The organism is Fervidibacillus halotolerans, from assembly GCF_026547205.1.
Classification (GTDB): domain Bacteria; phylum Bacillota; class Bacilli; order Bacillales; family Caldibacillaceae; genus Fervidibacillus; species Fervidibacillus halotolerans.
In genome coordinates, this window is the sequence record NZ_CP106877.1 from 2,622,501 (window position 1) to 2,853,186 (window position 230,686).

The 230,686-nt window shown below is 38.1% G+C and carries 214 protein-coding genes, 11 tRNA genes, 8 rRNA genes, 7 pseudogenes and 2 other annotated features (2 of these 242 only partly in view); of the genes and pseudogenes, 208 read left to right on the forward strand and 32 right to left on the reverse strand.

Annotated features, from left to right (window positions below):
• Positions 1 to 846 (forward strand): 23S ribosomal RNA (locus OE105_RS12290) (it extends 2,083 nt beyond the left edge of the window).
• A gap of 101 nt (positions 847 to 947) precedes the next feature.
• Positions 948 to 1,062, forward strand: a 5S ribosomal RNA gene (gene rrf, locus OE105_RS12295).
• Positions 1,063 to 1,497: 435 nt separating this feature from the next.
• Here rrf (OE105_RS12295) and OE105_RS12300 read toward each other — a convergent pair.
• Positions 1,498 to 1,689, reverse strand: a complete 192-nt coding sequence (locus tag OE105_RS12300; protein WP_275422190.1) for a transposase — start codon at positions 1,687 to 1,689, stop codon at positions 1,498 to 1,500.
• Between the two features lie 887 nt (positions 1,690 to 2,576).
• Here OE105_RS12300 and OE105_RS12305 point away from each other — a divergent pair.
• The 10 genes from OE105_RS12305 to rsmI all read left to right on the forward strand — a co-directional run bounded on the left by OE105_RS12305 (position 2,577) and on the right by rsmI (position 8,956).
• Entirely contained in the window at positions 2,577 to 2,780 is a 204-nt protein-coding gene (locus OE105_RS12305) for a sigma factor G inhibitor Gin (protein ID WP_275420459.1), read from the forward strand.
• A gap of 236 nt (positions 2,781 to 3,016) precedes the next feature.
• Complete coding sequence (gene tmk / locus OE105_RS12310; protein WP_275420460.1) at positions 3,017 to 3,667, forward strand: dTMP kinase; 651 nt, start codon at positions 3,017 to 3,019, stop codon at positions 3,665 to 3,667.
• A gap of 212 nt (positions 3,668 to 3,879) precedes the next feature.
• On the forward strand, positions 3,880 to 4,209 hold the full coding sequence (locus OE105_RS12315) for a cyclic-di-AMP receptor (RefSeq protein ID WP_275420461.1): 330 nt from the start codon (positions 3,880 to 3,882) through the stop codon (positions 4,207 to 4,209).
• A 98-nt stretch (positions 4,210 to 4,307) separates the two neighbouring features.
• Positions 4,308 to 4,748 carry a YaaR family protein gene (locus OE105_RS12320; protein ID WP_275420462.1) on the forward strand — a complete coding sequence of 147 codons (441 nt, stop codon included), beginning with the start codon at positions 4,308 to 4,310 and terminating at the stop codon, positions 4,746 to 4,748.
• A gap of 39 nt (positions 4,749 to 4,787) precedes the next feature.
• On the forward strand, positions 4,788 to 5,798 hold the full coding sequence (gene holB, locus OE105_RS12325; RefSeq protein ID WP_275420463.1) for a DNA polymerase III subunit delta': 1,011 nt from the start codon (positions 4,788 to 4,790) through the stop codon (positions 5,796 to 5,798).
• Positions 5,791 to 6,618: a PSP1 domain-containing protein gene (locus OE105_RS12330; RefSeq protein WP_275420464.1), complete on the forward strand. Its 828-nt coding sequence runs from the start codon at positions 5,791 to 5,793 to the stop codon at positions 6,616 to 6,618. The genes holB and OE105_RS12330 overlap by 8 nt, the downstream gene beginning before the upstream one ends.
• Positions 6,619 to 6,632: 14 nt before the next feature.
• Positions 6,633 to 6,986, forward strand: coding sequence for a DNA replication initiation control protein YabA (gene yabA / locus OE105_RS12335; RefSeq protein WP_275420465.1), 354 nt, complete (start codon positions 6,633 to 6,635; stop codon positions 6,984 to 6,986).
• A 120-nt stretch (positions 6,987 to 7,106) separates the two neighbouring features.
• On the forward strand, positions 7,107 to 7,844 hold the full coding sequence (locus tag OE105_RS12340; RefSeq protein WP_275420466.1) for a tRNA1(Val) (adenine(37)-N6)-methyltransferase: 738 nt from the start codon (positions 7,107 to 7,109) through the stop codon (positions 7,842 to 7,844).
• Entirely contained in the window at positions 7,837 to 8,115 is a 279-nt protein-coding gene (locus OE105_RS12345) for a GIY-YIG nuclease family protein (RefSeq protein WP_275420467.1), read from the forward strand. Before OE105_RS12340 ends, OE105_RS12345 begins: the two co-directional genes overlap by 8 nt.
• Complete coding sequence (gene rsmI, locus OE105_RS12350; protein ID WP_275420468.1) at positions 8,093 to 8,956, forward strand: 16S rRNA (cytidine(1402)-2'-O)-methyltransferase; 864 nt, start codon at positions 8,093 to 8,095, stop codon at positions 8,954 to 8,956. Before OE105_RS12345 ends, rsmI begins: the two co-directional genes overlap by 23 nt.
• A gap of 88 nt (positions 8,957 to 9,044) precedes the next feature.
• Here rsmI and OE105_RS12355 read toward each other — a convergent pair whose 3' ends face one another.
• Positions 9,045 to 9,326 (reverse strand): transition state genes transcriptional regulator AbrB, encoded by a 282-nt coding sequence (locus OE105_RS12355; protein ID WP_275422191.1) that lies wholly within the window; start codon positions 9,324 to 9,326, stop codon positions 9,045 to 9,047.
• A gap of 327 nt (positions 9,327 to 9,653) precedes the next feature.
• Here OE105_RS12355 and metG point away from each other — a divergent pair, with 327 nt between their 5' ends.
• The 115 genes and pseudogenes from metG (at position 9,654) to OE105_RS12930 (ending at position 116,235) form a co-directional block, all read left to right on the forward strand.
• The gene (metG, locus tag OE105_RS12360) at positions 9,654 to 11,630 is read left to right on the forward strand and encodes a methionine--tRNA ligase (RefSeq protein ID WP_275420469.1); all 1,977 of its coding nucleotides are present in this window, start codon (positions 9,654 to 9,656) and stop codon (positions 11,628 to 11,630) included.
• 162 nt (positions 11,631 to 11,792) lie between these two features.
• Positions 11,793 to 12,557 (forward strand): TatD family hydrolase, encoded by a 765-nt coding sequence (locus OE105_RS12365; RefSeq protein ID WP_275420470.1) that lies wholly within the window; start codon positions 11,793 to 11,795, stop codon positions 12,555 to 12,557.
• Between the two features lie 167 nt (positions 12,558 to 12,724).
• Positions 12,725 to 13,921: a resuscitation-promoting factor gene (locus OE105_RS12370; protein WP_275420471.1), complete on the forward strand. Its 1,197-nt coding sequence runs from the start codon at positions 12,725 to 12,727 to the stop codon at positions 13,919 to 13,921.
• Between the two features lie 370 nt (positions 13,922 to 14,291).
• Positions 14,292 to 14,855 (forward strand): ribonuclease M5, encoded by a 564-nt coding sequence (gene rnmV / locus OE105_RS12375; RefSeq protein ID WP_275422192.1) that lies wholly within the window; start codon positions 14,292 to 14,294, stop codon positions 14,853 to 14,855.
• On the forward strand, positions 14,848 to 15,732 hold the full coding sequence (gene rsmA, locus OE105_RS12380; RefSeq protein WP_275420472.1) for a 16S rRNA (adenine(1518)-N(6)/adenine(1519)-N(6))-dimethyltransferase RsmA: 885 nt from the start codon (positions 14,848 to 14,850) through the stop codon (positions 15,730 to 15,732). Before rnmV ends, rsmA begins: the two co-directional genes overlap by 8 nt.
• A 100-nt stretch (positions 15,733 to 15,832) precedes the next feature.
• Complete coding sequence (gene yabG, locus OE105_RS12385; protein WP_275420473.1) at positions 15,833 to 16,708, forward strand: sporulation peptidase YabG; 876 nt, start codon at positions 15,833 to 15,835, stop codon at positions 16,706 to 16,708.
• Between the two features lie 240 nt (positions 16,709 to 16,948).
• Positions 16,949 to 17,203: a biofilm formation stimulator Veg gene (gene veg, locus OE105_RS12390; RefSeq protein WP_275420474.1), complete on the forward strand. Its 255-nt coding sequence runs from the start codon at positions 16,949 to 16,951 to the stop codon at positions 17,201 to 17,203.
• Between the two features lie 123 nt (positions 17,204 to 17,326).
• Complete coding sequence (locus tag OE105_RS12395; protein WP_275420475.1) at positions 17,327 to 17,503, forward strand: small, acid-soluble spore protein, alpha/beta type; 177 nt, start codon at positions 17,327 to 17,329, stop codon at positions 17,501 to 17,503.
• Between the two features lie 305 nt (positions 17,504 to 17,808).
• Complete coding sequence (locus tag OE105_RS12400; RefSeq protein WP_275420476.1) at positions 17,809 to 19,020, forward strand: dicarboxylate/amino acid:cation symporter; 1,212 nt, start codon at positions 17,809 to 17,811, stop codon at positions 19,018 to 19,020.
• Positions 19,021 to 19,250: 230 nt separating this feature from the next.
• Entirely contained in the window at positions 19,251 to 20,126 is an 876-nt protein-coding gene (gene ispE, locus OE105_RS12405; RefSeq protein ID WP_275420478.1) for a 4-(cytidine 5'-diphospho)-2-C-methyl-D-erythritol kinase, read from the forward strand.
• A gap of 60 nt (positions 20,127 to 20,186) precedes the next feature.
• Positions 20,187 to 21,011, forward strand: a complete 825-nt coding sequence (gene purR, locus OE105_RS12410; protein ID WP_275420479.1) for a pur operon repressor — start codon at positions 20,187 to 20,189, stop codon at positions 21,009 to 21,011.
• Positions 21,012 to 21,013: 2 nt separating this feature from the next.
• Entirely contained in the window at positions 21,014 to 21,394 is a 381-nt protein-coding gene (locus tag OE105_RS12415) for a RidA family protein (RefSeq protein ID WP_275420480.1), read from the forward strand.
• Between the two features lie 169 nt (positions 21,395 to 21,563).
• On the forward strand, positions 21,564 to 21,854 hold the full coding sequence (gene spoVG / locus OE105_RS12420; protein ID WP_275420481.1) for a septation regulator SpoVG: 291 nt from the start codon (positions 21,564 to 21,566) through the stop codon (positions 21,852 to 21,854).
• Between the two features lie 197 nt (positions 21,855 to 22,051).
• Positions 22,052 to 23,425: a bifunctional UDP-N-acetylglucosamine diphosphorylase/glucosamine-1-phosphate N-acetyltransferase GlmU gene (glmU, locus tag OE105_RS12425; protein ID WP_275420482.1), complete on the forward strand. Its 1,374-nt coding sequence runs from the start codon at positions 22,052 to 22,054 to the stop codon at positions 23,423 to 23,425.
• 16 nt (positions 23,426 to 23,441) lie between these two features.
• Positions 23,442 to 24,392, forward strand: a complete 951-nt coding sequence (locus OE105_RS12430) for a ribose-phosphate diphosphokinase (protein ID WP_275420483.1) — start codon at positions 23,442 to 23,444, stop codon at positions 24,390 to 24,392.
• A 144-nt stretch (positions 24,393 to 24,536) separates the two neighbouring features.
• Positions 24,537 to 25,103, forward strand: a complete 567-nt coding sequence (pth, locus tag OE105_RS12435) for an aminoacyl-tRNA hydrolase (RefSeq protein WP_275420484.1) — start codon at positions 24,537 to 24,539, stop codon at positions 25,101 to 25,103.
• Positions 25,104 to 25,192: 89 nt separating this feature from the next.
• The gene (locus OE105_RS12440; RefSeq protein WP_420842540.1) at positions 25,193 to 25,426 is read left to right on the forward strand and encodes an anti-sigma-F factor Fin family protein; all 234 of its coding nucleotides are present in this window, start codon (positions 25,193 to 25,195) and stop codon (positions 25,424 to 25,426) included.
• A gap of 138 nt (positions 25,427 to 25,564) precedes the next feature.
• Complete coding sequence (mfd, locus tag OE105_RS12445; protein ID WP_275420485.1) at positions 25,565 to 29,107, forward strand: transcription-repair coupling factor; 3,543 nt, start codon at positions 25,565 to 25,567, stop codon at positions 29,105 to 29,107.
• Between the two features lie 341 nt (positions 29,108 to 29,448).
• On the forward strand, positions 29,449 to 29,985 hold the full coding sequence (gene spoVT, locus OE105_RS12450; protein ID WP_275420486.1) for a stage V sporulation protein T: 537 nt from the start codon (positions 29,449 to 29,451) through the stop codon (positions 29,983 to 29,985).
• 204 nt (positions 29,986 to 30,189) lie between these two features.
• Positions 30,190 to 31,782 (forward strand): putative polysaccharide biosynthesis protein, encoded by a 1,593-nt coding sequence (locus OE105_RS12455; protein ID WP_275420487.1) that lies wholly within the window; start codon positions 30,190 to 30,192, stop codon positions 31,780 to 31,782.
• 69 nt (positions 31,783 to 31,851) lie between these two features.
• Positions 31,852 to 33,258, forward strand: coding sequence for a bifunctional methyltransferase/pyrophosphohydrolase YabN (yabN, locus tag OE105_RS12460; RefSeq protein ID WP_275422194.1), 1,407 nt, complete (start codon positions 31,852 to 31,854; stop codon positions 33,256 to 33,258).
• Positions 33,259 to 33,289: 31 nt separating this feature from the next.
• Complete coding sequence (locus tag OE105_RS12465) at positions 33,290 to 33,556, forward strand: RNA-binding S4 domain-containing protein (protein WP_275422195.1); 267 nt, start codon at positions 33,290 to 33,292, stop codon at positions 33,554 to 33,556.
• A gap of 107 nt (positions 33,557 to 33,663) precedes the next feature.
• Complete coding sequence (gene yabP / locus OE105_RS12470; RefSeq protein ID WP_275422196.1) at positions 33,664 to 33,975, forward strand: sporulation protein YabP; 312 nt, start codon at positions 33,664 to 33,666, stop codon at positions 33,973 to 33,975.
• Positions 33,972 to 34,583, forward strand: coding sequence for a spore cortex biosynthesis protein YabQ (yabQ, locus tag OE105_RS12475; protein WP_275420488.1), 612 nt, complete (start codon positions 33,972 to 33,974; stop codon positions 34,581 to 34,583). Before yabP ends, yabQ begins: the two co-directional genes overlap by 4 nt.
• Before the next feature lie 18 nt (positions 34,584 to 34,601).
• Positions 34,602 to 34,991, forward strand: coding sequence for an FtsB family cell division protein (locus OE105_RS12480; RefSeq protein ID WP_275420489.1), 390 nt, complete (start codon positions 34,602 to 34,604; stop codon positions 34,989 to 34,991).
• Between the two features lie 72 nt (positions 34,992 to 35,063).
• Positions 35,064 to 35,465 (forward strand): S1 domain-containing RNA-binding protein, encoded by a 402-nt coding sequence (locus OE105_RS12485; protein ID WP_275420490.1) that lies wholly within the window; start codon positions 35,064 to 35,066, stop codon positions 35,463 to 35,465.
• 400 nt (positions 35,466 to 35,865) lie between these two features.
• Positions 35,866 to 38,334, forward strand: a complete 2,469-nt coding sequence (gene spoIIE / locus OE105_RS12490) for a stage II sporulation protein E (RefSeq protein WP_275420491.1) — start codon at positions 35,866 to 35,868, stop codon at positions 38,332 to 38,334.
• 103 nt (positions 38,335 to 38,437) lie between these two features.
• A complete protein-coding gene (locus tag OE105_RS12495) occupies positions 38,438 to 39,175 on the forward strand; it encodes a vWA domain-containing protein (RefSeq protein ID WP_275420492.1) in 738 nt (245 codons plus the stop codon).
• Positions 39,144 to 40,106, forward strand: coding sequence for a protein kinase domain-containing protein (locus tag OE105_RS12500; protein ID WP_275420493.1), 963 nt, complete (start codon positions 39,144 to 39,146; stop codon positions 40,104 to 40,106). Before OE105_RS12495 ends, OE105_RS12500 begins: the two co-directional genes overlap by 32 nt.
• 294 nt (positions 40,107 to 40,400) lie before the next feature.
• On the forward strand, positions 40,401 to 41,774 hold the full coding sequence (tilS, locus tag OE105_RS12505) for a tRNA lysidine(34) synthetase TilS (RefSeq protein ID WP_275420494.1): 1,374 nt from the start codon (positions 40,401 to 40,403) through the stop codon (positions 41,772 to 41,774).
• 17 nt (positions 41,775 to 41,791) lie between these two features.
• A complete protein-coding gene (gene hpt, locus OE105_RS12510; RefSeq protein ID WP_275420495.1) occupies positions 41,792 to 42,334 on the forward strand; it encodes a hypoxanthine phosphoribosyltransferase in 543 nt (180 codons plus the stop codon).
• A gap of 167 nt (positions 42,335 to 42,501) precedes the next feature.
• On the forward strand, positions 42,502 to 44,544 hold the full coding sequence (gene ftsH, locus OE105_RS12515; protein ID WP_275420496.1) for an ATP-dependent zinc metalloprotease FtsH: 2,043 nt from the start codon (positions 42,502 to 42,504) through the stop codon (positions 44,542 to 44,544).
• Between the two features lie 148 nt (positions 44,545 to 44,692).
• Positions 44,693 to 45,487 (forward strand): type III pantothenate kinase, encoded by a 795-nt coding sequence (locus tag OE105_RS12520; protein WP_275420497.1) that lies wholly within the window; start codon positions 44,693 to 44,695, stop codon positions 45,485 to 45,487.
• Between the two features lie 84 nt (positions 45,488 to 45,571).
• Positions 45,572 to 46,459: an Hsp33 family molecular chaperone HslO gene (hslO, locus tag OE105_RS12525; protein ID WP_275420498.1), complete on the forward strand. Its 888-nt coding sequence runs from the start codon at positions 45,572 to 45,574 to the stop codon at positions 46,457 to 46,459.
• 103 nt (positions 46,460 to 46,562) lie between these two features.
• Positions 46,563 to 47,489: a cysteine synthase A gene (cysK, locus tag OE105_RS12530; RefSeq protein WP_275420499.1), complete on the forward strand. Its 927-nt coding sequence runs from the start codon at positions 46,563 to 46,565 to the stop codon at positions 47,487 to 47,489.
• 324 nt (positions 47,490 to 47,813) lie between these two features.
• Positions 47,814 to 47,960, forward strand: a pseudogene (locus OE105_RS12535) (IS3-like element IS655 family transposase); the annotation flags it as partial.
• Between the two features lie 305 nt (positions 47,961 to 48,265).
• The gene (gene folP / locus OE105_RS12540) at positions 48,266 to 49,096 is read left to right on the forward strand and encodes a dihydropteroate synthase (protein ID WP_275420500.1); all 831 of its coding nucleotides are present in this window, start codon (positions 48,266 to 48,268) and stop codon (positions 49,094 to 49,096) included.
• A 125-nt stretch (positions 49,097 to 49,221) separates the two neighbouring features.
• Positions 49,222 to 49,593: a dihydroneopterin aldolase gene (folB, locus tag OE105_RS12545; RefSeq protein ID WP_275420501.1), complete on the forward strand. Its 372-nt coding sequence runs from the start codon at positions 49,222 to 49,224 to the stop codon at positions 49,591 to 49,593.
• Positions 49,594 to 49,641: 48 nt separating this feature from the next.
• On the forward strand, positions 49,642 to 50,166 hold the full coding sequence (gene folK / locus OE105_RS12550; RefSeq protein ID WP_275420502.1) for a 2-amino-4-hydroxy-6-hydroxymethyldihydropteridine diphosphokinase: 525 nt from the start codon (positions 49,642 to 49,644) through the stop codon (positions 50,164 to 50,166).
• A 134-nt stretch (positions 50,167 to 50,300) separates the two neighbouring features.
• Positions 50,301 to 51,296 carry a tRNA dihydrouridine synthase DusB gene (gene dusB / locus OE105_RS12555; protein WP_275420503.1) on the forward strand — a complete coding sequence of 332 codons (996 nt, stop codon included), beginning with the start codon at positions 50,301 to 50,303 and terminating at the stop codon, positions 51,294 to 51,296.
• Positions 51,297 to 51,560: 264 nt separating this feature from the next.
• Complete coding sequence (gene lysS, locus OE105_RS12560; RefSeq protein WP_275420504.1) at positions 51,561 to 53,045, forward strand: lysine--tRNA ligase; 1,485 nt, start codon at positions 51,561 to 51,563, stop codon at positions 53,043 to 53,045.
• A gap of 335 nt (positions 53,046 to 53,380) precedes the next feature.
• Positions 53,381 to 54,931 (forward strand): 16S ribosomal RNA (locus OE105_RS12565).
• An 80-nt stretch (positions 54,932 to 55,011) separates the two neighbouring features.
• Positions 55,012 to 55,088, forward strand: a tRNA-Ile gene (locus OE105_RS12570).
• A gap of 19 nt (positions 55,089 to 55,107) precedes the next feature.
• Positions 55,108 to 55,180: transfer RNA gene (locus tag OE105_RS12575), tRNA-Ala, on the forward strand.
• Positions 55,181 to 55,254: 74 nt separating this feature from the next.
• A 23S ribosomal RNA gene (locus tag OE105_RS12580) occupies positions 55,255 to 58,183 on the forward strand.
• Between the two features lie 101 nt (positions 58,184 to 58,284).
• Positions 58,285 to 58,399, forward strand: a 5S ribosomal RNA gene (gene rrf, locus OE105_RS12585).
• The 16S, 23S and 5S rRNA genes sit together here with 2 tRNA genes alongside, the layout of an rRNA operon.
• A gap of 1,217 nt (positions 58,400 to 59,616) precedes the next feature.
• Positions 59,617 to 60,078: a CtsR family transcriptional regulator gene (locus OE105_RS12590; protein WP_275420505.1), complete on the forward strand. Its 462-nt coding sequence runs from the start codon at positions 59,617 to 59,619 to the stop codon at positions 60,076 to 60,078.
• Between the two features lie 39 nt (positions 60,079 to 60,117).
• Entirely contained in the window at positions 60,118 to 60,657 is a 540-nt protein-coding gene (locus OE105_RS12595; protein WP_275420506.1) for a protein-arginine kinase activator protein McsA, read from the forward strand.
• On the forward strand, positions 60,657 to 61,727 hold the full coding sequence (locus tag OE105_RS12600; RefSeq protein WP_275420507.1) for a protein-arginine kinase McsB: 1,071 nt from the start codon (positions 60,657 to 60,659) through the stop codon (positions 61,725 to 61,727). Before OE105_RS12595 ends, OE105_RS12600 begins: the two co-directional genes overlap by 1 nt.
• 21 nt (positions 61,728 to 61,748) lie before the next feature.
• A complete protein-coding gene (clpC, locus tag OE105_RS12605; RefSeq protein WP_275420508.1) occupies positions 61,749 to 64,178 on the forward strand; it encodes an ATP-dependent protease ATP-binding subunit ClpC in 2,430 nt (809 codons plus the stop codon).
• 172 nt (positions 64,179 to 64,350) lie between these two features.
• Complete coding sequence (gene radA / locus OE105_RS12610) at positions 64,351 to 65,667, forward strand: DNA repair protein RadA (protein WP_275422197.1); 1,317 nt, start codon at positions 64,351 to 64,353, stop codon at positions 65,665 to 65,667.
• A 118-nt stretch (positions 65,668 to 65,785) separates the two neighbouring features.
• Complete coding sequence (locus OE105_RS12615) at positions 65,786 to 66,874, forward strand: PIN/TRAM domain-containing protein (RefSeq protein WP_275420509.1); 1,089 nt, start codon at positions 65,786 to 65,788, stop codon at positions 66,872 to 66,874.
• Between the two features lie 86 nt (positions 66,875 to 66,960).
• Positions 66,961 to 67,644: a 2-C-methyl-D-erythritol 4-phosphate cytidylyltransferase gene (ispD, locus tag OE105_RS12620; protein ID WP_275420510.1), complete on the forward strand. Its 684-nt coding sequence runs from the start codon at positions 66,961 to 66,963 to the stop codon at positions 67,642 to 67,644.
• A 63-nt stretch (positions 67,645 to 67,707) separates the two neighbouring features.
• A complete protein-coding gene (gene ispF / locus OE105_RS12625; protein WP_275420511.1) occupies positions 67,708 to 68,199 on the forward strand; it encodes a 2-C-methyl-D-erythritol 2,4-cyclodiphosphate synthase in 492 nt (163 codons plus the stop codon).
• Between the two features lie 76 nt (positions 68,200 to 68,275).
• A complete protein-coding gene (gene gltX / locus OE105_RS12630) occupies positions 68,276 to 69,730 on the forward strand; it encodes a glutamate--tRNA ligase (protein WP_275420512.1) in 1,455 nt (484 codons plus the stop codon).
• Positions 69,731 to 69,781: 51 nt separating this feature from the next.
• Positions 69,782 to 70,004: a binding site (T-box leader), on the forward strand.
• An 83-nt stretch (positions 70,005 to 70,087) separates the two neighbouring features.
• Positions 70,088 to 70,747 (forward strand): serine O-acetyltransferase, encoded by a 660-nt coding sequence (cysE, locus tag OE105_RS12635; RefSeq protein ID WP_275420513.1) that lies wholly within the window; start codon positions 70,088 to 70,090, stop codon positions 70,745 to 70,747.
• Positions 70,737 to 72,134 carry a cysteine--tRNA ligase gene (gene cysS, locus OE105_RS12640; protein ID WP_275420514.1) on the forward strand — a complete coding sequence of 466 codons (1,398 nt, stop codon included), beginning with the start codon at positions 70,737 to 70,739 and terminating at the stop codon, positions 72,132 to 72,134. Before cysE ends, cysS begins: the two co-directional genes overlap by 11 nt.
• Before the next feature lie 3 nt (positions 72,135 to 72,137).
• Positions 72,138 to 72,563, forward strand: coding sequence for a Mini-ribonuclease 3 (locus OE105_RS12645; RefSeq protein WP_275420515.1), 426 nt, complete (start codon positions 72,138 to 72,140; stop codon positions 72,561 to 72,563).
• Entirely contained in the window at positions 72,563 to 73,306 is a 744-nt protein-coding gene (rlmB, locus tag OE105_RS12650; RefSeq protein WP_275420516.1) for a 23S rRNA (guanosine(2251)-2'-O)-methyltransferase RlmB, read from the forward strand. Before OE105_RS12645 ends, rlmB begins: the two co-directional genes overlap by 1 nt.
• A gap of 4 nt (positions 73,307 to 73,310) precedes the next feature.
• Complete coding sequence (locus OE105_RS12655) at positions 73,311 to 73,817, forward strand: NYN domain-containing protein (RefSeq protein WP_275420517.1); 507 nt, start codon at positions 73,311 to 73,313, stop codon at positions 73,815 to 73,817.
• Positions 73,818 to 73,934: 117 nt separating this feature from the next.
• Entirely contained in the window at positions 73,935 to 74,528 is a 594-nt protein-coding gene (gene sigH / locus OE105_RS12660; protein WP_420842604.1) for an RNA polymerase sporulation sigma factor SigH, read from the forward strand.
• A 310-nt stretch (positions 74,529 to 74,838) separates the two neighbouring features.
• A complete protein-coding gene (gene secE, locus OE105_RS12665; RefSeq protein ID WP_275420519.1) occupies positions 74,839 to 75,018 on the forward strand; it encodes a preprotein translocase subunit SecE in 180 nt (59 codons plus the stop codon).
• 149 nt (positions 75,019 to 75,167) lie between these two features.
• Positions 75,168 to 75,701, forward strand: a complete 534-nt coding sequence (nusG, locus tag OE105_RS12670) for a transcription termination/antitermination protein NusG (protein ID WP_275420520.1) — start codon at positions 75,168 to 75,170, stop codon at positions 75,699 to 75,701.
• Positions 75,702 to 75,872: 171 nt separating this feature from the next.
• The gene (gene rplK / locus OE105_RS12675; RefSeq protein WP_275417225.1) at positions 75,873 to 76,298 is read left to right on the forward strand and encodes a 50S ribosomal protein L11; all 426 of its coding nucleotides are present in this window, start codon (positions 75,873 to 75,875) and stop codon (positions 76,296 to 76,298) included.
• Between the two features lie 92 nt (positions 76,299 to 76,390).
• Positions 76,391 to 77,083, forward strand: a complete 693-nt coding sequence (gene rplA / locus OE105_RS12680; RefSeq protein WP_275420521.1) for a 50S ribosomal protein L1 — start codon at positions 76,391 to 76,393, stop codon at positions 77,081 to 77,083.
• A gap of 59 nt (positions 77,084 to 77,142) precedes the next feature.
• Positions 77,143 to 77,297: a sequence feature (ribosomal protein L10 leader region), on the forward strand.
• Between the two features lie 34 nt (positions 77,298 to 77,331).
• Positions 77,332 to 77,832, forward strand: a complete 501-nt coding sequence (rplJ, locus tag OE105_RS12685) for a 50S ribosomal protein L10 (protein ID WP_275422198.1) — start codon at positions 77,332 to 77,334, stop codon at positions 77,830 to 77,832.
• Between the two features lie 33 nt (positions 77,833 to 77,865).
• Positions 77,866 to 78,231, forward strand: coding sequence for a 50S ribosomal protein L7/L12 (rplL, locus tag OE105_RS12690; RefSeq protein WP_275420522.1), 366 nt, complete (start codon positions 77,866 to 77,868; stop codon positions 78,229 to 78,231).
• Between the two features lie 153 nt (positions 78,232 to 78,384).
• Complete coding sequence (locus tag OE105_RS12695) at positions 78,385 to 79,011, forward strand: class I SAM-dependent methyltransferase (RefSeq protein WP_275420523.1); 627 nt, start codon at positions 78,385 to 78,387, stop codon at positions 79,009 to 79,011.
• Between the two features lie 410 nt (positions 79,012 to 79,421).
• A complete protein-coding gene (rpoB, locus tag OE105_RS12700; RefSeq protein WP_275420524.1) occupies positions 79,422 to 82,988 on the forward strand; it encodes a DNA-directed RNA polymerase subunit beta in 3,567 nt (1,188 codons plus the stop codon).
• A gap of 111 nt (positions 82,989 to 83,099) precedes the next feature.
• Positions 83,100 to 86,696 carry a DNA-directed RNA polymerase subunit beta' gene (gene rpoC / locus OE105_RS12705; protein WP_275420525.1) on the forward strand — a complete coding sequence of 1,199 codons (3,597 nt, stop codon included), beginning with the start codon at positions 83,100 to 83,102 and terminating at the stop codon, positions 86,694 to 86,696.
• 140 nt (positions 86,697 to 86,836) lie between these two features.
• Positions 86,837 to 87,085, forward strand: a complete 249-nt coding sequence (locus OE105_RS12710; protein WP_275420526.1) for a 50S ribosomal protein L7ae-like protein — start codon at positions 86,837 to 86,839, stop codon at positions 87,083 to 87,085.
• A 101-nt stretch (positions 87,086 to 87,186) separates the two neighbouring features.
• Positions 87,187 to 87,606 (forward strand): 30S ribosomal protein S12, encoded by a 420-nt coding sequence (gene rpsL / locus OE105_RS12715; RefSeq protein ID WP_275420527.1) that lies wholly within the window; start codon positions 87,187 to 87,189, stop codon positions 87,604 to 87,606.
• A gap of 44 nt (positions 87,607 to 87,650) precedes the next feature.
• Entirely contained in the window at positions 87,651 to 88,121 is a 471-nt protein-coding gene (gene rpsG / locus OE105_RS12720) for a 30S ribosomal protein S7 (RefSeq protein WP_275420528.1), read from the forward strand.
• 62 nt (positions 88,122 to 88,183) lie between these two features.
• On the forward strand, positions 88,184 to 90,262 hold the full coding sequence (gene fusA / locus OE105_RS12725; RefSeq protein ID WP_275420529.1) for an elongation factor G: 2,079 nt from the start codon (positions 88,184 to 88,186) through the stop codon (positions 90,260 to 90,262).
• Between the two features lie 138 nt (positions 90,263 to 90,400).
• On the forward strand, positions 90,401 to 91,588 hold the full coding sequence (gene tuf, locus OE105_RS12730) for an elongation factor Tu (protein WP_275420530.1): 1,188 nt from the start codon (positions 90,401 to 90,403) through the stop codon (positions 91,586 to 91,588).
• Positions 91,589 to 91,797: 209 nt separating this feature from the next.
• The gene (locus OE105_RS12735) at positions 91,798 to 93,111 is read left to right on the forward strand and encodes a transposase (protein WP_015865126.1); all 1,314 of its coding nucleotides are present in this window, start codon (positions 91,798 to 91,800) and stop codon (positions 93,109 to 93,111) included.
• Positions 93,112 to 93,551: 440 nt separating this feature from the next.
• A complete protein-coding gene (gene rpsJ, locus OE105_RS12740) occupies positions 93,552 to 93,860 on the forward strand; it encodes a 30S ribosomal protein S10 (protein WP_275417214.1) in 309 nt (102 codons plus the stop codon).
• Between the two features lie 39 nt (positions 93,861 to 93,899).
• A complete protein-coding gene (gene rplC / locus OE105_RS12745) occupies positions 93,900 to 94,532 on the forward strand; it encodes a 50S ribosomal protein L3 (RefSeq protein WP_275420531.1) in 633 nt (210 codons plus the stop codon).
• Between the two features lie 25 nt (positions 94,533 to 94,557).
• Entirely contained in the window at positions 94,558 to 95,181 is a 624-nt protein-coding gene (rplD, locus tag OE105_RS12750; protein ID WP_275420532.1) for a 50S ribosomal protein L4, read from the forward strand.
• Positions 95,181 to 95,465 carry a 50S ribosomal protein L23 gene (rplW, locus tag OE105_RS12755; protein ID WP_275420533.1) on the forward strand — a complete coding sequence of 95 codons (285 nt, stop codon included), beginning with the start codon at positions 95,181 to 95,183 and terminating at the stop codon, positions 95,463 to 95,465. Before rplD ends, rplW begins: the two co-directional genes overlap by 1 nt.
• 29 nt (positions 95,466 to 95,494) lie before the next feature.
• A complete protein-coding gene (gene rplB, locus OE105_RS12760; protein WP_275420534.1) occupies positions 95,495 to 96,325 on the forward strand; it encodes a 50S ribosomal protein L2 in 831 nt (276 codons plus the stop codon).
• A 60-nt stretch (positions 96,326 to 96,385) separates the two neighbouring features.
• Complete coding sequence (gene rpsS, locus OE105_RS12765; RefSeq protein WP_275420535.1) at positions 96,386 to 96,664, forward strand: 30S ribosomal protein S19; 279 nt, start codon at positions 96,386 to 96,388, stop codon at positions 96,662 to 96,664.
• 18 nt (positions 96,665 to 96,682) lie between these two features.
• Complete coding sequence (rplV, locus tag OE105_RS12770) at positions 96,683 to 97,024, forward strand: 50S ribosomal protein L22 (RefSeq protein WP_275420536.1); 342 nt, start codon at positions 96,683 to 96,685, stop codon at positions 97,022 to 97,024.
• Between the two features lie 3 nt (positions 97,025 to 97,027).
• Complete coding sequence (rpsC, locus tag OE105_RS12775) at positions 97,028 to 97,684, forward strand: 30S ribosomal protein S3 (RefSeq protein WP_275420537.1); 657 nt, start codon at positions 97,028 to 97,030, stop codon at positions 97,682 to 97,684.
• Positions 97,685 to 97,686: 2 nt separating this feature from the next.
• Positions 97,687 to 98,121, forward strand: a complete 435-nt coding sequence (rplP, locus tag OE105_RS12780) for a 50S ribosomal protein L16 (protein WP_275420538.1) — start codon at positions 97,687 to 97,689, stop codon at positions 98,119 to 98,121.
• Positions 98,111 to 98,311: a 50S ribosomal protein L29 gene (gene rpmC, locus OE105_RS12785; protein ID WP_275420539.1), complete on the forward strand. Its 201-nt coding sequence runs from the start codon at positions 98,111 to 98,113 to the stop codon at positions 98,309 to 98,311. The genes rplP and rpmC overlap by 11 nt, the downstream gene beginning before the upstream one ends.
• A gap of 17 nt (positions 98,312 to 98,328) precedes the next feature.
• Positions 98,329 to 98,592 (forward strand): 30S ribosomal protein S17, encoded by a 264-nt coding sequence (rpsQ, locus tag OE105_RS12790; protein WP_275417204.1) that lies wholly within the window; start codon positions 98,329 to 98,331, stop codon positions 98,590 to 98,592.
• Positions 98,593 to 98,635: 43 nt separating this feature from the next.
• Positions 98,636 to 99,004, forward strand: a complete 369-nt coding sequence (gene rplN, locus OE105_RS12795; RefSeq protein ID WP_275420540.1) for a 50S ribosomal protein L14 — start codon at positions 98,636 to 98,638, stop codon at positions 99,002 to 99,004.
• Between the two features lie 36 nt (positions 99,005 to 99,040).
• Positions 99,041 to 99,349 (forward strand): 50S ribosomal protein L24, encoded by a 309-nt coding sequence (rplX, locus tag OE105_RS12800; protein WP_275420541.1) that lies wholly within the window; start codon positions 99,041 to 99,043, stop codon positions 99,347 to 99,349.
• 27 nt (positions 99,350 to 99,376) lie between these two features.
• A complete protein-coding gene (gene rplE / locus OE105_RS12805; protein WP_275420542.1) occupies positions 99,377 to 99,916 on the forward strand; it encodes a 50S ribosomal protein L5 in 540 nt (179 codons plus the stop codon).
• A 20-nt stretch (positions 99,917 to 99,936) separates the two neighbouring features.
• The gene (locus OE105_RS12810) at positions 99,937 to 100,122 is read left to right on the forward strand and encodes a type Z 30S ribosomal protein S14 (RefSeq protein ID WP_275420543.1); all 186 of its coding nucleotides are present in this window, start codon (positions 99,937 to 99,939) and stop codon (positions 100,120 to 100,122) included.
• Between the two features lie 31 nt (positions 100,123 to 100,153).
• Positions 100,154 to 100,552 (forward strand): 30S ribosomal protein S8, encoded by a 399-nt coding sequence (rpsH, locus tag OE105_RS12815; RefSeq protein ID WP_275420544.1) that lies wholly within the window; start codon positions 100,154 to 100,156, stop codon positions 100,550 to 100,552.
• 32 nt (positions 100,553 to 100,584) lie between these two features.
• Positions 100,585 to 101,121 (forward strand): 50S ribosomal protein L6, encoded by a 537-nt coding sequence (gene rplF, locus OE105_RS12820; RefSeq protein WP_275420545.1) that lies wholly within the window; start codon positions 100,585 to 100,587, stop codon positions 101,119 to 101,121.
• 32 nt (positions 101,122 to 101,153) lie between these two features.
• Positions 101,154 to 101,516 (forward strand): 50S ribosomal protein L18, encoded by a 363-nt coding sequence (gene rplR, locus OE105_RS12825; RefSeq protein WP_275420546.1) that lies wholly within the window; start codon positions 101,154 to 101,156, stop codon positions 101,514 to 101,516.
• Between the two features lie 23 nt (positions 101,517 to 101,539).
• Positions 101,540 to 102,040: a 30S ribosomal protein S5 gene (rpsE, locus tag OE105_RS12830; RefSeq protein WP_275420547.1), complete on the forward strand. Its 501-nt coding sequence runs from the start codon at positions 101,540 to 101,542 to the stop codon at positions 102,038 to 102,040.
• Positions 102,041 to 102,053: 13 nt separating this feature from the next.
• On the forward strand, positions 102,054 to 102,236 hold the full coding sequence (gene rpmD / locus OE105_RS12835; protein WP_275417195.1) for a 50S ribosomal protein L30: 183 nt from the start codon (positions 102,054 to 102,056) through the stop codon (positions 102,234 to 102,236).
• A gap of 32 nt (positions 102,237 to 102,268) precedes the next feature.
• Positions 102,269 to 102,709: a 50S ribosomal protein L15 gene (gene rplO, locus OE105_RS12840; protein ID WP_275420548.1), complete on the forward strand. Its 441-nt coding sequence runs from the start codon at positions 102,269 to 102,271 to the stop codon at positions 102,707 to 102,709.
• Positions 102,709 to 104,001, forward strand: a complete 1,293-nt coding sequence (gene secY, locus OE105_RS12845) for a preprotein translocase subunit SecY (RefSeq protein WP_275420549.1) — start codon at positions 102,709 to 102,711, stop codon at positions 103,999 to 104,001. Before rplO ends, secY begins: the two co-directional genes overlap by 1 nt.
• 62 nt (positions 104,002 to 104,063) lie before the next feature.
• Entirely contained in the window at positions 104,064 to 104,717 is a 654-nt protein-coding gene (locus OE105_RS12850; RefSeq protein ID WP_275420550.1) for an adenylate kinase, read from the forward strand.
• A gap of 143 nt (positions 104,718 to 104,860) precedes the next feature.
• Entirely contained in the window at positions 104,861 to 105,181 is a 321-nt protein-coding gene (locus OE105_RS12855; protein ID WP_275420551.1) for a KOW domain-containing RNA-binding protein, read from the forward strand.
• Positions 105,168 to 105,386, forward strand: coding sequence for a translation initiation factor IF-1 (infA, locus tag OE105_RS12860; RefSeq protein WP_003178377.1), 219 nt, complete (start codon positions 105,168 to 105,170; stop codon positions 105,384 to 105,386). The genes OE105_RS12855 and infA overlap by 14 nt, the downstream gene beginning before the upstream one ends.
• Before the next feature lie 88 nt (positions 105,387 to 105,474).
• Positions 105,475 to 105,588, forward strand: a complete 114-nt coding sequence (rpmJ, locus tag OE105_RS12865) for a 50S ribosomal protein L36 (protein WP_003156543.1) — start codon at positions 105,475 to 105,477, stop codon at positions 105,586 to 105,588.
• 24 nt (positions 105,589 to 105,612) lie between these two features.
• Positions 105,613 to 105,978, forward strand: coding sequence for a 30S ribosomal protein S13 (rpsM, locus tag OE105_RS12870; protein ID WP_275420552.1), 366 nt, complete (start codon positions 105,613 to 105,615; stop codon positions 105,976 to 105,978).
• A 22-nt stretch (positions 105,979 to 106,000) separates the two neighbouring features.
• Positions 106,001 to 106,390: a 30S ribosomal protein S11 gene (gene rpsK / locus OE105_RS12875; protein WP_275420553.1), complete on the forward strand. Its 390-nt coding sequence runs from the start codon at positions 106,001 to 106,003 to the stop codon at positions 106,388 to 106,390.
• Positions 106,391 to 106,565: 175 nt separating this feature from the next.
• Positions 106,566 to 107,510 (forward strand): DNA-directed RNA polymerase subunit alpha, encoded by a 945-nt coding sequence (locus OE105_RS12880; RefSeq protein WP_275420554.1) that lies wholly within the window; start codon positions 106,566 to 106,568, stop codon positions 107,508 to 107,510.
• A 48-nt stretch (positions 107,511 to 107,558) separates the two neighbouring features.
• A complete protein-coding gene (gene rplQ / locus OE105_RS12885; RefSeq protein ID WP_275420555.1) occupies positions 107,559 to 107,936 on the forward strand; it encodes a 50S ribosomal protein L17 in 378 nt (125 codons plus the stop codon).
• Positions 107,937 to 108,260: 324 nt separating this feature from the next.
• Entirely contained in the window at positions 108,261 to 109,100 is an 840-nt protein-coding gene (locus tag OE105_RS12890; RefSeq protein WP_275422199.1) for an energy-coupling factor ABC transporter ATP-binding protein, read from the forward strand.
• Positions 109,076 to 109,948 (forward strand): energy-coupling factor ABC transporter ATP-binding protein, encoded by an 873-nt coding sequence (locus OE105_RS12895; protein WP_275420556.1) that lies wholly within the window; start codon positions 109,076 to 109,078, stop codon positions 109,946 to 109,948. The genes OE105_RS12890 and OE105_RS12895 overlap by 25 nt, the downstream gene beginning before the upstream one ends.
• Positions 109,945 to 110,742 carry an energy-coupling factor transporter transmembrane component T family protein gene (locus OE105_RS12900; protein ID WP_275420557.1) on the forward strand — a complete coding sequence of 266 codons (798 nt, stop codon included), beginning with the start codon at positions 109,945 to 109,947 and terminating at the stop codon, positions 110,740 to 110,742. Before OE105_RS12895 ends, OE105_RS12900 begins: the two co-directional genes overlap by 4 nt.
• 24 nt (positions 110,743 to 110,766) lie before the next feature.
• Positions 110,767 to 111,525, forward strand: a complete 759-nt coding sequence (gene truA / locus OE105_RS12905) for a tRNA pseudouridine(38-40) synthase TruA (RefSeq protein WP_338030912.1) — start codon at positions 110,767 to 110,769, stop codon at positions 111,523 to 111,525.
• A 231-nt stretch (positions 111,526 to 111,756) separates the two neighbouring features.
• A complete protein-coding gene (rplM, locus tag OE105_RS12910) occupies positions 111,757 to 112,194 on the forward strand; it encodes a 50S ribosomal protein L13 (RefSeq protein ID WP_275420559.1) in 438 nt (145 codons plus the stop codon).
• 21 nt (positions 112,195 to 112,215) lie between these two features.
• The gene (gene rpsI / locus OE105_RS12915) at positions 112,216 to 112,608 is read left to right on the forward strand and encodes a 30S ribosomal protein S9 (protein ID WP_275420560.1); all 393 of its coding nucleotides are present in this window, start codon (positions 112,216 to 112,218) and stop codon (positions 112,606 to 112,608) included.
• A 322-nt stretch (positions 112,609 to 112,930) separates the two neighbouring features.
• Positions 112,931 to 114,054 (forward strand): annotated as a pseudogene (locus OE105_RS12920) (ISL3 family transposase).
• A 582-nt stretch (positions 114,055 to 114,636) separates the two neighbouring features.
• Positions 114,637 to 115,479 (forward strand): HipA domain-containing protein, encoded by an 843-nt coding sequence (locus OE105_RS12925; RefSeq protein ID WP_275420561.1) that lies wholly within the window; start codon positions 114,637 to 114,639, stop codon positions 115,477 to 115,479.
• 3 nt (positions 115,480 to 115,482) lie between these two features.
• A complete protein-coding gene (locus OE105_RS12930; protein ID WP_275422200.1) occupies positions 115,483 to 116,235 on the forward strand; it encodes an HIRAN domain-containing protein in 753 nt (250 codons plus the stop codon).
• Positions 116,236 to 116,912: 677 nt separating this feature from the next.
• On the opposite strand, the gene OE105_RS12935 is transcribed toward OE105_RS12930, so the two are convergent.
• Positions 116,913 to 117,902 (reverse strand): LacI family DNA-binding transcriptional regulator, encoded by a 990-nt coding sequence (locus OE105_RS12935; RefSeq protein ID WP_275420562.1) that lies wholly within the window; start codon positions 117,900 to 117,902, stop codon positions 116,913 to 116,915.
• Between the two features lie 454 nt (positions 117,903 to 118,356).
• On the opposite strand from OE105_RS12935, the gene OE105_RS12940 reads away from it, so the two are divergent.
• The 10 genes from OE105_RS12940 to OE105_RS12985 all read left to right on the forward strand — a co-directional run bounded on the left by OE105_RS12940 (position 118,357) and on the right by OE105_RS12985 (position 128,524).
• Complete coding sequence (locus tag OE105_RS12940; protein WP_275420563.1) at positions 118,357 to 119,442, forward strand: extracellular solute-binding protein; 1,086 nt, start codon at positions 118,357 to 118,359, stop codon at positions 119,440 to 119,442.
• A complete protein-coding gene (locus tag OE105_RS12945; RefSeq protein ID WP_275420564.1) occupies positions 119,423 to 119,752 on the forward strand; it encodes a type 2 periplasmic-binding domain-containing protein in 330 nt (109 codons plus the stop codon). The genes OE105_RS12940 and OE105_RS12945 overlap by 20 nt, the downstream gene beginning before the upstream one ends.
• Positions 119,753 to 119,909: 157 nt before the next feature.
• Entirely contained in the window at positions 119,910 to 120,482 is a 573-nt protein-coding gene (locus OE105_RS12950) for a carbohydrate ABC transporter permease (RefSeq protein ID WP_275420565.1), read from the forward strand.
• Positions 120,483 to 120,845: a carbohydrate ABC transporter permease gene (locus tag OE105_RS12955; RefSeq protein WP_275420566.1), complete on the forward strand. Its 363-nt coding sequence runs from the start codon at positions 120,483 to 120,485 to the stop codon at positions 120,843 to 120,845. It begins immediately after the preceding gene.
• Positions 120,842 to 121,675 (forward strand): carbohydrate ABC transporter permease, encoded by an 834-nt coding sequence (locus OE105_RS12960; RefSeq protein WP_275420567.1) that lies wholly within the window; start codon positions 120,842 to 120,844, stop codon positions 121,673 to 121,675. Before OE105_RS12955 ends, OE105_RS12960 begins: the two co-directional genes overlap by 4 nt.
• A gap of 12 nt (positions 121,676 to 121,687) precedes the next feature.
• Positions 121,688 to 123,133, forward strand: a complete 1,446-nt coding sequence (locus OE105_RS12965; protein WP_275420568.1) for a glycoside hydrolase family 32 protein — start codon at positions 121,688 to 121,690, stop codon at positions 123,131 to 123,133.
• Between the two features lie 11 nt (positions 123,134 to 123,144).
• Positions 123,145 to 124,011 carry an ROK family protein gene (locus tag OE105_RS12970; RefSeq protein WP_275420569.1) on the forward strand — a complete coding sequence of 289 codons (867 nt, stop codon included), beginning with the start codon at positions 123,145 to 123,147 and terminating at the stop codon, positions 124,009 to 124,011.
• A gap of 500 nt (positions 124,012 to 124,511) precedes the next feature.
• Positions 124,512 to 126,248, forward strand: a complete 1,737-nt coding sequence (locus tag OE105_RS12975; protein ID WP_275420570.1) for a carboxylesterase family protein — start codon at positions 124,512 to 124,514, stop codon at positions 126,246 to 126,248.
• Between the two features lie 486 nt (positions 126,249 to 126,734).
• Entirely contained in the window at positions 126,735 to 128,141 is a 1,407-nt protein-coding gene (gene gndA / locus OE105_RS12980) for an NADP-dependent phosphogluconate dehydrogenase (protein ID WP_275420571.1), read from the forward strand.
• A 188-nt stretch (positions 128,142 to 128,329) separates the two neighbouring features.
• Positions 128,330 to 128,524, forward strand: coding sequence for a hypothetical protein (locus OE105_RS12985; protein ID WP_275420572.1), 195 nt, complete (start codon positions 128,330 to 128,332; stop codon positions 128,522 to 128,524).
• A 331-nt stretch (positions 128,525 to 128,855) separates the two neighbouring features.
• Here the strand turns inward: OE105_RS12985 and OE105_RS12990 are convergent, their stop codons facing one another.
• Positions 128,856 to 129,236: an OsmC family protein gene (locus OE105_RS12990; RefSeq protein WP_275420573.1), complete on the reverse strand. Its 381-nt coding sequence runs from the start codon at positions 129,234 to 129,236 to the stop codon at positions 128,856 to 128,858.
• Positions 129,237 to 129,344: 108 nt separating this feature from the next.
• Between OE105_RS12990 and OE105_RS12995 the strand changes: the two genes are divergently transcribed.
• The 3 genes from OE105_RS12995 (at position 129,345) to OE105_RS13005 (ending at position 132,603) form a co-directional block, all read left to right on the forward strand.
• Positions 129,345 to 130,523 carry an MFS transporter gene (locus OE105_RS12995; RefSeq protein ID WP_275420574.1) on the forward strand — a complete coding sequence of 393 codons (1,179 nt, stop codon included), beginning with the start codon at positions 129,345 to 129,347 and terminating at the stop codon, positions 130,521 to 130,523.
• 118 nt (positions 130,524 to 130,641) lie between these two features.
• Positions 130,642 to 131,373 (forward strand): N-acetylmuramoyl-L-alanine amidase CwlD, encoded by a 732-nt coding sequence (gene cwlD, locus OE105_RS13000; protein ID WP_275420575.1) that lies wholly within the window; start codon positions 130,642 to 130,644, stop codon positions 131,371 to 131,373.
• Between the two features lie 420 nt (positions 131,374 to 131,793).
• Positions 131,794 to 132,603, forward strand: a complete 810-nt coding sequence (locus OE105_RS13005) for an Mrp/NBP35 family ATP-binding protein (protein WP_420842605.1) — start codon at positions 131,794 to 131,796, stop codon at positions 132,601 to 132,603.
• 113 nt (positions 132,604 to 132,716) lie between these two features.
• On the opposite strand, the gene gerD is transcribed toward OE105_RS13005, so the two are convergent.
• Positions 132,717 to 133,295, reverse strand: coding sequence for a spore germination lipoprotein GerD (gene gerD, locus OE105_RS13010; RefSeq protein ID WP_275420577.1), 579 nt, complete (start codon positions 133,293 to 133,295; stop codon positions 132,717 to 132,719).
• 206 nt (positions 133,296 to 133,501) lie between these two features.
• Between gerD and OE105_RS13015 the strand changes: the two genes are divergently transcribed.
• Positions 133,502 to 134,140 carry a KinB-signaling pathway activation protein gene (locus OE105_RS13015; RefSeq protein ID WP_275420578.1) on the forward strand — a complete coding sequence of 213 codons (639 nt, stop codon included), beginning with the start codon at positions 133,502 to 133,504 and terminating at the stop codon, positions 134,138 to 134,140.
• Positions 134,141 to 134,210: 70 nt separating this feature from the next.
• Here the strand turns inward: OE105_RS13015 and OE105_RS13020 are convergent, their stop codons facing one another.
• Positions 134,211 to 134,915, reverse strand: coding sequence for a polysaccharide deacetylase family protein (locus tag OE105_RS13020; protein ID WP_338030913.1), 705 nt, complete (start codon positions 134,913 to 134,915; stop codon positions 134,211 to 134,213).
• 209 nt (positions 134,916 to 135,124) lie between these two features.
• Between OE105_RS13020 and OE105_RS13025 the strand changes: the two genes are divergently transcribed.
• From OE105_RS13025 to OE105_RS13130, 22 genes and pseudogenes are all read left to right on the forward strand, one after another.
• Positions 135,125 to 135,355 carry a hypothetical protein gene (locus OE105_RS13025; RefSeq protein ID WP_275420579.1) on the forward strand — a complete coding sequence of 77 codons (231 nt, stop codon included), beginning with the start codon at positions 135,125 to 135,127 and terminating at the stop codon, positions 135,353 to 135,355.
• A 779-nt stretch (positions 135,356 to 136,134) separates the two neighbouring features.
• Positions 136,135 to 137,685 (forward strand): 16S ribosomal RNA (locus tag OE105_RS13030).
• Between the two features lie 154 nt (positions 137,686 to 137,839).
• Positions 137,840 to 140,768 (forward strand): 23S ribosomal RNA (locus OE105_RS13035).
• A gap of 109 nt (positions 140,769 to 140,877) precedes the next feature.
• A 5S ribosomal RNA gene (rrf, locus tag OE105_RS13040) occupies positions 140,878 to 140,992 on the forward strand.
• Between the two features lie 64 nt (positions 140,993 to 141,056).
• Positions 141,057 to 141,131: transfer RNA gene (locus tag OE105_RS13045), tRNA-Asn, on the forward strand.
• A gap of 1 nt (position 141,132) precedes the next feature.
• Positions 141,133 to 141,205, forward strand: a tRNA-Thr gene (locus tag OE105_RS13050).
• Positions 141,206 to 141,213: 8 nt separating this feature from the next.
• A tRNA-Glu gene (locus OE105_RS13055) sits at positions 141,214 to 141,285 on the forward strand.
• Positions 141,286 to 141,292: 7 nt separating this feature from the next.
• Positions 141,293 to 141,365: transfer RNA gene (locus tag OE105_RS13060), tRNA-Val, on the forward strand.
• A 34-nt stretch (positions 141,366 to 141,399) separates the two neighbouring features.
• A tRNA-Thr gene (locus OE105_RS13065) sits at positions 141,400 to 141,472 on the forward strand.
• Positions 141,473 to 141,487: 15 nt separating this feature from the next.
• Positions 141,488 to 141,572 (forward strand) — tRNA-Tyr (locus tag OE105_RS13070).
• Positions 141,573 to 141,575: 3 nt separating this feature from the next.
• Positions 141,576 to 141,647 (forward strand) — tRNA-Gln (locus tag OE105_RS13075).
• Between the two features lie 276 nt (positions 141,648 to 141,923).
• A tRNA-Lys gene (locus OE105_RS13080) sits at positions 141,924 to 141,996 on the forward strand.
• A gap of 254 nt (positions 141,997 to 142,250) precedes the next feature.
• Positions 142,251 to 143,153, forward strand: a complete 903-nt coding sequence (rocF, locus tag OE105_RS13085) for an arginase (RefSeq protein WP_275420580.1) — start codon at positions 142,251 to 142,253, stop codon at positions 143,151 to 143,153.
• A gap of 353 nt (positions 143,154 to 143,506) precedes the next feature.
• Positions 143,507 to 144,070: an RNA polymerase sigma factor SigW gene (sigW, locus tag OE105_RS13090; protein WP_275420582.1), complete on the forward strand. Its 564-nt coding sequence runs from the start codon at positions 143,507 to 143,509 to the stop codon at positions 144,068 to 144,070.
• Positions 144,071 to 144,077: 7 nt separating this feature from the next.
• Positions 144,078 to 144,728: a zf-HC2 domain-containing protein gene (locus OE105_RS13095; protein WP_338030914.1), complete on the forward strand. Its 651-nt coding sequence runs from the start codon at positions 144,078 to 144,080 to the stop codon at positions 144,726 to 144,728.
• 242 nt (positions 144,729 to 144,970) lie between these two features.
• Positions 144,971 to 145,807: a diadenylate cyclase CdaA gene (gene cdaA, locus OE105_RS13100; RefSeq protein ID WP_275420583.1), complete on the forward strand. Its 837-nt coding sequence runs from the start codon at positions 144,971 to 144,973 to the stop codon at positions 145,805 to 145,807.
• Positions 145,800 to 147,035 (forward strand): CdaR family protein, encoded by a 1,236-nt coding sequence (locus OE105_RS13105; protein WP_275420584.1) that lies wholly within the window; start codon positions 145,800 to 145,802, stop codon positions 147,033 to 147,035. Before cdaA ends, OE105_RS13105 begins: the two co-directional genes overlap by 8 nt.
• 97 nt (positions 147,036 to 147,132) lie before the next feature.
• Positions 147,133 to 148,491, forward strand: a complete 1,359-nt coding sequence (glmM, locus tag OE105_RS13110; protein ID WP_275420585.1) for a phosphoglucosamine mutase — start codon at positions 147,133 to 147,135, stop codon at positions 148,489 to 148,491.
• A gap of 618 nt (positions 148,492 to 149,109) precedes the next feature.
• Positions 149,110 to 150,912, forward strand: coding sequence for a glutamine--fructose-6-phosphate transaminase (isomerizing) (glmS, locus tag OE105_RS13115; protein ID WP_275420586.1), 1,803 nt, complete (start codon positions 149,110 to 149,112; stop codon positions 150,910 to 150,912).
• A gap of 979 nt (positions 150,913 to 151,891) precedes the next feature.
• Entirely contained in the window at positions 151,892 to 152,326 is a 435-nt protein-coding gene (locus OE105_RS13120; RefSeq protein WP_275420587.1) for a TnsA endonuclease N-terminal domain-containing protein, read from the forward strand.
• 171 nt (positions 152,327 to 152,497) lie between these two features.
• Positions 152,498 to 153,678, forward strand: a pseudogene (locus OE105_RS13125) (IS3 family transposase).
• A 204-nt stretch (positions 153,679 to 153,882) separates the two neighbouring features.
• Positions 153,883 to 154,236 (forward strand): hypothetical protein, encoded by a 354-nt coding sequence (locus tag OE105_RS13130; protein WP_275420588.1) that lies wholly within the window; start codon positions 153,883 to 153,885, stop codon positions 154,234 to 154,236.
• Between the two features lie 245 nt (positions 154,237 to 154,481).
• Here OE105_RS13130 and OE105_RS13135 read toward each other — a convergent pair whose 3' ends face one another.
• On the reverse strand, positions 154,482 to 154,832 hold the full coding sequence (locus tag OE105_RS13135; RefSeq protein WP_275420589.1) for a hypothetical protein: 351 nt from the start codon (positions 154,830 to 154,832) through the stop codon (positions 154,482 to 154,484).
• Positions 154,833 to 155,169: 337 nt separating this feature from the next.
• Here OE105_RS13135 and OE105_RS13140 point away from each other — a divergent pair, with 337 nt between their 5' ends.
• Positions 155,170 to 155,751 carry a hypothetical protein gene (locus OE105_RS13140; RefSeq protein ID WP_275420590.1) on the forward strand — a complete coding sequence of 194 codons (582 nt, stop codon included), beginning with the start codon at positions 155,170 to 155,172 and terminating at the stop codon, positions 155,749 to 155,751.
• Positions 155,752 to 156,329: 578 nt separating this feature from the next.
• Here OE105_RS13140 and OE105_RS13145 read toward each other — a convergent pair.
• Positions 156,330 to 156,644, reverse strand: coding sequence for a hypothetical protein (locus OE105_RS13145; RefSeq protein ID WP_275420591.1), 315 nt, complete (start codon positions 156,642 to 156,644; stop codon positions 156,330 to 156,332).
• A 389-nt stretch (positions 156,645 to 157,033) separates the two neighbouring features.
• On the opposite strand from OE105_RS13145, the gene OE105_RS13150 reads away from it, so the two are divergent.
• From OE105_RS13150 to OE105_RS13175, 6 genes are all read left to right on the forward strand, one after another.
• Positions 157,034 to 157,177, forward strand: coding sequence for a hypothetical protein (locus OE105_RS13150; RefSeq protein ID WP_275420592.1), 144 nt, complete (start codon positions 157,034 to 157,036; stop codon positions 157,175 to 157,177).
• 1,189 nt (positions 157,178 to 158,366) lie between these two features.
• Complete coding sequence (locus OE105_RS13155; protein ID WP_275420593.1) at positions 158,367 to 159,545, forward strand: MFS transporter; 1,179 nt, start codon at positions 158,367 to 158,369, stop codon at positions 159,543 to 159,545.
• Positions 159,546 to 160,437: 892 nt separating this feature from the next.
• Complete coding sequence (locus OE105_RS13160; RefSeq protein WP_275420594.1) at positions 160,438 to 160,815, forward strand: GntR family transcriptional regulator; 378 nt, start codon at positions 160,438 to 160,440, stop codon at positions 160,813 to 160,815.
• Entirely contained in the window at positions 160,815 to 161,696 is an 882-nt protein-coding gene (locus OE105_RS13165; RefSeq protein WP_275420595.1) for an ABC transporter ATP-binding protein, read from the forward strand. Before OE105_RS13160 ends, OE105_RS13165 begins: the two co-directional genes overlap by 1 nt.
• Positions 161,677 to 162,282 carry an ABC-2 transporter permease gene (locus OE105_RS13170; protein ID WP_275420596.1) on the forward strand — a complete coding sequence of 202 codons (606 nt, stop codon included), beginning with the start codon at positions 161,677 to 161,679 and terminating at the stop codon, positions 162,280 to 162,282. The genes OE105_RS13165 and OE105_RS13170 overlap by 20 nt, the downstream gene beginning before the upstream one ends.
• 1,277 nt (positions 162,283 to 163,559) lie before the next feature.
• Positions 163,560 to 164,822: an MFS transporter gene (locus OE105_RS13175; protein ID WP_275420597.1), complete on the forward strand. Its 1,263-nt coding sequence runs from the start codon at positions 163,560 to 163,562 to the stop codon at positions 164,820 to 164,822.
• A 697-nt stretch (positions 164,823 to 165,519) separates the two neighbouring features.
• On the opposite strand, the gene OE105_RS13180 is transcribed toward OE105_RS13175, so the two are convergent.
• The gene (locus OE105_RS13180; protein ID WP_275420598.1) at positions 165,520 to 166,020 is read right to left on the reverse strand and encodes a phenolic acid decarboxylase; all 501 of its coding nucleotides are present in this window, start codon (positions 166,018 to 166,020) and stop codon (positions 165,520 to 165,522) included.
• A 122-nt stretch (positions 166,021 to 166,142) separates the two neighbouring features.
• On the opposite strand from OE105_RS13180, the gene OE105_RS13185 reads away from it, so the two are divergent.
• On the forward strand, positions 166,143 to 166,724 hold the full coding sequence (locus OE105_RS13185) for a PadR family transcriptional regulator (protein ID WP_275420599.1): 582 nt from the start codon (positions 166,143 to 166,145) through the stop codon (positions 166,722 to 166,724).
• A 192-nt stretch (positions 166,725 to 166,916) separates the two neighbouring features.
• Here OE105_RS13185 and OE105_RS13190 read toward each other — a convergent pair whose 3' ends face one another.
• Positions 166,917 to 167,351 (reverse strand): Rrf2 family transcriptional regulator, encoded by a 435-nt coding sequence (locus OE105_RS13190; RefSeq protein ID WP_275420600.1) that lies wholly within the window; start codon positions 167,349 to 167,351, stop codon positions 166,917 to 166,919.
• 252 nt (positions 167,352 to 167,603) lie between these two features.
• On the opposite strand from OE105_RS13190, the pseudogene OE105_RS13195 reads away from it, so the two are divergent.
• Positions 167,604 to 168,426, forward strand: a pseudogene (locus OE105_RS13195) (transposase); the annotation flags it as partial.
• Between the two features lie 204 nt (positions 168,427 to 168,630).
• On the opposite strand, the pseudogene OE105_RS13200 reads toward OE105_RS13195, so the two are convergent.
• Positions 168,631 to 169,659 (reverse strand): annotated as a pseudogene (locus tag OE105_RS13200) (IS256 family transposase); the annotation flags it as partial.
• Positions 169,660 to 169,726: 67 nt separating this feature from the next.
• Here OE105_RS13200 and OE105_RS13205 point away from each other — a divergent pair.
• The 3 genes from OE105_RS13205 to OE105_RS13215 all read left to right on the forward strand — a co-directional run bounded on the left by OE105_RS13205 (position 169,727) and on the right by OE105_RS13215 (position 172,068).
• Positions 169,727 to 170,767 carry a ribonucleotide-diphosphate reductase subunit beta gene (locus OE105_RS13205; protein WP_275420601.1) on the forward strand — a complete coding sequence of 347 codons (1,041 nt, stop codon included), beginning with the start codon at positions 169,727 to 169,729 and terminating at the stop codon, positions 170,765 to 170,767.
• A 57-nt stretch (positions 170,768 to 170,824) separates the two neighbouring features.
• Positions 170,825 to 170,974: a hypothetical protein gene (locus OE105_RS13210; protein WP_275420602.1), complete on the forward strand. Its 150-nt coding sequence runs from the start codon at positions 170,825 to 170,827 to the stop codon at positions 170,972 to 170,974.
• Positions 170,975 to 171,258: 284 nt separating this feature from the next.
• Entirely contained in the window at positions 171,259 to 172,068 is an 810-nt protein-coding gene (locus OE105_RS13215; protein ID WP_275420603.1) for a DUF817 domain-containing protein, read from the forward strand.
• Between the two features lie 171 nt (positions 172,069 to 172,239).
• On the opposite strand, the gene OE105_RS13220 is transcribed toward OE105_RS13215, so the two are convergent.
• Complete coding sequence (locus OE105_RS13220) at positions 172,240 to 172,680, reverse strand: staygreen family protein (RefSeq protein ID WP_275420604.1); 441 nt, start codon at positions 172,678 to 172,680, stop codon at positions 172,240 to 172,242.
• A gap of 624 nt (positions 172,681 to 173,304) precedes the next feature.
• Here OE105_RS13220 and OE105_RS13225 point away from each other — a divergent pair.
• From OE105_RS13225 to OE105_RS13245, 5 genes are all read left to right on the forward strand, one after another.
• Positions 173,305 to 175,068 carry a methyl-accepting chemotaxis protein gene (locus OE105_RS13225; protein WP_275420605.1) on the forward strand — a complete coding sequence of 588 codons (1,764 nt, stop codon included), beginning with the start codon at positions 173,305 to 173,307 and terminating at the stop codon, positions 175,066 to 175,068.
• A gap of 415 nt (positions 175,069 to 175,483) precedes the next feature.
• A tRNA-Pro gene (locus OE105_RS13230) sits at positions 175,484 to 175,557 on the forward strand.
• Between the two features lie 164 nt (positions 175,558 to 175,721).
• A complete protein-coding gene (locus tag OE105_RS13235) occupies positions 175,722 to 177,059 on the forward strand; it encodes a methyl-accepting chemotaxis protein (protein ID WP_275420606.1) in 1,338 nt (445 codons plus the stop codon).
• Between the two features lie 555 nt (positions 177,060 to 177,614).
• On the forward strand, positions 177,615 to 178,160 hold the full coding sequence (locus OE105_RS13240; protein ID WP_275420607.1) for a sigma-70 family RNA polymerase sigma factor: 546 nt from the start codon (positions 177,615 to 177,617) through the stop codon (positions 178,158 to 178,160).
• Positions 178,147 to 179,415 (forward strand): DUF4179 domain-containing protein, encoded by a 1,269-nt coding sequence (locus tag OE105_RS13245; protein ID WP_275420608.1) that lies wholly within the window; start codon positions 178,147 to 178,149, stop codon positions 179,413 to 179,415. Before OE105_RS13240 ends, OE105_RS13245 begins: the two co-directional genes overlap by 14 nt.
• Before the next feature lie 144 nt (positions 179,416 to 179,559).
• On the opposite strand, the gene OE105_RS13250 is transcribed toward OE105_RS13245, so the two are convergent.
• Positions 179,560 to 179,661: a YjcZ family sporulation protein gene (locus tag OE105_RS13250; RefSeq protein ID WP_275420609.1), complete on the reverse strand. Its 102-nt coding sequence runs from the start codon at positions 179,659 to 179,661 to the stop codon at positions 179,560 to 179,562.
• A gap of 414 nt (positions 179,662 to 180,075) precedes the next feature.
• Between OE105_RS13250 and ytvI the strand changes: the two genes are divergently transcribed.
• The gene (ytvI, locus tag OE105_RS13255) at positions 180,076 to 181,131 is read left to right on the forward strand and encodes a sporulation integral membrane protein YtvI (protein ID WP_275420610.1); all 1,056 of its coding nucleotides are present in this window, start codon (positions 180,076 to 180,078) and stop codon (positions 181,129 to 181,131) included.
• Between the two features lie 94 nt (positions 181,132 to 181,225).
• Here ytvI and OE105_RS13260 read toward each other — a convergent pair whose 3' ends face one another.
• From OE105_RS13260 to OE105_RS13270, 3 genes are all read right to left on the reverse strand, one after another.
• Entirely contained in the window at positions 181,226 to 181,996 is a 771-nt protein-coding gene (locus OE105_RS13260; RefSeq protein ID WP_275420611.1) for an ABC transporter permease, read from the reverse strand.
• Positions 181,993 to 182,724 carry an ABC transporter ATP-binding protein gene (locus tag OE105_RS13265; RefSeq protein WP_275420612.1) on the reverse strand — a complete coding sequence of 244 codons (732 nt, stop codon included), beginning with the start codon at positions 182,722 to 182,724 and terminating at the stop codon, positions 181,993 to 181,995. Before OE105_RS13265 ends, OE105_RS13260 begins: the two co-directional genes overlap by 4 nt.
• A 613-nt stretch (positions 182,725 to 183,337) precedes the next feature.
• Positions 183,338 to 184,213, reverse strand: coding sequence for a sulfite exporter TauE/SafE family protein (locus OE105_RS13270; RefSeq protein WP_275420613.1), 876 nt, complete (start codon positions 184,211 to 184,213; stop codon positions 183,338 to 183,340).
• 384 nt (positions 184,214 to 184,597) lie between these two features.
• Here OE105_RS13270 and OE105_RS13275 point away from each other — a divergent pair, with 384 nt between their 5' ends.
• The 3 genes from OE105_RS13275 (at position 184,598) to OE105_RS13285 (ending at position 186,397) form a co-directional block, all read left to right on the forward strand.
• A complete protein-coding gene (locus tag OE105_RS13275) occupies positions 184,598 to 184,987 on the forward strand; it encodes a DUF5362 family protein (RefSeq protein ID WP_275420614.1) in 390 nt (129 codons plus the stop codon).
• Between the two features lie 220 nt (positions 184,988 to 185,207).
• Positions 185,208 to 185,669 (forward strand): MarR family winged helix-turn-helix transcriptional regulator, encoded by a 462-nt coding sequence (locus tag OE105_RS13280; protein WP_420842542.1) that lies wholly within the window; start codon positions 185,208 to 185,210, stop codon positions 185,667 to 185,669.
• A gap of 167 nt (positions 185,670 to 185,836) precedes the next feature.
• On the forward strand, positions 185,837 to 186,397 hold the full coding sequence (locus OE105_RS13285; protein ID WP_275420616.1) for an NADPH-dependent FMN reductase: 561 nt from the start codon (positions 185,837 to 185,839) through the stop codon (positions 186,395 to 186,397).
• Between the two features lie 148 nt (positions 186,398 to 186,545).
• Here OE105_RS13285 and OE105_RS13890 read toward each other — a convergent pair whose 3' ends face one another.
• Together OE105_RS13890 and OE105_RS13895 are read right to left on the reverse strand one after the other, a co-directional pair.
• A complete protein-coding gene (locus tag OE105_RS13890; protein ID WP_338030915.1) occupies positions 186,546 to 186,734 on the reverse strand; it encodes a DUF2500 domain-containing protein in 189 nt (62 codons plus the stop codon).
• Positions 186,706 to 186,951 carry a DUF2500 family protein gene (locus OE105_RS13895; RefSeq protein ID WP_338030916.1) on the reverse strand — a complete coding sequence of 82 codons (246 nt, stop codon included), beginning with the start codon at positions 186,949 to 186,951 and terminating at the stop codon, positions 186,706 to 186,708. Before OE105_RS13895 ends, OE105_RS13890 begins: the two co-directional genes overlap by 29 nt.
• A 618-nt stretch (positions 186,952 to 187,569) precedes the next feature.
• On the opposite strand from OE105_RS13895, the pseudogene OE105_RS13295 reads away from it, so the two are divergent.
• From OE105_RS13295 to OE105_RS13315, 6 genes and pseudogenes are all read left to right on the forward strand, one after another.
• A pseudogene (locus OE105_RS13295) lies at positions 187,570 to 188,186 on the forward strand (polyprenyl synthetase family protein).
• Complete coding sequence (locus tag OE105_RS13970) at positions 188,162 to 188,398, forward strand: hypothetical protein (protein WP_420842543.1); 237 nt, start codon at positions 188,162 to 188,164, stop codon at positions 188,396 to 188,398. Before OE105_RS13295 ends, OE105_RS13970 begins: the two are co-directional and overlap by 25 nt.
• A gap of 764 nt (positions 188,399 to 189,162) precedes the next feature.
• Positions 189,163 to 189,945, forward strand: coding sequence for a hypothetical protein (locus OE105_RS13300; protein WP_275420617.1), 783 nt, complete (start codon positions 189,163 to 189,165; stop codon positions 189,943 to 189,945).
• A gap of 2 nt (positions 189,946 to 189,947) precedes the next feature.
• On the forward strand, positions 189,948 to 190,358 hold the full coding sequence (locus OE105_RS13305) for a hypothetical protein (protein WP_275420618.1): 411 nt from the start codon (positions 189,948 to 189,950) through the stop codon (positions 190,356 to 190,358).
• Positions 190,359 to 190,537: 179 nt separating this feature from the next.
• Complete coding sequence (locus tag OE105_RS13310) at positions 190,538 to 190,999, forward strand: hypothetical protein (RefSeq protein WP_275420619.1); 462 nt, start codon at positions 190,538 to 190,540, stop codon at positions 190,997 to 190,999.
• Between the two features lie 639 nt (positions 191,000 to 191,638).
• Entirely contained in the window at positions 191,639 to 193,126 is a 1,488-nt protein-coding gene (locus OE105_RS13315; protein ID WP_420842544.1) for a nicotinate phosphoribosyltransferase, read from the forward strand.
• Positions 193,127 to 193,234: 108 nt separating this feature from the next.
• On the opposite strand, the gene safA is transcribed toward OE105_RS13315, so the two are convergent.
• A complete protein-coding gene (gene safA, locus OE105_RS13320) occupies positions 193,235 to 193,843 on the reverse strand; it encodes a SafA/ExsA family spore coat assembly protein (protein WP_275420621.1) in 609 nt (202 codons plus the stop codon).
• Between the two features lie 254 nt (positions 193,844 to 194,097).
• Here safA and OE105_RS13325 point away from each other — a divergent pair, with 254 nt between their 5' ends.
• Entirely contained in the window at positions 194,098 to 194,298 is a 201-nt protein-coding gene (locus OE105_RS13325) for a hypothetical protein (RefSeq protein WP_275420622.1), read from the forward strand.
• A 451-nt stretch (positions 194,299 to 194,749) separates the two neighbouring features.
• Positions 194,750 to 196,105 carry a sodium-dependent transporter gene (locus tag OE105_RS13330; protein ID WP_275420623.1) on the forward strand — a complete coding sequence of 452 codons (1,356 nt, stop codon included), beginning with the start codon at positions 194,750 to 194,752 and terminating at the stop codon, positions 196,103 to 196,105.
• 116 nt (positions 196,106 to 196,221) lie between these two features.
• On the opposite strand, the gene megL is transcribed toward OE105_RS13330, so the two are convergent.
• The 5 genes from megL to qoxA form a co-directional block, all read right to left on the reverse strand.
• The gene (gene megL, locus OE105_RS13335; protein ID WP_420842606.1) at positions 196,222 to 197,415 is read right to left on the reverse strand and encodes a methionine gamma-lyase; all 1,194 of its coding nucleotides are present in this window, start codon (positions 197,413 to 197,415) and stop codon (positions 196,222 to 196,224) included.
• Between the two features lie 725 nt (positions 197,416 to 198,140).
• Positions 198,141 to 198,443 (reverse strand): cytochrome aa3 quinol oxidase subunit IV, encoded by a 303-nt coding sequence (gene qoxD / locus OE105_RS13340; protein ID WP_275420624.1) that lies wholly within the window; start codon positions 198,441 to 198,443, stop codon positions 198,141 to 198,143.
• A gap of 3 nt (positions 198,444 to 198,446) precedes the next feature.
• The gene (gene qoxC, locus OE105_RS13345) at positions 198,447 to 199,049 is read right to left on the reverse strand and encodes a cytochrome aa3 quinol oxidase subunit III (RefSeq protein WP_275420625.1); all 603 of its coding nucleotides are present in this window, start codon (positions 199,047 to 199,049) and stop codon (positions 198,447 to 198,449) included.
• On the reverse strand, positions 199,046 to 201,001 hold the full coding sequence (qoxB, locus tag OE105_RS13350; protein WP_275420626.1) for a cytochrome aa3 quinol oxidase subunit I: 1,956 nt from the start codon (positions 200,999 to 201,001) through the stop codon (positions 199,046 to 199,048). Before qoxB ends, qoxC begins: the two co-directional genes overlap by 4 nt.
• Positions 200,991 to 201,938 (reverse strand): cytochrome aa3 quinol oxidase subunit II, encoded by a 948-nt coding sequence (gene qoxA, locus OE105_RS13355; RefSeq protein WP_275420627.1) that lies wholly within the window; start codon positions 201,936 to 201,938, stop codon positions 200,991 to 200,993. The genes qoxB and qoxA overlap by 11 nt, the downstream gene beginning before the upstream one ends.
• 561 nt (positions 201,939 to 202,499) lie before the next feature.
• Between qoxA and OE105_RS13360 the strand changes: the two genes are divergently transcribed.
• From OE105_RS13360 to OE105_RS13405, 10 genes are all read left to right on the forward strand, one after another.
• On the forward strand, positions 202,500 to 202,616 hold the full coding sequence (locus tag OE105_RS13360; protein ID WP_275422204.1) for a YpzG family protein: 117 nt from the start codon (positions 202,500 to 202,502) through the stop codon (positions 202,614 to 202,616).
• Between the two features lie 316 nt (positions 202,617 to 202,932).
• Positions 202,933 to 203,586 (forward strand): BsuPI-related putative proteinase inhibitor, encoded by a 654-nt coding sequence (locus tag OE105_RS13365; protein WP_275420628.1) that lies wholly within the window; start codon positions 202,933 to 202,935, stop codon positions 203,584 to 203,586.
• A gap of 260 nt (positions 203,587 to 203,846) precedes the next feature.
• Entirely contained in the window at positions 203,847 to 204,539 is a 693-nt protein-coding gene (locus OE105_RS13370) for a response regulator transcription factor (RefSeq protein WP_275420629.1), read from the forward strand.
• A complete protein-coding gene (locus OE105_RS13375) occupies positions 204,540 to 205,964 on the forward strand; it encodes a sensor histidine kinase (protein WP_275420630.1) in 1,425 nt (474 codons plus the stop codon).
• A 410-nt stretch (positions 205,965 to 206,374) separates the two neighbouring features.
• Positions 206,375 to 208,078: a methyl-accepting chemotaxis protein gene (locus OE105_RS13380; RefSeq protein WP_275420631.1), complete on the forward strand. Its 1,704-nt coding sequence runs from the start codon at positions 206,375 to 206,377 to the stop codon at positions 208,076 to 208,078.
• A gap of 350 nt (positions 208,079 to 208,428) precedes the next feature.
• Positions 208,429 to 208,971 (forward strand): helix-turn-helix domain-containing protein, encoded by a 543-nt coding sequence (locus tag OE105_RS13385; RefSeq protein WP_275420632.1) that lies wholly within the window; start codon positions 208,429 to 208,431, stop codon positions 208,969 to 208,971.
• Positions 208,972 to 209,002: 31 nt separating this feature from the next.
• The gene (locus OE105_RS13390) at positions 209,003 to 210,115 is read left to right on the forward strand and encodes an ABC transporter ATP-binding protein (protein WP_275420633.1); all 1,113 of its coding nucleotides are present in this window, start codon (positions 209,003 to 209,005) and stop codon (positions 210,113 to 210,115) included.
• On the forward strand, positions 210,087 to 210,908 hold the full coding sequence (locus OE105_RS13395) for an ABC transporter permease (protein ID WP_420842545.1): 822 nt from the start codon (positions 210,087 to 210,089) through the stop codon (positions 210,906 to 210,908). The genes OE105_RS13390 and OE105_RS13395 overlap by 29 nt, the downstream gene beginning before the upstream one ends.
• Positions 210,909 to 211,712 carry an ABC transporter permease gene (locus OE105_RS13400; RefSeq protein ID WP_275420634.1) on the forward strand — a complete coding sequence of 268 codons (804 nt, stop codon included), beginning with the start codon at positions 210,909 to 210,911 and terminating at the stop codon, positions 211,710 to 211,712.
• On the forward strand, positions 211,709 to 212,782 hold the full coding sequence (locus OE105_RS13405; protein WP_275420635.1) for an ABC transporter substrate-binding protein: 1,074 nt from the start codon (positions 211,709 to 211,711) through the stop codon (positions 212,780 to 212,782). Before OE105_RS13400 ends, OE105_RS13405 begins: the two co-directional genes overlap by 4 nt.
• Before the next feature lie 176 nt (positions 212,783 to 212,958).
• Here OE105_RS13405 and OE105_RS13410 read toward each other — a convergent pair whose 3' ends face one another.
• Positions 212,959 to 213,591, reverse strand: a complete 633-nt coding sequence (locus OE105_RS13410; RefSeq protein WP_275420636.1) for a hypothetical protein — start codon at positions 213,589 to 213,591, stop codon at positions 212,959 to 212,961.
• A gap of 293 nt (positions 213,592 to 213,884) precedes the next feature.
• Between OE105_RS13410 and OE105_RS13415 the strand changes: the two genes are divergently transcribed.
• Positions 213,885 to 214,799, forward strand: coding sequence for a DUF1002 domain-containing protein (locus OE105_RS13415; RefSeq protein WP_275420637.1), 915 nt, complete (start codon positions 213,885 to 213,887; stop codon positions 214,797 to 214,799).
• A gap of 625 nt (positions 214,800 to 215,424) precedes the next feature.
• On the opposite strand, the gene OE105_RS13420 is transcribed toward OE105_RS13415, so the two are convergent.
• Positions 215,425 to 217,116, reverse strand: a complete 1,692-nt coding sequence (locus tag OE105_RS13420; RefSeq protein ID WP_275420638.1) for a methyl-accepting chemotaxis protein — start codon at positions 217,114 to 217,116, stop codon at positions 215,425 to 215,427.
• 600 nt (positions 217,117 to 217,716) lie between these two features.
• On the opposite strand from OE105_RS13420, the gene istA reads away from it, so the two are divergent.
• The 3 genes from istA (at position 217,717) to OE105_RS13435 (ending at position 221,196) form a co-directional block, all read left to right on the forward strand.
• Positions 217,717 to 219,264 (forward strand): IS21 family transposase, encoded by a 1,548-nt coding sequence (gene istA / locus OE105_RS13425; RefSeq protein ID WP_420842607.1) that lies wholly within the window; start codon positions 217,717 to 217,719, stop codon positions 219,262 to 219,264.
• Positions 219,261 to 220,013, forward strand: a complete 753-nt coding sequence (gene istB, locus OE105_RS13430; protein WP_275420640.1) for an IS21-like element helper ATPase IstB — start codon at positions 219,261 to 219,263, stop codon at positions 220,011 to 220,013. Before istA ends, istB begins: the two co-directional genes overlap by 4 nt.
• 64 nt (positions 220,014 to 220,077) lie before the next feature.
• Complete coding sequence (locus tag OE105_RS13435; protein WP_275420641.1) at positions 220,078 to 221,196, forward strand: D-alanyl-D-alanine carboxypeptidase family protein; 1,119 nt, start codon at positions 220,078 to 220,080, stop codon at positions 221,194 to 221,196.
• Between the two features lie 174 nt (positions 221,197 to 221,370).
• Here OE105_RS13435 and opp4C read toward each other — a convergent pair whose 3' ends face one another.
• From opp4C to OE105_RS13465, 6 genes and pseudogenes are all read right to left on the reverse strand, one after another.
• Positions 221,371 to 222,294 (reverse strand): oligopeptide ABC transporter permease, encoded by a 924-nt coding sequence (gene opp4C, locus OE105_RS13440; RefSeq protein ID WP_275422206.1) that lies wholly within the window; start codon positions 222,292 to 222,294, stop codon positions 221,371 to 221,373.
• An 11-nt stretch (positions 222,295 to 222,305) separates the two neighbouring features.
• Complete coding sequence (locus tag OE105_RS13445; protein ID WP_275420642.1) at positions 222,306 to 223,268, reverse strand: ABC transporter permease; 963 nt, start codon at positions 223,266 to 223,268, stop codon at positions 222,306 to 222,308.
• A gap of 91 nt (positions 223,269 to 223,359) precedes the next feature.
• The gene (locus tag OE105_RS13450) at positions 223,360 to 225,117 is read right to left on the reverse strand and encodes a peptide-binding protein (protein ID WP_275420643.1); all 1,758 of its coding nucleotides are present in this window, start codon (positions 225,115 to 225,117) and stop codon (positions 223,360 to 223,362) included.
• Positions 225,118 to 225,288: 171 nt separating this feature from the next.
• Positions 225,289 to 226,293 carry an ABC transporter ATP-binding protein gene (locus OE105_RS13455; RefSeq protein ID WP_275420644.1) on the reverse strand — a complete coding sequence of 335 codons (1,005 nt, stop codon included), beginning with the start codon at positions 226,291 to 226,293 and terminating at the stop codon, positions 225,289 to 225,291.
• 188 nt (positions 226,294 to 226,481) lie between these two features.
• On the reverse strand, positions 226,482 to 227,462 hold the full coding sequence (locus tag OE105_RS13460; protein ID WP_275420645.1) for an ABC transporter ATP-binding protein: 981 nt from the start codon (positions 227,460 to 227,462) through the stop codon (positions 226,482 to 226,484).
• A gap of 309 nt (positions 227,463 to 227,771) precedes the next feature.
• Positions 227,772 to 228,934: pseudogene (locus OE105_RS13465) on the reverse strand (IS256 family transposase).
• A gap of 906 nt (positions 228,935 to 229,840) precedes the next feature.
• Here OE105_RS13465 and OE105_RS13470 point away from each other — a divergent pair.
• Complete coding sequence (locus OE105_RS13470; RefSeq protein WP_275422207.1) at positions 229,841 to 230,113, forward strand: YhdT family protein; 273 nt, start codon at positions 229,841 to 229,843, stop codon at positions 230,111 to 230,113.
• A 33-nt stretch (positions 230,114 to 230,146) separates the two neighbouring features.
• Positions 230,147 to 230,686, forward strand: partial view of a sodium/pantothenate symporter gene (gene panF, locus OE105_RS13475; RefSeq protein ID WP_275420646.1) — the 5' portion only. Its footprint extends 912 nt past the window's final position; the window shows 540 of its 1,452 coding nt (coding positions 1–540); its start codon is at positions 230,147 to 230,149; the stop codon falls past the right edge of the window.

Below are 230,686 nucleotides of genomic sequence, written 5' to 3' on the forward strand. Positions count from 1 at the left end.
AAGACCCCGTGGAGCTTTACTGTAGCCTGATATTGAATTTCGGTGCAGCTTGTACAGGATAGGTAGGAGCCGTGGAAGTGGGAGCGCCAGCTTCCATGGAGGCGTCGTTGGGATACTACCCTGGCTGTATTGAAATTCTAACCCGCGAAGTGGAATCGCTTCGGGAGACAGTGTCAGGTGGGCAGTTTGACTGGGGCGGTCGCCTCCTAAAAGGTAACGGAGGCGCCCAAAGGTTCCCTCAGAATGGTTGGAAATCATTCGCAGAGTGTAAAGGCATAAGGGAGCTTGACTGCGAGACGGACAGGTCGAGCAGGGACGAAAGTCGGGCTTAGTGATCCGGTGGTTCCGTATGGAAGGGCCATCGCTCAACGGATAAAAGCTACCCCGGGGATAACAGGCTTATCTCCCCCAAGAGTCCACATCGACGGGGAGGTTTGGCACCTCGATGTCGGCTCATCGCATCCTGGGGCTGTAGTCGGTCCCAAGGGTTGGGCTGTTCGCCCATTAAAGCGGTACGCGAGCTGGGTTCAGAACGTCGTGAGACAGTTCGGTCCCTATCCGTCGCGGGCGTAGGAAATTTGAGAGGAGCTGTCCCTAGTACGAGAGGACCGGGATGGACGCACCGCTGGTGTACCAGTTGTCCCGCCAGGGGCATCGCTGGGTAGCTATGTGCGGAAGGGATAAGTGCTGAAAGCATCTAAGCATGAAGCCCCCCTCAAGATGAGATTTCCCATATAGCTTCGGCTATAGTAAGAACCCTCGAAGAAGACGAGGTTGATAGGTCCGAGGTGGAAGCACGGTGACGTGTGGAGCTGACGGATACTAATCGTTCGAGGACTTAACCTAATTGAAAGTCGAACTAGACAATTGAGCGCATGCGGCTGTTGCCTTACGTTATCTAATTTTGAGGGAATAAATATTCCTTGAATAAAATACATCATACATCGTCCGGTGACGATGGCGAGAAGGTCACACCCGTTCCCATCCCGAACACGGAAGTTAAGCTTCTCAGCGCCGATGGTAGTTGGGGGAATCCCCTGCGAGAGTAGGACGTCGCCGGGCAAAAAAGATGATCGGAATTTCCGATCATCTTTTTTTGATCCAAAAATAGAGACAAGTGACACTCCCCTTCGATTTCTTCCGTTAGCGTTTCAACGTTTTCTTCTATTTCTTTTGCGATTTCCTCCAAGTTTTGTTCGGTGATCTCTGTATGTTGATCGTTTTCCTTTTGTCCTGTTTTGGCTTCGAATTGGGTAAATTTATGAATGTGCTTTAATTCTTGGATTTTTTCTTTTAATTTCTCTTCGAATTTCAAAGTGGATTTTTTCCACACAAACGAATACTTATTGGCATTGACTTCGATCTTAGTGCCATCCAAAAAGTAGTTTTCCATCGTGATGTAATGTTCTTTTATCAATTTGAGAATCATGACTTCAAAGAGCTCATTCATGAAAGCTTTCATCCGTTTCCCTCGGGACTTATTAATGGTGCGAAATCTTATTGTTGCATCGCTGAAAGCCACATGGCAGGAATATTTTCTTTAACGAGTTTTTCGATTCCTCGGCAGGAATATATCTTTTGGGAATAAGCGTACAGAATGATTTTCATCATCATTTTGGGATGATAAGAACTTCTGCGGCCACCTTTATAATGAGAAAACAATTGTTCATCTGGTATCGCCTCCACCATTTCGTCCACGTCACGTGCCACGTGATGTTCGGGTTGAGCGATTCAATATCATAAATCATTTGAACTTGACGGTTGTCGTATGGTTTGAAAGTGGGGGGTAAATTTCTTTTGTCAAGAGTTTTTTCTTCTTTTCCATCTAGAGGAAGTATCATTTGTGTGTTATAATTTTCAGGAATAATCATTTAATTGCTCATAAAAAATCGTCCTGTATGTAATGTTGTGTGGTAACTTCATTTTACTAAAAGGACGATTTTTTTTGTGTACTTTTTTAAAAAATTAGAGGGGCTCCAAAAAGTCAGTTACCCTGACTTTTTGGACAGACCCACAGCCCCGTTTAAGAACGAACAACTTTAAACTCTAGTGCTTTGATCATTTTAAAAATCGTATTCTTATTACCAATAATTTAGTAACCATAAAAAAAGGTGTGCACTAAGTCCAAAATAGAAAATGATTGAAGTTCCATTGGCGGCGACTCCTGCGGGAAAAGCACGAGCCTCGAGACCCCGCGGAAACGTTGTGACGAGGAGGACCGAGCCGTGCCACTGGATGCGCGTCCGCCAATGGAACGAATCACTTCAAATCGATTTTGGATGAATGGACAACCTGATCCGATTACATTTTACTGAAACAAGTCACGAAACTATTCACCAACACGATTTGACAAAGAACCCTTTTTTTGTGCCTAAACGTGCTTTTCATGATAAATAGGATTCGGTAGAAAATATGGGTCGTTGTTTTCTGTAGCCAAATTAGAAAATAGGATTTTGAAGATTCATCAGAAAATGGTAGCTATGAAGACACATATAAAAATCGGAAAACGATTGATTTTCATATATTTGTATATTTGCATTTCATTTCGTCCATACTATAGACGGAGGTGGACGAAGGTGGGAAACGAATTGGGACAAAAAAACCGTCGATGTGTCATTTGTGAAGAGGAGAAACAAAATGGATATTATTTATGTTCTTTCTTTATTTGTCTTGATTGTGAAAGGGGAATGGTGCATACAGAAGTGGAACATCCGGCTTACAAACGATTTATTAAGCAATTAAAAAAGGCCATGTCTTCCCAAAAATATATTCATAATTAGCTATTTTTTAGGGAAAGTAAACCGACAATCCAATAAAAAGGATAGATCATATGAGAAAAAAAGGGGGTTGCCATTGGTGAATGCACATGTTTTTGGCAACCCTTTATTGATGACCAACGAGTTGGATGCTTAGAAAATTCGAAAACGTTACGACATTCAAGGTCGGTTACACTAATTATTTGGTATACTATGCTAATAGAGAACAATTCAATATACTACACTTTTGGAGGAACCGAATGGGAAAAGGAATATTTATTACAGTAGAAGGTCCAGAGGGTGCAGGAAAAACGACAATTTTAAAAATAGTAGCTTCGGAATTGAAGGAAAAGGGGTATCCAGTAATATATACCCGTGAACCCGGGGGAATTCCGATTGCAGAAAAAATACGAGAAATTATTTTGGATAAAAGCAATATAGAAATGGATCCAAAAACGGAAGCTTTACTATATGCCGCGGCTAGAAGACAACATTTAGTGGAAAAAATTATACCTGAGATTAATAAAGGAAAGATCGTGCTATGTGACCGATTTATCGATGCCTCCATCGTTTATCAAGGTTATGCAAGGGGAATCGGTATGGATCCGGTTTATCTAATTAATGAATTTGCCGTTGATCATGTAATGCCTGATTTAACCGTTTATTTTGACATTCAGCCGGAAATCGGTTTAAAACGAATTCAGCAACATCGGGAAACCGAAGTGAACCGTCTCGATTTAGAAGGAGTTCAATTTCATCGAAAGGTAAGGGAAGGGTATAAGCTCCTTCTTCGAAAGTATCCAGAACGAATTAAAGAACTCGATGCAGATCGCCCTTTAGAAGAGGTGAAGAAGGATACGGAAAAAATGATCATGGATTATTTACAAAAAAGATCATTCCTAGTTAAATAAATTTTCCCATTAGTTTTAATGAATTCATACTATAAATGAAAGGGAATCTGTCCTTGGTGAACTAAGCCTCGTTCATAATGAAAAATTACGTACGATATTCAAAGGACTTTATGTATTTTCTGTTTATACGGGTGATTCCACTTTTTTCCCTCCTTTATTTCTTGCTATAATAAAAAAAAGAATGTGATATTTTCATGATTGGGGGTACGAAAATGAAGTTAATTTTGGCCGTTGTGCAAGATCAGGATAGTAATCGCCTCTTAAATGTGTTGATGGACAATAATTTTCGGGTTACGAAATTGGCAAGTACAGGTGGATTTTTAAAATCTGGGAATACGACGTTTTTAATTGGGACAGAGGATCATCGTGTTGACAAGGCGTTACAACTGATTAAAGAGAATTGTAAGTCCCGGGATCAATTAATCGCCCCTGTTTCACCGATGGGAGGAAGTACAGATTCATATATCCCTTATCCAGTTGAAGTGGAAGTTGGAGGCGCTACGGTTTTTGTTCTTCCTGTTGAACAATTTTATCATTATTAAACCTGTAAAGAGCAATCGGGTTTTCTCGGTTGCTTATCATTCGTATTGATAATGTACCCCTATTAGATATAAATTTTTCTCCTTTTGGAGGGATTATAATGAAAGTGAATCACGATTACCGTATTTCAACAGAACCAATATCGAAGGAAATTCGTTTCCCAAATCAAGGCAAGTTATCCTTTCAGTCGATTATAAACCATCAAACGGAACAGCTGCAGACAGGTCATCTTCAGCATTTACTAGCGGAAATCGAACAAGCAGGTAAAAGACTAGCAAAATCCCGGAATTTTCGTGATTTGGCAAAATATAAAACCCTCGTACAGCAATTTTTAAAAGACGCTGTATCGATCGGATTAGAGTTGAAAAAATCCCATTCCTGGAATGATTCAAATCGAAGCAGGTTATTGAAAATTGTTAAAACGGTCGATCAAAAGTTGTTGGAGCTTACAGACAGTTTATTGGACCAAGAAAAGGATCATATTCATTTACTTGGATTGCTTGGAGAAATAAAAGGATTGTTAATTAATTTGTATACTTAATCATTATGCGTCATATTTTACAAAAAAAGAGTGATTCGAATGAAGGATTCATTAGAACAATTGGAAATCATACAACCACTCGTTATGAAACGTTTAAAACAAGCCCTTATAAAAAAACGGGTGAGTCATGCATATCTTTTTGAAGGATTGAAAGGAACTGGCAAAAAGGACGTTGCTAAATTTTTTGCTAAATCTTTATTTTGTGAACAAGTAATCGATGGATACAAACCATGTAATCAATGTATTCAATGCCAAAGGATTGAATCGGGTAATCATCCGGATGTCCACGTGATTGAACCGGATGGAGCTTCTATAAAAAAAGATCAAATTCTTTATCTCCAACAAGAATTTTCCAAAAAAGGTATGGAATCGAATCACAAATTTTATATGATTGTTGACGCGGATAAAATGACTGGTAAAGCTGCCAACAGTTTACTAAAATTTCTTGAAGAACCGAACGCACAGACGACGGCCGTTTTAATTACCGAGCGGGTGCAAAAAATATTACCTACGATTTATTCCCGATGTCAACATGTTCCCTTTTCTCCCCTTCCGAAAAAGAAACTAGAACAACAATTGATTGAAAAGGGGATAAAGAAGGAAAAGGCTCCCCTTTTTGCTAAATTAACGAATAATATTGATGAAGCCCTTTCCATTTCTGAAGACGATTGGTTTTTACAAGCTGAAAAAATAGTGTTAAAATTATATGAAATCCTTTCGAAACAGAAGTTGGAAGATAGTTTAATTTATCTTCACACCACTTGGAATCCGCATTTTAAAACGCGGGAACAATTGGAAAAAGGGCTCGATCTTTTGTTGTTTATTTACGAAGATCTTATGTTCGTTCAAATTGGTTACGAAAAAGAGTTAACTTATCCCGATTCTCTTCAATTATGGAGGCAAGGGGCGTTACAAATATCCAAGGACCTGCTTTTGAAAAAAATATCCTTTATATTAGAAGCGAAAAGGCGATTACAGTCCAATGTAAATGGAACGTTGTTAATGGAACAACTTTTAATAAATCTCCAGGAGGGATTTACTTTTGTATAATGTTGTAGGTGTCCGTTTTAAAAAAGCGGGTAAAATCTATTATTTTGATCCTGATGAGCTTCCAGTTCAAAAGGGATGTTTTGTCATTGTAGAGACGGCTCGCGGGATTGAAATGGGTAAAGTGGTAATCGAAAATAAGCAAGTTGATGAAGAAGATATCGTGTTACCGTTAAAAAAGGTTTTACGGGTGGCCGATGAAAAGGATCGCTTGCAAGTGGAAGAAAATAAAAAAGCTGCTAAACAAGCTTATGATATATGTTTGAAAAAAATTGAGGAACATGCCCTTGAAATGAAACTCGTTGATGTGGAATACACCTTTGATCGAAATAAAGTGATTTTTTATTTTACAGCCGATGGAAGGGTTGATTTCCGTGAACTCGTAAAAGATCTAGCGGCCGTTTTCAAAACGAGGATTGAGCTTCGACAAATTGGTGTAAGAGATGAAGCGAAAATGCTCGGTGGAATCGGACCGTGTGGAAGAATGTTATGTTGTTCTACCTTTCTAGGAGATTTTGATCCTGTGTCAATTAAAATGGCGAAGGATCAAAATCTATCCTTAAATCCGACAAAAATATCCGGTTTATGCGGCAGGCTTATGTGTTGCTTAAAATACGAAAATGACGAATATGAATCTGCCAAGGAACAGTTGCCTGATTTAGGGGAATATATTCATACTTCCCACGGAAAAGGAAAGGTAGTAGGTTTAAATTTAATGGAACGGATTATTCAAATCGAGTTAGAGGACCAACAAAAGATAATCGAATATACGTTGGATGAAATCATTGAAGAAGGGATTCTTTCAAACAATTCCACGGATTAATGAGGTGGATCATGATGAAGAAAAACGATTTATTTCAATCGATGACGAACATGGAAAAACAAATTGGGCAGCTTTATGAAGAATTAGGGGAATTGAAGCAATATTTGGCGGGAATTTTAGAAGAAAATCATACATTGAAACTAGAAAATGAACACTTAAAACATCGATTGATGCAACAAAGTGGAGTCGCTTCCAAGCAAGGAAAAACCGTTGCAGATAAAAAAGGGGGAACGGATATCGGGGAAGGATACGACAATTTGGCCCGTCTTTATCAAGAAGGATTTCATATATGCAATTTGCAATTTGGTAGTCTACGGAAAGATGGGGACTGTATGTTTTGCCTTTCCTTTTTAAATAAAAACAAGTAAAGACCTTCCTTAATGTAAGGAGGTTTTTTTTCTTACATATTCATGTAAGTAGGTCCACAACGATGTTTATTCTTTTTTATTAAATAATATTTTCAATCAAACAGATGTTACGGAGGTTTTATGGTACAGTTATACGAAGACGAACGTTTAGACTATTTGTTGGCGGAAGATTTACGGATTATTCAAAGTCCGAAAGTATTTGCTTTTTCGCTAGATTCGGTTTTATTGGCTCGTTTTGCTTATTTACCGATTCAAAGGGGAACTATTATCGACCTTTGTACTGGAAACGGAGTCATACCGTTATTGTTAAGTTCCCGAACGAAAGCGAAGATTATCGGTGTTGAAATTCAAAAGCGGATATACGATATGGCGAAACGAAGTGTGGAATATAATCAATTGGAAGGGCAAATTCAACTCGTTCATGATGATATGAAGAATATGCCCGCAACTTTCGGGTACGGAAAATTTGATGTGGTTACGTGCAATCCACCTTATTTTCCCGTGAAGGAACAATCGATGATCAATGAAAATGAACATTTAGCAATCGCCCGCCACGAAATATATTGTACATTGGAAGATGTGATTCGAATCAGCACTGACCTCGTCCGTCCCGGGGGAAAAGTAGCAATTGTCCATCGTCCCGGCAGACTGGCAGAGTTAATCCTGTTAATGAAAAAATATCGCCTAGAACCGAAGCGATTACGTTTTGTCTATCCGAAACTGGGTAAAGAAGCGAATACAATTTTAATCGAAGGTATAAAGGATGGAAATCCCGACTTGAAGATTTTACCTCCCCTGCTTGTCTATGATCATCGAGGAGAATATACCGTTGAGATGAAGGAAATTTTGTATGGATAAATATTATTTTTATGTTTTGCAATGTAACGACGGAACATTTTACGGTGGGTATACGGTTGATTTAGAAAGACGATTAACGATGCATAATGCGAAAAAAGGGGCGAAATATACGCGAAGTCGAACACCGGTCACTTTAATTTATTACCAAATATTTGAAACCAAAAGGGAAGCGCTCCGAGCGGAATATGAATTCAAAAAGTTGACGAGAAAGAAAAAAGAAGAGTTTTTAAAAAAGGAGCGTTTGAAACGTGAATATACAAAAGAGCTTTGAAGACGAAGGTGGAATATTGTATCTTGTGCCGACCCCGATTGGAAATTTAGAGGATATAACCTTTCGGAGCGTAAGAATTTTAAAAGAGGCGGATATGATCGCTGCAGAAGATACCCGGAATACGAAAAAATTATTGAATCATTATGAGATTAAAAATGACCTTATTAGCTATCATGAACATAATAAGGAAACGAGCGGGAAAAATATTTTGAAAGCGCTGAAGGAAGGAAAAACGGTCGCCATCGTTAGTGATGCGGGTATGCCAGCTATTTCCGACCCAGGTTATGAATTGGTGGAAGCGGCGATCAAAGAACATATTCCAGTTGTCTCTCTGCCCGGTGCTAACGCTGCTTTAACGGCTCTAACCGCTTCTGGACTATCCCCCCAACCCTTTTATTTTTACGGATTTTTACCGAGAAAGAAGAAAGACCGAGAAAGGGAGTTATGCGCTTTAAAAAATATTCAAGCAACGATCATATTTTACGAAGCACCCCATCGTATACGTCAAACGATAAACCATATTTTTGAAATACTCGGGGATCGGCGGGTGACCATAGCTAGGGAATTGACCAAACGGTATGAGGAATATGTTCGAGGAAAACTATCGGATGTTCAAAAGTGGTTTGAAAACAACGACCCTAGGGGGGAATTTTGTCTTCTGGTAGAAGGAGCTGGAAAAGAGGAAACGGCTACTGAACAATGGTGGAGTCCTTTACAGATTAAAGAACATGTTGATCATTATATTCAGCGGGGATATCCAACGAAAGAAGCGATTAAACAAACCGCCATTGATCGTAATTTGCCGAAGCGGGATGTGTATCGGGAATATCATGTGAAATAAAAAAGGGCTGCGCAATTTTTGCAGTCCTAAATTTCTGATTTGCTATATATCATTTTTGTTTTCATCCCAATTGTTCTAAAAGGAGCGACTAATCCAGTTCGAAAGCGCTTTTAATTTCATATATTAATTTTTCCGCTCCTTCACGGCTTAATACGATTTTTCCCCCGGCAAGGATTTTATTGTCGTCGTAAACATCACCGGTTACAACACAAGTCATATTCGGTTTATACTTTTTCAACACAATTTTGTCATCATCAACATAGATTTCTAGGGCGTCTTTTTCGTTAATACCAAGGGTTCGACGAAGTTCAATAGGAATCACAACTCGACCGAGCTCATCAACTTTCCTGACAATGCCGGTGGATTTCATCATTCATTCCCCTCTCGATAAAATAGATTTGCCCATGATTTTAAATTTTCCGACACCTTTCTTTAGCCACATAATACCAAACTTTCCTATAATAGTCAATCTATATATTTTTCATATTTGATTGGAATGGTATAATATGATTGGAACCGAAAAATTCATTAGGAAACAAGGGAGCGGTTGAAATTTTTTCCTTAATTTTGTATATTTTTTTCATATAAGCGGTTAATATAAAGGTAGCATGAATTTGATGCGAAACAATCAGTCCGCTCTCGACCGAACGTAACGAGGGCTTTTTCTGTATACTAAAGAAAAGAGGAGACAGGAAAAATGGAAGAACAAAAGAACACCTTTTATTTATCGACACCGATTTATTATCCGAGCGGGAATTTGCACATTGGTCATGCCTATACGACCGTTGCTGCAGATGCAATGAGCCGTTATAAACGGATGACTGGATTCGATGTTATGTTTTTAACAGGAACGGATGAACACGGGCAAAAAATCGAACGAAAGGCGAAGGAAAAAGGTGTCACTCCAAAGGAATATGTGGATGAAATCGTCAATGGCATCCAGCAACTATGGAAAAAACTTGATATTTCCTATGACGATTTTATCCGGACGACAGAGGAAAGACATAAAAAAAACGTTGAAAAAATTTTCGCCTATCTCGTTGAAAAGGGAGATATTTACTTAGGAGAATATGAAGGTTGGTATTGTACGCCATGTGAAGCGTTCTTTACCGAACGTCAATTGGTAGACGGAAAATGCCCTGATTGTGGAAGACCGGTGGAAAAGGTAAAGGAAGAATCGTATTTCTTTAAAATGGGAAAATATGTCGACCGACTATTAAAATTTTACGAGGAAAACCCGGATTTTATCCAACCGGAATCGAGAAAAAATGAAATGATTAATAATTTCATTAAACCCGGTTTGGAAGATTTGGCCGTTTCTCGAACGACCTTCGATTGGGGAATAAAAGTACCTGGTGATCCGAAACATGTCATCTACGTATGGATTGACGCATTAACGAACTATATTACCGCTCTCGGGTATTTATCGGAAGATGATCAGAAGTTTAAAAAATATTGGCCAGCGGATGTCCATCTTGTAGGTAAGGAAATCGTTCGTTTCCATACAATTTATTGGCCGATTATGTTAATGGCCCTCGATTTACCTTTGCCGAAAAAAGTATATGCCCATGGTTGGATTTTGATGAAAGACGGGAAAATGTCGAAATCGAAGGGAAATGTCGTCGATCCAAATGTGTTAATTGACCGTTACGGAGCTGACGCACTACGCTATTATTTATTGCGGGAAGTACCCTTTGGTTCCGACGGGGTATTTACACCGGAAGGATTTGTGGAGCGAATTAATTTTGATTTGGCCAATGATTTAGGGAATCTGTTAAATCGAACTGTCGCAATGGTTAACCAATACTTTGATGGAACCATTCCTGTATATAAAGGATCGATTTCAACTTATGAAAAAGAATTGGTCAAAGAAAATATCGAGGGTGTCAAACAGTATGAAACGGCTATGGAAAATATGCAATTTTCTGTGGCGTTAACCGCACTTTGGCAAATGATCAATCGGGCAAATAAATTTATCGACGAGACGATGCCTTGGAAATTGGTAAAGGATGAAACGAAACGGGAAGAACTTGCAAGGGTAATGGCTCATCTTACGGAAACGTTAAGACGAGTTGCGGTATTGTTACAACCGTTTATGATCGAAACGCCGAAAAAGATGTTCGCCCAATTAAATATTCGTGAAGATCATTTGAAATCTTGGGACAGTTTAGCGGAATTTGGACAAATACCAGATGGGACGAAGGTTCAAAAGGGAGATCCGTTATTTCCTCGATTGGATTTAGAAAAAGAAGTCGCTTATATTAAAGGAAAAATGACAGGAAATGCTACACTTGGGGAAAAGAATTCGAATAAAAAAGAAAAGAAGGAAGAAAAAAAGGAAAGTTCATTGCAACAAATTAAATTGGATGATTTTGAAAAAATCGATCTACGCGTTGCAGAAATCTTGAAGGTCGAACCGGTGAAAAATGCGGATAAATTGTTGAAACTACAAGTGGATTTAGGTACCGAACGGCGACAAATTGTATCCGGAATTGCAGAATTTTACAAACCGGAAGAACTCGTCGGGAAAAAGATCGTTTGCATTACGAACTTAAAACCGGTAAAACTTCGAGGGGAATTATCTGAAGGAATGATTTTAACCGGTGAAAAGGATGATCTTTTATCCGTTGTCACCGTTGATCTAAAAGTACCGAACGGAGCAAAAGTGAAATAAAAACGAGATCGTTTGTATTTAAAATAACATAGAAATGTTACATACAAGAAACATTTCTATGTTATTGTTTTAATGGGAAAAAGATCGTGATCCGTTCGCTGGAAACTTCGTAAGTTTAAATGAAAAATTTTAACAACTAGCGAAAAAGGAAAGGGTATACATATGTTATTTGATACACACGCACATTTAAATGCTGATCAATATGAAGAAGATGTGGAAGAAGTAATCCAACGGGCGAAAGATGCTGGTGTCGAAAACATGGTTATCGTGGGTTTTGATCGGAAAACGATTGAAAGAGCGATGGAATTGGTAGAAACATATGATCATCTTTATGCTTGCATTGGATGGCACCCGGTGGATGCGATCGATTGTACAGAAGAAGATTTACTTTGGATTGAACGTTTAAGTTCCCATCCGAAAGTGGTAGCCCTTGGAGAAATGGGACTCGACTATCATTGGGATAAGTCCCCAAAGGAAATTCAAAAGGATGTATTTCGAAAACAAATTCAATTGGCTAAGAAGGTAAAACTACCCATTGTTATTCATAATCGGGAGGCAACGGAAGACGTCATTAAAATATTAAAAGAGGAACATGCTGAAGAAGTGGGCGGAATTATGCATAGTTTTAGTGGCAGCCCAGAAATAGCAAAAGAGTGTATAAATATGAATTTTTATATCTCATTAGGCGGACCCGTTACCTTTAAAAATGCCAAAAAACCAAAGCAAGTCGCAAAAGAGGTACCCATCGATAAGTTATTGATCGAAACGGATTGTCCATATTTAACACCCCATCCATTTAGAGGAAAACGGAACGAACCAGCATATATTCGATACATTGCGGAAGAAATTGCTAAGATTAAAGGGATTACTTTTGAAGAATTAGCTCAAAAAACGACGGAAAATGCGAAAAAATTATTTTCTATCTAAGAAAACCGATTCGGTATAGGTGCGATTTTCCTATACCGAATCCCCCGATAAACTTATGGATTCACGGAAAACAGGTGATTTGCGGGAAGATGAATAAGGAATAATCATCTATATTTGACAGATGAGTGTTTATCCGCTATACTCTCCCATGAAAAGGAGGCTATTTCATGAATCTGAAAAGCATGAAGAGCCTGTTAGGAAATATTCGACTAGATCAGAAGGGAAAAATTCTACTTTCAGCTAGTCTATTAATCTTTTTTTCTATAACAGGTTTCTTCATCTATGAAGTTACGAAAAGCACCGTGAATTTACACTTGAACGGGGAAGAAAAAGTTGTTAAAACCCATGCCGGGCAAGTGAAGGATTTATTGGAAGAAAATGAAGTTCAATACCAACCCCATGATTATATTTCACCAGCATTAGATGAAAAAATTACCGATGGGATGACCGTCGTTTGGAAACCGGCTAAAAAAGTAATTTTAGAAATAGATGGGGTTACAGAAGAAATATGGACGACGGAGGAAACGGTAAAGGATTTTCTGGAAAAGGAAAACATCGTTATCAATGAACATGATGTTTTACATGTTTCATTGGACGACAAAATCAAAAATAATATGCATATAAAGCTGGATGTCGGATTTCAAATTGTTTTAGATGACGGCGGAAAGGAAAAGAAATATTGGACAACTTCGACTACGGTCGGTGACTTTTTAAAACAGCAAGAAATTGAACTGAATGAGTTAGATCGTATCGAACCTAGTTTAGAGACGAAATTAAATAAAGAATCATCAATTGTCATTACTAGGGTTGAAAAAGTCACCGATGTAGTGGAAGAGCCTATTGATTACGCAGTCGTTACAAAGAAAGATAGCAGTTTGCTTTCTGGAAGTGAAAAAGTGATTCAGCAAGGAAAAGAAGGGAAACGGCAAAAAGAATATGAAGTCATTTATGAAAATGGCGAAGAAGTATCGAGGGAACTGATTAGCGAAGATGTCATCGAAGAGGCAGTCGATAAAATCGTTGCAGTCGGTACGAAAAAGATTACGACTACCGCATCCCGTGGAAAAGCGAAAGGAAAGGAATTTATCGTCCGTTCCACCGCTTATACCGCTTCTTGTAATGGTTGTTCTGGTATAACGGCAACAGGGATCGATTTACGCGCAAATCCTAACATGAAGGTTATCGCCGTCGATCCGAGTGTCATTCCCCTCGGCACAAAGGTTTATGTGGAAGGTTATGGATATGCCATCGCTGCCGACACCGGTGGAGGTATTAAAGGATATGAAATCGATGTTTTCTTTGCTTCAAAAAGCAATGCGTATCGGTGGGGGATTAGAAACGTGAAAGTGAAGATTTTAAATTAATTCCGCATAAGGGTGTCCCAAAAGTTGGTGGGACACCCATTCTTTGTTTGAAAATACAAGGTTTTTCTAAAAGATTGTTGTTTTTGGTCATACACTTTACCGCGAAAGGCGGACGTTTTCCGAGGGCACAACCTAGCCTTTTCGATTCGGAAGCTCGTCTGAGGGGGTCTTCGGCTCGTAGTGTTCCCATTTGAGTCGCTACCTTCGTCAACTATTACGAACACAGTCAAATAAAAAAGAAAACCCTCTCTTTTGGTATAATGAAATCACCTCTTTTTCCTTATTCAAGCGAGGAAAATTTCTGAAAAACTTTAGGGTCGGGGGCATAATGGGTATAATGAACAAAGGAAAAAATCATTTGGAGGAACGAATGAAAATTAAAGAGATTATTGTTGTAGAAGGTAAGGACGATACGGTGGCGATTAAACGAGCCGTCGATGCAGATACAATTGAAACGAATGGGTCTGCCATCAATGGGAAAACGATCGAGCAAATTCGATTAGCAGCGGATTTGCGAGGGGTCATCATATTTACTGATCCGGACTTTCCTGGGGAAAAAATCCGCAAAACGATAAGCCAGCACGTTCCAAATTGTAAGCATGCCTTTTTGCCGAAACATTTGGCAAAGGAAAAAAACGGAAAGAAAATCGGTGTAGAACATGCATCACCTGAACATATCCGTTTTGCTTTACGAAAAGCACGGAAAATGGAGAATGAACCAAAGGAACAAATCAGTAGAGAAGATTTGATAAATTACGGTTTCATCGGGGAAGAACGATCAAAAAGTCGGCGGGAGCGGCTCGGAGAAATATTAAAAATTGGTCATACAAACGGAAAACAATTATACAAGCGGTTAAAAATGTTTCAAATATCAAGGGATACCTTTCTTCAAGCAGTCGAACAAATTCTTCAGGAGGAACGGTCGAATGGATAAAGAGATAGCTACTCCGACTAAAACGACGGAAATTATTAAAAAATACGGTTTTTCCTTCAAAAAAAGTTTCGGTCAAAATTTCCTGATTGATACAAATATTTTGCGAAAAATCGTGGATTTTGCCCTTTTAACGGAATCGAGTGGTGTAATCGAAGTCGGACCGGGCATCGGTGCCCTGACGGAACAATTGGCGAAAAATAGTAAAAAAGTGCTCGCCTTTGAAATCGATCGAAGACTCGAACCTATTTTGACTGAAACATTGGATCCTTATTCGAACGTAAATATTGTCTTTGAAGATTTTATAAAGGCGGATGTCGCTCGTTATATAAATGAAAATTTTCAAGAAATCGATGATTTGGTAATCGTAGCAAACTTGCCCTATTATATTACGACTCCAATTATTATGAAATGTTTAAACGAACAGCTGCCTGTGAAAAGAATCGTCGTAATGATGCAAAAGGAAGTTGCGAGTCGGCTAAATGCGAAACCCGGGACAAAGGATTATGGTTCTTTGTCCATCGCTGTCCAATATTATACGACAGTGGAAGTGGTCATGAACGTTCCTCGTACGGTATTCGTTCCCCAACCGAATGTCGATTCCGCAGTCGTACGCCTTACCTCCCGTCCACAACCCCTTGTTTCTGTAAAAAATGAAGCATATTTTTTCCAAGTCGTGAAAGCTAGTTTTTCTCAAAGGCGGAAAACGATTGTAAACAATTTAATGGCTGGACTTGAAAAGGGGAAAGAAAAAAAGGAAATTTTATTAACCGCATTACATGAAGCGAAGATCGATCCGAGACGAAGGGGAGAAACGTTATCGATTGAAGAATTCGCCCGACTAAGCGATTATTTATACGATTATTTTCATGAAAAATAAACCGTTCACCTGCCTTTGATTGTTTGCATAGTTTATATAGAAAACCATCCGTTGAAGCCTTGTGACATTTGATGGTTAAATCATCGACGGGGTGGGTGCTTTGGGGATCAAAATTCATGATGTTGTAGGAAGACAATCTTATCAATGCGATATTTCTTTTCGCGTCATCCGTTTTTTTGAAAAAAATGGAAAGCAAATGGCGTTATTGTACGGGGAAGATCTTCGTTTAATTGCCGACGCCCCGGTGGAAGATTTAATTTTGTTGGATGATGAAAAGCGACAACAATTATTAACACGCCTTCATGAACAGGAAGAACAGTCCTTTCATTTGCTTCGTCAAGATTTTACATCCATTAGGGAAAAACAAGAATATCAATTTACATCTGGACAGGATGAGGGGTATCAATTATTTCAAATGCCTGGAAAAGTATTACACGTAGATGGGGACCCGAATTATTTAAAGAAGTGTTTATCATTGTATGAAAAATTGAACGTTCCTGTTCACGGCGTTTATTGTAATGAAAAGGAAATGGCGTATAAGGTACCCCTTTGGATTGAACAATTACGCCCTGATATTCTTGTTATTACCGGTCATGATGCCTATTCAAAGTATAAAGGGAAGAAATCGGATATTTCCGCCTATCGCCATTCGAAGGATTTCGTTTTAACTGTGAGAGAAGCTCGAAAAAAAGTACCTAATTTGGATCAGTTAATTATTTTTGCGGGTGCATGTCAGTCCCATTTCGAATCTTTAATTGAAGCTGGAGCAAATTTCGCTAGCTCTCCTTATCGGGTAAACATTCATGCTTTAGATCCCGTTTACACCGTGGCGAAAATCAGTTTCACCCCTTTTACCGATCGGGTTTTCGTTCGGGATATTTTACGAAGTACAATAACAGGAGAAAAGGGGATCGGGGGAATTGAGACAAAGGGCGTGTTAAGGATTGGAATGCCATACCGCCCCCCTGTAGAATAAAGGGTGTTTCGACTCCCCGCCCTTTTGTTATTTTTTAGAAAGTGAAAATCATACCAATTTAGGAAATTTTGATACATAATCTTTCGAAAAAAAGGAAACCCTAATATTGTCGAAAAAAGTGGAAATTTGTTCGTAAAAAGTATTGACAAACAATTTTTATCCTTGATATAATTTAAATTTTTACCTTGACACTGGAAGCGGGATTGTGTTATTCTTGTTTATAGTGAGGTGTATAAGGATATGCCAAAAACATTGTCAGATATTAAAAAAAATCTTGACTCCAATCTAGGCAAACGCCTAATGCTAAAAGCAAATGGGGGACGAAAAAAGATTATTGAACGGACAGGGGTTTTAGCCGAAACGTATCCAGCCGTTTTTGTTGTCGAATTAGATCAAGATCAAAACGCTTTTGAACGAGTCTCCTATAGTTATGCCGATGTACTAACGCAAACGGTTCAAATTACGTTTTACGATGAAGTGAATGAAATTTCCTAATTGGCAGTGGACAATTGGTTTACTGCTTTTTATTTTTGCCCAAAAATTGGTTTAAAACCGGGTGAATGAATAAATCTCTTTTGTAAAAAATAATATTACCGCAACCGGAGGGGAGCAATGCCGATGGGCAGAAGAAAAGGGATTATGTCTGAAGAGATGAAAATGGAACTGGCAAAGGAGCTCGGTTTCTATGATGTCGTCCAAAAAGACGGCTGGGGAGGAATTCGTGCTCGAGATGCTGGTAACATGGTAAAAAGAGCCATTGAAATTGCTCAAGAGCAGTTGCAAAAAAGACAATAATTTTTTTCTTCACCATTTTCATGATTAAAGGTTGCGGTCAATCCGAGGAGTCATTCCTCGGATTTTTAATTAATCCTACCTTTGACAATTCGTTTTTAATCCACGAATATTTCCAAATTGACAATTAAAAAGTAAATCAGTACGTTGCTTCAAGGACGAAACATCAATCCTAATTGGAATTTTTCAACGAAATAATTGAATTTCCAAGATGAAGCTAAAAAATTTAGAAAAAATACCATCATCCGATTTATTTTTAGTATAATAATAAGAGTATTTTTTATATTTAAAAACTAGGGGTGATTGGGATGAAATTTAAATTACTCACGCAAATTTTTATAGCCTTTATCCTTGCAATTATTTTTGGATTATGGGTTCCGGGAATTGAAAAAGTTCAACCGCTCGGGGATTTATTTTTAAGACTCATTAAATTTGTAATCGTTCCCCTCGTATTTAGCACGCTTGTAGTCGGTGTTGCCAGCACAGGAGATGTGGGAAAATTAAGTAGAATGGGTGGAAAAACCGTTATCTATTATTTAGTGACCACGGCCATTGCTATTACCATTGGAATCAGTGCTGGATTTATTTTTTCTCCTGGAGAAGGACTCGATATCGATCCGGGTGAAACGACAGTAGAGCCTTCGGAAAGCCAAGGGGTTATTCAAACGTTGTTAAATATTATTCCGACAAATCCTATACAATCTTTGGTAGAAGGAAATATTTTACAAATTATCTTTTTCGCACTGTTTATTGGAATCGGAATTACGGTCATTGGTAAAAAGGGCAATACGGTATACGAATTTTTCGACGGGTTTGCAGAAGTGATGTACAAAATTACTGGTTGGGTTATGAAGATTGCACCGCTTGGGGTTTTCGGCCTTATTGCACCAATCGTGGCCCAATATGGAGCAGATCTTTTAATGCCGTTAATTAAAATCATTTTGGCTGTTGCCGTTGCCGTTATTTTCCACGCAATGATCGTTTATTCGACAGCGGTAAAAATGATCGGAAAAATGAATCCAATTACATTCTTTAAAGGAATTTTACCGGCTACGATGGTCGCCTTTAGTACAACGTCTAGTTCTGGAACATTACCAGTGACGATGAAAAATACGCAGGAAAATTTAAAGGTGTCCGAACGGGTTTCAAGTTTCGTTTTACCCCTTGGAGCTACTATCAATATGGATGGTACAGCCATTTATTTAGGAATCAGTACCCTTTTTAGTGCCCAATTATTCGGCATTGAACTAACATTCGCCCAACTTTTGATGATTATTTTGACCGGGACCCTCGCATCGATTGGTACAGCTGGAGTTCCGGGAGCGGGGCTAATTATGTTAACGATGGTTTTGCAATCGGCAGGTTTACCGTTGGAAGCCATTGCAGTCGTAGCGGGAATCGATCGGATTTTAGATATGTTTCGAACGGCGATTAACGTTATGGGGGATGCATCTGCAGCCGTGGTCGTTGCTTCTTCGGAAAATGAAATGGCACAGGAGAGCGAAAATTTCACTGCTTAACAAGGGAAGTCGGTTGATCGGGATATTCCCTCTACCAACACTTTGTAGATGTAGAAAGGTTTTTTTCAAAATGTCAAGTTCGGACGAAAGGCTCGTTTTCAATCATGGTAACGAGTCTTTTTGTGTGCAAATGACCGAGCCATTTCTCTCTTCTACCATCGTTTTTTGATCAATTTATGGTAAAATAGGACCAAATTATTTATATTGATAGCTAAAGTAGGTGGACAAGGGTGAAACTACATGTTAAGGCTCCTGCCAAAATTAATTTAACATTGGATGTCCTTCATAAGCGATCGGATGGATATCATGAATTGGAAATGGTGATGACAACGGTCGATTTAGCCGATCGGTTGGAACTAACCTTATTGGAAGAAGATCGGATTATCGTACATTCTGAAAGCCGTTTTGTGCCAAGTGGAGAACGAAATCTCGCATATCAAGCGGCAGATATGTTAAAAAGAGAATTGAATATAAGAAAAGGGGTTGAAATTTCAATTGAAAAACATATCCCTGTTGCAGCTGGATTAGCTGGGGGAAGTAGTGATGCAGCGGCGGTTTTACGAGGATTGAACAAATTATGGAATCTACGCTTATCCCTTCACGAATTAGCAGAAATTGGGGCAAAAATTGGATCGGATGTTCCTTTTTGTGTATATGGGGGTACAGCGTTGGCAAAGGGGAGGGGAGAGATTATTACACCGCTTCCACCCCCACCTAGTTGTTGGGTTATTTTAGCAAAACTACCTATAGGTGTTTCCACAGCAGAAGTATATGAAAATCTATCCCTCGACAAAATCGAGCATCCGAATACCGAAATAATGGTTGAAGCGATAAAAAATAACGATTACTTTACCATGTGTCAAAATGTCGGAAATGTTTTGGAAAATGTAACACTCATGCGTTATCCGGAAGTAGCGGATATAAAAGAAGACATGTTACGTTTCGGTGCAGATGCGGCGTTGATGAGCGGTAGCGGTCCAACCGTCTATGCTCTTGCGCGTCATGATTCCCGTATGCATCGAATATACAATGGCTTACGGGGGTTTTGTCGTCAAGTGTATGCGGTACGAATTTTAGGAAAGGGAGAAGAATGGGGAGACTCTTGATAATATCCGAACATTGAAATAGAATATAAGCATAAACATTCGTAATTTGGAGGTGGCTTTGTGGGTTGGAAAAGAAGTGAACGGCTCATCGATATGACTCATTATTTTATGCAACATCCGAACACGCTGATCTCCCTCCCTTTTTTTTCGGAGCGTTACAGTGCAGCTAAATCTTCCATCAGTGAAGATCTATCCATTTTGAAGGATACCTTTGAAAAGCAAGGGATAGGAAAATTGGTTACGATACCTGGAGCGGCTGGCGGAGTGAAATACTATGTGCAGGTAAAGGATAATATGGTCAAACCGTTTGTGGAAGAACTATGTCAAATTCTTGAACATCCGAATCGGCTATTGCCAGGTGGATATTTGTACATGGCCGATATTATCGGAAACCCTGTTTTAATGGATCAAGTTGGAAGGATGCTTGCGTCTAAGTTTAGCGAACGGCCCATCGATGCTGTGATGACCGTTGCAACAAAGGGGATACCCCTTGCTTATGCGACGGCTAAATATTTGAACGTTCCGGTAGTAATCGTTCGAAGGGACTATAAAATTACAGAAGGTTCAACGGTAAGTATAAATTATGTCACCGGTTCATCGAAACGAATTCAAACGATGCTTTTAGCAAAAAGAAGTTTAGACGAAGGGGCGAAAGTTTTAATCGTTGACGATTTTATGAAAGCCGGAGGAACCATTAATGGTATGATTAGTTTGTTAAAAGAATTTAATGCGGATTATGAAGGAATTGCCGTGCTTGTTGAGGCGGAAGATGTACCGAACCGTCTCGTGGATGAATATATTTCCATCGTAAAACTTCAAGATGTGAACGTGGAGAGTAAAAAAATCAAAGTTCGGGAAGGAAATTATTTTTCAAAGGGGGAATAAAGATGAAGGAAATTCATACGAAATTGGCTCCGGAAGCAATCGGTCCATATTCTCAAGCAATTCAATGGAACGGTCTAGTTTTCACATCAGGGCAAATTCCTTTGACGAAGGACGGACAATTGGTCGATGGGGGGATTGAGGAGCAGACGGAGCAAGTTTTAAAAAATTTGAAAGCGGTTTTGGAAGAAGCGGGGTCCTCCCTCCAAAAGGTTATTAAAACGACTGTTTTTTTGAAAGATATGAATGATTTTCAACGAATGAATGCAGTCTATAGTCAAGTTTTCTCGGAACATCAGCCAGCCCGATCGGCGGTAGAAGTAAGTCGTTTGCCAAAAGATGTCCTCGTCGAAATCGAAGCGATTGCGGTGGTTGAACCAGTTTAAAAAGTAAGAGAGAAACGAGTCTTGTATTATCTGATGAAGTGGATTGTATCAAAAAAACAAAAAAGGTTTTTGAGAGGAAAAATTGGAAAAATTTTTTGAAAGAAAGAAGGAAAAATAAAATATTTGTAGAATTGTATTTATTAACCTCGTAATAAAGGTGGTGAATGAAGTGGAAGTAACAGACGTTAGACTTCGTCGAGTAAACACGGATGGAAGAATGAAGGCGATTGCATCAATCACGATGGATAATGAATTTGTCGTCCACGATATTCGCGTAATTGACGGCAATAATGGACTGTTCGTTGCAATGCCAAGTAAACGTACCCCTGACGGAGAGTTTAGGGATATTGCCCATCCGATTAACTCCGCAACAAGAGCGAAAATACAAGAAGCAGTGCTAGCTGAATATCATCGCTTAGGTCAATTGGAAGTGGAGTATGAAGAAGCAGGCGCTTCATAATGTAAACATCAAGAGCCTACTGGGTAAAGTAAGGCTCTTTTTTTTGTTATAATGCCCTCATTCCTCATTTTTCCAATCCCTCCTTTTCTTTCAATTCATTCACCCAATTCACAAAACGTTGAGCTATCTTTCCTTGAAATGATTTTCTATTTGGGATATATTCATTATGGATAACAGTGAGTATTGGAGGACGGCTTATGTCAAACCGGTACGTGGTTGTGCTTGCTGCAGGGCAAGGAACACGAATGAAATCGAAATTATATAAAGTTCTACACCCTGTTTGTGGCAAGCCAATGGTACAACACGTCATTGAAAATGTACAGGGAATCCAAGCAGAACAAGTGATTACGGTCGTAGGATTTGGTGCAGAAAAGGTTCAGGAAGTACTTTCGGAATCGAGTCAATTCGTTATACAAAAGGAACAATTAGGTACGGCACATGCAGTTATGCAAGCGAAAGAGCTATTAAAAGATCGGGATGGAACGACCCTCGTGATCTGTGGGGATACCCCGTTGATCAAAAGGGAAACATTGGAAGCTATGGTCAGCCAACATGAAAAGGAAGAATCCCATGCAACGGTATTGACCGCAAAGGCAGAGGAGCCAACTGGATACGGAAGAATTATCCGCAACGATAAAGGACAATTGGAAAGAATTGTAGAACAAAAGGATGCGACGGAAGAAGAAAAACAAGTAAAAGAAATCAATGCAGGGACCTATTGTTTTGATAATCGGTCATTGTTTTCGGCTTTGGATAAAGTAACGAACGACAACGCCCAAGGGGAGTATTATTTACCGGATGTACTGGAAATTATGAAGAAGGAAGGGAAAATCGTCTCAGCTTTTATGACGGATGATTTTTCCGAGACTTTAGGCGTAAATGATCGCGTGGCATTATCTAAAGCGGAAAAAATTATGCGAAAACGGATTAATGAAACCCATATGAAAAATGGGGTAACGATCATTGATCCAGACCAAACGTATATCGATTGTGGAGTAGAAATTGGACCAGATACGATTATTTATCCCGGTACAGTGATTAAAGGAAGTACGGTTATTCAATCGGATTGTGTCATCGGTCCGAACACTGAAATCGTCGATAGTTTTATCGGGGAAAAAACGACGGTTCGTCAATCGGTTGTAACGGAAAGTAAAGTTGGTCGGAATGTACAAGTCGGTCCATATGCCCATATTCGTCCGAAATCTGACATCGATGATGAAGTTCGCATTGGGAACTTCGTTGAAATTAAAAAAACGACCTTCGGAAAGGGAAGTAAGGCATCCCATTTATCTTATATTGGAGATGCAGAAGTTGGAAAAAATGTTAACATCGGTTGTGGAACGATTACGGTCAATTACGACGGTACGAATAAATACAAGACAGTTATTGAAGATGAAGCATTCATTGGCTGCAATAGTAATTTAATTGCCCCCGTCACGGTTGGAAAAGATTCGTATATTGCAGCAGGATCAACGATTACGAATGATGTTCCAAAACAGGCTCTTTCCATTGCCCGGGCTCGTCAAGTCAATAAGGAAAATTACAGTCAAAAATTCAAAAAAAAGAAATAAATACGGAGGTTCCATCATGCCCATCAGATATCCAGATCGAAAGCTGAAAATCTTTTCATTAAACTCGAATCGTGCGTTGGCGGAAGAAATAGCCGAAAAGATTGGCGTTAGTTTGGGGAAATGTTCGGTAAAACGATTCAGTGACGGGGAAATTCAAATCAATATTGAAGAAAGTATCCGTGGTTGTGATGTGTTTGTCATTCAATCAACGAGTTCTCCCGTTAATGAACATCTAATGGAATTATTAATTATGATCGATGCTTTGAAAAGAGCATCTGCTAGGACTATAAATATCGTCATGCCTTATTATGGTTATGCTCGTCAAGATCGAAAAGCCCGTGCACGGGAACCGATTACTGCTAAATTGGTTGCAAACCTGTTAGAGACAGCGGGTGCAACTCGAGTGATTACGTTAGATTTACATGCTCCTCAAATTCAAGGTTTTTTTGATATACCAATTGACCATTTAATGGGGGTTTCCATTTTAGCAGAGTATTTTGAAAAGAAAAAAATAGATGAAATCGTTATCGTATCGCCGGATCATGGAGGGGTTACACGTGCTCGGAAGATGGCTGATCGATTAAAAGCCCCGATTGCGATCATTGATAAACGTCGACCGAAGCCAAATGTGGCAGAAATTATGAACATCGTCGGACATATTGAAGGAAAAACAGCTATTTTAATCGATGATATTATCGATACTGCGGGAACGATCACCCTTGCGGCAAACGCCCTTATCGATAATGGGGCAAAAGAAGTTTATGCCTGCTGTACCCATCCAGTTTTATCCGGTCCAGCTATCGAAAGAATCGGCCATTCTCAAATAAAAGAATTGGTCGTAACAAACTCTATTCCATTACCTAAGGAAAAAGAAATTGATAAAATTGTTCAGCTGTCAGTAGCATCCTTGATTGCTGAAGCGATTGTTCGCGTATTTGAAAATAAATCGGTAAGTGTGTTATTTTAGTAACAAGAGGGGTAACCTACTCGGTTACCTCTTTTAGTCTATTATCGACTGAGGAAAAAATTTGCTAATCCCATTTAGAGGTAAAACATTGAATTTTGTCAACACCTATTCATCTTTTGAATAGTTATAGTAGGAGTGGTCTTTTTGAAATTAATTGTTGGATTGGGGAATCCAGGGACAAAATATGAGGAAACGAAACATAATGTCGGTTTTAAGGTCATTGATGAATTATCGAATCGGTTTCATTTACCTTTAAAAAAATCAAAATTCCGGGCATTGATGGAAAATGGTGTGATTAAAGGTCAGAAAATTATTTTAATGAAACCGTTAACGTATATGAATTTATCTGGAGAAGCGATTGCACCTGTTATGAATTATTTCGATATTCCTCCTTCCGATTTATTAGTTATCTATGATGAAATGGATTTGCCAGTCGGAAAAATTCGACTACGTTATAAAGGGTCTGCAGGTGGCCATAACGGTGTAAAGTCGATTATTCAACATATCGGAACAGAACAATTTAATCGAATTCGTATAGGAATTGATAAACCAAAACTAGGGATTTCGACTGTTGATCACGTTCTTAGCACCTTTCGTCCATCAGATCGAAAAATCATAGAAGAAATGATTCAAATTAGTGCCGATGCTTGTGAGATGTGGTTACAATCACCTTTTATTGATGTTATGAATAAGTATAATCAATCATCCTGATTCGGCAGTTACGGAAGGCGAGGCCATTGAATAACATCATCCAAAAAGGTTCATACTGAAATTAACAATGATTTAAAAGGGGAAATTGGATGATGGTTATTCATTACATTTGCCGTTATTGTGGTGTGCAAGTAGGCAAACTGGAAGGGACACACTTCCAATCGGAACAATTGGGCTTTCATAAATTGACGGATGCAGAACGATCAGAAATGATTGAGTATAACCGTAACGGTGATCTTTATGTAAAGACAATCTGTGAAGATTGTTATGAAGCGTTTCGAACGAATAATGACAATTATTACAATGATTATATTATTCATTAAAAGCTTTGGAAGTCCAAAGCATTTTTCTGTTAGAAAATGAAATTGTTGATTAAAACGTAGTTGGTAAAAAACTACCTTTTTAGTAAGAAGTTTTTTTCATATTCATAGAGTTTTCTCAATGGGAAGAAGGAGGCAACGATGGAAGGTTTATATACCGCTTTAATGGAAAGTGATGATGTAATTAATGTATCTGGCGGTATAGAGGAAGGATTAAAGGAACAACTGGTTGCTGGACTTTCCGGCTCGTCCAGAACCGTTTTTATCGCTTCCTTGTATAAAAAATTGGACCGCCCACTCGTAATCGTTACGTATAATTTATTGCAAGCCCAAAAATTATATGATGATATCATTCAATTACTACCGGAGGATTCGGTATACTTATACCCAGCAAATGAAGTGATGATTGCCGATATGAGTATTGCCAGTCCTGAATTGAAATCCCAACGAATTGAGACATTAAATTTTTTAGTCCAGAGTGGTAAAGGGATTATGATCGTACCGGTTGCTGCTTTACGAAAAATACTTCCCCCGAAAAACCTTTGGAAAAGATATATTTTCAAATGGAAAGTAAATGAAGTGGTTGATTTGGGGGAGTTGTCCCAACAACTCATTCGGATGGGATATGTCCGTTCAGACATGGTTTCATCCCCCGGTGAATTTAGCATTCGCGGAGGAATAATCGATATTTATCCGCTAACGGAAACGGATCCGTTACGAATTGAACTTTTCGATGATACGATCGAGTCAATTCGTTCCTTTTCTGTAGACACTCAGCGTTCAAAGACGGAAAAGGAAGAGGTTACAATCGGTCCAGCTGCTGAAATGATTTTCGAAAAAACCCACTACGATCGTATCGTAAAAAAATTGGAAAAGGGTTTAACGAATAGTTTACAAATCATCAAGGATGAAAAAGTAAAGGAAGAACTGATTAATCAAACACAGTACGAGTTAGAACAGTTAAAATCAGGGACAACTCCTGACCAAATTTTTAAATATCTAGCATTCGCATATGATCATCCGGCCAGTTTACTAGATTATGTTCAAGATCAGGCCCTATTATTGGTCGATGAAGTGAATCGGGTTGTTGAGATGAAAGAATCCCTTGAAAAAGAAGAAGCACAATGGAAAACGAGTTTATTAGAAGAGGGAAAAATCATTCACGATGTGAAGCTCACCCATGATGGCTGGAACATGATCGTTCATTCCCGATTTCCCGTCCTTTATTTCTCCTTATTTTTAAGACATATACCTGGGGTTTCTCCTCAAAATATCGTCAATGTTTCTAGTAAACCGATGCAAAATTTCCATGGCCAAATTCATGTGTTGAAAACAGAACTGGAAAGATGGAGAAAAAGTAAGTTTACCATCGTTTTTTTAGGCGCAGACGAAGAGCGAATTCAAAAACTAGAAAAAGTTTTCGATGATTACGATGTGGACGTTTCTTTAAATAAGGAAGGGAAACAACTTTTTCCGGAAAAACCGCAAATTGTGAAAGGAAATTTAAATAACGGTTTTGAACTCCCGATGTTCAAACTTTGTGTTATTACGGAAGGAGAAATTTTTAACAAACGATCGAAAAAAAATGTAAAAAGAAATCAAAATATCTCCAATGCGGAACGAATTAAAAGTTATTCTGAATTAAACATTGGTGATTATGTCGTTCATGTCAACCATGGAATCGGTAAGTATTTAGGAATTGAAACTTTACAAATCAACGGTGTTCATAAAGATTATTTGCAAATTAAATATCAGGGAAATGATCAATTATATGTTCCGATTGAGCAAATTGATTTAGTTCAAAAATATGTTGGAACGGAAGGTAAAGAACCAAAAATTTACAAGCTTGGCGGAAGTGAATGGAAACGGGTCAAACGGAAGGTAGCATCCTCCGTTGAAGATATCGCCGATGATTTAATCAAGTTATATGCGGAACGGCAAGTATCAAAGGGATTTGCATTTTCAAAAGATACGGATTTACAACGGGAGTTTGAAGTGAGCTTTCCTTACCAAGAAACAGAGGATCAACTCCGTTCGATTGAAGAAATTAAGAGAGATATGGAAAAGCCGCGACCGATGGACCGTCTCCTTTGTGGTGACGTAGGTTACGGAAAGACGGAAGTGGCATTACGGGCAGCTTTCAAAGCAATAATGGACGGCAAACAGGTGGCCATTTTAGTTCCAACGACAATTTTAGCTCAACAACATTATGAAACGATGCGGGAACGATTTCAAGATTATCCGATTAAAATCGGTATTTTAAACCGTTTTCGGACGCGAAAACAACAGCAGGAAACGTTGAAAGGTTTAAAGGCTGGAACGATCGATATCGTCGTCGGAACCCATCGGTTGTTATCGAAGGATGTACAGTTTCGAGATTTAGGATTGTTGATCATTGACGAAGAACAACGGTTCGGTGTAACCCATAAGGAAAAAATTAAACAATTAAAATCCAATATTGATGTCCTTACATTAACAGCTACACCGATTCCAAGAACATTGCACATGTCTTTATTAGGTGTTCGGGACTTATCGGTAATCGAAACACCTCCGGAAAATCGGTTCCCTGTACAAACGTATGTGACAGAATACAACCTTTCCCTCGTGAAAGAAGCGGTGGAACGGGAACTGGCAAGAGATGGGCAAGTGTACTATTTGTATAATCGAGTGGAAGATATCGAAAGGAAGGCAGAAGAAATCAATCAGCTTATTCCTGATGCTCGAGTTACTTATGCCCACGGAAGAATGAATGAAACGGAATTGGAAAACGTGTTACTTTCCTTTTTAAATGGGGAATACGATGTTTTAGTTAGTACGACGATTATTGAAACAGGGATCGACATTCCGAATGTAAATACGTTAATCGTGGAAAATGCAGATCGAATGGGGCTATCCCAACTTTATCAGCTCCGGGGTCGTGTAGGGAGATCCAATCGGGTTGCTTACGCCTATTTCACTTACAAACGGGATAAAGTATTGACGGAAGTTGCAGAAAAACGTTTGCAAACGATTAAAGAGTTTACGGAATTAGGTTCCGGATTTAAAATTGCGATGCGGGATTTATCAATACGAGGTACGGGAAACATTTTAGGCGCCCAGCAACACGGATTTATTGAATCGGTCGGTTTTGAAATGTATTCACAAATGTTGAAGGAAGCGATTGAAAAAAGAAAGGGAGAGGTTCAAAAGGACGATTCCCTATCGGTCGAAATCGATATCGGATTGGATGCGTATATTCCCGATGAATATATTTCGGATGGTTACCAAAAAATTGAAATGTATAAACGGGTTCGTGGGATCGAACAGATCGAAGATATTACAGAGCTTCAAAAGGAGATGATTGATCGCTTTGGGAAGTATCCGAAAGAAGTCGATCGGCTATTTTCAATTGCAAAATTGAGAGTTTGGGCGGGATCTGTAAATGTGGAGTCGATCAAACGGACGAAAGATGGGTACGAAATTCTTTTCAAGGAACAAGTTTCTTCAAACATGCATGTCGAAAAGTTTGTGGAACATTTCCACGAATTCGGCCGTATGATCGGTTATGGCATGGATGACAAAAAATTTAAAATGGTCATCTATTCCAGAAGGGAAACGGAGGAAAAAGTTTTTTCCGTATTAATGACAGTTATGGAACAAATCCCAAACCTTTTATCACCACAAAAAGTTAAATCGGTATCATAAGGGATTGGAATTAGGAAGGTAGATCTTCGTTATGTGCACGAAGCACGTTAAAAAGACGTTTGAATAATCAGAAAAAATAACTACCGGTTGGAAAAGGAAAATTATACCGGATTTACCAATAGTTCTAATTTAAAGAAAAAGTTGTCCTTTGTGTATAGAACTTTCCATAAGATAAATACTATCCATAATAAGATAATGATTTCAAAAGGATTGACAAACGAGAAGGTGAGTGAAGGTGAGTTTGGCTGAAGGCGGAAGGAAAGCAACAGGAACCTTCGAACGACGAAAAGGAAATCATTGTCACGTATGAAAATCATCATAAGAAAGTGAGGCAACAATAGATGAAAGCAACGGGTATTGTAAGGCGAATTGATGATTTAGGTCGTGTTGTTATTCCAAAAGAAATTCGAAGGACGTTAAGAATCCGAGAAGGAGATCCGTTGGAAATTTTTGTAGATCGTGAAGGGGAGGTAATTTTAAAAAAATATTCCCCCATTAGCGAGCTAAGCGACTTTTCCAAGGAATACGCCGAAGCCTTGTTTGATAGTTTAGGTAGTCCGGTATTAATATGTGATCGGGATACGATTATTGCCGTAAGTGGCGGTTCAAAAAAGGAATATTTAAATAAAAATATCAGTCAGTTGGTTGAAAAGATCATGCATGAACGGACGCCGATTTTGGAAACTTCATCTTCATCCGTTGAAATTGTTGAGGGGAATGAAGAAACGTACGAATCGTACACCGTTTGCCCTATTATTGCCAACGGAGATCCGATCGGTGCGGTAATGATATTATCAAAAGAAGGTACATTAGGTGAAGTGGAAAAGAAAGTAGCAGAAACGGCAGCGGGATTTTTGGCTAGACAAATGGAACAATGAAAAAGACAACTTTTAGTAGTTTAAACCTATCGATAAATTCTTGAAAAACTCGGCATGAACATAGGCCGGGTTTTTATCATTTGTGTCTGAAAAAAAGAACGGTATGCAAAAAAACGTATCCGCTCATCTTTCCTCTTGTGATAAACTGTAAAGGAATATAGCTGATTATTATATGATGTAGCAGGTGTGTTTATGGATGGTTGGATGAAACAGAATACACAAAGGTTTATGAAAGGTACGTTACTTTTATCCATTGCGGCTTTGATTACAAAAATATTAAGCGCTGTTTACCGTGTGCCATTTCAAAATATCGTCGGGGATGTGGGGTTTTATATTTACCAACAAATTTATCCCTTTTATGGAATAGCGATTACGTTGACGACTTATGGTTTTCCCGTCATTCTATCGAAAGTTATGGCAGAATGTATGGGTAAAAAACATAAAGGTGGATTTACCCATGTTTATACAGCTTTTATTTCTATTTTTTATTTTTCCCTTATTGTATTTTTGTTTCTTTTTTTCGGTTCGGGATTTTTGGCACGTCTAATGGGTGATAGCCGATTAGTTCCATTGATTCAAACGGTGTCGTTCATGTATTTACTCGTCCCCTTCATCTCAGTTATGAGGGGATTCCATCAAGGGATGGGGAATATGATCCCAACAGCCTTTTCCCAAATCGTGGAACAAACAATTCGAGTTGTTTTTATTTTACTGACTTCATCTTTCCTTATTTGGAAGGGACACTCTTTGTATCATGTGGGAATCGGTGCCTTTTTATCTGCCCTTTTCGCCAGTTTGATTTCAACCCTATTTCTTTTGGTAATCACTTTGCGAAGTTTTCCTTTATTTCAAGTTCGAAATAAATTTTCCTTTCGAATGATTTTCAGGCCTTCTATTCGGATGATTGTACAAAGTATTGCCGTTAGCATAAGTGGTTTATCGTTAATTTTATTTCAAATGGGTGATGCTTTTCAATTGTATTCCCAGTTGGTTCAATCGGGTATTGATGAAATGAAAGCGAAAATGTTAAAAGGTGTATTTGATCGGGGGCAACCCTTATTGCAAATTGGAATTGTGCTTATCACATCCTTTAGTTTATCTACCGTTCCTTTTATTAGTTCTAGTGTACATAAGAATGAAAGAGAAGCGAAGGAATACGTTCGTTTTGCTTTACAAATGAGCATAGCTTTTAGTAGTGCAGCGACGATCGGTTTAATAGCTATTATGGATCCGTTAAATACGATGTTGTTTGAAAATAATACAGGAACGTTGGCGTTACAACTTTTGTCTCCGACCGTGTTTTTCGCATCCCTTTTTATGACGACATCTGCTGTATTACAAGGATATGGACATGTATATTTTCCTGCAGGAGCAGCATTGTTCGGTGTTATGATCAAATTGACCATGAATCCATTGTTGATTACTATGTACGGCATCAATGGGGCAGCCATTGCTACGACTTTATCCTTTTTTTTCGTATCCATGATTACTTTGGTAAAACTAAAGCAAAAAGTCGATTTATTAGCCGTATTTCGACGACGGTTTCTTTCCACCGTTTTGGTTTCCCTTATTCTTTTGGGTATATCGATCCTCCTTCTTTATTTCGTTTTCCATAGTATCGAACCTTATTTTGCAAGCAACCGACTGTTTTCTACGATTCAGGCAGTAGGGATAGCAATAGTTGGTGGAGTCGTTTTCCTTTTATCTTTCCTACGTGCTGGAATCTTAACAAAGGATGAAATTGAGCTTTTACCATTCGGGGACAAATGGTCAAAACTTTTAAAAAATGGTCGTTAGAGGTGAAAATGAAAAGTGACAAAGAATACGATAATTGTTGTTGGATTAGGTTCCGGGGAGTTGGATCAAATGCCCCTTGGTGTGTATCGACTCCTTCAAAAGTCGAATCGAATTTTTGTAAGGACGAAGGAACATCCATCCGTAAAAGAATTAGAAGAGGAAGGACTTCTTTTTTCTTCCTTCGATTCTATTTATGAATCGGAACAAAATTTTGACGAAGTTTATGAGAAAATTACGAACCGATTAATGAAAGAGGTGGAGGAAGATTCCCTCGTTTATGCCGTTCCCGGTCATCCCCTTGTGGCTGAAAAAACGGTCCAGCTTTTGTTCGAAAAATCAAAGGGGAAATGTGACGTAAAACTGTTTGGAGGACAAAGTTTTTTAGATGCCTTATTCCAATCGGTTCAAATCGACCCGATCGAAGGATTTCAACTATTGGACGGGACCAGTTTACGTAAGGAGGACATCCAACCGACCCAACATTGTATCATCGGACAAATATACGACACATTTACTGCATCAAGCATAAAGTTGGAATTGATGGAAGTGTATCCGGATGACTATGAAGTATATTTGATTACCAGAGCAGGGACAAAAGGGGAAAGTGTACAAAAAATCCCTCTTTACATGCTCGATCGGGATTTTCAAGTCTCGAATTTAACGAGTCTTTATATTCCCCCCGTTCAAAAAGAGGATTTATTATATAAACGGTTTTCCTATTTACGAGAGGTAATCGCCACTTTGAGGGGACCAAATGGATGCCCGTGGGATCGAAAACAGACTCATGAGACGTTAAAAAAATATTTACTGGAAGAAGCATACGAATTATTAGCGGCCATCGATGAAAAGGATGATGTCCATATCGTTGAGGAATTGGGGGATGTATTATTACAAGTCATGCTTCATGCACAAATTGGTGAAGATGCTGGATATTTTACCATTGACGATGTGATTGAAACATTAGTAAGGAAGATGATTCGCCGACATCCCCACGTATTTGGTGATCGTACGGTTGTCGATGCCGATGAAGTGGTGAAAAATTGGCAAGAAATAAAAGAATCGGAAAGGGATGAAGATGACACGTCCCTTACTAAAAAAATCCCTAAAGGATTGCCAGCTTTCATACAAGCGTTTGAAATTCAAAAGGAAGCATCGAAGTTCGGTTTCGATTGGGAAGAGGTAGATCCCGTTTTTGAAAAGGTAGCGGAAGAACTGAAGGAGTTAAAAGCAGCCCTTAAGGATGGGATGAAAACGGACGATATAAAAAATGAGATGGGAGATGTGTTATTCTCTGTCATTAATTTGGCAAGGCATCTTTCTATCCATCCAGAGGAAGCACTATTTCAAACGAATCGAAAATTTTTGAAACGTTTTGCTTTCATCGAAGAGGAAGTAAAAAAACAGGGAAAATCATTGCAACATTTTACTCTTGAGGAATTGGATCATCTGTGGGAAGAAGCGAAAAAACAACGGTAATTTTTTAAGAAAAGGAGATTGTCCTATGTCTATGCGATTGGATAAATTTTTAAAAGTATCTCGGATTATTAAAAGAAGAACCCTTGCAAAGGAAATTGCAGATCAAGGGAGAATTTCCATCAATGGTCATACAGCAAAAGCGAGTTCAACGGTCAATGTTGGAGATCAATTAGAAATTCGATTTGGACAAAAGATATTAACCGTCAAAGTGGAAAAACTGGTGGAAACGACGAAAAAGGAAGAGGCAAGAAATATGTATACCGTTTTAAAAGAGGAATTTTTAAAAGACTCTTTCTAACGGATTTTCCCTTCGATTCGATTCAAGTAAATGGACAAATTTTCGTTCTACTAACAAAAGGACAGGCATACATATTGAGTAAGGAAAAGAATGAGTCGAATCGGGGGATGAATATGAACCAATTTGATGATCTAACGAAAAAGGAAAGAAATATCGGACAAGACCATGACGTCATTTTACGGGGTCGGAAAAGATTAGATATTACCGGTGTGAAACAAGTGGAAAGCTTTGATAATGAGGAATTTTTATTAGAAACGGTGATGGGGTATTTGGCCATCCGCGGGCTGAATTTACAAATGAAAAATTTAGACGTGGATAAAGGTGTTGTATCCATTAAAGGAAAAATTTTTGATCTCGTATATTTGGATGAGCATCAGGGGGACAAGGCTAAAGGGTTCTTTAGCAAGTTGTTCAAATGAGTTTGACCGTACAATTATCTACTTTACTCGCCATGATCGGTGTTGGCGTATGGCTTGGAATGGCTGTAGATACGTATCATCGCCTTTTTAACCGAAAACGACATAAAGGGTGGTACGTATTTATTCAAGATTTTTTGTTTTGGCTCTTTCAAGCATTATTTACCTTTTATATTTTGTTTTTAGTAAACAACGGGGAACTAAGATTTTATATTTTCCTTGCCATATTATGTGGGTTTGCCGTCTATCAAAGTTTACTAAAACATTTATATTTGTCCGCATTGGAGCAATCAATAGGGTTTGTCCATTGGTTTTATAAAATGTTAAGAACGATCTTTTATCGGGGCGTATGCAAGCCAATTATAACCATCATCGGTTTTTTCATTACCATTTGTTTATTCATTCTGCGAGGTATTTGGACCATTGCCAGACAAATAAGCAAACTGATTTTAAGCATTTTATATATTTTTTCCAAACCTTTTTTATTATTAGGAAAATTTATATGGAACCTTTTCCCGAAATCCATTAAAATGTATGTATATAAACGATTTCATTCGATACAAATTTTTACTAAAAACCTTTGGCGAAAACTCGTTATGAAAAGAAAGTAAGGGGAGGTAGTCTGCGATATGGAGAATAAAAGGCACCGTATACCCGTTGTCAATCAAAGTTATATGAGAAGCCAACAGCAGCAAAATATCCAACTGATGCGGAAGAAAAAAGGGCTTATACGCAGACTGTCGGTGTTTTTTACTATTGCTTTTCTCCTCGTCTTTTTCCTCGTAAAAACACTTCAGGCCCAAGGAGAATTGCTTCAATCGAAAAAGGAACAGTTGAAAACGATCGAGGCTGAATTGGAACAAATGAAAAACACCCAATCGGTTTTGGAAGAGGAAATATTAAAACTGCAAGATGACGAGTATATCGGTAAGTACGCGAGGCAAGAATATTTTTTGTCAGATGATGGAGAGATTATCTTTTCCATTCCAAATGAGGAAGATGAAAAAAACGTAGATTGACACTTAAATTTCAAATTGACTATAATATAAATGACTGTATTTTTTAAAATTTTAAGGAGGAAAAACTTTTTTATGTCAATTGAAGTAGGCAGCAAGTTACGTGGGAAAGTAACAGGAATTACGAATTTTGGCGCTTTTGTAGAGCTCCCAGGCGGCTCGACAGGACTAGTGCATATTAGTGAGGTCGCGGATACGTATGTAAAAGATATTAACGATTATTTAAAAGTTGGCGACCAAGTTGAAGTGAAGGTTATGAATGTTGAGAAGGATGGCAAAATCGGCTTATCCATTAAAAAAGCAACGGAACGAGAACATGCACCTAGACCTAGACACGGGAAACAGTCTGGAAAAAACGCCAATGAGTTGTTTGAACAAAAAATGGCTCGTTTCTTAAAAGATAGTGAAGATCGATTAGCTTCGTTAAAACGCAATACTGAATCAAAAAGAGGAGGTAGGGGTGCTAGGAGAGGTTAACTTGCTGTCTAAAAAAAAAGCAGGTTTAACGGAAAAACATATATGAAAAAACGAAAATTTGATGCTCGTAAGTGAATCGTGGATCGACGAGCATTTCAATAGATTTGAAAGCTATTTCCGAAAAGGGGATAGCTTTTTCTTTGTATCAAAAAAGAAACCAAAAAACGGACAATTTTCTATGAAAAAAGTCATAAATCTTTCTCGTGTCGAATGAGAAAATAGTGATTTGGCAACATTCATCGGAAATAATATGTCGTTGCCTTCCGTTTAGATGTACCCTTTCCCCTATTTTCGTAGAGAAACGTCGAACTATTTTTTAGATTAGACAAGTTATTTTGACAATCTTTTGAAATTTCATTCTTTATAATAGTTTGAAAAGGATTGAGGAAGGTGGTAGGAAATGGGGAAAACATCTAGCTTTTATATGAATCCGATGCAAGAAAGGTCGATGGTGCGGTATCAAGGTGTGATGAAAGAATTTGTGGAGTCATTCGTGAGAAAACTGGAGTATGTATTTATTTATCGTGGTTTGCTGTTATTTTTACTCGGTTTTATGTTGGGAAGGGCGTTTATCTTATCTACACTCTCACCATTTAGTTTACCCTTTTTTGCTGCGGTGTATTTAATTCGGAAAGATCGAGCACATTTTGCTATGATTGGGCTGATCCTTGGTTCGTTAACGATTTCTTTGTACAACGCTTTGTATACCTTTTTGGTTATCGGATTGTTTCTAATTTTCTACCGTATACTTAAAGGTGTGATCAATAATGAGATTGGAATATTCCCCTATTACGTCTTTATTTCCATTTTCATGGGGCGAACCTTTTTGCATATTTTAGAAAATGGAGATATGTCGATTTATTTTCTACTGTTAGGCGGAATTGAAGCAGTACTTTCCTTCGTATTGACCATTATCTTTTTGCAAAGTATTCCGATATTATCGACGTTGAAAAAACATCAATCGTTGAGAACAGAAGAACTCGTTTGTTTAATTATCTTACTTGCTTCCGTTATGACCGGAATTATAGATTGGAAGATCATGGATCTATCTATGGCAAATATATTTGCAAGGTATTTTGTTATTTTATTCGCTTTTGCAGCAGGGGCTACAGTCGGTTCTACCGTAGGAGTGGTAACTGGTCTAATTTTTGGCTTGGCGAATGTTGAAAGTTTGTCGGAATTAAGTTTATTAGCTTTTGCAGGTCTTTTAGGAGGATTATTGAAAGAAGGGAAAAAACTTGGTGTTTCCTTAGGGTTATTCATTGCGACTTTGTTAATTGGCATATACGGAACAACAGAAGCCCCGTTAACAAACAATTTATTGGAATCGTCTGTTGCTTTTCTCTTCCTTCTTTTGACTCCACGAACTTTAAGTGAACGGATTGCAAAAAATATTCCGGGTACGCCAGAATTTACCGCAGAACAACAGGCGTATATGAAAAAAATTCGGGATGTGACCGCTCAAAAAGTGAATCAATATTCCTCAATCTTTCGGGCGATTTCTGCAAGTTTTGCAAAACAAAATGAACAAATGGAAACGGAAAGGGAGCGGGAAATCGATTATTTTCTCAGCAACGTTACCGAAAAAACGTGTCAAACATGTTTTAAAAAGGAACAATGTTGGGTTCAACAGTTTAATAAAACGTATGATTCGATGAAACAAATTATGACGGAATTAAATGAACAAGAAACATTAAGTAACAAAACGATAAAAAATTGGAAAGACCATTGTGTAAGGAGCAAGCGGGTCATCGATGCCATTCAAGAGGAATTGTATTTTTACCAATCGAACGAAAAATTGAAAAGACAAATGAAAGAAAGTAGGAAGCTCGTCGTCGATCAATTGGAAGGCGTATCACAAGTAATGGAGAATTTCGCAAAGGAGATCCGTCGGGAACAGGAAAATCACGAAAAACAAGAGGAACAACTGATGAATGCCCTATTAGCAATCGGTTTAGATATTGACGATATTGAAATTTACAGTTTGAAATCCGGTGAGGTTGATATCGATATACGGTTTCCTTATTGTGATGGAATGGGTCAATGTGAAAAAATTATCGCTCCATTATTGTCGGATATTTTAGGAGAAACGATCGTCGTTCATCGAGAAACCTGTGCCCAATTTCCACAAGGTACGTGCCTAGCCACTTTTCGTTCTTCTAAAGCTTTCGTTGTGGAAACAGGAGTTGTTTATGCGGCGAAGGATGGGGGATTTGTTTCAGGCGACGGTTATGAAATGATGGAACTGGATTCAGCGAAATTTGCTTTAGCCATTAGTGACGGCATGGGAAATGGAGAACGGGCCCACCGGGAAAGCCAAGAAACGTTATCTTTATTGAATAAAATTTTACAATCCGGTATCGGGGAAGAAATTGCAATAAAATCAATCAACTCAATTCTTTCTTTACGAACGACGGAAGAAATTTACTCTACCCTCGATTTGGCCATTATCGATTTGCAAGATGCCCAAGCAAAATTTATTAAAGTAGGATCGATGCCGAGTTTTATTAAGCGGGGTAACAAGGTCATCAAAATTCAAGCAAATAATTTACCTATTGGGATTTTACACGACTTTGAAGTAGAAGTGGTCAACGTCCAATTAATGGCAGAAGACTTATTAATTATGATCAGCGACGGTATTTTAGAAGGGAAAAAACCGGTTGAGAACGTGGATTTATGGATGAAACGGAAAATTTCGCAAATTGAAACCGATGACCCTCAAGAAGTAGCGGATTTACTTTTAGAAGACTGTATACGTTCAAGGGGTGGACAAATCGAAGACGATATGACCGTTTTAGTGGCCAAAATTAAACATAATCTTCCGAAATGGACATCCATCCCGGCGCAATCGATTCGGAAGTGGGCTTGAAAAAAGAAAGGTCCAGTATATTTCAGAAGAAAGTTGTAAAGGTGTGTTTAAAACTTTTTCCCTTCGTCAATGATGGTAAAAAACACACGTTGGAGGGGAAAAGATGAAACAAGGAACGATCAAACAAATCCTGTTAATTACTGATGGCTGTTCCAATGAAGGTGAAGACCCAGTAGCCATGGCAGCGTTAGCAAAAGAACAAGGTGTTACGGTAAATGTGATCGGTGTGATGAAAAATGATACAATCGATGAACAAGGAATGAAGGAAATCGAAAGCATTGCTGAACAAGGGGGCGGTGTCAGCCAAGTCGTCTATACAGAGATGTTGTCCCAAACGGTTCAAATGGTTACAAGGAAAGCGATGACGCAAACATTGCAAGGTGTGGTTAATCGTGAATTAAAACAGATTCTCGGTTCGGAAACGGAAATGGAAGATTTACCCCCTGAAAAACGAGGGGAAGTTTTCGAAGTTGTTGAAGAGTTGAATGATACGGTTAATTTAGATGTACTCATTTTAGTTGATACGAGCGCCAGTATGAAGTATAAACTTCCGACGGTAAAAGAGGCCCTTCTCGATTTATCGTTAAGTCTAAATGCACGAACTGGAAATAATCGATTTTCGGTATTTGTATTCCCTGGGAAAAAACAATTCGTAAACAAGTTAATGGATTGGACACCGAATTTGGACACATTGCCTTCCATCTTTTCAAAACTTTCATCCGGAGGGATGACTCCAACTGGTCCAGCTATTAAAGAAGCGCTCCGCCATTTCACAAAAAAACGTTCGATTAGGGGACTGTTGACGGCAAATGGCGATGAATACTTTGAAGAGTCCGTTTAACATTCCGAACGGTCGTTGTATTGAAGGTAAATGGCATAAAAACCGATACAAAATTCAAAAGGAGCTAGGAAGAGGGGCGAATGGAGTCGTCTATTTGGCTGAATGGAAAGGAAGGAAGGTCGCCGTTAAAATCAGTGACAATCATTTGACGATCACTTCAGAAACGAATGTGTTAAAGGCGCTATCAAAGGCTCAAGGGATCGCCCTCGGGCCTTCTTTATTGGATGTGGATGATTGGGAAATTGGCAGTAGAAAATTTTCTTTTTATGCAATGGAATATATCGAAGGTGAACATTTTCTTCAATTTATTAAACGAAAGGGCATGGTGTGGCTCGATATATTAATATTACAATTGTTATCAGATCTCCAATCGTTACATGAAAGGGGATGGATTTTTGGCGATCTTAAGCCGGATAATTTAATTGTCACACCCCTTCCTGTTAAAATCCGGTGCATAGATGTTGGGGGAACAACTGCTATTGGTCGGTCCATTAAAGAGTTTACCGAATTTTTTGACCGAGGCTATTGGGGGTTAGGCAGCAGAAGAGCAGAACCTTCTTACGATCTGTTTTCCGTAGCTATGATTATTGTGAATGCCTATTATCCGGATCGGTTTCCAAAAAAGATTGGCGGGATTCAACAACTACAAAAGATGATTGTTCAAAAAAACGGATTACATAAGTATGAGCCGATCTTATTACGGGCGTTGACAGGAAAATATCATCAAGCGAAGGAAATGAGACTGGACTTATTAACTTTCGGACAGAAAAAAATCAAGAAAAATCAACCCTCCCGTCCTTTAAAGGCGAAGGTTCCATCCAATCCACCACAGTCGAAACAAAAAAGGACAGCTGGATGGCTGGAAACGATTTTTATCTTTTTAATCATCAGTCTTTTTTATAGCCTTTATATTTTTGGACAAATTGGCTAAAATACAAGCCATCCAACGATCGTCGTCCAAACTTTTTAACGAAACATTAGGCAATGGATGGAATAGAAAGAAAAGGTTTATTTTGCAATGAATTCTTACCACTGTTTTTAACAAAAAGGTAGTGAAAAGTAATGAAAAATGATAGGATATGTATTAGGTTGCTTAAATATTGTCATCCGGTATGGGCAATATGTATACAAAATTCGTAAATAATGGATGTTTTAGTAAAAATGTTTTCAAATTATCATTTAATAGGGTAAAATATTGAGTAATAATAAAATGAGGGCAAGAAAAATGGGTTCGTTTGCAAATAAAGTAAAAAATTTCATCGAACAAAACGAATTGTTATCCGAACATGATAAAATTTTAATAGGTGTGTCTGGTGGACCTGATTCCTTAGCTTTGCTCCATTTTTTTGTATCCCTCCGTGAAGAAATGAATTTGCATATTACCGCATGTCATGTGGATCATATGTTTCGTGGAGAACAGTCTTTTTCTGAAATGAAGTATGTAAAACGGATTTGTTCTGAATGGAACGTTCCTTTCATTGGAAAACGTATTAATGTCCCGGAAGAAATGAAAATAAGGGGTGGAAATCCCCAATCCATTGCTAGACATTTGCGGTATCGCTTTTATGAAGAGATTATGACAGAACTAAATATTCCGCTTCTAGCCCTTGGTCACCATGGGGATGACCAAATGGAGACAATTTTAATGCGTCTTACTCGTGGGACTTCTGTCGGTGCTTCAGGCGGGATGCGGGTAAAACGCTCCTTTGCTAACGGGTGGATTATTCGACCATTTTTATGTTTAACGAGATCGGAAATCGAGTTGTATATTGAACAAAACCGATTGAAACCCGTTTTTGATCCAAGTAATAAAAAGGATGTATATACACGGAACCGATTTCGGAAACATATTCTCCCCTTTTTAAAAGAAGAAAATCCGAATGTCCATCTCCATTTCCAACAGTATAGCGAAGACGTACATGATGATGACGATTATTTATCCCAATTAGCAGAGAAGGCGAGTAGCTCGATTATGAAGAGGGAAACGGATCGGGTATCGTTTACTGTCAGTGCGTTTTTACAACTTCCCTCTCCGTTGCAAAGGCGTTGTCTTTTTCAAACGATATCCTCTTTCCATTTGGATGGTCAGTCTACCAATTTGTCATCATCCCATATTCGAAAAGCTATCGAAATGATCAAAGGAAAAGGAGCTACAAGAAAAATCGATCTTCCTGGTCACGTTCAAATCATCCGTTCTTACGACAGTTGCATCATTACTTTAAGAAGGGAACGAACGGGGTATTCCTATTTTTTAGAAATTGGTGATACGGTCACACTCCCAACAGGTGGATATTTTTCCATGAAAGAAGGAATTTGTAAAAGAGAGGATCGAACTAAGTTTCTCCTCCCTCACAATACAAAATTTCCTTTACAAATCCGGACGAGGAAAGAAGGCGATCGGATTCGTTTAAAAGGAAATGGTGGAACAAAGAAATTGAAATCTCTATTTATCGATGAAAAAATCCCTTCCTTCTTACGAGATGAGTGGCCGATTGTGACCGATGCGGATGGAGAAATATTATGGGTACCGCTACTTAGAAAGTCGAAATTTGAAGCACCAGTGGATGGGAAATATTTCATATTACAATACAAGCCATAACTTCTGGGAGGAACAAAATGAGACAAGATATTGAAAAAATTCTTATAACTGAAGAAGACATACAAGAAAAAATTAAAGAATTAGCGAAAACATTAACGGAAGAATATAAAGATCGAAATCCACTTGTAATCGGTGTATTAAAGGGAGCCATGCCTTTTATGGCAGATTTAGTAAAGCGGATCGATACATATTTAGAAATGGATTTCATGGATGTTTCTAGTTATGGAGGGAAAACCGTCTCTTCCGGTGAGGTGAAAATATTAAAGGATTTGGACACTTCTGTAGAAGGGCGGGATCTTTTAATCATCGAGGATATTATTGATAGTGGCCTCACGTTACATTATTTAGTAGAACTATTCCGCTATCGAAAAGCAAAATCCATTAAAATTGTCACTTTACTAGACAAACGAGAAGGTCGAAAAGTCGACATTCAAGCGGACTACGTTTGTTTCAACATTCCAAATGAGTTCGTTGTTGGATACGGACTTGATTATGAAGAAAAATACCGGAATTTACCCTATATCGGTGTTTTAAAACAAGAGGTATACACAAACAAATAGCGGGTTGAAAGATAGTGGTGCGACATCCCTTATGTATGTGCAGCCTTCTATTCGAAAAGGAAATTGGAAAAAGGGATTTTCGCTCCTGTTGATATGAATTTCTTGTAAAAATCGAAACTTCTATGATACTATTTAATAAGTTTGTTTCCCTTGAGAGGAGGTCAAGGATGAATCGGATTTTACGAAATACCGTTTTTTATCTACTTGTCATTTTAGTGATCGTTGGTCTCGTTAGTATTGTTACAGGAGGACAAGAGACGAACGAACAAATGACACAAGATCAGTTTATCACCCATTTAGAAAATGGTGAAGTGGAATATTTCCAAGTACAACCTGAGAGACAAGTTTATAAAATAACAGGAGAATTAAAATCTGCAGATAATAATAAATTATTTACCGTTAACGTATGGAACAACCCATCGATATTAGAACGGATTGATCAAGCTGCCGAAAAAACAGGGACAGAACAGAAAATTTTAATGGCAAAAGAAACGAGCGGATGGATCCAATTATTGACTAGTATGATTCCGTTCATCATCTTGATGTTTTTCATCTTTTTCCTACTTAACCAATCCCAAGGCGGCGGCGGCCGAGTTATGAATTTCGGTAAGAGCAAAGCAAAAATGTATAATGACGATAAGAAAAAGGTACGGTTCAGCGATGTGGCTGGGGCCGATGAAGAGAAACAAGAATTAGTAGAAGTGGTCGAATTTTTGAAAGATCCACGAAAATTTTCCGAACTGGGGGCACGGATTCCAAAAGGTATTTTGTTAGTTGGACCTCCAGGAACTGGGAAAACGTTGTTGGCTCGAGCCGTTGCAGGTGAAGCGGGCGTCCCGTTCTTCTCAATTAGTGGTTCAGACTTTGTTGAAATGTTCGTCGGTGTCGGTGCTTCCCGTGTACGAGATTTGTTTGAAACGGCTAAGAAAAATTCACCTTGTATCATTTTTATTGATGAGATTGATGCGGTCGGACGCCAACGGGGTGCAGGTCTCGGTGGTGGTCACGATGAGCGGGAACAAACGTTAAACCAATTGTTGGTTGAAATGGATGGTTTTAGTGCCAATGAGGGAATTATCATCGTCGCAGCAACGAACCGTCCCGATATTTTAGACCCTGCTTTATTAAGACCAGGTCGATTCGATCGTCAAATTACCGTAGGTCGTCCGGATGTCAAAGGAAGGGAAGCGATTTTGCGCGTCCATGCACGGAATAAACCGTTAGATGATTCGATTGATTTGAAAACGATCGCCATGCGAACACCGGGATTTTCCGGAGCCGATTTAGAAAACTTATTAAACGAAGCAGCCCTCGTTGCAGCTCGGGCAAATAAAAAGAAAATTGATATGAGTGATATCGATGAAGCGACGGATCGGGTGATTGCCGGACCAGCGAAGAAAAGTCGAGTCATTTCTGAAAAGGAAAGAAAAATAGTCGCTTATCACGAAGGTGGTCACGCGATCATTGGGCTTGCTCTCGATGAAGCTGAAATGGTCCATAAAGTGACGATTGTCCCCCGTGGACAGGCGGGTGGCTATGCGGTCATGTTGCCGAAGGAAGACCGGTATTTCATGACAAAACCGGAATTGCTCGATAAAATTACCGGATTACTTGGTGGACGGGTAGCAGAAGAAATTGTATTTGGAGAGGTAAGCACAGGGGCGAGTAACGACTTTGAACGGGCAACAAGTATTGCGCGTCGAATGGTAACAGAATTTGGTATGAGTGATAAACTCGGACCATTACAGTTCGGTTCGCCTCAAGGACAAGTATTCCTTGGAAGAGATCTCCATAATGAACAAAACTATTCCGATAAAATCGCTTATGAAATTGATACAGAAATTCAAACGATTATCAAACAATGTTACGATAAGGCCAAACGCATTTTAACGGAAAAACGTGAGGAATTAGAACGGATTGCTCAAGCATTACTAGAAAAAGAAACCCTTGATGCAAAACAAATTCGCCATTTGTACGAACATGGAACCCTTCCTGAACCAGAAGATTTGGCGAAAGAGGAAACAGAGGAAAAGGGCGAAGAAAAAGAATCGGTGAAAATTCATATTAATGATGAAAAACGTTCCGCCGAAAAGTCTGATGATCAAGAAGAAAAAGAACAAAATCAAAAGGGTTCTGAAGCTGAAAAAAAGCAAGAATTCGACACATGGCTAGAAAATCAAAAGAAAGATTCCCAAGAGAAAGATGAATAATATACGTTTGGAGTGTCTGGAAAACGGGCACTCTTTTTTATTCAAAAACTTCTAAACGAACGGTGAAAAATCGATGCAAAAAGTTTTTTTCCCTTTTTGTTTATGTTAAGATTTTGTGTGGATTCTAATATTTAAAGTTGGTGAAAATATGATTTTAGCATTGGATGTTGGGAATACGAATATCGTCATTGGAGTATATGAAAACGATGAATTGAAGCATTATTGGCGTATCGAAACGAATCGGGACAAAACAGAAGACGAGTATGGGATGCTTATAAAGGCTTTATTCGAACATGAAAACAGGAAGATTTCCGAAGTAAAGGGAATCATTATTTCCTCAGTCGTTCCACCAATTATGTTGTCTTTGGAAAAAATGTGTGAAAAATATTTCCATTTAAAACCGCTCGTCGTCGGCCCGGGGATAAAGACCGGTTTGAATATCAAATATGAAAATCCGAGGGAAGTTGGGGCAGACCGAATTGTCAATGCAGTTGCAAGTATCCATGAATACGGAAGTCCCCTCGTGATCGTCGACTTCGGTACAGCGACAACTTTCTGTTATATTAACGAGCAGAAACAATATATGGGGGGAGCCATTGCACCGGGCATTATCATTTCAACGGAAGCTTTGTATACGAAGGCAGCCAAACTCCCACGTATTGAAATAACGACACCCGAGTTAATCATTGGGAGAAACACGGTGGAGGCGATGCAGGCGGGCATTGTATACGGATATGTCGGCCAAGTAGACGAAATCGTTCGGCGAATGAAAAAGATTGCTAAAAAGCCACCGAAAGTTATTGCTACGGGTGGACTTGCACCGCTCATTGCAGAAGAATCGAGAGAAATTGAAGTCGTAGATCCTTTCCTTACCTTAAAAGGTCTTTATTTAATTTATAAAAAAAATGTTGATCGAAAAGAAAAAAATGGATACAATCGGTAAAAATATTGATACGAACGAAAAAAGGGCAAAGGAATACGGAATCCTTCGCCCTTTGAAAATTTTTTTTTGGTTGGAGGAATAAAGATGACGGATTATTTGATTAAAGCGATGGCTTACGACGGAGAGATCCGCGCCTATGCTGCTGATACGACAGAAACAGTGAAAGAGGCACAAAGGCGCCATGATACATGGGCGACTGCATCCGCTGCTTTAGGACGGACGATGACAGCGACGGTTATGATGGGATCAATGTTGAAGATGAATAGTCGTGTAACGGTGAAGGTAGAAGGAAATGGTCCGTTAGGGGCAATCATTGTTGATACGGATGAAAAAGGTCACGTCCGAGGTTATGTAATGAATCCCCATGTCGATTTTGAAACGAATGAATTTGGTAAATTGGATGTAAAACGGGCAGTGGGTACGAAGGGGACCTTGACCGTCATTAAAGATTTAGGATTAAAAGAAAAATTTTCCGGTCAAGCTCCTCTCGTATCCGGAGAATTAGGAGAAGATTTCACATATTATTTTACAGTCTCTGAACAAATCCCATCGTCCGTTGGAGTGGGTGTTTTAGTCAATGTCGACCATTCGATCTTAGCCGCGGGAGGATTCATTATTCAAGTCATGCCCGGTGCTTCGGACGAAACGATTTCGGAAATTGAAAATCGGTTGAAAACGATGAAGCCCATTTCAAATTTAATTGCGGATGGAAGAACACCGGAAGAAATTTTAGAAGAGGTATTAGGAAAAGGGAATGTGAAAGTTTTAGAAAAAATTCCGGTTCAGTTTCAATGCACTTGTTCTAAAGAACGTTTTGGAAATGCCATCATCAGTTTAGGTGCAAAAGAAATAGAAAATATGATCGAAGAAGACGGAAAAGCGGAAGTTCGTTGCCATTTTTGCAATACGGTTTATTTATTTTCAAAAGAAGAATTGGAAAAACTGAAAAAACAAGCAAAATCGGTTACATGAATGAATAAATCGAAAAAAAAACCGTAAAAATTGACAGTGGACTTAAATTAAACATATGATAAAAGTAATCCAATAAATTTACTAGGAATTAGGAGGGGTTACAATGGTGCGCGCTGTCCACTCAGTGGCAGATCTCGTCGGAAAAACTCCAGTTGTTAAATTAAATCACGTCGTCGGTCCGGAATCGGCTGAAGTATATTTAAAATTGGAGTATTTTAATCCAGGAAGTAGTGTGAAAGATCGAATCGCCTTAGCGATGATCGAAGATGCGGAGAAAAAGGGAATATTGAAAAGGGGAGATACAATTATTGAGCCGACAAGTGGGAATACGGGGATCGGTTTGGCGATGATTGCTGCAGCGAAAGGATATAAAGCCGTTCTTGTTATGCCTGAAACGATGAGTATGGAACGGAGAAATCTTCTCAGGGCATACGGTGCTGATCTCGTTTTAACACCAGGCACGGAAGGAATGAAGGGTGCGATTAAAAAGGCGGAAGAGCTCGTAAAGGAAAAGGGTTATTTTATGCCACAACAATTTAATAATGAGGCAAATCCAGAAATTCACCGGCTTACGACGGGACCGGAAATTATCGAACAGATGGGCGATGAGCTCCATGGATTTGTGGCCGGAATCGGTACAGGCGGGACGATTACCGGAGCAGGATCCGTTTTAAAAGAAAAATATCCGGATATTAAAATTGTCGCTGTCGAGCCGAAGGATTCACCCGTTCTTTCAGGGGGAAAACCAGGTCCCCATAAAATTCAAGGAATTGGAGCTGGCTTTGTACCGAACGTGTTAAACACGAAAATATATGACGAAATTATTCAAGTAACGACGGAAGAAGCATTTGAAGCAGCACGAAAAGTGGCAAAATATGAAGGTATATTAGGAGGAATTTCTTCCGGATCTGCCATCTTTGCCACATTGAAATTAGCGGAACGGTTAGGAAAAGGGAAAAAAGTATTAGGAATCGTCCCGGATAATGGGGAACGTTATTTGAGCACTCCGTTGTATCACTTTGAAAAGTAGAAGCGATGGTCTTGATCGCTTCTTTTTTCTATGTGCAGCCGGCATGGATGTAATCTCTAGGGTGAAAGTCCCGAGCCACGAAGGCAGAAGTAGTGGTTAGCCTAACGCAAGGGTGTCAGTGGTGACGCGGAATCTGAAGGAAGCGAGCGGCAAACTGGGTCTCTCGGAACACGAACTTCATATAAGGCTAGATATCATTGAATGTGGTATGTTAACACTAAATTGGACAATTTTTTTAAGGTCCATCAACTAGCCACCATTGACTTTGCTATTGTTTGTGTTGTGGATTGTATGCAGGTTAGGCGAAAATAAAGCCTAAAGGGTAAATACAGTCTAAATCACCTCGAATTATTTCATACTGATCGAGACAGTGAATTTAAAAATCGTTTGATCGATCAAACGTTAGAAACGTTTGGTATCAAAAGATCTCTATGCGAAAAAGGAACCCCTCATGATAATGCAGTTGGGGAACAGTCTAAAGGTTACTGGCGAATTTCAAAAAGTCCCATATTACACAAAACCCTTGGAAACCCTATTGGAGTGACCAAGGGCTTAAAAGTCTACAAAAACGTTATGAATTTTTGCGTCATCTATCTTAATTGAACCGCCGTATACGGAATCGTACGTACGGTGGTGTGAGAGGACGGGGGTTAATCTCGCCCTCCTACTTGATTTATAAATACGATTGGTTTCATTGTATTTTCCCTTCTTTTTCCTTAGCGATTTTCCTTCAGTTTGTTAAAATGAACGGTAGGAATCTATTTAGGAGTGATATCATGGTTGTTTCTTCAAAAGGTTTTTCATTGGATTTTTCCAAAAAAACGTATGTAATGGGTATATTAAATGTAACACCCGATTCCTTTTCCGACGGGGGAAAATATTCGGAAATTGAAAAGGCAGTGAATCATAGTAAACAAATGGTCGCATCTGGAGCGGACATAATCGATATTGGAGGCGAATCAACTCGCCCAGGGTTTACACCGGTTTCTGCAGAAGAAGAAATAAGACGAGTGCTACCGACTATCACTGAGCTGGTTAAGGAAATTTCCCTACCCCTTTCCATCGATACATATAAGGCGGAAACGGCAAGGAAGGCGATCGAAGCAGGGGCACATATCATCAATGACATATGGGGTGCGAAAAAGGATCCGGAAATTGCTGATGTAGCAGCTCGATATGAAGTCCCTATTATTTTAATGCATAATCGGAAGGAACCGAATTACGACTCGTTTTTAAGGGATGTGATGTATGATTTATATGAAAGTATATCGATCGCTAAAAAAAAGGGCGTACCCGATGAGAACATTATTTTGGATCCGGGAATTGGTTTTGCAAAAACGTACGAACAAAATATCGAATTGATGAAAAATCTCGATAAAATTGTTGCATTCGGTTATCCCGTATTATTAGGAACTTCTAGGAAATCAATGATCGGAAAAACCCTCAATTTACCGGTGGAACAACGTTTGGAAGGAACGATTGCTACCGTTTGTTATGGCATTACAAAGGGTTGTTCGATTGTTCGAGTTCACGATGTAAAGGAAGTTTCTCGGGCCGTTCAAATGATGGACGTGCTGCAAGGAAAGGGAGAAATAAAGGGGTTTTAAAGCTTGTAAATTTTTTAACTGCTCCACTTCCGTAAGTTCGTGCTTTCGAGGTGAGAAATCGTATAAGATTTGTATAGGTTCATCTCTTGTAAATGATTCTTTTTAAAATTTGGGCAGGTGGTTGCATGGATCGCATTTATTTAACAGGAATGGAATTTTATGGGTATCATGGCGTTTTTCCAGAGGAAAACAAGTTAGGCCAACCTTTTATCATCGATTTAACGCTCGATTTAGATCTCCGTAAAGCTGGTGAAACGGACGATTTAACCTATACGGTTAATTATGGAAATATATTTTTAAAATGTAAACAAATCGTTGAAGGAAAAGCGTACAAATTAATTGAATCGGTTGCGGAAAAAATAGCTGAAACCCTTTTAGTTGACGAACCGTTGATCGAAAGTTGTACCGTTAAAGTGATGAAACCGAAGGCTCCGATTCCAGGTCGATTCCATTCAGCGGCAGTGGAAATTACTCGGACAAGAGAAGGAAAAAAATAAATCGTTTGGAAATCATTTTCCGACTATTATTTAAAGGAAGATGTTATAATGGAACAGATTGCATATTTGTCTTTAGGTTCTAATATCGGGCAGAGGGAACATTTTTTATCCCGTGCAATAGAACAATTGGAAGATACGAAAAAAATACAGGTTGTTGATTTTTCTTCCATTTATGAAACGGATCCAGTCGGTTATAAGGATCAATCGAATTTTTTGAATATGGTTATTGAAATACGTACCGAATTGACACCTGAACAATTATTAAATGAAAGTTTAATGATTGAAAAAAAACTAGGGAGAAAAAGGGAGATTCGGTTTGGTCCACGAACGATTGATATCGACGTATTGCTTTATAATCAAGAACTGATTCATACAGATCGTTTGATCGTACCTCACCCGCGAATGCATGAGAGATCCTTTGTTTTAATACCTTTGGTAGAAATTAACGGGTCGTTATATTTGCCAAATATCGACGTCTCGGTGAAAAAGCAAATGGAAATAGTCGGAGCAGAAGGGGTTCGGATATGGAGGAAAAAACAATCCGTGAATGTGTATGATCTTTTCAAAAATTAGAAGGTTACCAATTCAGCCCTCGACATACTTTCGTTAAAATAGTTCACATATAAAAAATATATTATGATTTTTAGATAATGGATACAAAAAAGAGATCTATTGAAGTCATGTTAGAAAGGGAAGGGGGATTTTATATGTTTCAAATCGGTAATATTCCTTTAAAAAACCGAGTCGTTTTAGCACCGATGGCAGGCATTTCCAACTCCGCCTTCCGCCTAACCGTTAAGGAATTCGGGGCTGGACTTGTCTATGCCGAAATGATTAGCGATAAAGGTATCGTGTATAAAAATGAAAAAACGTTAAATATGTTATATATCGATGAAAGGGAAAAACCGATTAGTCTACAAATTTTCGGAGGCGAGAAAGATTCTTTAGTCGAAGCAGCAAAATTTGTGGATAAAAATACAAATGCGGATATTATCGACATTAATATGGGTTGTCCGGTGAATAAAATCATCAAATGTGAAGCCGGAGCAAGGTGGTTATTAAACCCCGACAAAATTTACGATATGGTTTCCTACGTCGTCGAGGCCGTAGAAAAACCGGTGACTGTGAAAATGCGAATCGGCTGGGATGACGAGCATATATACGCTGTAGAAAATGCTCAAGCGGTTGAACGTGCGGGAGGTGCGGCTGTTGCCGTCCACGGACGTACCCGAGTGCAAATGTATGAAGGGACTGCAAATTGGGATATCATTCGGGATGTAAAACAAGCGGTAAACATTCCAGTTATTGGAAATGGGGACGTAAAAACCCCTCAAGATGCAAAACGAATGTTAGATGAAACAGGGGTCGACGGAGTGATGATCGGTCGGGCTGCTTTAGGTAATCCTTGGACCATCTATCGGACAGTGAAATATTTAGAGACTGGTGAATTGACCGGTGAGCCGACTGTCCGAGAAAAGATCGATGTATGTTTGCTTCATATGAAACGGTTAATCTCCTTGAAAGGTGAAAAGATTGCTATTAAAGAAATGAGGAAACATGCCGCATGGTATTTAAAAGGTATTCGTGGTAATGGGAAATACCGAAATTTAATCAATAACTGTGATACGAAGGAAGAACTTGAATCGATCTTACAACAACTAGTGGAAGAAAAGGAAAAGGAACAATACGCACATCAAATTTGACTGGAAGTTGCGAATTTGAATGGATCAGGTTAAATGACAACTCACCTATCCATTAATTAACACCCCCTTCAGACATATCAACCGGATGTTTCATAAATTTCAAAACTTCTATGATCCTTGTTTGACAATCAGATCCAAATTAACCTATAATTATCTTGATATCGACTACTGCCAGTATGTACTGGCAGTTTTCGTATATTAAAAACATATCTCAATTATACTATTTTTATTTTCAGGATAAATAATAAAGGTGGCGATGTATCGATGAATCATGATGAACTCAATGATCAGCTAATAGTTCGTCGCGAAAAGCTCGATCAGTTACGTGCTAAAGGTATTGATCCCTTTGGCCACCGTTTTGATAGAACTCATACAACAGAAGAGCTCTTTCAATTATACGGCGATCTCTCCAACGAAGAATTGGAACCGAAAAATATCCGAGTCCAATATGCCGGTCGAATTATGACAAAACGAGGAAAAGGTAAAGCTGGCTTTGCCCATGTGCAAGATCGAACAGGACAAATTCAGATTTATATTCGCCTCGATGCGGTTGGGGAAGATGCTTATGAACTTTTTAAAACAGCGGACTTAGGAGATATCATTGGGGTAACAGGTGTCGTTTTCAAAACGAAAGTCGGTGAATTGTCTATAAAAGTTGACGGTTTTGAATTATTAACAAAATCTTTACGACCCCTTCCTGACAAATTCCACGGATTGAAAGACGTGGAACAACGATATCGGCAACGATATTTGGATTTAATCGTGAATCCGGAAAGTAAACAAACATTTATTACAAGAAGTTTAATCATTCAATCGGTCCGTAGGTATTTGGATGAACACGGTTATTTGGAAGTGGAAACACCGATGATGCATTCGATACCCGGCGGTGCCGCAGCAAGACCTTTTATTACCCATCACAATGCCTTGGATTTGGATTTATATATGCGAATTGCCATCGAACTTCATTTGAAACGGCTAATTGTCGGTGGTTTGGAAAAGGTATATGAAATCGGCAGAGTTTTTAGAAATGAGGGCATATCCACAAGGCACAACCCCGAATTTACAATGCTTGAACTATATGAGGCATATTCGGACTTCAACGATATTATGAATTTAACGGAAAATTTAATTGCTCACGTGGCTAAAGAGGTTTTAGGTAAGACAAAAATACAGTACGGAGAATATGAGGTAGATTTGACGCCGAAATGGAAAAGGCTTCATATGGTAGATGCTATTAAAGAACATACGGGTGTCGATTTTTGGGAACATATGACCGATGAAAAAGCCCGTCAATTAGCGAAGGAACATAATGTTGAAATCAATGATACGATGCAGTTTGGTCACATTGTAAATGAATTTTTTGAACAAAAAGTAGAGGACCAGTTAATTCAACCAACCTTTGTTTATGGCCATCCTGTAGAAATATCCCCTCTAGCTAAGAAAAATGCGGAGGATCCCCGTTTTACTGATCGTTTTGAATTGTTCATCGTTGGCCGGGAACATGCAAATGCTTTTACGGAATTAAATGATCCAATTGACCAAAAGCAACGTTTTGAAGATCAATTGAAGGAACGAGCCCAAGGCAATGACGAAGCACATATGATGGATGAAGATTTTATCGAAGCATTGGAATATGGCATGCCTCCTACCGGTGGTTTAGGAATCGGTATCGACCGACTCGTTATGCTCTTGACCAATTCTCCATCCATTCGTGACGTATTGCTTTTCCCTCTTATGCGTCATAGATAGAGGGGAAATAAGCGGTACCCGATTTTGATATTATTCGGGTACCTTTCTTTTTAAATAGCATTTTAGATTAACAAATATGGAAAAATAAAGACAGAAAATATTTCAAATTTTAACCATGTTGTTTAAAATAATATACATGAATTTCTTAAAATTTTTTTGTTGCATTTCTCGGAAATTGGTGGTATAGTATTGAATGTTGACACGAGAAACAAAAAAGTTATTGACAACTGATTTAAAAGTTGTTAAAATAGAAAAGTCGCTCAAATGAAGAGTTGGCGAAGATTGAACCTTGAAAACTGAACAAGACGAAGCGTATTAATTTTGAGCAATCAAACTTTTTGGAGAGTTTGATCCTGGCTCAGGACGAACGCTGGCGGCGTGCCTAATACATGCAAGTCGAGCGAACTTTTAAGGGGCTTGCCCTTTAAAAGTTAGCGGCGGACGGGTGAGTAACACGTGGGTAACCTGCCTAGAAGATCGGGATAACTCGTGGAAACGCGAGCTAATACCGGATAGGTTCTTTCTTCGCATGGAGGAAGAAGGAAAGTCGGTTTTGCCGACGCTTCTAGATGGGCCCGCGGCGCATTAGCTAGTTGGTGGGGTAAAAGCCTACCAAGGCGACGATGCGTAGCCGACCTGAGAGGGTGATCGGCCACACTGGGACTGAGACACGGCCCAGACTCCTACGGGAGGCAGCAGTAGGGAATCTTCCGCAATGGACGAAAGTCTGACGGAGCAACGCCGCGTGAGCGAAGAAGGTCTTCGGATCGTAAAGCTCTGTTGTCGGGGAAGAACAAGTACGGTAGGAAATGATCGTACCTTGACGGTACCCGACGAGAAAGCCACGGCTAACTACGTGCCAGCAGCCGCGGTAATACGTAGGTGGCAAGCGTTGTCCGGAATTATTGGGCGTAAAGCGCGCGCAGGCGGTCCTTTAAGTCTGATGTGAAATCTTGCGGCTCAACCGCAAGCGGTCATTGGAAACTGGGGGGCTTGAGTGCAGAAGAGGAAAGCGGAATTCCACGTGTAGCGGTGAAATGCGTAGAGATGTGGAGGAACACCAGTGGCGAAGGCGGCTTTCTGGTCTGTAACTGACGCTGAGGCGCGAAAGCGTGGGGAGCAAACAGGATTAGATACCCTGGTAGTCCACGCCGTAAACGATGAGTGCTAAGTGTTAGAGGGTTTCCGCCCTTTAGTGCTGTAGCAAACGCATTAAGCACTCCGCCTGGGGAGTACGGTCGCAAGACTGAAACTCAAAGGAATTGACGGGGGCCCGCACAAGCGGTGGAGCATGTGGTTTAATTCGAAGCAACGCGAAGAACCTTACCAGGTCTTGACATCTCCTGCCAACCCGAGAGATCGGGCGTTCCCTTCGGGGACAGGATGACAGGTGGTGCATGGTTGTCGTCAGCTCGTGTCGTGAGATGTTGGGTTAAGTCCCGCAACGAGCGCAACCCTTGAGATTAGTTGCCAGCATTCAGTTGGGCACTCTAATCTGACTGCCGGCTAAAAGTCGGAGGAAGGTGGGGATGACGTCAAATCATCATGCCCCTTATGACCTGGGCTACACACGTGCTACAATGGATGGTACAGAGGGCAGCGAAACCGCGAGGTGAAGCGAATCCCAAAAAGCCATTCTCAGTTCGGATTGCAGGCTGCAACTCGCCTGCATGAAGCCGGAATCGCTAGTAATCGCAGATCAGCATGCTGCGGTGAATACGTTCCCGGGCCTTGTACACACCGCCCGTCACACCACGAGAGTTTGCAACACCCGAAGTCGGTGAGGCAACCCGCAAGGGGGCCAGCCGCCGAAGGTGGGGCAGATGATTGGGGTGAAGTCGTAACAAGGTAGCCGTATCGGAAGGTGCGGCTGGATCACCTCCTTTCTAAGGATAGTACATGAACGAATGACGCTTCGTCTTGTCAGTTTTGAGGGTTTAATCCCCTGAACAATTTTGGTGGTTAGGGGCCTGTAGCTCAGCTGGTTAGAGCGCACGCCTGATAAGCGTGAGGTCGATGGTTCAAGTCCATTCAGGCCCACCATAAAATCCATGCTTTTTATGGGGCCTTAGCTCAGCTGGGAGAGCGCCTGCTTTGCACGCAGGAGGTCAGCGGTTCGATCCCGCTAGGCTCCACATGAAGAAAAGATTTGTTCCTTGAAAATTAGATAAACGTAAGGCAAAACAAAACCGAGTAACGCGTTCAATTAGGTTAAGTTAGAAAGGGCGCACGGTGGATGCCTTGGCACTAGGAGCCGATGAAGGACGGGACAAACACCGATATGCTTCGGGGAGCTGTAAGTAAGCGTTGATCCGGAGATTTCCGAATGGGGAAACCCACTGTTCGTAATCGAACAGTATCCTTATTCGAAAGAATAAGGAGGGCAGACCCGGGGAACTGAAACATCTAAGTACCCGGAGGAAGAGAAAGCAAATGCGATTCCCTGAGTAGCGGCGAGCGAAACGGGAACAGCCCAAACCAAGGGGCTTGCCCCTTGGGGTTGTAGGACACTCAACACGGAGTTACAAAGGAACGGAGTAGATGAACCGGTCTGGAAAGGCCGGCCAGAGAAGGTAACAGCCCTGTAGTCGAAACTTCGTTTCCTCCTGAGTGGATCCTGAGTACGACGGGACACGGGAAATCCCGTCGGAAGCAGGGAGGACCATCTCCCAAGGCTAAATACTCCCTAGTGACCGATAGTGAACCAGTACCGTGAGGGAAAGGTGAAAAGCACCCCGGGAGGGGAGTGAAAGAGAACCTGAAACCGTGTGCCTACAAGTAGTCAGAGCACGATAATGTGTGATGGCGTGCCTTTTGTAGAATGAACCGGCGAGTTACGATCTCATGCGAGGTTAAGGGAAACCGGAGCCGTAGCGAAAGCGAGTCTGAATAGGGCGAAAGAGTATGAGGTCGTAGACCCGAAACCAGGTGATCTACCCATGTCCAGGGTGAAGGTAAGGTAACACTTACTGGAGGCCCGAACCCACGTACGTTGAAAAGTGCGGGGATGAGGTGTGGGTAGGGGTGAAATGCCAATCGAACTTGGAGATAGCTGGTTCTCTCCGAAATAGCTTTCGGGCTAGCCTCAAGCGAAGAGTCTTGGAGGTAGAGCACTGTTTGGACTAGGGGCCCTCATCGGGTTACCGAATTCAGATAAACTCCGAATGCCAACGACTTATGCTTGGGAGTCAGACTACGAGTGCTAAGATCCGTAGTCGAGAGGGAAACAGCCCAGACCGCCAGTTAAGGTCCCAAAGTATACGTTAAGTGGAAAAGGATGTGGAGTTGCCGAGACAACCAGGATGTTGGCTTAGAAGCAGCCATCATTTAAAGAGTGCGTAATAGCTCACTGGTCGAGTGACTCTGCGCCGAAAATGTACCGGGGCTAAACGTATCACCGAAACTGCGGATGGACACTTGCGTGTCCGTGGTAGGAGAGCGTTCTAAGGGCATCGAAGCCGGACCGGAAGGACCGGTGGAGCGCTTAGAAGTGAGAATGCCGGTATGAGTAGCGAAAGAAGGGTGAGAATCCCTTCCACCGAATGCCTAAGGTTTCCTGAGGAAGGCTCGTCCGCTCAGGGTTAGTCGGGACCTAAGCCGAGGCCGACAGGCGTAGGCGATGGACAACAGGTTGATATTCCTGTACCACCTAGGATCCGTTTGAGCAATGGAGGGACACAGGAGGATAGGGAAAGCGCGGTGATGGATATCCGCGTCCAAGCAGCAAGATGGAGGAAGAGGCAAATCCTTTTCCTCACACATCAAGCTGTGATGGGGAGGGAAATGAAGTACCGAAGTTCCCGATTTCACACTGTCGAGAAAAGCTTCTAGCGAGGATTCGGGTGCCCGTACCGTAAACCGACACAGGTAGGCGAGGAGAGAATCCTAAGGTGAGCGAGAGAACTCTCGTTAAGGAACTCGGCAAAATGACCCCGTAACTTCGGGAGAAGGGGTGCTTTTTGGGGTGCATAGCCCTGAAAAGCCGCAGTGAATAGGCCCAGGCGACTGTTTAGCAAAAACACAGGTCTCTGCAAAGCCGTAAGGCGAAGTATAGGGGCTGACGCCTGCCCGGTGCTGGAAGGTTAAAAGGAGAGGTTAGTGGCAACACGAAGCTTCGAATTGAAGCCCCAGTAAACGGCGGCCGTAACTATAACGGTCCTAAGGTAGCGAAATTCCTTGTCGGGTAAGTTCCGACCCGCACGAAAGGCGTAACGATCTGGGCACTGTCTCAACGAGAGACTCGGTGAAATTATAGTACCTGTGAAGATGCAGGTTACCCGCGACAGGACGGAAAGACCCCGTGGAGCTTTACTGTAGCCTGATATTGAATTTCGGTGCAGCTTGTACAGGATAGGTAGGAGCCGTGGAAGTGGGAGCGCCAGCTTCCATGGAGGCGTCGTTGGGATACTACCCTGGCTGTATTGAAATTCTAACCCGCGAAGTGGAATCGCTTCGGGAGACAGTGTCAGGTGGGCAGTTTGACTGGGGCGGTCGCCTCCTAAAAGGTAACGGAGGCGCCCAAAGGTTCCCTCAGAATGGTTGGAAATCATTCGCAGAGTGTAAAGGCATAAGGGAGCTTGACTGCGAGACGGACAGGTCGAGCAGGGACGAAAGTCGGGCTTAGTGATCCGGTGGTTCCGTATGGAAGGGCCATCGCTCAACGGATAAAAGCTACCCCGGGGATAACAGGCTTATCTCCCCCAAGAGTCCACATCGACGGGGAGGTTTGGCACCTCGATGTCGGCTCATCGCATCCTGGGGCTGTAGTCGGTCCCAAGGGTTGGGCTGTTCGCCCATTAAAGCGGTACGCGAGCTGGGTTCAGAACGTCGTGAGACAGTTCGGTCCCTATCCGTCGCGGGCGTAGGAAATTTGAGAGGAGCTGTCCCTAGTACGAGAGGACCGGGATGGACGCACCGCTGGTGTACCAGTTGTCCCGCCAGGGGCATCGCTGGGTAGCTATGTGCGGAAGGGATAAGTGCTGAAAGCATCTAAGCATGAAGCCCCCCTCAAGATGAGATTTCCCATATAGCTTCGGCTATAGTAAGAACCCTCGAAGATGACGAGGTTGATAGGTCCGAGGTGGAAGCACGGTGACGTGTGGAGCTGACGGATACTAATCGTTCGAGGACTTAACCTAATTGAAAGTCGAACTAGACAATTGAGCGCATGCGGCTGTTGCCTTATGTTATCTAATTTTGAGGGAATAAATATTCCTTGAATATAATACATCATACATCGTCCGGTGACGATGGCGAGAAGGTCACACCCGTTCCCATCCCGAACACGGAAGTTAAGCTTCTCAGCGCCGATGGTAGTTGGGGGTATCCCCTGCGAGAGTAGGACGTCGCCGGGCAAATGAAAGGGCAGTCTCAATTGACTGCTCTTTTTCTATTGGTCACATTTTAGAGATGGATCAAATGGAGATTTATAGCTCTATATTTAATGTGGTGGTCATGCACGGGTTCAAATTTTATTATCAGATAAGTATAAAGAAATTGGGATTCATGTGGAATAAAAGGAGTATTCCTCAAAAGGTACAGGCCATCATGCGAAAGCGCGACAGCCTGTACCTTAATATTTGACAAAGAACCAAAAATTATAAAAAGATAAGAAATCATACTTTTTTTCTCTAATCGTCTGACTAGGGAATAGTTTGATTACAGGGGGAGAAGAAAGTTCTTTCCTCATTCTGAAATATTTTTTAGGGATTAAAAAGATATACATGTCAAGTTTTTGATTCAGGGGAAAGTTAGTTGATTTGCAAAATAAATTATATAAACAACGGTTTCAAATGGGAAGAAAAAGAAAATGAGATGAATAAAAAGACATTAGCTGATTACCTGGGCGGGAAGATCACCTGTTTTCGCATAAATGTTTTCCATATAGGCAAATATAAAAACCCTCTACTTATTAAGTTTTTATCAATATCGAAAAATTAGTCTTCGTCATACATTTGTTGTCTGCATTTTTACCTTATATTTTTATTTATGGATTGTAAGTGGAATTATTGAAAAAAATCATTGTAATCGACGGTTTTATGAAAACAAGGACAGGTCGATGAAGGTCGCTAGAAAGGAACGTTCACCATATAATAATATTGAGATTCCATCGTTTATAATTATGTAAGTAATGATAAGTTTTTTCTATTCAAGATTTGATTTTCCTATATATCTTAAATGTAATCTAGATTTTTAAATGGGAAATCATATATTTCTGGTTTAGTAAAATAGTGAGTGGGAAAAATAAATATGATGATTTAATCAAGTTAAAAAAATATCAGTTGGATTGAATTGTGGAGTGAGAAATAGTTTTCGTTGTTTATAAAATATGAATTTTAAAGATGAAACAATCTGTTTGTAACATTTCTCGATCAAAAAATAGCTATGTAAAAAAATTACGATCATTTGAAACGGTGGGATTATGTTATTTAATTTTTAAAAATCTGTGCTAAAAAATGTAAATGGAATAAAGCTTCTTCTAGAGTTACGATGATTGCGTTAAGTAAAAAAACAATATATAATAAATATACTAAAGTCAAATATAGTCAAAGTCAAATAAGGAGGGAGGAACATGAGAAATATTTCCGATATTATTGAAGACTATTTGAAGCGAGTTCTAGAGACAAGCGATGATGAAATTGTTGAAATAAAAAGAAGTGAAATCGCTAATAAATTTCAATGTGTTCCTTCGCAAATCAACTACGTCATCAATACTCGTTTTACGATTGAACGGGGATATATTGTTGAGAGTAAACGCGGCGGCGGGGGTTATATTCGAATCATCAAAGTACGAACAAATGATGATATTCATTTAATTGATCATATTTTAGATTTAATTGGAAATGAGTTGTCACAATCCGTTGCTGTTGATATCATTAATCGGCTAGCTGAGGAGGAAGTAATAACAGAAAGAGAAGCAAAAATTATGATGAGTATAATGGAGAGAAATGTAATAGGCATTAATCTTCCTGAACGGGATTATTTAAGGGCGAGATTATTAAAGTCGATGTTAACGACATTAAAGTATGTTTAACACTCCCTTTTTATTTCCAGTTTAAGCGAGGTGAATGATATGTTGTGTGAAGAATGTCAAATGAGGCCGGCAACCTTACATTTTACAAAAATCATCAATGGAGAAAAAACAGAAATTCATTTATGTGAGCAATGTGCACAGGAAAAGGGAAATTTATTTTTTATGAACCAATCGCCGGGTTTGACAATCAATAATTTGCTAGCGGGATTATTTAATGTTCATCCTAATTTTAATCAAACACAACAGGAAGCGGTGCAACATAATGAATTATTGCAATGTAATGAGTGTGGGATGACTTTTTCCCGATTTTTAAAAGTTGGTAAGTTTGGCTGTCCAAATTGTTATTTAACATTCCATGATCAATTAACACCCATTTTAAAACGTCTACACGGCGGAAATTGGAAACACAGTGGGAAAATACCAAAAAGGGCCGGTGGATCATTATATATAAAGAAAAAGATCGATATTTTAAAGGAAACATTACAAACTTTAATCGAAAAAGAAGAATTTGAAAAAGCTGCTGAAATTCGAGACGAAATTCGAATGTACGAAAGGCAATTGCAAGAGGGGGAAGCATAATGTCCATTGAAAAATTTTTAAATCAGTCTCTTAGCAATTGGATGAATGGAGAAGGTCCCCACTCTGATATCGTTTTAACATCTCGAATTCGATTGGCTAGAAATTTAAAGGACTTTTTGTTTCCAACTGTTTTTTCCCAAGAGGACTCCAAAAGGGTATTGGAATATATTGAAAAAATTATTCCATTTTTGAACGAATATCCATTGAAAAACATTGAATTGTTGAAAATGGATCAGTTGCAAGAACTACAAAAACAAGTATTAGTTGAAAAACATTTAATTAGCCCGAATTTAGCAAAAGAATCATTAAACGGAGCATGCCTTTTGTCGGAAAATGAAAACATTAGTATTATGATTAACGAAGAAGATCATATTCGAATTCAAGTATTATTGTCTGGTCTGCAGTTGGAAAGGGCTTTGGAAATTGCGAATATGGTCGATGATCAAATCGAAAAGCAAGTTGATTATGCATATAATGAAGTCTATGGCTATTTAACTAGTTGTCCAACAAATGTGGGAACAGGATTAAGGGCATCGGTCATGATGCATCTTCCTGGGCTCGTTATGACCCAACAGATGAGCCAGTTGATTCCGTCCATCAATCAATTGGGGCTTGTGGTCAGGGGAATATATGGTGAAGGAAGTGAAGCGTTAGGTAATATCTTTCAAATATCGAATCAAATTACGCTAGGAAAATCTGAGCAAGATGTTCTTTTTGATTTAAACGGGGTTGTAGAACAAATTATATCCCAAGAAAGGGCTGCCCGAGAAACGATTCGAAAAACTTCAGAGGTTCAATTGGAAGATAAAGTGTTTCGCTCCCTTGGTGTTTTAACAAATTGTCGTATTATTGAGTCAAAGGAAGCTGCACAATGTTTATCCGATGTGAGAATGGGAATTGATATGGGATACATTAAAAATATATCGAAAACAATTTTAAATGAGTTAATGATTTTAACCCAACCTGGATTCCTACAGCAATATGCTGGTGGACCTCTTCGTCCTTTCGATAGGGATGTAAGAAGAGCGAAGTTAATACGGGAACGACTGTTTTTAGAAAGAAATAAATAAGGTAAAAAGGAGGTTTTCATTATGCTGTTTGGCCGTTTTACAGAAAGGGCTCAAAAAGTGTTGGCCCTATCCCAGGAAGAAGCCATACGATTAAAACATCCCAATGTAGGTACGGAACATATATTGTTAGGATTAGTTAGGGAAGGGGAAGGGATTGCAGCAAAGGCTTTATCTAGTCTCGGATTAACTTCTGAAAAAATCCAACAAGAAGTGGAAAATTTAATTGGCATCGGAAAAGAACAAATCCCATCACCTTCTTACACTCCACGGGCAAAAAAGGTGATCGAATTATCGATGGATGAAGCGAGAAAATTAGGACATTCATATGTAGGTACGGAACATATATTGCTCGGTTTAATTCGGGAGGGGGAAGGAGTTGCCGCCCGGGTGTTAAGTAATTTAGGCGTTAGCTTGAATAAAGCCCGCCAACAAGTATTGCAATTACTCGGAAACAATGAAACGAACAGCAATGCTGCCAATGGTTCGACAAATGTTAATACCCCTACTTTAGATAGTTTAGCGCGAGATATGACACAAATTGCAAGAGAAGGAAGTCTAGATCCTGTCATTGGCAGGGAAAAGGAAATTCAACGGGTTATTGAAGTTTTGAGTAGACGAACGAAAAACAACCCCGTTTTAATCGGTGAACCTGGTGTAGGAAAAACGGCCATTGCTGAAGGACTCGCCCAACAGATTGTCAATAATGAAGTACCGGAAATTTTGCGGAATAAACGGGTTATGACGTTAGATATGGGTACGGTCGTTGCAGGGACGAAATATCGTGGTGAATTTGAAGATCGTTTAAAAAAGGTAATGGATGAAATTCGACAGGCGGGAAATATCATTTTATTTATCGATGAATTGCATACGTTAATCGGAGCAGGTGGAGCAGAAGGGGCGATCGACGCTTCAAATATTTTGAAACCATCCCTTGCAAGGGGTGAACTCCAATGTATCGGAGCGACAACATTAGATGAATATCGAAAATATATTGAAAAGGATGCAGCCCTTGAAAGACGTTTTCAACCGATTATGGTAGATGAACCATCGGTGGATGAAACGATTCAAATTTTAAAAGGTCTTAGGGATCGTTATGAAGCCCATCATCGTGTGGCAATTACAGACGAAGCAATTGATGCTGCTGTAAAACTTTCCGACCGTTATATCTCCGACCGATTTTTACCAGACAAAGCAATCGATTTAATCGATGAAGCGGGTTCGAAGGTTCGCCTTAGAAGTTTTACGACCCCACCGAACTTAAAGGAATTGGAAGTAAAACTCGAAACGGTGAGAAAGGAAAAGGACGCTGCAGTTCAAAGCCAAGAATTTGAAAAAGCCGCATCTCTCCGTGATATGGAGCAGAGACTTCGCGAACAACTAGAGGAAACGAAAAAAAGCTGGAAAGAAAAACAAGGAAAGGAAAACAGCAAAGTAACAATTGAAGATATTGCAACGGTTGTTTCCAGTTGGACCGGTATACCTGTTTCAAAACTTGCTGAAACAGAAGCAGAAAAATTATTGAAATTGGAAGAAATCCTCCATTCGAGGGTGATTGGTCAAGACGAAGCTGTTAAAGCCGTCGCAAAAGCTGTCCGTAGAGCAAGAGCAGGCCTGAAAGATCCGAAACGACCGATTGGATCATTTATTTTCCTCGGACCAACCGGAGTAGGAAAAACCGAATTAGCTCGGGCGTTGGCGGAAGCGATGTTCGGTGAAGAAGATGCAATGATTCGCATCGATATGTCAGAATATATGGAGAAACATTCGACCTCAAGATTAGTCGGTTCCCCTCCTGGATATGTCGGTTATGATGAAGGTGGACAATTAACAGAAAAGATTCGAAGAAAACCATATTCGGTAATTCTCTTCGATGAAATTGAAAAAGCCCATCCCGATGTGTTTAATATATTGCTTCAAGTTTTAGAAGATGGGCGATTGACGGATTCAAAAGGAAGAACGGTTGATTTTCGAAATACGATTTTGATTATGACTTCTAATGTTGGTGCGGAAGCGTTAAAACGGAATAAAAATTTAGGATTTAATATTCAAGATGGTAAGTCTGATTATAAAGATATGAAAGGCAGAGTATTGGAAGAGCTGAAAAGGGAATTCCGACCTGAGTTTTTAAATCGAATTGATGAAATTATCGTATTCCATGCTTTAGAAAAAAAACATTTACAAAATATCGTTTCACTGCTTTCACAAAATTTAATCAATCGGTTAAAAGAGCAAAACATCGAATTGGAACTTTCTGATAAAGTGAAAGAAAAAATAACAGATCTTGGATATGATCCCGATTATGGGGCTCGACCATTACGCCGCGCTATTCAAAAACATATCGAAGATCTTCTCTCCGAAGAACTATTGAAAAAGAATATCATCCCAGGTCAAAAAGTATTAATTGATGTTGAAAATGGGCAATTTATTGTAAAAACAAATGTATACTCTTAATTTTGTCAAACGATGGGCAACTCCTGGAAACTTAGTACTTTCGGGGGTTGCCGTCTTCTGATTAACTATGAGACAATAAAAAGAAACAGAAAGATAAAGAGGGGTACGGGATAAGGTGAAAGTAAAATCGAAGTTTGTTTGTCAAACATGTGGATATGAATCGCCGAAATGGATGGGTCGTTGTCCAAACTGTAATGAATGGAATACGTTCACAGAAGAAATTACTGAAGTAAAAGGTAAACGACGTACATTTTACAACGGAATTAAACAAGATCAAGAGAAAAGAAAGCCCGTCCCTTTATCGAAGGTCGAATCGATCGAAGAAGCCCGGATATTAACTAATTCAAAGGAATTAAACCGTGTTTTGGGAGGTGGGATTGTTAGGGGGTCCCTCGTTTTAATCGGGGGTGATCCTGGAATTGGAAAATCGACTTTGTTACTCCAAGTTTCGAATCAGCTCGCCAATAAGGATTTAACCGTTTTGTATATTTCTGGAGAGGAATCGATTAAACAAACGAAATTAAGGGCGGACCGTTTAGGTACAACTTCTGAACGTCTATTTGTTCTTGCCGAAACGAATCTGTTATTGATCGAAGAAGCGATAAGGGAAATCAAGCCGGATTTTACAGTCGTTGATTCAATTCAAACGATTTTCCATCCTGATATTACCTCCGCACCCGGTTCAGTATCCCAAGTTCGTGAAAGCACAAGTGAGCTGATGCGTATTGCGAAAATAAATGGTATCCCGATTTTTATCGTCGGTCATGTGACAAAGGAAGGCAATCTTGCAGGTCCCCGATTATTAGAGCATATGGTCGATACTGTTTTATATTTCGAAGGAGAAAGACATCACGCTTATCGGATTTTACGGGCAGTGAAAAACCGTTTTGGCTCGACGAATGAATTAGGCATTTTCGAAATGAAAGAAACCGGGTTGGAAGAAGTTCATAATCCGTCACAAATTTTTTTAGAAGAGCGGATGAAAGGTGCTTCTGGTTCAACAGTCGTTGCATCTATGGAAGGGACAAGACCAATCCTCGTCGAAATTCAAGCCCTTATTTCCCCAACGACATTTGGTAATCCGCGCAGAATGGCAACAGGCATCGACCATAATCGGGTATCCCTATTAATGGCGGTTTTGGAAAAGAGGGTTGGATTTTTGTTACAAAATCAAGATGCCTATTTGAAGGCTGCAGGTGGCGTTAAGCTAGATGAACCGGCGATCGATTTAGCAATTGCTATAAGTATTGCTTCTAGTTTCCGGGATCAACCGACGAAACCTACCGATTGTTTTATCGGTGAAGTAGGTCTTACAGGTGAAATTCGACGTGTTTCTAGAATTGAACAAAGAGTGAAAGAAGCGGAAAAACTGGGCTTTAAACGGGTTTTCCTTCCGTCTAACAACTTAGGGTCTTGGTCTGAATCCATCCCAATTCAATTAGTAGGTGTGTCTACGATTGATGAGGCGTTAAAATTGGCATTACATTAAATTTATTTTTTCTTAATTTTTTTGTCATAAATCGTTCAACAACCTCGTATAATATATTTTTCAATAAAACGTTTCAAAATAGGAAAATTGTTTATAATGAAAATAGGAGGTGAAAATATTGTTAACGAGAATTGTTCAAGCTTGTTTTTTACTGATCGGTGGGGCATTAGGAATTATATTATTACCTATTATATTGATTGCAGTAAATCTAGATCAGTATCCAATGTTAAATAATCCATATACAACAGCGATAATCGGTGCAATCGTTTTTTTCCTTATGACATTTTGGGCGGTGAAATACGTCGTCAATTTTATTAAATGGCTTGAAGAAATGTTGATCAAAGCACCGTTATTCGATCTCCTCATTGGTACGATGGGCTTAATTATCGGGTTAATCGTCGCCTTTTTGATTAGCTTTGCTTTAAACGCCATTCGACTTCCCCTCATGAATGAAATTGCGCCGATAGTTTTAACCGTATTACTAGGATATTTAGGTTTCCAAGTCGGCTTTAAAAAACGAGATGAAGTGCGGAGTCTTTTCCCTAATCGTATCGGAAAAAAGAAAGGGACAGAAGAAGAAGAAAAGGGAGAATCCGTATCCCGTTTTAAACTATTAGATACGAGCGTCATCATCGATGGTCGGATTGCCGATATTTGTCAAACAGGTTTTCTAGAAGGAACGATTGTCATTCCCCAATTCGTACTAGAAGAGCTACAACATATTGCCGATTCCTCCGATGTTTTAAAGAGGAATCGAGGACGAAGGGGATTAGATATATTAAATCGAATTCAAAAGGAACTTCCAATCAAAGTGGAGATTTATGAAGGTGATTTTGAAGATATCCAAGAAGTGGATAGTAAATTGGTGAAATTAGCGAAACTGATGAACGGAACGGTTGTAACAAACGACTTCAACTTAAATAAAGTTTGTGAATTGCAACAAGTGCCTGTATTAAATATTAATGATTTAGCGAATGCAGTCAAACCGGTTGTTCTTCCGGGAGAAGAAATGATCGTTCAAGTCATTAAAGACGGAAAGGAACAAAATCAAGGAATCGCTTATTTAGATGATGGAACGATGATCGTCGTTGAAGAAGGAAAGGATTATATCGGGAAAACGATTAACGTATTAGTGACGAGCGTTTTACAAACATCTGCAGGAAGAATGATCTTTGCAAAACCCAAACTTTTAGAAAAAGCGTTATAATAAGTTATAATAAAAAGGGAGATCAACCTTTGTTATTGATCTCCCTTAAATACATATTCTGAAAAAAAGATTAGGGGAAAATTAGGATGCAATATAAAGTAATTATTCCAGCTGCAGGGATGGGAAAAAGGATGGGGTATGGAAGAAATAAATTGTTTATTCCCATCCGAAATGTCCCAATTGTCGTCCATACGATGACAATATTTGAAAAAGACGAATGGTGCGATGAAATTATTTTAGTCATCAATGAAAAGGAACGGGAAGAGATTGAGAGGCATATTAAAACATACGGAATAACAAAAGTAGGGAAAATCATTAACGGTGGACGCGAACGGCAACAAAGTGTTTTTGCAGGTTTAGAAACGGTTGAGGGAGATGAGGAAATCGTACTGATTCACGATGGAGCAAGACCGATGGTAAAAATCCCTCATATTCATCAACTCGTAGTGGAAGCGAGTCGTGAAGGAGCGGCTGTTTTAGGTGTTCCGGTAAAAGATACGATTAAAAAAGTACAAAATGGAATCGTGATGGAAACGATCGATCGGGCGATGCTTTGGGCTATCCAAACGCCTCAAGCCTTTCGACTATCCGTCATAAAATCTGCCCACGAACTAGCAGAGAGGGATCGTTTTTTAGGGACAGACGATGCATCCCTTGTTGAACGAATCGGTAAAAAGGTGAAAATCATCGAAGGCGATTATGAAAATATTAAAATTACGACGAAGGAAGATTTACTTTTCGCTGAATCTTTACTATTGAAAAAAGAATGATAAGGAATGTCCTCCGGGTACATTTCATGAAAAACTAGAAACGTTAAATTAGGAGGTATTGGATTGTTTCGTATTGGACAAGGTTTTGATGTGCATCGGTTCGCTGATGGTCGACCTTTGATCATCGGGGGTGTAAACATTCCATTTGAAAAGGGACTTTCTGGTCATTCCGATGCCGATGTTCTTCTACATGCGTTAACGGATGCCATATTAGGAGCGGTCGGCTTAGTAGATATCGGAACCCATTTTCCAGATACGGATCCTTCATATAAAAATGCCGATTCTGCTATACTTTTAAAAAAGGTATGGAAACTTGTTAAAGAAAAGGGATTTACGTTAGGGAATGCTGACTGTACATTGATTTGTGAACGTCCAAAGATGGGGCCATATCGGGAGCAAATAAAGGATCGGATAGCCAGTATTTTAGAAGTTGAACGGGATCAAATCAATGTGAAGGCAACGACGACGGAAAAACTCGGTTTCACAGGAAGGGAAGAGGGAATCGCTGCATTGGCAGTCGTCCTGTTGGAAAAACAACGGGAAAGGGAAAGTTAAAGAAGCAGTTACTTCCGATGGTCATTTGTTGTACAATAAACTTTGGATTATAGATATTCTACTGGAGGGAAATAACATGGACACGATTCGCGTTAGGTATGCACCGAGTCCAACAGGACATTTACATATCGGAAACGCTAGAACTGCACTTTTTAATTACTTATTTGCCCGAAGCCAAAACGGGACATTTGTTATTCGTATTGAAGATACGGATCAAAAAAGAAATATTGAAGGTGGAGAACAAAGTCAGTTAAAATATTTAAAATGGCTCGGAATGGACTGGGATGAAAGCATTGATATTGGTGGAGCATACGGACCATACCGTCAATCGGAAAGATTAGACATTTACAAAAAATATTATGAAGATCTTTTAAACAGAGGATTAGCATACAAGTGTTATTGCACGGAAGAAGAATTGGAAAAAGAGCGGGAAGAACAATTGGCTCGCGGCCAAATGCCCCGTTATTCGGGAAAATGTCGTCACTTAACGGAAGAAGAGCGAAACCAATTGGAAAGGGAAGGAAGAAAGCCGAGCATCCGATTTAAAGTGCCACAAGGAAAAACATATTCATTCCAAGATATTGTAAAGGATGAAGTTTCCTTCGACTCCGATGGAATCGGCGATTTTGTCATCGTTAAAAAGGATGGGATGCCTACTTACAACTTTGCCGTTGCAATCGATGATCATTTAATGAAAATCACCCATGTATTACGTGGAGATGACCATATTTCCAATACGCCGAAACAATTGATGATCTACGAGGCCTTTGGATGGGAACCACCAATTTTTGGCCATATGACCTTAATTGTTAATGAAAATCGGAAAAAATTAAGTAAACGGGATGAAACGATTATCCAATTTATCGAACAATACGAAGAGCTGGGATATTTACCCGAAGCCCTCTTTAATTTCATCGCTTTGCTCGGTTGGTCGCCTAAAGGAGAGGAAGAAATTTTCTCCAAAGAAGAATTAATCCAAATTTTCGATCCGAAACGATTATCCAAATCCCCAGCTGTGTTTGACACGAAAAAACTAACATGGATGAATAACCAATATATGAAAAAATTAGATCTTGATCGGTTGGTGGAATTGGCGCTGCCCCATTTAAAGAAAGCTGGAACAATTCCTGAAAATCCGAGTGAAAAAGAATTTGATTTTGCAAGGAGGCTAATCGCCTTATATCAAGAGCAAATGAGCTATGGAGCGGAAATCGTTCCACTGTCCGAATTATTTTTCACCGATACTATTACCTATGAAGAAGAGGCAAAAGAAGTTCTTGCTGGTGATCAAGTGCCGGATGTTTTAAGAGCATTTTTAGAGCAAATAAAGGAACTAGAGTCATATACAGCTGATGAAATCAAGTCGGCGATCAAAAGGGTACAAAAACAAACTGGACAAAAGGGGAAAAAATTATTCATGCCGATTCGGGTGGCTGCAACTGGGCAAACCCACGGACCTGAACTTCCGATGGCATTAGAATTGTTAGGGAAAGAAAAAGTAATAAAACGCATCCAATCGTTAATTGGGTAACATTTTGAAACTCGGATCATATCGTAATGTTATGAGGAACAATCGAATATAGAAAAAGCGTTGAAGAGGAGAAGTAGATGATGATATTTCTTACAGAGAGGATCACCAAGGCTGGAAGTGATCTAGAAATACATCATCGAAATGCACCTCTGAGCCCTTTATTGAAAAACATGTTGTTGAGTAAATAAAGGCGGTCATTACCGTTACGAAAAACGAGTGAGACTAAGCTTTTTAGTCTAAACAGAGTGGAACCGCGTGGAAGAGCGTCTCTGTCTATTTATCGTAGGCAAAGGCGCTTTTTTATTTCCAGATTTGTTCATACCATTTTATTAAAGTGATTAAAGAGGGGGATTGATCTTGTTTAAATATTTGAAAGAAGATATTGAAGTTGTTTTTGATCAAGACCCGGCTGCAAGAAGTTATTTGGAAGTAATTTTCACATACTCCGGATTACATGCAATTTGGGCCCACCGAATTGCCCATTGGTTATATAAACGAAAATTTTTCTTTTTAGCCCGGGTCATATCACAAATTAGCCGTTTTTTCACAGGAATTGAAATCCATCCGGGAGCAAAAATAGGTAGACGATTTTTTATCGATCATGGAATGGGTGTCGTCATCGGAGAAACGTGTGAAATTGGCAATAATGTAACGATTTATCAAGGGGTAACCCTCGGCGGTACAGGTAAGGAAAAGGGGAAAAGGCATCCTACTTTGAAAGATAATGTATTAGTCGCCACCGGAGCAAAGGTACTCGGTTCGATTACAGTTGGTGAAAATTCGAAAATCGGTGCTGGTTCAGTCGTATTAAAAGACGTTCCACCGAATTCTACCGTAGTCGGGATCCCGGGAAGAATTGTCGTTCGTGATGGGGTAAAAGTAAAGAAAGATTTAAATCATAGGGATTTACCTGATCCGATTCTCGATTATTGTAAACATTTAGAAACGGAAATAAAACAATTAAAACAAGAAATTGAACAATTAAAACAGGAAAGGAGTTTAGAAAATGCCGATTAAAATCTACAATACGTTAACACAAAAGAAAGAACATTTTATGCCCATCGAAGAAGGAAAAGTAAAAATGTATGTATGCGGTCCTACGGTATACAACTATATTCATATTGGAAATGCTAGACCGGCCATTTTCTTTGATACCGTCCGAAGGTATTTTGAATTCCGCGGATATGAGGTAACGTATATTTCAAACTTCACCGATGTTGATGATAAAATCATTAAAGTCGCCCATGAATTAAATGAAGACGTTTTTACCGTTGCGGAACGTTTTATTGATGCTTATTTTCAAGATATTACTGCCTTAGGATGCAAAAGGGCGACCGTTCATCCACGGGTAACGGAAAATATGGATACGATTATTGAATTTATCGGATCACTAATTGAAAAAGGTTACGCTTATGAATCTGGAGGAGATGTATATTTTCGAACGAAAAAATTTCAAGACTATGGGAAACTCTCCCATCAGTCCATTGAAGAATTGCATTTAGGGGCTCGAATCGAAGTAGGTGAGAAAAAACAAGACCCCCTTGATTTCGTCCTTTGGAAGGCGGCCAAACCGGGGGAAGTATATTGGGATAGCCCATGGGGAAAGGGAAGACCCGGTTGGCATATCGAATGTTCTGCAATGGCGAAAAAATATTTAGGGGATACGATCGATATTCACGCAGGGGGGCAAGATTTATGCTTCCCCCATCACGAAAATGAAATCGCCCAATCGGAAGCGTTAACCGGAAAGCCTTTTGCCAATTATTGGATGCATAATGGGTATATTAATATTAATAATGAAAAAATGTCTAAATCCCTTGGTAACTTTGTACTCGTCCACGAACTTATTAAACAATATGATCCACAGGTTTTGCGCTTTTTCATGTTATCCGTGCATTACCGAAATCCGATTAATTTCAGTGAAGAAACATTAAATGATGCAAAATCCGGACTCGAACGATTGCAAACTTCTTATCAAAATTTACGACATCGGAAACATGCATCTACGAATTTAACGGACGATGATGATCGCTGGTTAAGGAAAATTTCTGAACTAAAGGATCAATTTATTAAAGAGATGGACGATGACTTCAATACGGCAAATGGAATCTCTGTATGGTTTGAACTAGCTAAAAATGCAAATTTATACTTAATGGAAAAAACAACATCGAATCAAGTCATTGACCAATTCCTCAATCTTTTTGAACAAATTTCGGATATTCTCGGCTTACGTTTCACACAGGAGGGAATATTAGACGAAGAAATTGAAGAATTGATTAAACAGAGAAATGAAGCGAGAAAAAATCGGGATTTCCAAACAGCTGATAAAATCCGTGATCAGTTAAAAGCAATGAACATTATTTTAGAAGATACGCCGCAAGGAACACGTTGGAAAAGAGGGTAATGTATGAAATTAGTTTCGGAGTTTACAAAAGGTGCAAAAAACATAAATAGTTTAGCTTTAGCTTATATGGGTGATGCGGTATTTGAAGTTTATGTTAGACGAAGGTTGCTGGAACGAGGGATGACGAAACCGAATTCGTTGCAACATAAAGCGGCTCAATATGTTTCTGCTAAGGCGCAATGTTATATTGCTCGAAGCTTTTTAGAACGGAATATTTTAACGGAAGAGGAAGTTGATGTCCTAAAAAGGGGAAGAAATGCAAAAAGTGCAACAGTAAGGAAAAATACCGACGTTCAAACGTACAGATATAGTACTGCTTTTGAAGCATTAATCGGCTTCCTCTATTTATCGTCCAATTTTTCCCGCTTAGACGATCTGATCGAACAATCCTTCGCTTTAATTGAAGAGGAAAAGGAGGTTGCTCCGTAATGGAAAACGGCTATGTCATTGGTAGAAATGCTGTGCTTGAGACATTAAACTCCAATCGGGATATTAACAAAATTTGGATTGCAGAAGGTTCCCAAAAAGGTAATATGCAGGAAGTAATAAAAAGGGCAAAGGAAAGAAATGTTGTAATCCAATACGTTCCAAAGAAAAAACTATTAGAAATGGTTGGTGAAAATCATCAAGGTGTCGTTGCCCAAGTAGCTGCTTACCAATACGCCCAATTGGATGAATTATTTCTAAGGGCAGATCGTCAAAAGGAAGATCCGTTTTTTATCATTCTCGACGAAATTGTCGATCCGCACAATTTAGGCTCGATTATTAGAACGGCGGATGCCTCAGGTGTACATGGAATCATCATCCCCAAACGCCGCTCAGTCGGATTAACGGCAACGGTTGCGAAGGCTTCTACAGGGGCGATTGAATATGTTCCGATCGTACGGGTAACAAATATTCGCCAAACAATGGATGAATTAAAGAAAAGGGGAGTTTGGATCGTCGGGACAGAAGCCGATGCCGAGCAAGATTATAGAGAAATGGATGGGAAAATGCCCCTCGCCCTTGTTATCGGCAGTGAAGGTAAGGGTATAGGCAAATTGGTAAAGGAAAACTGTGATTTTTTAATCCGTTTACCTATGAAAGGTCATGTAACCTCTTTAAATGCTTCTGTGGCAGCTGCCATATTAATGTATGAAGTATATCGGAAACGATATCCGGTAGGAACATAACAAAATGGATATTTTGATTGTCGATGGATATAACATGATCGGTGCATGGCCTGAATTACAAAAATTAAGAAAAAAAGATTTCGCCTTAGCAAGAAGCAAATTAATCGATCTTCTCGCAGATTATCAAGCATATACCGGAGTAAGGGTCATCGTCGTATTCGATGCTTATATTGTGAAAGGAACGGAGAAAAAACAAAAAAATTTTCATATTGAAATCATTTATACGAAGGAGAAGGAGACGGCTGATGAAAAGATTGAGAAGTTGGTTTTGGAATTAGCGGACAAGCAGACGAAGGTGTTTGTCGCAACATCGGATTATATGGAACAATGGACAATTTTTGGACAAGGTGCTTATCGAAAGTCAGCTAGGGAATTGTATACTGAGATTAAAGATATTAAAAGAAAGATCCGAAAAAACCTTAAAGAAATACGAGAGGAAAGACCAGGTTCTAAAATCCCCCTATCAAAGGAAGTGGCAGATTTTTTTGAAAAATTCAGAAGAGGAGAATGATGTCGGTTGACGTTGAAAAATGGGCTACTGTATAATATAACTAATCATGCATGACCATCGGGGTGATTGTATTTGCGCGATGTTGTGGGAAAGGACACGAAAGGCAAGTACCAGGGGATGGAAGACGAAGAAATTGTGGAACTCGTCCATAACGGTGATAGTGAAGCGTTAGATTATTTAATTCACAAATATCGCCTGTTTGTTCGCGTCAAAGCAAAATCCTATTTTTTAATCGGTGCTGATCGGGAGGATATCGTGCAAGAAGGAATGATCGGCCTATTTAAAGCCATTCGAGATTATAAAGGTGATAAACCTACATCTTTCAAAGCTTTTGCCGAACTATGTATAACGCGTCAAATCATCACTGCTATTAAAATGGCCACTAGGCAAAAACATATTCCCTTAAATTCTTATGTTTCCTTGGACAAGCCGGTATTTGATGAAGAAAGTGATCGGACGTTACTCGATATGATTTCCGGATCAAAAGAACTGGATCCGGAGGAATTGATTATTAACCAAGAAGAATTTGATCAAATTGAAGTGAAAATGTCGGAGCTTTTGAGCGATTTGGAAAGAAAAGTGTTAGCCCTTTATTTGGATGGTCAATCGTATCAAGAAATTTCTGGTGAATTGAATCGCCATGTGAAATCGATTGATAACGCATTGCAAAGGGTGAAAAGAAAACTGGAGAAATATTTGGAAACAAGATAAGTCAAAAAATGTTCATTCTTCATGTAAAATTATATGAGATTGCTATTTTTATAGAAAAATTCAAATTAAACGATATTGACATTCTTATATCGTTCATGATACATTTTCTAAGATGGATGTCCTATGTATTTATTATATTAAGCTTGGTTAGAAATGGAAGTGAATGTGTCTTTTGGCGTATGCTTAAGGAAATACCGAACTCGATGATCATTAAAGGAGATTGGAGTGCGTCTCCTATGAAAAAATATGGTTTTATCAAACGAAACATACGATTTTCAGCCAGTCACACCAATTTTAATTGGAGGTAAAAATGCAAACGATTGTTAAATTTTTCCATAATGTCGCGGAAGAAATGAGAAAAGTCCGATGGCCGCATAGAAAGGAACTCGTCAAATATACGATTACTGTAGTATCGACGGTAGTTTTTTTCATCTTGTTTTTCACATTAATTGATCTTGGAATCACAAAAATTATCGAGATTATACCTTGATGAAATGAATAATGGAACAGACAATTGTTATAATGGTAATGGAAGAAATATAAGAACCCGGTTTCAAGCGGGTTTTTTCATTAGGAAAGGTTCAATTTACGGTTTGAAGAATTTTCATTCAGGGAGGGAAGGACAAGACGTCCTCGTTAATGGAAAAAAATTGGTATGTAGTTCATACGTATTCTGGTTATGAAAATAAAGTGAAGACCAATTTGGAAAAAAGAGTAGAGACGATGGGTATGCAAGATAAAATTTTCCGCGTCATCGTTCCGGAGGAAGAAGAAATAGATGTAAAAAACGGAAAGAAGAAAATCGTTAAAAAGAAAGTATTTCCAGGTTATGTTTTAGTTGAATTAATTTTAACGGACGATTCGTGGTATGTTGTAAGAAATACCCCAGGTGTTACAGGTTTTGTAGGTTCTTCGGGATCAGGATCGAAACCGACACCTCTTTTGGAAGAAGAAGTCCAAGCATTGTTAAAGCGAATGGGCATTGAAGAACAAAGGATCGATATCAACTTAGAAATCGGTGAATCCGTGCAAGTAAAAGAAGGACCTTTCCAAAATTTCACTGGTACAGTAGAAGACTTTGATAAAATGAAAGGCAAAGTGAAGGTACTTGTGAACATGTTTGGAAGGGAAACCCCAGTAGAGCTGGATTTCTCGCAAATTGAGAAAATATAATATAAAATAACTTGAAATTCCGCTTTATTTTTGATAAACTTTTTAAGTCGGTATGTCTCAATGATTGAGATTCCCAGTTGTTTTGTTGTTTTATTAACTGATATATAATATCAATTGAGTGGGAGGGGTTTTCCCCATATACCACATCACGGACTTAAGGAGGTGTGTCTCGTGGCTAAAAAAGTCATTAAAGTTGTGAAGTTGCAAATCCCTGCTGGTAAGGCGAATCCAGCGCCACCGGTAGGACCCGCTTTAGGTCAAGCCGGAGTAAACATTATGGGATTTTGTAAAGAATTTAATGCTCGCACAGCTGATCAAGCTGGTTTAATTATTCCGGTGGAAATCACGGTTTTTGAAGACCGTTCCTTTACTTTCATTACGAAAACGCCGCCTGCTGCAGTATTGTTGAAAAAGGCAGCTGGTATCGAATCCGGTTCAGGCGAGCCGAATCGCAATAAAGTTGCAACAATTAAGCGTGATAAAGTGCGTGAAATTGCCGAGACAAAAATGCCTGATTTAAATGCTGCAAGTGTTGAAGCCGCTATGGCGATGATTGAAGGTACTGCTCGCAGCATGGGCATTGTTATTGAAGATTAAAGGTTGAATGGCAATGAATGCGAGGTTGCGACAAAGCAACCTCTTATTCGTGGGAGGTCCAACCGTTAAAACCACATAAGAGGAGGATAATTATGGTAAAAAGAGGTAAAAAGTATATTGAAGCCGAAAAGTTAATTGACCGCACAAAGGTATACGATGCGAAAGAAGCACTTGAACTAGTGAAAAAAACTAGTTTTGTTAAATTCGACGCATCGGTAGAAGTTGCTTTCCGCCTCGGTGTAGATCCGAAAAAGGCGGATCAACAAATTCGCGGAGCGGTCGTACTTCCGAACGGAACCGGAAAAACTCGCCGTGTGCTCGTTTTCGCTAAAGGTGAAAAAGCAAAAGAAGCTGAAGCAGCTGGTGCTGATTTCGTCGGCGAACAAGAATATATTGAAAAAATTCAACAAGGTTGGTTCGATTTCGATGTAATCGTAGCTACTCCTGATATGATGGGAGAAGTTGGGAAACTTGGTCGAATCCTCGGACCAAAGGGATTAATGCCAAACCCGAAAACAGGCACCGTTACATTTGAAGTTGAACGTGCGGTTAAAGAAATTAAGGCAGGTAAAGTTGAATACCGTGTTGATAAGGCTGGAAACGTACATGTACCGATTGGTAAAGTTTCCTTTGATACAGAAAAACTTCATGAAAACTTAGCAACGATTTATGAAACGATTTTAAAAGTAAAACCTGCTTCTGCTAAAGGTACGTATGTAAAAAATATTACCGTTACTTCAACAATGGGTCCTGGCGTCAAGGTTGATCCGGTGACGATCCAGTAGGAAAATAGTGTGTATTGACAAAGTTGTTACTTGCTTGTTATGATAAATATCGGCAAATAAATAGAAACACATTTATACCGTAGACAGTAGGTGCCGAACAGGCTTAATATCCTACCGAGGTAGAGAACATAGATTGAACGCATATTCCGGCTGACGGAAGTATGTTTCTATGAAAACCTCCATGTCTACTGGCTGGAGGTTTTTTGTTGGTCCGGTATGAATGGTTGTTTCGAACGGGAGGTGTAGATATGTCCAGTGCTATTGAGCAAAAGAAACAGATTGTGGAAGAAATCGCCCAAAAATTAAAAAACAGCGTTTCAACGGTCATTGTTGATTATCGTGGGTTAAATGTGGCAGAAGTAACTGAACTTCGCAAACAACTTCGGGAAGCCGGCGTGGAATTTAAAGTATACAAAAATTCAATGATGCGTCGAGCTGCTGATTCTGTGGAATTATCTGGATTGAAAGACGTGTTGACAGGACCAAACGCCATTGCTTTCAGTACAGAAGACGTTGTAGCGCCAGCGAAAATTTTAAACAATTTTGCAAAAGAGCATGATGCTCTTGAAATTAAAGCGGGTGTAATTGAAGGCAGCTTAGCGACATTTGAAGAAATTAAGGCTTTGGCAGAGTTGCCATCAAGAGATGGATTGCTTTCTATGTTGTTGAGTGTACTACAAGCGCCGATCCGGAATTTTGCCCTTGCAACGAAAGCTGTTGCTGAACAAAAAGAAGAACAAGGTGCATAGGAATATAAAATTCAAAAATAGGAGGAATATTTCATGACGAAAGAAGAAATCATTGAAGCGCTCAAAAATATGACTGTTTTAGAATTAAATGATTTAGTAAAAGCAATTGAAGAAGAATTTGGTGTTACTGCCGCTGCTCCTGTTGCTGTTGTTGGCGGAGCTGCTGGTGGAGCTGCAGCTGAAGAAAAAACCGAATTTGATGTTGTTTTAACTGAAGCTGGATCTCAAAAAATTAAAGTTATTAAAGTTGTTCGCGAAATCACTGGTCTTGGTCTTAAAGAAGCAAAAGACTTGGTTGATAACACACCGAAACCACTTAAAGAAGGTATTTCTAAAGAAGAAGCTGAAGAACTCAAAGCTAAACTTGAAGAAGTCGGTGCTGGCGTAGAAATAAAATAAAAACCTTTCGTTTCAAAAGAAGAATCGATCAATTTCAAAAGCTCGCTATGAAAGCGAGCTTTTTTTAAAAATATAGATACGATCCGAATTATAAAAAATAATAGAGCCTTAAAAGAATAAGCATGAGTTGAATAATGATATTGGGGTGATGTTATGACGGAACATTACTATTCAAAAAACCCTAAAATCGATAGTAAACCCCTCCATTGGAATTATCAGTTAAGAGGAGACATTTTTCATTTTAAAACAGATCGGGGAGTTTTTTCAAAAAACGAGGTGGATTTTGGCTCGAAGTTATTGATTCATACGTTCCAAGAGCCATCGGTTTCAGGACCGTTTTTGGATGTCGGTTGTGGGTATGGTCCGATTGGATTGGCATTGGCGAAAACACATCCGACACGAACAGTTCATATGATTGACATTAACGAACGGGCAATCCGACTAGCAGAGGAAAACGCAAAAAATAATCAAGTGAAAAATGTGGAAATTTATCAAAGTGATGGATTTGAGAAAGTATCGGAATTTTCCTTTGCAGCGATTGTAACGAATCCCCCTATTCGAGCTGGGAAAAAAATCGTTTTTCAAATATTAGAAAACAGTGTAAATTATTTATGTCCTGGAGGAGAATTGTGGGTTGTCGTTCAAAAAAAACAAGGTGCCCCTTCAATAAAAACGAAACTGACCGAAATCTTTGGTCAGGTTACCGTGGTAAAAAAAGATAAGGGATATTATATATTTCGTATACAAAAAAATGGTAACAGAACAAAGGACAAATATTAAAGGATAAATCTCCGCTTTTTGAAAATGGAAATTCCACAATAATCCGAAGACTTATTTTCCATAAAATATTCTCTAACAAATATCCGTTTTCTGTTCGGGAGGAGTCTGGTGAATCTCTCTATGTCCTTTGATTTAAGACCGTTTATAGAGTCTAAAATAATTCGAAAAAGATTTGACATGAAAACCGGTTTGTGTTAATATATTTTAATGCCAATGTATATTTATATGTACGTCCCAATTTTTTAGTGTGGTGTATGAATTGGAAAAGAATTGGGGAAAATAACTAAATAGCATGTATACTTTTGTGGTTTTCTAAGGAAACCTTTTTTATTTTTACCGATATACCGTTATGTTTAATGGGAAACTCGTTTTCTCATTTTCTAAAATGTATGATTTGAGGGGTGAATCTGTTGACAGGTCAACTAGTTCAGTATGGTCGACATCGCCAACGCAAAAGCTTTGCAAGAATTAAAGAAGTATTGGAATTACCCAATTTAATTGAAATCCAGACTTCATCTTATCAATGGTTTTTGGATGAAGGATTGCGTGAAATGTTTCAAGACATTTCACCGATCGAAGATTTTACCGGAAATCTGTCCCTTGAATTTGTTGATTACAGTTTGGGAGAACCGAAGTATTCCGTTGAGGAGTCAAAAGAACGGGATGTTACTTATGCTGCTCCACTTCGGGTCAAAGCGAGATTGATTAATAAGGAAACTGGTGAAGTAAAAGACCAAGAAGTGTTCATGGGTGATTTTCCGCTCATGACTGAAACGGGTACCTTCATCATCAACGGGGCAGAACGGGTTATTGTATCCCAATTGGTCCGATCCCCCAGTGTCTATTATAATGCAAAAATGGACAAAAATGGAAGGCAAGGTTTCACTGCCACAGTTATTCCAAACCGTGGTGCTTGGCTTGAATATGAAACAGATGCAAAAGGTGTTGTATACGTTCGGATTGACCGGACACGAAAATTGCCGATTACTGTTTTATTAAGGGCACTCGGCTTTGGAACAGACCAAGAAATTATCGATTTAATTGGGGATAATGAGTATTTACGTAATACTTTGGAAAAGGACAATACAGATAATGTTGAAAAAGCGCTTATTGAAATATATGAACGACTCCGTCCAGGTGAACCTCCGACTGTAGAAAACGCTAAAAGTTTATTGATTTCGCGCTTTTTTGATCCGAAACGATATGACTTAGCGAGTGTTGGACGTTATAAAATTAATAAAAAACTTCATATTGGAAATCGATTGTTCGGGCAAACATTAGCTGAAACATTAGTTGATTCAGAAACTGGAGAAATCATTGCGGAAAAAGGAACGGTTCTAGATCGACGAACCCTTGATCGGATATTACCTTATTTGGAAAGGGGAATCGGGTTTAAAACGTTTCAACCAGTTGGCGGTGTGATGGATGAGGAGATTACGATCCAGTCTGTAAAAATATATTCACCCGCAGATGAAGAAGGAAAAGAAATCAATATTATTGGTAACGCAAATGTAGGCGAAAATATTAAACATATCACCCCTGCTGATATTATTGCATCCATCAGCTATTTCTTTAATTTACTTCATCAAGTCGGAAGAACGGACGATATAGATCATCTAGGAAATCGACGACTCCGTTCTGTTGGTGAACTATTACAAAATCAATTTCGCATCGGTTTGTCAAGAATGGAGCGGGTTGTTAGGGAGCGTATGTCGATTCAAGATACGAACACAATTACTCCGCAGCAACTAATTAATATTCGTCCAGTAATTGCTTCGATTAAAGAGTTTTTTGGAAGTTCCCAGCTCTCCCAATTCATGGACCAAACGAACCCGCTTGCCGAATTAACCCATAAAAGAAGATTGTCAGCACTCGGTCCAGGAGGATTAACAAGAGAAAGGGCCGGCTTTGAGGTTCGAGATGTCCATTATTCCCACTATGGACGGATGTGTCCAATCGAAACGCCAGAAGGTCCGAATATTGGATTGATTAACTCCTTATCAACATATGCAAAGGTGAACCGTTTTGGATTTATCGAGACACCGTATCGGAAAGTTGACCCTGAAACTGGACGTGTCACTGACGAAATTCATTATATGACCGCTGATGAGGAAGATAATTATGTAGTTGCTCAAGCGAATGCAAAATTAGATGAAAATGGTTATTTCTTAGAAAAGGAAGTTTTCGCACGTTTCCGTGGGGAAAACTTAGTAGTTCCAGTTGATCGAGTGGACTTTATGGATGTATCGCCGAAACAAGTCGTTTCTGTAGCAACGGCATGTATTCCGTTTCTTGAAAATGATGACTCAAACCGAGCGCTGATGGGAGCGAACATGCAACGGCAAGCCGTTCCTTTAATGGTTCCTGAGGCACCGATTGTCGGTACAGGTATGGAATATATCTCCGCTCACGATTCCGGTGCTGCAGTTATTTGTAAACATGAAGGAATTGTTGAACATGTGGAGGCTCGAGAGATCCGAGTTCGGCGTATATCTGTTATCGACGGGAAGGAAATTCAAGGCGGCTTAGACAAATATCGTTTATCCAAATTTGTTCGATCAAATAACGGAATGTGCTTCAATCAACGGCCGATTGTAAAAGAGGGAGACCGGGTAGAAAAAGGTGAGATTTTAGCAGATGGTCCTTCGATGGAACAAGGTGAACTAGCCCTTGGAAGGAACGTCCTTGTCGCCTTCATGACTTGGGAAGGTTATAACTATGAAGATGCGATTATTATGAGTGAACGGCTCGTGAAAGACGACGTATATACGTCGATTCACATTGAAGAATACGAAGCGGAATCCCGCGATACGAAACTTGGCCCAGAGGAAATTACGAGGGATATTCCAAACGTTGGAGAAGATGCTCTACGTAATTTGGATGACCGAGGTATCGTTCGGATTGGCGCGGAAGTAAAAGATGGCGATATTCTTGTTGGTAAAGTAACTCCAAAGGGTGTTACGGAACTGACTGCAGAGGAACGCTTGCTTCATGCGATATTCGGAGAAAAAGCAAGGGAAGTTCGCGACACATCTTTACGTGTACCCCACGGAGGTGGAGGAATCGTTTTAGATGTTAAGGTCTTTAATCGGGAAGACGGAGATGAACTACCTCCTGGAGTGAATCAGCTCGTACGTGTATATATCGTACAAAAACGAAAAATTTCTGTAGGAGACAAGATGGCCGGTCGACATGGAAATAAAGGGGTTATTTCAAGGGTTTTACCTGAAGAAGACATGCCATTTTTACCGGATGGAACGCCAGTTGACATCATGCTTAATCCGTTAGGTGTTCCTTCGAGGATGAACATCGGGCAAGTATTAGAACTCCATCTTGGAATTGCAGCGAAACGATTAGGTATTCATGTGGCAACTCCTGTATTCGATGGAGCGAATGAGGAAGATGTATGGAATACCTTGGAAGAAGCCGGAATGGATCGGGATGGAAAAACGGTCCTATACGACGGTCGTACTGGGGAGCCTTTCGACAACCGAGTATCCGTGGGGATCATGTACATGATTAAACTTGCCCACATGGTTGATGATAAATTGCACGCCCGTTCGACAGGACCATACTCACTCGTTACCCAACAACCCCTTGGAGGTAAAGCTCAGTTCGGGGGTCAACGATTTGGAGAAATGGAAGTTTGGGCGCTTGAAGCATACGGGGCAGCATATACGCTTCAAGAAATTTTGACGGTTAAGTCTGATGATGTTGTCGGTCGTGTAAAAACATATGAAGCGATTGTGAAGGGAGAAAATGTCCCTGAACCTGGTGTGCCAGAATCATTCAAGGTGTTAATGAAAGAATTGCAAAGTTTAGGTTTAGATGTGAAAATCTTATCGGCCGACCGGCGTGAAATCGAGATGAAAGAGCTGGAAGATGTTGATGATATAGGTAACTCTGATTCATTTAATATACAATCCGACGGAAATAATGAGAAAGAATCGGAAAAAGTGGGTGCTTCTGTGGATTAATTCTGGAAAAACTCAAATCGAAAAATCCTAATGTCTAAATGGATCTTTTCGGTTTGGGTTTTCCCATTTAAGCAAATTGGGTATCCCGTAATTAATAAGGAGGTCGTCCCCTTGTTGGATGTTAACAATTTCGAGTATATGAAAATTGGTCTTGCTTCTCCGGATAAGATTCGTTCATGGTCCTATGGAGAAGTAAAAAAACCGGAGACGATTAACTATCGTACGTTAAAACCTGAAAAGGACGGCTTGTTTTGCGAACGTATTTTTGGTCCGACAAAGGATTGGGAATGTCATTGTGGTAAATATAAGCGTGTCCGTTACAAAGGTGTCGTTTGCGACCGATGTGGTGTTGAAGTCACTCGATCAAAAGTACGTAGAGAGCGAATGGGTCACATTGAGTTGGCTGCACCTGTATCCCATATTTGGTATTTTAAAGGTATACCAAGTCGGATGGGTCTTGTATTAGATATGTCTCCAAGGGCCTTGGAAGAAGTCATTTATTTTGCATCTTACGTCGTAACGGAACCAGGTAATACATCTTTGGAAAAGAAACAATTGTTATCTGAAAAGGAATATCGAGCCTATCGAGAAAAATATGGGAACAAGTTCCAAGCAGGTATGGGTGCAGAGGCCATTAAAAAATTACTTCAAGATATTGACTTGGATAAGGAAAGCGCCCTTTTAAGAGAAGAATTGAAAACGGCTCAAGGTCAAAGGAGAACCCGAGCAATTAAACGTCTGGAAGTGATCGAAGCTTTTAGAAATTCCGGAAATGATCCTTCTTGGATGGTTCTTGATGTATTGCCCGTGATTCCACCTGAATTACGTCCGATGGTACAACTTGATGGTGGGCGGTTTGCTACGTCAGATTTAAATGATTTATACCGACGTGTGATTAACCGTAACAATCGTTTAAAAAGATTATTGGATTTAGGTGCGCCAAGTATCATTGTTCAAAATGAAAAGCGAATGTTGCAAGAAGCTGTCGACGCTCTGATCGATAACGGTAGACGTGGAAGACCGGTTATGGGTCCGGGAAATCGTCCTTTGAAATCCTTATCCCATATGTTAAAGGGGAAACAGGGGCGTTTCCGGCAAAACTTGTTAGGTAAACGGGTAGATTATTCCGGCCGATCTGTTATCGTTGTTGGTCCTAATTTGAAAATGTATCAATGTGGCTTGCCAAAAGAAATGGCGATTGAACTGTTCAAACCGTTTGTTATGAAAGAATTAGTGGCAAAGGGACTTGCCCATAATATTAAATCAGCAAAACGGAAAATTGAGCGACTACACCCTGATGTTTGGGATGTGTTAGAAGAAGTCATTAAGGAACACCCTGTTTTACTAAATCGTGCACCGACCTTGCATAGACTCGGGATCCAAGCCTTTGAACCGACTCTCGTTGAAGGAAGGGCTATACAGTTACATCCCCTAGTTTGTACTGCGTATAATGCGGATTTTGATGGGGACCAAATGGCCGTTCACGTACCGTTATCTGCAGAAGCCCAAGCAGAAGCCCGATTATTAATGTTAGCAGCTCAAAACATTTTAAATCCGAAAGACGGGAAACCAGTTGTTACACCTTCCCAAGACATGGTTCTTGGAAATTATTACCTCACATTAGAAAGGGAAGGCGCGATTGGTGAAGGTATGGTCTTTAAGGATCGGGAAGAAGCATTTATCGCATATCAAAATGGGTACGTACATTTACACAGTCGCATTGCCGTTCATGCTGGGTCCTTAAAAAATCCAACGTTCACTGAAGAACAAAACAAAATGTTGCTCTTAACCACAGTTGGAAAATTAATTTTTAATGAAATTTTACCGAAATCTTTTCCGTATATTAATGAGCCAACGAAACAAAATTTGGAGGAAAGAACGCCTGATCAGTTCTTTGTTCCTTCGAATGTAAATGTAAAAGAGGTTATTGCTTCTAGAGATCTCGTTCCTCCATTTAAAAAAGGATATTTGGGGAACATTATTTCGGAAGTGTTCAAACGGTATAAAATTACTGAAACATCAAAAATGCTAGATCGAATGAAAGATCTAGGTTTCAAATACTCGACTAAAGCAGGAATTACAATTAGTATTGCCGATATTGTCGTTCTCCCGCAAAAAGGAGATATATTAGATGAGGCTCAGAATAAGGTAGACACCGTTCAAAAACAATTTAGAAGAGGTTTAATCACAGATGATGAACGTTACGACAGAGTTATTTCCATTTGGAGTGCAGCCAAAGATGATATACAAGGAAAGTTGATGGCCTCATTAGATCGCATGAATCCGATCTATATGATGAGCGACTCTGGCGCACGGGGTAACGCCTCCAATTTCACGCAGCTTGCAGGTATGCGTGGTTTGATGGCAAACCCAGCAGGTCGGATTATCGAATTACCGATTAAATCCAGTTTCCGTGAAGGATTGACCGTATTAGAATACTTTATCTCGACCCACGGTGCACGGAAAGGACTTGCTGACACGGCATTAAAAACAGCTGACTCGGGTTACTTGACGAGAAGGCTAGTCGATGTTGCGCAAGACGTCATTGTTAGGGAAGAAGATTGTGGAACAGAGAAAGGATTTTATATACAAGCAATCACCGATGGAACGGAAGTAATCGAGTCATTAGATGAACGTCTCGTCGGTCGATATGCTAGAAAAACGATCAAACATCCTGAAACGGGTGAAATACTTGTAAAAGGTAATGATTTGATCACGGAAGAAATTGCAAGAAAAATCGTTAAAGCAGGAATCGATGGAATTTGGATTCGTTCTGCCTTTACTTGCAACACTAGACACGGGGTATGTAAAAAATGTTACGGAAATAACTTAGCAACAGGTCAAGAGGTTGAAGTCGGTGAAGCGGTTGGAATTATCGCTGCCCAATCCATTGGAGAGCCAGGAACCCAATTAACGATGCGTACGTTCCATACTGGTGGTGTAGCTGGAGATGACATTACCCAAGGTCTCCCTCGTGTACAAGAATTGTTTGAGGCACGAAATCCAAAAGGGCAGGCAATTATATCTGAAATTGATGGTGAAGTTGCGGAAATACGGGAAGGTAAGGATCGACAACAGGAAATCGTTGTTGTCGGAAGCGTTGAATCGAGAACATACCATACACCATATTCAGCTAGGTTGAAAGTATCCGTAGGTGACCGTGTTGAAAGGGGCCAACCGCTGACGGAAGGTTCCATTGATCCGAAAGAACTACTTAAAGTAAAAGATGTTCTTTCTGTACAAGAATATTTGTTGCGGGAAGTCCAACGGGTTTATCGAATGCAAGGTGTGGAAATCGGTGACAAGCATATTGAAGTTATGGTCCGACAAATGCTCCGGAAGATTCGGGTGATCGATCCAGGAGAAACGGATTTATTACCTGGAACGTTGTTAGATACTCATCAATTTACAGAGGCAAATAAAAAAGCCCTTGTAGAGGGGAAAATCCCTGCTACAGGAAGACCGGTGTTACTTGGAATTACGAAAGCTTCCTTGGAAACAGATTCCTTTTTATCTTCCGCTTCTTTCCAAGAGACGACAAGAGTACTTACGGACGCAGCAATTAAAGGAAAACAGGATGAATTGCTCGGCTTAAAAGAAAATGTAATTATCGGTAAGTTGGTACCCGCAGGAACAGGGATGTCGATTTATCGGAAAGCAAAGTTCCACTTGGAGAAAAAAGATGAAAAGCAGGTTACGGTTGACTAATGTTAAACTTTTCAACTGCCCGCCCGCTTAGGGATGGGCGGTTGTTAAAATTTATCGAAAAAGTTTGTTGACATCCAAACTTTGAAATGCTAATATGATTTAGGTGCCCCGAAAACCTGTTGCTTTGGAGGATACGATGTATGTCTTATGAAAAAGTAAAACAGGCAGAAGAAATCATCGTAGGGACAAAACAAACGGTGAAAGCTTTAAAATCGGATCTTGTAAAAGAAGTGATCGTAGCTTTAGATGCAGACGAAATTATTCGAAATAAGGTCATCGAAGCTGCACAAGAAAAGCAAGTTCCTATCCTTTATGTTGATTCTATGGCCAAATTAGGCAAAGCTTGTGGAATTGATGTAAAGGCAGCCAGCGTTGCGATTATTCGTTAAAACAGTTTTTGTAGATATAAACTACAAAGGCTTTGTTTTTGTAAAAAAATGAATCACCTGGATGTGTGGGTTTGAAAACATCGGAAAGGAGGAAATATTAGATGCCTACAATTAATCAATTAGTTCGTAAACCACGGAAAGCGCTTATTGAGAAATCAAAATCCCCTGCACTTAATAAGGGGTATAACAGTTTCAAAAAGGTGCAAACGGATTTAAATTCCCCGCAAAAACGCGGTGTTTGTACTCGTGTAGGAACAATGACACCAAAGAAACCAAACTCCGCTTTACGTAAATATGCTCGTGTGCGTTTAAGTAATGGAATTGAAGTAACGGCATACATTCCCGGAATTGGTCACAATTTGCAAGAACATAGTGTCGTATTGATTCGCGGAGGCCGTGTAAAAGACTTACCTGGTGTTCGGTACCATATTATCCGTGGAGCGTTAGATACGGCTGGAGTAGAAAATCGTAAACAAGGTCGTTCAAAATACGGTACAAAGAAACCGAAAGACAAGAAATAATCACTCAATCTTTAAAATGAAGGCAAACGAAAGGAGGAGTCTGTATGCCACGTAAAGGTCCTGTTCCAAAAAGGGATGTGTTACCTGATCCGATTTATAATTCCAAACTTGTAACTCGTCTAATAAATAAAATTATGATCGATGGGAAAAGAGGAAAAGCCCAAAAGATTCTATACAGTGCATTTGAAATTATCCGTGAACGTACTGGGAAAGACCCGATGGAAGTATTTGAACAAGCTTTGAAAAACGTTATGCCAGTATTGGAGGTTCGTGCACGACGAGTTGGTGGTGCAAACTACCAAGTGCCAGTGGAAGTTCGTCCCGAACGTAGAACAACGTTGGGATTACGCTGGTTAGTGAATTACGCACGGCTTCGCGGAGAAAAAACGATGGAAGAACGTTTAGCGAATGAAATTTTAGACGCAGCAAACAATACAGGTGCTGCTGTGAAAAAACGGGAAGATACACACAAAATGGCCGAAGCCAACAAAGCATTCGCCCACTACCGTTGGTAATATTCGCTTTCTAAAGTTTTTTAATTATCACATATTATTCTATACAGGAAGGAGAAAGACGAATGCCAAGAGAGTTCTCCTTAGAAAAAACTCGTAATATTGGAATCATGGCCCATATTGATACTGGAAAAACGACAACGACAGAGCGTATTTTGTTCTATACGGGTCGCATTCATAAAATCGGTGAAACCCATGAGGGCGCTTCCCAAATGGACTGGATGGAGCAAGAACAAGAGCGTGGAATCACGATTACTTCTGCAGCGACTACAGCCCAATGGAAAGGTCATCGGGTAAATATTATTGACACCCCTGGGCACGTTGACTTCACTGTAGAAGTAGAACGTTCATTACGCGTCTTAGATGGCGCAGTAGCTGTTTTGGATGCCCAATCTGGTGTAGAACCACAAACAGAAACGGTATGGCGTCAAGCGACAACATACGGTGTACCGCGGATCGTATTCGTGAATAAAATGGATAAAATTGGGGCTGACTTTTTATACGCGGTTAATACATTACATGATCGTCTTCAAGCGAATGCTCATCCGATTCAATTACCAATCGGTGCAGAAGATCAATTCAAGGGAATTATCGATTTGGTGGAAATGAAGGCTTATATTTATTCGAATGACCTTGGAACGGATATTCAAGTCCAAGAAATTCCGGATGAGTATAAGGATATGGCTGAAGAATACCACGCAAAACTTGTGGAAGCAGTTGCGGATTTTGATGAAGAATTAATGATGAAGTATTTAGAAGGTGAAGAAATCACAGTAGAAGAACTGAAAACCGCCATTCGTAAAGGAACGGTTAATGTGGAATTTTTCCCGGTTCTTTGTGGTTCAGCCTTTAAAAATAAAGGTGTTCAATTAATGTTGGATGCGGTTATCGATTATTTACCAGCACCGACAGACGTAAAAGATATTCGCGGAATCAATCCAGAAACGGAAGAAGAATTAACCCGTCCATCAAGTGACGATGCTCCGTTCTCTGCTCTAGCCTTTAAAGTGATGACTGACCCATACGTTGGTAAATTAACCTTTTTCCGCGTCTACTCTGGAACATTGAACTCTGGTTCATACGTATTGAATTCAACCAAGGGTAAACGGGAAAGAATCGGTCGAATTTTGCAAATGCATGCAAACCACCGAAAAGAAATTTCTACCGTTTATGCAGGGGATATTGCTGCTGCTGTCGGTTTGAAAGATACATCGACAGGAGATACGTTGTGTGACGAGAAAAACAAAGTCATTTTAGAATCGATGGAATTTCCAGAACCGGTTATTTCTGTTGCGATTGAACCGAAAACGAAAGCAGACCAAGACAAAATGTCTACTGCATTGCAAAAATTACAAGAAGAAGATCCAACCTTCCGCGCCCATACAGATCAAGAAACCGGGCAAACGATTATTGAAGGGATGGGTGAACTCCATCTTGATGTTATCGTCGATCGTATGCGACGGGAATTTAAGGTGGAAGCAAACGTTGGTGCGCCACAAGTTGCATATCGGGAAACTTTCCGCTCCTCCGCCCAAGTGGAAGGAAAATTCGTTCGTCAATCCGGTGGGCGTGGTCAATACGGACATGTGTGGATTGAATTTTCACCGAACGAAGAAGGAAAAGGTTTTGAATTTGAAAATGCAATTGTCGGTGGTGTCGTACCGCGAGAATACGTTCCAGCTGTACAAGCCGGATTGGAAGATGCAATGCAAAACGGTGTGTTAGCCGGATATCCATTAGTTGACATAAAAGCTAAACTGTATGACGGTTCTTACCACGATGTTGACTCCAGTGAGATGGCATTTAAAATAGCCGCATCTTTAGCGTTAAGAAATGCAGCGAAAAAATGTAATCCTGTCCTATTAGAACCGATTATGAAAGTGGAAGTCGTTATCCCCGAAGAATACATGGGTGACATCATGGGTGATATTACGTCTCGACGTGGACGAATCGAAGGAATGGAAGCCCGTGGAAACGCACAAGTTGTTCGTGCGATGGTTCCACTTGCTGAAATGTTTGGTTATGCTACATCCCTTCGATCGAATACACAAGGACGTGGAACATTTACAATGTACTTCGATCATTACGAAGAAGTTCCAAAATCGATCGCCGAAGAAATCATCAAAAAAAATAGCGGTGAATAATTGATTTTACTTATATATTTTTGTATAACTTTATTGTAAGTAGCACAATGCTATGAAAATGGAATTCTCCATTTTCATAGCGGCTAATTATAAAATATACTTATTATATTATATTTTAATTAAAGGAGGATTTTCCTGATGGCAAAAGAAAAATTCGATCGTTCTAAACCACACGTTAACATTGGTACCATTGGACACGTTGACCATGGTAAAACAACTTTGACAGCTGCAATTACAACTGTTTTGTCAAAACAAGGAAAGGCGCAAGCACAAGCTTACGATCAAATCGACGGTGCTCCTGAAGAAAAAGAACGTGGTATTACGATTTCAACTGCACACGTTGAATATGAAACGGATAACCGTCACTATGCACACGTAGACTGTCCAGGACACGCTGACTACGTTAAGAACATGATCACTGGTGCGGCTCAAATGGATGGAGCGATCCTTGTTGTTTCCGCTGCTGATGGTCCAATGCCACAAACCCGTGAACATATTCTTCTTTCTCGTCAAGTAGGTGTACCTTACATTGTTGTATTTTTGAACAAATGCGACATGGTTGACGATGAAGAATTATTGGAATTAGTTGAAATGGAAGTTCGTGATTTGTTATCTGAATATGACTTCCCAGGAGATGATATTCCAGTAATTAAAGGTTCTGCGTTAAAAGCTCTAGAAGGGGAAGCAGAATGGGAAGAAAAAATTATCGAATTGATGAATGCTGTAGACGAATATATTCCAACACCTCAACGAGATACAGACAAACCGTTCATGATGCCTGTTGAAGACGTATTTTCAATTACAGGACGTGGAACTGTTGCAACTGGTCGTGTTGAACGTGGAGTATTAAAAGTTGGTGATGTCGTTGAAATCGTTGGTCTTGCTGATGAATCAAAACAAACAACAGTAACAGGTGTTGAAATGTTCCGTAAGCTTCTTGACCAAGCCGAAGCCGGAGATAACATCGGTGCACTTCTTCGTGGTATTTCCCGTGAAGAAGTAGAACGGGGTCAAGTTTTAGCAAAACCAGGTTCAATTACGCCTCACACGAAATTTTCAGCTGAAGTATACGTATTAACGAAAGAAGAAGGTGGACGTCATACTCCTTTCTTCGCTAACTATCGTCCACAATTCTATTTCCGTACAACAGACGTTACTGGCGTAATCGAATTACCTGAAGGTGTAGAAATGGTTATGCCTGGTGATAACATTACGATGACCGTTGAATTGATTGCACCAATCGCGATTGAAGAAGGTACGAAATTCTCCATCCGTGAAGGTGGTCGTACTGTAGGAGCAGGTGTTGTATCTTCGGTTATCAAATAATCGAACAATGCAAAAACTCCGGACGATCGATGATGTCTCCATCACGTCCGGAGTTTTTTTAATCACTTTCTATTTCCCATCTTCACAATTTACGTATACAGCTCTGAGGAGTAAAAATTCTTCGAGATAAATTGAGCTTCTAGCCCCCAAATTTTGATAAATATGCGATAATTTATCTGGATTTATCAAGATTTAAGGGGGATTTGTGAATGTTAACAAGGAAAGAAAAAAGAGAAAGAGAAAAAAACCAAAACTTTTTCTTCGACTTCGTTAAGATTCAAAATCATTTCTTTAAAGACTTGGTAGATCAACTAAAAAAAGTAAAAGATAAAAGGCATCAAAGCTACATTACCTATGGTCCAGAAACAATCCTTTACACCATTCTTCTTAAAAGTGTATTTGGAATCAAATCAATGAGAAGTATGACCGAATTGTTTAATAAGGATGAATGTATCGAAAATATTCGAGTAGTTTTGGGTTTGAAAGAGCTCAACGAGCTCCCGCATTATGATACAATTAATGACTTTTTAGCAAAGTTGGAGCCAAAAGAGCTTGAAACCATAAGGATTTATCTAATCAAAAAACTTTTTGAAAAAAGATGCTTAGAATCCTTCCGGATTCTAAATAAATATTGGCCAATTGTTTTCGATGGGACAGGTATCCATACATTTAAGGAAAAACACTGTGAACATTGTCTGAGAAGGGAATACAAGGATAAGGAAACCGGAGAAACAAAAGTGGCATATATGCACCATGTTCTAGAAGCCAAGCTTGTGGTAGGAGATATGGTTCTTAGCATCGCTACAGAATTTATAGAAAATGAGTCAGAAAATGTTCCAAAGCAGGATTGTGAGTTAAAAGCTTTTATGAGGCTAGTCGATAAATTAAAGAAAACATTTAAACGTCTTCCTATTTGTCTTATCGCAGATAGCCTTTATGCTTGTGAACCAGTATTTGAAATTTGTGATAAACACAATTGGAAATATATTTTCCGGTTCAAAGAAGATCGGATTAAAACGGTTTCTCAAGAATTCAGAGCAATCCAATCTTTAGAAACGAATGGTAAAAGCTCAGAATATTTCTGGGTCAATGATATTGCTTATAACGATCGTTTGGTAAATCTTGTGGAAAAAGTAAAAGTAACTGAGAATGAGAAAAAACAGGAGTTTCTGTTTATTACAAACTTTCGAATAACTGAAAGGAATGCAGAAATACTTGTTCAGGCAGGTCGAAGACGCTGGAAAATAGAAAATGAGGGTTTTAATAACCAGAAAAATGGTTGGTATGAAATTGAACATGTGAATTGTCATAATTACAATGCACTGAAAAATCATTACTTACTTGTTCAAATAGCTGATATCCTTGTTCAACTATATAAATATGGGTCAAAACTTTTGAAGCAGCTGAAAAAGTCAGCAAAAGAAATATCCTCGAAGCTGTTAGAAGCGATCCGAACCCGCATTATAACAGTCGAGGATTTGAAAAAATGTAAAAAAATACAGGTTAGGTTTACATATACCTAACAATTCTATTATAGCAGAAGGGTGTGATGAATAGGGAGTAAAAAGCAAGTTATCCACAACTTTATAGAAAAATCGCATTAATAGGACTAGTTTTTAAAAATTTTAGAAGGAAAGTAACTGGAAAATTTTACCAACTGTGGATAATTTGAAAATCCCTATTTTGACGAAAAACTTTGAAATATACTCTTCATAGCTGATTTACGTATAAACAAAAGTTGAAATTTATCGTCAGTCTATGTATAATGGAAAAGTCCGTGTATAAAAGCAATATTTATAAAATATGTTGCGTAATACCCCTGTTTTATGTATAATATGAAAGGTTGACTAAAAAGGCGATGATGTGAAAGGTTGCTGACACACCCGGCCGCTTTGCCATGGCATGTGTGTTGGGAAATTTTCACGGAGAAGGTCTAGGAAATAGGCGAAAAGGAGGGAAAATAATGGCAAAACAAAAAATTCGTATTCGATTAAAAGCTTATGATCATCGCGTACTCGATCAATCTGCAGAGAAAATCGTAGAAACGGCTAAACGTTCCGGAGCTTCTGTTAGCGGACCAATCCCGCTTCCAACAGAAAAGTCCGTATACACCATTTTGCGGGCCGTCCATAAATATAAAGATTCTCGTGAGCAATTTGAAATGCGTACGCACAAAAGACTAATCGACATTATCAATCCAACGCCACAAACGGTTGATTCGTTAATGCGGTTAGATTTGCCGTCAGGTGTAGACATTGAAATCAAATTATAATGGTATATTAAATCTTCATCATATTAGGAGGTGTGACTGATGATTAAAGGAATCTTAGGTAAAAAAATCGGCATGACCCAAATTTTCTTGGAAAATGGCGATCTTGTTCCCGTAACGGTAATTGAAGCAACTCCGAACGTCGTACTACAAAAGAAAACGGTCGAAACAGATGGATACAATGCGGTTCAATTAGGTTTTGACCATAAACGGGAAAATCTAGCGAACAAACCAGACAAAGGGCATGCGAAAAAGGCAAATACGACTCCTAAGCGCTTCATCAGTGAAATTAGAGATGTAAATATTGAGGAATATGAAATTGGTCAAGAAGTGAAAGTGGATATTTTTGAATCGGGTAATATCGTTGACGTAACAGGAATATCCAAGGGGAAAGGATTCCAAGGTGCAATCAAACGTCACGGACAATCCCGTGGGCCAATGACACATGGATCCCGCTATCACCGTGGACCAGGTTCAATGGGAACGATTGCTCCAAACCGGGTATTCAAATCGAAAGAATTACCTGGAAGAATGGGAGGAGAAAAGGTAACCATTCAAAACTTGGAAATCGTAAAAGTTGATCCAGAAAGAAATATCATATTAATCAAAGGGAATGTACCTGGTCCAAGAAAATCTTATGTAAAAATTAAAACAGCGATTAAATCTGTTAACTAACTTCTGAGGAAAGGAGGACAAAGAAATGCCAAAGGTAGCATTATATAACCAATCAGGATCCCAAGTGGGAGAAATCGAATTAAATGATACGGTCTTCGGGATCGAACCAAATAAACATGTAATGTCAGAAGCTATTATTAGCCAGCGTGCTTCCCAACGACAAGGAACATCGAAAGTGAAAAACCGCTCGGAAGTTCGTGGTGGTGGACGTAAACCGTGGCGTCAAAAAGGTACAGGTCGTGCCCGACAAGGATCGATTCGTGCACCTCAATGGCGAGGAGGAGGCGTTGTTTTCGGTCCGGTTCCACGTAGTTATGCATACAAACTTCCGAAGAAGGTACGCCGGTTAGCATTGAAATCAGCACTATCGACGAAAGTCATTGAAAATAATCTATTAGTGCTCGATCAATTGCAATTGGATGCACCGAAAACGAAAGATTTTCTTTCGGTATTGAAGAATTTGTCAGTGGATGAAAAAACGTTAGTTGTAACGGCAGAAACAAACGAAAATGTCTATCTTTCAGCACGCAATATTCCTACGGTAAAAGTAATTGATGCATCAGGAGTAAACGTGCTCGATATTATTGGATACGACAAAATGATCATGACTAAAGATGCCGTTGAAAAAGTAGAGGAGGTGCTAGCATAATGGATGTCCGTGATGTGATTAAGCGCCCCGTTATTACAGAACGTTCAATGGATATATTAAACGATAAAAAATATACCTTTGAAGTTGATGTGAAAGCGACGAAAACCCAAGTGAAACGTGCGGTAGAAGAAATTTTCGGCGTGAAAGTGGAAAAGGTAAACATCATGAACTACAAAGGAAAGTTTAAAAGAATGGGTAAATATACCGGTTATACGAAAAAACGTAGAAAAGCAATCGTTACGTTAACAGAAGATAGCAAAGATATCGAAATTTTTAATGTATAATTCAATCGAAGAAAAGGAGGGAAACATAAATGGCGATTAAAACTTATAAACCAACCTCCAACGGTCGTCGAGGAATGACGGTTTCTGATTTTGCAGAAATTACGACGAACAAACCGGAAAAAAGCTTATTGCAACCATTGCATAAAAAGGCAGGTCGTAACAACCAAGGGAAATTAACTGTTCGTCATCAAGGTGGAGGTCATAAACGCCAATATCGTGTGATTGATTTTAAACGTGATAAAGATGGCATTCCAGGACGCGTTGCCACAATCGAATACGATCCGAATCGTTCAGCAAATATTGCATTAATTCATTACCATGATGGAGAAAAACGGTACATTATTGCTCCAAAGGGATTAAAGGTTGGAATGGACATTCTTTCAGGTCCTGATGCGGATATTAAGGTAGGAAATGCTCTTCCTTTATCGGATATTCCTGTAGGTACCGTTATTCATAATATCGAATTAAAACCTGGAAAAGGTGGACAATTAGTTCGTTCCGCTGGGACGAGTGCACAAGTGCTCGGTAAAGAAGGAAAATATGTACTAGTTCGTTTGACTTCCGGAGAAGTACGGATGATTTTAAGTACATGCCGTGCAACGATTGGTCAAGTTGGTAATGAACAACACGAACTGATCAACATCGGTAAAGCAGGACGTTCCCGCTGGTTAGGTAAGCGTCCGACAGTTCGTGGATCTGTTATGAACCCGAACGACCATCCACACGGTGGTGGGGAAGGTAAAGCACCAATCGGGCGGAAATCTCCAATGACACCTTGGGGTAAACCGGCTCTAGGTTTGAAAACTCGTAAGAAAAATAATAAATCCGATAAATTTATTGTACGTCGTCGTAAAAAATAAAAAGATTGAGCTACGGTTCATAAATAGAACCGTAGGGCAATCACGAAGGGAGGTTCAAAAATGGGTCGTAGCTTGAAAAAAGGACCTTTTGTGGACGATCATTTAATGAAAAAAATTGAAGCATTAAATAAAAGTGGAAAAAAACAAGTAATTAAAACTTGGTCTCGTCGTTCAACAATATTTCCAGCATTTATCGGTCATACGATCGCTGTTTATGACGGGCGGAAACATGTTCCGGTATATATTTCTGAAGATATGGTTGGTCATAAGCTCGGTGAATTCGCTCCGACAAGAACTTTCAAAGGCCACGCTGGTGACGACAAGAAAACAAGACGTTAATGAGAGGAGGGCAAATCCATGGAAGCAAAAGCTGTTGCGAGAACAGTTCGCATTGCACCTCGGAAGGCTCGCTTAGTCGTTGATTTGATTCGAGGAAAGCAAGTGGGAGAAGCGATTGCTATTTTGAAATTCACGCCGAAGGCAGCTTCCCCAATCGTTGAAAAAGTATTAAAATCCGCAATTGCAAACGCAGAACACAATTATGAAATGGATGTAAATAAATTATTCATTTCCAAAGCATTTGTTGATGAGGGTCCGACATTGAAACGTTTTCGTCCCCGTGCACAAGGTCGTGCATCACAAATCAACAAAAGAACGAGCCATATTACCATTGTTGTATCAGAAAAAAAGGAGGGATAATGAGTGGGTCAAAAAGTATCTCCAATCGGCTTGCGTATCGGGATCATCCGTGATTGGGAATCTAGATGGTACGCGGAAAAAGACTATGCTGATCTTTTACACGAAGATATTAAAATTCGTGAATTTATCGAAAACCGTTTAAAAGATGCATCTGTATCTGGAATTGAAATCGAACGGGCTGCAAACCGTGTAAATATTACCATTAACACTGCAAAACCAGGAATGGTTATTGGAAAAGGTGGATCGGAAGTAGAAGCACTTCGAAAAGCTTTAAATGATTTGACAGGGAAGAAAGTTCATATTAACATTGTTGAAATTAAAAAGGCAGACCTCGATGCCAAATTAGTTGCTGAGAACATTGCACGACAATTGGAAAATCGGGTTTCCTTCCGCCGTGCACAAAAACAAGCAATCCAAAGAACGATGCGTGCTGGTGCCAAGGGTATTAAAACGATGGTTTCTGGACGACTTGGTGGAGCAGATATTGCACGTTCTGAACATTATAGTGAAGGAACAGTTCCGCTCCATACACTTCGTGCAGATATCGATTATGCCCATGCTGAAGCAGACACGACTTATGGAAAATTGGGTGTAAAAGTATGGATTTATCGAGGAGAAGTTCTTCCTGCTAAGAAAAAATCCGGGGAAGGAGGAAACTAATCATGTTGATGCCAAAACGAGTAAAATACCGCCGGGAACATCGCGGTAAAATGCGCGGTCGGGCAAAAGGCGGTACGACGGTCTCGTTCGGAGAATACGGATTGCAAGCATTAGAAGCATCTTGGATTACGAGTCGTCAAATTGAAGCTGCGCGGATCGCGATGACCCGTTATATGAAACGTGGTGGGAAAGTATGGATCAAGATTTTCCCTCACAAACCATATACAGCAAAACCACTAGAAGTCCGGATGGGTTCCGGTAAAGGTTCTCCAGAAGGTTGGGTAGCTGTCGTAAAACCTGGAAAAGTGATGTTTGAAGTTGCAGGTGTACCAGAAGAGGTGGCTCGTGAAGCGTTACGATTAGCTTCACACAAACTTCCAATCAAATGTAAATTTGTAAAAAGAGAAGAAACTGGTGGTGAAGTAAATGAAGGCTAAAGAAATACGCGAACTAACCACTGCCGAAATCGAAGAAAAAATTAAGTCTTTGAAAGAAGAATTATTTAACCTCCGCTTCCAATTGGCGACAGGTCAACTTGAAAATACAGCTCGAATTCGTGAAGTACGTAAATCGATTGCTCGGATGAAGACCGTTATTCGCGAAAGAGAAATTGGAATCAATAAATAAAGGAAGGAGGTATTATAATGGCTGAACGTAATCAACGGAAAGTTTATACTGGCCGCGTCGTTTCGGATAAAATGGATAAAACAATTACCGTTATGATCGAAACTTATAAAAAACATCCTCTTTATGGTAAACGGGTAAAATATTCGAAAAAATTTAAAGCTCATGACGAACATAACGAAGCAAAAGTAGGAGATATTGTACGGATTATGGAAACCCGTCCACTTTCTGCTACAAAGCGTTTCCGTTTAGTGGAAATCGTCGAAAAAGCTGTTATTATTTAAGCTTCTTTTAAGTACAGGTTGATTCCGAAAGGAGGTTTTTTCATTGATACAACAGGAAACACGTTTGAAAGTTGCTGATAACTCCGGTGCCCGCGAACTTTTAACGATTAAAGTACTAGGTGGTTCCGGGAGAAAATATGCAAATGTTGGAGATATAATTGTGGGCACAGTCAAACAAGCAACACCAGGTGGCGTTGTTAAGAAAGGCGATATAGTGAAGGCCGTTGTTGTTCGTACAAAACGAGGTGTTCGTCGTAGCGATGGCACGTACATTCGCTTCGATGAAAATGCTTGTGTCATTATTCGTGAAGACAAAAGTCCACGGGGTACCCGTATTTTCGGACCAGTAGCTCGTGAACTCCGGGATAAAAACTTTATGAAAATTGTATCCTTAGCTCCTGAAGTACTTTAATTAAATGAGTGAAAGCCTTGTAAGGAGGTGCGAAATATGCATGTTAAAAAAGGTGATAAAGTAAAAGTCATCTCTGGTAAAGATAAAGGGAAAACAGGCGTGATTTTAGCTGCTTATCCGAAAAAAAACCGAGTGGTCGTTGAAGGTGTAAACATTGTAAAAAAACACGCGAAACCTTCCCAAGATAACCCTCAAGGAGGGATTATCAATATGGAGGCACCGATTCACGTATCCAATGTAATGCCAATTGATCCAAAAACCGGTGAACCTACTCGAGTAGGATATAAAGTCGTTGACGGTAAAAAGGTTCGAATAGCGAAAAAATCCGGAGCGGTATTAGACTAATTGTTGGGATGAAAGGAGGTATTGCACATGAACCGCCTAAAAGAGAAATACATTAAAGAAGTTACACCGAGTTTAATGAAAAAATTTAATTACAAGTCTGTCATGCAAGTACCAAAAATAGAAAAAATTGTAGTGAACATGGGTGTTGGAGATGCGGTGCAAAATGCCAAAGCATTAGATGATGCTGTAGAAGAATTGACATTAATCAGTGGTCAAAAACCTGTTGTGACGAGAGCGAAAAAATCGATTGCAGGATTCCGACTTCGAGAAGGAATGCCCATTGGTGCAAAGGTTACATTACGCGGAGATCGTATGTATGATTTCCTTGATAAACTTGTATCGGTATCTTTACCTCGGGTACGTGATTTTCATGGGGTTTCGAAAAACGCTTTCGATGGAAGGGGAAATTATACATTAGGTATTCGAGAACAGTTGATTTTCCCTGAAATCGATTATGATAAAGTTAACAAAGTACGTGGTATGGATATCGTTATCGTCACTACCGCAAAAACAGATGAAGAATCCCGAGAACTACTCACCCAATTAGGGATGCCGTTTCAAAAATAATTAATAAAGGAGGGGAAAACGTGGCTAAGAAATCCATGATCGCTAAACAAAAACGTCCGCAAAAATTTAAAGTTCGTGAATATACCCGTTGTGAACGCTGTGGACGTCCCCACTCGGTGTACCGGAAATTCAAACTATGTCGGATTTGTTTTCGCGAGTTGGCATATAAAGGTCAAATCCCTGGCGTGAAAAAATCCAGTTGGTAATATTCAATATCGGGAAGGAGGTAAACACAATATGGTAATGACAGATCCTATTGCAGATCTTTTGACACGTATTCGTAATGCAAATATGGTGCGACACGAAAGCCTTGAAGTTTCCTCATCGAAAATGAAAAGGGAAATCGTTGAGATTTTAAAAAGAGAAGGCTTCATTCGTGACGTTGAATATATAGATGACAATAAACAAGGCATTATCCGTATTTTTCTTAAATACGGTCCGAACAACGAAAGGGTCATTACAGGCCTGAAACGGATTAGCAAACCTGGATTACGTGTATACGCTAAGGCGAACGAAGTACCGAAAGTGTTGAACGGCTTGGGTATTGCAATCATTTCGACATCAAAAGGACTGCTCACCGATAAAGAAGCACGGGCTCAAAAAATTGGTGGAGAAGTTATCGCATATATCTGGTAAAATATTTGTCATGACAGGAGGTGGAATTAGACATGTCTCGTATTGGGAAAAAACCAATCGAAATTCCTCAAGGTGTAACTATTAACGTACAGGGGAATCTCGTTACCGTAAAAGGACCAAAGGGTGAACTTTCACGCGAGTTCAATAAAGATATAAATATTTCTGTTGAAAATAATTTAGTAACTGTCACTCGTCATTCTGATTCGAAGGAACATCGCGCACTTCACGGAACAACCCGTGCAGTATTAGCAAATATGATCGAAGGTGTTTCGAAAGGATTTGAAAAAACTCTTGAATTAATCGGGGTTGGATACCGTGCCCAAAAAAAAGGGAAAAATCTCGTATTAAACGTTGGTTATTCTCATCCGGTAGAAATCGAACCGGAAAATGGTTTGGAAATTGACGTACCTTCGAACACAAAAGTTGTTGTAAAAGGAATCGATAAAGAAAAAGTAGGGGCATTAGCAGCGAACATCCGTGATGTACGTCCGCCTGAACCGTACAAAGGAAAAGGAATTCGCTACGAAGGAGAATATGTACGTCGTAAAGAAGGTAAAACTGGTAAATAGACCATGAGTTCGTATAGAAAGGAGTGACAATCGTGATTACTAAGCCGGATAAAAATGCAATTCGGAAAAAAAGACATATGCGTGTACGCTCTAAAATTTCAGGTACTGCTGAACGTCCGAGACTCAGTATTTTCCGTTCCAATAAACATATATATGCACAATTAATCGATGATACGAAGGGCGTTACGTTAGTAAGCGCATCTTCTTTAGATAAAGAATTTGACATCGATTCAACTGGGAATAAAGAAGCTGCAGCAAAAGTAGGAGAATTAATTGCGAAACGAGCAATTGAAAAAGGATATAAAGTCGTCGTATTCGATCGTAGCGGTTATTTATACCACGGTCGTGTAAAATCATTGGCAGATGCTGCAAGGGAAAACGGTCTAGAATTTTAAACGAAAAAGGAGGGAAAAAAGACATGCGTCGCATTGACCCAAATAAACTTGAACTTGAAGAACGTGTAGTAACGGTAAACCGCGTAGCTAAAGTGGTGAAGGGTGGACGCCGTTTCCGTTTTACGGCGCTCGTTGTAGTAGGTGATAAAAACGGTCATGTAGGATTCGGGACAGGTAAAGCTCAAGAAGTTCCAGATGCGATTCGCAAAGCAATTGAAGATGCGAAGAAAAACTTGGTAGAAGTTCCAAGGGTGGGAACGACGATCCCACATGAAGTCATCGGTCATTTCGGTGCTGGAGAAGTGTTATTAAAACCCGCTCATGAAGGTACCGGAGTGATTGCTGGAGGACCGGTTCGGGCTGTATTGGAGCTTGCTGGAATTGGTGATATTTTAACGAAATCGCTTGGTTCGAATACACCAATCAATGTGATTCGCGCGACAATGGATGGTATTAAACAATTAAAACGTGCGGAAGAAGTTGCTAAACTTCGCAATAAAACAGTAGAAGAATTGTTAGGATAAGGAGGGAAAAACAGTGGCCAATAAATTGGAAATTACCCTCACTCGTAGCTTGATCGGTCGGCCGAAAGACCAAAAAGAAACGGTCAAAGCACTCGGTTTAAGAAAACTACACCAAACGGTTGTTAAAGAAGACCATCCTGCGATTCGCGGAATGATTAATAAAGTATCCCATTTAGTAACGGTAAAAGAATTATAAGCAATTCATCCTAATTGAAGGAGGTGCCAATTATGAAACTTCACGACTTGCAATTAAACGAAGGTTCCAGAAAAACAAGGAAACGGGTTGGACGAGGTACAGCAAGTGGCCATGGTAAAACGAGTGGTCGGGGACAAAAAGGACAAAATGCTCGTTCGGGTGGCGGCGTTCGTCCAGGATTTGAAGGTGGTCAAATGCCTTTATTCCAACGTTTACCGAAACGCGGTTTCACAAATATCAACCGTAAAGAATACGCCATCGTCAATTTGGACGCATTGAACCGCTTTGAAGACGGAACAGAAGTTACCCCAGAACTTCTCATTGAGACTGGACTTGTCAAGAAAGAAAAGGCTGGCATTAAAGTTTTGGCGAAAGGAACAATTGAAAAGAAATTGACGGTAAAAGCCCACAAATTCTCTTCAGCTGCTAAAGAAGCGATCGAAGCTGCAGGCGGCCAAATCGAGGTGATTTAATGTTCCAGACGATCTCCAATTTTATGCGTGTACGTGATATACGATCGAAAATCATTTTTACTCTGTTTATGTTGATCGTTTTCCGTATCGGCACATTTATACCAGTTCCCGGGGTCAATTCTGAACTCCTTAAATTGGATCATGAATTAAATGCCTTCGGTGTTTTAAATATTTTTGGCGGAGGAGCCTTGCAAAACTTTTCGATCTTTGCAATGGGAATCATGCCCTATATTACTGCCTCGATCATAATGCAATTGTTACAAATGGACGTTGTTCCAAAATTGACAGAATGGTCGAAGCAGGGCGAAGTAGGGAGAAGAAAAATCGCCCAAGTTACGCGTTATGCAACCATAGTACTTGGATTTATCCAGGCGCTAGGAATGTCCTATGGATTTAACAATTTTGCTGGTGGCCAACTGATTAGGAACCAATCTATTGGAAATTACTTGTTGATCGCATTAGTTTTGACTGCAGGAACAGCTTTTCTTCTTTGGCTTGGTGAATTGATTACCGCCAAAGGTGTCGGAAATGGAATATCGATCATTATTTTTGCAGGAATCGTCTCCGGTTTCCCTACGATGATTAACCAAATTTATGTGCAACAATTTGAAAATGCTGGAGATCAATTGTTCATCCGGATTATCATTGTCACTTTATTAATACTTCTTATTCTTGCCATCATCGTTGGGGTTATTTTCGTTCAACAAGCGGTAAGGAAAGTACCGATCCAATATGCAAAACGAATTGCAGGACGCAGCCCAGTCGGAGGAAATGCCTCTCATATACCACTTAAGGTAAATGCAGCAGGAGTTATTCCGATTATATTTGCCGTATCCTTTATTATTACACCACCGACAATTGCATCATTTTTCGGTAGCAATCCGGTAACAAATTGGATCACAAAATATTTCGATTACACGAACCCTGTTGGTGCGCTCATTTATATAGCGCTCATTATCGCCTTTACGTATTTTTATGCCTTTATTCAAGTGAATCCCGAACAGTTGGCTGATAACTTGAAAAAACAAGGCGGATATGTTCCAGGATTTAGACCGGGAATTCAAACGCAAAATTATTTTACTGGTGTGTTATATCGATTGACCTTTGTAGGCTCGATTTTCTTAGCAATCGTTGCAATTCTACCTGTATTCTTCACGAAATTTGCCCAATTACCATCTACGGTTCAAATCGGCGGAACGAGCCTTTTGATCGTTGTTGGAGTTGCATTAGAGACGATGAAACAATTAGAAGCACAACTGGTAAAACGTCACTATAAAGGATTTATTAAATAGGAGAAAGAAAGGAAAGCCCCCAAAGGGGGATTTCCGAAATCCTTATATAGAAGGTGGAACAGATGAATTTAATATTAATGGGATTACCTGGAGCAGGAAAAGGTACCCAAGCAGAGAAAATTGTCGAAATGTATCATATCCCGCATATTTCAACTGGAGATATGTTCCGGCAAGCGATTCAAGAGAAAACTGAATTAGGATTAAAGGCAAAATCCTATATGGACAAAGGAGAACTTGTACCAGATGAGGTCACAGTTGGTATTGTCCGTGAACGATTATCGAAGGATGATTGTAAAAATGGATTTTTGCTCGACGGTTTTCCGAGAACTATCCCGCAAGCAGAAGCGTTGGAACAAATTTTAACAGATTTAAATAAACAGATCGATTCCTGTATCCACATTGATGTCGACCAAGAGGTTTTAATGGAACGGCTAACAGGAAGAAGGATTTGTAAATCTTGTGGTGCAACTTACCATCTCGTATTCAACCCTCCAAAGCAATCGGGGGTATGCGATAAATGTGGAGGCGAGTTGTATCAAAGAGCTGACGATAACGCTGAAACTGTTCAAAACCGTTTAGAAGTGAATAGGAAGCAAATCCAACCGTTATTGGATTTCTACGCACAAAAGGGACGATTACAAACGGTTAATGGAAAACAAGATATTGACCAAGTGTTTTCCGATATTGAAAAAATTCTTTCCAACATTCAAAAATAAGCTGGTTACAGATTACAACCAGTCATTTTCCTTTGCCGATATGAGTCCATGAAAAACTCGTGCAATTTTTTTCGGAAAACTGTATAATATCTTTTTGGGAATTAAATCGGAAAGTCCGAATCGAATTGAAGGAGATTGATTTGATGGATCCTGATTCCTGTACGCATATCGGTCGAGTAGTGCGAATAAAAAAAGGTCGAGATGCCGGTCAATTTGCGTTGATCATCAACCATTTAAACGAACGGTTTGTATTACTTGCCGATGGGGTGAAACGGAAATTTGACCGCCCTAAGAAGAAAAATATAAATCATATTGAATTGATTGAATATGTTTCCCCCGAAGTAAGAAATAGTATTATTGAAACTGGCCGAGTCACAAACAATAAACTCCGACATGCACTGAGAAAATTTCAAGACGAGTACTTGGCTGAAGAGAAGGGAGACGATCCAAATGGCGAAAGATGATGTCATTGAAGTTGAGGGTACGGTTGTGGAAACTTTACCGAATGCAATGTTCAAGGTAGAACTTGAAAACGGGCATACGGTATTGGCTCACGTTTCAGGTAAAATTCGGATGCATTTTATACGAATCTTACCTGGTGATAAAGTAACGGTAGAACTTTCACCTTATGATTTGACGAGAGGTAGAATTACTTATCGATATAAATAAAAGCATGACGATTTCCCAAAAAGTTGTTGGAACAGGTTGGATTTTTAGAAAAAATTGACTCCGTTCAGTAAGGAGGTTTGAAACCAAAATGAAAGTCAGACCATCAGTCAAACCAATCTGTGAAAAATGTAAAGTTATTCGCAGAAAAGGAAAAGTAATGGTAATCTGTGAAAATCCGAAACATAAACAAAAACAAGGATAATTTTGAAGGAGGTGCTTAAACAACATGGCACGTATTGCAGGTGTTGATATTCCAAGAGATAAACGTGTGGTTATTTCTTTAACAAAAATCTATGGAATCGGTAAACCGACTGCTCAAAAAATTTTGAAAGAAGCAGGTATTTCCGAAGATACGCGTGTTCGTGATTTAACGGAAGAAGAAGTAAACAAAATTCGCGATATTGTGGATAAATTGAAAGTAGAAGGGGATCTTCGTCGTGAAGTTTCTTTAAATATTAAACGTTTAATGGAAATTGGATGTTATCGCGGTCTTCGACATCGTCGTGGGTTACCTGTTCGTGGACAAAATACGAAAAATAACGCTCGTACACGTAAAGGTCCGAAAAAAACGGTAGCGAACAAGAAAAAATAATCGGTAAAGGAGGTAAAATCGAATGGCACGTAAAACGAATACTCGGAAACGTCGGGTAAAAAAGAATATTGAATCGGGAGTAGCACATATTCGTTCTACTTTTAACAATACAATTGTGACAATTACAGATGTACATGGAAATGCAATCGCATGGTCTAGTGCTGGTTCTTTAGGATTTAAAGGATCGCGTAAGTCCACTCCATATGCAGCCCAAATGGCAGCTGAGGCAGCGGCAAAGGCTTCGATGGAGCACGGAATGAGAACGTTAGAAGTAAACGTTAAAGGCCCGGGTGCTGGACGTGAAGCAGCGATTCGTGCTTTACAAGCAGCTGGTTTAGAAGTTACAGCGATTAAAGATGTTACACCAGTACCCCATAATGGATGCCGTCCGCCAAAACGTCGTCGTGTATAATGAGTTCTAGGTATATTATTTGTATCATTGTCTATAATGGGTTATGATACAGTATTTTGCCAATTATTAGGACAAAGAAAATATTGTGCACAAACGGGAATATTTCGTTGGGGGAATTTCGGTTAGAAAAAATCTAGCCGGGGTTTCGACGTTTTGAAGGAGGGTAAAATAAAAAATGATCGAAATTGAAAAGCCTAAAATAGAAACGGTTGAGATCAATGATGACGCCAAGTACGGGAAATTTGTTGTAGAACCGCTTGAGCGTGGATATGGAACTACATTGGGTAACTCCTTGCGTCGTATCCTGCTATCCTCTCTCCCAGGTGCTGCTGTCACATCTATCCAGATAGATGGGGTACTACATGAGTTTTCAACTGTCGAAGGCGTTGTGGAGGATGTAACGACAATCATCTTGAACTTAAAAAAGCTAGCGTTAAAGATTTATTCTGATGAAGTGAAGACGCTCGAAATTGATGTCCAAGGTGAGGGAGTTGTAAAAGCTGCCGATATTACCCACGATAGCGATGTGGAAATATTAAATCCTGACTTGCATATTGCCGAATTGAGTAAAAACGGAAAATTACGTATGAGAATGACCGCACAAAGAGGACGTGGCTATACGGTAGCGGATGAGAATAAAAAGGAAGACTTACCGATCGGTGTCATTCCCATTGACTCGATCTACACTCCTGTGTCCAGGGTTTCCTATTTTGTCGAAAATACACGTGTCGGCCAGTCGACAGATTTCGATAAATTAACTCTCGAAGTTTGGACAGATGGAAGCATCGGTCCAAAGGAAGCCGTTTCCTTAGGAGCAAAAATATTAATGGAACATTTAAATATTTTTGTGGACTTAACGGATGAGGCACAACAAGCTGAAATTATGGTTGAAAAAGAGGAAGATCAGAAGGAAAAAGTTCTGGAAATGGCGATTGAAGAATTAGATTTATCCGTTCGCTCCTATAATTGCTTGAAACGTGCAGGAATTAATACCGTTCAAGAGTTGACGAATAAAACGGAAGAAGATATGATGAAAGTTCGCAACCTCGGGCGTAAATCATTAGAAGAAGTAAAATCCAAATTAAATGATTTAGGTCTTGCTTTAAGAAAAGATGACTAATGACAAACCCAATCGTAAACAGATTACATCATAAAGGAGGGAATCGATATGGCATATAGAAAATTAGGCCGTACGAGTGATCACCGTAAAGCGATGTTACGTACCCTTGCCACGGATTTGATTATTAACGAGCGCATCGAAACGACGGAAGCCCGCGCGAAAGAATTGCGTTCGGTTGTCGATAAATTAATTACCCTTGGTAAACGCGGAGACTTACATGCACGTCGACAAGCAGCTTCTTTTGTTCGTAAGGAAATTGCTGATTCTGAAACGAAAAAAGATGCTTTGCAAAAACTATTTACTGACATTGCACCACGTTATCAATCTCGTCAAGGCGGTTACACTCGAATCTACAAAGTAGGACCGCGCCGTGGAGATGGTGCACCGATGGCGATTATTGAATTAGTCGAAGCGGATAGTGAATAATCACAGGGACGCTTCGCAGGATGAATGGAAACAGTGAGGGCAGTACAGTACAACTACTGGTTTTTGCCCTTTTCTTTTATTAATGTTGTTCCAAATTATCTGTGAATTCTCCCGTCGTCACAAAAAAGCGAGTGTTACGATGAGGGAAAAAACCTCGTCTAGCTCTGGTGCCCTTTTCACATGTAATCGATCGATATAAAGTTGGACAGAAAGTATTGAATGACTGCATGGGAAAAGGGTGCAGGCTTTTTTATTATATAGAAGAAAAAATATCAATGAGTTTTTAGAAGAGATGAGCAAAGCAGAGGATTGAGGGTGAGAAACATGAAAAAGGAAATGATTCAATTTGACCGGGTGTTTTTTCGTTACGACGAAAATTCCCCTTATGCTTTAAAAGATGTAAGCTTTTCCGTTTATGAAGGAGAATGGCTAGCCATTGTTGGTCATAACGGATCTGGTAAATCAACGATTGCGAAATTAATGAATGGCCTTTTGTTTCCTGAAAAGGGTTCAATTCGGATTAAGGGTCTTCCTTTAACGGAAGAGACGATTTGGGACATCCGAGATATTGTTGGTATGGTATTTCAAAATCCCGATAATCAATTCGTCGGAACAACCGTTCAAGATGATGTGGCTTTTGGTTTAGAAAATCACGGAATACCGAGAGAAGAAATGATAAATCGCGTAATGGATTCATTGAAAAAAGTAAAAATGGAAGGGTTTCTCGATCAAGAGCCTCACCATCTGTCAGGAGGTCAAAAACAGAGAGTAGCGATTGCAGGGGTACTCGCATTACGAACAGATGTAATTATATTGGATGAAGCCACTTCCATGCTCGATCCAAGGGGGCGCACCGAAGTTTTGGAAACGGTCAGGGAAATAAAAAATAAAGAGAATGTCACGATTATTTCGATTACCCATGATTTAGAAGAAGCGGTAAAAGCGGATCGATTGATTGTTATGAATGAAGGACAAGTATTTACGATTGGGACACCGGATGAAATTTTTTCTTTAGAAGACCAATTAATTCAACTAGGATTAGACATCCCCTTTACATTGAAGCTAGTAAAAATGTTAAAAAACTACGGTTGTGAAGTTCCTTCCGATATGTTACAAGAAGATGAGTTGGTGGATTATATATGGAAATTAGCACAAGAAATTTAGAATTTAAATATCACGTAAACACTCCCTTTGAGCGGTTGGCACTATATGATATCAATGTGACCATTCCACCAAATAGTTATACTGCAATCATCGGTCATACCGGTTCAGGGAAATCGACTTTATTGCAACATTTAAATGGACTATTGCAACCGACAGTAGGAGAGGTGCACATTGGGGATGTGACAATCAAAGCTGGAATAAAAGAAAAAAACCTCCGCCCAGTTCGTAAGAAGGTAGGCATTGTTTTTCAATTTCCCGAACATCAACTATTCGAAGAAACAGTCGAAAAAGATATTTGTTTTGGTCCGTTAAATTTCGGTACGCCTTTAGAAAAAGCAAGGAAAAAGGCAAAAAAGGCGGCACAGCAAGTTGGCTTGTCAGAAGATTTGATGGACAAGTCTCCCTTTGAACTATCGGGTGGTCAAATGCGTAGGGTAGCAATTGCCGGTGTTTTAGCGATGGAACCGGAAGTTCTTGTGCTGGATGAACCAACAGCTGGACTCGATCCGAGAGGGCGAATGGAAATCATGGAGATGTTCGCTAATCTTCAAAGGGAGCAAAAAATCTCCGTTGTTCTTGTTACCCATAGCATGGAAGATGCTTCGAAATATGCCGATCATATTATTGTGATGCATAAAGGAACCGTATACAAAAAGGGCACCCCGAAGGATATTTTTTCATCACCAAAGGAACTGATTGAACTAGGACTTGATGTACCTGAATCGATTCGCTTTCAATTGAAACTTGAAGAAAAATTACAACAGTCAATCGGTAAGGTTACCCTATCGATTGATGAATTAGCTCGACAAATTTCCGTATATTTGAAACGGGGGTCAACAAGCCAATGATGGAAAAAATGATATTCGGTCGATACATACCGGTAAATTCGTTGTTACACAAACTGGATCCCCGTTCAAAATTATGTGCAATTTTGATCTTTATTTTTATTATTTTTATCGCCAATAATGCTATTACTTACGGAATACTAGCTATTTTCACTTTTCTCGCCTTGTATTCATCGAATATACCAATAAAATTTTTATTCAATGGGTTAAAATTTATTTTTTACTTAATCGTCTTTACTTTCCTATTGCATATTTTGTTCACGCGAGAAGGGGACGTTTTAGTAGACTTTGGATGGTTGAAAATTTATGAACGTGGACTGACTCAAGGAATCTTTATCTCTTTACGTTTTCTTTTTCTCATCCTCATTACGTCCCTTTTGACATTGACGACAACGCCGATTGAAATTACGGATGGGATGGAAAGCTTGATGAAGCCCCTTAGGAAAATCCATTTTCCCGTCCATGAATTAGCATTAATGATGTCCATTGCTTTACGTTTTATCCCGACGTTAATGGACGAAACAGATAAAATTATGAAAGCGCAAATGGCAAGAGGTGTTGATTTTTCCCACGGTTCTCTAAAAAGACGGGCACAGGCGATCGTTCCATTATTGATTCCGTTATTCATTAGTTCGTTCAAACGGGCGGAAGAACTCGCTGTTGCCATGGAAGCAAGAGGATATCGTGGAGGAGAAGGACGAACGAAATATCGGCAGCTGAATTGGAGGACAATGGATACGATCGTTATCCTTATTGTTCTATCCCTAGGGGGAATTTTATTTATCTTCCGCACGTAAAATTACATCACTTAGGTGAAAAATATGAAACGGATTAAATGTATAATCGCTTATGACGGGACGAACTTCCTCGGTTATCAAATTCAAAATCAGGGGCGTACTGTTCAAGGAGAATTGGAAAAGGTTTTAAAACGAATGCATAAAGGCGAAAGGATTCGTGTCTATGCATCGGGACGAACCGATACGCATGTCCATGCCCTTGGCCAAGTCATTCATTTTGATAGCCCATTGGATTTACGTGTGGAGAATTGGCAAAAGGCATTGAATGCTCAACTTCCAGCGGACATTTCCATTGTAGATGTCCAATTTGTACCCGATACATTTCACGCCCGATATTCCAGTATCGGTAAGGAATATCATTACCGCGTTTTATTGAAAAAAGAAAGGGACCCGTTTTTACGAAATTATTCGTACCATTTCCCTTATGAGCTGAATATGAAAGCGATGAGGGAAGGAATGAACTACTTTTTAGGAACCCATAATTTTACGAGTTTTTCATCTGCAAAATCGACAGTGGAAAATCGGGTGCGGACGATTGAACGATTTGAAGTGATTGAAAAGGCGGATGAATTAGTATTTCAAATTCGCGGCAACGGATTTTTATATAATATGGTACGAATTATCGTTGGAACGGTTCTCGAAGTCGGGATCGGGAAACGGGCCCCATCGGAAATACCGACAATTTTAGATAAGAAGGATCGGAAGTTCGCGGGAAAAACTGTCCCAGGCTGTGGGCTCTACCTGTATCAAGTGTTTTATAAGGAAGACATACAAAATTTTTGATAAAAACATTTTCAATCTGACAAATTTTCTCTACCGTTATTCACTGATTATTTACGGGATTTGCTTTGGGTTTTTCTGAAAAACGATTAAACAAATTCCCTTGACATCTTAGGGTAAAAAAAGTTATTATATCATTTGGTACATTGTTTTTTCCATGATAAGCCCCGGAAACTTATTATGTTGAAAATAAACTTGTTTGGAAATCGTGATTGAAACAGGAGGGTAAATTTAATGCGTACGACTTATATGGCTAAGCCGAACGAAATTGAACGGAAATGGTATGTCGTAGATGCAACCGGCCAAACGCTTGGACGTCTTGCAAGTGAAGTTGCTGCGATTTTACGCGGTAAACATAAACCGATTTTTACACCCCATGTGGATACTGGTGACCATGTCATCATTATTAACGCATCGAAAATTGAATTAACAGGTAAAAAATTGACGGATAAAATTTATTATCGCCACAGCCAACATCCGGGAGGTTTAAAGAAAAGAACCGCATTAGAAATGCGTACAAATTATCCGGAAAGAATGTTGGAACTGGCCATCCGTGGAATGCTTCCAAAGGGAACACTCGGTCGCCAAATGTTTAAGAAATTGCATGTATATGCGGGCAATGAGCATCCGCATCAAGCACAAAAACCTGAAAACTACGAGTTGCGCGGTTAATTATAGAGGAGGGAAATGATTTTGGCAAAGGTACAATATTACGGAACCGGACGTCGTAAAAGTTCTGTTGCTCGTGTTCGTTTAGTCCCCGGTGACGGAAAAATTATCATTAATGATCGTGATATCGAAAGCTACATTCCTTTTGAAACGTTGCGTGTAGTTATAAAACAACCACTTGTTTTAACGGAAACGCTCGGTCGTTACGATGTATTCATAAACGTTAAAGGTGGCGGTTTTACTGGTCAAGCAGGTGCGATTCGCCACGGTATTGCTCGAGCTTTATTACAAGCGGACCCAGAATACCGTCCAACGTTGAAACGTGCAGGATTTCTAACTCGCGATGCCCGCATGAAAGAGCGTAAAAAATACGGTCTTAAAGGCGCGCGTCGTGCACCACAGTTCTCAAAACGTTAAAAACCTTTATATATCAATGGTTTTTCAGCTCCCACTCCGGAATGGTTGGGAGCTTTTTAACGTTCGCAAAAAGCTAGCACCCACAAAACACCCACAAACATTTGAAAAATCGGCTCTATAATAAATGTTGGGGTTTTCACACAATTTTAGTGAAAAAAAACACACGCAACCCCGTCATTCTTTTATACTTGAATTGTCTAAAAACAAGAAAAAGAATGGAGTTGCGTGTACTATGAATTTTAACATGAATATCCCCGGATTAAAAGATTGTCAGGTGATAAAAGTAGAAGAACGTAAAGGGGAAATTCTCCTCTATGTGGAAATGGAACGAAAGCCACACCTTTGTCCTAACTGTGGACAGCTCATCGATAAAGTGCATGATTATCGATGGCAAAAAGTGCAACATTTAAAATGGTTTGAACGGATGACGTATATTTGGTATAAACGTCGTCGATATGCCTGTGCTTGCGGAAAACGCTTTTCCGAAAAGAATCCGTTTGTCAAACGATATCAACGAACATCGATTGAATGGAATCAGGCTGTGTCCGTATGCGCTATTAAGGGAAAGACATTTAAGGAAGTCGGAGATGTTTATGGTACCTCCTCCACGACCATTATGAGGCGATTTGATCAAATTGCTCAAACAGAAATCAAGCAAGTAGAGTCATTACCTCGAGTGATTGCGATTGATGAATATAAAGGGGATACGAGGGAAGGAAAGTATCAACTCATCATTGCCGATGGGATCACCAAGCAACCCCTAGATATCCTACCGAACCGGAATAAAAAGACGATAAAGGATTACCTTCAAAGGCATGGTCACCACGTTCAAGTGGTGATTATGGATATGAGTCCTTCTTTTAAGGCAGCCGTTCGTTCGGCCCTAGGAAACCCCGTGATCGTGGCGGATCGTTTTCATTTTTGTCGTTATATTTATTGGGGGATCAATCGAGTTCGTAGGCGTATTCAGCAGCAGTTTCACGACTATGACCGCAAAAAGTGCAAAAGAAAACGGTACATATTTTATAAACCACAAAACACATTAACGGAAAACGATTAGTGGCATTTAAAACGCTATTTGAATATGTCAGAAGAACTAAAAAAACCTATGCACTCAAAGAACGTTATCAAGAATGGTTTAACCGAGCAAAAGAGATCGGTCAAGAAAAGATTAATGAGGTAAAAAAAGAGCTGGAAGCATTTTATCAAGTCGTAGAGGAATCCGAAATTCCAGAGATGAAACAAGCGATAGAAACATTTCGCAATTGGCAAGTAGAAATCCTAAATAGCTTTGTGTATGGTCATTCCAATGGCTTTTTGGAAGGAATCAATAATACGACAAAAGTCATTAAGCGAAACGGTTATGGATATAAAAACTTCAAGAGATTTCGAGCAAGAATCTTATTTAGACATCAGTATAAAGGAATAGGCCTACATTTAGGTTAGGATAGGGGTGGCCTGATTTCTTTACCACCCCAACATTTGACGGAGAACCGAAAAATCATCAAACGAATTGAAAAATGTAATACGGAAAAGAATTGTATTATTATGAGAGGCTTCATTTTATAAATTTTTTTTCACGCAAAACATGCTTAAAGATTGGCAATAACTACAAAAAAGTATTCAATACCATTTGAACTTCAATGAATAATTCTTCATTGTGCTGCTTTCTTCTCCATTTTTATTAGAATCCAAATATTTTTGTGTGATGTATTTAAAGAGACACGAAAATATTTTTAATCACATGCATACATTCTTCCCACTACCTCAGTGTAAAACAAAACTTAATTACGATAGTAAAAAAGAAGCTCGCATTGGCATACATTTATCGCTACAAACTATTTGTTTGTTTGTAATATATAGAAAAATATAAAATTACGTCTCGTATAAAATATATGATATGTTCTAAACCTTGTAAGTAGGAAAGGGCTGCTATTTTGAGTATTGTTTCTTATTTTATATTGTATATACTCGATAAAATAATTGTTGTTTGTTATAATTTAATCAAAATAAATAAAGGGCGATTTCATGTGTATTTTGGATGTTAGTTCCTGGAGAGAGGAGTTTAACAAACAAGCATCAGGAACCAGAGTAAAGTATTGGATTATTGATCCACAAACATCACATGAATATATGTTTAAAATACCGAGAGAAAATACCGGTGAAGCATGGGCTGAAAAAATTTCCTCTGAAATAGGCAAATTACTCGGACTGTCAATGGTGGATGTACACCTAGCAGTTAGAAAGAACATATATGGAATAATAGCAAAGAAATTTACGTCAGGAACAGAAGAATTCTATGAGGGTGGCGACCTCATTACATCGATTGTAGACGAATTTGATCGTTATAAGCTGGACTATTATAATTTTGAAAATATTTCAAAGGTCTTAAAGGAGTTTCAATTGGATAAAGAATTTGTTGCCATTCCCATTTTTGATGCTTTAATTGGAAATCAGGATAGACATTGTGATAATTGGGGAATAATAAGGACAAAAACCGGTTATCGATTAGCTCCTATTTACGATAACGGTGCCTCATTAGGATTTCAATTAAAAGAAGAACGTATCAAACTCATGTTAAAAGACTCAAATATGTTTAAAGCATTTACGAATAGAAGCTATTCCTTGATAGGTATAGGGGGAAAAAAGAAACCTAAGCATATGGAATTACTTTCAGTGATACGAAAGAAATATCCGAAAGAAGTTGAAAAAGAAATGGATCGTTTGGTGCTTTTAGATAGAGACAATGTCATTCATCTTTTAAATACAATACCTTCATCAATTATGAGTGATATTTATAAAGAATGGGTGGAAAAGCTTTTACTTTTTCGGAAAGAGTGGATTTTAACATGGAGAAATGGGAGTGAATAGATGATGAGTAACCGACCATTTGTATTATGGCTTATTTGGCAAAATCAGGAAACCAGGCAACGATATCATATTGGTACATTATCAAGTTTAAATGGTGAATATACTTTTTCCTATGAGTTGAGTGGAAAAAGAAGAACATTAATTGAGGCGATGGAAAATGGATATCGTCCGCATTTAGCTTTCAGAGATGTTAATAAAGTATACAAATCAAATCGTTTATTCGATGCTTTTGCAAGAAGATTACCAGATAAACGGCGACCAGATTTTCATGAACTATTAGAATCACTTGGCCTACCGAAAGATTATACGGATATGGATTTGTTACGAGCAACAGGAGGAAGATTAGCAACAGATCCGTATGAATTTGTCGCACCTATCTATCGCTATGGTAACCACTTTGACTTCGACTTTTTTATAGCTGGTTGGCGTTATTATGAAGGTGAAAAAGCCTTACGGGAATTAAAAATTGGAGAAGAAGTAAGACTTGAACGGGAATTAAAGAATCCGAAAGATAAAAAAGCTGTTGTTATTTTGTCGACAAAATCCGGTTCTAAGCTAGGGTATGTACCGGCGTTTTATAGCGGTTTTATGTTTGATGTTATTGAAAAGCAAGATCAATTCTATGCAAAAGTAGAAAAAATTAATTATAATGCAAAGCCCCAACTAAAAGTTGTTATATCCGTTGTGGGTGAAACAACGATTAATGAGTATGAGGGATCAGATTTTAATATTATTGAAAGACTTGAATTTGTATAATAATTTTTTTCGTATCTTTTATTCTGATACCGTATAGATGTAGAAGTACCAAATTGTTAACCAACTTCTTTAAAAGTTTTTGATTTTACAAAACGTATGCGAACCGCCCGATCTAACTCTTTTGAAAATTAAAAATATCGTTCGACAATATAATTATATGCAACAAATCTTTTTCCACATGCACCACTTCGGCATCTTCGTTTCCTGTAAAACTTGTGCTGAAGTGTTCTCACCATTTTAAATGCTTAATTTTAAACATTCGATTTATAGATTTTCCGTGTTCTTTCCCACAGGGACATCCATGTATCTTTAAAGACGTTTCCACATCGATTGCGATTCCGTCCTTTAAATTTTGTATAGCTGTAATGATTTCATCTTTAAAACCAGAAACTTTTTGAATATTGTTGTCAATTCAACTGTAAAAGAAATTGGAGAAAGCGCGCTTTTTTCTGAAATTGTTTAGAACCCCCAACGTTTAGATTATAGTCGAAAATTTGAAACATAAATAAGATAGGCAAGGGAAAGAAAAATTATCTTTCATCCCCTCACCCACTTTTTTCTGTTTGAAATATCGAAATCATTTTCACATCTTTTTTTTAAATGTCACAGTTCTATGAGAACTGACGACACAATTTGTTGGTGATTAAAGTTAGGTCAACAAAAGGAAGTAAATATTGTTATTTTAAACGACTCGATTTCCTTTCGATCAATGTCGGTTCGAGTTTGATTTGAACTTTCTTAGAAGAAACTTTTTTTTCAATTCGATCTAACAAAAGTTTCATCGTCGTTTTTACCATCTCTTCGATCGGTTGGTGAATACTTGAAATTCCCATCATTTTCGATAAGATCGTATCGTCAAAACCGATGACGGAAATATCTTCTGGCACTTTTATTCCCCGATCTTCAACCGCTTTCACAAATTCCACCGCCATAAGGTCATTTGTTGTAAACACGCTTGTAAACTCCAAATTCGTTACTCGATCCAAATAATCTTCAATATCTTGCCTGATGAGATAACTATTCGAAGAAGTTTCTTTGATTGTAATATAGTTTTTCATCTGAAAGGTAAATCCATTTTCTGCTAAAGTATCTCGAAATCCAAAAAATTTATCATCAGGTATATTTCCAACCATTCCAAAGGTTTTATGATTTGTATAAATAAACTTTTTTGCCGCCAATTGTCCTGCTTTATAGTGATCTAGACCAACACTATGAAACTCCTCGTGAGTTTGCGTAACGGAAACGACCGGAATAGGTAATTTACTGATTTTTTCAAAATTATAATCACTTGTCGGTACGAAAATAATGCCGTCGACTTGACGGGAAATAAAATTTTCCATACTTTCCCATTCCAAGATCGGATTTCTCTTCGAATTGTGTAATAAAATATTATATCCGTAATTTCTCGCAACACTTTCCAACGTATCAATTAATTCAACAAAATACGGGTTATACGTTTCTGTTACACAGACACCAATGATATAAGATTGATTTTGTTTTAACGTTTGTGCTGCTTTATTTGGAACGAAGCCGACTTCGTTAATTACATCGAAAACACGTTTCGCTAATTTTTCATTCACTCCCTCTTTCCCATTAATCACCCGAGATACGGTAGATTGGGAGACGTTTGCGAGCTTTGCAATTTCTTTCATCGTTAATTTCTTCATAGCCATCTCCTTCCTACTTTCAAAAGTTTGCAAATACGAATTAAAACGTTAAAACGATAGAAAATCGCAAAAGAAGGCTAAATCATGGCTTACGTTAAGTCTATCATGAAAAAACGTACAATTAAATTTTTCCCTTCGAACATAAGTTTTTTTATCAATTAATTTTTCATTTATCCTTTTTTGTTCATCCTTCTGTTTAAATCTTCAATTCTAAAATTTATAAAAAGTTACCCTTTATTGATTTGGGATGCGGAAAACGAGCGATATTCGAGTTAACTAAAATGAATAGGTATGAAATCCTTAAGAATACAATCTTGATTTGAATCAACAATAATGAATCGAAATGAAAACGTTTTAATGTTTTATTGACATCAATCTTAGCCTATTGTAACATAATTAGTGTAATATGAGAATACGTATTCAAACAGAAAGAAACATATTTTAAAGTATTATAATGGGAAAAATTAAAAACAATTTATTTTTTATTTTGATTACGTTTTCTAAAGCTGTTGGTTTAATAGGATGTAATTCAAACTCTTCTAGTGATGGCGATTCCGATAAGATTATCATATGGACACAAGCATCTGAAGATCATCCTGAAGGACAAATGTTTGCAGAAAGGGTTAAAAAATATAATGAAATGAATCCGGACAAGCCTCAAGTGGAAATCGAAAATATTACGAGAGCTGGTGCCGGTTCCGGTTATATTGATAAGTTAAACGCTGCAATTACGGCAAAAGACATGCCTGATATTTTCACTTTGGACGGCCCTGATGTTTCTGCTTATGTGGATGCGGGTCTTGTTGGAGAATTGGATAGTTACATGAGTGAAGGCTTTAAAGAAGGTTTTACACCTGCCATGATTGATCAGGGCACAGTTGATGGAACATTTTATGCGATGGGTTATCAAGATTCTGGAGTCGTTATCATGTATAACGAAGATATGATTAATGCTTTACCGGAAGATATCACATCGGAAATACCTTCTTCGGATGCAGATTGGACATGGGATGAGTTTATTGATCTTGCAAGGAAAGTTGATGATTTTGCGAAGAAGACGGATGACCCGGCATTTGACGATTATGAAGTTGCTGTAAGTTTACTTTTGACAGATATTACTTCAGGAGCTTATGAAACGGGTACATATTATTTAACCCCATTGCTTTGGTCAAATGGTGCGAACATCGTTGCGGAAGACGGAGTTACGGTAGATGGTGTATTAAATAGTGAAGAGAGCATCGATGCACTTACCCAGTATGCAAAATTATTTGAAGAACCTGCTCTTGCAAGTGCTTCTGAGTCAGAGAAAGCTTTTCATACTGGTAAAGCAGTTTTTTCCATTAGTGGATTTTGGTACATTAATGAATTAACAAATAACTATCCGAATTTGCATTTTCGAACGTTGCGTTATCCGAAAATGGATAAGGACTATAATGGATTATACACACCATCGGGATCTTGGGCATTTGTAAGAAATGGATTAGAAACTGATGAGGTAAAAAAAACAGATCGTAGAAGTTATGGAATGGTTAACAAATGATGAAGCAGCTGAACAATACTATGAAGCAAATGGAGCAATTCCAGGGAGAAAGGATTCAGTTGATGTTATCGATACAAATACTGATAATCCGTACCATAACGAAGCATGGACGGTTTTAAAATATCAAGTAGAAACCACAAATAAAGCACGTCCGATATCCCCCGGATATCCATATTTATCCGAAACCTTTGCTAAAGATATTCTTCTAAAAATAGCTCAAAACGAAGTAACCGATCAAAAAACGATTCGATCATATGTGGATGAAGCGGTGAAAAAAATCGATTTAGAATTTGAGAAATATCGTAAATGATATTGAAACCCGAAAGGGAAGTAGAAGTTCAGCAAACCGAGTAAATTTGGGCCGGCTAGGCAAAAGGTGCGTTTAGCCGCCCTTTCCTTTTCCGCCACGGACAATGAAATTTCGAATCGTAATCGATAACTTTAATGAGATGAGGAGTGAAATTTGGATGAAACGGGGGATCAAGCGGTTCGTTAAAATTAGAAATTTAAATGATCAACATAAAAAGCAATATAAAAAAAGTGAAATTTTCTATGCCTATGGGTTTTTATCACCCGCGATGATTTTAGCATTTTTGTTTATCGTTTTTCCGATCTTGATTGCATTTAGTTATGGATTTACAGACTATTATTTGTTAAAACCCGATGAAAAACAATTTATCGGTTTACGTAATTTTGTCCGAATGGCATCCGATGATGTTCTTATAAAAAGTTTTTTTAATACAGTCCAATTTGTTATTTTAGTGGTCCCATTACAATTATCGATGGCACTGATCCTTGCATTAATTATTAATCAGAAAGTTCGAGGGGTAGGTTTCTTTAGAACAGCCTATTTTGCACCGGCGGTTTTATCATTAGTAGTAATTTCCATTCTATGGACAGTGATGTTAAATCCAAATAACGGGTTAATTAATCAACTGTTATCCGATTTCGGTATTCCGAAACAACCGTTTCTTTCCAGTGCAGATCAGGCGATGTATTCCATCGTCGCAATTTCTGCTTGGAGTGGGTGTGGATATTAAATGATGATTTTTTTAGCCGGTTTAAAAAATATCGATCAAAGTTTATATGAAGCTGCCGATATCGATGGAGCAAATGGACTTCAAAAATTTTTGCACATCACCCTTCCTTCCTTAAAACCGATTACTATGTTTTTAATAATCACAACGACAATCCAAGCGTTTAAGTTAATCGTTCAACCGATGGTCATGACTGGTGGTGGACCTGACTATTCGGCGATGACTGTGCTTCAATATATTTATGAGTATGGATTCCGACATCGAAACGTTGGCTATGTAAGTGCGGTTACAATCGTTTTCACGCTCTTTTTAATCATTGTATCAATAATCATTAAAAAGTTATTTCGGGAGGAGGAAGTGGCTTGAAAATATTGAAAAAAACTTTATTTTATGTCGTTGCAAGCCTCCTAGCTTTACAGTTTTTATTACCACTAATTTGGATGATTTTATCTTCGTTTAAAATTGACGAGACAATCTATAAGGATATTAATAGTATTTTTGCCTTTATTCCAAGATTTTCAGATTTAACATTCCATTCGTATTCAGAGTTGTTAGGAATGTACAATATTTTTAAAAACGTAGGAAATAGCCTCCTTTATGCATCGATTACGACAATCGTTGGTCTAACAATTAATTCATTAGCAGGCTATGCCCTAGCCCGTTTTATATTTCCATTTAAGGACGGAATATTAATTTTTATCATTGCACTGATGATTGTTCCAATTGAGGCGATTATTTTGCCCTTATTTTTAGTTGTGAATGATATGGGGTTAATTAACACGATTCCAGGGTATTTGCTTCCGTTTTTTGTAAACGTAATGAATATTTTTCTTTTTAGACAACATTTCCTTTCCTTCCCCGGTGAACTGATTGAATCGGCGAAAATCGATGGACTTGGGGAGATTGGTAGTTTCTTTAAGATTGTTGTTCCATCTAGTTTAAACATTTATGTTACAGTTGGAATTTTAACATTTTTAACTTCGTGGAATGATTTCTTATGGCCGGTAATGGCACTTTCCAATTCGGATTTAATGCCTGTCCAAGTCGCATTAAATGCTATTTTTAGTGACACATATAATATTTTCACAAGCCATACGATGGCAGCTTTGACCATTGTAACGATTCCGGTTGTGTTGTTATATGCATTTTTCCAAAAATATATCATCGAAGGATATACCAGAAGTGGTATTAAGTAGAAAGGAGCCTTTATGAACAAACTAGAAAAAGCAAACAAATATATTCAAGAAAATAAAGATCAGGTGAATAACCGCCCCATTTATCATTTTTCTCCGGAAATCGGTTGGATGAACGATCCGAATGGTTTTATTTATTACAAAGGACGGTATCATTTATTTTACCAATATAACCCTTATGATGTCGTTTGGGACAATATGCATTGGGGACATGCAACAACGACTGACTTTGTACAATGGGAGTACTTGCCCATCGCATTGGCCAATGATCGATGGTACGATGCCAATGGTTGTTTTTCAGGTAGTGCCATCGAAAAGGATGGAAAACTTTATCTTATGTATACGGGGCATGTCGATCCGAATCTCGGATTTGATCGAATCGAGTCGGAAATATTTGAGCGGCAATGTATCGCCGTGTCGAAGGATGGAGTGAACTTTGACAAAATAAAGGAAAATCCTGTCATCGATGAAAAGATATTACCTGAAGGATATTGCATATGTGATTTTCGAGATCCTAAAGTGTTTGAAAAGGATGGAAAATATTATGCTGTCCTTGCGGTAAGAAACAAACAGCGTCGTGGGGAAATTATTTTATTTTCATCCGATGATCTTTTAACATGGGAATTCCATTCGTCGATTTATCAATCAAAGGATGAGGAAAATATTTTATTGGAGTGTCCTGACATATTTTCGATCGATGGAAAAGATGTTTTACTTTTCTCGGTTATGCCATGCGATCCTATTTATGCGAACGAAATTCAAAATCATACCGCATATTTAATAGGAAAACTGGATTTGGAAAAGGGAAAATTTTTCGTCGAACAAAAGGGTCTTTTAGATTATGGTCGTGCATTTTACGCACCTCAATCGACAACAGGGAAACATGGAGAACGTCTGTTAATTGGCTGGATGCATAAATGGCATCAAAAAAATCCGCCAAAATCGTACGGATTTAACGGTATGATGTCCCTCCCTCGCCAATTAACAATAGAAAATGGTCGTTTTATTCAAAAACCGGCGATCGATCTACATTCATTCTTTTCTGAGAAAAAGAATCAGAAAAACATTCGAATGTACGCTGGAAAAGAATGGTCTATTGAAAATATTGCAGGGTATTTAAAAATTAACGTCGATCGAAAAAAATCTTTTACTGTTCAATGTTTCAAAAAAAGCGATCATGGGATTCAATTTGAATGGGATGGATGTAATGGGAATTTGATCGTCTCTTCCAGTTATGGCGACAAAGAGACGATTCAAATCGAGATCGATGATGAAAATAATGATTTTATTACTTTTGAATGGTTTATTGATCGTCATTCGATCGAATTATTTATCAACGGTGGACAAAAAGTTGCCAGTTTCATTGCCTATGAAGAGGATAAAGGAAGACAGACGGCTATTTCTGTAAAAGAAGATACGACCATTGAAACCGTTGAATATAGGGAATTTATTTTTAAGTAGGAGGGCTACACATGTATTTTGGAGCAATTGAAGCCGGCGGAACAAAATTTGTATGTGCGGTAGGGGACAAAGATTTACAAATCATCGATCAAACTACGATTCCGACAACAACTCCAAAAGAAACGATGAAAGAACTGTTTCGTTTTTTCGATTCCTATTCACTCGTCTCCATGGGAATCGGCTCCTTTGGTCCGATTGATGTAAAACAAGGATCTCCCACATATGGTCATATTACCAATACACCAAAAAAGGGATGGACGTTTTTCAATTTTGTCGGTTCAATCAAAGAAAAATACGATATACCAGTTGCGTGGACGACAGATGTGAACGCAGCGGCCTACGGGGAATGGAAAAATGGGGCAGCAAAGGGTTTGGAAAATTGTCTTTATTTAACGGTCGGTACAGGAATCGGCGGAGGAGCGATCGTTAATGGAAAACTTTTAGAAGGGTTTAGCCATCCAGAAATGGGACATATTTTGTTACAACCCCATCCGGATGATTCGTATGAAGGACATTGTCCATTCCATAAAAATTGTTTGGAAGGACTCGCATCAGGACCAGCCATTGAAGGAAGATATGGAAAAAAAGGGATTGAGCTTTCCGGTGAAGATCAAGTTTGGGAGATGGAAGCCTACTACATAGCCCAAGCGTTGATGAATTATTCATTAATTTTACGGCCGGATCAAATTATTTTAGGTGGCGGTGTCATGAAGCAAGAACAATTATTTCCCCTCATTCGGAAAAACTTTGAGTCGTTATTGAATCATTACATTGACACGCCCGATTTATCGAACTACATCGTTTCTCCAAAATTAGGGGACCGTGCCGGTATAACGGGAGCATTGAATTTAGCTTCTGAAGTAGTGGAGACCATTTGATTATCATTTTCGTAAAATAGATAAAATAATCCCGTGAAGAAGTATCATTATTATACGAAGAAAAAGGGAACGTTTAAAATCTGTATCGTACTACTGTGAGAAAAAGGAACGATTATTAAAATATCCCGGTTAGTGTAAAAAGTCTCTAATCGGGACTTCATTCCTCTATATAACATTTTCCTACGCGATGCTTTTTCTCTCAAAAGAAAGCGTTGACAGTATGTTGGAAAGTGTGCTAATATGAAAACATTAAATTAATAGTAAGCCTTTTCAACGGGGTTGTTACTGGTCGTGCAGGCAAAACCTAAATTGCTCATTTTTATACAAATGGGTAATTTAGGTTTTTTGTTTGTGGGCGGTGTCACATAAAAAAGAATTGAATAGGAATCGTAAGGGATGTTACCTATTGGGCATAACCTTAATAAATTCGGTATTCACGATAGTGGGTTCGAGTTTGTTAAGGTTTTTTATTTTAACAAATTTGAGAGGAGTATTTGTAAATGAAAAAAATTATGCTTAGTTTATTCGTAGTATTCGTTGTCGTAGGTTTAGTAGGCTGTAACGATGCGTCTGAAAAACCGTCAAATTCGTCTGATGATCAACAATCGGTTACTTTCACCCAAACGTATCAGCAAGGTGTTATCCAAGAAACAAAATATGGTACTGTTCAAGGGTATGAGAACTTGGAAGAAAACACGCTCGTATGGAAGGGGATTCCTTATGCCAAGTCCCCTGTAGGAGATTTACGATGGAAAGCTCCGGAGGACCCGGATACATTTGAAGGAATATATGACGCAACTAGTCTTGGGAATATAGCTATTCAAACATCTGCAGACGGAATAATTGGTAGTGAAGATTGTTTAAATCTTGATATATACCGACCGAACACAGATGAAACAGATTTGCCCGTATTCGTATATATCCATGGTGGGAATAATCAAACAGGAACTTCTGAAGAAATCACCGGTGATGCCTTTGTAAATGATTTGGGAGCTATTTTCGTTTCTGTCAATTACCGCCTTGGGCCACTAGGATTTAATCCACTTCCTGCATTGAATACTGGTGATGAACTAGAGGATTCTGGGAACTACGCTTTATTAGATATCGCAAAATCATTGGACTGGGTTAAAGAAAATATCGAAAGTTTTGGTGGGAATCCTACCAATATAACTATTTCAGGTTTCTCTGCGGGTGGAAGAGATGTGATGGCCATGTTGATTTCTCCAATTTTTGAAGGAAAATTTCAGAAAGCAATTGCCTTTAGTGGTGGCATGACGATAGCCGATGAACAAGATAGTATGAAAGTCTTTGCAGATGCAATCGCACCTCTCGTCGTGGAAGACGGAGTGAAAACTACTGAAGACGAGGCATACGAATGGCTTCTACAAGAAGACGAATCTGTCAAGGAATATTTATACTCTCTTTCAGCGGAGCGATTAAGTGGATTAATGAGTAATGCGATGATTCGAATGAGTGTATTCCCTCATTTATACAATGACGGGAAAGTAATTCCGGAAGAACAATTTGATACGGAAGATTATAACTCCGTACCATTAATCATGTTTACCGGAACGACCGAATTTTCTTTCTTTGCGATGGGAGATCCATATTTTGCAAGTAGCTTCCAGGATGGTAGCGTATTTACCGACTCCGAGAAGAGTGCACAATTCGATTTTGCAAAAAAATATGGCAGTATGTTATACAAGTATTTTAACACCCAAGAATCTGCATTAAAAATGTATGATCATTATGAAGCACCCATTTATACGATGGAAATGCCATTTGGTGAAAATCTAACTGAAACAACGGATATGGATGCATTCGGTTCTTTCCACGGTGTATTTGTACCACTTTTAGACACGAATAATACAAGTTATTTGTCATTTGTAACGGAATCGTATCAGTTGGAAGGAGCACAGAAATTGAAGGAACAATTTAGAGGTTATTTGGCCAACTTCCTTCATAACGATGATCCGAATGGTGACGGTTTGGAAAATTGGGAACCGTGGACGATGGAAAACCAAGTAGCATTACAGTTAACGGCTGATGAAAATAATGTCTATGCCCAAATGAATGAAGTGACGGAGAGTAAAGCGGATATGATTAATGAAATCGAAAAGGACTCTTCGATTTCCATGGAAGTGAAAGATCAAATCATAAGTGAAGTTTTAAATGGCCGATGGTTTAGCACCGAACTAGATGAATACTTCAAGAATTCGAGCCTATGGGTTGAATGACGACAGAACTTTGTAGTCTAAAAAATTGAAAATGTAAAATACTGATAAAATCTTGAAGGCCTCGTTTGATTATGAAATTAGAGGCTTTCTTTTTTTCTGCTGTCATTTTAGACAATTAGGTTTTATGAAAATTCCACAATAAATTTTCATCACGATGAAAAATCTTTTTGATATCAAATGAAGAGGGAAAACAGTACATATGAAAAGGAAGGAAATGAATGATGGGAACGGAATAATTTCGTCCATTTGAAACAAGATATATTTAGGAAATGTGGCGATTTTTTCAAACCATCATTAGCGAACATTTTCTTATTTCGTCTCTTAAAAACTCGCTCGTTTTAAATTTATTAACTCGTCCGTTTTTGTATGAATTGTGCTAAACTTGACGATCCATGTGTTTTTAACGTGAGAAAAACAACTTTTTCATATAAAATAGTAGTAGTCAAGTTAAAGACTACACAATTAGGAAAAGAAAGGAATAGTAGGATGAAAAAACAACAAATCGGTGTGATTGGTTTAGCAGTCATGGGGAAAAATTTAGCCCTGAATATTGAATCAAGGGGATATTCCGTTGCGGTGTACAATCGCTCCCCGGAAAAAACGAAGGATTTTATGGCAAACGAAGGAAAGGGAAAGGATTTCGTAGCTGCCTACAGTATAAAGGATTTCGTCAATGCATTGGAAAAACCGCGAAAAATATTGCTTATGGTAAAAGCGGGAAAGGCTACCGATGCGACGATTGAACAATTAAAACCATATCTCGAAAAAGGGGATATATTAATCGACGGTGGAAACACGTTATATAAAGATACGATGCGAAGAAATAAGGAATTGGATAAAACGGGCATCCATTTTATCGGAACCGGTGTATCTGGCGGGGAAGAAGGTGCATTAAAGGGGCCGTCCCTCATGCCGGGCGGACAGCGGGAAGCTTATGATCTCGTTAAACCAATCTTTGAAGCGATTGCTGCTAAAGCAAATGGAGAACCGTGTGTGACGTACATCGGACCGAATGGAGCGGGACATTTCGTCAAGATGGTTCATAACGGAATCGAATACGGGGATATGCAATTGATTGCTGAAGCGTATTTCATTTTGAAAAATGTTCTCGGAATGGAAGCAGAGGAGCTTCACGAAGTATTTGCTGAATGGAATGAAGGAGAGTTAAACAGTTACTTAATTGAAATTACGGCGGATATTTTTACGAAAATGGATGAAGAAACGGGAAAACCTCTTGTCGATGTCATTTTGGACAAAGCTGGTCAAAAGGGTACAGGCAAATGGACGAGTCAAAACGCCCTGGATTTAGGTGTGCCACTTCCGTTAATTACGGAGTCGGTCTTTGCCCGTTTCATTTCTGCGATGAAGGAAGAGCGGGTGAAGGCAAGTAAGGAATTAACCGGTCCAAGTGTACATTACGATGGAGATCGGGCAGAACTGATCGAAGCGGTTCGAAAGGCATTATATATGAGTAAAATTTGTTCCTACGCCCAAGGATTTGCCCAAATGCGTGCCGCTTCAAATGAATACGGATGGAATTTGGATTACGGAAAAATTGCGATGATCTGGCGGGGAGGTTGTATTATCCGTGCCCAATTCTTACAAAAAATTAAAGAGGCTTACGACCGTAATTCGGAATTGGAAAACCTTTTGTTAGATCCGTATTTTAAAGAAATTGCTGTTTCTTATCAATCCGCCCTTCGAAAAGTAGTGTCTTTGGCCGTTGCCAATGGCATTCCAGTACCTGCCTTTTCCAGTGCGATTCATTATTATGATAGCTACCGTTCTGAAAATTTACCTGCCAACTTAATTCAAGCACAACGGGATTATTTCGGAGCGCATACGTATGAACGAAAGGACAAAGAAGGTATCTTCCATACGAAATGGTTTTAAATTGTGAACACGGGTTTCGAAATGGGGAAATCTATTTCGAAGCCCTTTTTTTAACTGTTGTATAGCAGAAGTGTAGTATATGACAAATACTACTTATATACATTCTCTAGAAGATCTCCCCCATTTATAAATAAAAAGGACGAAGGTGATGAATCAAGTGAATCTTTGTTTTATCGGAGCAGGATTTTATGCCACAAAGAATATTGATTGATCCTTCCGTCATCCCCGATTTTCGGTACGTTGGAGACTTATATTTGCGTATGTTTGTAGGAAAATGGGAGCAGTTCATCGAATACTGTCAGTCAGGCCAACAACCCATTTCAAATGGTCGTGACAACGTTCAAACGATGGATTTATACGACCAGATTCTTTCAGTTTTATAAAAAACATAGCATATGAACCGATTTTATATGCACTCGTTTCATTTTAAAAAACCGCCTTGAATGTTAATTCTCAGCGGTTTCGATTTGCTTTTTTAATTTTTTACAGAAAATAAGGTCAACCGATTCCCTCAATGTATGAAAAAAACATTTTATCTTATGCCAACCTCATATAAGTTACTACCAGAAGTTGACATAGGAAATCCCGAACTTGATGAAGGTCAGCTAAAAAATGAAACTCCAAACGTTCTTAAGGATCCGGTGAAATACAAAATCGTAATTTTCCCTTATGGAATAATATGTACGAAGTAGTTCATGTTTTGTAAATTATAGATTATAACAGCTCAAATGTTTCTTCAATTTGGATGGATCCTTCGACAGATTGTGCCATAGAACAGTTTTGATGTACCAGTTCAATCGATTTCTCTATTTTTTTCGTGTCTAATTGATCTCCTTTAATGAGATAGTGTAAATGAATCTTTTCTATGCGATTTGCCTTTTTTTCATCTCGTTCGACTTCTACTTTAATTTTCATATCATCAATAGGGATCCGTTTTTTTTCAAGGATTTTTCGGAGCACTCCGCCGCTACAAACTGCTATAGCAGAAACCAGTAATTGATACGGACGAAAACCATGTTTTTCATCCCCAGCGATATGAAGTTCACCATATGGAAGATTCGTTGTAAAGCCTACTTCTTTCATATGAAATTCCATTGCAACCACTCCTTTTATTTCCTTTCTTTCATTTTACTCGTCTATTTTCAACATTACCAATTTGATGTATTCTTGTGAAAGGAAATTTTTCAATAAAGGAGAAGGGACATGGGCCATTATCGTTTTTGGATTTTAATAGGAGTTGTTTTAATTTCAGGATTTAGTCAAGGTATGCTATTACCCGTTATCGCAATTATCTTTGAAAATGGGGGCATTTCTTCATCATTAAACGGCTTGCACGCAACCGCACTTTATATAGGAATTTTAATTGCTTCCCCATTTATGGAAAAACCGTTGCGAAAATACGGTTATAAACCTGTCATTATCATAGGAGGAGCGATTGTTATTGTTTCCTTATTTTTGTTTCCACTTTGGAAATCCTTCTTGTTTTGGTTCGTATTACGTTTATTGATTGGAATTGGTGATCATGCCCTACATTTCGGAACCGAAACGTGGATCACGTCCTTTTCTCCCATTGAGAAAAGGGGACGTAACATATCGATCTATGGACTATCTTTCGGATTAGGATTCGCATTGGGACCATTAATGGCTCCGCTTGTAGAAATGAATGAATCCTTACCATTTATCCTTTCAACTGGTCTATGTTTCACTGCTTGGTTGTTTTTGTTTTTCATTCAAAACGAGTTCCCAGAAGATGAGATTGGTATCCAATCGGTTACATCTACTTTCCAACGTTTTCGTCAGGCGTTTAAATATGCTTGGGTAGCATTTTTACCCCCATTTGGATATGGATTTTTGGAAGCCTCTTTAAACGGGAGTTTCCCTGTGTATGCACTAAGGATTGGATTTGACGTTTCTACCGTATCCATCCTACTCACCTCCTTTGCCATCGGTGGTATCGTTTTTCAACTTCCCCTTGGTATGATGAGCGACAAATTCGGAAGGAAACGGGTGTTACAAATTATTTTATTTTTTGGAGGCGTTTGTTTTCTTTTTGCAGGCGTATTTGAACACGCAATTCCGATCGTCATCATGTTGTTATTTATTGCGGGGATGTTTGTCGGATCGACCTTTTCACTAGGGATTAGTTTTATGACCGATTTAACCCCTAAAAATTTATTACCGACTGGAAATTTGCTTTGTGGAATAGCTTTTAGTTTTGGCAGTCTCATTGGTCCTTATACTAGTGGAATTATCATTCAATATTTCGAACAAATTCGCTTCTTTTCCATTGTAAGTTTTATGTTATTTATTATTTTCATCGTTGTCATGTTCACGAAACAGAAGGAGAGCATGGGGAAAAGAATTTCTATTTTCCGGTCATAAACGATGAGCAAATTTCACCATCGTAGGTTTGAATCGCCCATCTGGAACTGTTTCCTTTTCGTTCTAAACCTCCCCGATTTTCCATATATTTTTATTGGACGGGCAAGGGAGGGATTTGATGAAGAAATGGTGGATTTTTTTTGGCTTCCTCTTTGTAGTGATATTCATCCTTTATCTAAAAAGGGATGATCTGTTTTGGCGTGAAACATGGAATGCGTGGAATCTCCCGTTAACAGGGAGGATTATTTATATCGATCCGGGGCATGGAGGTCCGGATGGGGGAGCGGAAAAAGAGGGAGTGGTAGAAAAGGACATTGCCCTTTCCATTTCAATGAAATTACGCGATTACTTGGAACAACAAGGTGCTTTTGTTTTGTTAACTCGGGAAAAAGATTCGGATTTGGCTGATGAAGATCTTCAAGGATTAAGTCGAAGAAAGGTTCAAGATTTACATAGGAGAGCGAAGTTAATTAACGAATCGGAAGCTGATTTGTTCATCAGTATACATTTAAATGCCATTCCATCACCCAAGTGGCGGGGTGCACAAACCTTTTACTACCCGAGATATGTGGAAAGTGAAATCGCTGCAACATTGATTCAAGAGGAATTGATTGATAATTTACAAAATACGGATCGGAAGGCGAAATCGATTACGAATGTTTATTTAATGAAGGAAGTGAAAAAACCTGGTGTTCTTGTGGAAACCGGTTTCTTATCCAATCCGGAAGAAAGGGAACTTTTGAAAAATGAGGACTATCAAGAAAAAATCGCCATATCCATTTACGAAGGAATTATGCGTTATTTTTCTAATGAAAGGGAACAATGGATGAATGAGGAAGATCGGGAGTAAAAAGATTAAATCTTTGTCATTTTAATGAATAGCATAGGATTTTTTGTAAAATTCATTTTTTAATGGAACATATAATTTCTGTAAATATTGAACTTGTTTTATAATTAGGGTGAATTCTATTTTGTAAAAGGTGGAGAGGAAATGATTACAGAAGCAGAAGTTCGCAATCTTTTAAAAAAAATGGAAGACCCTTTTTTACACAAAACATTAGAAGAAACGAATGGCATTGTAGAGATAAAAATAAATGAAGAGAAAAAACATGTAAGCGTAAAAGTAGCAATCGCCAAGACGGGAACAAGTGAACAAGCTCAATTGCAAATGGATATCGTCCAAGCTTTGAAAAATGCAGGAGCGGAAACGGTTGGGCTTCGATTTACCCAATTACCCGATGAAGTCATTGAAAAATTCCGTCCGACAGGAATGGTGGATCCTGGAATCTGGCCCGATCCGAATACTCATGTAATCGCTATCGCCAGCGGTAAAGGTGGAGTGGGAAAATCAACCGTTTCTGTCAATTTGGCTGTTTCTCTAGCTCGGCTTGGAAAGAAGGTTGGATTAATCGATGCGGATATTTACGGATTTAGTGTACCGGATATGATGGGTATAGCTGATCGACCAGTTGTTCGTGGTGATAAAATCATTCCTGTCGACCGGTTCGGTGTCAAAGTCATTTCTATGGCATTTTTTGTGGAAGAAAATAAACCAGTTATTTGGCGTGGGCCAATGTTAGGGAAAATGTTGACGAGCTTTTTCAGAGAAGTAGAATGGGGCGATTTAGATTACTTATTGCTCGACTTGCCTCCGGGAACGGGTGATGTCGCATTGGATGTACATCAAATGTTACCATCCAGTAAAGAAATTATCGTTACAACCCCCCATCCGACGGCGGCATTTGTAGCAGCCCGCGCAGGAGCTATGGCTGTACAAACCAATCATAAAATTATTGGAATTATCGAAAACATGGCCTATTTTGAATCGAAAACGACCGGAGAAAAAGAATACGTTTTCGGTCGAGGTGGCGGTGAAAAATTGGCGGAAGAATTGCAAGTTCCCCTTTTAGGAAAAATTCCACTCGATCAACCTTATTGGGATGAAGATGAATTTGCCCCTTCCGTTTATCAAATAAAACATAAAATTGGAAAAATTTATTTTAACATTGCAGAGAAAATGGTTGATTTGTTGGAAGGGAAGGAAGAAAAAAGAAGTCCCTTTGAAAAGAGGGAATCGTAACACAGTTTCAAAAAGGCCGGCCTAAAGGATGATGACGTATCCTTTTTGCCGGTCGTTATTTTTCCATGAATAAGACGTGCCTAATGTTGCCTTTATTTCCCCCTGCTTTGTCTTTAAGCCCCCCCATTTTCTTCACTCTCACCTGAGTCAGTTTTTTCATTGGCGGCTTTCAATAAAATTTCTTCAATTTTTGCTTGGTAAAGAGGGCTTTCCAATGTTTCTGTAATAAGATCTTTTAAATATTGGCGATACTCCTGGCTTTTTAACAAATCCACAATTTCCTTTTCTAAGGCTGGGTCTTGAAGCACTTCAATTAACATGGCCCGATATTCGGGATCTGCCATTAGCTTTTTTAATAAATTTTTGTTTTCATCTTCCATACTTTGTGCATAAACTTTAACAAATTCTCCATCTTCAAAGGACTTTTTCCAAAACTCCTTTCCCTTTTCAGAAAGGAGAGTACCTTCGATCGACTGGGCTACGATTGCACTATCGAGTACGAGTTCTTGCTTTAGTTCATCGTCCGCTAATACTTCTTTCAGTGCTTTTTTCCCGTCATCTGTTTTTAAAATATCGATAACCATATCTTTCGTTTCATCATAGGGCGTTTTTCCGCTTTCCCCGTCAACGGTTGAACAACTTCCGATTATCGGGAGGATTACGAGGAGCCACAAAAAGTATTTCACCTTCATATGTTACGTAACGCTCCTTTCACAAAGCAAACAAATCGCTTTTTATTGTTAGGATGGATGAATTGGTCGGAATTATTCTTTCGTGCGAAAATGTAGATTTTTCATACTTCAATTGGTAAAATCAAAAAAGGTAGTTGAAAGCAGTATCAATGGATAATACGTCAAAGGGAAACAGAAAGTGAATTGCATTTGATGGGGGATCGATCGTGAATACGAAAAATTGGGTGAAATTTTTTTTACGGACATTGTTCATTGGGGGAATCGTTACAATCGTTACCGGCTTTATTGTTCAATGGGAGAAGTATGAGGTCTTTTTCACAAACTTTGATATGATAGAAATTCTTTCAATCGCTGTTTGGCTTATGGGGGTCGGATTTATTTTTGCCGTTTTAAGTCAAATGGGTTTTTTCGCCTATTTAACACTACATCGAATTGGTTTAGGTATTTTTCGATCATATTGGAATTCTGTCCAATGGGTTCTTATTGCATTTGTCCTTTTTGATTTAGTTTATTTTCGATATCGTGCTTTCGCCGAAGATCAGGATCCTCTTTGGCCATATGTACTCGTTGCTGTATTAATCTTTTCCGCAGGACTGGTCGTTGCGTATTTAAAAAGCCTTCAGTCGGATCGACGAACCTTTATCCCCGCCTTGTTTTTTATGGTCGTCGTAACGGTGGTGGAGTGGGTTCCGGTGTTACGGGTAAATGATACTGATTGGTTGTATTTAATGATTTTCCCATTGTTCATATGTAACGCGTATCAGTTATTAACGTTACCGAAGTTTTTACAAAAGTCAAAGGAAGAACGAATACGTGTCCAAAGAAAAAAAGAAGTAAAGGCGTGATTTTCGATTAGTATCGTGTTGGAAAGGGGCAAAGCTGAAAAGCCCCTTTTTTATGGTCTAAGAGATTAGGCTAATGAACTTCCTTTGTATTTACTTTTCCTTCTGCAAGCATTTCTGTCACCGTAACAAATTTCGCTGTTTTGTTTTGGAGCGTATCAATGATTTTCGGTAGCGCTGCTGCCGTTTGAATAGCCGAATCCGATGCGTGCAAAAGGATGATATCGCCTTTTTGTGCCGATTCTATACTTTTAACGATGGCGTTGACCCCGGGGTGTTTCCAATCGTTTGTATTTATACTCCAATGGATAACGGTGAAGCCATGTTGTTCAGCTATTTTTAAAAACCGCTTATCATAATGTCCGTTTGGTGCCCGTACGATTTTTTTATAGTGTATCCCTAATTTTTGAAAAACCTCTTCAGCTTTTAAAAGATCTTTACGAATTTCCTCATCCTTTATTTCTTCATAGTCTAAATAATTATATCCTAAAAGCCCTATTTCAAAGCTTGCTTTACTAATCTTTTCTACAATATGAGGGTGACTTTCCGCCCATGATCCAGATAAAAAGAATGTGGCGTCTTTAATTTTGTGTTTTTCTAAAATAGCAATGATCTTTTCGGCAATTTCATCTCCCCAACTTATATTAAAGGTTAAGGCGATTCCTTCCTTTCCTTTAAAAAAAGCTTTCGGACCATCATCAGTGGAAAAGGTGGCTATTGGAACGTTTTGAATGTACAGAAACCATGCTGTAACGAGGGCAGTTAATACAATCGTCACGAAATTTTTAAGCCTCTTTCCGTTTATTACGAAAAAATAATTCAACATCATCACCTCAAGATCGGTCTTGTCTACCAAAATGTATGCCTCGGAAAATCTCGGTATGACAAAAGTTTTCATAAATAATGGTATGAAATTCTTTTTACCATTCATAATAAAAATAAATGCAGGTTTCTTTGGAAAGTATAAACTAACAGAGGGGTGAAATGATGCTCGGTTTATTAATTAGCAATAAAGAAAAGGAAGAGATCATCTATATATTAAAAAGAGAAATGGATGAATTACTTTATGATTTAAGGGAAGGGCGATTGAATTCGAGTGTAAAAAAAGCGATGGAAGAACGTTATCAAATCCTATTCCATTTGTTGATTCGACTGGTACCACCTAATGAATGTGCCGCTTATGTAAGGAATCGTCCAAGAAAAGATGTAATGAAATAAACAATATATATAGGAATCCTAATTTAGAAAAATATATCCGACTCCATTTTACGATAATTCTCGAAAAACATTCCTACCGTTCCGTTTTTGCGCAGTATGCATGTTCCTGAATAACAGGGAGAATTAGAAAAAAAGCGATTGGTCTATGAGATAAATGATCATTAAAATTTGATCGTATTAACTTCCCCATAGGAGTATAGTCAAATTAGTGATTCCCCAATTAAATTGCTCCCCTAAATGAATAATTAATAAAATTCAACCCCCTTTTAATTTCCTTTATTTTACAATGAATGATTTAAGTTTTTTTCCCTTTTGAAAAACGTGAAATAGATAAGAAAATGGGAATGAAATGGTAAATATAACCGTTTGATAGAAGAGAGACAAGGGAACCATTTCTATTTACATTTGATAGCAACTTTTCTCCAACGAAAAGGGCAACCTCTTTAAAATAAAGTTTATTTATGATAAACTTAGGTAGAACCAAAGATAAACCATCCTTTTTCTCTAAATCAAGGGTTGTCTATGGTTCTCCTTTTTTCGTTGTATTTAATTTTATAAAGAAATTATTGTAAAAAATATATTGACCATGATAAAAAAATCTGGTATATTATAATTCGTCGTCAAAAGAAGATACATGGACGGCAAAAATAAATAAAAAAATTGTTGACATAATCAACAAAAGATGATATATTAAAAAAGTCGCTCAAATGAAGAGTTGACTAAAATTGAACCTTGAAAACTGAACAAGACGAAGCGTATAAATATTGAGCAATCAAACTTTTTTGGAGAGTTTGATCCTGGCTCAGGACGAACGCTGGCGGCGTGCCTAATACATGCAAGTCGAGCGGACTTTTAAGGGGCTTGCCCTTTAAAAGTTAGCGGCGGACGGGTGAGTAACACGTGGGTAACCTGCCTAGAAGATCGGGATAACTCGTGGAAACGCGAGCTAATACCGGATAGGTTCTTCCTTCGCATGGAGGAAGAAGGAAAGTCGGTTTTGCCGACGCTTCTAGATGGGCCCGCGGCGCATTAGCTAGTTGGTGGAGTAAAAGCCTACCAAGGCGACGATGCGTAGCCGACCTGAGAGGGTGATCGGCCACACTGGGACTGAGACACGGCCCAGACTCCTACGGGAGGCAGCAGTAGGGAATCTTCCGCAATGGACGAAAGTCTGACGGAGCAACGCCGCGTGAGCGAAGAAGGTCTTCGGATCGTAAAGCTCTGTTGTCGGGGAAGAACAAGTACGGTAGGAAATGACCGTACCTTGACGGTACCCGACGAGAAAGCCACGGCTAACTACGTGCCAGCAGCCGCGGTAATACGTAGGTGGCAAGCGTTGTCCGGAATTATTGGGCGTAAAGCGCGCGCAGGCGGTCCTTTAAGTCTGATGTGAAATCTTGCGGCTCAACCGCAAGCGGTCATTGGAAACTGGGGGGCTTGAGTGCAGAAGAGGAAAGCGGAATTCCACGTGTAGCGGTGAAATGCGTAGAGATGTGGAGGAACACCAGTGGCGAAGGCGGCTTTCTGGTCTGTAACTGACGCTGAGGCGCGAAAGCGTGGGGAGCAAACAGGATTAGATACCCTGGTAGTCCACGCCGTAAACGATGAGTGCTAAGTGTTAGAGGGTTTCCGCCCTTTAGTGCTGTAGCAAACGCATTAAGCACTCCGCCTGGGGAGTACGGTCGCAAGACTGAAACTCAAAGGAATTGACGGGGGCCCGCACAAGCGGTGGAGCATGTGGTTTAATTCGAAGCAACGCGAAGAACCTTACCAGGTCTTGACATCTCCTGCCAACCCGAGAGATCGGGCGTTCCCTTCGGGGACAGGATGACAGGTGGTGCATGGTTGTCGTCAGCTCGTGTCGTGAGATGTTGGGTTAAGTCCCGCAACGAGCGCAACCCTTGAGATTAGTTGCCAGCATTCAGTTGGGCACTCTAATCTGACTGCCGGCTAAAAGTCGGAGGAAGGTGGGGATGACGTCAAATCATCATGCCCCTTATGACCTGGGCTACACACGTGCTACAATGGATGGTACAGAGGGCAGCGAAACCGCGAGGTGAAGCGAATCCCAAAAAGCCATTCTCAGTTCGGATTGCAGGCTGCAACTCGCCTGCATGAAGCCGGAATCGCTAGTAATCGCAGATCAGCATGCTGCGGTGAATACGTTCCCGGGCCTTGTACACACCGCCCGTCACACCACGAGAGTTTGCAACACCCGAAGTCGGTGAGGTAACCCGCAAGGGGGCCAGCCGCCGAAGGTGGGGCAGATGATTGGGGTGAAGTCGTAACAAGGTAGCCGTATCGGAAGGTGCGGCTGGATCACCTCCTTTCTAAGGATAATACATGAACGAATGACGCTTCGTCTTGTCAGTTTTGAGGGTTCAACCTTCCGGTTGGAAGGCCGGATGAACTCCTCGATGGATTTTGTTCCTTGAAAATTAGATAAACGTAAGGCAAAACAAAACCGAGTAACGCGTTCAATTAGGTTAAGTTAGAAAGGGCGCACGGTGGATGCCTTGGCACTAGGAGCCGATGAAGGACGGGACAAACACCGATATGCTTCGGGGAGCTGTAAGTAAGCGTTGATCCGGAGATTTCCGAATGGGGAAACCCACTGTTCGTAATCGAACAGTATCCTTATTCGAAAGAATAAGGAGGGCAGACCCGGGGAACTGAAACATCTAAGTACCCGGAGGAAGAGAAAGCAAATGCGATTCCCTGAGTAGCGGCGAGCGAAACGGGAACAGCCCAAACCAAGGGGCTTGCCCCTTGGGGTTGTAGGACACTCAATGTGGAGTTACAAAGGAACGGAGTAGATGAACCGGTATGGAAAGGCCGGCCAGAGAAGGTAACAGCCCTGTAGTCGAAACTTCGTTTCCTCCTGAGTGGATCCTGAGTACGACGGGACACGGGAAATCCCGTCGGAAGCAGGGAGGACCATCTCCCAAGGCTAAATACTCCCTAGTGACCGATAGTGAACCAGTACCGTGAGGGAAAGGTGAAAAGCACCCCGGGAGGGGAGTGAAAGAGAACCTGAAACCGTGTGCTTACAAGTAGTCAGAGCACGATCATGTGTGATGGCGTGCCTTTTGTAGAATGAACCGGCGAGTTACGATCTCATGCGAGGTTAAGGGAAACCGGAGCCGTAGCGAAAGCGAGTCTGAATAGGGCGAAAGAGTATGAGGTCGTAGACCCGAAACCAGGTGATCTACCCATGTCCAGGGTGAAGGTAAGGTAACACTTACTGGAGGCCCGAACCCACGTACGTTGAAAAGTGCGGGGATGAGGTGTGGGTAGGGGTGAAATGCCAATCGAACTTGGAGATAGCTGGTTCTCTCCGAAATAGCTTTCGGGCTAGCCTCAAGCGAAGAGTCTTGGAGGTAGAGCACTGTTTGGACTAGGGGCCCTCATCGGGTTACCGAATTCAGATAAACTCCGAATGCCAACGACTTATGCTTGGGAGTCAGACTACGAGTGCTAAGATCCGTAGTCGAGAGGGAAACAGCCCAGACCGCCAGTTAAGGTCCCAAAGTATACGTTAAGTGGAAAAGGATGTGGAGTTGCCGAGACAACCAGGATGTTGGCTTAGAAGCAGCCATCATTTAAAGAGTGCGTAATAGCTCACTGGTCGAGTGACTCTGCGCCGAAAATGTACCGGGGCTAAACGTATCACCGAAACTGCGGATGGACACTTGCGTGTCCGTGGTAGGAGAGCGTTCTAAGGGCATCGAAGCCGGACCGGAAGGACCGGTGGAGCGCTTAGAAGTGAGAATGCCGGTATGAGTAGCGAAAGAAGGGTGAGAATCCCTTCCACCGAATGCCTAAGGTTTCCTGAGGAAGGCTCGTCCGCTCAGGGTTAGTCGGGACCTAAGCCGAGGCCGACAGGCGTAGGCGATGGACAACAGGTTGATATTCCTGTACCACCTAGGATCCGTTTGAGCAATGGAGGGACACAGGAGGATAGGGAAAGCGCGGTGATGGATATCCGCGTCCAAGCAGCAAGATGGAGGAAGAGGCAAATCCTTTTCCTCACACATCAAGCTGTGATGGGGAGGGAAATGAAGTACCGAAGTTCCCGATTTCACACTGTCGAGAAAAGCTTCTAGCGAGGATTCGGGTGCCCGTACCGTAAACCGACACAGGTAGGCGAGGAGAGAATCCTAAGGTGAGCGAGAGAACTCTCGTTAAGGAACTCGGCAAAATGACCCCGTAACTTCGGGAGAAGGGGTGCTTTTTGGGGTGCATAGCCCTGAAAAGCCGCAGTGAATAGGCCCAGGCGACTGTTTAGCAAAAACACAGGTCTCTGCAAAGCCGTAAGGCGAAGTATAGGGGCTGACGCCTGCCCGGTGCTGGAAGGTTAAAAGGAGAGGTTAGTGGCAACACGAAGCTTCGAATTGAAGCCCCAGTAAACGGCGGCCGTAACTATAACGGTCCTAAGGTAGCGAAATTCCTTGTCGGGTAAGTTCCGACCCGCACGAAAGGCGTAACGATCTGGGCACTGTCTCAACGAGAGACTCGGTGAAATTATAGTACCTGTGAAGATGCAGGTTACCCGCGACAGGACGGAAAGACCCCGTGGAGCTTTACTGTAGCCTGATATTGAATTTCGGTGCAGCTTGTACAGGATAGGTAGGAGCCGTGGAAGTGGGAGCGCCAGCTTCCATGGAGGCGTCGTTGGGATACTACCCTGGCTGTATTGAAATTCTAACCCGCGAAGTGGAATCGCTTCGGGAGACAGTGTCAGGTGGGCAGTTTGACTGGGGCGGTCGCCTCCTAAAAGGTAACGGAGGCGCCCAAAGGTTCCCTCAGAATGGTTGGAAATCATTCGCAGAGTGTAAAGGCATAAGGGAGCTTGACTGCGAGACGGACAGGTCGAGCAGGGACGAAAGTCGGGCTTAGTGATCCGGTGGTTCCGTATGGAAGGGCCATCGCTCAACGGATAAAAGCTACCCCGGGGATAACAGGCTTATCTCCCCCAAGAGTCCACATCGACGGGGAGGTTTGGCACCTCGATGTCGGCTCATCGCATCCTGGGGCTGTAGTCGGTCCCAAGGGTTGGGCTGTTCGCCCATTAAAGCGGTACGCGAGCTGGGTTCAGAACGTCGTGAGACAGTTCGGTCCCTATCCGTCGCGGGCGTAGGAAATTTGAGAGGAGCTGTCCCTAGTACGAGAGGACCGGGATGGACGCACCGCTGGTGTACCAGTTGTCCCGCCAGGGGCATCGCTGGGTAGCTATGTGCGGAAGGGATAAGTGCTGAAAGCATCTAAGCATGAAGCCCCCCTCAAGATGAGATTTCCCATATAGCTTCGGCTATAGTAAGAACCCTCGAAGATGACGAGGTTGATAGGTCCGAGGTGGAAGCACGGTGACGTGTGGAGCTGACGGATACTAATCGTTCGAGGACTTAACCAAATGAGCGCATACGGCTATTGCCTTACGTTATCTAATTTTGAGGGAATGAAAATTTCCTCTTGCAAAACAACAAAAACTGTGTATAATAATATTTGTTGTAAAACGAAAGTCCGGTGATGATGGCGAGAAGGTCACACCCGTTCCCATCCCGAACACGGAAGTTAAGCTTCTCAGCGCCGATGGTAGTTGGGGGCATCCCCTGCGAGAGTAGGACGTTGCCGGGCGAATCTAGTTCTAATTTTTAGGACAGTGATTTTCAATCGGATGATTAGAATGGAAATTCCTCATTCCGCAGTAGCTCAGTGGTAGAGCAATCGGCTGTTAACCGATCGGTCGTAGGTTCGAATCCTACCTGCGGAGCCATGCTTCCATAGCTCAGTTGGTAGAGCACTTCCATGGTAAGGAAGAGGTCATCGGTTCGAGTCCGATTGGAAGCTTATATTGGGGCCCCTTGGTCAAGTGGTTAAGACACCGCCCTTTCACGGCGGTAACACGGGTTCGAATCCCGTAGGGGTCATATTTTTGGAGGATTAGCTCAGCTGGGAGAGCACTTGCCTTACAAGCAAGGGGTCGGCGGTTCGATCCCGTCATCCTCCATCATTTTAAATCTTTTAATAAACAAATACCCATTGCCGACTTAGCTCAATTGGTAGAGCAACTGAATCGTAATCAGTAGGTTGCGGGTTCAAGTCCTGCAGTCGGCATTTTTTGTTGAAATTGGAGGGGTAGCGAAGTGGCTAAACGCGGCGGACTGTAAATCCGCTCCCTCAGGGTTCGGCGGTTCGAATCCGTCCCCCTCCACCATTTTGGGCCATAGCCAAGCGGTAAGGCAACGGACTTTGACTCCGTGATGCGTTGGTTCGAATCCAGCTGGCCCAGTTGATCCAAAGCATAGTGATTTATTACACTTACCTTTTGGTTCAAATGGATTCATCCATATTTAACAGATATTGAGATATGAAATTCGTAATTAGATGAGTAATTATATTTTTATTGTGAGCCATTAGCTCAGTCGGTAGAGCACGATTGATACACATCGAAGAAAAAGCTTCAGCGTACCGATCGAGCTGCTACTTGAAAAACAAACTGAGATCGGGACGTCGTAGATGCCAAAGTATTAAGCAAGAAACGACAATATGTACCAATAATTATTACGAGCCATTAGCTCAGTCGGTAGAGCATCTGACTTTTAATCAGAGGGTCGGAGGTTCGAATCCTCCATGGCTCATTTGTTTTTTATAAATGGAGTTTCAGTATATTAAAGTATTTAAAAGCTTGTATTTCTTATAAAAAGAAATACAAGCTTTTTTATGGTAAGGTTTTTTGTTTAAATCATCGGTGTAATCGTGAAATATTCAATGGTAATGACTGTTTGATTTAATATGAGATAGTCAATGCATATTTATTCAAAATTATGTCGAGTTGAGTCATTATTTGAAAGCGGATACAATGTAAATATCTATAAAAGAAGGGGGAGATCTCATGGGGAAAAAAACAATTTCTGTAGTTGGCGTACCGATGGATTTAGGGCAAAGTCGCCGAGGTGTGGATATGGGACCATCAGCGATACGGTACGCAGGGGTTATAGAAAGACTAGAAAAATTAGGCTATGAAGTCAAAGATATAGGTGATATAGAAATTGAGCACGGAAAAATGATAAAAGATGAAAAAAATGGCATCCGAAATTTGAAGTCGGTTGTGGATGCAAATAGAAAATTAGCTAGAACCGTTGAGGAAATTATGAAGGAAGGTTCTTTTCCCCTCGTTTTAGGAGGCGATCATAGCATTGCGATTGGAACGATTGCTGGTGTATCAAAGTTTTATAATAACTTAGGTGTCATATGGTATGATGCTCACGGAGATTTAAATACATCGGAGACGTCACCATCAGGCAATATTCACGGAATGCCACTGGCAGTAAGTTTAGGGTTAGGGGAGCCAGAATTAGTAAATATTGCTGGGTATGCACCGAAATTAAAATATGAAAACATCGTCATTATCGGTGCTAGGTCTTTGGATGAAGGGGAAAAAGAATTAATAAAAGAAAAGGGAATTAAGGTGTATACGATGCATGAGGTGGACCGATTGGGCATGTCTACAATAATCGAGGAAACAATCCATTATTTAAAAGAGAGAACCGACGGAATTCATCTCTCTTTCGATTTAGATGCCCTTGATCCAATTTATGCTCCGGGGGTGGGCACACCCGTTGTAGGTGGAGTTAGTTTTAGAGAAACTCATTTAGCCTTGGAAATGCTGGCGGAAGAAAATCTTATTACATCTGCTGAATTTGTTGAGGTTAACCCGATTCTCGATGAAAGAAACAAAACAGGATCATTGGCAGTGGATCTTATCGGTTCATTGTTTGGTGAACGCATTTTATAAAAAAATATTTTTACTTGCATGATAAGTGCAGTACTTTCCGTTATACCAAATGCTCAAATACCTTTTAAACATAAACGAAAAAATGTTCTCTGATATCAGGGGGCATTTTTTTCATTATATGTAGAATAATACTTTTATGATGAGTTTATCATCAAATTCCAATTGAATTGGTGTCATATCAAATCAAATACAAAAATCAAAAATTTTTATTTTGTTTCCATATGATAATTTTTCCAATTTTTGTTCCTCAATAATGAAAAAATAATAGTATAATAAGAAAAGATGAAAAAGGGTGAAACCATTAATATATGTAATCCGTAAATATATTGCCCGCATAGAGCGGAGGGTTGAGGATGGAAGATCTTGTAAAGGCTAGGATAAAGGAAGTTTTAAAAGGAGATCAAAATGCCTTTGGAGAAATTATTGAATTATACAAAGACAAGGTATATCAAATTTGTTATCGAATGTTGGGGAATTCTTTTGAGGCGGAAGATTGTACTCAGGAAGCTTTTATTCGAGCCTATGTGAACATCGACCGTTATAATATAGATAGGAAATTTTCAACATGGTTGTTTCGAATTGCGACAAATCTATGCATTGACCGAATTCGGAAAAAGAAGCCCGATTATTATTTAGACGCAGAGATAGCGGGCGCGGACGGGTTAACGTTGTATTCCCAAATCCCGTCAAGCGGGCTTTCTCCTGATAAAAAGGTCGAAAGTATGGAGCTGCAAGATCATATTCAACAAGAGATTTTAAATTTACCTGAAAAATATCGGACGGTTATTATATTGAAGTACATAGAGGAACTGTCCCTCAACGAAATTAGTGAGATTTTGAATTTGCCACTTGGTACTGTTAAAACACGTATACATAGGGGTAGGGAAGCATTACGAAAAAAGCTTCGCCACATATGATGAGAGGGTGAAAACCTTGGGTAATCAATGCGATGAAAAATATGTTGAATATATGCATGAGTATTTGGATGGCGATATTTCAATCGAACACGAAAAAGAATTGCGAGAACATTTACAAACATGTTCTGCATGCAAAAAGCAATTTGAGGAATTGGAAAAAACGATCGCCCTTGTACAAAGTACTTCTCATATCCAAGCACCCCCTGGATTTACCGAAAAAGTATTGAAAAATTTACCAAAAGAAAAGAAAAATGTCTCAATCAAACGTTGGTTTGGTAGACACCCTTTTTTAACAGCAGCGATCATCTTTTTAACCTTAATGACGACCAGTATGGTATCCTCATGGGAACAGAAGAATGAGCAATTCACTGTAACCAAACATCCGGATATCATCATTGAAAATAATACGGCGATTGTTCCGGAAGGTGTGACGATTACGGGAGATATTGTTGTTGAAAATGGGGACATATTAATCGCTGGTAAAGTGGAGGGAAATGTAACGGTAATTAACGGGAAAGTAATCGAAGAAAAAAATGGTGGGGAAAGTTATTTAGCATCTGCTGGAGAAGTAACAGGGGATATTGAAGAAATCGATCAAGTTTTCGAATGGCTCTGGTTTCAAATAAAAAGCACGATGCAAAAAATATTGGAACATTAATCTTTACACAAAACAATAAACATGTAAGCTTGGCTTCTGTACCAAGCTTTTTTCATGGAAAAAATGCATAAATTTCATGGATTATCAGCTTTTCAACAGTCGAAAAAAATGGTTATAATGAAACAGCAATGAGTTGATCGGAGTTATGGTATAATAAAAATCATAAGATTGGAATAGGAATATAGTCATTTTAAATAAATCATTTGCGATTCCCATAAGCATAATTAAATGGAGGAAGATGTATGCCCTTTGCAAATTTTTTCGCTGATTTTACCATTTGGGATTATATATCAAGCATTGTTGACATCTTAGTTGTTTGGTATTTTATATATAAAATCTTTATGATCGTTCGAGGAACGAAAGCGGTTCAGTTGATAAATGGCATTTTTATTATTTTAATATTACGTGGAATAAGTGATATATTAGGATTGAAAACATTAGGTTGGTTAATGGAACAGGTCATCGATTGGGGATTTTTGGCCATCATCATTATATTCCAACCCGAGTTGCGAAGGGCTTTAGAACAGTTAGGGAGAGGAAAGATTTTTACTAGATCTAAACAAAAAGAAGCGGAAATTTTGGAGGAAATGATCGGTGCCATTGTAAAAGCAAGTGAGTATATGGCAAAAAGGCGCATCGGAGCATTAATTTCCATCGCTAAAGAAACAGGTTTAAATGATTACATTGAAACGGGGATCACCATGAATGCGAAAGTAACATCTGAGTTGCTAATTAATACATTTATTCCAAATACTCCGCTTCATGACGGTGCACTGATTATTCAAAACAATGAAATTAAAGCAGCAGCCTGTTATTTACCACTTTCGGAAAATCCGTTTATTTCAAAGGAACTTGGAACAAGACATCGGGCGGCATTAGGTATTAGTGAAGTAACCGATAGTATAACAGTAGTCATTTCCGAAGAAACTGGAGCGATTTCGGTTGCGAAAAATGGTGAACTGCACCACGATCTTACCCTTGAAGAGTTAGAAAGGATGTTGAAGGCAGGGCTTGTGAAGAAAGAGGAGACACCGACGACCATTAATTTTTGGAGTAAGTGGGTGAAAAAGAATGGATAAATTTTTCGAAAAGCTCATGGAAAGTAAGTGGTTTGTTCGGTTACTTGCCTTAACCCTTGCCTTGTTACTTTATGCGACGGCCTATATCGATAATCAAAGCGCAAGCCCCACTTTTTCTAATAATACGCATTCAGAAACGATAGAGGATGTGCCGGTGGAATTATACTATGATGAAGAAAACTTCGTCGTCACTGGTGCCCCTGCAACGGTGGATGTTCATATTTCAGGAAATTATAGTATCGTCCAAAGTACAAAAAATTTACGGGATTTTATCATCTACCTTGACCTAACAGAAGCAAAAATTGGTTCTCAAAGGGTAAAATTTGAGATTCGTGACATATCCGATAAATTACAAGTACGGATTGAACCGTCTTCAGTAATTGTCAATGTTCAAGAAAAAGTGACAAAAGAATTTTCCGTTGATGTGGAATTTAATAAGGGATTGTTGGAAGAGGGATATACAACGGAAGATCCGATTGTTGAGCCGAGTACTGTAAAAGTAACAGGCGGAAAAGATGTAATTGAACAAATCAGTTATGTGAAAGCGATTATTGAATCAAATGAAACAATAGACGAAACGTTTAAAAATTCCGCAAGAGTCACAGTGTTGGATAAAAATTTAAACAAATTGGATGTATCCGTTGAACCGGATCGGGTAGAAGTGACGATACCGGTTGTCAGTCCGAAAAAAACCGTTCCTGTCGTTATCAAACAGGAGGGTTCACCGAAAGAAGGAATATATATCAAAAGTATTGAACCTGTACTTAAGGAGATCGTAATTTTCGGAAAAAAAAGTGTAATTGAAGCGATTGATCAAGTTGAAATACCCGTTGATATAAGTGAAGTTGAAGAAAATACAGAATTATCCGTTCCAGTAGAATTGGACGAAGAAGTACAAGGGGCGACTCCGGAGACAATCGTTGTCAAAATTCAAGTGGACAAAGATGATACAAGAGAGTTTAAAGGGATACCGATTCGTGTTGAAGGACTAGATGAAAAATACGAGATTGATTTTATTAGCCCTTCTAATGGACAAGTTACTTTAACGGTTACGGGACCATCGGAGAAAATAATGTCCTTAACTGAAGAGGATTTGGATATATTTATTGATGTAGATGGATTGGATGAAGGTGAACATGAAGTAAAACTAGCAGTTAATGTTCCAGATGAAACGAAATGGGAATTAAATGTAGATACAGCTAAAATTCAAATTTCTGAAAAAACATAAAGGGATGTTTATCCTACCAAATGAAGTAACATCCAAAATAGGATTTGAAGAAAGATTCAATAAGAAGAGAATCTGTGAAAAAAGGAGCGAATGATTGATGGGAAAATATTTTGGAACGGACGGAGTAAGAGGGATTGCCAATCGCGACTTAACTCCGGAATTAGCGTTCAAATTAGGAAGATATGGTGGTTATGTATTAACGAAAGATCATGAACGTCCGAAAGTATTAATTGGTCGTGATACACGGATCTCAGGTCATATGTTGGAGGGGGCCCTTGTAGCAGGACTTCTTTCCATCGGTGCGGAAGTCATGCGATTAGGTGTCATCTCTACTCCCGGTGTTGCTTATTTAACAAAAGCGTTAAGCGCCAATGCGGGAATTATGATTTCCGCCTCCCATAATCCGGTGGAAGATAACGGAATTAAGTTTTTCGGTCCCGATGGTTTTAAACTTTCCGATGAACAAGAAGAAGAGATTGAAAATTATTTGAACAAAGAAACAGACGAATTACCACGACCGATTGGTAAAGAATTAGGTGTGTTAAATGATTATTTCGAAGGTGGGCAAAAATACATTCAATATTTAAAACAAACGGTTGATGACGATTTTTCAGGAATACATATCGCGTTGGATTGTGCCCACGGAGCGACATCCTCTTTAGCAAATTATTTATTTGCAGATTTAGAAGCGGATCTTTCTACAATGGGAAACTCACCGAATGGATTAAATATTAATGATGGTGTCGGTTCTACCCATCCGGAAAGTTTAGCACAATTCGTCGTTGAAAAGGGTGCCGATGTAGGTTTGGCATTCGACGGGGACGGTGACCGGTTGATCGCCGTTGATGAAAAGGGACAAATCGTCGACGGAGATCAGATAATGTATATATGTGGTAAATATATGAAACAATTGGGAACTTTGAAACAGCAGACGATTGTCACAACTGTTATGAGTAATCTCGGTCTTTATAAAGCAATGGAAAAACAAGGGATTAAAAGTGTAAAAACTGCAGTCGGTGACCGTTATGTAGTCGAAGAAATGAAGAAAAACGGATACAATTTAGGTGGGGAACAATCAGGACATATCATTTTCCTTGATTACAATACAACCGGTGATGGAATGTTAACCGGATTGCAACTCGTCAATATTATGAAACAAACGAAAAAACCGTTATCCGAATTGGCGAAGGAAGTGGAAAAATATCCACAAAAACTCGTCAATGTCCGGGTGAAAGATAAATACCATGTTTCGGAAAATGAACGGGTGAAAGCAGTAATCGATGAAGTAGAAAAAGAGATGGAAGGGAACGGTCGAATACTCGTCCGTCCATCTGGAACGGAACCCTTAGTACGAATTATGGTGGAAGCTCCTACTCAAGAAGCGTGTGAATCCTATGTGAATCGGGTAGCCAAAGTGGTTGAAGAAGAAATGGGATTAAAGGAAGAGGAAAATTAAGTACATTTGGGATGAATTAAAAACAAACGAATGTTTATTCAAATTCCTATATGCATAAGGGAACCAATTCGTTCCTTTATGCATATTTTTTTATAAACGCTTTTTGAAAAGGATCGGTAAAGCATAAAGGGAAAAATAACGTCGGACGAATTACCATTTCCTTTTCCTTCCAAAAAACTGTATTGACTTTCAAAAAGCGTTTATATTATGATTATATTGCTGTTACTCAAAAGAGGGAAGGAGGATCGTTTAACGGTTTTTAAAGCGCCAGAACTAACGGAATTTGCCGTTTTTCTCAATGATTTGAGTACGGCTCGGAGTCAGGTGGTCTTATATTTAATAAGCCTATCTATTTCGGGAAGTAAGACGGTAAATTTGTTAGTTGACGAGGTGAAGGTTGATCGAGTTTTTCGGCGGGTGCCTTCCGGTCAATCGCAGACCGTGATTTCTTCCTTAAAACAAGGAGGTGACTCTTTGGACAAAGGGGAGAAAATGCGAATTAGATACGTTTGGGAAAATAACAGAGATGAGGGGGCGAGATGCCCCCGATAGGAAATTTTGCTTATCATACGGTGGTGTCTTGCCCTCCTCATAAATAAAGGGAGGAAAATTGACACGATGTGTGGAATTGTTGGATATATCGGGAATCAAGATTGTAAGGAAATTTTATTAAAAGGTTTGGAAAAACTGGAATATAGAGGATACGATTCTGCTGGGATTGCACTTTTGAATCATGATGGCGTACACGTGTTTAAAGAAAAAGGACGAATTGCTGATTTACGTTCAATTGTTGATGAAGAAATCCATGGGGAAATCGGAATTGGTCACACACGTTGGGCTACTCACGGAAAACCGAGTAAAATGAATGCCCATCCTCATCAAAGTACATCAGGGCGATTTACCATTGTTCACAATGGCGTTATTGAAAACTATGAACATCTGAAACAACAATTTTTACAAAACGTATCGTTGAAAAGTGATACGGATACAGAAGTTATCGTTCAAATGATTGAACATTTTGTAGCAGAGGGTATGGACGTTCAAACGGCTTTCCGTGAAACGTTAAAACGATTAAAAGGATCCTATGCTTTAGCCCTTTTAGACAAGGAAAATGATAAGGTTATTTACGTTGCAAAAAATAAAAGTCCGTTGCTTGTCGGAATCGGCAGTGGATTTAATGTGATCGCATCCGATGCCATGGCTATGTTACAAGTGACGAAGCAATTCCTTGAGTTGATGGATCAAGAAACGGTAGTCGTCACAAAAGAATGGGTAGAAATTTTCAATTTGGACGGGGAAAAAATTGAAAGGGCCCCCTTTACGGCACAATTGGATGCGAGTGATATTGAAAAGGGAACGTATCCGCATTATATGTTGAAGGAAATTGAAGAACAGCCATTCGTTATTCGAAAAATTATCCAACAGTACCAAGACGAAGACGGAAATGTAACGATTGATCCTTCAATCGTCAGTGAATTCAATCAAGCGGACCGTCTTTATATTGTAGCCGCCGGAACGAGTTATCATGCGGGTCTTGTCGGCAAGCAATATTTTGAAAAACTCGCACAAATTCCTACAGAAGTCCATTTGGCCAGTGAATTTGTATATAATATACCTCTTTTATCGAAAAAACCGCTATTTATTTTTATTTCTCAAAGCGGTGAGACCGCAGATAGTCGAGCTGCTTTAGTAGAAGTGAAAAAATTAGGATATAAATCGGTAACAATCACGAACGTTCCAGATTCCACCCTTTCCCGTGAAGCAGATTATACATTGTTGCTTCATGCAGGACCGGAAATTGCCGTTGCATCAACGAAAGCTTATACTGCCCAAATTGCGGTCCTCGCTATTGTGGCTGATGTGTTACGGAAAAGTAAAGGTATCGAAAAGGATATCGACCTTGCCCATGAACTTGCAATTGTAGCAAATGCAATGGAGGAAATTTGTGATTCGAAGGATGAATTTGAAACGATTGCCAGCGATTATTTATCCTTTGCTAGAAACGCTTTTTTCATCGGACGAACGTTGGATTATGCCGTTTGTTTAGAAGGAGCTTTGAAGCTGAAAGAAATTTCCTACATTCAAGCGGAAGGATTTGCAGGCGGTGAACTAAAGCACGGACCGATTGCGTTAATTGAAGATGGAACACCTGTTATTGCTTTGGCAACCCAAGAAAACGTGAATTTAAATATTCGTGGAAATGTAAAAGAAGTGGTCGCTCGGGACGCCTATTCATGTATCATCTCCATGGAAGGATTGGAAATGAGTGGAGATCGATTCATTTTACCAGCTGTGCATGAATTATTAACCCCTCTAATCTCTGTAGTCCCATTACAATATATTTCCTATTACGCCGCCCTTCACCGCGGTTGCGACGTAGACAAACCACGCAACCTTGCCAAATCGGTAACGGTGGAGTAATAGAGGAGTTGTAAAGGAAGTTAGTTGCGATGAAACACCTCTTTGGGTATGAACTCTCTAAAGAGGTGTTTTTTATGTCAAAAAGAACGAAAACTTCGATCATTGATTAAAGGTTGAAAGAAGAGTTGGTACCCACAGTTAAAAATATCTCCCTGTAAAAAAGTCCGTCCCTCTGCTAAAAAGTTGGTACCCACTGTTAAATAGTCGGTATCTAGAGCGGAAGGAAGAGTAGGGGAAAATTAGCAGGCGAGCAATATGGACTCCATCAATTTTCAACCGTAAAACCAATGATATTTCAGGCTGGATCCAATCGTGATCCAGTCTTTTTGTTTCGCCCATAATTCTTCAATCCCTTGTCGCTATTCGGTTCACGGGTTGTCCAACACGATTCCAGTTGGTATCCGCACAATATCAAATTCAATATGATTCCATCTTTCTTTCAATCGTTTTTCATCATTTTTTTCTTCTTTTCTCCGGATTCCTTCTTCAATTTAAGGAAGAACTTTTTTACATAGACAGAATATTCGATACAAGCCAGAGTAGAAAAAAGAGGGAAAACCGAGCAAAGATGGCTGTTAGAGGGAAGAACTTTTTTACAGAAAACAGAAGGGGGAAAGAGGGTGTGGGACTTAGAGGCGCAACGGTTTGAAGGGGATTAGAGGGTGGAGAGGGATGGGGAAGAACTTTTTTACGGGGGAACAGTTGGACTGAAGCAAAAATTTCTCGGTATATCAAGGAAGGTAGGGGGTAAGGTGAACTTGCCTTTTACAAGCCTTGGCTAACGATTCAAGACGTGCCGTCACGAGGACGTGTGCACCGTTTTATTGGCTGGAAAACAACGCGTGAACATCATTTATTTTCGGATTTAGAATTTAATTATCATTGTTTTTGTGATTGGGCAGAAAATGTAATTGATATTCGTGAGTAGTTTCCCTTAGAACGAGAGCTAACATTAAAAATAGCTAAGGATCTAGGTATTATGCATCCGATTGATAATAAAACAAATACTCCTATTGTGATGACTACGGATTGCTTTTTAACTATGCGAGAAGGTTCTTCAGTTGTATATAAAGCGAGAACACTTAAATATGAAAAAGACCTTAATGACGAAAGAGTTATCGGAAAATTCGAAATAGAGAAATGTTATTGGGAGCAACAAGGTATTGATTGGGCAATTGTGACTGAGAAAGAGTTACCCATAACTTTTGTCAGTAATTTAAAGTTTTTACGTGATGCCTATTTTGTTAATGACGATGAAAACTTAGCTTTGTTAATGGAGGAATGGAGTAGTTTTACTGGCTCTGTACTTTCAAATCTACAAGCATTTGATAAAAAATACAATTTGGATTTAGGAACAGGAATTAGCTTATATAAGCATGCTTTAGCCAAAAAAATATTAAAAGTAAATATGTGAATGAATTTCATAATTCTTAGCCCTTGTCCTTCAACGAGTTCAAGAAACTAAAAAAGAAGCACCTCCCCAAATCTTGTATAATGGTCATAGTGGATAGGTTACACTTAGTTGGACAGATTCGTTAAGGTCATGTATACTTAAACCTCACAAAAAGATGGGAGAATAGAAAATATGAGCAACAGACCAAGAAGATCATTCACGAAAGAATTTAAAGAACAAATCGTCCAACTTTACCTTTCAGGCAAACCTAGGTGTGAAATAATCAAAGAATATGAGCTTACTCCATCTTCTTTTGATAAATGGGTTCGTCAGCATAAAACAAGTGAATCCTTTGAAGAAAAGGACAATAGAACTCCTGAGCAGGAAGAGTTAATTCGGTTACGTAAAGAAAATCAAAGACTGATGATGGAGAATGATATTTTAAAGCAAGCCGCGCTGATCATGGGACGAAAGTAGATGTGATTCGCAATAACCGTCACAAATACTCGGTATCAGCAATGTGCGCCGTCCTACAATTACCTCGAAGCACGTACTATTATGAGGCGAAAATTCGAGATCATAAGGTAGAAGAATTAACAACTTTAATTATAAAAATTTTCAAAGACAGTCGAAATATTTACGGCCAAAGAAAAATTAAAAAAGAGCTACAAAAACAAGGCTGGACAGTATCGCGTCGTCGTATTGGGCGTATCATGAAACAACAGGGACTTGTTTCCAAATACACGGTCGCTCAATTTAAGACGAAAAAAGCAACCGTAAATGAATCAGGAATTGGAAATGTACTCAATCGAAATTTTAAGCAAGCCAAGGAATTAAAAGTAGTTGTAAGCGATTTAACATATGTTCGAGTAAGAAAAAAATGGCACTATATTTGTATTTTAGTAGATTTATATAACCGTGAAATTATTGGTTACAGTTCAGGCCCACAAAAGAATGCAGAGCTTGTTCATCGAGCCTTTTCATCCGTTAAATACAATCTAAATCACCTCGAATGATTTCATACTGATCGAGGCAGTGAATTTAAAAATCGTTTGATCGATCAAGCGTTAGAAACGTTTGGTATTAAAAGATCTCTAAGCGAAAAAGGAACCCCTCATGATCATGCGGTTGCCAAGGCAACGTTCAAAACGATTAAAACTGAATTCGTTAATGGTCGAGTATTTGATAATCAACAAGAGCTTGAACTAGAGTTATCCGACTACGTAAATTGGTTTATTACCAGACGAATTCATGGTTCTTTGGGTTATTTAACGCCAAAGGAATTTAAAGAAAACAATCTGGCTGAAACGAACACTGCTCACCAGCGAATACTTAGAATCGATTTGTCTGTGTTACAATTTATCTCCAGGTAAGCCCTTTAGGCTTTATTTTCGCCTAACCTGCATACAATCCACTACACAGACAAAAGCAAAGTCAATGGTAGGCTAGTTGATGGACCTTAAAAAAATTGTCCAATTTAGTGTTGACATACCAATCAAGGCTATTTATCGTAAAGAAGCAGGCTTGTTGAAAAGTATTGTTTAGCATGGTTAATAAAAAGAAAGGAGGATAGTAAAATGTATTTAGTTTTATTCACTATAATTTATTGTGTAATAACACGGGTCTTGGATGTAGACTATGGACCTGCTCTGGGAATTTATATAATAGGTCTAGGACTCGCCAAAGGATGGCGTACTAAGGAATTAAAAGATGTCTTTAACTTTAGAAAAACTAAAGATTTGTATGAAAAATATGGATTTAAAGATTCTTTAATGGAGTATTTGTCTCTATTCTTAGTTTTTTTAAATTCTCTTTTAATCGGTAATACGTCTTACACTGCTTTTGAATATATTTGGTTTTTCTTTCTTGTTGCAGCTGTATACCGCTTTATATTTTGGGGTGTAACACGAGCAATCAGGACTGGAAACTAACTTAACGGTGTAAAAGCCAGCCAATGTTCTAGAATATGGTGAGATTGTAGAAAAAACGTCACTTTTTATTTCAACTAATGGGGTATTTAGTTATACAATAGATTATAAAAAGAGAACGCTTGGCCTTTATTATGACAAGCGTTTTTGTTTGCCATTTCTACTGTTATTTATGGTGTAAAACATACGGTGTTTTAATATGTCATTTCACCTGTTTTTTCACATTTTATCCACGGTATCGGAACTACTTATCTCATTTTGAGAAGGATTTTTTTATTGTCTACATAAAGAAAAACTGATATCCAAAAGCACATCAGTTTACTGTCGTTTGATACTTTTTTACCATTACAATCAAAGAATGTACCGCTTTTAGCTTTACTCTCATCTTCATCTATATCTGTTACATCTTCAACAAAGAGTAAGTTTTCGGCTAAACCAGTTTGAATTTGACCTCGAAGTAAGACACTGAGACAGGAAGAGTCTATTAAGTAACTCTTATCCATTCCACCAACTAACATCACATTGTTTTTGATTAACTGTGCAAGGGCTGATGGTAAAGCATCTTCAATGTCATAAATGGTTAGTTCATTTCCGTCCATTTCAAAAGTACCTAACGTTTCTCAATCTACACAAACTCCTTTAGCTGAGATGTTAGAAGAAATTGAAGTTCTTCATCTCTATTATGAAGAAGCGGTAAAAGAAGATCGACAGCATTAATCCTCTAAAACGGAAAAAGCCTTTACTAAAATCCCTCAACAAATTATTAACAGAGAAAACAAAGTGTAATAGATTTTTTTATAGTCCAAGTTAACACCTCCGTTTCTATATTTCAGTTTATTATAAACTTTTTATGAAAAGGTTTGTATTTTTCGGAAAAATTCGATAAAACGAAGTTGTTGGATATTATATCCAAACAAAAAATGGAGGTGTAAGGTTATGATGAAAAAGCTTTTGGTTGCTCTAAGTCTTGTTCTTGTTTTGTCTAGTAGTCTCATGTCCTTTGGTCAAACAGTTGATGCTAGTGAAATTCCTAACAGGACTGACGATGAAATGATCCAAGCCGCAGAAAAAATTTCTAGTTATTTCGAAATCGACGAAGATGGTAATGTAATGTTTACTGCTGATGAAGAGACATTAGTTAATGAACTAGGAATATCTAAAAATGAAGCTGAATCAATGATTAACGCTGCTGAAAAAATATCAAAAAACCCAAGAGGTTCATTGGATAATGTATCAGGAGACGAAATCCAACCTATGGGTTTTGTAGGTGTTACTCTTCATTTAGGACCTGAAGTTCGTGCAATGAGTGGTTGGGCAGCAGGTGCATTCGCAGCAGGATATGTAGGCTGGTATGCTAAAACTTTTGCTGTTAATCCAATTACTGCTGGTGTAGCTGCTCTTATTACTGCCACTACAGGTGTTGTAGTCAAAAACGCAGTTGAAGACAACCTTAGAACTGTTAGGGTAGGAATGAATATCTGGGGAATGAATGTAAACTATCCTGTGTATATTCCATAATTAGCCCACAAAGATGATTTATTTCTGTCATAAAAACAATTTTGATACAACAACATACTATAATTGCGTAATTCGAGAATTTACATACTCTAGCAAAGAGCTAATTTTTACCTCAAGATCAAAGAGTATGAGTTTACCAACTAATGTGTCAACTTCCACCATGAGTGTAAAATTTGCTGTGTAATTAGGAATACGTAACATTCTTTCTTACCGATTAATATTACAACCCCCTTTAACTTCAAGTAAATATACACTTTATATAACTATCCTGTTCTATGATCATACAACTAGAGTCTGTCACCACCCGTAAAATACAAAATAAGTCAAGTAAAGATTTAAATTAAAAAGAACCAGGAGAAATCCTGGTTCTTTTCTTATTCTAATTCCTAATTTTGAATAAAGATCAACAACATCAAATCCTGCTAATGTGTTATTTCTGCATGAATGGGAGTTAAGAAACCAAGAAAAAGCCCGCTTTACCCGATTTATTTCATAGAGAAAGTCCTGATGTAGTTCTTCGTCTGTCATGCCTTTTAGACAATCTTCCTATGAAACACGGCTTGAGTTAGTTTTTAAATCTAATTCACCGAGCCATCTACCAACTTGTATAAAATGCTCAAATTACTGGATGGTATTTCATAAAGAACAGTTATATAAACCCTTGTTTTCTCCACACGAGTATCAACTGTGTATATTTTATCTTCTGATTGCATGATTTTGCCCTTATTTAGCTTTGGTCGGTTTGCATCCACTAAGAAATCGTGTTTCTTTTCTAATTCGAAGCAATCCTGCAATATTTCACTTATATAATCACGATACACTGGATTAAAATCCTTTTTAAATAATCGTGTATCCGTTACGTATTCCAATGCTAATAGAATGGTTTCAAACACGGCATAAACCTCTTTGTCTATAATTCCTTCATCCTTTAGGGAAGGAAGTAATTTAATCAGTTCTTCCAGATATATATAAAGTAATTAGCTAGTTTGGTGCATATAAGGAGATAATAGATCAACCATTTCATATGTCTGTGATAGCATTCCCTTATCAATTTTAATTGGTATTTCTGGCCCCTCGCTAGGAATGATTAATTCTCACGTTCATCGTTCGTTTTTAAATACTAGTTCCTGTGTTTATGGCATTATAAAAATGTAGGTTTTGGCACTCCTTTTATGTAGGTTCTCCTTGAAGGGAGACAAAAAAATAGCCACTTGCGAACATCCCTTAAATTCATTACACTTCCTGTTGGATGAACTAGTAAAACAGGAGGTAAGATAAGGAGATGTTACAAGTGACCGATATACAGTATATCAGACAAGAAGTAAATAGAAAAGGGTGCAGTTATTCAGATGTCGCAAGGCGAACCAATGTGGATTACCGGACAGTAAAAAAATACGCTGACATGGAAAAATTTATCTCCCTGTAAAAAAGTCCGTCCCTCTGCTAAAAAGTTGGTACCCACTGTTAAATAGTCGGTATCCAGAGCGGAAGGAAGAGTAGGGGAAATTAGCAGGCGAGCAATATGGACTCCATCAATTTTCAACCGTAAAATCATTGATATTCCAGGCTGGATCCAATCGTGGTCCAGTCTATTTGTTTGTTTCGCCCATAATTCTTCAATCCCTTGTCGTTATTGGATTCACGGGTTGCCCAACACGATTCCAATTGGCATCCTCACAATACCAAATTCAATATGATTCCATGTTTTTTTCAATCGTTTTTCATCATTTTTTCGTCATTTCTCTTGATCCTCTCTTTCATTCCAAGAAGAACTTTTTTACATAGACAGAATTTTCGATACAAGCCAGGGCGGAAAAAAAGAAGGGAAAACCGAGCAAATATGGCTGTTAGAGGGACGAACTTTTTTACAGAAAACAGAAGGGGGAAAGAGGGTGTGGGACTTAGAGCCGAAACGGTTTGAAGGGGATTAGAGGGTGGAGAGGAATGGGGAAGGACTTTTTTACGGGGGAATACAATTATCAAAACTGGAGCGTGGATTTCATTTGTTTTGGCGAAGTGTAACACTACTTAAAGAAACATTGCCAATATTGAGAGCTCACCATTTACAGGATCAGCGATTAGGGAACTGAAATCACTACAAGTCGATAGCCTAGTCACCTTTTTCGTTGGGGAAAACGGTCGCGTAAATCCACCTTGCTTAAGGCGATTGCGTCCAGTGCGTCTTTAATACGGCAGAAAACAATGCATATGAGGTGGATTGATCCCATGCCGTATTACGGGACTTCATCCGTTTGTCCTGGATGCCAAAAGTAACTCGGGATTCTTCCTAAGAGAGACTATTTATTATAAGTTAGCGATTGTTTATATAGTAATGGTGTTCACGAAATAATATATGTTGAACAAAACTACTGAATTTTTATATAATATTGAAATATTCGTGATGTCGTTATATAAATATAGTAGCTATTGGTAGAAAGTGGTAAAAAGTGAAAAAGAACAAAACAGAATAAAGCTATCTATTAAAAAGACTGACTTTGGAGAAGCATTTCAGTCATCTAAATTTGCTAAAGGTAATGGATGCGTCAAAACATAATAAGGAATAGACGTCGTTGTACTTGCGGAACGACGTCTACAAAACTTTGAGGTGAGATGCGTTGTATAGCACATTTTCTATTATCCGTATCTGGATCTACACATTTACATCATCATTCGCGATATTGTATGCCCCAATTCTTTTGCTATTTTATGAAAGTAAAGGAGTAAACATTGCGCAAATTGGTATTTTATTCGCAATTAGTTCGGTAGTTAATATAATTACTGAAGTTCCCTTCGGAATGTTTTCTGATAACTATTCAAAAAAACTAAGTGCTGTATTAGGTGTTTGTTTTACGATTATAGGTTTACTTATATATATTAATGGCGAAGGTTTAATTGAAATGGCCATTGCAGTAGGAATACTTGCGGTAGGATTATCTGGTAAATCTGGGGCTGTAGAGGCGATATTAGTAAGGACAGTAAAAAATCAAGATACTTTCTTTCATATTAGCAATTATACTACTTATTTAGCGAATGCGATTAGTGGCATAATGGTAGGTTTTATATTTAAAGTTAATGAATTGTACCCATTTTACATTTCAATTGGTTGTGAAATTATTCTACTTATATTGGTTCTTTCTGTTAAAGAAAATGTTAAAGAATCAAAAGAATTTTCCAAAACTTCAAATAAAATGAGTTTAAAAAAAGTAATTCTTTTTATAAATAATTATAAATTTATGTTCTTAGTTCTCTTTGTATCATACTTTTTCATTCCTCAAATTAGTGTTTATTTTCCGGAATATTTAGATGTTCAAAAATTACCTGTTGAGTCATTCGGGATCATATATTTTGTGATGAATTTAATTCCTATGGTAGGTACATATATTTACAAAAAAAGACTTGCAAAAATGAAAACAGAAAAATTAGTACTAACTAGTCTCATTCTACTTTCTATATATATGTTCATAATGGGATTATTTAAAAACGTTATTATAGGTTTAACAGTATACGCATTGTCAAGAATCATTATAGGGTGGTTTTGGATGGTATTCTCTATTTATTTTAACACTATATCAAATGATTCGAATAAAGCTACCGTATTTTCAGTTAAGGGAATGGTAATGAACATAGCATTTATTTTAAGTGATCCATTTTTTGGATATGTTATTTTTAAAAATGGTATTTTTTACTCTTATTTAATTACAAGTTTATTCGTTTTTATAAGCGGTGTCCTTCTCTTTTTAAGACATAATTCTGTCTTGCAAAAAGGTAGGAAACATATATACATAGAGAAATGATGTAATATCAGAAGGGAATTTTTTGGTGAACTATAAATAATGGGGAATATGAACTTGATGAATTTGTAATACTTCTTTTACTCCGCTTAAAGACTATGTGAATGTTTGTAGTTGATAACGTTCTTGGGGCTGCCTATTATTTTTGAAGCCCCATTTATTTTTTTGAAAAATGTCCAAATTATGATAATTCAACACTATTGATAAAAGCCAAGAACGCAATTGAATGAAAAGGATTAAATTCTATAAATCCAGAGGTAGAAACAAAGAATGCGGAATACCCTCCGGGGGAAGCGCAGGTGGAGTTCGGCACTCATGGATCCCTTCAATATGTTCCTCCAATGCTGCTGTTGTTTCGTTGACTGTGTTGGTGAAATCATGCTATCGCTGATTTAAACATCGAAGGAGCAGAGGAAAAAGCTAAAGAAATTAACGAAAAATATGAGCTTGCCCTTCGGTAGCAATACATCTTGCCAAATGAGTTTCAAGCACCCAAAACATTTTTATTGGCACTAGAAGATTAAGATTTAGCATCAATGCGCTATTCTTGACTTTGTTTACTGTCGTGGGGGTGTGTAAGTTGGCGAATGGTAAAAAAAGCCCTGGGAGGGACTTCATCCGCACACTGAGCGTACCACGACCGATTTTTTCTAAGTTCGAGCTGTTCGGGTCCCTGAATCTAACCAGCAAGAACTAAGAAAAGGCAGAAGGTCACGGACAAAGCTATCGCTGTGGCTTTGTGTTTCACCTAGAAATAGAAGTTTTACCGATTAAAATGAGCAGTCTAACCCATCTTACTGGAACAGGGTCATTTACACAAAATTATTGACACACCCTCAATAATGTGTAAAATGTATATATATAATATACACATTTTCGCGAGAGAGGTTTTTGTATGCAAATCATAATTTCAAACCAATCTAAAGAACCGATTTATAGACAAATTTATGCTCAAATTAGGAAACAAATTTTAACAAATGAACTAAAGGCTGGCGAGTTACTGCCTTCCATGCGTCAATTAGCGAAAGATTTAGATATAAGTATCATTACAACAAAGCGAGCATATGAAGAACTTGAAAATGACGGCTTTATTTACTCAATAGTTGGAAAAGGATCGTTTGTATCTGAACAAAATAAAGAAATGATTCTGGAAAGGAAAATGAAAGTCATTGAAGAACAACTAATGTCTGCAATTCAAAATAGTAAAGAAATAGGAATAGAATTAGAAGAATTAAAAGAACTACTTACATTGTTATATAAGGGGGATACATGATGGAAAGTGTAATTGAATTACAGCATGTATATAAAGCTTTTAAAGGATTTGAATTGAAAGACTTATCTATCTCTGTTAAGAAAGGCTTTGTTACAGGGTTTATTGGTGGTAATGGAGCTGGAAAATCCACAACCATCAAGCTGATTATGAATTTATTACAACCGGATAGTGGAACAATTTCTATTTTTGGTATGGATTTAAAAAAAAATGAAAAAGAAATAAAACAACGAATCGGCTTTGTGTTCGATAGTAACATTTTTTATGAAAATATTACATTGACTGAGATGAAGGAAATTATTAAACCTGCCTATCGAAAATGGGATGATTCCTTATTTGATCAATATGTAGATATGTTTGAACTGCCTTTAAAGAAAAATTTAAAAACCTTTTCAAAAGGGATGAAGATGAAAGCCTCACTAACCATCGCATTATCCCACCATGCTGAGTTAATTATCATGGATGAACCTACATCGGGATTAGATCCGATCTTTCGTAGTGAATTATTAGATATCCTACGCAATCTTATACAGAATGGAGAAAGAACGATCTTTTTTTCAACGCACATTACGACAGATTTAGATCGAATAGCAGATTATATAACCTTTATTCATAATGGGCAACATATCTTCACAAAAGAGTATTATAAAATCGAAGAGGAATTCGCAATAGTAAAAGGAGGACCGAATCTATTAGATCGTGATACAGAACAAGAATTTATCGGAATTCGTAAAACTAATCACGGATTCCGAGCATTGACAGCGAATAAACAACGTATAGAAAATATTTTTGGTGACACGGTCATTATAGAGAAACCCACACTTGAGGATATTATGCTATATACAAAGAAAGGAGAAGAGAGAGATGCTAGATCTTATTCGTAAAGATATGATATTACAGAAGAAAACATTGCCATTCATGTTGTTATTTTTGTTTATCTATTTATTTGTAAATGTTTCTACTTCTTGGGTGGCTATCGTTTTTTGTATTGTAATCATCATGAATGCTTTTGAAACGGATGAAACATCGTCAGCCAATCTGCTTTTAAATTCTTTACCATATACACGAAAGGAAATTGTCAGTTCAAAGTATATTGGTGCGCTATTTTTTATTTTTCTAACTCTGCTGCCTATTTTTATAGGAAATTGGATGATTCATGGAGAAATCATGCATTGGAAAGTATTATTGTTCATTACAAGCATTGTAATGGGATTTATTTCATTTGCTTTCCCATTTTCTTATTTATTTAAAAGTAAATATTTATTGATTGGATCTGGTGCTGTGTTTGTTATTTATATGGTTACCCTAAGGTTTATACCTGATTTGAATGATAGGGTAAGAGAGGTAGTCCAAACGGTTCTATCTTTGGATAATTCCCTGTTTTATTTTACCATAATATTATCGGTTGCACTTCTTTATGTTCTTTCGTGGATACTCTCGATTCGAATTTATAGTAGAAAAGTTTTTTAGAGACGATTGTTTAAAGGATTTTTAAAATTTATCGTAACATCTAAAAGGTCCTGAAAATAAAATTATAGAAATGTTTGAAATCAGGTTACATCGGCTCATTCACCATTCCCGTTTAATCTTATTTAATATTTTTTCTCCCTAACATGTCTCCCTACAGAACCCTGACGACACAAAAAAGTGTGACGATGATTGGAAAATAATTTGAGGGGGAAGGGAATAGGACTCAAGGGAATCGAAGAAAGTATTTGACGGTGCTTTTCTCGATTCCTTTTTATTTGGAGGAGCAAAAAGAAGGGTAAGGGGGAGAAGGGAATCCCCTTCCCTTAGTCCTTTTACCCTATCTTTTTCTCGTCAAACTTTTTTGTATGGTATTTTCATTCAACTATCCTTCAATCCCTTGTAGGACAAGGCTTCGAGCAGAGTGGATGGGGAAAAGGGAAATCGTCAAGGGATTTTGTATCAGAACAGTAGTTGTAGACAGAAAATAAATCCCGTCCTGAGAAAATAAAAACTGTTCAGAGACAATCAATAATATCCAAGAAGTCTAGTGTGGCCAGGGTTTTGCCTGAGTTCATTCTGGCTTTTTCTTCTTTTGGAGTGGTACAGGGGATAGATATCTCCTATAAAAAAGTCCGTCCCTCTGTTAAAAAGTCGGTATCCAGAGCGGAAGAAAGAGTGGAGAAAAAAGTAGATGAACAATATGGACTCAATCAATTCTCAACCGTAAAATCCATGATATTTCAGGCTGGATCCAATCGTGGTTCGTTCTTTTTGTTTCGATTATTTTGCTTATACAAAAGTTTATACGTTACCTATAAATAAAATATAAATACTTAAAATTTGTTGACGGAAACATATTGCATAATTATAATTATTCTGAAAAGTGTTAAGTAGATGAACAGTTCGAGTAGTTCAGAATCCGCTGAAAAAGTCGTTTATTTGACCATCCAAGATTTTATTGAGAAATTGGCAGGGAGAAAGTGACAAGGATTTGCCGAAGCGCATGAAGCTTCGAGCGAATGTTTGAAGAACGTTATAATTAACCGAATAATGCGAATAAACGAGATAAGAGGAATTCTCCCTTTCCATACAGGAGACTGAATCTTCAGTTTCACCTGTGTGAGAAAACTAGTCCCCAATCCATTATAATAAATCCATTCAGAGATATCCCATCTTTCTTGTATTGCACAAAATTCTTGCCGGTATCTTTTAATAGAATTCTTTTTTTAAAATAATTTTATCTTATTTTGAAAAGACAACACTATGGTGGTATGTATATGTTACAAAAAAGAAATATGTCTTTATTTGTAATCAATGATTTTGTTTCACAAATCGGAAATAGCATCTTTTCATTATTAATCATGTGGTATGTGTATGAAACAACTACATCCGCAATAGCCACAGCTCTAATTGGTTCCTTTACCCATATTAGTGGTTTTTTTATTGGCCCAATTGCTGGAGTTTATGCTGATCGAAGTAAAAACCCCAAATCGTTGTTGTCTTTAATTTTGAGGTTTAATTCCTTCATTTTCTTAGTTATGGTCATTTGCATCTATCTATTAAGTAACGATATTGAGATATTTGCTGTTTTTATTCTTGTTGCATTAAGGGAAATTTCATTTGATCTGTTGTATCCTGTTGAAACGAGAATAATCCCCTTGATTGTACCAAAAGAGGCTGTTGCCAAACTAATCGGATATAGAAGTGTTTCTGGTAGTATTGCATCTTTATTAGGTAAGGCTATTTCTGGTTTTGTTATTTCACTGGTTGGCATTATCGGAGGTTTAATACTGAATTCCATAACATTTTTTCTTAGTTCAATATTAGTGAGTTTGTTGAAATTCATTCAACCGCCTAAAAATAGTATAGAGAACGATTTTAATAACAGAGATGATCAAAGTTTAGAAAGCAAACGAATGAAATTGAAAACAGAGATATTGGAAGGTGTAAAAATTTTATGGAATCATGACTATCTAAAAAAACTCGCAATTATTATTAGTTTATTAAATGTAGTTAGTATGATTGGTCCGATTATTGTTGTTTATTTCACCAGTTATTTAAATACTACATCCGAAGCATATGGAGTTTTTAATTCACTACTGACTTTGGGAGGACTTATAAGTGGATCGATCATTGGATTCCTGACAAAAAAACATAGTAATTCTACAATCATTTTATTTGGATGGTCATTGTTGTCTGTCGTATTCATTGTTATGGCATTTAATAAGGTGATTTGGATCATCTTCGTTATGGGATTCCTATTAGGCATATGTATAACCTTACCTAATATTATTTTAGATTCAGTGCAAATTCTAATTATTCCCGATGAATACAAAGGACGTGTTTCTACCCTTTTACAATCGGTCAGTGTTGTTCTAATTCCTTTATCAATTTTTTTAGGTGGAATAATAGCTGATCATTTTGGTGCGAATTATGTGTTTTTATTTTGTGGCTTGTGGCAATTTTTCGTGGTTTTGCTCGTATATAAAAATCGTGAAATGTTTAATATACAAAGTACAGAAACAGAAACGGCTGGATGATAGAATAATTGAAGTAATATATCATTTTGGCATAAACCAAGTATCTCCTATTTCCCACTCTTTTCACTTGGAGTAAGAAGAAAATAATAGAAAAGGGAGCTAATCAGCGCTTTTTTTTGACAGTCGAACGAATCCAATCTTGCAAAGATTATTGTTTGTCTAAAAAGGATTTTCACATCTCATGTCGGTATGTGGAAAAATTCGGATGAAGTATTGGGAGAAGAGTTTGACGATGTATTGGGAAAGGGTAAGTTTCTTTCACGTAATGGAATATCGAAACATTTTGGAATCGATCGATTGATGTTGATTTTCAAAAGGGAACAGTAGAGTAATGAAAAAATGTTTTACAAGTATCGTGCTCACAACTACTGAATAAAAATCGCTGTACAAACCGATTGCCTTTTTATGTTTAATCAAATATGTTCCTTTCTAGCAATATCCTTCACAATATCTAGTTACTTGAGCGACAGGAAAATTAAGTTCAAAGTGGTACAATCCTTATTAAAATCAATACCTGCAAGTGATTGAATAAAAGAAGACCTAGAGAATGTTGATTTCACAGCATTTTTTAGGTCTTTAGTTTTCCCATTAGTATAAATTTAGACATCTCTTTCAATCATGTTTCCATTGTAGGAGATCGTTGATTGTGAAAAAGCAAACTAAATATGGCTTGCCTTTTCAAACAATCCATATCTAATTAAAACGTTAATTTTCCAGAACGGATATCGTTTGTCATACCGTCATAAGGTGCTTGTGATATGACTTTTTCATTATTGATTCCTTCATTTTTGAAATAAGTAATATTTGCGAACTCAGCGACCACATGTTTAGGATAGGTCTCGTATTTTAATCGGGACTCTTTCATTTTATTAATGAAGTCATTTTGGTAACAAACTGTTATTTCTGGATGTTCATGTACCCATTTAGGGAAGAATATAATTCCGTGAATCTTATTATCATTTAGCATGAAGTTGAGAGAAACATCGGTACCAGTTGGTTCAGTCCACGAAACTTTAAACACTCCATTAGTAAGCTTCACAATATCTGCTTTTTGGTCACGAACCCAACGACCGCCCACCATTCCACTATGAATACGATAGTCAACTGTATCTTCATTTTTCACATAAAACTCGTATTCCCAACCATTTTCATAAGTATAAATAAAATGGCTACCTAGAAAATCATGAAGTTCATCCATAAATCATTCACTCCTATATAAGTATGATATATTTAACATGTAAATAATTACATGTATAATAATACATATTAACTATATACTTGTGATATAATTATGTCAATAAATAGATTGGAGGTTACAAAGTGGGCCGCAGAATTTTAAAATATGCAATTTTAGGGTTATTAAGTAAAGAAGATATGAGTGGATATGATATAACATCTGAATTTAAACAAGCGATTGGACAGTTTTGGAGTGCAAAGCACAGTCAAATATACGTTGAATTAAAAAAATTAGTAAGCGAAGAATTAATATCCCAATATATTCAAATGGCTGGAGTAAAACTTGAAAAGAAAATGTATCGCATTACACCGAAAGGGAAAAAGGAACTTCAAAGTTGGTTGCTAAAAATAGATGAACAATTGGAGACGGAAAAGGACGTTTTCGCATTACGAGTATATTTTTTAAAAGATATCCCGTCTGAAGAAGTCCTGTGGTTATTTTTCAACCAATTAAAAAGAAAATCTGAAAAATTATCCTTCTTAAAGGAACAGTTTTCCTTGCATTTTGGGGAAAAGGATCCGATCAATTTAGATGTGGAAGAACTGGGACATTATTTTGTACTAACTAAGGCCATTTCAAGGGAGGAAAACTATATTATTTGGTTAAATAAAAGTATAGAAATTATAAAAAAAAGAATCGCTGATAAATCTTTTGGGGAAAATTGAGCGACTCATTCAACAGGTTGGATTCACTATTTTTAACTGGTGGCATAGGATCCCCCTAAATTTTCTTAAAAATAATACATACTTTTCAAATTCAATCTTTTTATCCAATTAATGTCATAGAAAAAATTAGGATTGACAGATTAAGTTCAATGACGAAAAAAACGGACTTATTTGTGCTACAACATTTTTGTCTTACCCAATCTCCTCTTTTTTGGCAATATCCTCCACAATATTTTCCAACGTGATTTTTTTTAAAAAATTTTCCATTTCTAATTGGGCTGCTGCAAAGATTGGCTCAATTGAATGCTGGATATTTCTTCCGACTGGGCAATTCGGATTTGGATGTTCATGTATACGAAACAGTTGATTCTCACGGACAACATTTACCGCTTTATATACATCCAACAATGTAATTTCAGATGGTTTTTTTGCCAGTTTCGCCCCCGCAATACCAGGATGAACTTCGATTAATCCTGCCCTTTTTAACATACCCATCATCTTTCGAATCAACGCTGGATTTGTGTTTACACTTTTTGCAATATAATCGGAAGACGATACTTTCCCTTTATTCAATTCGATGAACGTCAATATATGAATGCCGACTGCAAACCGGCTGCTGATGGACATTTCCGTCACCGCCTTTATGATCTTTCATCATTAATTTTCTAGCATGTAATTATTATGATGACAAGTTTATTATACCAAATTATTACGTGAATGAATTTCATAATTCTTAGTCCTTGTCCTCCAACGAGTTCAAGAGACTAAAAAAGAAGCACCTCCCCAAATCTTGTATAATGGTAATAGACAATTAAAACCATAAAAAGACTGAAGGAGTGCTTCTTATGACTATTATACGACAACCAAGATTTATACGAGATGGAACCTACCCATCGTTATGAGGCAATTATTTCTTCTATAGATTTAGATGAAATTTACTACGCAATAACTAAAAAGTCCAGTTTTGTTGCGCAGGTAGAGCTGAATTATGCAGTCATGATTATTTTCGCTTTTATTCGATACGTGGAACGAATTCCAACAATTAAAGATCTGGTTAAACGATTAAATGAAGATATTGCTTTCAAGCTGAATTGCGGATTTCTTGTGTCGAACAGTGTTCCTTCTGAGGCCTCTTATTCTCGGCTTTTAAGCAAATTAAGCGAATCTAAAGTTTTAGAAAAAGCCCAAGAAAAAGTAGTCCTTCAAGCTATTTCAAAAGGCTTTATTATCGACGACACCGTTGCCATTGACGCCACACATTTTAGCACGTGATCAAGCACCTTCAAAAGAAGAAAAGCCAAAAAATCCGTCTAAAAAACGCAGTCGTAAATCGAAAGAAGAGCGTGACCAATGGCTAAAAAAACAAGCTGAGAAAGAAGCCAATAGGCCTTTGTACGAAAAGAAAATCGAAGCCCAGTTGGCCGCACCTTTAGTTGAATTGCGTGCAGAAGTTCCTCAAGACCCGAAATTCAGAAGGCAAAAATATTTTCTGGTATGGCTACAAGGGACACTTGGCAGTTGTGCGTCCAGTCAGTATATTTTACAATCCCTATTTTTTTCCGGTCATTTAAATGACGGAAAGGTAGCGATCCCGTTACTGAAAGGGATTCATGAACTTCCTCTTCCATCTTTGCGTTATCAAACAATGGATGCAGGGTACGATTATGAGCCAATTTACGAACAGGTACATCGAATGGGACAGTAGTCTGTGATTGCATACAACAAGCAAAATGAAGGGGAACCAATGGTACTGTCAAGAATTTTGTGTAATGTAAGATCGATAGGGTATCTCTGAAATGGATTTAGAATAGAGAGGGATATTTCCTCCACACAGGAGACTGAATATTCAGTCTCCTGTGTGGAAAGGGAGAATCCCCTTATTTTGTTGTTTATTTACAACATTTGGTTAACAATAACGTTCTTCAAACATTCGCTCGAGGGCTTCCTGCGCTTCGGCAAATCCTCGCAACTTTCGCTCTGCCCACCTCTCATTAAAATCTTGAATAGTCAAATACACGATTTTTTCAGCAGCTTCTAAACTATTCAAACTGTTCATCGGTTTCAGGCGTTTCCGTATCTCCTTAATCGTTCGTTCGATGGCATTGGTCGTGTAAATCACACTCCGAATACTGCTTGGATCATCCATAAATGTAAGGAGGATATCCAATTCATTGGCCCACGATTGGACTTCTCTTGGATACTTGCTGGATCATTTCGACTCAAACTTTTGAAACATCTGTAACGCTATCTCCTTATTCGGTGCGCGATAAATCAGTTTGAGATCCTCTGCCACTTCAAATGGATCTTTTTTCCGAACACGATGTAAGGTATTACGTACTTTGTGAACGACACAACGATGTACATCGGCTTTCGGATAAACAGCCTTAAAGGCTTCCTCTAAACCCGGTAGTCCATCGAATACGCCCAGAAGCACTTCCTTGATGCCTCTTTGGTAGAGATTTTGAAGAATTTCCTGCCAGCCATAGGCACTTTCTTGTCCTCCCACAAAGAAATCAAGAATTTCACGATATCCTTCTTCATTCACACCTAACACCACATAAATGACTTCTTTCTCAACGGTTTCACGACGAAGTTTTACGTATAAACCATCCAAATATAAGACGGAATAGCGCTTATGTAGAGGACGAGTGTGCCATTTCTCGATGTCTTCCTTCACGACATCGGTCATACGACTGATCGTTGCAGGAGAATAAGTATTTCCTAAAATTCGTTCAATAAACTTGCCAATCTCACGTGTACTCATACCACTTTGATACATCTTGATGACGGCTTCTTCCAGCCAGCCGGTGTGTCGTTGGTAAGGGGCAAACAGCTGCGTTTGAAATTCTCCATTTCGGTCTCTTGGGACCAAAAGCTCTTCAATTCGGCCATATTGCGTATCTAGATTTCGTTGATAGTAGCCGTTTCTCATATTGGATGACAGTCGCCACGGGGAAGTCAAGAATCCAAAGTGAAAAAATGGACGGAAGAGGTGGTAAAGGATGCAGCAATTACTATATAAAGTTAAAACATTGAAGCCTAGAAATCCGAATCGTGCAACGCATTTGTTTGGTGGAAAAGCTAGCGGGATCTTAAATTGGAATGACATCAAATACCCTCATTGGTACAAAATATATAAACGATTATTAGGCAACTACTGGCAATCGGATGAAATAAATATGTCTAGTGACGTGAAGCAATTCCCGACACTATCGAAAAGAGACAGGGACACTTTTTTAAAAATCATTAGTTTATTGGCAACCTTCGATTCTTCTCAAACACGAACCATTTTGCTCACTTCCTTATATGCAACCGATCCATCGGTACAAGCAATTTTAGCGGTGATTGCACAACAGGAAGCGGTTCATAATGAAAGCTATTCGTCGATTTTATCTTCTATTGTGCCATTAAATAAGCAAAACGAGGCTTTTGAGATTGGGCGAAAGGATCCAATCCTTTTGAAACGAAATCAAAAACTTATGGAAATTTACAATCAGGTGGTCGATACTCCAACGATTGAAAACATTGTTCGAACGTTAGTGTATTCCACCCTTTTAGAGGGCTTGTTTTTCTATTCTGGATTTGCCTTTTTCTATCATTTGGCCCGCCGAAATAAAATGATCGGGACATCCACGATGATTAGTTATATTAATCGTGATGAACTGGAGCATGGCCGGTTTATTTCGGAATTAATACGTGCAACGCTTGCAGAAAGAACTGAACTGAATACCGTTGAATTTGTCAATTGGATCTATACAAGTTATCAGGAAGCAGTCGATTTAGAAATTGAGTGGTCGAATTATGTATTAGGGCATGTGACTGGCATTGATTTAGATGAAATGGCTGGCTTTATTAAATGTCGTGCTAATAAGATGTTACGAATGATGAGGTTAGCGGAAATTTATCCTGCTTATACAGAAAATCCAATGAAATGGATCCGGGCATACGTAGATAATTTCGATGATACAAAAACGGATTTCTTTGAACAAAAATCGAGAACGTATACGAAGGTAAGTAGTTTAAACGGCTTTGATGAGTTATAAAGGAAGTGGGAAAATCGAGTAGTAGAGAAAATATGATTTCATTCGGATGTTTTAAACATGAATCAATGGATTGGAATGAATTTCGAAAATATCGGTGCATATCGGGATTTATCATTTTTCATTCCTCCACCCAATTCACCGTTTCGGCTTTGTTTTTCTGTGATCGAAAATTGGAAAACGAAGCCGAATTTTTCCATAGAAACCTAATCATGTTTTCCATGCATTCGTTGATGGATGGGATTTTTCCTTCTTTCCGCAAATGTGCTTCCTCCAATCCTCCTAAGTTTCAACGAACAGTCCTTTCTTTTACTTATATCCCTCCCATCGATTTACTATGATATCCGTCATTTTATAATAACGGAAAAAATTTACCGAAATAGTTTAATGATAATTAATAAAAATTTATTGAAAAACAATAAATGTACAATTAAAATAAATACAAAGTTATTTTTGGAATTGCCAGTATAAATGTTTAATCTAGGAGGATTACGATGCATTCGATTAAACAACTTGTTCATTTTGGTTGGGAACAAGCATTATCCTGTATATTTCCGGTTGTCATTTTTGCATCTTTAGCCCTGACAAAAATCATTCCATTTCCATTTCTGCCTCGGTATGACTGGCTATTTATCATTTTTCTTATCGTCCAGTGGCTGATGGTTCGCTCTGGATTGGAAAGTCGCGATGAATTAAAAGTTATTACCGTATTCCATCTTCTCGGACTTACCCTTGAAATATTTAAAGTACATATGGGTTCCTGGTCTTATCCGGAAAAGGGCTTTCTTAAAATTAATGGAGTGCCTTTGTATAGTGGATTCATGTATGCAAGTGTCGCAAGTTATATTATTCAAGCTTGGCGAAGGTTGAAAATTAAACTTGTAAATTGGCCGTCTTTTTTATTCGTTGGTCCTTTAGCTGTAGCAATTTATTTGAATTTTTTTACACATCATTTTTGGGTGGATATGCGCTGGTGGTTAACTTTACTGGTCATTATCGTTTTTTGGAAATCCTCCGTTACTTATGAAGTGAATGGTATTCGTTACCGTATGCCACTTACTTTGTCCTTTTTACTTATCGGTTTTTTTATATGGATCGCAGAAAATATTGCTACTTTCTTTGGCGCATGGAACTATCCAAATCAGACTGAAACGTGGAGGCCTGTTCATCTTGGTAAAATTAGTTCATGGCTATTGTTAGTGATCGTTAGTTTTCTAATAGTGGCGACGTTAAAAAGGGTGAAAGCAACGTATATAGATGAAGGGGGACGTTTTCAACGATTATTTACGAAAAGCGATCTTTAAACGGTTCTATTGTTAGAATGAATGGGTCTTTTGTTTATTAAGTGGTATAAATTTTTCAAGATGGATGTTTCTTCACTCCAAGCTTTCTTAGATCGTCCGAAGATTTTTCGTTAGACTAGATAGAAAACGATTGAAATCCCCCGTGGTGTAAGAAAAAACAATAGTGATGACTTATACGTATTGTGCGACGGTTCCAAAAAATTTAGTATGATGGAATTGAGGATATGCCGATTGAAATTGAATGTAGATCGGTGCTCTCAATAAGAAAGGATAGTTTTGTAAAAAGGGACTGTCCCCTTGAATGATGCCTCTTAATGCCGTGTCCATTTCCCGATTGAAAATTTTGTATCGCCTCGCTGCCTGTTCCTCATTGAACTCCCCTTGATCGACATAAGCGACTCCGAGCAAATAGAAGCCTGTTTCCGGCGCCCATTTCCACTCTGCCAATACTTCATCCCGTAACATCCAATTGATTGCTAGCCCATTGTATACATATCCGATCGTTAAAAATAATTCACCCGTTTCATCTGAATGGGTCAACGTATAGTTTCGCCCAATAATTGGTTCTTTGAAATTGGCAGGTGGAATGATTTGAACGAAAAGATTTGACATTGTTTTCCACCTTTCATCTTTCATTCCTTTCTAAGCCAATTTATGAATATTTCACATATACTGTTCCTTTAGTGAATCTCTTGAAAATAATAGGAGAGATAAACGTTACCAAGATCAATTAAAAATGGAAATCGAGGTTAACTCGGAAGGTCGATCAAAAATCATGAATGAATTATATATACCATAGTCATTTGTAAATATAATTTTTCATTTTTTTAAATAATATTTGATTTTCCATCCCGTTCTAGATAAGAGAAAGATTCAAAAAGACGATAGATTCGTATGAACAGTTACAAATGTCATGATTAAAAAAATAACGATACAACCTATGCGTGAAGGGCTTTGCAAACTACCAAAAATGACCTGCTTATGATATAGTTTTTATATATTGTACGTTCGAATAAAAGGATTTTTGATAGTCATACATAAAATAGAAAGGAAAAATAGAAAGATGTTTACATATTCAGGATTTTTGTAATATAAGAAGATGATTATACTTAAATAGTTTATTTACGTGTAAGGATTGCACTACAAATGAAGAGAATTTAACCGATGAATTTTATAAAGCCAGTCATAGGAAATAAATTCGAAAGGTTTTTGTTTTTCAATAAGGGGGATTTCGAATTGAAAAAATTTCAAAAAAAGCGAAAAAAAGATAAAGATGTTTTTGAAGATAAAGGAAAAAATAAAAATATATTACGAAATATTAAAGTTTCCACATCACTTATTTTTATTATCTTATTAACAATCCTTTCACTCGCTTTTCTTTCCTATTCATCTGTTAAAAATATGAAGACGTTAAGCAATAATGTTAATAAGTTATACAATCAAAATATGACACCTTCTTTAGAACTGAAGCGACTGGAAACCGAATTGAACGTGATCCAAGTGAATATGACCGAACTGATTTATAAAAACGAATATGATGAAAACATTGAAAAAAGGGTAAATCTAAAAAAAGAGGAATTGGCAGCTATTTTTGATCGATATAAAAGTTTTGATTTAACTCAGAAGGAAAAGGAGATTTTTGGAAATATCGAATTGGATTATGACGTGTATATTCGGGAAACGGAAAAGATTATAAATAAATTAAAAAATGGGGAAAGTATTGGAAAAACGGATACATATTATTTTGATATTTTCACATCCCGTGTTCAAGAAAATATTAATCAACTAGTGGAAAATAACGAACGATTGGCCGACGAAGCTGTAAAGCAGGCAAACCAATTGTATGAAAGAGAAAAAAATATTTTTTTAATTTTAGCTAGTTCCATTAGTATAATCTTAATCTTGTTTATCTATTTGATATATCTTGTATTAAAACGTTCCATTACACAAGTCAATAATATGTTGGCACGATTGGCAAATTACGATTTTAACATCACGCTAAATGAAGATGGGAAAAATGAATTTGCCCAGATGAACCGATATTTCTCTGAAGTGATCAACAATATTAAGGGAGCTTTAACGACCGTTAAAAACCAATCAATGGAAGTACAATCCCATGCACAAAACATGGCAGCCGTTTCGGAACAAATGTCTGCTTCGTCTGAGCAATTGACGTCAACGATTCAACAAGTGGCGAATGGGGCTACAACTCAAGCGGAAAGTTTAAATGAAATCGTTACTTCAATGGCAAAGCTCACAGAAACGATCGATCATGTTTCTAAAGAATTAGAGAAAGTGAATACCGAAACGGAAAACACGAAAAAGAAAGCTCATATGGGAAGGCAGGAAATGGCTGACCTTGTTCAATCGATTGAAGAAATCAAAATGGCATTTCAAGTTGTGGTGGAAAAGGTTCATGATCTTTCCGTTTCTGTTAAAGAAATTGACGGCATCACCGAAATGATCGCCGATATTTCTGAACAAACGAATTTGCTTGCTTTAAATGCTGCTATTGAAGCAGCAAGGGCGGGTGAGCATGGTCGAGGTTTTTCCGTCGTTGCGGAAGAGGTAAGAAAACTAGCGGAACAGTCCAAACAGTCGACGGAAAAAATTACGGAACTCGTTTCGATTATTTCGAAGGATTCGGAGGAAGTAATTAGTACGTCAACGAAAGTGGAACATTCTGTACAAGAACAACTGCAGTCGGTTGAACGGTCGGTAGATTCCTTTGGAGATATTTTAAATTCTGTGGAAGATATTGCTCCGCGGATGGAAAGGGCATATTTAGCAATGGATGAGATAGTGAAGTCAAAAGATATCGTCATGGAACGGGTAGAAAATGTGAATTCGGTAACTGAAGAAAACTCCGCGGCAACAGAAGAAGTCGCCGCTTCATCAGAAGAATTAAGTGCATCTTCCGAAGAAGTATCTCATTCAGCACAAAGTTTAAATGACATTGTATCTAAATTAAATTCTGCAGTGAATCGGTTTAAGTTATAAATGAAGGGAAAGGGTGAAGAACTCTTTCCCCTTTCTATTTTCATTAAAAGTAGAATGCTATTTGGTAGAAAATGGAAAGATAAGAAAAATATTTTGCAAAAGTTCCAATTCAAATTTGAATTATTTACCGTATTTTTCTAATAATAAAAACGCTATCTCTACATACACTTTTTATGATAAAATGTTAATATATAAACAATTTTTACCATAGTTTTGAATAAATGAATGAGTGAGTCAAATAAAGGTTTATTTTTCAATCGTATATCAAACATATTCAACGATATCAAATTCATTCCAAATGGAAAATAAACGAATCCTATAGAGGTGAATATATCACAGCCTTCCTATAGAAATCGGTTTACTATTCCCTTGATATATGAAAAATTCCATGTTAAAATATTTGTGTTGCTAAAAACGGGACGTGGCGCAGCCTGGTAGCGCGCACCCTTGGGGTGGGTGAGGTCGTGGGTTCAAATCCCGCCGTTCCGATACGAGAAGAAGACAATGAGTCCGAATTCCATTTGAATGGAATCGGACTTTTTCTATTTTTTGATTGCCCCAGTAAATGGTACTCATGAGAAAATTTACAAAAAGACATAATTGAAATAATATTAACTGTGTATGTTATAGAATATGAGAAAGGAGTGTGTCACGTGTCAGAATATAAGGATCATAAAAATGGAGATATGTATGAAACAAAACGGTTCAGAGTAGGTATTCGGATGAAATTAATCGGAATCGTCATCGCCAGTCTATTAATCAGTACGCCCATTACTTCCTTACTGAATTCCCTAATTAAGGATTTTTTTCAAGATCGAATTTTCGTCTTTATTGATCTTATATTATCTATTATCATTGCAACCATTTTATTTTCTTTTGCGATTCGCTATCTTATTCTCTCACCAATTAGGAAAGTAGAAAAGGCGATTGAAAAGGCGGCAGAAGGAGACTTAACCGTAACGATTGAAAACAATTCCGACGATGAAATCGGACGTTTGTCTAAATCATTTAATTTGATGGTAACCAATCTCCAAAAATTAATGAATAATACGAATGATACAGCATTGAAAGTCATGAACTATTCAAACCAGCTCAATTCAATTGCAGAAGAAAATAGCGAGGCAACGGAACAAATTGCTCTTTCCATTCAGGAGGTTTCATCTGGGTCGGAAAGTCAAGCCAAGAGTGCTAACGAATTATTTCAACAAGCAAAGGAAATTTCTGGAAAAACGGAATCTGCTTCCCGCTCCATTCAGAAAGTGGCTGAACGTGCAGAATCGACGAATGAACGGGCAGAAAACGGAAATGCGATTGTAAACAAAACCGTTCAACAAATGAATGATATAAAAAACTCGGTAAGAACGACTGGAGAACTCATTTATTCATTGAAGGAAAGATCGGATCAAGTGGAAAAAATTGTAAATATGATTACAGAAATATCCGATCAAACGAATTTACTAGCTTTAAACGCCTCGATTGAAGCAGCTAGAGCTGGAGAACACGGAAAAGGATTTGCTGTGGTAGCGGAGGAAGTCCGAAAACTAGCTGAGCAATCGAATCGGGCTGGAGAAAATATTCGCCAGATTCTAATGGATATTCATTTAGGTATTCAAAATGCTGTTCAATCGATGGATCAAGGAAAAATAATCGTGGAAAATGGTATTCAAATGATTGGACAAACAGGGACTAGCTTTCAAGAAATCTTAAATAATATTGAAGAAGTAACCATACAAACAAGAGAAGTATCCAGTACGGTAGAACAAGTAAACGTAGGTTTGGCAAATATGGTAACAATGATTGAAAGGGTAGCGGTTACGACCGAACAATCTTCAAGTAGCATTGAAAATATTAGTTCCTCGGTAGAAGAACTAAATGCTTCGATGGAGGAAGTAGCTGCCTCTGCTTCTCTTCTTCAAGATATTTCCGATGATTTACAGTCGAATTTAAAAGAATTTAAAGTCTCTAAGCCTTCATCTGCCACGCTGTCATAAAGTGGTTTCAAATTTTCTTTATCAATAATAAATAAGTGGAACTGGATTCACTTTCCTTCAATGGTTGTTTGACACTTTAGAAGGAAATTCCAGTTCCAATTGTAAATGAATGCTATAATGAACGAAGGGACGCCTCGATTAAAATATTTTTTCGGCACTCCACTTACAAATTCCTCAACGATAGCCACTAAAGGATTCCCCACTCGAAAATCATAGTCGAGGAAGAGAGATGATTCCATCTAACGGTTTATAAAGATTATTGAAAATATGATTACGAAAATGTGCCCCCTACTGACAGGATTTTCAAAACTAATTTAATAAAAGCACAAGGGTCACTTTTTATAGTGAAAGGGTTCCCCTTATTCATTTCCTTCCAACAAGTCCCGAAACACTTAATCCGATATCGTTGAAAATAAAACGAAAGATAAAATCCGTTTTTCCCTTCTCATCTATTTGAGATTAGAATCGGGAATTGATCAATCATCCCCTTTTGATTCCTTTGAAATAATGAACTTTTTTAATTATATAAGAGTCTTACAGATAGGAGGTGGAGAAGTGGTTGATAAGAAATTAGTAAAAAGGGCGAAAAGAGGTAATAAAGAGGCGCTACTAACATTGATTATGAATAAAAAGGACGAATATTACCGACTGGCCTTTTCTTATATGGGCAACGAACAAGATGCTATGGACGCAATGGAAGATATGATTGTGAGTTTGTATGAAAAAATTTATCAATTAAGAAAAGACGAGTCCTTTTATTTTTGGAGCAAAAAAATATTAATTAACAGTTGCAAAACTTTGTTAAGAAAAAAACAAAAGGTGGTGTTTTTAGAGGATGTATCGTATTTTTACGATCGTCCATTATCAAGCAGTCGGGATGCACATAAAAAAAGGGAATTACAAATGGACATTGAACAACTTTTGTCCCATTTAAATGCGGACCAGAGGGAGGCAATAGTTTTAAAATACTTTCACGACCTAGATTACGAGACGATTTCTCAAATGACCGATGTTCCACTCGGTACGGTGAAGTCAAGAATTTTTCAAGGACTGAAAAAATTACGTGACGTACATGGAGGTGATCGTTATGAAAAATATTGAAAAGTTGCTTGAAGAAAAAAAGAAACGAATAGATTCTTTATCTGCTCCTCCGGAATTGGAAGAACGGTTAAGGACGGCACTTTTCCGAAAAAAGAATAACAATAGATCCTTCGTTATTCGAGCGGGAGCCATCGCTATCATCCTGATTCTTTCCTTTGCCACTTATCATTATAACGCCCTGGCCTATTATGGGAAAAAACTGTTCGGCTTTGATGACGTAATCGGGGATACATTACAGGTATTAAACGAACAAGGGATGGGCCAAGTCATCGATCAGTCGGTTCAACTTGCAGATGGAAGCTTGTTGACGATTAGCGGGATTATGGCAGATTCTAATCGAACGATTTTATATTATAAACTGACAAATCCGGATGGGTTACCAAGTGACCCGTTTACGTATTTTAATCCATCGAAAATCACCGGGTTTTTGACAAACGCTAATAAGGAGGGAAGTCAAGGTTCGTACAATGAAGATCGGACCCAATTGGTAATGGTGGCCGACTTTGAACCAGTGAGCCCCTTTTCGAAACGATTAACATTACATTACAGCACAACGGGTCAAGAAGAACGAACATTGTCCTTTTCCTATAATCCGAATAAAGCGATGGGAAAGGAAGTGAAATTGAAGATCGATAAAACGATAGATATAGATAAAGGAATGCTTACGTTTTCAAGTTTAAAAGCTACACCTACGATGACGGTCGTTACAGGCACAGTCAATATGCAACTAGATGATTTAAATCAAGTACACATTCCCTTTGACGGCATCGAATTAATGGTGAACGGAGAGCCGATTGAAAAACTCGGAAGTAGTTCGCATTCCTCGCGAACGGGTACGGAATTTTCGTTACGCTTTGATGCCCTCCCAGATTCCATTCAAACTTTGGAACTGGACGTTGAAAGATTTATCGGTTATCAATCCGTGGGCGAAACGATTCCCATTCATAGTGAGGAACATGTTTTTCGTATTGGAGAAACGGATGTCCAAATCGTCGATATTTCAGTTATTTCCGATCGGGTAATGGTTTCCATTCAAACGGAAAAATCGATTATCCTTGATGGGGTAGCTATTGTAGTAGACGGGAGAAAGATTCCAGTGGAAAACATTCGTCAAGAGGAAAACTTGAAGGACGGAACCCTTATGTGTAATCAAACAATGATTTTTGATTCAACGAACCTTCCAGAATCTTTATATGTGGATGGAATATATTATAAAAAGAATTATCATCAACGAATTGAAATCCCTGTAAAATAATGGGTTGGAAATGAAAGTAAAAGCTAATAGGAATATAGATTTTCTTTTATACAAACTGAACTGATAGGTACAAAAACGCTTAGGGAATTGGTCCCCAAGCGTTTTTGGTTGTTTTTGGCTGAACTCGGAACGGATGAAAAGATTCTAATAGTATCGATTATCAAAAAAAGTTGCACCGACAATAATTAACAGGATGAACAGTACGACGACTAGCACGAAGTCCGAACCGCCTCGATGGTGACCCATATATTTCCCCCCCTCACAATCTAATCAAGGGGTTAAACATGTAACCCCGTTATAACAATATGCTCAAACGTTCAAATTGACTGAAGGAAGGACCTATAATTTGAGAAATTCCATGATTGTCCACATATGGAATTTTAAATGGATAGGTAAAATTGAATGGCTTGTTTTCCAATGTAATGACATTTCAATCATTTTCTACATATTTCAACATTTCAAGGTTCATCCTATTCAGACAACCCTTTTTTATGGTAAGATATTTCTAACGGATGAAACCTAGCCCTTTTTTGAGAATACAATTATTATGAAAAGCAGAAATGAGTAATTTATGGTTGGTCTTATTTTATCAGAAAATTATGAATAATATTTATATAACTTTTATTTTTGAACATCTATGATAAGGTGGGGAGATAGAGATTGAAAGGTTTTTTCACGCCTAAACGCATCATCATAGGAAGTATTTTAATTGTGGTTGCCGTTGTTTTTTATTTTCACGCAACTGCATTTATGCCCTTTATTTTAGCCACTGTTACAGCATTCTTATTGGATCCGTTAATCGCATTCGTCCAAAAGCATTTGAAAATAAAAAAGAGGGTCTACGCTGTAACGATTGTGTTTATTTTGTTCGTGTTATTTTTAGCTTTGCTATTTTATTTTATTATTACAAAGTTAATCAGCGAGACGATCGGACTTGTAGAACGGATTCCGGGTTATATTTTTGAAATTAGTCGTTATTTGGAACAGTTGCTTGAGAATTTTAATGAGACCGTTGCCCAATTGCCTCCAGTAATCATCGATGAGTTGGAAAAACAAACGGCCTCCCTTTTGGAATGGGCTTCTACATTGACCCAAAAAGCAATTCCCCTTTTAGTCGGTTGGGTACAAGGAATCCCAAACTTGGTGATCGTATTCATCATTTATTTACTTGCTCTATTTTTAATCAGTTTGGATTTACCGAAATATAAAGAAGGATTTTTCGCTCGGTTTGAAAAAGAAAATGCAGAAAAGGTTCGATTTATGCTTCATCGAGCTACACGTTTTTTTAGCGGATTTTTCAAAGCCCAATTTCTCGTCAGCATTATTATTTTTATCGTTTCGTATATTGGGCTTTTGATCATTGCTCCTGATAAAGCGCTCGTTATGGCCTTCGTCATTTGGTTTATCGATTTTATTCCGATTATCGGTTCCATTGTGATTTTGGCCCCATGGGGGTTATTTGAGCTATTATCGGGAGAGACAGGGATGGCCATCGAGTTATTTATTTTAGCAGGCGTTTTATTGATTATTCGACGGACGGTGGAACCAAAGGTGATGGGCGATCAAATTGGTTTGCCTGCCCTTCCTACATTGATCGGCCTTTGGTTAGGTTTATATTTTTTCGGTTTTATTGGTTTGATTATCGGTCCGTTGATCATCATTGCACTGTACTCTGCAAAGGAAGCCGGATTAATCAAGTTTGATTTTAAAATTTGAAGATGGAAAAACAGGGTTTCTAGAATTGGAACCCTGTTTTTTTGAATGGAACGGAATTTTTATGGCAATGGATCTTTACTTGACGATAGATTATTTATTTTTCCTTTTTTATGAAACGGGTCTCCAAAAATTGCATTCTATCATTGAACAATGTCGGATAAGCGAGAAATCCAAGTAGGACGCTCGTTGTAACTGCAGTTGTAAGGAGTAAGAATAGAATTAGCAATTGAAATTGTACAGCTTGAACGGGATCGGTTCCCGCAATAATTTGTCCACTCATCATACCGGGTAGTTGAACGAGTCCGATCGTTTTTTGACTTTCAATTGTCGGGATCGTACTTGCTTTAATGGAAGCAATCAATTGTTTATGAATGGCTTGTTTTGGCGTGCCACCTAAAGATAAAATTAGTTCAATATGTTCTTTTCGGGAAGCGATTTCCGCATCGAACCGGTTGAGAAATAAAATAGCGAGTACCATCGAATTACCGATAACCATTCCGCTAATGGGAATCATATATTGGGCAGTAGGTGGGATAATATGGAATCCAATCAAAATCACCTGGGTTAATAGCTCGATAAACATAAATGTGATTACTAATTTCCAAGTGATCCCTTTAATGGACACACCCTTTTTTCTTGCATTTTGGGTAGCAGCAGTAATCATTAAAGCAATCATAATGAAAATAAAAAACAAATGCTCTGTTTCAAAAACTATTTTTAATAAATAGCCGACGACAAGCAACTGAATAATGGAGCGAATGGTAGCAATGACTGTATCCTTTTCTAAACCTAAATGTAATGTTTTCGATAATAAAAGGGGTATGAAAACAAAGATAAGAGCAAGAGTTAATGTAAAATAATTCATTTCGTTTCCCCCTTTATAAATTGTTGAATTCGAACATTATCGGACATTTGAAGTTCGGATATTTTTCCAGATTCCGCTAGTTTCCCATCCATGAGCATCCAAGTAAAATCCCCGACACGTATTGCTTGATCCATTTGATGGGTAATCCACAAAATTGTCGTTTTGTATTTTTCGTTGATGGATAAAATGAGATGTTCAATTTCCTGTTGGGATACTGGGTCCAACGAGGAAGTGATTTCATCTAATAGTAAAATTTGCGGTCGATTGGCAAGGGTTCGGGCAATTGAAACTTTTTGACGCTCTCCTCCAGATAATCGGTTTGCATCATGGAAGAGAAGATCAGGATCCAAGTTAACGAGATGTAATAATTTTTTTGCTTCCGTCTCGTCAAATGCCTTTCCGTGTAAGTCAAAAGGCAAACGTAAATTGGAAAAAACAGTACCTTCAATCATCGGTGCACTTTGAGGAGCTAGCGCTACAATTTTCCGTAAAGAAACGGGATCGTATTCTTCAATATTTTTTCCGAGAACAAAAATTTTTCCAGAATCCGGGGAGATTAATCCGTTACTCAATCGAAACAAAGTGGATTTTCCCGTTCCTGAAGGCCCAACAATTGTAGTAATTTTACCAATTGGAACATTCCCTGTAATATCATATAAAATATTCTTACCGTTGATGGAATAGCTTACATGTTCAAAACGGATGGCGGTTTGTTCGTTGTTAGACAAAATGCCCACTTCCTTTATGAGAATGATTAAGAATATGTGTAAATTTACACATAAATAGGGAAAGAAAACGAAAACATTCTATTTTTCATTTTAACATTGAATCGATAGGAATATATTTTTTATAAAAGTAGAATAAACATATGCCAAGCAAACTTATTTACGATCAATTTCACTCAACTGAATCTTACCGAATAGATGATTGAAAAAATAACTGTTTTCCGACCTGTACTGATGAATCAGATTCTTTATTGATTACGGATGAGGAATTTAAAAAACTTCCCTCTGATCAGATTATCATTTACTTATTCAAACAACATATAATAGTTAAAAGTAGGGAATCTAGCAAATGGGTTGATTCGAATTTTTGATATGTAAAGACTAGAATGAAAAACAAAGTTCAACCAAAATAATGAACATAGGATTTGTTGTACGATAAAAGTATTGTTTTTGCCAATCATGTGTTTAAATGTGTACACTAAATTTACTAAAATAACAATATGGTGCCATAGTTTAAGGACCATATTGTTATTTAGTTTCACAACTTTTCTTTCCGTCAATAATTTAGAAGAAATGTATTTTAAAATCATTTCCTTTCAGTGCATAATCTTCTATATTAATTTGGGGAAGATTTCGTTTTCCTTACCTTTCGAATAACGAAAAAAATGGCGAAAATCCAAAACAAAATCAATGTACTATAAGTACCGGTCAAAATGATTGTAGGTACTTTCAATGTACTTAATAAAGTACCCATATTTGTAATGATGATTACACCCCCAACTAATATTCCTAAAAGGGTTGTTGGTAGCTTTTTAACTAACCATGCGGCAATTGGAGCGGCGATGATTCCTCCGATCATTAGTGCAAGAACCCATTGGAGGGAGATGTTGGACCATCCGAGGGTAAGGAGAAAACCGATAGTGGAAGAAAGGGCAATGGCAAATTCACTCGTATCCACCGAACCGATGACTTTTCGCGGTTCCATTCGGTTGCCCGTCATTAAAACCGGTGTGGCAATAGGCCCCCATCCCCCACCACCTGTTGCATCTAAAAAGCCTGCGATAAATCCTAAAGGGAGGGACTGTTTTTTCGTCAATTTCTTTTCGGCTATTTTTTGTGTCGGATGTGATTTTAACAAAAAACGATAAATGATAAATATACCGAGCAGTAAGAGAAATCCAGAAACATACGGTTTAATGAATGTTGCTGGAATATTACTTAAAAAACAAGCGCCCAAAAAGGCTCCAATAGATCCCGGAATAATTAGTTTGATTACGACTTGTCGATCCACATTTCCAAATCGGATGTGGGCAATACCTGAAGCGGCTGTTGTGACAACTTCCGCCATGTGAACAGAGGCGGATGCAACAGCCGGTGCAATTCCAAATAATAATAAAAGGGAAGTTGATGTTACGCCATAGGCCATTCCTAATGCTCCATCCACCAGCTGGGCGACCAATCCGATAAAAGCAAGTACAATTAGCTTTTTCAAAACCATTTCTCTCCTTTTAATGTGGAATATTTGTGATCAATATAACTGTTTCAAAATACAATATGATTTGGACGAAAAATGGGTTCATACCTATTCCCTAAAGGAATCTTTCTACCAGTCTAAAAATGCCGGCTGTTAAACAGGTACAGAGGATGGATTAAATCAGTCGAATAACAATTGCAATGTTTCAAAACTAATCTATTTTCGTTGGAAGCACTAGAATAATAATGTGCCAAACATTTATAATTTTTACCAGTCATTGAATAAAATTTAAAAAAATTCGATTGTCCATTCGGGTATTTTATGTAAAAATAATAATCAAGTGCCAATATTCTGTTCATTGTAATATTTATTCCATTAATTTTTACAAAGGGGGAGAATAAAATGAATGAACAGTTATTAGCTAAACGATTATCACAAATTTCACTCTGGGGAAAATTTGCTGGAATTGTTTCGTTTATTTTAGGAGGTTTGGCGGCTGTTTTTGGATTTTTCTTTTTTATCGTAGGGGCAATCCCGGGTATTCTATTGATTGTTATAGGCTATTTTCAGTTGAAAACCGGGCAAAATGCAGGAAAACTAAAAGAAAATCCAGATGAATCTGTCCAACTAGCCCTTTTTGATCATTTGGGAAAACAATATATAATTCAAACAATCGCACAGATTATCGTAGTCATTTTCATCATTATTTTCCTCATATTTGTTTTCGCAAGTATAATTATGTTCCCTGACATCATCAATGATTATTATAATGAAATTGATCCTAACTTCTAATCAGTCATGTTTTTTTAATCGATTGATAATCAATTTTAGGAAAATGAAAAACGTACGGTACAACTCCTGACATGGGATGGGGAAAATGAAAAACCCCATCTTTTTTGTTACTGACAGGGAAGGTTTTCGCTAGATAAATAAGCACCAGCCATGTTTGACAGCTAAAGACATGTTCGATATAATTATTTCGAAATCGAGATAATTGAAAAGGATGAGATCGATGAACGGACAAAAAGAACGGGACGGGGAAATTTCATTAAAGTTATTTGTTGTGTTGTCTAGAGCTATGCAGGCTATCCAGAAGCGGGTAGAGGCTAATATAAAGGGTTTTGGATTGAATTTAACCGAATTTGCCGTATTGGAGTTACTGTATCATAAAGGAGAACAACCAATCCAAAAAATTGGTCAAAAGGTACTTCTTGCATCTAGTAGTATTACGTATGTTGTGGATAAACTAGAAAAAAAGGGATATTTGGTTAGACAACCTTGCCCAAATGATCGTCGTGTTATTTATGCGGTACTTACGGATGAAGGAAAAAAGATGATGGAGAAAATTTTTCCGATGCATCGGGAGGCGATGATGGAGATTTTGGGCGGATTGACTACGGAAGAAAAGGAATGGACGATTGAAAAAATAAAAAAATTGGGGCTTTATGCGAAAAAGGGAGAGTCGTCAACTTAGAAAGGTTGACGAAATACTCTTTTTTTAACAAAAATCTCGAATACATAATAATTTAACTCATATATTCCGATTTTAATCAAAACATTAGACATCAGTCATTAAAATATGTAATATATAATTATCTCGAATTTGAGATATATGAAATTAAAGTAACAGGAGGGTACATGATGTTAAAAATAGGAATTATTATTGGGAGTGTACGAAAGGAACGGAATGCAGAAGCTGTGGCAAATTGGATGTATGAATTTGCCGTTAATCGAAAGGATGAAAACGTTGTGTATGAACTTGTCGACTTAAAGGATTACAAATTGCCATTTTTAGGAGAGGAATTGCCTGAAAACCGGCGGAAAGAAGCAGAAGAAGCGATTGAAAACTGGTCTAAAAAAATGGCTTCCTTTGACGGGTATATTTTCGTTGCACCGGAATATAATCACGCTGTAGGTGGGGCATTGAAAAACGCCCTCGACTATCTAAATGCTGAAGTGAATAATAAAGCTGCTGGATTTGTTGGCTATGGAAGTTTAGGTGGTACACGTGCCCACGAAAATCTTCGTCTAATTTTAGGTGAATTACAAGTAGCAGATGTTCGGACTGCTGTTACATTTTCCTTACTTACAGATTTTGAAAACATGAGCGAATTTAAACCAGCTCCGTATCATGCAAATAATGCAAATGGGATGCTGGATCAATTGATTGCCTGGAGCAAGGCATTAAAAACGATTCGATAAATATGAAAAGAGGTGTCTTGCTGACGCCTCTTTTTATATTAAAGGGTAGGACTGATAATTGAAAATTTTGTTATACGAATGCCGGGGGCGAATACAATTGTTTTGTCCAATAAGGCGCAATTTGTAAAAAGGTTCAATCCAATTCTATTCATTTTTTTCGTTCAAATCCGAGATATCTTGTACCTTTGAAAGTTAACATTCCAAAATCTCCCTCTGCAAGCATCCCGTAATCCTTTCCCGACAGTTTAAATTCTTTCCGATCTCCACTTTCGAACTCGAAGGTAACAAAATACGATGTACTTGAGCTGTTAAAAGAAGAACATACGATTGTCGTCATGTCCGTGGGAATGTCTATGTATATCTGTCCGTTTTGTCTTTACCATAGCAGGTACAGATAGTTCAGGTGCTTGTTCATTTTTCCGCCATTGACGAATCCCTTTAATCATACTTATGATAAAAAGTAAAATAAAAGTAAAAAAAATGAGAAAGAAAAATACGAAGAAAATGTTCGAAAATGAAAATAACATTCCGTCATTGAAAAACATATCCTCCATATATCCTTCACCTCCCCTCTTGTTATGGAATTATATAATTATAATTATATACGAATCACACTATTTTAAGTTTCAACAGTCACTTGTTTTGTATTCCTTTATGTATGCAAAAAGAAAAATTGAAAAATCTATATAATGTTTTTTGACCTAGGTTTTATACGAACAATCTATTGTTTTTTATTTGTACCCATTCATAAATCCGCTATTTTTATATAATGAAAACATAATCAATAGAAAAAAATTATTATACGGTACTTTTTGCTGTCCGCTAAAATTGAGATAGGGATGTTAAATTCTATTCAAAACGTTTGAGTGGATTATTAGAAAAATTGGATAAGTTAAGATGTTGATAGGATCATGTAGAAAAAATCGTGGAATACACGATATACGTTCTATGGTTTCAATATTAGGATTACGGTAATCGCCATAGAAAAAACGAAAAATAGGAAAGGTTCGTAGGGAGGATGAAAGATGTATATCCATCCGATGTGGGATCTTTATCCTTGGCTTAAGAAAGATTTAGAGCAAGTGTTACAAATCATTGATAAAAATATTCGAATTCAGGATAAAACGATTGAAAAATAAATCAAAGATACAATTTTTTCTGGAGGAAAATTATTGCGTCCAGCCTTTTCCTTACTATGTTCAAAAATCGGCCCTAAACATAATCGTAAACGAGCGATTGGCATTGCAGCTGCTTTGGAATGTTTACATACGGCCACATTGATTCATGACGATGTGATTGATGAAGCAGATAAAAGGCATGGAATCTCCACTTCACATAAAACAAATGGCAATAAATTTGCCGTTATGCAGGCGATTATTTATTCAGTTTGTCCTTTTCATTGTTATCCCAGTATGCATCTTCTCTAACGAATGAGAAGATTAATTTAAAAAGAATCGATAAAATCTTAACAGGGGAATTAGAACAACTTCACTCCCGTTTTCGCTTCCCTGTTTCTGTGAAAGAATATTTATCGAGAATTTCTGGAAAAACGGCCCATCTGTTTGCTGTCAGTTGTTATTCAGGAGCAGTGGAAAGCGGAGCGTCCGTTCAAGTTTCAACCCGGGTTTGGAATATGGGCCATTATATTGGCATGGCTGTCCAAATTATGGATGATATTTTGGATTTTAAAAGTAATGAAAAAATGTTAGGAAAACAGGCAATGAACGATGTACGCCAGGGGATTTATACGTTACCAATTATTTATTGGAACACCAAAAAGATGTTTTAGAACAAATCCTCGGGAAAAAGGATCGATTAACGGATCGTGATTTAGAAAAAATATTGGAGATTATTCATTTAAATCGAGGAATCGAAAAATCGGAGGAATTGGCTAAAAAATATACGGAGAAAGCCTTAAAGGAACTGCGAAGGTTGCCTGAAGGAGATTACAAGAAGGATTTATATTTGATCACGAAAAATTTGCTCGAAAGAAAAATGTAAAAGTTCATATCTTTAATAACGTGCATAATAAAAATAGAAACGTACAGACAGATTTTGGTCTGTATTTTTTTAGCGAAAATATATGATTTAACAATTTTGTGAAAAACATTTTTTTATTTTTTTCACTTAAGTATATTAATTATCCAGAAAAATCGCTTTGCATATATTTAAAATAACGCATAGGGTCTTATTCAAAAATAATGAACAGAAAAAATAATCAATTTGGACGGACTTTTAATCCGAAGGAACTATGTTAATGATTAAAATGTTCTGATAAATTATAATTATCCGCTACATTTCTTTATTTGTGTGCAAATGGTATCTAAGGTTAGACATACAGGTAAATAATGCAAACAAAATTACAGGACGAAATTATTCACAATTCTTGTTGGCACGTGGCAAGGGGAAGCTTCTCAAGCAACGATTGATGCGTATAAGGAATTTGAGTCTAAATATTTTCAAACGTATTACGACATCATTGATAACTATGTGAAATTCTTACGGACAAATGTAGAACAAGGCTATTTCCAAACGGAGACGGTCAATATTAATTTAGCCGACGCATTTAAGTAATTTTGTTGAAAAGTAGACTACAGACAACGTTTTCATCGTTTGTAGTCTACCTTTGTATTTCAGTTCAATTATTCGATATACGAAAGATTTTACAATTTCCTAGTTATTTTCTTTCAACAAATAGTGTAAGACTTTAAAAACATGGAATCATTTTGGTAATGAAAGCAAACTTAAGAACAGGGGGCCTTTTAGTGAGTAAAATAAGCAAGAAAGTAGGTGTAGTATTTTTGATTTTATCCTTGTTCAGCTTAATTGGCTGTGGAAGTTTGGACCAACGGCAAGCAAAACAAATTGAAAAAAAGTTGTCAGAAATGTATGAAGGGAAAACCTTTGAGGTCTTAGCTCTAGGTAATCGATGGGGAACACTAACGAATGATACGGTGACAGCTCATGTAAAAGATGTTGAAAGAGATATTGTATTCGTTATAAAAATGAATACGAAAGGTGAAATTGTAGCAAATAACTATATTGGAAGGTGGTTGAATAGCCAATTAGAGAGTCTATTAATCAAGAACTTTAAAGGTGAAGGAATGATCGCAGATAGTTTAATCATTGGTTTTGTTAAAAAAAGACCACCAGGAACAGATCCTGACATGCCTCTAGGTCTAGCGTTTTCTACAAAATTAGACCCGGATATATCTTTGAGTGAATTTATATCTGAATATGAGCCTGAATACTTTTCAGGAGATCTGGTGATTAAAGAAAGCGAAAATAATATGGGTGAAGCTTTTATTAAGGCCTTTAGAAAAACTTTTGAGGAAATCCAACAGACTCATCTCCAAACACATGTATGGGTTATTCATAAAGAATGTTATGATGAGTTAATTGAGGAGTTTTCAAGACTTCCGGATGTTGACAATAGTTGGTTTGATGATAAAAACGTATTATCATACTTCCAGTTTTGTATAGATGAAAACGGGGTTACAAATCTTAAAGAAGAAGAGGTGGATGGGCTTTTACGGGGAGGGGAATAAATTTGACATATTCCGATAAAGACTTACAAATTGCAACAGAAATTGCCTATTTTGATTTACATTTTGCTTTTTGGGATATTAGAGCTTTTGCAAAAAACGGTTTAAAATTAACTGAAGCAATAGATTTATTTAAGAATGAAAATTATGATAATTTATCAAATGATGATATTGAACGACTAAATTTGATTATTGACTACTTAAACAAAGATCCTCAAAAAAATTGGAAAATTATTGATTTTAAAGATGACAATAACAAAAATCAGTCAGGCCTTTACGGCATTGTGATTGATACGGGCGATGGTTTAATTGTTTCTTTCCGAGGCAGTGAAGATATCACGGATCCACAACATGTCAAACAAGACTGGGTGAATGCGGATTTAGCCTTAATGAATAATACACTAACGGAACAATAAAGAGTCGTCAATGAATGACAGAAAGAAATCAACGAAAGAGTGTTTAATGAAAGAGACCAAATCAACTTCCAATAATACAAGATTACATGGGAAAGGTAAGATTTCAAGAAAAAAATTCTCTGTTAGAAATCATTTTATTGTTATTGTATTGACTTTATACCGCATTTTAGGAGGAGAGCATGTATAAAAGCATCATGAAAAAGGTAGGTATCGTGTTCATGATTGTATCCTTATTAAGCTTAATTGGCTGTGGAAGTTTAGACCAACGGCAGGCAAAACAAATTGAAAAAAAGTTGTCTGAAATGTATGAGGGAAAAACCTTTGAAGTCTTAGCTCTTGGAAACCGGTGGGGCACACTAACGAATGATACGGTGACGGCCCATGTGAGAGAAGTTGAAAGAGATGTTGTATTCATTATAAAGATGAATACAAAAGGAGAAATTGTAGCAAATAGTTATTCGGGAAGTGCGGTAAATAAGCATTTGGAAGATCTCTTAAATAAAAATCTCAAAGAGGAAGGAATTACGGCGGATAGTTTGTTGATGGGTCTTGGGGGAAGGGATGTTAGCGACTTAAATCCAGATATACATTTAGATGAATATATTACGAAATATTCTCCAGAATTTTTTTCGGATATTTAGTTATTAAAGAAGACTCAAATAATACAGGAACTGCTTTTATTAATGCATTTAAAAATACTTATAAAGAAATAAATAATACCGCTATTAAAGTGAATGTGTGGGTGATCCCTGAAGAAAGATATAGCAAGGTGATAAATGAATTCTCCTTTCTTCCCAAATTAAGTAATGACTGGTTTAGAGATAAAAATGCTTTGGTTCATTTTCCTTTTTATATAGAGAAAGATGGTACGAATATCGATGAAATTGAGGTAGACAAATATTTCAAAGGGGAGGAAAGGTAACTTGGTTTTAACTGATAAAGAATTGCAAGTAGCGACGGAGATTGCTTATTTTGATTCACAAAAATGTTCGGTAAAAGTGTTACAGTGGTTCAAGCAATTACTTATTTTATAAGATAAATAAAAAATAATTAAACGATAAAGACATAGAGTGGATCCATAAAATAGTTGAAAAATTTCAAGAAATCGATAAGTAATGGAAACAACAAAAGTTTATGAATACTGTCCTTTCAGTTCATACTTATATGATTACATATTGTGCAACATAAATATACAGTCAAAATCACTAGTGAAAAATTCATATAGTGTTATAATAAAAAAAACAACTATTTCGACAACAATAAACAATGTTGTATATGTGATGGAGGTAACAAAGTTGAAAACGAAATATCCAGATGATACATGGGCTTTGCACACTGATTTATATCAAATCAATATGGCCGAAACATATTGGGAGGACGGAATTCATAATAAAAGGGCAGTTTTTGAGGTGTATTTTCGAAAATTACCATTTGGCCACGGGTATGCTGTTTTTGCCGGGTTAGAAAAGGTTGTGGATTATTTACAAAATTTTCATTTTAGTGATAGTGATATTGAATATTTAAGGGAAGAAGTCGGATTTCGGGATGACTTTCTTGACTATTTAAAAACAATCCGTTTTACTGGAACGTTACGTTCAGTCGTTGAAGGAGAAATTGTTTTTGGGAATGAACCGCTCCTTCGCATTGAAGCTCCCCTTGCAGAAGCCCAATTAGTTGAAACAGCTATTTTAAATATTGTTAATTATCAAACCTTGATTGCAACAAAGGCATCTCGAATTAAACAAGTTGTTGGCGATGAAGTGACGATGGAGTTCGGTACGAGACGAGCTCAGGAAATGGATGCTGCCATTTGGGGAGCAAGGGCTGCTTACATCGGAGGTTTCGAATCGACATCGAATGTACGGGCTGGTAAATTGTTTGGGATACCGGTAGCGGGAACTCATGCCCATTCAATGGTTCAAACGTATCATGATGAATATATAGCCTTTAAAAAGTATGCAAGAAGACATAAAGATTGCGTTTTTTTAGTTGACACATATGATACGTTAAAATCAGGCGTACCAAATGCAATCCGAGTGGCGAAAGAGTTAGGGGATGAAATTAATTTTATTGGAATTCGAATCGATAGTGGGGATATAGCGTATTTGTCAAAAAAGGCGAGAAAAATGCTCGATGAAGCTGGATTCCCAAATGCAAAGATTATTGCTTCTAATGATTTGGATGAACATACTATTATGAATTTAAAAGCACAGGGAGCTAAAGTTGATTCATGGGGGATTGGAACGAAATTAATTACTGGATATGATCAACCTGCACTTGGCGCAGTCTACAAACTTGTATCCATCGAGGAAGATGGAAAAATGATTGATACAATCAAAATTACCGGGAACCCAGAAAAGGTTACGACACCCGGATTAAAAAGAGTGTATCGGATTATAAATAAAAATACTGGGAAATCGGAAGGAGATTATATCGCATTGGAATGGGAAAATCCTTCCGAAGAAAAACGGTTAAAAATGTTCCATCCTGTTCATACGTTTATAAAAAAATATGTAAAGGATTTTGAGGCAATAGAATTACAACGGGATATTATTGTAAATGGAGAGCTCGTTTATGAACTCCCTGACATTAAAGCAATCCAAAATTACTCGAAAGAAAGTTTGACATTTTTTTGGGATGAATATAAACGGACATTAAACCCGACACCTTACCCCGTTGATTTGAGTCAAGCTTGTTGGGACAATAAAATGCAAAACATTGAAAAAGTCCGCCAAGAGGTTGCAAAGTTGAGTAATGAAAATTTTTAATTCTTCGTACAAACCAACAATTTGAACGTAAACAAAGACAAAAAATTAAATAATGAATGATAAAACACCTTTTCGCCTCATTTGGCAAAAGGTGTTTTTTTCAACTAATTATTTTCCTATAAACATTTGCGTCCAGTAATGTCTACCAGATCCACCACTTGCATACCCAACTCCGATTTCTGTGAATTGGGTACTTAAAATATTTGCCCTGTGACCAGAACTGTTCATCCATGCGTCAACCACAGCTTGAGGTGTTGCTTGCCCTTGTGCAATATTTTCCCCTGCAGTGCGATAACTAATGCCGAAATTTTTCATCATGGTAAATGGACTTCCGTATGTTGGTGATGTATGGGAGAAATAGTTCCGATCTCGCATGTCCGCACTTTTATATCTGGCAACTCGTGAAAGCTCCCAATTATGGGTTAAAGGCTTTAAACCGGCTTCCGCTCGTTTTTGATTAACAAGCTGTACCACTTGTGCCTCAAAACTTTTTTCAGATATTTCAGGAATTGTAATTTTTTGATTCGGGTAAATAAGACTAGGGACTTTAATATGAGGGTTTGCTGCAATTAATTCACTTAAACCAACTTGATAACGGACGGCAATTTTCCACATACTATCTCCAGGTTGAACCGTATAGGTCGTTGTTTGACTATATACAGCAGTAGGTAATAGAAAAACAAACAGAAAAATAAACGCAAGTGCGCGTCTTTTCATATATCCACCTCCTAATGTTACTTTATCCACTCAAATTTCACTTATTCGGTATCCTGTCGTAAGTTGGATGGGACAGGAGGTAAAATATGGATTATTTTCGATCCATTAAAAAAATTCAAAAAAATATTTGAAACCCCTTACATTTATAACAGAGCTCATGTATAATAAAATGTGAATATATTGTGAACGAAAAATGTATAAAATGTGAACAAAATAGAAAAAATGTGAACAAATTATGGATGGGGGATTTTCACATGGGTAAATTGTTAAGTTGGTTTTATTTTATCGTTGGTTTGCTTTGCACAGTTGGCATGTTCGCTTCCTTTTATTTGGGTCAATATGTTTTGTCTTCCTGGCTGTTTTTAGCAATATTTATTAATTTCCTGTTATTTCAAGCTATACGGAAAGAAGAGGAAATTAGGAGAAATAAGATGATGTCAGATCGAATTCATTAATTATTGTCTACAATGATTTTACAAATGTTAAACGGATTTACATCTTTCTAGCTAGTTTGAACTTCCCGTAACCGTCTTCCACATTTGTATCGACAGTTGTCATGGGGAAATTTGCTTCTTCTTTGATGAAAGTGGGAGCGATATAAAGAGTAAAAGGTATTCCACAGTACTTCTTTCAATTATCGAAAATCTTGTAATAATGCTGTTCAGAAAGTCGATTTCTGGACAGCGTTTTATTTTAATATAGAATGTAGAAAAAATACTGTTTGAATTTTTCGTTCTTTATGGTAGTATTTATTAAACCCATAGACAAGAATATCTATAGCAAAGACGATAGCTATGTGATGATTTTTGTGCGTTTAGTAACAAAATGGATGGGGAGGAATTGTTTATTTAAGAATCGTCAGTTCTAATGGTAAAGGGGATTTGACTTAGTAAAGGAGTTGACTTTGTGAAAGAAAAAGAGCAATGGTCATCGAGATTTGGCTTTATTTTAGCTGCTGCAGGTTCTGCCATAGGGCTTGGAGCAATTTGGAAGTTTCCGTATGTTGCTGGGATGAATGGCGGTGGAGCATTTCTTTTTGTATTTTTGTTTTTTACACTATTTTTAGGATTACCTCTACTTTTAGCTGAATTTGTTATCGGTCGAAACACACAGTCGGATGCAGTTTCTGCTTACAAAATGATTGCACCCGGTACAAAATGGCATTTTCTCGGATATTTAGGTATGGCGACAAGCTTTTTATTATTATCTTTTTATAGCGTAATTGGTGGCTGGATAATTTATTATTTGTTCAAAACATTGACTGGATCATTATCTGGATTGACACCAGATCAATATAGCGCCGTTTTTGAGGGGGCTATTTCAAATCCGGGCATATCGATTACTGTCCATTTTCTCTTCATGTTATTGACTATAATCGTTGTGGCAAATGGCGTTCAAAAGGGGATTGAACGGGCGAGCCGAGTAATGATGCCGGTATTATTTTTATTATTTATTGTTCTTATCATTCGCTCTTTAACTTTGCCGAATGTGATACAAGGGCTCACATTTTTGTTCGAACCGGATTTTTCCAAATTAACATCCGGTGCAATTTTGGCTGCATTAGGGCAATCTTTTTTCACATTAAGTATTGGTGTTTCTGTGATGGTAACGTATAGTTCTTATGTACCGAAGGAGGAAAGTTTACCGAAAGCGGCTCTCTCCATTGTTTTTTTAAATATTTTCGTGGTGATTTTGGCCGGACTCGCAATTTTTCCTGCAGTCTTTTCCTTCGGGTTACAGCCCAATGCAGGGCCAGTATTATTGTTCCAAGTGTTGCCAAACGTGTTTAATCATATGCCCTTTGGAATGTTGTTTTTCCTTGCTTTTATCCTTTTATTTTTATTTGCATCTTTAACTTCTGCTTTTTCCATGCTAGAGTTACAAGTTGCAATACTTGCCAAAGGTGATGAGCATTTAAGAAAGAAATGGGCGTGGATCATCGGGTTATCGATTTTTCTTTTAGGTATCCCTTCTGCTCTTTCTTTCGGACCATTGAGTGATATACATATTTTTGGAAAAACTTTCTTCGATGTGGCAGACTATTTAGTGAGCAATGTACTGATGCCTTTAGGTGCGTTTTTTATTTCCATCTTTGTTCCGTTAAAAATGAAAAAGTCTGTGCTCTTTTCAGAATTGGATTCAGGAAATACAATCCCTTTGTTTTTATTCAATGTTTGGTTTTACATTTTACGATACGTTGCACCGGTGGCGATTCTTCTCGTGTTATTTGATGTACTCGGTATATGGGATAAAATTTTATAAGGAATAAATGAAGCCGCCTCAAACTTAATTTTGTTGAGGCGGTTATTTCTTCTTTATATTTTAGGAAGTTTTGTATGTCAATCATCAGTTGATTTAAATTCGTTATCTCCTTTTATTTAGCCTGTGACAATTTCTTTTTTAATTGAAGAAAATGCCTGTTTTAAATCATCAATTAAGTCATCTGGGTTTTCCAATCCAACAGATAAACGGAGCATATTTTCTGTAATACCCATGTTTAGTCGAGCATCTAGTGGAACAACTGCATGGGTCATCGTTGCTGGATGTTGAATCAGCGTCTCCGCATCACCTAGGCTAACGGCAATTTTAATTAATTTTAATTGGTTCATAAAGGCCTGAGCCTCATTTTTGCCACCACGGATTGTAAAGGATAGTATTCCCCCGGGTGCTTTCATCTGCTTTTGCATAATGGGATATTGACTTGATTCCTCGTCTCCTGGATAATAGATTTTTTCAACGAGGGGATGTTTTTTTAAGTAGCTGGCAATTTTTTTTGCATTTTCCACATGTCTTTCCATCCGTACGTGTAAAGTTTTTAACCCACGTAACAATAACCATGCATCGAAAGGAGACATAATTCCTCCGATATCCTTCCGTGTAGTGGAACGAATCATCTCCAATTCTTCTTTATTTTTACCAATTAGCACCCCTCCGATAACATCGCCATGCCCACTAATATATTTTGTTGCACTGTGAACTACGTAATCGGCGCCAATTTCTAAAGGATTTTGTAAGTATGGTGAAGAAAAAGTGTTATCCACTACAACCGGAATGCCGTGACGTTTAGCAACGGAGGTAACAAGTTCTAAATCGATCATCTCCATCGTTGGGTTAATCGGTGTTTCCACATAGATACAAGCCGTATTTTCTCTAATGGAACTTTCAATTTCTTCAGCTGATTGGAGGGGACTAAATGTATGTTCGATATGATATTTTTCCTCAAGCATTTCCAAAAGAGCAAATGTACAGCCATATATGCCTCGGGAACTTAAAATATGGTCGCCTGTTTTTGTTAAATGAAATAACACGGCTGATACGGCAGCCATTCCAGATCCGAAGGCAAGGGCACCTTCTCCCTTTTCCAATATGGCCATTCGTTCTTCCAAAATACGAACGGTTGGATTGGCGAGACGGGAATAGATGTTTCCATCTTCTTCCCCTGAAAAGCGCCTTTCCCCTTGTTCTGCACTTTCAAAAGTGAATGTGGAACTGTGATATAACGGTGGTGATAAACTATCCCGATTTTCTCTCGAATCATACCCCGAATGGATTAATAACGTATCTACATGCATATCTTTTGTCAAAATCCCATCTCCCTTCTAATCAATCATAACTGAAAGCGATTACAATATTAGTATATAAAAAATGTTTCCAATATTTCCAGTAGTAAGATTTGATTAGTGGAAAAATCATACATAAGATGGTTTTTGGAGTTGGAATAAGGGATGGGAGGCAGTAAAAAGAAACGATTTTTATAAAAAAAGAAGGGGTTGTCCAGAAAGCCAAAATCTTTTGGAAACGAAAAACTACAAATGACAAATTCACATTCTTTGTTTCTACCTCTGGATTTAAAGAATACGATGCGTTCTTAGAATTTAATCCTTCTTTAATCCAATTACGTACTTGGCTTTTATCAGTAGTGTTGAATTTAGCATAAGTACCACCACCGTTTTTAATTTTACCAAAATTGTAATTTAAATGCGATGTTTAAAATTTTATGTACTAAATCTAAATAAGAGGAAATACTATTTTTTCAAGCAATTTGGAAAGGATTTAATACATTGGTATTTTCAATATTCAAGTTACCAGCCGCAGATTTTCCTTACGGGGGCCCGACAAAGTACATGTTGAGTTTGGGATTGTGGCATTAGACCACAACATACTGAAAGTAGCGGGCATCCAGAAGCTACTTTCAGATAAAAATCGAAAAAATATAAAAGCAAGTGGAGAAAAACAATTCGTTTCTCTCCACTTGCTTCATTTTATGGACTTATCTTACAGCCGCCTTTTTTTACTGTTAATGGATTGAGTGACCAGCTGTCATAACCCAAATGGAACCAACGATGATGACAATCCCCATTCCTATGGCATAAATGGTATGGATGACCTTTGAGTCACGGTCATTCCCTTCTGTCATATGCATAAACATGAATAGTTGAAGAGCAGCTTGAAAAACAGCCATTAAACCAATCAAAGTAAATTTTGTACTTGTAGCAAATGATGTTTTAAAAACGACTAGTAAAGCAAAGATCGTTAACGCAACTGCTACTAAAAATCCGATAACATGACCGTAGGGGAATCCTTTTTCTTGTTTTTCCATAGTTTATAACACCCCCGCCAAATAAACGAATGTAAAAATGAAAATCCAAATGACATCGAGGAAATGCCAGTATAACGCCCAAATATGCACTTTCCCTGCGGTTACTGGTGTAATTTTTCGTTTAGCCAATTGAATCATTAATAGGATGGCCCAGCCGATGCCTAATGTAACGTGGGCACCGTGGGTTCCAAGTAAGACGAATAGGCTAGAAAGAAACGCGCTTGTTTGCATTGTTGCGCCCATTTCCACATAGTGGATAAATTCATTGATTTCCATATAAAGGAATCCTGCACCTAAAAGAAGGGTGATAACTGTCCAAAGGATTAGTCCCTTTAAATGGTTCCGTCTCATTTCATAAATGACTAGACCTGCTGTGAAACTACTCGTTAACAATAACAATGTTTGCACGATGACGTCTTTAATGACAAATATATCTGCTCCTGTTGGTCCTCCTGCAGTACGAGGTTTCAACACTCCATAAACGGCAAACAAAGTTGCAAATAAAATGATTTCTGCACCGATAAATATCCAAAATCCGAGAATGTTTAATCGACTTTGTTCTGACTGATATTCCATCGGTAAAGACGAGTTCGTATTCATATTCATTTAATCTCACCTCGCCATTTTTCAGTTTCGATGATTTCTTCTACAGGTACATAATACCCTGAATCATAATCAAAGGATCGGAAGGCTAATCCAGCAAGAACAGATAAACCGAAAATAACTGATAGGATATGCCATTCGAAGACGAGCACAAATCCGAATACGAAGAAGGCTGCCCCCATATATACAGGTATCCATGATTTGGCCGGCATATGGATGGGTTTTATATCGCTTTTACGCAATTCCAAGCCTTTCTTTTCTTTTTTCATATACCAAAAAGCGTCAATCGACTTAACTTCTGGTAACGTAGCAAAATTGTAATGTGGTGCAGGTGAACCGATCGACCATTCGAGCGTACGACCGCTTCCCCAAGGATCGTTTCCAACATTTCGTTCCGCATGTCGGAAGCTCCAGTAAATGTTATATACTAATGCAGCGAAACCTGCTGCTAAAAAGATTGAACCGATGGCAGATATTAAGAATAATGTCGAAAATCCGGATTCTGCCGAATACGTATAAGCTCTTCTGACAGCACCATTTAATCCAAGGAAGAACATTGGGAAAAATGTGACGTTAAAACCGATATTAAACAACCAGAAATGCCACTTTCCAATTTTTTCACTTAATTTGTAACCGAACATTTTCGGCCACCAATAATATAGACCTGCGAATACAGCATATACGGTTCCAGGAATTAATGTGTAATGGAAATGGGCAACTAAAAACAACGTGTTGTGATATTGGAAGTCTGCTGCCGCCATTGCTAGCATAACCCCTGTTACTCCACCGATTAGGAAAGTCGGGATAAAAGCAAGAGACCAAAGCATCGGTGTCGTAAATTCGATTTTCCCTTTTCTCATTGTAAAGAGCCAGTTAAACATCTTAATTCCAGTTGGGATCGCAATCAACATCGTAGTAATTGAGAAAACTGAGTTGACTGTAGGTCCAACGCCCATCGTATAGAAGTGGTGCACCCATACGAGCATACTTAAAACAGAGATAATAACAATGGCCAAAACCATCGAAAAATAACCGTATAGACGCTTTTTTGCAAAAGTTGCGATTACGTCAGAGAAAATTCCGAAAGCTGGTAAAATAACAATGTATACTTCCGGATGCCCCCATAACCAGAATAGGTTTGCCCAAAGCATGTCAAGACCGCCTGCTTCAACTGTAAAGAAATGTGTACCGTAAAGTCGGTCCATCATACCTATTAGTAAAGCTATTGTAAAAATTGGGAATGCGATAATAATAATCAACGAAGTAATAAGAGCCGTCCAAGTAAACATCGGCATTTTCATTAATGACATGCCTTTCGTACGCATTTTTAAAATCGTAACGACAAAGTTTATTCCTGAAGCTAACGTACCGATTCCGGCAATCTGGATTGCAATCATGTAGTAATTGTTTCCAATCCCTGGACTAAATTCTTTCCCTGCCAGCGGAAAATAGGATGTCCAACCTGCATCAGGTGAACCACCGACGACAAAGGAAAGGTTGAATAACATTGCTCCGCTGAAAAAAAGCCAAAAGCTTAAAGCGTTTAATTGTGGATAGGCGACATCCCGCGCACCAATTTGTAGTGGCATGGCAATGTTAATAATTCCCATTAACATTGGCATAGCCATAAAAATAATCATGATAACCCCATGGGTTGTAAATACTTCGTTATAATGTTGTGCATCTAAAAACGTGTTTTCCGGAACGGCCGTTTGGGCTTTCATCATTAACCCATCAACTCCGCCTCGGAAGAACATTAAGACGCCGGAAAGGATATACATAATACCAATTTTTTTATGATCGACCGTCGTTAACCATTCATCCCAAAGCCATTTCCATTTTTTAAAGTATGTTAATGCCGCGATAATTCCGACCGTTGTAAGGACGATGGCAATTTGAGAAGCAACTAATAAGGGGTCTCCACCAACCAAAATTTTATCCCATTTAATGTCCATGATTATGGTCACCTCCAGTTTCATCTACAGCATTGTCCGTATTGTTTTGTTTATAGAAAATCTTTCCAGGATATCCGTGTTCATGGTATAAATCTGGATACAAATATTCTTTTGCATGATGGTCCGCATGATTGATCCATTCTAAATGGGTGTTAGAAAAGGTTAAACGGCCTAAATGAGACGGTTTCAGGATTTCAGTATATTCTTCCTCCGTCAGTTTCGGAGCCTTTTCCTGTACTTCTTGCACCCATTCATCAAAATCTACCGGGGATTGAACTAATACTTCAAATTCCATATCCCTAAATCCTTCTCCGTTGAAATTCGTATTTCTACCAAAATAGGAACCTTCATGTTCAGCTACAATTGGGAGTTCCACTTCCATTTTGGCCATCGTATATTTTTGACCGGATAAGGAAGGAATCCAAAAGGACTGCATTGTTCCTGCGGATGTAAGTTTAAATACAACCGGTCGTTTTACGGGGATGTTGACATAGTTAATGGTTTCAATATTTTGTTCAGGATAACTAAAAATCCATTTCCAGTCTGCCGAAGTAACATGGATAATAAGCGGATCTTGATCCTCGTAACCTTCAGGAATCTCTTCAAGATCGTATAAAGTGCGTACCGTTGGAATGATTAAAAGGATAACGATAATAATAGGGATAGTAGTCCAAGTAATTTCCACCCATTTATTACCATGTTCTTCCGGATCATATTCAGAATTTGCACCAGCCCGGTATTTCCAAACGAAGTAAACAAACATGGCGATAACAACGAATACGATCAATCCAATCCAAATTAAAGACCAATTAATCAAATCGGTAATTTTTTGAGCTTGTGGTCCTTGTGGTTGGAAAACAACCAAATTTGTTTCACAACCGCTTAACAAAAGCAAAAGAAATAAGGCGATTGTGGAACCGAAAAGACGTTTTCTCATCTTGTTTTTTCCTCCTTTGTGTACGAATTAAAGATAAAAGTAAGGTTAAGTTAAGATTTGTGACGAAGCGGGCGTCACAAAAAAGACAAATTTCATTCATAAAAAAGACAAAATAATAAAATCTGTTCACAATTTAGACAAAAATTATTCTTGTAAAATTTTGTCACCCCGTGGAACCCGCATAAAACAAATTTTACACCATGTACATAGTGTAAACGATGAACCAATAATTGTGCTTAAAACATTGTTACAATTTGGTTAAACATTAAAATTGTAAGCCCTTTAAAAAAGATTAACATCAAACTAATGGTGAATATATTAAAAGTACAGTGCTATTTTACGATAATATAAATTACTTTTCAAAGAAAATGAATCGACTCATTTCAATTTTTTAAAAAATTTACGCTTAAATAAATCGTATGGAAAAATAGCTACATAAAGTTTGAATATACTCTTCATAATCGTACATACTAAAAACGATATTCGATAAGAATATCAATAAAAATCCTGCCAGAGGTGACCCTATTGTTTATGTTTCCACAAGCGGATCCAACGGCGAAAATGTTTAAACAAACTTGGATGCGTCCAAAGAAAGGAAAATCGCAAATCAATGGTCATACAAATATGACGCAAAGTGATTTCATTTTAAGAAGCAATGCAAAAGCCCATCGATGGTAGGATTTCTCTTCAGGGAGCAAGATTAGGCTTGCTCCCTGAAAAACTTATAAAACGATGTAAATCTCCAAATATGTATAAATATGTTATTACTAAAAATACATACCACACATATGTCATTTCACAAATATACGTAGTGACTAATTTTATTTTGATGAAATAAAATTGATAAAAGTAATTTTATAAACTTTTCAATTTATTCATTGAAGCTAGGTTTTTAATTAGGGGAAAACTTTAAATACAAAAAATTCGTTAAATTGGGCAATTTTCATTGAAACTACTCGACTTTATTTCCGTCTAATTGTAGAGGTGGATGTGGGTGAGAAAAAATGGTAAAAAAGAAAAAGCGTTTGTACTAATGTCCCTTATCGCTATCCTCATGTTCATTGGAAGTAAGAACTTCATACCAGACTTGGTTGGAGCTTTCGCTTTAAAAAAAGGCGAAATCATGGAAGGGAATGAAGATGATATGGATAAACATTTGTTAAAAAGAAGAGTCGATGAGTTAAAGTTTCAAAGGAAAGGTGTAAACCAAGGGGAAGATGGAGAAAGTGAGCGACTTATACCCAACTTGTCCGTTCGCGTAGAAGATGGAAAAATGTTGATTGATTTCACGTTAGAAAATGTGTCAGATCAAACGATAGTATTATCTTTTTCCTCTGGACAAAAATACGATTTTTGGATTTACAATGATCAAAATAATCTGTTGTACCAATGGTCTGAAGGAAAGATGTTTACGATGGCCTTGGAAACCATCCCATTACAACCGAATGAAAGGTTGGTATTTAACGAATCGTGGGATTTTATTGGGCGGAATGGAAAGAAAGTCAATGAAAAGGGTGTTTTTCAAATCGTTTTTCAAATAACAGGCACAATTGAGGGCGAAGGTAAGATTAATGTAAATCGTGAGGACTTGAAGGATTCCATTTCAATCGATACGAGAGAAAATACGAATGATGAAAAAAATCACTAGAGCTATCGCAAAATGGATAGCTCTAAATTTATGTGAAAAAGAGGAGGAGAAGATCTTACATAATTAATGTAATGAAAGATTATGAAAAAACTATGACCAAAGGATGACCTGTCTATTAAATCTTTTTTATGGAGGGAAAGGGGGTTGAATATTCCTTACATTCGATTTACCTTTGTATTGAGATAAGGAAATGATTTTTAGTAAAAGGACCAGAAATTCTGAATGCTGTTAATATTTTCGTATAACGGGGAGATGTGACCGTGAAAGTACTAGTAATAGAAGATAATGAAAGTGTTTGCTCCATGATTGAAATGTTCTTTAATAAAGAGGGAATTGAAGGCGAATTTGTTCACGATGGTTTGAAAGGATATGAACGATATAAAGAAGAAAGCTGGGATTTATTAATCTTGGATTGGATGTTGCCGGGTATGGACGGTATAACGATATGCCGAAAGATTCGTGAGTCAGGGGAAAATGTACCGATTATAATGCTCACAGCAAAAGACCAAGAATCAGATCAAGTTTTAGGTTTGGAAATGGGTGCTGATGATTACGTTACGAAACCCTTTAGCCCGTTAACTTTGATGGCTCGAATCAAAGCGGTGATGAGGCGAGCAAAAAATATTGACGGGGTAAAAAACGAAAATGAAACCATCCATACGAAACATTTTAAAATTAGTAAACAAACCCGAGAAGTGTACGTTAACGGGGAACGAATTTCGAATTTGACACCGAAAGAATTCGATCTTTTATATTTTTTCCTCCAACATCCGAAACAAGTTTTTTCTCGGGAACAATTGTTAGATCAAGTCTGGGGATATGAATTTTATGGCGACGAACGGACGGTAGACGTTCATATTAAACGGTTACGAAAGAAACTTGGATCAGATGTTCAGCCTTTTTTCCAAACGGTATGGGGCGTTGGTTACAAATTCGATGAGACGGTGGATTAAATGAAATTCAAATATTTATATCAACAAATGTTAAGTCACATCGGTATTATTTTACTAAGCTTTACGATGTTAACGATCGTAGTTTCCCAATATATGGTATCTCTCGTTTTCCAAAATAAAGAGGAAGAACTAATCCAATATGGGGACAGCTTGCTTTCTGAACTTGATTACTCCTTGTTTATCGATATTGTCGATACCAAAACATTAAATCGGTACGAACAAGTACTAAAATCACGAAATATTTTTTTTCATTTATTTGATGCGGAAGGTAAAGTATTATACCCCTTATCCAATCGACACATTCAGATTCAATTTTCCGATGAAGAATGGGAACGTCTAATCAATGGAGAAAAAGTAGTCGTTCATATCGATTTAAAGCGGTTCGATCAAGCAGCTACGATCGTTATCTTACCTAATCAAAAGGATGGGATTTTTCTCGGGGGATTGTTAATGGCATCGCCGGTAAGCGGAGCAAGGGACATGATTAGCCAATTTAATCAATATTTAATTTATACGACAGTCATTGTTTCCATTATTGCTCTGTTTTTAAGTTGGATACTTTCAAAAATTCATGTTCGCCGTATTAAACAATTGCAAAATGCTACTTCTGCAGTCACCTCAGGAAATTACGATATTCATGTTCCAGTCAGTAATTATGATGAAATCGGGGAATTGGCTAGCGATTTTAATAAAATGGTTAATCGATTAAAGGAATCACAAGAAGAAATCGAAAGTTTGGAAAATCGTCGGAGACAGTTTATTGCCGATGTATCCCATGAATTAAAAACCCCCCTTACGACGATCAGTGGTGTGGTTGAGGGATTGCGGAATGGAATGATCCCAGAAAAGGAAAAAGAACGGGGAATGGAACTTGTAAGTAAAGAAACGAAACGATTGATACGACTTGTGAAGGAAAATCTAGATTATGAAAAAATTCGTTCGAATCAAGTGAAATTGACAATGGAAGAAATTCCACTGAACGAAGTATTTGAAATTATTAAGGAGCAGTTATTTTTACAAGCTAAAGAGAAAAAAAATAAACTGAGTATCGAAATAGAAGGGAACCCGATCGTCTATGCCGATTATGACCGGTTGATTCAAATTTTATTAAATATTTCAAAAAATAGCATTCAATTTACTGAAAATGGGAAAATCATTTTACGCGGGCGACAAACGGACAATCAAACGATAATCGAAATCGAAGATACGGGTGTTGGAATTGATCCGAATGATATCGAAAATATTTGGCATCGTTTTTATAAAGCAGATGTATCGCGGAAAAATAATCCCTTTGGTGAATTTGGTCTCGGTCTTTCCATCGTGAAAAAATTAGTTCTCCTTCACGGTGGCCAAATTCATGTGTCGAGTGAAAAGGGGAGGGGGACGGTGTTTACCATCCAACTCCCAACGAAATCTTCCCAATGATTCCTTTCGTTAAAAAACCGGCAACTTACATTTGCCGGTTTTTTGAATTTTTAAGTAATCTAATTGCTTTATCGAGAGCCGACCATTGAATGAACAAAATTGAACACATATAATAAAAAGGAACAAGAAAAAATTCCTTTATTATCCTCGCTAAAATAATTGATAAATCTCGTTTCAATGCAATCCCTTGTAAAAAAATATTATAATTTCATAAAACAATCCATTTCTTTTTGCCCGAAAAACGGTTATTTCCATTGAACTTTTACTAAATAAAAAAGTTGCCGATACATTGGGTAAAGGACGAATGAGAAAGAGAATGTTTTCTCAAGTTTTGTGTTCAGAAATGGTTGGATTGTTCAACTATGTATACATATCGGTTAAGAGGAGAATATGAATTTGGGGGTTTGAAAATGTATAAATTTTTTCGACGGTTGAAAATTAGTGGGAAATTTCGGTTCGCATTAATCGGCACAATTATTATGTTTATCGTTGCCTTTTTTTTCGTTGGACAGGAGTTTTTAAAGATCCGAGAGAATGTTCAAACCATTGAAAAACAAGAAGAAATCAACAAACTCGTTTCCGAGATGACCGATGTATTTAATACGAAGGATATACGAGTTGCGGATTTCGTGATTACAAAATGGGTCGCATTTTATGGAGAAATAGGCGATTTAAGCGAACAATTTGATGGGTTAGTTGAACAATTGAAACCGCTTTTAGTAGACGAAGAACAGAAAAACCAATTGGATTTGGTTTTGGAAGAATATCATACCCATCACCAAATCTTTTACGATATCATTTATCCTTCAATTCAAAAGGGAGATGAGGAAACCGCATTACAGGCAAGGCAAGAAGCAAGGGACAGTCGATTGCAAACAGTAGAATTATTGAACGGATTAAAAGAGATGACGAATGAAAGCAATAAGATAGCTACAGAGAATACGAAAGAGGCTTTAGAAAGAAGTATTACTGTATTAATTGGATCAACCGTATTAGCAACGATTATTGGAATGCTTATTCTCCGCTTTATAGCACGAATCGTTCGAAACGATTTGAACGAGGTGATCTCCGTTGCAGAAAAAATATCTGAAGGGGATCTTCTCGTTCGGGATTTGGACGACACTTCCAATACGGAAATTGGTAAATTAGGCCAGTCAATCAATCAAATGAAAAGCCGATTGAATGAAATGATCACGCATATTTCTGACGTTTCCAATGGACTTTTGGAAAGGAGCGAGAAATTGTCCGGACATACGGAGGAAATCCAACAAGGAAGTAGACAAATCGCCTCGACGATGGAACAGTTGGCAAAGGGTTCTGAGGAACAAGCATCATCGGCAAGTAATGTATATGAGCAAATGGGTAATTTCCTACAAATGATTTCAAATGTTGTCTTTCAGTCGGAAGATACGAAAAAGTTATCGAAAAATATGGTTCATATAACACAAGAAGGAAATGAACATATGAATCAAACAACGAAACAGATGACACAGATTAATGAAAAGATTAACGAATCGTTAGATCTGGTTAAAGGCTTGGACGAAAAGATTCAAAATATAAATCAATTAATCGTTGTCATAAAAGAAATTGCCGATCAAACGAATTTACTTGCCCTTAACGCTTCCATTGAGGCGGCAAGAGCTGGTGAACATGGAAGGGGATTTACCGTCGTAGCAGAGGAAGTACGAAAACTCGCTGAGCAAGTGAATCATTCTGCAATGAATATTAATCAGATTTTAAATGATGTGAAAGAAGAGTCGAATAAAGTATTGAATTCATTAGAGGAAGGATATCAATTGGTTGAAGTCGGTACCGAACAAATTCATACAACTGGAAACACTTTTGATGAAATGCATCAAATTATTGAACAAGTTGGAAACCATATCGAGAAAATGGGACAAACATTATATGATGTCATTGATCAGTCGCAACCGATTAGCGGTTCGATTGAAACGATTGCTTCCGTTTCACAACAATCCGCTGCTGGGGTAGAAGAAACGACAGCGACCGTCCATCAATCGGCTCGTGCGATGGATCAAATTCGAAACAGTGCAGTTGAGTTGGAAGAAGAGGCGAAAAAATTAAAAGAAGTCATTTCCAAATTTAAAATTTAACATCCTATTTAAGATTATTCCTACTTTCTAGTAAAGATGTTATTGGTCCGAATCGATGAATAGCTCCGTTAATGGGGCTTTTTTTATGTAAAAAGAAACAAGGATCAGACAAACGAATGAGCAGAATAAGAAAATATTTGTGTAAAGGGAAGGTTCAAAGCTCGTAATACATAGGAAAGATGAAAAGATGAATTTTTTATCAAAAAGTATGAAAAAACATCTTGCATTCTTCGTGAAAAAAAGTATAATTAAAAATTGTATTAACGTAAAAGTAAACTTGAAGTTTATAATTACTAAACTTCTTTTATTGAAAGTTTATTATTAGTAAACGAAAATGGGGTATCGATTTTATGCGAATCGGAAAAAAAATTAAAAATTTACGTTTAAAAAAGGGGCTAACTCAGGAAGAGCTCGGGGAACGAACGGATTTGAGTAAAGGCTATATTTCCCAAATTGAACGGGATCTAAGTTCCCCTTCCATCGAAACGTTTTTTTCCATTTTGGAAGTTCTCGGCTGTACGCCACAGGAATTTTTTGATGAGAAGGAAAGTGAACAAAAAGTCATATATGGTCAAGAGGATCAAACAGAGTATATCGATGAGGAGATGGGGTATAAAATTCAATGGCTCGTACCCGAATCGAATGAAAATGATATGGAGCCGATCATTCTTACTTTACAAAAAGGTGGAAAATTTAAAAAGTTTGAACCTTCCTTATCGGAAACCTTCGCTTATGTGTCAAAGGGAAGGGTGATGGTTCGCCTTGGAAGAAAAACATATGTTGCAAAAGAAGGGGAATCGATTTATTTCCATGCTTCTGATGAACATCAAATTATAAACGATTATGATGGTGTTTCAGAATTATTGTTAGTAGCGACTGAGTCCTACTTATAAAAAAGACTTATTCAAAGGGGGAATAGAACCGATGAGCAATCAGGCGATTATACGCTTTGAAAAGGTAACGAAACAGTACGATGAAGATCCACCGGTATTGAATGATGTTAGTTTTGAAATGGAGCGGGGGAGATTTTATACGTTACTTGGCCCTTCTGGATGTGGAAAAACGACGATATTACGGTTAATCGCCGGACTAATTGAGCCGACAAGTGGGAAAATATACATTGATGGGAAACTGGTAAATGACGTACCCGCCAATAAAAGGCAAGTCAATACCGTTTTTCAAGATTACGCTCTTTTTCCCCATTTGAACGTCTTTGAAAATGTCGCATTCGGGCTGAGGATTAAAAAACTGAAAAAGGAAGAGATTAAACAAAAGGTTCGAGAGGCACTCCGTTTTGTTAATTTGGAAGGATATGAAAACCGGGAAATTAAAGAAATGTCTGGGGGCCAGCGTCAACGGGTAGCGATAGCTCGGGCAATCGTAAATGAACCAGAAGTGCTTTTACTCGATGAGCCGCTGTCTGCATTGGATTTAAAATTGCGAACAGAAATGCAATATGAACTTCGAGAACTGCAACAGCGACTCGGTATTACTTTTGTTTTTGTTACCCATGATCAAGAAGAAGCCTTGGCAATGAGCGATGAAATTTTCGTTTTAAATAATGGTGTTATTCAACAAAGGGGGACTCCGACGGATATTTACGACGAACCAATAAATCGTTTTGTAGCTAATTTTATTGGAGAATCCAATATATTGAAGGGAAGAATGATTCAAGATTATTTGGTTGAATTTGCCGGAAAACAATTTACTTGTGTGGATGGTGGCTTCAATCCGAATGAAACGGTAGAAATTGTTATCCGTCCAGAGGATTTAGAAATTACTCCTCCAGAAAAGGGTAAAATTCAAGTGAAGGTGGACTCCCAGTTATTTCGAGGTGTTCATTACGAAATTTGTTGTTATGATCAGCAAGGAACGGAGTGGATTATCCACACGACGAAGAAAGTGAATGTCGGGGATGATATTGGTTTGTACTTTGAGCCAGAAGCAATTCATGTGATGAGAATCGGTGAAACTGAAGAAGAATTCGATGCAAGATTGGAAGCTTATCATGAACAAGGTGTTGCCAATGAAGGTTAGAGGTCGAAATATCTTTTTGATTCCCTATATGTTATGGATTATTATTTTCGTTATTTCGCCGATTCTATTAGTTGTTTATTATTCATTTTTAGATTTAGATGGAAATTTTACTTTGTCTAATTATCAAACGTTTTTTACTCCCGTTTATTTGAAAATGACGCTCAATTCCTTTTGGTACGCCTTTTTAATCACTGCTTTTTCCCTGTTAATTGCATATCCGACCGCCTATCTATTAACGAAGACGAAGTACAAACAGCTTTGGTTATTGTTGATTATTTTACCATCGTGGATTAATTTGCTCCTAAAAGCCTATGCTTTTCTTGGAATCTTTGGAACGTATGGCTTTGCTAATGCGATGTTAGAAGTGTTCGGTATTGGGAAAAAGCAAATTTTATTTACCGATTTTAGTTTTATTTTTGTATCCGTCTATATTTTTATCCCATTTATGATTTTACCGATCTTTAATGCGATTGATAAATTAAATCCGTCACTGATCGATGCTTCCCGTGATTTAGGTAGTTCTGCTTGGATGACATTTCGCCGAGTCGTCTTTCCATTGACGATCGACGGTGTGAAATCTGGTTGTCAAGTTGTGTTTATCCCGGCATTAAGTTTATTTATGTTAACCCGCTTAATCGCAGGAAATCGGGTTATTACATTAGGGACGGCAGTGGAACAACATTTCCTCGTGACGCAAAACTGGGGTATGGGTGCCACAATTGCTGTATTCCTCATCATTATTATGGTACTCATTATGTTTCTCACCGGAAATCGAAAACGGGGGGTGCTGTAGATGAAAAAGATGAAACTATCGACAATTTATTTGTTTATCGTATTTGTCATATTGTACGCCCCGATTTTTTATTTAATGTTTTTTTCCTTTAACAGCGGTGGTAAGATGTATCATTTTGAACAATTTACATTGGACTGGTATAGGGAACTATTTCACGATACACGATTACTAATTATCGTCCTGAATACAGTAATCATCGCTCTGTTGTCTTCGGTTATTTCCACTATTTTAGGAGTGTTTGGTGCGATTGCTATTTGGTATGTTCGGAAAAACTATCAAAAAAGTTTATTACTATCATTTAATAATGTATTGATTGTAAGTCCGGATGTAATTATCGGTGCTTCGTTTTTAATTATGTTTACGGTGGTTGGGATCAAACTCGGTTTTACTTCCGTATTGCTGTCCCATATTGCATTTTCCGTACCGATTGTAGTCATAATGGTCTTACCGAAATTGCAAGAAATGAGTTCATCCTTGATCGATGCTGCCCAAGATTTAGGTGCAGGAAGACGGGAAATATTAACGAAAGTAATCTTACCATATATTACTCCAGGGATTTTCGCCGGCTTTTTCATGGCTTTAACTTATTCATTGGATGATTTTGCAGTAACCTTTTTTGTTACTGGGAATGGTTTTTCAACCCTTTCGGTGGAAATCTATTCCTTGGCGAGACGGGGTATTTCTTTAAACATTAACGCCCTATCAACCTTGTTATTCCTGTTTACCATTATCCTTGTGATCGGCTATTATTTTATCGTTACGAAACGTAATGGTCGTGCCGTTGGATTGGGGGCGAGAAAATGAGAAAATTGGTTAATGCTTTTCTCGCTATTTTCGTTATTTCCTTCCTACTTATTTTGTTAGTCAATTATTTAAATAAATCGGAAGGATATAGTGGGGGAAACACGATCACCGTATATAATTGGGGTGATTATATCGATCCGGAATTATTGGATCGTTTTGAAGAAGAAACCGGCATGAAAGTCATTTATGAAACCTTTGATTCCAATGAAGCGATGATGACGAAAATCCAACAAGGTGGAACCTTTTATGATGTGGCAGTTCCTTCTGAATACGCCATTGAAAAAATGAAAGAGGAAGGTCAACTGTTGAAGGTAGACCACTCCAAAATTCCAAATTTAAAAAATATCGACGAACGGTTTTTAGATTTGCCCTTTGATCCTGGCAATGAATATTCGGTTCCATATTTTTGGGGGACAGTAGGTATCGTTTATAACCCTAAATTATTAGATGGAATGGAATTTCATAGTTGGAACGATCTTTGGAATGAAGAACTGAAAAATGAGATTTTACTTGTTGATGGTGCTCGGGAAGTTATTGGATTTGGGCTAAATAGTTTACATTATTCCTTAAATGAAACGGATAATGACAAACTCCAAGAAGCGAAGGAAAAATTGGTCGCCTTACAACCGAATATTAAGGCAATTGTCGGCGACGAAATAAAAATGCTGATGGTCAATGAAGAAGCAAGTGTAGGCGTCGTTTGGTCTGGAGATGCTGCAGATATGATGTGGGAAAACGAGAATTTGGATTATGTTGTCCCTGAAGAAGGGTCTAATCTTTGGTTTGACAATATGGTCATTCCGAAAACGGCGAAAAATGTGGAGGGAGCCCATAAGTTTATTAATTTTATGCTCGATGCGGAAGTGGCTGCACAAAATACAGATTATGTCGGCTATTCCACGCCAAACAGAGAAGCGATGAAACTATTACCAGAGGAAACCATTTCCGATGAACGATTTTATCCATCGCCGGAATTGACGGAACGGCTGGAAGTATACGAAAATCTCGGCAAAAAAATGCTTGCATATTATAATGACTTGTATCTTGAATTTAAAATGCACAGAAAATAAAGAAATGTGTAAATGGTCCATGTTTCAAAAAAATCTTGTGTAAAAAACACTTAGGGGCTTTAGCTACCTAAGTGTTTTTTTAGATGAAATTGTTGATCATAAATGAACCTTTTATTCAGAAATGAATGTAATAAAAGAAATTCGAATAATAGTTTCATATATTCATCGTTCAAATGTCATTCATTTAAAAGTAATAACTTTTTTAATAAATTTGCAGCGTACATTATAATTGGGTTGTCTTCTTCCGCTTCATGAAGTCGCTTTCGATTCAAATGTGGATAATCATACAATCTTCCTTCATACATGATTTCAAAGGCATGATGAAGAAGAAAATCATTTGGCGTGATTAAACCAGTGGGCCTTTCCCATAAATGGATTCGACTTCGTTTAAACACCTCCGCAACAAATTGAGAGCAAAAATAGGAATTTTTTTTGCTGATTGGATAATGGAACAAAACACCCAATAACCCGATTAAATTATAGGAAAACTGATCTTTATTTTGTTTAAAATAATCGATAATCTGACGAATCCGTTCATATTCCATTTCAGATACTTCAATCTTTAAAATTAGGCATCTCGTGTTTTGAAAATATCGATAGGTTCCACTATAGACATCTTCTTTTACAAATCCTGCAATTAATGGATTACGTGGTTGCTTACGTCCAAAACTATATATTTCTTCTAACTGCTCGTCAAAGGCGATGGAAGCATGATTGTACGGTGCTTGAGTAAACCATTTGATCACACGGTTTAAAAAGGTACCTGTATCGGTAAGTAAAATATAGATGGTTTTTCCCTTTTTCTTCATGACTCATTCTCCCAACCCGTTTTCCCAATTTAAAATCCGCTCCGTTACGTATTCGTTATATTGGTACGTTTAAAGAAAGAAATAGTTTCAAAACAAAATGGGGATATTTTCATCATATGGGAATTTTCAAAAAAAACAAGACCCAAAAGTATTATTTTAAAAGGTAATTCTTATACAAGGGATTTTTATATGTTCGATAAATGAAACGTCTGTTCTTTTAAAAAACTTGAGATTCTACTTGAAATATACAAACAATATATATAAAAGAAGAAAAATGAAAAGGGGTAATTCATATGATTAATCGATTTTTTCGTACCACTCTTTTTCTAATGTTTGTTTTTTTAATGATTGGACAAGGTGTGAAAGCAAAGGATCTTTCCAATCAAGGAGTAGATGAAAAAAATGGACCGACCATTGTTGTATATGGTGGTTCATTGACGGATGCACAAAAACAAGAAACCGAAAAACTTTTACGAGTGGATGAAGAAACGGATATAAAGGAAATTACTGTAACAGGTGAAGATATTAAAAAATATATCAATGGTGATCCAAATTCACGAATGTTTTCTTCAGCAAAGATTAAACGATTGGAAGCAGGTAAAGGCATTCAAGTAATTCAAAATACACCTGAAAACATTACGGAAGTGACGAACGAAATGTACGCCAATGCCCTAATTACTGCAGGAGTTGAAGATGCACAAATAATTGTAGCTTCACCTGTTAAAGTTACCGGGCATTCCGCATTAACCGGCATATTTAAAGCCTATGAAGTTAGTGGAGAAAAGTTGAACACAGAGCGATTACAGGTGGCAAACGAAGAGCTTGATCTCGCTACTAAGCTTGCCGAAGAAGCGGGAATTAACAAGGATGAGGTGAGCCGATTATTATCAGAAATAAAGAAGGAAATTATTGAGAAAAATCCGGTTACGAAGGAAGAAGTAGAAAAAATTGTAGAAGACCAATTAAAAAAATACAATATGGAATTAAGTGAAGAGCACAAACAAATGCTCGTTGATCTATTTGATAAAATTCGCCAGTTGGATATCGATTATGATCAAATAAAAAATCAATTGGATAATTTGGTAAAGGATATCCAGCAAAAACTAAAGGATGCGGGAATTGACGAGGGATTTTTCCAAAAATTGTGGAATGGTATAAAAAGTTTTTTCATACAAATTGGGCAATTTTTTAAAGGCCTGTTTGATTAATCTAGGAATCAAACCCCAAGATTTTTTCGTGTTTGTTTCATTCGTACTGGATAGCTTAAATCAAGAGATGACTTGGAACGGTTTGGCATTAGAAGAGAGAGAAAGACAGATCTGGAAGATACATTTAGATAAAATGAGGGAAACGTTAGATGACTTTGATAGCATGCTAAAGTAGGCATACGGCTTTTTTCTTGTAGAGGAGTGATTAGCTAGAAGGCTATCAGCACATTATAAATATGGAAAAATTAACAACTAAATGAAGAAGCATTTTGCGCTTGAGGAACAAAAAGACGATCTTTTTTCATATGTAGCAAGTTGCGATCGAAATAGCCCTATCTTTGACAAAAATAGGTAATTTCCAATAGCACTGCTCCTAAGCTTGACTTAAGATCCGTTGCTTAGGAGCAGTTTTTTATGACGATTTTTCTTTGGATTTGAGTGTAAATGAAAGTACAGATTCTTCTGCTACCTTTTATCATTGAACCTCTTGAACGTAAAAAGGTTAGATGTCCACATTTTATCAAGGAAATTGCTACGAGTAGAAGTGTAAAATAGTAATAAGTAATATGAAAGAAAATCAGCGCAATGCGAAAAAATGAAAATATTTTCTAAAGATGGAAATTGTTTATAATTTAAATTTTGAAATGAGCCCCTGCATTTCTTCTGCCATTTTCGATAAAGATTCAGCTGAAGAAGAAATCTCCTCCATCGTTGCCAACTGCTCTTCTGAAGAGGCGGATACCTCCTCTGCTGTTGCGGCATTGTTTTGAGCGACGAGCACTAAATCCGATTCTACTTTCGTTGCACGGTTAATTTGTTGGACAATTTCTTTTGCACCTGTTGCAATTTGTTCAATTAGCGGTGTTAGGCGTCCAAGTTCTTCCGTAATTAACGTAAATTTTTCTTTCGTCCCACTTGTAACTTTTAATCCTTCATCCACATTTTCTGAAACTTTTTCCATTAATTCGACTGATTCTAATGTATTTGCTTGAATAGCTGCAATCAATGCACCAATTTGCTTTGCCGATTCTTGAGATTGTTCAGCTAATTTCCGAACTTCTTCAGCAACGACTGCAAAACCTTGGCCGTGTTCACCAGCCCTTGCAGCTTCAATGGCAGCATTTAAAGCCAACAAATTCGTTTGTTCAGCAAAATCACTAATGGCAACAGTTATTTTATCGATTTCTTCCGATTGAGCCATCAAGTCGTTAATTTTTTTACTTGTATTCTGGACAGAATCGTGAATGGATGTCATTTGATTGACCGTTTCGTTTACGGATGTTTCCCCTTCATGGGCATATTCTCGCGTATTTTGGGAAAGGTGATTAATCGTATCCATTTGTTTAGAAATATTTTCGACTGTCTGCTGAATATTGTTGAACAGCTTTAAGTTCGTTTCGATTTGGTCGGTTTGCGATTCAGCATTGGAAGAGACTTGTTCGACACTTTTCGCTACTTGTTTGGCAGCTTCAGCCGATTGTTCTGAACTGGCTAGTAACTGTTCGGAGGATGCGGCCACCTGATGGGCAGAATTTGTAATTTGTTGAATCATATATTTTAAATTTCCAACCATATTTTGTAATGTTTGGGAAAGGATAGCGATTTCATCCTTTGATTTCGGAATAGCAATTTCAACATTCAAGTCCCCTTCAGCAATCGCATTTGCAGCTTTTGTCATCGAATTCAATGGATGCAATTTCTTTCGCAAGTTAAAGAGAAGAAGGCTTGTAATGAAGATTAAAAGAACAATAGAAGAAATGGTTATGAACATCCCGATCATAAATCGGTGTTGGCTTTGATCTACCATAGAAGATATCCATTTTTTTAAATCATCCTGAAAAACTTTAATATGATCTTGTAACACGGATTTCTCAAGGGAATATTCACTACCGAAAATAATATGACGTGCAGTTTTTAAGTCATTTTCTTCAACAGCTTCAATCATTGAATTTTCCAGTTTCTCCATATTCGCCATATTAATTTCGATCGTTTTTAAGTGATTGAATAATTCTTTCGGAGCCTCTAGCTGTTTTAAACGATTGTCAATCGTTTCCAAAATATTTTGATCTTCCTTTTTTTCCCGATAAGAATTTAAAAAGGGTTTTTCTCCAAACTGAGAATAAGTACGGATTTGGTCAACTAAATAATAAGTATCGTTAAGGATTTCATTGGAAAGTTCAATCAACTCGGTTTCCTCTTGAAATGCACTGTTCTGAGTTTGCGCAGCCACATATAAATTATAAAGACTTCCCCCAGTGATGATTAGTAATGAAATAATGATGACCATGTTTAGCCTTAACATGCTTTTGATTTGCATTCATCTTTCCATCCCTTCATTGTACTGTTTAGGTTCTTTTTATTAAGTGGTGCATACTTAAAAGATATTACGAACCGAATGAGTTTTCAACAAAAATTGGCAAAAATTTCAAGATAATGTCTATAAATGTCGAAAATAGGAAAAAAGACCTAAGTTGTGGAATGTTGTTTCCTTTCGTATTTGTTACAAAAATGAAAGATGGTTGTTATTTTTCCAGCATCATTTTTTAGTAAAATAAAAACCCGACTATGGAAAGTGATAATCATTTCCTTGAGAAAATTGTCGAAATTTGTTTTTTAAAAGGAAACGACTCCGTTGATTATTATGTAATCTAAAGGTAACGTAAGGAAGGGAAAAGATGGAAATCAATACAATGACTCGTTTGCTCCAATTGTTTGCAGTGATTATCTTATGTATAATCTCTCCATTAAAAGTTTGGGCAAATGTAACCGATAAACTATAATTGACAGTTTTCGATAAATAAGAATTTACACTTTCTGAATAAAATCTATTAAAATATTTCCCCATTACTGTTACTATTTCTATAGTTTGAAAGTTCAAATGGTAGTGGGGAGTGTTTGAAAGGTGTGTAAATTCGATATGTACACGAAAATTAATCAACTATTAGAACTCGGGTTTAGTAAATCCCAAACTGCTAAAAAACTCGGGATTTCTCGTCCCACGTTATACAAGTATTTGAGCTTTGAACCGAAAGAAATGCTGGATTGGATTGATTCAACAAAAACAAGAAAGAAAAAATTAGATCCTTACAAAGAACTCATTTTAAATTGGTTAAAAGAACATCCGGATATGACTGCAGCACAAGTTGAAGATTGGTTGAAAGAAAGATACCCGGATCTTAATGTATCTGAGTCGACTGTGAGGAATTATGTCCGACAATTGAGGATTATGTATGAGATTCCGAAGGAAAATAATCCCAGGGAATACGAAGCAATTCCAGACCTGCCAATGGGCGAACAAGTACAGGTTGATTTTGGACAAACGGTCCAAGAAACACCAGAAGGTAAAAAAGTGAAACTTTACTTTATCGCATTCGTTCTTTCGAACTCAAGATATAAATATAAAGAATGGTTGGATCGACCCTTCACCACAAGAGATGTCATACGGTGTCATGAAAATGCCTTCGAATGGTTTGAAGGGATTCCTCGAGAAGTTGTATATGATCAAGATTCTTTGATCCTGGTCAGTGAAAATGGAGGGGATTTGATCCTAACGGGAGAATTTGAAGCCTATCGAAGGGAAAGAGGTTTAAAGGTCAGAGTTTGTAGAAAAGGAGACCCTGAAAGTAAGGGGAAAATTGAAAATGTGGTTGGCTATATCAAAAATAATTTTGCCAAACATCGCATTTTTATCAATATCGATCAGTGGAACGAAGCAGGTTGGGACTGGTTGAATCGTACAGCGAACTACAAAATCCACAATACAACTAAAAAAAGACCGGTCGAAGTATTTCAGGAAGAAAAGAAATACTTACGACCGCTCACGAAAAAAATCAATATATCCAGTCCTTACTCAAGTATAACAAGAGTTGTGCGTAAGGACAACACGATTCGCTATAAATCCAACCGCTATTCCGTTCCTCTCGGAACTTATAACAAACAAAAAGAAGTTTATGTAACAGAATCTAAGGGTTATTTATTTATCTATGAAAAAGCGGACGGACCGTTGATTGCCAAACATAAAATCTGTCACGAGAAAGGGAAACTCATTCAAGACTCGCAACACAGACGTGATCGAAGCAAAGGCATTGATGAATTTATTAAGCATGTATCGAGCTATTTCAGTGATCAGGAACAGGCAAACGTGTATTTAAATACCATTCGAAAAGAAAAGCCGAGATATATACGGGATCAGTTACAAATCATCTTAAGAAATATAAAAAGCGAAGACCAATCATTCATTGATCAAGCATTGACGGAGTGCATCAATAGGGGGTTATATTGTGCAACAGATTTTGCCGATATGATCAAATATTTAAAAGGACTTCATCCATCTGCATCTGATGAGAAAGAGCGATCAAGTCGCAAAATAAATTTACTTGATCATCATAGTCATTTTCTTTATGAAACGAACACTCAAATACGTGATATAGGCGAATATATTGCGGTACTGGAGGGGAGACAATGAATCCAAGCTCATTAGCAAAATCACAAGAATTACTAAGATCTCTTCGCTTAAAAGAAAGTGCAGAACAGCTCCCTGTTATCGTGAAAGAAGCAGAAGAAAGTGAATGTTCCTATTTAACGTTTCTTACGCACCTTTTAGAATACGAAAAGAAACGTCGAGAGGAAAAACAATTGGAAAAGCGTTTAAAATGGGCGGCTTTTCCATTTCATAAAACGCTAGATGAATTCGATTTGAAAGAACAACAATCACTGAGTAAAAAACATATGAACCAGTTAAAAGAAATGATCTGGCTGGAACAAATGTATAACATCATTTTTTTAGGACCGCCAGGTGTTGGTAAAACCCATCTGGCGGTAGGATTAGGCCTTGAAGCCCTTTACCAAGGTTATAAGGTCATGTTTATTACAATGGGTGAACTGATTCAGACATTAAAGACAGAAGAAATATCGAGAAAATCGCAGACAAAATTAAAAAGAATCCGCAAAGCGGATTTAGTAATCATCGATGATTTAATGTTTATGGCCATTAATCAAAATGAAGCGAATTTATTTTTTCATTTAATTAATGATTTATATAACAACGCATCGATTATTTTGACTTCAAATAAAGCACCAAAAGAATGGGGCGAATTATTAGGCGATCCGGCTATCACTACTGCATTATTAGATAGAATCTTACATAGAGCAGAGATCATTCATTTAAATGGTGACAGCTATCGTATGAAATATCGTTCAACTATATTTAACTAAAACTGTAAAATCTTAATTATCGGAAAGTGTAAAAAGTTATTTATCGAAAACTGTAAAAAATTACTTGACGGTCACAGCAAATGAAAATACTGTTCATATTGAAAGTGAAACGGCCGTATTAATGGATGCTAAATCTGGACAAGTACTGTTCGGGAAAAATGAACAAAAAACGATGTATCCGGCAAGTATCACAAAAGTTGCAACGGCTATTTATGCCTTGGACAATACTGAAATGGATGAGATTGTTGAGATTAGTGAAAAGGCAACGGATGTAGAAGGTACGAAGGTATATTTGATTCCAGGGGAAAAAGTTCCAATAAAAAAATTGTTAATCGGGATGATCATGAACTCTGGAAATGATGCCGCATATGCCATTGCCGAATATATCGATGGAACAATGGATGACTTTGAAAAAAATATAAATATGTTTTTAAAAGAAAAAGCTGGAGTGGAGCATACCCTTTTTGTGAATCCCCACGGTCTTTTTAACGAAGCCCATTATACGACTGCAGAAGATATGGCGCGAATAACTCGCTATGCTCTTCAAAATGAAGGATTTCGAAATCTGTTTCAAATGACAGAATACGATTGGGAAGGGGAAGGTTGGGAAACGACTTTGCTTACTCATCATCGCTTGCTAAAAGGAGAGTTTCCGTACGAAGGGATTACTGGCGGGAAAAATGGATTTGTTAATGAATCCGGTTATACATTAGTGACAACGGCAAAAAGGGACGGCTTGGAATTAATCGCTGTCACGATGAAAACGAATTTGAAAAATGTTCCTTATACAGATACAATCCAGTTACTAGATTATGGATTCGATCATTTTGAGACGAAAAAGGTGGAGAAGGGGTCGATTTTCGAAACAGAAGAGGGACATTTTATCGCCAATGAAGATTTATTTTTCACCATCAATAAGCAGCATACGTATGTAACTCAAGTATCGAACGATGGTACCTTAACCATCATCGATGAAAATACAAATGAAACCCTTGCCAAATTTTCATTAACTCAGGAAGATATGAAAGTCGTGAAAATGCAAGAAGCTGTCGCATCTGAAATCGATGAAAAGAAGGAACATAAGATTATGCAAACGATTCTTTTTGGGTTGATTCCCTTTATGTTTCTTCCTGCGGTTCTTTTGATTGGACGTTGGAACAAATCTCGAGAACGATTCTTTTGAAAAACTATTGAGTCTTTAAAACGATGAATAGGGATGATAGGCAAAGGATTTTCCTTTTGCCAAAAACGCTGTGTAAATATTGTGAAAAAATAGTCACCCAATTACTTATGTATAGAAAATAGACCTACTGGATTGGAAAGCAGGTCTATGGTTTATGAAAAAAACGAAATGGAATTATCTTTTATTACTCTTCGGATCGAACGCATCTCGTAATCCGTCACCGATGAAATTAATACAAAGAACGGTTATTAAAATTGCCATACCCGGTGGGATCCATGCCTCAGGTTGATTTTCTAAAATCCGTAAATTTTGTGCCTCAGAAATCATATTCCCCCATGTTGGCGTAGGTTGTTGAATTCCAAAACCGATAAAACTCAAAGCGGATTCAGCGATAATATAAGAAGCCATCATTAATGTTGCATTGACGACGATCGGTCCGATGGCATTTGGGATAAAATGTTTGAAAATTATTCGTAAGTCACTAGCCCCGATCGCCTTTGCCCCAAGGACAAATTCCTGTTCCCTGAGGGATAAAAACGTCCCCCGTACAATCCTTGTTAAGGAGGGCCATGAAGTAAGGGCGATAATGGTAACAAAAATGCTAATCGTTACTTTCGGTATAATCGATACAATAACTAGTACGAGAAGGAGAAAGGGTAAAATCAGCATCATATCGGCTGCACGCATAATAATCGAATCGATCTTTCCCCCATAGTATCCCGCGATGGAACCAAGAATCACTCCGATGATAAGAGTGAAGATCATGGCGCTAAATCCGATAATTAACGAAATTCTCCCACCATATAATAATCGAGCAAAAATATCCCGACCAGAGCTGTCAGTACCGAGGATATGTTCACTGCTAGGACCTTGTTCGACCATTAATAAATTCGATTTTTCCGGGTCATGATCGGTAAGAAGAGGTGCGGCGATAATGGCCAAAATAATGAATAATAAGACAAAAACACTAACCATGGCTGCCTTATTTTTTTTAAAGCGTCCGAAGGCAAGCTGTAAAGGTGTTTTTCCCTTCTGTGCTTTATTTGAAATTTGGTCGGGTACGTTTGGATTTACTGATAATTGTTCATTTGTCTCCATCATATCTCACCTCAATCGTAGCGAATTCTTGGGTCGACGATACTATATAGAATATCTGCAATTAAGTTTCCAACGAGGATAAACAAGCCAAACATTAAAGTGAGGGCCATTATTACCGGATAATCCCGATTCCCGATCGATTCGAGCAAAAGCATGCCAATACCTGGAAATGTAAAAACACCTTCCGTGATGACTGCCCCACTAACAATAGCCCCAAATTCAAATCCAAAAAGGGTAATAATCGGAATGAGCGCATTCCTGAGCGTATGTTTATAGAGGACTGTTCTTTCCGTCAATCCTTTTGCCCTAGCGGTACGGATATAGTCACTTCCTAAAACGGTTAATACTTCAGAGCGCATGTACCGCATGTATGAAGCAGTGCTCGCTAGGCCTAACGTTAATCCAGGCAAAACGAGATGGTGAAGCCGGTCTAAAAATCCTCCGAAACCACCTGAATTGGAAACGGAAATGTATCCTTGTGAAGGAAACCATCCTAATTGAATGGCAAAAAGGTAAATAGCGACCAACCCAAAAAAGAAGTTAGGAACAGCCAGTCCGAAAAATCCGAATCCGGTGGCGAAATAGTCAAGGGGTGAATATGGGTTTCTCGCAGAATAAATGCCAATTGGAATAGCAACAATGAGTGTGACAAATAAAGAGAAAACCCCTAAATAAAGCGTATTTGGAAGGCGACTCAGTATGAGCTCAGAAACGTCCCTTCCTACATATCTAATCGATTCTCCGAAGTCTCCTTGAGCTGCCATGGATAACCATCGGAAATATTGCACTGGAATGGGGTCATTATACCCTTTAGCTTCCCTCGCTTCTTCGAGGACGCTCGGATCTAAGTCCGGATCGAGAATTTTTGAGTATGGATCACCGGGAGCGGCTTTCAATAATGCAAAAACAATGATCGTTAGAGCAAATAACATCGGAATGAATACGAGAATTCGTCTAAAGATATATTGGTACATTTTTACCCTCCATAAATATCTGTAACGCTTCTTGACGTACTGTAATGAGGAAAAGAGCATGCAAACTAGGGGCACGCTCTTTTCCTAGAATTTACTCTTCAGATTCTAGGTACCATTTATGCACATCGTTCAAGAATGAAGCAGGAGACGGATTTACACCTTTCAACCGTGTATTGTATGCATATAAAGTGTTTTTGACGTAAAGAATGAGCGCTGGTAGATCATCTTGGAACATCACTTGCCAATCGCTATATACTTGTTTACGGAATTCACTATCAAATGCATTTGGAGGTGTAATTGCTTTTTGAACAAGTGCATCTGCTTCTGGATTGTTCCAACGCCCGAAGTTATAAGCATCAGCAGCAGTCCATAGTCCGCTCGGATCCGGATCCGTTGTGGATAAACTCCAACCGAGCAAGTAAAGATCCCATTCAGTATTATTCGTCAATTGTTCCACGTATGCAGACATATCTAACGGTTGCAATAGATTAATATTGATTCCGACTTCTTCTAACATTTCTTCAATAATCGGGGCGGATTTTTCGCGGATCACATTTCCTTTCGGATATGCCATATTTAATACCCACTCATTGCCATTTGGATCTTCTCGGAAACCGTCCCCATTTGTATCTACATATCCTGCTTCATCAAGGAGTTGTTTTGCTTTTTCCGGGTTAAATTCGTATTGTTCAGGATTTTCTCCATCAAAATATTCGAACTGTTTGGCGATTGGTGAATTGATAACTTGACCTCTATCGTGTAGCAAACCTTTAATTAAATAAGGTCGATTAATTGCATAAGCAATGGCTTGACGAACCCGTTTATCTGCTAATTTTTCATTTGGTACAAAATTATCTGGATTGATTACGCCGTTTTCCATATCTTCTTCTGTGCGGAAATTATGGATAAACCCTAAAATTTGGTATCCAAAATCCATTTGTTCGATAATTTTCACATGATCCATAGAATCTACCTTGTCATAATCTGCTGCTTGGAAACCGTTCGGATCAGCTACGAAATCAATTTCTCCCTTTTCTAGCAATGATAGAATGATATCTTGGTTGACAACTTTCCAAACGACCTTTTCGATTTGCGGTTCTCCTTGCCAATAATTTTCATTTTTCGTTAAATGATATTCTTGCCCTTCAATCATTTGAGTAAATTTGTAAGGACCCGTTCCGATTACTTTGTTCGGTAATAATGATTCATCTGCACTTGGCATATCGATGACAGGTATATCTTTGAAAATGTGTTCTGGAATAATTGGGAAGCTGGCATCAGCCAAAGCGATAACATTCGGTTCTTTAAAGTTAAATGTTACGGTAAAATCATCTTCTGCTACAACACCGGGGAACTCATCTGTTTCTCCACTATTATATTCTTCGTAACCTACTAACTTAGTAACATAGCTCGTGCGTACCCCTCCAGCTTTAATATAATCTGGGTCTGCGATCGATTTATACGTAAACACAACGTCATCAGCGGTGAATTGTTCTCCATCATGCCAGTAAACATCTTGCCGAAGTTTAAAGGTGACGGAAGAATGGTCTTCATTGAATTCCCAAGATTCAGCAAGAAGTGGTTCGAACTCTAATTTTTTGTTTTGAGTGAGCAGACTTTCGTGCGTGAAACTGAGGATATTTGCTTCATATGCTTCTTCATAAAAGATTGGATTAAATTGTCCAGTTGGTGCAGTATCCATCACACCGACGAGGATGCTTTCTTCCTGACTTTCACCTTCATCACTTTGTTCATCAGAATCGGCTTCTTCATTGTTACCGCATGCTGTTAAAATACCAAAGATGAAAAGGAATGCTAGAAAAGATAACCAAGCCTTTCTTTTTTTCAAATGATTCACCCCTTAATTTTTTTAGTGATCAAAAATCATATTAAACCGTCATGATTCTTAGAGGGAATGAATAGAAAAAGCCCCCCTGAAATTGTGAAAACAGTGTATACCTTCCCCCTTTCATCACCCCCTTAAAGTTTGAAAGTTTAGTTAATTTTAATTAGAAAAATTTTATTCGTACAAATGACAGGCGACATAATGGTTGTTTCCCATATCTTTTAATTCCGGTCGGACTTCAGAGCAAAGGTCGAATGCCTTCGGACACCTCGTTCGAAATGGGCAACCAGAAGGAGGATTGGATGGACTTGGTAAGTCTCCTTGTAAAATGATTTTTTCCCTTCGGCTGTTTTTGTCGACCGTTGGAATGGATGAAAGTAATGCTTGTGTATAAGGGTGGAGAGGTTTTTCGTATATTTCTCTCTTCGGTGCTACTTCTGCAATTCTCCCTAAGTACATTACTGCGACCCGGTCACTAATATGTTTTACAACACTTAAATCGTGGGAAATAAAGAGATACGTTAAATTTAACTCGTCTTGTAAATCAGCCATTAAATTCAACACTTGGGCTTGGATTGATACGTCTAAAGCGGATACCGGTTCATCACAGACGACGAATTTCGGGTTTAATACTAGGGCCCGGGCGATACTAATCCGTTGTCTTTGTCCGCCAGAAAATTCATGTGGATATTTTAGTTGATCACTCGTCCGAAGCCCGACTTTGTCTAGTATTTCATTTACTTTCTTTTTTCGCTCATTTTTATCTAAATTTGTTTGTACGATCAGCGGTTCTTCAATTAATTCTTGAACGCTCATACTAGGATTGAGTGAAGCATATGGATCTTGGAAAACAATTTGCATATCTTTTCTGATGGGTCGTAGTTGGCGATTCGATTTTGATGTTATGTCTTCATTTTCAAACAATATTTGCCCATCAGTTGGACTTAGAAGACGTAAAATAACTCTTCCTAATGTGGATTTTCCTGAACCGGACTCTCCAACGATCCCTAACGTTTCCCCTCTAAAAACTTTCAATGAAACGTCATCCACTGCTTTTACGTGACCGACCGTTCTCCGCAACACGCCTCCTTTAATCGGGAAATATTTTTTTAAATTGTTTACTTCTAAAATTGTATCGTTATTTGTTTCTTGTATTACTTTTTTTTCAGTAATTGTCAATAGTGGTGCCTCCTTATTTAATGTCGAAATTAGGTAGGAAGGTCGATAGATGATTATCCTGGTCAGTTTTTCTAAAAATGGAAGTTTCAATTTATAAAACATTCCATTTACATATCATTGGTATCATTTTGATCCTTTTGAATAAAATTTGGCAGCATTAACAACCTGATTCAGTGCGATTTCAAGCATTATACTGATTCTTTGTATAGAAAACAGCGTGCCTGATGATTGGTTTCGATTTCCAAAAGTTTTGGATTAGACTGATGACATTCTTCCATCGCATATGGACATCGGTCTGAAAATCGGCACCCCTTTGGGAAGTTAAATGCTGGAGGAACAATCCCTTTAATTGCCCCGAGTCGTTCGACTTCCCGATCGATACTCGGTAAACTTTCCAAAAGTCCTCTCGTATAAGGGTGTAATGGATTTTCAAACAATCGTTCAACACTTGTACTTTCCACAATTTGTCCACCATACATAACCATAACCCGATCCGCATGTTCAGCAACGATCCCAAGATCATGGGTAATCAGTAAGATGGACATGTGAAATTTTTCTTTCATTTCATCTAGAAGGGTTAAGATCTGTGCTTGAATGGTCGCATCCAAAGCGGTGGTTGGTTCATCGGCAATAAGCAATTTCGGATTACAAGAAAGAGCAATGGCAATCATTGCCCTTTGTCGCATTCCCCCGGATAGTTGGTGGGGATATTCACGTATCGTTTCTTCCGCTCGTGGGAATCCGACGATTTTTAACAATTCTACCGCTTTTATGTAAGCTTCCTTTTTTGAGATTTTCTGATGTTTTCTCAACGATTCCATGATTTGATTTCCTATTGTAAAAACAGGATTTAATGCGGTCATCGGTTCTTGAAAAATCATCGCCATATCATTTCCGCGGATTTTTGTCATCTGTTTTTCCGTTAGTGAAATTAAATCTGTTCCTGAAAATAGGATGGAACCCCCTTCAATTTTTCCAGGCTTATCGATTAACTTCATTATGGAAAGAGACGTGATACTTTTCCCACTACCCGATTCTCCAACTAAGGCAACGGTTTCTCCCGGATAAATTTGAAAATCAACACCATCCACAGCCTTCGCAACCTTATTTCCTTCTAAATAAAAATAAGTTTTCAAATCTTTGACTTCTAAAATAGGGGTTTTTTCCATCGAAGCCACCTCGGAATTTTTGTTAAATTCAGTTAATAAAAAAATCTGTTATTTATGTAGTATACTATATTTCTGATAATTAGCAATATATTAAATAAAAAAATATAAAAATATATTATATAATATTTAACATTCTGAGTTTATTCTAAGGTACCGTCAAGAATTTTGTGTAAGGTTCTATAGAGTATCCTCAGATTATGCTTTATTTGATAATAAATTCATTTATCTGTTTCCCACTAGGAGACTGAATATTCAGTCTCCTAGTGGGAAACGCACACCTCTTCGAATATCTTTACATACTTACAAATTTTAGTATCTTTCTTCGAACATTTCTTGCAGGGCTTGATAGGCGTTTGAAAAACCTCGTAATTTTCTATTCGACCATTTTTCATTAAAGTCTTGTATGGTCAAATACGTGATTTTCTCCGCAGCTTCTATACTTGAAAGACTGTTCATCGTCTTTAGTCGTCTACGTATGTCTTTAATGGTTCTTTCGATCGCGTTTGTCGTGTATATGACACTGCGTATGCTTAGTGGATATTTCATAAACGTGAGTAGAACGTCTAAATCTTTTTCCCATGATTGTACTTCTCTTGCGTATTTTTTGGACCACTTTTTCTCGAATTCATGAAATGCTTGTATCGCAGCTTCTTTTGTCGCGGCACGATAAATAAGCTTTAAATCTTCTGCCACTTCTATTTGGTCTTTCTTTCTGACTTTATTTAATGTATTTCTGACTTTGTGTACGACACATCGTTGTACATCGGCTTTTGGATAGACAGATTTAAAAGCTTCTTCTAAGCCATTAAGACCATCAAACACGCCAAGTAATACTTCTTTTACTCCGCGCTGATATAAATCTTGAAGAATTTCTTGCCATCCAAGAGCGCTTTCTTGACCTCCAACATAGAAGCCTAATATTTCTCGGTAGCCATCTTCATTGACTCCAAGGACGATATAAATGACTTCCTTCGCATACGTATCACGACGGACTTTTATATATAAGCCATCTAGGTAAAGGACAGAATAACGCTTATTGAGTGGACGTTGTTGCCATTTTCGAATGTCTTCGATCGTCGCATCTGTAATATTGCTTATCGTGGTTGGGGAGTAACTGGAACCAAGAATTCGTTCGATAAATTTACCGATTTCTCGAGTACTCATCCCACTTTGGTACATTTTAATAATCGCTTCTTCGAGCCAACCATCGCGGCGTTGATAAGGTTCAAATAGTTGGGTTTGAAAATCCCCATTTCGATCTCGTGGAACATAAAGCTGATCAATTTTCCATACTTAGTATCCAAAGAACGGGTGTAATACCCATTTCTGGAGTTATGAACCTCTTTCTGTTCCACTTCTAAAAAGTTTTTGATTTCTTCTTTCATGATGAGCTCTAATTTTTCTTTTACAAACTCACGAATCAAATTTTCTAGTTGATTTACGAAGTCAGAGTTAGGTATACTACTAGACATAGGTAGGGTCATCCTTTCTCAATTTGTTTGGTCGCAAATCTGAGAATACCCTACCTTTTTTCTTTTGGTCTAGCAATATGCTTTACACAAAATTTTATACATCATCTATTCTAATTTTACAAAAAGTTTTGTACTAGTATCCAAAACACATGAAGGTGAAGACGATTCTACTTTTTAATAAAAGGGATGATTGTTGATCGATTTTTGCGAGTTAGAGGATTGATTTTCGGAAATTTGCAACTAAGAAAAAATAAAAAGAAGAAAGTTGGTTAAAATGTCGATTAGACTAAAACAAAAATCCAAATGGTTAGTTTTGGAATGGGATTTCTACTAGGAAAATGAATGAATAGAATTGGTAAAAGAAAAAGTTGTTCAAATTTGTATTTTATATAAACTCAACTTTCGCAGACCAATATCTAGTTCAATTACTTGATGTATATAGGTGTTGAACGTTCAAAATTATCGTTTGACATTTGGACAAATATAAAGAAAGAAACACCTATTCATTTGGTAAAATATTGGTGACCAAACCAAACCCCAAAAGAAAGATGTCACCAAATCATTTATGAGCTAAAAATTTAAAAGAGAATTCGGTTCATACTGTCTTACACATCGTTTTTAGTCGAATGAATAGTCTTCTATAATATTTTTCAACATAATCATAGAACTGTATGATAAAATTTAACTGAATAGATAGTGTTTTTTCATCTGAAAGAGTGGCGTTTGGCTGAGTTTGTCAGGTCAACGTTTTCCTCTAATGGGATTAAAGTTAATTCTTTTTAATGAATTATCACGGATTTTTTACGTTCTGATTTAAACAGGAAAGATTTGAAAGAGGAGATGAAAGTGATGGACGTGGATACAAAAAAGAGAACAGAAAACATTGATACAGATGTTCAGGATCCGATGTTTACAAATGACTCCCGTTTTAAACAGGGGAGAAAAGAAGTGTTAATCGGTGTGGGCCTCGTCATTTTCAACTTCCTTTGGTGGTTCGGTTTTGCTTATGGTTTAGGTTCAGCTCGTCCAGAGGAATATCAATATATTCTCGGTTTTCCTGCCTGGTTTTTTTATAGCTGTATTGGAAGTTTGGTCATTATGAGTATTTTAGTCGTTTTCTTCGTGAAAAAATACTTCGTTGAGGTTCCTTTTGATGATGAGTCGAATGAGGAAAAATAAGATGGAATGATTATATAAGGAAGAAGGGGTTTTATGAATTGGGGAGTTCTTTTTCCGTTAATTCTTTTTTTTATTGTAATTTTAGGTGTCGGTATTTGGTCTTCTAATTCTAGGATGAAAAAGAAGCATGTGTTCTTAAATGAATATTTTTTGGGAAGTAGAGAAATCGGTGGATATATTTTAGCGATGACGATGATGGCTACATACGGAAGCGCTAGTAGCTTTATCGGGGGCCCAGGTGTTGCCTATTCAAAAGGTCTCGGTTGGGTTCTATTATCGATGGCCCAACTCCCAGCAGGATATTTTGTATTGATGGTTTTAGGAAAAAAATTTGCTATTGTGGCGAGAAAGTATGAAGCGATAACGTTAAATGACTTTTTAAAGGCGAGATATCGTAGTACAACAGTAGGGATCATCGGTGCATTAAGTATTATTATCTTTTTATTTTCTGCTATGGCGGCTCAATGGGTCGGAGGAGCCCGTTTAATCGAATCGATTACAGGGATTTCCTATAACAGTGCATTATTTATTTTTGCATTAGCCGTTCTCATTTACGTTGTTATTGGTGGATTT

Bases quoted from the DNA above. Each gene is read 5' to 3' on its own strand.
- OE105_RS12300 (WP_275422190.1), bottom strand. From the start codon at position 1,689: ATGGTGGAGGCGATACCAGATGAACAATTGTTTTCTCATTATAAAGGT.
- tmk (WP_275420460.1), top strand. From the start codon at position 3,017: ATGGGAAAAGGAATATTTATTACAGTAGAAGGTCCAGAGGGTGCAGGA.
- OE105_RS12315 (WP_275420461.1), top strand. From the start codon at position 3,880: ATGAAGTTAATTTTGGCCGTTGTGCAAGATCAGGATAGTAATCGCCTC.
- OE105_RS12320 (WP_275420462.1), top strand. From the start codon at position 4,308: ATGAAAGTGAATCACGATTACCGTATTTCAACAGAACCAATATCGAAG.
- holB (WP_275420463.1), top strand. From the start codon at position 4,788: ATGAAGGATTCATTAGAACAATTGGAAATCATACAACCACTCGTTATG.
- yabA (WP_275420465.1), top strand. From the start codon at position 6,633: ATGAAGAAAAACGATTTATTTCAATCGATGACGAACATGGAAAAACAA.
- OE105_RS12340 (WP_275420466.1), top strand. From the start codon at position 7,107: ATGGTACAGTTATACGAAGACGAACGTTTAGACTATTTGTTGGCGGAA.
- OE105_RS12345 (WP_275420467.1), top strand. From the start codon at position 7,837: ATGGATAAATATTATTTTTATGTTTTGCAATGTAACGACGGAACATTT.
- OE105_RS12355 (WP_275422191.1), bottom strand. From the start codon at position 9,326: ATGAAATCCACCGGCATTGTCAGGAAAGTTGATGAGCTCGGTCGAGTT.
- metG (WP_275420469.1), top strand. From the start codon at position 9,654: ATGGAAGAACAAAAGAACACCTTTTATTTATCGACACCGATTTATTAT.
- OE105_RS12365 (WP_275420470.1), top strand. From the start codon at position 11,793: ATGTTATTTGATACACACGCACATTTAAATGCTGATCAATATGAAGAA.
- OE105_RS12370 (WP_275420471.1), top strand. From the start codon at position 12,725: ATGAATCTGAAAAGCATGAAGAGCCTGTTAGGAAATATTCGACTAGAT.
- rnmV (WP_275422192.1), top strand. From the start codon at position 14,292: ATGAAAATTAAAGAGATTATTGTTGTAGAAGGTAAGGACGATACGGTG.
- rsmA (WP_275420472.1), top strand. From the start codon at position 14,848: ATGGATAAAGAGATAGCTACTCCGACTAAAACGACGGAAATTATTAAA.
- veg (WP_275420474.1), top strand. From the start codon at position 16,949: ATGCCAAAAACATTGTCAGATATTAAAAAAAATCTTGACTCCAATCTA.
- OE105_RS12395 (WP_275420475.1), top strand. From the start codon at position 17,327: ATGGGCAGAAGAAAAGGGATTATGTCTGAAGAGATGAAAATGGAACTG.
- OE105_RS12400 (WP_275420476.1), top strand. From the start codon at position 17,809: ATGAAATTTAAATTACTCACGCAAATTTTTATAGCCTTTATCCTTGCA.
- OE105_RS12415 (WP_275420480.1), top strand. From the start codon at position 21,014: ATGAAGGAAATTCATACGAAATTGGCTCCGGAAGCAATCGGTCCATAT.
- glmU (WP_275420482.1), top strand. From the start codon at position 22,052: ATGTCAAACCGGTACGTGGTTGTGCTTGCTGCAGGGCAAGGAACACGA.
- OE105_RS12430 (WP_275420483.1), top strand. From the start codon at position 23,442: ATGCCCATCAGATATCCAGATCGAAAGCTGAAAATCTTTTCATTAAAC.
- OE105_RS12440 (WP_420842540.1), top strand. From the start codon at position 25,193: ATGATGGTTATTCATTACATTTGCCGTTATTGTGGTGTGCAAGTAGGC.
- mfd (WP_275420485.1), top strand. From the start codon at position 25,565: ATGGAAGGTTTATATACCGCTTTAATGGAAAGTGATGATGTAATTAAT.
- spoVT (WP_275420486.1), top strand. From the start codon at position 29,449: ATGAAAGCAACGGGTATTGTAAGGCGAATTGATGATTTAGGTCGTGTT.
- OE105_RS12455 (WP_275420487.1), top strand. From the start codon at position 30,190: ATGAAACAGAATACACAAAGGTTTATGAAAGGTACGTTACTTTTATCC.
- yabN (WP_275422194.1), top strand. From the start codon at position 31,852: ATGCCCCTTGGTGTGTATCGACTCCTTCAAAAGTCGAATCGAATTTTT.
- OE105_RS12465 (WP_275422195.1), top strand. From the start codon at position 33,290: ATGCGATTGGATAAATTTTTAAAAGTATCTCGGATTATTAAAAGAAGA.
- yabP (WP_275422196.1), top strand. From the start codon at position 33,664: ATGAATATGAACCAATTTGATGATCTAACGAAAAAGGAAAGAAATATC.
- yabQ (WP_275420488.1), top strand. From the start codon at position 33,972: ATGAGTTTGACCGTACAATTATCTACTTTACTCGCCATGATCGGTGTT.
- OE105_RS12480 (WP_275420489.1), top strand. From the start codon at position 34,602: ATGGAGAATAAAAGGCACCGTATACCCGTTGTCAATCAAAGTTATATG.
- OE105_RS12485 (WP_275420490.1), top strand. From the start codon at position 35,064: ATGTCAATTGAAGTAGGCAGCAAGTTACGTGGGAAAGTAACAGGAATT.
- spoIIE (WP_275420491.1), top strand. From the start codon at position 35,866: ATGGGGAAAACATCTAGCTTTTATATGAATCCGATGCAAGAAAGGTCG.
- OE105_RS12495 (WP_275420492.1), top strand. From the start codon at position 38,438: ATGAAACAAGGAACGATCAAACAAATCCTGTTAATTACTGATGGCTGT.
- OE105_RS12500 (WP_275420493.1), top strand. From the start codon at position 39,144: ATGGCGATGAATACTTTGAAGAGTCCGTTTAACATTCCGAACGGTCGT.
- tilS (WP_275420494.1), top strand. From the start codon at position 40,401: ATGGGTTCGTTTGCAAATAAAGTAAAAAATTTCATCGAACAAAACGAA.
- hpt (WP_275420495.1), top strand. From the start codon at position 41,792: ATGAGACAAGATATTGAAAAAATTCTTATAACTGAAGAAGACATACAA.
- ftsH (WP_275420496.1), top strand. From the start codon at position 42,502: ATGAATCGGATTTTACGAAATACCGTTTTTTATCTACTTGTCATTTTA.
- OE105_RS12520 (WP_275420497.1), top strand. From the start codon at position 44,693: ATGATTTTAGCATTGGATGTTGGGAATACGAATATCGTCATTGGAGTA.
- hslO (WP_275420498.1), top strand. From the start codon at position 45,572: ATGACGGATTATTTGATTAAAGCGATGGCTTACGACGGAGAGATCCGC.
- cysK (WP_275420499.1), top strand. From the start codon at position 46,563: ATGGTGCGCGCTGTCCACTCAGTGGCAGATCTCGTCGGAAAAACTCCA.
- folP (WP_275420500.1), top strand. From the start codon at position 48,266: ATGGTTGTTTCTTCAAAAGGTTTTTCATTGGATTTTTCCAAAAAAACG.
- folB (WP_275420501.1), top strand. From the start codon at position 49,222: ATGGATCGCATTTATTTAACAGGAATGGAATTTTATGGGTATCATGGC.
- folK (WP_275420502.1), top strand. From the start codon at position 49,642: ATGGAACAGATTGCATATTTGTCTTTAGGTTCTAATATCGGGCAGAGG.
- dusB (WP_275420503.1), top strand. From the start codon at position 50,301: ATGTTTCAAATCGGTAATATTCCTTTAAAAAACCGAGTCGTTTTAGCA.
- lysS (WP_275420504.1), top strand. From the start codon at position 51,561: ATGAATCATGATGAACTCAATGATCAGCTAATAGTTCGTCGCGAAAAG.
- OE105_RS12590 (WP_275420505.1), top strand. From the start codon at position 59,617: ATGAGAAATATTTCCGATATTATTGAAGACTATTTGAAGCGAGTTCTA.
- OE105_RS12595 (WP_275420506.1), top strand. From the start codon at position 60,118: ATGTTGTGTGAAGAATGTCAAATGAGGCCGGCAACCTTACATTTTACA.
- OE105_RS12600 (WP_275420507.1), top strand. From the start codon at position 60,657: ATGTCCATTGAAAAATTTTTAAATCAGTCTCTTAGCAATTGGATGAAT.
- clpC (WP_275420508.1), top strand. From the start codon at position 61,749: ATGCTGTTTGGCCGTTTTACAGAAAGGGCTCAAAAAGTGTTGGCCCTA.
- radA (WP_275422197.1), top strand. From the start codon at position 64,351: ATGGGTCGTTGTCCAAACTGTAATGAATGGAATACGTTCACAGAAGAA.
- ispD (WP_275420510.1), top strand. From the start codon at position 66,961: ATGCAATATAAAGTAATTATTCCAGCTGCAGGGATGGGAAAAAGGATG.
- gltX (WP_275420512.1), top strand. From the start codon at position 68,276: ATGGACACGATTCGCGTTAGGTATGCACCGAGTCCAACAGGACATTTA.
- cysS (WP_275420514.1), top strand. From the start codon at position 70,737: ATGCCGATTAAAATCTACAATACGTTAACACAAAAGAAAGAACATTTT.
- OE105_RS12645 (WP_275420515.1), top strand. From the start codon at position 72,138: ATGAAATTAGTTTCGGAGTTTACAAAAGGTGCAAAAAACATAAATAGT.
- rlmB (WP_275420516.1), top strand. From the start codon at position 72,563: ATGGAAAACGGCTATGTCATTGGTAGAAATGCTGTGCTTGAGACATTA.
- OE105_RS12655 (WP_275420517.1), top strand. From the start codon at position 73,311: ATGGATATTTTGATTGTCGATGGATATAACATGATCGGTGCATGGCCT.
- sigH (WP_420842604.1), top strand. From the start codon at position 73,935: ATGGAAGACGAAGAAATTGTGGAACTCGTCCATAACGGTGATAGTGAA.
- secE (WP_275420519.1), top strand. From the start codon at position 74,839: ATGCAAACGATTGTTAAATTTTTCCATAATGTCGCGGAAGAAATGAGA.
- nusG (WP_275420520.1), top strand. From the start codon at position 75,168: ATGGAAAAAAATTGGTATGTAGTTCATACGTATTCTGGTTATGAAAAT.
- rplA (WP_275420521.1), top strand. From the start codon at position 76,391: ATGGTAAAAAGAGGTAAAAAGTATATTGAAGCCGAAAAGTTAATTGAC.
- rplJ (WP_275422198.1), top strand. From the start codon at position 77,332: ATGTCCAGTGCTATTGAGCAAAAGAAACAGATTGTGGAAGAAATCGCC.
- rplL (WP_275420522.1), top strand. From the start codon at position 77,866: ATGACGAAAGAAGAAATCATTGAAGCGCTCAAAAATATGACTGTTTTA.
- OE105_RS12695 (WP_275420523.1), top strand. From the start codon at position 78,385: ATGACGGAACATTACTATTCAAAAAACCCTAAAATCGATAGTAAACCC.
- OE105_RS12710 (WP_275420526.1), top strand. From the start codon at position 86,837: ATGTCTTATGAAAAAGTAAAACAGGCAGAAGAAATCATCGTAGGGACA.
- rpsL (WP_275420527.1), top strand. From the start codon at position 87,187: ATGCCTACAATTAATCAATTAGTTCGTAAACCACGGAAAGCGCTTATT.
- rpsG (WP_275420528.1), top strand. From the start codon at position 87,651: ATGCCACGTAAAGGTCCTGTTCCAAAAAGGGATGTGTTACCTGATCCG.
- fusA (WP_275420529.1), top strand. From the start codon at position 88,184: ATGCCAAGAGAGTTCTCCTTAGAAAAAACTCGTAATATTGGAATCATG.
- tuf (WP_275420530.1), top strand. From the start codon at position 90,401: ATGGCAAAAGAAAAATTCGATCGTTCTAAACCACACGTTAACATTGGT.
- OE105_RS12735 (WP_015865126.1), top strand. From the start codon at position 91,798: ATGTTAACAAGGAAAGAAAAAAGAGAAAGAGAAAAAAACCAAAACTTT.
- rpsJ (WP_275417214.1), top strand. From the start codon at position 93,552: ATGGCAAAACAAAAAATTCGTATTCGATTAAAAGCTTATGATCATCGC.
- rplC (WP_275420531.1), top strand. From the start codon at position 93,900: ATGATTAAAGGAATCTTAGGTAAAAAAATCGGCATGACCCAAATTTTC.
- rplD (WP_275420532.1), top strand. From the start codon at position 94,558: ATGCCAAAGGTAGCATTATATAACCAATCAGGATCCCAAGTGGGAGAA.
- rplW (WP_275420533.1), top strand. From the start codon at position 95,181: ATGGATGTCCGTGATGTGATTAAGCGCCCCGTTATTACAGAACGTTCA.
- rplB (WP_275420534.1), top strand. From the start codon at position 95,495: ATGGCGATTAAAACTTATAAACCAACCTCCAACGGTCGTCGAGGAATG.
- rpsS (WP_275420535.1), top strand. From the start codon at position 96,386: ATGGGTCGTAGCTTGAAAAAAGGACCTTTTGTGGACGATCATTTAATG.
- rplV (WP_275420536.1), top strand. From the start codon at position 96,683: ATGGAAGCAAAAGCTGTTGCGAGAACAGTTCGCATTGCACCTCGGAAG.
- rplP (WP_275420538.1), top strand. From the start codon at position 97,687: ATGTTGATGCCAAAACGAGTAAAATACCGCCGGGAACATCGCGGTAAA.
- rpmC (WP_275420539.1), top strand. From the start codon at position 98,111: ATGAAGGCTAAAGAAATACGCGAACTAACCACTGCCGAAATCGAAGAA.
- rpsQ (WP_275417204.1), top strand. From the start codon at position 98,329: ATGGCTGAACGTAATCAACGGAAAGTTTATACTGGCCGCGTCGTTTCG.
- rplX (WP_275420541.1), top strand. From the start codon at position 99,041: ATGCATGTTAAAAAAGGTGATAAAGTAAAAGTCATCTCTGGTAAAGAT.
- rplE (WP_275420542.1), top strand. From the start codon at position 99,377: ATGAACCGCCTAAAAGAGAAATACATTAAAGAAGTTACACCGAGTTTA.
- rpsH (WP_275420544.1), top strand. From the start codon at position 100,154: ATGGTAATGACAGATCCTATTGCAGATCTTTTGACACGTATTCGTAAT.
- rplF (WP_275420545.1), top strand. From the start codon at position 100,585: ATGTCTCGTATTGGGAAAAAACCAATCGAAATTCCTCAAGGTGTAACT.
- rpsE (WP_275420547.1), top strand. From the start codon at position 101,540: ATGCGTCGCATTGACCCAAATAAACTTGAACTTGAAGAACGTGTAGTA.
- rplO (WP_275420548.1), top strand. From the start codon at position 102,269: ATGAAACTTCACGACTTGCAATTAAACGAAGGTTCCAGAAAAACAAGG.
- secY (WP_275420549.1), top strand. From the start codon at position 102,709: ATGTTCCAGACGATCTCCAATTTTATGCGTGTACGTGATATACGATCG.
- OE105_RS12850 (WP_275420550.1), top strand. From the start codon at position 104,064: ATGAATTTAATATTAATGGGATTACCTGGAGCAGGAAAAGGTACCCAA.
- OE105_RS12855 (WP_275420551.1), top strand. From the start codon at position 104,861: ATGGATCCTGATTCCTGTACGCATATCGGTCGAGTAGTGCGAATAAAA.
- infA (WP_003178377.1), top strand. From the start codon at position 105,168: ATGGCGAAAGATGATGTCATTGAAGTTGAGGGTACGGTTGTGGAAACT.
- rpmJ (WP_003156543.1), top strand. From the start codon at position 105,475: ATGAAAGTCAGACCATCAGTCAAACCAATCTGTGAAAAATGTAAAGTT.
- rpsM (WP_275420552.1), top strand. From the start codon at position 105,613: ATGGCACGTATTGCAGGTGTTGATATTCCAAGAGATAAACGTGTGGTT.
- rpsK (WP_275420553.1), top strand. From the start codon at position 106,001: ATGGCACGTAAAACGAATACTCGGAAACGTCGGGTAAAAAAGAATATT.
- OE105_RS12880 (WP_275420554.1), top strand. From the start codon at position 106,566: ATGATCGAAATTGAAAAGCCTAAAATAGAAACGGTTGAGATCAATGAT.
- rplQ (WP_275420555.1), top strand. From the start codon at position 107,559: ATGGCATATAGAAAATTAGGCCGTACGAGTGATCACCGTAAAGCGATG.
- OE105_RS12890 (WP_275422199.1), top strand. From the start codon at position 108,261: ATGAAAAAGGAAATGATTCAATTTGACCGGGTGTTTTTTCGTTACGAC.
- OE105_RS12895 (WP_275420556.1), top strand. From the start codon at position 109,076: ATGGAAATTAGCACAAGAAATTTAGAATTTAAATATCACGTAAACACT.
- OE105_RS12900 (WP_275420557.1), top strand. From the start codon at position 109,945: ATGATGGAAAAAATGATATTCGGTCGATACATACCGGTAAATTCGTTG.
- truA (WP_338030912.1), top strand. From the start codon at position 110,767: ATGAAACGGATTAAATGTATAATCGCTTATGACGGGACGAACTTCCTC.
- rplM (WP_275420559.1), top strand. From the start codon at position 111,757: ATGCGTACGACTTATATGGCTAAGCCGAACGAAATTGAACGGAAATGG.
- OE105_RS12925 (WP_275420561.1), top strand. From the start codon at position 114,637: ATGTGTATTTTGGATGTTAGTTCCTGGAGAGAGGAGTTTAACAAACAA.
- OE105_RS12930 (WP_275422200.1), top strand. From the start codon at position 115,483: ATGAGTAACCGACCATTTGTATTATGGCTTATTTGGCAAAATCAGGAA.
- OE105_RS12935 (WP_275420562.1), bottom strand. From the start codon at position 117,902: ATGAAGAAATTAACGATGAAAGAAATTGCAAAGCTCGCAAACGTCTCC.
- OE105_RS12940 (WP_275420563.1), top strand. From the start codon at position 118,357: ATGGGAAAAATTAAAAACAATTTATTTTTTATTTTGATTACGTTTTCT.
- OE105_RS12945 (WP_275420564.1), top strand. From the start codon at position 119,423: ATGGAATGGTTAACAAATGATGAAGCAGCTGAACAATACTATGAAGCA.
- OE105_RS12950 (WP_275420565.1), top strand. From the start codon at position 119,910: ATGAAACGGGGGATCAAGCGGTTCGTTAAAATTAGAAATTTAAATGAT.
- OE105_RS12955 (WP_275420566.1), top strand. From the start codon at position 120,483: ATGATGATTTTTTTAGCCGGTTTAAAAAATATCGATCAAAGTTTATAT.
- OE105_RS12965 (WP_275420568.1), top strand. From the start codon at position 121,688: ATGAACAAACTAGAAAAAGCAAACAAATATATTCAAGAAAATAAAGAT.
- OE105_RS12970 (WP_275420569.1), top strand. From the start codon at position 123,145: ATGTATTTTGGAGCAATTGAAGCCGGCGGAACAAAATTTGTATGTGCG.
- OE105_RS12975 (WP_275420570.1), top strand. From the start codon at position 124,512: ATGAAAAAAATTATGCTTAGTTTATTCGTAGTATTCGTTGTCGTAGGT.
- gndA (WP_275420571.1), top strand. From the start codon at position 126,735: ATGAAAAAACAACAAATCGGTGTGATTGGTTTAGCAGTCATGGGGAAA.
- OE105_RS12985 (WP_275420572.1), top strand. From the start codon at position 128,330: ATGCCACAAAGAATATTGATTGATCCTTCCGTCATCCCCGATTTTCGG.
- OE105_RS12990 (WP_275420573.1), bottom strand. From the start codon at position 129,236: ATGGAATTTCATATGAAAGAAGTAGGCTTTACAACGAATCTTCCATAT.
- OE105_RS12995 (WP_275420574.1), top strand. From the start codon at position 129,345: ATGGGCCATTATCGTTTTTGGATTTTAATAGGAGTTGTTTTAATTTCA.
- cwlD (WP_275420575.1), top strand. From the start codon at position 130,642: ATGAAGAAATGGTGGATTTTTTTTGGCTTCCTCTTTGTAGTGATATTC.
- OE105_RS13005 (WP_420842605.1), top strand. From the start codon at position 131,794: ATGGTGGATCCTGGAATCTGGCCCGATCCGAATACTCATGTAATCGCT.
- gerD (WP_275420577.1), bottom strand. From the start codon at position 133,295: ATGAAGGTGAAATACTTTTTGTGGCTCCTCGTAATCCTCCCGATAATC.
- OE105_RS13025 (WP_275420579.1), top strand. From the start codon at position 135,125: ATGCTCGGTTTATTAATTAGCAATAAAGAAAAGGAAGAGATCATCTAT.
- rocF (WP_275420580.1), top strand. From the start codon at position 142,251: ATGGGGAAAAAAACAATTTCTGTAGTTGGCGTACCGATGGATTTAGGG.
- sigW (WP_275420582.1), top strand. From the start codon at position 143,507: ATGGAAGATCTTGTAAAGGCTAGGATAAAGGAAGTTTTAAAAGGAGAT.
- cdaA (WP_275420583.1), top strand. From the start codon at position 144,971: ATGCCCTTTGCAAATTTTTTCGCTGATTTTACCATTTGGGATTATATA.
- OE105_RS13105 (WP_275420584.1), top strand. From the start codon at position 145,800: ATGGATAAATTTTTCGAAAAGCTCATGGAAAGTAAGTGGTTTGTTCGG.
- glmM (WP_275420585.1), top strand. From the start codon at position 147,133: ATGGGAAAATATTTTGGAACGGACGGAGTAAGAGGGATTGCCAATCGC.
- glmS (WP_275420586.1), top strand. From the start codon at position 149,110: ATGTGTGGAATTGTTGGATATATCGGGAATCAAGATTGTAAGGAAATT.
- OE105_RS13120 (WP_275420587.1), top strand. From the start codon at position 151,892: ATGCATCCGATTGATAATAAAACAAATACTCCTATTGTGATGACTACG.
- OE105_RS13130 (WP_275420588.1), top strand. From the start codon at position 153,883: ATGTATTTAGTTTTATTCACTATAATTTATTGTGTAATAACACGGGTC.
- OE105_RS13135 (WP_275420589.1), bottom strand. From the start codon at position 154,832: ATGGACGGAAATGAACTAACCATTTATGACATTGAAGATGCTTTACCA.
- OE105_RS13140 (WP_275420590.1), top strand. From the start codon at position 155,170: ATGATGAAAAAGCTTTTGGTTGCTCTAAGTCTTGTTCTTGTTTTGTCT.
- OE105_RS13150 (WP_275420592.1), top strand. From the start codon at position 157,034: ATGTTACAAGTGACCGATATACAGTATATCAGACAAGAAGTAAATAGA.
- OE105_RS13160 (WP_275420594.1), top strand. From the start codon at position 160,438: ATGCAAATCATAATTTCAAACCAATCTAAAGAACCGATTTATAGACAA.
- OE105_RS13165 (WP_275420595.1), top strand. From the start codon at position 160,815: ATGGAAAGTGTAATTGAATTACAGCATGTATATAAAGCTTTTAAAGGA.
- OE105_RS13170 (WP_275420596.1), top strand. From the start codon at position 161,677: ATGCTAGATCTTATTCGTAAAGATATGATATTACAGAAGAAAACATTG.
- OE105_RS13175 (WP_275420597.1), top strand. From the start codon at position 163,560: ATGTTACAAAAAAGAAATATGTCTTTATTTGTAATCAATGATTTTGTT.
- OE105_RS13180 (WP_275420598.1), bottom strand. From the start codon at position 166,020: ATGGATGAACTTCATGATTTTCTAGGTAGCCATTTTATTTATACTTAT.
- OE105_RS13190 (WP_275420600.1), bottom strand. From the start codon at position 167,351: ATGTCCATCAGCAGCCGGTTTGCAGTCGGCATTCATATATTGACGTTC.
- OE105_RS13205 (WP_275420601.1), top strand. From the start codon at position 169,727: ATGCAGCAATTACTATATAAAGTTAAAACATTGAAGCCTAGAAATCCG.
- OE105_RS13210 (WP_275420602.1), top strand. From the start codon at position 170,825: ATGAATCAATGGATTGGAATGAATTTCGAAAATATCGGTGCATATCGG.
- OE105_RS13215 (WP_275420603.1), top strand. From the start codon at position 171,259: ATGCATTCGATTAAACAACTTGTTCATTTTGGTTGGGAACAAGCATTA.
- OE105_RS13220 (WP_275420604.1), bottom strand. From the start codon at position 172,680: ATGTCAAATCTTTTCGTTCAAATCATTCCACCTGCCAATTTCAAAGAA.
- OE105_RS13245 (WP_275420608.1), top strand. From the start codon at position 178,147: ATGAAAAATATTGAAAAGTTGCTTGAAGAAAAAAAGAAACGAATAGAT.
- OE105_RS13250 (WP_275420609.1), bottom strand. From the start codon at position 179,661: ATGGGTCACCATCGAGGCGGTTCGGACTTCGTGCTAGTCGTCGTACTG.
- OE105_RS13260 (WP_275420611.1), bottom strand. From the start codon at position 181,996: ATGAATTATTTTACATTAACTCTTGCTCTTATCTTTGTTTTCATACCC.
- OE105_RS13275 (WP_275420614.1), top strand. From the start codon at position 184,598: ATGAATGAACAGTTATTAGCTAAACGATTATCACAAATTTCACTCTGG.
- OE105_RS13280 (WP_420842542.1), top strand. From the start codon at position 185,208: ATGAACGGACAAAAAGAACGGGACGGGGAAATTTCATTAAAGTTATTT.
- OE105_RS13285 (WP_275420616.1), top strand. From the start codon at position 185,837: ATGTTAAAAATAGGAATTATTATTGGGAGTGTACGAAAGGAACGGAAT.
- OE105_RS13890 (WP_338030915.1), bottom strand. From the start codon at position 186,734: ATGACGACAATCGTATGTTCTTCTTTTAACAGCTCAAGTACATCGTAT.
- OE105_RS13895 (WP_338030916.1), bottom strand. From the start codon at position 186,951: ATGGAGGATATGTTTTTCAATGACGGAATGTTATTTTCATTTTCGAAC.
- OE105_RS13310 (WP_275420619.1), top strand. From the start codon at position 190,538: ATGTATAAAAGCATCATGAAAAAGGTAGGTATCGTGTTCATGATTGTA.
- OE105_RS13315 (WP_420842544.1), top strand. From the start codon at position 191,639: ATGGAGGTAACAAAGTTGAAAACGAAATATCCAGATGATACATGGGCT.
- safA (WP_275420621.1), bottom strand. From the start codon at position 193,843: ATGAAAAGACGCGCACTTGCGTTTATTTTTCTGTTTGTTTTTCTATTA.
- OE105_RS13325 (WP_275420622.1), top strand. From the start codon at position 194,098: ATGGGTAAATTGTTAAGTTGGTTTTATTTTATCGTTGGTTTGCTTTGC.
- megL (WP_420842606.1), bottom strand. From the start codon at position 197,415: ATGCATGTAGATACGTTATTAATCCATTCGGGGTATGATTCGAGAGAA.
- qoxD (WP_275420624.1), bottom strand. From the start codon at position 198,443: ATGGAAAAACAAGAAAAAGGATTCCCCTACGGTCATGTTATCGGATTT.
- qoxC (WP_275420625.1), bottom strand. From the start codon at position 199,049: ATGAATATGAATACGAACTCGTCTTTACCGATGGAATATCAGTCAGAA.
- qoxB (WP_275420626.1), bottom strand. From the start codon at position 201,001: ATGGACATTAAATGGGATAAAATTTTGGTTGGTGGAGACCCCTTATTA.
- qoxA (WP_275420627.1), bottom strand. From the start codon at position 201,938: ATGAGAAAACGTCTTTTCGGTTCCACAATCGCCTTATTTCTTTTGCTT.
- OE105_RS13360 (WP_275422204.1), top strand. From the start codon at position 202,500: ATGTTTAAACAAACTTGGATGCGTCCAAAGAAAGGAAAATCGCAAATC.
- OE105_RS13375 (WP_275420630.1), top strand. From the start codon at position 204,540: ATGAAATTCAAATATTTATATCAACAAATGTTAAGTCACATCGGTATT.
- OE105_RS13380 (WP_275420631.1), top strand. From the start codon at position 206,375: ATGTATAAATTTTTTCGACGGTTGAAAATTAGTGGGAAATTTCGGTTC.
- OE105_RS13385 (WP_275420632.1), top strand. From the start codon at position 208,429: ATGCGAATCGGAAAAAAAATTAAAAATTTACGTTTAAAAAAGGGGCTA.
- OE105_RS13390 (WP_275420633.1), top strand. From the start codon at position 209,003: ATGAGCAATCAGGCGATTATACGCTTTGAAAAGGTAACGAAACAGTAC.
- OE105_RS13395 (WP_420842545.1), top strand. From the start codon at position 210,087: ATGAACAAGGTGTTGCCAATGAAGGTTAGAGGTCGAAATATCTTTTTG.
- OE105_RS13400 (WP_275420634.1), top strand. From the start codon at position 210,909: ATGAAAAAGATGAAACTATCGACAATTTATTTGTTTATCGTATTTGTC.
- OE105_RS13405 (WP_275420635.1), top strand. From the start codon at position 211,709: ATGAGAAAATTGGTTAATGCTTTTCTCGCTATTTTCGTTATTTCCTTC.
- OE105_RS13410 (WP_275420636.1), bottom strand. From the start codon at position 213,591: ATGAAGAAAAAGGGAAAAACCATCTATATTTTACTTACCGATACAGGT.
- OE105_RS13415 (WP_275420637.1), top strand. From the start codon at position 213,885: ATGATTAATCGATTTTTTCGTACCACTCTTTTTCTAATGTTTGTTTTT.
- OE105_RS13420 (WP_275420638.1), bottom strand. From the start codon at position 217,116: ATGCAAATCAAAAGCATGTTAAGGCTAAACATGGTCATCATTATTTCA.
- istA (WP_420842607.1), top strand. From the start codon at position 217,717: ATGTACACGAAAATTAATCAACTATTAGAACTCGGGTTTAGTAAATCC.
- istB (WP_275420640.1), top strand. From the start codon at position 219,261: ATGAATCCAAGCTCATTAGCAAAATCACAAGAATTACTAAGATCTCTT.
- opp4C (WP_275422206.1), bottom strand. From the start codon at position 222,294: ATGGAGACAAATGAACAATTATCAGTAAATCCAAACGTACCCGACCAA.
- OE105_RS13445 (WP_275420642.1), bottom strand. From the start codon at position 223,268: ATGTACCAATATATCTTTAGACGAATTCTCGTATTCATTCCGATGTTA.
- OE105_RS13460 (WP_275420645.1), bottom strand. From the start codon at position 227,462: ATGGAAAAAACCCCTATTTTAGAAGTCAAAGATTTGAAAACTTATTTT.
- OE105_RS13470 (WP_275422207.1), top strand. From the start codon at position 229,841: ATGTTTACAAATGACTCCCGTTTTAAACAGGGGAGAAAAGAAGTGTTA.